This window comes from Ruegeria sp. AH7, assembly GCF_056541325.1.
Genome location: NZ_JBQFYF010000003.1, coordinates 1 through 223,548 on the forward strand (window position 1 = coordinate 1; position 223,548 = coordinate 223,548).

The following is a 223,548-nucleotide window of genomic DNA, read 5'->3' on the forward strand; positions in this document are numbered from 1 at the left end:
CGCGAGCTTTGCTCGCGCTGCCGGGCCCAACGGGAGGAAAGGTCTTGCCAAAGACCTTGACGACGGGCGGGAGCACGACTGCCCCTTGTGCCACAAGAGCACCCTCCGTATTTAGTCAACAAACACAGATTCAGGAGAATTCGGATGCTCAAAGGACTAGGCGGTCTGGGCGATATGGCCAAGATGATGAAATCCGCACAGGATTTGCAGACCAAGATGACCGATATGCAGGAAGAACTGAACACCATCATGGTGGTCGGCGAATCCGGCGCTGGACTGGTCAAAGCAACGGCCACAGCCAAAGGCGAACTCAAGGGGTTGGATATCGATCCGTCGATCTTCAACGGCGACGACAAGGAAGTGGTCGAAGACCTGATTCTGGCCGCCATCAAGGACGCCCAGACCAAAGCCACCGAACGCTCTCAGGCGGAAATGGCCAAGTTGACCGAAAGCATGGGCCTGCCCGCTGACATCAAACTGCCGTTCTGATCTCGGTCATTTCGCAAATACACTCGCCAGAGGCGTCCTCCGGCGACAGACAGGACAGGCCGTGAGCTCAAACAGCGACATCGACAATCTGATCGACCTGATGGCCAAGCTGCCGGGCCTCGGCCCGCGTTCGGCTCGTCGCGCCGTGCTGCACCTGATCCGCAAACGCGCCCTGTTGCTGACGCCCTTGGCGGACACGATGCAACAGGTCGCTGCCACCGCCCGCGAATGCCTGAACTGCGGCAATGTCGGCACCACCGATATCTGTGACATCTGCAATGACGAGGCCCGCGCGACCGGAGAGCTCTGCGTGGTTGAAGATGTCTCGGACCTCTGGGCGATGGAGCGCGCAGGTGTCTTCAAGGGCCGCTACCATGTTCTAGGCGGTACATTGTCTGCTCTGGACGGTGTTGGTCCGGACGAATTGCGCATTCCGAGGTTGAAAGACCGCGTTGTGGCCGAAGAGGTCACCGAGGTCATTCTGGCCCTGAATGCTACTGTCGATGGGCAGACCACCGCTCACTACATTGCGGATCAGCTAGAGGGTCAGGTCCGCCTGACTTCACTGGCACAGGGTGTGCCGATTGGGGGTGAGCTGGATTATCTTGATGACGGGACAATCACGGCAGCGTTGAGGGCGAGGAAAGAGTTGTAGTTGTCGGCTTTATTGACGAAAAAACACATTTTTCAAGCGATCCAGTATTCCTATCTCGGGACTTCTTGAATCCTCAGCCTGCTTCGCCAGACGCTCCCAATCCTTGGTGTCACCTGGAAGTCGGCTAACTTCGGGGATTTATTCCCATCGTAGCACCCAACAATGAAATACTCATAATCTGTGCGCCATTAAACACTCTCAATAAGTCCTTATACGGCTCAGGCAGGTATCGCCCGCTTTCCTCCTCAGCACACACAAGCCCTTCTTCAGACAGACCCGCGTAACACCGGCATAGATAAGCATTAGGAGCCTCGCTAGGCATGTGCCCGGTCGCAAAACCACCGTCTTCGGCTTCAACAAAAACTAGTGCATCCCACCTTTCACGCATCATTTGCGAGACTCGGTTTGTTTGCTCCAAAACGCTTTTGGTTTCCATCTCAAGCTTCCGACCGTTAATGTGGATCTGCATCTACTAGGCCACGGAAAAGATAGATCAAATACCTTTTTTGAAAGAAGATGAAACCGTAAGCCAAAATAGTCTTTGTTGTACAAATCACCTATGCCAGATTGCACATGAACACTGGAAATCACTGATGGTCCCATGACCCGCCTTTTAGCCCTCACCCTAGCCGCCTTCACCGCCACCGCTGTCCTCGCCCAAGACCTTGTCGACAAAGGCTTTGTCGAAGGCTGGAACGTCATGATGGACCCAGCGCTTGGGAATGGGTGCCTCATCCAAACAGTTTATCAGGACCTCTCGGTCGTTCGGCTGGGTTATGACGCGCTAGACAATCGCGGGTATTTCACTGTGTTCAACAAGGCCTGGGGCGAGATTGAGCCGGGGCAGAGCTATCCGATCCGGTTCGAGCTGGACGGCAAGAGCTTTGATGCCACAGCCATCGGGTTCAAACAGGACCGCGTGCCGGGGGCGACGGTGTTCTTCACGGACCGCGACTTCGTGACAGCGATTGCACAGAACAAAACTATGACCGTTTTCAACCCCGGAGGTCAGCCGGTCATGGCGATTGATCTGACAGGCACAGCCAGAGCGCTGGAATATGCGCGCGAGTGCCAAAACAAAGAGCTTTAGCGAATCGGATCAAGCAGCGCGTCTTTGGCCGCACAATCGCGGATCACATCCCGTCCACACGGGACCGGATCCAGGTTTCGGGACAGGCATAGGCGGACCTCTTCGATATACCCCCGTTTGCAGGTGACGGTGATCATGTCGCGCTCTAGTCCGGGATTGTCCTTTAGAAAAGCCTCTTCGACCACTGCGGCGGGCAGTTTCACGGTTGCGTCCAGTTGGCGAAAAACACTGGGGCGTTCAACACGGTCATAAGCCTCGCGCGACAGGGCGAAATAGGCTCTTGCTGACAGGCCCGAACAGGTGCCATGTTTTTTCCACTGATGCCAGGCCAGACCCGAACTGCCCTGAATATCCTCCATCGCGCGGGTCATGCTGCGCGACGGCGGGGCCTCGGGCGTGCGGCAGTAAGACGGCCAGCCTTGATGAAACTGCGGCCAGAGTCCGTGCAAGATCCAGCCATGATCATGCCGCGCATCGCATTGATCCGACCCACGTGCGTCCCCTTCGCGGGCGCACCAGTTGGGCGACCAGCTGAGCGAGAGGACATAATAGTCAAATTCGCCCGCCTTCTCGCCCTCGGCCTGCGCCGCAGCAGCGCCCAGCAGCGCGAAAACAAAGCCCAGAATCCCTTGGCGCATTCGCCTCTTTCCTTCTTGCACTGGCGCGACTATATACGGGCCAAGTTCCCCGACAACGGAAACCTGCCCCAAAATCCCGGGGCCGCCGAATTCCGGCGACGGGACAGATGTATGTATAGGAGACGGGCTGATGGCAAAACCGCTTATGGCCAAGGCTACCGCCGTATGGCTGGTGGACAACACCACGATCAGCTTCAAGCAGATCGCGGATTTCGTAGGGATGCACGAGTTGGAAGTGCAGGGCATCGCCGATGGTGATGTGGCCACTGGTGTGAAAGGCTTCGATCCGATTGCCAACAACCAGTTGACCCAAGAAGAGATCGACGCGGCACAGAACAACCCGCTGCACAAGCTGAAGCTCAAGTTCAACCCGTCGGCCACGGGCGAGGAAAAGCGCCGCGGCCCGCGCTACACCCCGCTGTCCAAGCGTCAGGACCGTCCGAACTCGATCCTGTGGCTGGTCAAGTTCCACCCCGAACTCACTGATGGACAGATCGCCAAGCTGGTTGGCACCACCAAGCCGACCATCCAGTCGATCCGCGAGCGCACGCATTGGAATATCTCCAACATGCAGCCTATCGACCCGGTTGCCCTGGGCCTGTGCAAACAGTCCGAGCTGGACGCCGTGGTTCAGAAGGCGGCCGCGAAGAAGGCGGCCGAAGGCGGCGTGATGAGCGATGACGAGCGCCGCAAGCTGGTTTCGACCGAGCAGTCGCTGGAAATGGACGCTGCGCCGAAAATCCCGACGGCGATTGAGGGTCTGGAGACCTTCTCTCTGTCAGACGAACCGGAAGGTGAGGCAGACGACAGCGATCCGATCGTAGATGCTGACAGCTTCTTCAACCTGCCCAAAGGCAGCGGGGACGAAGAAGAAGAGGACGATCAGCGCCCCTGATGTGTTTGCCGCCTCGGCCTAAACAGGCCGGGGCCTTTCCAACGGAAGCCTTATGCTTAGCGTACTTTCCGCCATTTTTGGCCCACACCGCGCCGTTTCGATTTATGCGTTCCTCAGGACTTGGGGCCTGGGTCTGGCTGCGGGCGTAGGGATGATCGCAATCGTATCCACTCTGTTCCTACTGGGCGGAGATGGCGAGCACGAGCATCATTCGTTCATGACCGTCCCCGTCCTGTCCGCCACTGCGATCAATGGTGATCTAAGGAATGGCGTGATCGCATCGGTCCGGCTGCCGGATGGTACCGCAGCCTCGATCACCTCGACCGAGGCACCCGTGTCCCAAACAGTTGGAACCAGCGCCTGCATCGAAAAGCGCATCTATGTGGACAGCGGAGAGCCCAGATATCGCTTCAAACTGCCAAAGTTCTGCGACGCAAGCTGATCTGAATGGAATTGAAACCGCCCGGCCATGGAGCCGGGCGGTTCCCTTTAGAGCGTCTGGAACACGATGCCGGCGACGATCGCGCCGCCAACGCCGAGGCTCAGATAGGTGGCGAAAACACGCGGCTTCACCAGCGACCAGACCGCCGCCATCGCAGGGATCGAACTCACTGCACCTGCGACCATGAACGACATCGCAGCGCCGGCAGTCATACCTTGTTCCATCAAACCGGCCAAAAGCGGCGGCGCGACATAGGAGTTCAGGTAGGCAGGCATTCCAACCATTGCCGCGATTACGATGGGCAACACACCTTCGCCTCCAACAACGCGGGCGATCAAGTCTGCAGGTACGTAGCTGACCAGCAGCGCCTCAAGTACGTAGGCCAAAGCCAACCATTTCAGCAGGAAGATGCCATTGTGCAGAAACTCGGCGCGGAAACGCTGACGTCGTTCGGGTTCCTGCCAGAATTTCCAGACCGGCTTGTCATCCATCTTAGGCTCGCAGCCGCAGCATCCCGCTGGTTTGTATTCCCGCAACGGCTGGGCGAACGCCCCGCTGCGCATCAGAAAGCGGACCGCAAACCCGCCGAACAGGCCCAGTGCAACGGCGGCTACAGCCTTACCAATAGCAAAGGGCCAGCCCAGCGCGCCTGCGGTGATCAACAGAGTCGGCGGGTCGATCAGCGGTGAACTGAGCCAGAACGCCATCACCGCTGACAGCGGTGCACCCAAAGCCAACAGACCGGCGATAAACGGAATAACCTCACAGGAACAAAACGGCGCTAGACCACCGAACAGGGCCGCCAGAAAGATCATCCGTGTTTCGCGCCCTTCAAAGGCCCGCGCCACCATAACTTCGGCCCCTGTAGCCTTGAGATACGAGAGCAACAAAACGGCGAACAGGATGTATTGACCGGTATGCGCAAGCGCTTTGGCCGCAAAGGTCACGACCTCGCCCCAGTTACCCGGGTCCAGGATCGCCACGAGCGTCAGAATTGCAACGATGAGCGCCCAGGGCGTTTTGATCAGGTCAAGCACGGCCTTGGATGACAGTTTCGGATTTTGCGTTAATTCAGCCATCGTTCGCGGCCTTTCCTACCTCATCGACGCAGCATTCACTGAGAATGAATTGCGCCAGATTTCGCAACTCGTCAAAGCAGGCGCGGTTGATCGTACTGCGCCCGATCTTTTCCTGTTCAACGACGCCTCCGGCAGCCAGAAACCGCAGGTGATGCGCCAAGGTTGACGGTGCGATCCCGGTGCGAGCCTGGATTTCACCGACGGTCAAACCGGTCTCACCCGCGCGAACGAGCGTTTTTAGAACCTGTAGCCGGGCCTCGGACCCCATGGCCGAGAATCCCGCCGCTGCGGTTTCCCACATCTTATTTCTCCATTAAACTAATTTTCTAGTTATTTAGTTTGATTCGAGCTGCCCGTCAATCCATTGCCAGAAATTTCAGCAAATAAAGTAAGTCCAGATTGCCCTAACCTTAGGTCCAGCCTATAAGCGCCTATGGCCATCTCGATCGACACATTCTTCCTTGAGCTCAATGGACAAGGCACCCTGCAAGCACAGATCCAACAGATGATCGCCGAAGGCATTCTGTCAGGTCGGTTCCATGTCGGAGAGAAACTGCCATCGTCCCGGAAACTGGCCGCACATCTGGGTGTCAGCCGCATCACCGTGACGCTGGCCTATACTGAACTGCTGGCTAATGACTACCTGACTGCGAAAGGCCGATCCGGATACTACGTGTCCGAGAATGCGCCGGTGCCGCCAAAGTATACGCCTGTTCAGCGCAACGAAGAAACCATTGATTGGAACAGCGCCTTGGCCCGTCGGTTTTCAGGCGGGGATTTGTTGTCCAAGCCCGCCGATTGGCGCGACTACCGCTATCCATTCATTTACGGGCAGGCCGACCGAACCTTATTCGATCACGCCAACTGGCGGCTCTGTGCTGTTCGCGCGCTTGGGCATAAGGACTTCGCCTCGTTAACCGCCGACTACGTGGATCAGGATGATCCACTGTTGGTGGAGTTCATTGCCCGCCACACCCTGCCCCGCCGTGGCATTGCTGCCCGGCCCGAAGAGATTCTGATCACCATGGGTGCGCAAAACGCGCTGTGGCTAGCCTCACGCGTGTTGCTTACCCACCATCGCACCGCAGTGATCGAAGACCCATGCTATTACTCGCTGCGCAACCTGCTAGACCATTGGGATTGCGATATTACGGCGCTTCCCGTCGACCGGGACGGCCTGCCCCCAGATCAGTTGCCCAAAAACACCGATGTGATCTTCACCACCCCCAGTCATCAAAGCCCGACCACCGCGACCATGCCCATTGCGCGCAGGCACAAGCTGCTGGAACGTGCGCGCGAATTGGACGCCATGGTGGTTGAAGATGACTACGAGTTCGAGATGGCCTTTCTGGGCGCGCCCTCTCCGGCACTGAAGTCGATGGATCGGGATGGGCGCGTAATCTATGTGGGTAGCTTCTCAAAATCTCTCTTTCCCGGATTGCGATTGGGGTACATGGTCGGGTCCGAGCCCTTCATTCGTGAAGCACGCGCCCTGCGATCCATGGTGTTGCGTCATCCGCCGGGACATATCCAGCGGACGGCGGCCTATTTCCTGTCGCTGGGCCACTACGACGCTCAGATCAGGCGCATGTCCAAAGCACTGGCAGATCGGCGGGAAACGCTCGACAAGGCCGTCGAACACCATGGGTTGACCGTTGCCGGGCGGGGCATCATGGGCGGATCATCCCTTTGGATGTCAGCACCCGAGAATGTCGACGCAACCCGGCTTGCGCAAAAGCTGCAGGCACAAAGCGTACATATCGAACCCGGCCTGCCCTTCTTCTCGGGGCCAGAGCAGCCACAGAACTATTACCGGCTCGGGTATTCTTCCATTCCCCAAGATCGGATCGAGCCTGGGGTAAAGCTGATCGCCGATGCGATCCGGGCCAGCTGATAGCAGACTGGACCTAGTCCGCGTCGCGTTCTGGACCTAACGCCACCCTGCCCTATGGGTCAAAACCAATAGCAACGGCGGGGTAGCGTGCCCGGCCATTCCTCACCTGCCCGGAGATCAGTCACATGAAAATGACCACAGAAGAAGCTTTTGTTAAGGTCCTGCAGATGCATGGGATCGAACATGCGTTTGGGATCATCGGCTCGGCCATGATGCCGATCTCGGATTTGTTCCCCAAAGCCGGGATCATGTTCTGGGACTGTGCCCATGAAGGAAGCGCTGGCATGATGGCGGATGGCTACACCCGCGCCACTGGCAAGATGTCGATGATGATCGCCCAGAACGGCCCCGGCATCACAAACTTCGTCACCGCCGTCAAAACCGCCTATTGGAACCATACCCCGCTGCTGCTGGTCACCCCTCAGGCGGCAAACAAGACCATCGGTCAGGGTGGTTTCCAGGAAGTCGAGCAGATGAAACTGTTCGAAGACATGGTCGCCTATCAGGAAGAAGTCCGCGATCCGTCCCGCGTTGCCGAAGTTCTGACCCGCGTCATCAGCCAGGCCAAGCGTCTGTCTGGTCCGGCGCAGCTGAACATTCCGCGCGACTTCTGGACCCAGGTCGTCGACATCGAAATCCCCGAGCCCATCGAATTCGAACGCAGCCCGGGTGGTGAAAACTCGGTGGCGAAAGCGGCTGAGATTCTGTCAAACGCCAAGAACCCGGTTATCCTGAACGGCGCGGGCGTCGTTCTGTCCGAAGGCGGGATCGACGCCTCGATGGCATTGGCCGAGCGTCTGGATGCGCCGGTTTGCGTCGGCTACCAGCACAATGACGCCTTCCCCGGCAAGCACCCTCTGTTTGCGGGTCCGCTGGGCTATAACGGCTCAAAGGCCGGGATGGAGCTGATCAAGGACGCAGACGTTGTTCTGGCCCTTGGTACACGCTTGAACCCGTTCTCGACCCTGCCCGGTTACGGCATGGAATACTGGCCAGCAAACGCCAAGATCATTCAGGTCGACATCAACCCGGACCGCATCGGCCTGACCAAGAAAGTCAGCGTCGGCATCGTGGGTGATGCAGCCAAAGTGGCCAAGGGGATACTGGCGCAACTGTCCGACACCGCCGGTGACGAAGGCCGCGACGCGCGCAAGGCGAACATCGCCCAGAAGAAATCCACTTGGGCGCAACAACTGTCCAGCATGGATCACGAAGATGACGATCCAGGCACCACCTGGAACGAGCGCGCCCGTGCTGCAAAGCCGGATTGGATGAGCCCCCGCATGGCGTGGCGTGCGATCCAGCAGGCCCTTCCGCGCGAAGCAATCATCTCTTCCGACATCGGTAACAACTGCGCCATCGGCAATGCCTATCCAGATTTCGACGAGGGTCGCAAGTATTTGGCACCGGGTCTGTTCGGCCCCTGTGGTTACGGTCTGCCCGCCATCGTCGGCGCTAAGATCGGTCAACCGGATGTGCCCGTTGTTGGCTTTGCCGGTGACGGTGCCTTTGGCATCGCGGTGAACGAACTTACGGCCATCGGCCGCTCGGAATGGCCCGCCGTAACTCAGATCGTTTTCCGCAACTACCAGTGGGGTGCGGAAAAGCGGAATTCGACCCTATGGTTTGACGACAACTTCGTCGGCACAGAACTGGACACGCAAGTGTCTTACGCCGGTATTGCACAGGCCTGTGGTCTGAAAGGTGTGGTCGCCCGCACGCAGGACGAACTGACCGCCGCCCTGAACCAGGCCATCGAGGATCAGAAGAACGGCATCACAACCCTGATCGAAGCCATGATCAACCAGGAACTGGGTGAGCCCTTCCGCCGCGACGCGATGAAGAAGCCTGTTGCAGTTGCCGGTATCGATGCCAGCGACATGGCTGCACAGTAAGCCAGACACGGATCGGAGCCGGAACGTATGACCCTAACGCCCATCGAGCTTTTGCGTCAGAACGTCCCGGCGACCCGACCTGTGATTTCCCTCTGCGAAGGCAGTGATCCCCGCGTTGTTGCGGGGGCGCTGGCCGCCCATCAGGCCGATCTGGCCGATATCATTCTGGTTGGACCTAGGGCCGACGTTGAAGCCGCGTTGCAAGACCACGGCGCTGCTCCGTCAACCGGTATCGCGGTTCACGACCCTGCAACCTCGGACTTGTCCGAGGAATTTGCCCAAACCTATCTTGAGCTGCGCCAGCACAAAGGTGTCGACCTTACGAAGGCGCAGGCGGCTGTCAAAACCCCCTCTGTCTATGCGGCGATGCTGGTACGCACTGGCCGGGCCAACGGTACGGTTGGCGGTGCTGTTCACACAACCGGAGACATCGTCCGCGCGGCCATTCATGTAATCGGCATGGCCCCTGACGCCGGAATGGTGTCGTCTTTCTTTCTGATGTACCCGCCCGAAAACGCACAACCCGGTGCGCGCACAATGATTTATTCAGATTGTGCGCTGCTCATTAATCCAACCTCGGACGAGCTGAGCAAAATCGCAATCGCCTCGGCTGCATCAGCACGCACCTTGCTGCAGGTTGACCCCAAGGTTGCGATGCTCAGCTTTTCGACCAAAGGCAGCGCCCGACATTCGGATGTCGATAAGGTGGTTGCGGGTACGGACATACTGCGCCGTGCTGCTCCTGACTTGGACGTTGATGGAGAGCTGCAATTCGACGCAGCCTTTGTGCCATCGGTCGCGGATCGCAAATCCCCCGGATCATCTGTGGCAGGTCAGGCCAATGTGATGATCTTCCCCAATCTCGACGCGGGCAATATCAGCTACAAGATCACCCAAAGGCTGGGCGGCTACAGCGCGATTGGCCCGGTCTTGCAAGGGTTAGCAAAACCCGCCAATGACCTGTCCCGCGGCTGCAGCGCCGAAGATGTAACACAGATGATCGCCGTGACCGCGCTGCAGGCAAACAGAACATAGACCCAGACTAAACATCGTTCGCAGAACAATATTCTCAAAGCATGAGGAAAGTGACAAAGTCCTCCTGAGCCAACCAACAGGACCCGCCAATGACCCATCAGCAGCCGATCCTTGATACATCACCAAAAGTATCGGACGAGATCCGCAAGACCACCTGTTACATGTGCGCTTGTCGCTGCGGCATCAACGTGCACATGAAGGACGGCAAGGTTGCTTACATAGAAGGCAACCGCGATCATCCGGTGAACAAAGGAGTACTCTGCGCCAAGGGCTCGGCCGGGATCATGCAAGTCAACGCGCCATCGCGCCTGCGCAAGCCTTTGCGCCGGGTCGGTCCGCGCGGGTCCGGGGAGTTCCGCGAGATCGAATGGGATGAGGCAATCAGCACCGCCGTCGGCTGGCTGAATGAATTGCACGAGACGGCTCCGCAAAAGCTGGCCTTCTTCACCGGACGCGACCAGAGCCAAAGCTTCACCAGCTTCTGGGCACAGAATTTCGGCACACCCAACTATGCCGCCCATGGTGGCTTCTGCTCGGTCAATATGGCCGCTGGTGGGATCTACACAATGGGCGGCGCCTTCTGGGAGTTTGGCCAGCCTGACTGGGACCACACCAAGCTGTTCATGCTGTTTGGCGTGGCCGAGGATCATGACAGCAACCCGATCAAGATGGGCATCGGCAAAATCAAGGCGCGCGGCGCGCGGGTGATCGGGGTGAACCCGATCCGCTCCGGCTATAACGCCGTGGCTGACGATTGGGTCGGAATCACGCCCGGCACAGACGGTCTGTTCATCCTGTCGCTGATCCATGTGCTGATGAAGGCGGGCAAGATCGATCTGGACTATCTGAGCCGGTATACCAACGCACCAGTTCTGGTGAATGCCACCGAGGGTCCCGAGAAGGGCCTGTTCCTACGCGATGACGATGGCAAACCGCTGGTGATTGACCGCGTGACCGGCAAGCCTACCGCCTTTGACAAACCAGGCGTTCGCCCTGATCTGTCCGCCACGTACGAAAAGGATGGCATCACGCATCGCCCGGTCTTCCACCTGATGGCAGAAAAGTACCTCAGAGACGATCACGCCCCCGAGGCCGTGGCCGACCGCTGTGGCATCCCAGCCAAACGCATCCGCGCAATTGCCGCTGAAATTGCCCGCGTCGCCTTTGATGAGGCGATCGAGCTGGATCATGAATGGACCGACTTCAGGGGCGAAACACATTCCAAGATGACAGGTCGGCCCGTCAGCTTCCACGCCATGCGCGGGATTTCCGCCCATGCAAACGGGTTCCAGACCTGTCGCGCTCTGCATGTGCTGCAGATCCTGCTTGGTACGGTCGAGGTCCCCGGCGGCTTTCGTTTCAAACCGCCCTACCCCAAACCGGTTGAGGCGCATCCAACCCCGCATGGCGACCGTCGCCCGGGCCGCCCGCTGGAAGGCCCGCATCTGGGCTTCCCGCGTGGTCCCGAAGACCTACTGCTTGACGAGTGCGGCACTCCCCAGCGTATCGACAAGGCCTTTACCTGGGAAAATCCGATGTCGGCCCACGGGCTGATGCATATGGTAATCTCAAATGCCGCCGCGGGTGATCCCTACAAGATCGACACGCTGTTCATGTACATGGCGAATATGTCGTGGAACTCCTCCATGAACACCAAAGGTGTGATGGAGATGCTCACGGCCAAGACAGAAGACGGCAAATATGTCATCCCGAACATCATCTATTCCGATGCCTATTCTTCGGAAATGGTGGCCTATGCCGACCTGATCCTGCCTGACACAACCTATCTGGAACGGCACGATTGTATCTCTCTGCTGGATCGTCCAATCTGCGAAGCGGACGCCGCTGCCGATGCGATCCGCTGGCCGGTGATCGAGCCTGACCGCGATGTGCGCGGCTTCCAATCCGTACTGATCGAACTGGCCAACCGGATGAGCCTGCCGGGCTTTACCAATGAAGACGGCACGCCCAAGTGGAAAGACTACGCAGACTATATCGTAAATCACCAGCGCAAGCCCGGCATCGGCCCATTGGCGGGATTCCGGGGCGAAGATGGCGACAAGGAAGGACGTGGAGAAGTCAATCCCGACCAGCTGAACCGCTATATCGAAAACGGTGGTTTCTACGTGGCTCATATCCCCGAAGGGGCCGATTACTACAAACCATGGAACGCGGCCTATCAGGATTGGGCCGTGGGCATGGGCCTTTATGACAGCCCACAACCTTACTTGTTCCAATTGTACTCTGAACCAATGCGCAAGTTCCAACTTGCCGCCGAAGGGCACGGAGATCGCCAGCCGCCGGATCACCTGCGCGAGCGGATCAAAGACATGATGGACCCGCTGCCGATCTGGTATGAAACCGACCAGCAAGGTAACGAAGGCTACACCATCAACGCTCTGACCCAACGCCCGATGGCGATGTATCACAGCTGGGGCACCCAGAACGCGTGGCTGCGGCAACTGCACGGGCGCAACCCGCTTTATGTTCCAACCAAACTGATGCGCGAACATGGGCTGCAGGATGGCGACTGGGCCAAAGTCAGCTCTCCACACGGGGAAATCACGGTGCCAGTCATGGAGATGGCCGCGCTCAACGACAACACCGTCTGGACCTGGAACGCCATCGGCAAACGCAAGGGCGCCTGGGCCCTACAGGACGACGCCCCCGAAGCCACCAAAGGCTTTCTGTTGAACCACCTGATCCACGAACTCCTGCCGCCAAAGGGAGACGGTATGCGATGGGCCAACTCTGACCCTGTAACAGGACAAGCCGCCTGGTTCGACCTCAAGGTCAAAATCGAAAAGGCCGACCCACCATCAGACTCAGAAAGCCAACCCGAATTCGCCTCGATTCAATCCCCGGTTGGCACCGGTCCAAAGGATATCGCATGGAAGGTTGGAAAATGACCCGATCCATTCTTCATCTGGCTAAAAATATCCCGGGGTCTGGTGCAGAACCCCAGCCCACCCTCACTACCAAAGCGGAGGCAAGGCAGGCATGACCCAGCTCCCCAAATCCACCGAACGCAAGATGGGTCTGGTCATCGACCTGGATACCTGTGTGGGCTGCCACGCCTGCGTGATTTCCTGCAAAGGTTGGAACACCGAAAATTACGGCGCGCCCCTGTCGGATCAGGACGCCTATGGGGCCGACCCGTCCGGCACCTTCCTGAATCGTGTGCATTCTTACGAGGTGCAACCGGAACAAGGTACAGCTCAGCTGATCCATTTCCCAAAATCCTGCCTGCATTGCGAGGACGCACCCTGCGTCACCGTCTGCCCCACCGGAGCGAGCTATAAGCGAGTCGAAGACGGGATCGTATTGGTCAATGAAAGCGATTGCATCGGCTGCGGCTTGTGCGCCTGGTCCTGCCCTTATGGCGCGCGCGAGATGGACATGGCCGAAGGGGTGATGAAGAAATGCACCCTCTGCGTTGATCGCATCTACAACGAAAACCTGCCCGAGGTAGACCGCGTGCCTTCATGTGTGCGCACCTGCCCGGCCGGTGCCCGCCATTTCGGCGACCTCGGCGATCCGGACAGCGATGTCAGCAAACTGGTGGCCGAGCGAGACGGCATGGACCTGATGCCAGAAATGGGCACCAAACCGGTTAACAAATACCTGCCACCCCGACCCAAAGATCAGATCGAGGAGCAGATCGATATTCTCGCCCCGCTCCTGGCCCCCATCGCGGAAGAGCCCAAGGGGTTCCTCGGCTGGCTCGACAAAACACTGGAGAAGCTCTGATGCATCCGGCCCCTTCCGTCATCATCTTTACCACCTTGTCAGGTCTGGGCTTTGGTCTGCTTGTCTTTCTGGGTCTTGGCATGCCCGAAGTCACTGGCTGGGTTGCGTTTGTGTTCTTTGCGATCGCCTATGCCTTGGCCGTCGGCGGCCTGATGGCGTCGACCTTTCACCTTGGCCACCCGGAACGCGCGATGAAAGCCTTCACGCAATGGCGCTCAAGCTGGCTCAGCCGGGAAGGTTGGTGCGCGGTTATCGCCCTGATCGTTATGGGGTTCTATGCCATCGGCGCTGTGTTTCTTGGGCAGCATTGGGGCGCACTCGGGTTGCTGGGCGCGCTGTTTTCGCTTGCGACGGTGTTTACGACATCAATGATCTACACACAGCTCAAGACGATCCCACGCTGGAACTTGAAGCTGACACCGGCGATGTTCCTGAGCTTTAGCTTGGCTGGGGGGGCGCTGCTGGCTGGCCAGACGTCTATCGCCATACCATTGCTGTTGATCGCTGCGTTGGTCCAGATTCTGTACTGGCATCAAGGTGACAGCGCGCTCGCAAACTCCGGAACCGATCTGGGCACCGCAACCGGATTGGGTACGCGCGGAACCGTGCGTGCGTTTGAGCCACCGCATACAGGCACCAACTACCTGCTGCGGGAATTCGTCCATGTGGTGGGGCGTAAACATGCACAAAAGCTGCGGATGATCGCGTTTGCGCTGGGCTTTGTCTTACCTCTGCTTCTGCTGATTCTACCGGTCGGAGGTTTGGCATTAAAGCACCTTTTTGCGCTGCTGGCCGTGATCTCACATCTGGCGGGCGTTGCCACGTCGCGCTGGTTGTTCTTTGCCCAAGCCGAGCATGTGGTCGGATTGTACTATGGCAAGCGATAGGTAGGGGGGCCAGATGAAGTTTGGATCCGGGCTGAAATGGAAAGGGCGGCGCTCGGGGATCGAGGCCGCCCTTTTTACTTGGACTTGCTTAGGCTCAGATCAGACCGGCATGGGCCATAGCTGCGTCAATGGCGGCTTTGGTGCTGTCTTCCAATGTGGTCAGCGGCAGGCGCACCTCAGCGCTGCAGCGGCCCAATCTGCTAAGCGCGTATTTAGCACCTACAAGGCCGGGCTCGATAAAAAGGGCCTCGTGCAAGGGCATCAACCGATCCTGATAGGCCAATGCCTTGGCATAGTCGCCTGACAATGTCGCTTGCTGGAATTCAGCGCAGAGTTTCGGGGCCACATTGGCCGTGACCGAGATACACCCGACACCGCCATGGGCGTTGAAGCCCAAAGCCGTCGCATCTTCACCTGACAGTTGGCAGAAGTCAGCGCTGCAGCTTGCACGCTGTTGGCTGACCCGCGCCAAATCGCCGGTTGCGTCTTTTACCCCGACAATACGCGGCAGCTTGGCTAGCTCACCCATAGTGGCGGGCGTCATGTCGATGATCGAGCGACCAGGGATGTTGTAGATGATGATCGGAATGTCGGCACAGTCGTGCAACGCGGCAAAGTGTTCGAACAACCCACGCTGAGTCGGCTTGTTATAGTAGGGCGTCACGACAAGTGCTGCATCCGCGCCGACCTTCTTGGCAAACTGAACAAAGCGTACTGCTTCAACGGTGTTGTTCGATCCGGCACCGGCAATCACCGGCACGCGACCTGCGGCGGCTTTGACCACCTCTTCCACAACCGTCTCATGTTCATCATGGCTGAGGGTCGGGCTTTCCCCTGTGGTGCCCACGGGGACCAGCCCGGTCGAGCCAGCTTCGATCTGCCATTCGAGCAGGTGTTTGAGCGTATCCAAGTCCAACGCGCCGTTTGTGAACGGGGTGACGAGGGCGGGCATAGAGCCTTTGAACATGACACGCTCCTTAAGGTGCAGTTTCCGTGTTTTTTGCACCGCGGGCCATCACGATTTAGGCTTTGTGAGTTGATCCCGGCGGCGCAAGGTTTATCCTCACAGGCTCTATCCTTGGTTGGTTGGGAAATGCAAGGCATGACACGCGTTCTGGGCCTGATGATGGCCGTGATTCTGTATTCCGCTTTATCGCCACAGGCCGTGCGGGCGGATGCCGCTGCCGATTTGCGTGCCGGGTTAAGCGAGATGCGCAAGGGTGACTGGAACGAGGCACTGCGCGTCTCAGGGCAGCGCGGATCGGTGTCGCGCGATATCATCGTGTGGGAATGGTTGCGGCAGGGCTTTGGCAGCTCAGGCGATGTGCTGGTGTTTCTGGATCGCCGTCCGGACTGGCCCGGGCTGGCCTGGCTGCGTCGCAAAAGCGAGCCGTCTTTTACCGGCGCAGACCCAGATCGCGTCTTGAAATTCTACGCGGATACGCCGCCGCAAACGGCGGAGGGTGCGTTGAACTATGCCATTGCTCTGATGGCAAAAGGACAACAGGGTGAGGCACAGGCGGATATCGTCACAGCGTGGCGCACTATGCCCATGGGCGCGGGGTTACAGAAAGACTACGTCGAGAATTTTGGCAAGCTGCTGAAACCCCATCACGCAGCGCGGTTGGACCGGATGTTATGGGATGGCCATCTGGTGAGTGCATCCCAGATGTTACCACTGGTGGGCGCGGATGATCGCAAACTGGCCGAGGCGCGGATCGCGTTGCAAAAACGCCAGCCGGGGGTCGATACCAAGGTGGCGGCTGTTCCTAAATCGGTCGCGGATGCCCCCGGCCTTGCCTTCGACCGTTTCGTTTGGCGCGATAAGAAAGAGCTGGACGAAAGTGCTGTTGATCTGATGCTGGCCCGATCTACCAGCCCCGAAGCCTTGGGCGAGCCTGACAAATGGGGCGAAGGACGGCGTAGGCTCGCAAGGCTGGAAATGCGGCAAGGCCGACCGGCGCGAGCCTATAGGGTTGCCTCGACCCACCATATGACGCCCGAAATGGGCTATGCCTATGCTGATCTGGAATGGTTGTCCGGATTCCTGGCTTTGCGCAGGCTGAACGATCCGGCCACGGCTGTGCGTCATTTCCAGAATTTCTCGGACGCGGTGCAATCCCCGATCTCTAAAGGTCGCGGGGGATATTGGCTGGGCCGCGCCTATGCCGCACAAGGTGAGGCGGAAAAGGCCTATGAGGCTTATGCCATCGGGGCGGACAATCAGACCTCGTTCTATGGGCTATTGGCAGCCGAACAGATCGGACGCCCGTTTGATCCGGAACTGGCGACACCCCGCCGTGCGCCGCATTGGCGGCAGGCCGATTTCACCAATTCCAGCGTTCTGGAGGCCGGGCTGCTGCTGTTGAAAGCGGGCGAGGATAATCTGTCCGAGCGGTTTCTGACACATCTGGTCGAAAGTCTCGATCCGGTGCAGGCAGCACAGCTGGGCGATCTCGCGATTGAGCTGAACGAACCGCATCTGGCGGTCATGATTGCCAAACGGGCAGCCACCGCCGGAACGGTTCTCCCTGCGGCCTACTATCCGGTGCACCCTGTGGCCGATATGGGCCTGCCCATGGCGAAGGAAATGACACTGGCGATCGCACGACGCGAAAGCGAGTTTGATCCGGTTGTGATCAGCGGTGCAGGCGCGCGCGGTCTGATGCAGGTGATGCCAGCCACGGCAAAACTGGTGGCGCAGGAGCTAGGTATCCTCAGCGGTCATCAGACCGGACGCTTGACCTCAGACTGGCAGTATAACGCCAAGCTCGGGGCCAACTACCTGTCAGGGCTGGCAGCTGATTTCAACGGCAACGTAGTCATGATGGCGGCCGGCTACAATGCGGGGCCACGGCGGCCCATTTCTTGGATGGAACGCTATGGCGACCCGCGCCGGGGGCAGGTTGATGTGGTCGATTGGATCGAGACCATCCCCTTTAGCGAAACCCGCAACTATGTGATGCGCGTGGCAGAAAGCCTTCCGGTTTACCGCGCGCGTCTGGGCCAACCAGCCCTGCCAATCCCCTTTTCGCAGGAGTTGACCGGCTCAACCCTGGCTGCGTTCGCGCCATAGGGTGAAAAGGCCCGCGGCCACAACAACTGCCGCCCCGACAACCACCTCGGGGCGCAGTACTTCACCAAAGACCGAAATGCCCAGGATCGCGCTCCAGACCAGGTGGAAATAGGCAAAGGGTTGAACGGCGCTTGCCTCGGCCATCTCATAGCACTTGATCAGCAGCCAATGCCCAAGCGCCCCGCTGACGCACAACACCGCCATCCAGCCCCAATCGCCTTGGGCCATGGGTTCCCAGAACCACATGCCAACAAATGTCATGGCGACCGCACCGGACACGCCGGTCCAGAAAAAGCTTGTGGCCGTGCTGTCCTGACGCGCGGCATAGCGGGTCAGCAAGCCGTAAAGCGCGAACATCAGGGCTGAGATCAACGGAATGATGGCCCAAGGATTAAAGACTCCGACCCCCGGCTGCAGGATGATCAGAACACCAACGCAGCCCACACCAATCGCCGTCCACCTACGCCATCCGACCCGTTCGCCCAACACCGGGCCGCTCAGTGCCGCAACAAGCAGCGGATAGCAGATAAAAACTGCCATGCTGTCGATCAGACCCAGAATGGTAAAGCTGAATACGGCAACGCAGATTTCAGCCGCCAGCAAGACGCCCCGAAAGATCTGCAATCCGAGTTGGTTGGTTCGTGTCGTTGCTCTCAATCCTCCGGGCGCGCGCGCAGCCAAGGCAATCACGAAGGCAGCGAAGAACCAATAGCGGATCATCACAACCATGTACGTATTATAGGACTCGGCCAGATGGCGAGAGATTCCGTCCTGCAAGGCAAAGACGATTGTCGCGCCAATCATCAACGCAACACCCGCACGCGTGTTGTTCTGCTGCGTCATGCTTTGACCGCCCGTGTCATATGGCGTTTGCGGCCATAGCCGGGGGTTCTGGTCACTTGGAATCCCGCCTCTTCCAATCCGCGCCGCACGAAACCGGCGGCGGTATAGGTGGCCGCCGTACCCCCTTGAACCGTGTGATCTGCGACCTGCTGCATCAGGTCTGCACCCCAAAGCTGGGGGTTCTTGGCGGGTGAGAACCCGTCCAGGAACCAAGCATCTGCCTGCCCCTGCCAATTCTGTAATGTCTGGCGTGCGTCGCCTTCGATGACAGTTAGCGCCAGCGTATCGAGAACGCACTGTTTCCCTGTCCACTTCTCCAGAAATCGATCCACCCATGGCGCCAATTCAGGGAATGCAGCCAAAGCGCGCCGCATATCCGCCGTATCCATTGGAAAGGCTTCGAAGCTGGTGAACTGCAGCGGGGTCGTTTGGCCAACCTGTTCCCATGCAGACCACGCGGTGAGCATATTCAGCCCGGTGCCGAAGCCCAGCTCTGCAATGTGAAAACCGGGGGCAAATCGCGCAGTCAGGTCGTTGCCCTCAAGAAAAACATGCCGCGTCTCCTCAACCCCGTTTTGCAACGAGTAGTAAGGGTCGTCGAAGCGATCCGAGACGGGTATCTGATCCTCGGTCCACGTGACCTCGGCGCGCTGGTCTGCCATCGGGGAATCCTGTAGCTAAGCGGCGCGACACTGAACAAGGAAAAGGAGTTTGGCAATGGTCGATGTGACCGTCAAAGGCGCCGGGATTTTCGGCTTGTCGATCGCCTGGACCTGCGCGCAGCGCGGCGCGAAGGTGCGCATCATCGACCCCTTTGGGCCGGGCGCTGGCTCCAGCGGCGGTCTGGTCGGCGCTTTGGCCCCGCATGTGCCTGAAAACTGGAACGCCAAGAAGGCCTTTCAGTTCGACAGCCTGATCATGGCCGAACCGTTCTGGGCTCAGGTCGAGGCCGTCGGCGGTGTCTCTGCCGGGTACGGGCGTTTAGGTCGCATCCAGCCGATTGCCGACCCGCGCAGCCTCGATCTGGCGCGCGCGCGTGAACACACCGCGCAAGAGCTGTGGCAAGGCCGTGCCGAATGGCGGGTAATCGAGGTGGCCGAGGCCGGATCATGGTGCCCGCCCAGCCCGACCGGCTGCGTCATCCATGACACGCTAACCGCCCGGATGCACCCGCGCCGCGCCTGTGCTGCACTGGTCGCGGCTTTGGCGCTTATGGGGGTAAAGGTGGTCACTGACGCACCCGATGCAGGTCGGGTTGTACACGCCACCGGACTGGCCGGTCTGAAAGAGCTAAACGAAGCCTACGGCAAAACTGTCGGCAATGGCGTGAAAGGTCAGGCGGCGCTATTGCGGTTTGATGCGGGCGCGGTACCGCAACTGTTTGCAGATGCGATCCATATCGTTCCCCATGCCGACGGGACGCTGGCCATCGGCTCGACCTCGGAACGCGACTATGACGATCCCGCCAGCACCGACAGCGCGCTGGACGATGTGATCGAGCGTGCGATGCAGGCGGTTCCGCTGCTGCACGGGGCCGAGGTCATCGAGCGTTGGGCGGGTGTCCGCCCTCGCAGCAAAAGCCGCGCGCCGATGCTGGGCGAACACCCTCTGCACAAAGGTCAGTTCATCGCCAATGGCGGATTCAAGATCGGTTTCGGCATGGCCCCGAAAATTGCCGAGGTCATGGCCGACCTGATGCTGGATGGGCGTGATACGGTCCCGGACGATTTCCGGCCCGAAGCCTCGCTTTGACCCGGCTCTATGCGCTCAGGTTCCGCAGCTTCTGCATCAAGGTCCCCAGCGTCTGCTCATAGCGCGCACTGGTCAGCCTGCCCTGGTCATCAAACTCGTTCGAGCTGTTGGCCAGGTGGATTTCCGGGCCCTGCAAAATCAGCGGCTGGAACGGGACCATATAGGCCCGCAGGATCATCTGGGCCCGTTCACCCCCTGCACGACCCGCAGCGGCCGACATAACCGCAACAGGCTTGTCGGCCCATGGGTTGCCTTCGGTCCGGCTGACCCAGTCCAGCGCATTTTTCAGAACACCAGAGGGACCCTTGTTGTATTCCGGGGTCGAGATGATCACCGCATCTGCCTGCTCGATCTGAGCCCGCAGTGTTTGAACAACGGCAGGAATACCCTCGCCTTCCTCAAGATCGCCATCATAAAGCGGCAGGTTCAGGTCGGCCTCGACAAACTCGGCGGGATCAAAAAGCCGAGCAGCCTCACGCAGCAATTTGCGGTTGGTTGCGCTTTGGCGCAGGGACCCAGACAGGCCCAGTAGGATCGGTTTGGACATCAGGGGAAACTCCGTTTCGTTGTTTCCCCATAGTTAGACCGGGACAAGCGCGATCCAAACCCCATTCCGTGCACAGGCCCTGCGCGATCAGGCGTTTCCGCTGGGAACGATCACGATTTCAACCCGGCGGTTCTGCGCTTTGCCCGCCGGTGTCAGGTTCGACGCAACAGGATTGTTTTCACCCTGCCCGATGGTTGTGATGCGGTTGAAGCCGACGCCGTTGGCTTGCAGAATGTCCGCGACCGCATTCGCACGACGGACCGAGAGGCCCTGATTGTACGCGGCATCGCCATCGCTATCGGTATGGCCGATGATCTGCACATTCGAGTTCGGGTAGTTCACAAGGTTCTGACCGACCTTCACCAGGTCCGAGCGCAAGGCCGGGCGCACAGTGGCGCTGTCAGTGTCAAAGGTAATGTCGTTTGGCACGGTTACGATCAGGCGATCCCCGGCATTCACAATTGTGATGCCATCGTTGGCCAGCTGCTGGCGCAGTTCGGCTGCCTGACGGTCAAGCTGATTGCCGATCAGGCCGCCACCCGCCGCACCAATTGCACCGCCCGCCAACGCGCCCAGTAACGGGTCCGAGTCATTGGCAATGGCCCCGACCCCTGCCCCGACCAGACCGCCAATAAGCGCACCTTGTTTGGCATTCTGGTTAGGATCACCGGGCGCATTCAACGTACCCGGATCGGTACATGCTGCCAGCGCCAGGGCCGAGCCCAGCCCAGTTGCCACAAAAAACTTGGAAATCGTCATGATATCACCTTCTGCTCCGGCCCCCGGTTTGTTCGGGTTTGCCTTGTTCAGCCCGTTATATCATGGGGACTAGGTAAAGGCTCAAGCAACAATGCGGTGAAGTCGGCGAATACCTGCCCAAACCCTCCGATCAGGCGGTTTCAACATGGCTGTCCCAACGGGTCTGTTCCTGCCAGAGAGTACGGAGGGATTCGCCCTGCCCGCAAAAGCTCTCGTCTATGCTTTCACTGGCCCAGATACGATCCGTTCGAAAATGACGAAACCCACTGCGCAGCTCGCACCAGGCGGCCAGTATCGTGCATTCGATATGGTAGATCAACGCGACGGGGCGGACGACGCGAATGGTGCGTTCCTCTGCCCCATTCACATAGGTGATGCGGATTTTCTGTTCGCTGCGAATGGCCTCTCGATAGTTGGCAACCGGCACGCAGCCTTTGGCCGGATCATCCGGCGGCGTTCCCCAGGTCGACACTTGCAGCCAACGCCGTGGCGTGTCGTGCAGCGCGTCAATCTTGCGGCAGATTCGGCGGGCGGCTTCCTGCAACTCACTGTCGCCGGTGCGCGCCAAAAGCGACAGCCCCACCCAAAGGGCCTCAACCTCTTCCGCATCGAAATTCAGCGGCGGCAGATCATACCCCCGGCGCATCAGATACCCGATCCCCGCCTCTCCTTCGATGGGGATGCGCTGCGCCTGCAGTGCCGCGATATCGCGGTAAACTGTGCGCGCCGAGACTTCGAGCTTGGCCGCCAATGCTTCGGCCGTGACCGGCGCGTCAGCCGCACGCAATATCTGGATGATTTCGAACAATCGGGTCGAACGGCGCATTTTTTCTCCCTCAACGCTACTGACACACTAGCACGCCCCACTGACAAGGGGGTGTCAGGAGTGATGGGCGAAGCTGGAACAGTCCCTAAAAAGGAGTGATGGCATGCCCTATCTCGACAACCACGTCATGATGACCCTGAAACTTGGCCGCTGGTCACAGGACCACACGTTGCGCGCCTTTGAGATTGAACGTGAACTTGCAGAGGCAAGACTGCCTTGCCAAGCCAGAACAAGAAAGCGTAGGCGCCGTTTCTCATTGGGTAATCTGAAAATGCTGTGGACCAATACAGCCTGAATTCAGAAATCCGCCGGTGCCCTGAATTTCATGGAAACCCCGCCTTCGGGGTTTTTCAGACGCAGTTCTTCGGAGTGCAACATCAGGCGCGGGAAATCGCGCGCAGGGCCTTCGGCATAAAACGGGTCACCCAATATCGGGTGGCCCATCGCCAGCATATGAACTCGCAGCTGGTGTGACCGCCCGGTCTTGGGAAACAGGCGCATACGGGTGCTGTCACCCTCATGTTTCACGACCCGCCAGTCGGTCACGGCTGGTTTGCCGGTCTCATGACATACCATCTGACGCGGGCGGTTGGGCCAGTCGACGATCAGCGGCAGATCAACGGTTCCAGTTTTATCTTTGACCCGCCCCCAAACGCGCGCAACATAGGTTTTTCGCGTCTGACGTTTCTCGAACTGCATGCTCAGATGCCGTTGCGCATGAGGGGTCTGGGCGAACACCATAATGCCCGAGGTGTCCCGATCCAGCCGATGCACCAGCAAGGCCTGCGGAAACGCAGCCTGCACACGGGTCAACAAACAATCCGCCAGATGATCACCCTTGCCCGGAACCGACAGCAGCCCCGAAGGTTTGTTGACCACGATCAACTGCGCATCTTCATGCAGCACATCCAGCGGTGTATTTGGGGGATCATAGGCCTCGGTCATGCGCGCCTGCCTAACGCAGGGCGCACCCTACCGCAACGTCGTCCTTGCGTGCCACAGGGTGTTCGTGAACCCTTGGACCCAGCAAGGGAGAGAGGCCATGCATACAACAATCGAACACATGCAACAGGTTGTCGCCAAAGGTGATGACGCGCAGATCCGCCCGCTTTTGGCCGAAGACGTCCGCTTTATGCCCCCGACCTATTTCAGCACATGGACAGGACGAGAGCCCGTCGCGGCTGTTCTGGGCCACGTGGGGCAGGTATTTTCCGACTTTCGATATCGACGGATCATGGGCAGTGGCTGCGATTGGGCATTGGAATTTCAATGCAAGGTCGGCGATCTGGACGCGGTTGGCGTGGATCTGATCACGCTGAACGATGACGGCCTGATACAGGAATTCGAGGTTGTCATGCGCCCCTACAAAACCATCGGCGCCCTGCGCGAGGCGATGATGGCCCGCGTCACCCGCGATCCGCGCTTTCTGGACTTCAAATCCGCACTCAGCTGACATGCCAGTCCCGATTGCCTCCGATCAGATCGTCCGCGTGCCATTGGCCCCGGTTCTTGCACTACAGGGTCTGGCGGTGCGCCGCAGAGTTCAAATGCTGCCGGAACCCGCTGGCCCGCGCCAGGGGCAAATCGGTCGTGGGCCCCGGCTGCGCCTGTTGATCACAGGTGACAGTTCTGCCGCAGGCGTCGGCGCAGGCAGGCAAGATCAGGCCCTTTCCGGCCATTTGCTGCATCACCTGTCCAAGCGTCACGCGGTCGAATGGCGGCTAGAGGCCACCACCGGGCATACAACTCAGGACACGCTGAACAGGCTGTCGCAGCTAGGCGGCACATATGACGCTGTTGTCACTGCACTAGGGGTGAATGATGTGACCCGTGGTGTCACGCTAAAACGTTTCATCGAACGCCAGACCCAATTGGCGACCCTGCTGACGCAGAAGTTTGGCGCATGTCGAGTCGTGGTTACAGCCGTCCCCCAAATGAACCGGTTTCCTGCTCTGCCGCAGCCTCTGGCATGGGTTCTGGGCCAGCAATCCGCGCGACTGGACCAGGGTTTGCAACGAGTGGCAGCTGCGCATCCCGAACTCAGCCATCTGAAACTGGATCTACCTGACGATCACGCCCTGGTCGCACCCGACGGCTATCATCCCAGCCCCAAGACCTATGCGATCTGGGCTGAAAGCGCAGCGAAACTTTTGCTTCAAACCTGACTTCGTGCCTGTCGGATCATCGGAATCGAATAGACAATCAGTGCCGCCCAGATCAACGGAAACGCAATCATCCGGCCACGATCAATCTGCTCTCCGAACAATGTGATCGCAGTGATGAAAATCATTGTGGGCGCGATGTATTGCAGAATACCCATTGTCGATAGTCGCACCAGCTTGGCCCCGTTGGCGTAGACCAACAGAGGCACAGCGGTCACAATACCTGCGCAAGACAAGAGCAGAGTGTCAGACGCAACAACTCCGAAATGGCCAGTGCCTTGCACACCCAGCAATGTCACATAAGCCAGCGCTGGGATCAGCAGGATAAGCACTTCTAGCAGAAACCCCTGATTGGGACCAATGGGCAGAGAGCGTTTGAAAAAGGCATAAAAGCCCCAGCTGACCATCAAACCCAATGCGGCCCAAGGCAGCCGCCCGGCTTCGAACACCAAAACCAGAACACCCAGCGCGGCCAGACCAACCGCAACGAGCTGCGTACGGGTCAGTGGCTCGCGCAGCAATATCGCGCCCAGAGCGATGCTGAACAGCGGATTGATATAGTACCCCAGCGCGGCGTCCAGCGCATGCCCGGTTGAAATCGCCCAAACGTAAATCGCCCAGTTCACTGAAATCAGCGCAGCCGTGACCGCCGCCATCCCCAGCATCTTAGGATTACCAAGGGCTGCTTTCAGATCCCCAGTACGCCCCAGAAGGATCAACAACAGGCCCGCAACCGGCACCGACCAGATCACACGATGCGCAACCACTTCGACCGGACCAATATGATCCATCGCTTTCATGTAAAGCGGCAGGAAACCCCAAAGAACATAAGCCGTAACCGCAAGCACCAACCCCTTTGGTGTATCTACATTCTGTGGTGAAGAGGGTGTGCGTGACACGACAAATCTCCGGTTGATACCAGACCGGTGTACGGCAATTGCTAAGCAGTTGAAAACTCCGAAATCGGTGAAGCCCAACATAACGAATAGTGATGGGTCAATGTCTGACCCTATGCACAATTCAGTTCAAATTCTGCGAGGCTCTGTCTCGCGCTCCGAGATGTCTTTAGCCAGATGAATTCAGGATCCCGTGCTTCATCTGGCCCGAAATATCTCGGGGGAGGTGCCCGAAGGGCGCCGGGGGCAGAGCCCCCTGATCCGTCTCAGACTTTGACGCGTTCGGATTTGGGATCATACATTGGCTTCAAGGACGCTTCGGCTTTGACTTTCACGCCACAGACATCGATCTCGTAGGTCGAGGCCAAAACATCGGCGGCTTTCTCACCTTCGCAAGGAACATAGCCCATGCCGATGGCACCGCCCAACGTATGGCCGTAGTTACCCGAGCTCAGATAGCCGACATATTCGCCATCCCGCACAATCGGTTCGTTATGGAACAGGAGCGGTTCGGGATCGGTCAGTTTGAACTGTACCAGACGGCTTTGAGGCCCATTTTCTTTGCGTGTGATCACGGCCTCACGGCCAATGAAATCAAAGCCCTTGTCAACCTTGACGGCAAAGCCTAGCCCCGCATCGACCACGTGATCTTCGCAGGTAATGTCATGACCAAAATGACGGAAACCTTTTTCAATCCGGCAGCTGTCCATCATGTGCATGCCGCACAGCTTCAGCCCCATGTTTTGCCCGGCGTCATGTAGCGTTTCGAACACATGGCCGGCCATGTCTGAGGAGACATAGATCTCCCAACCAAGCTCACCCACATAGGTCACGCGATGGGCACGGGCCAGGCCCATGCCGATTTCGATGTTCTGCGCGGTACCAAAAGGGTTGGTCTCGTTTGTGAAATCCGCCGGAGAGACCTTTTCCAGCAGCGCGCGCGCGTTCGGGCCCATCACGGCCAGTACACCTTCGCCCGCTGTGACATCCGTGATGACCACGTTGAAGTTACCCGCATGGCGCAGCATCCAGGTCTGATCAGCCAGGCGGGTCGCCGCCGGGGTGACCACCAGATAGGCGGTCTCGGTGAGGCGGGTAACTGTCACGTCGGCCTCGATCCCACCCGCTCGGTTCAGGAACTGGGTGTAGACGATCTTGCCATTGGCGACCGCGTAATCGCCGCCGCCGATATAGTTCATGAACTTTTCGGCATCCGGCCCTTCAACGCGAATTTTGCCGAAGGAAGACATGTCATACATGCCGACATTTTCGCGCACGGCCCGGTGTTCGGCGGCAGAGTTTTCGAACCAATTTTGACGTTTCCAGCTGTATTGATATTCGCGTTCCTGCCCGTCATTGGCAAACCAATTGGCGCGTTCCCAACCCGCCAATTCGCCGAAAACGGCCCCTTGTTCCTTCAGTTGATGATGGAACGGCGTCCGGCGCACACCGCGCGCGGTGGCCTTTTGGCGATAGGGATAGTGGTCAGCGTAAAGCAGGCCCAATGTCTCTTTCGAGCGTTCGAACAGGTATTGCTTGTTGCCCTGAAACGGCTGCATCCGGCTGATGTCCACGTCGCCCAGATCGAACGGCTTTTCGCCACTGTCCATCCATTCGGCCAGCGCCATGCCTGCGCCACCAGCGGATTGAATTCCAATCGAGTTGAACCCGGCGGCCACCCAGACGTTATCCATCTCAGGCGCGAGACCCAGATGATATGCGTCGTCCGGCGTGAACGATTCCGGGCCGTTAAAGAAGGTATGTATACCTGCCTCGGCCAGCATCGGCATGCGTTCACAGGCAGCTTCAAGAATCGGCTCGAAATGGTCGAAATCTTCGGGCAGTTGATCGAACTCGAAACTGTCTGGGATGCCGTTCATGGCCCAGGGCTTGGCGTTGGGCTCAAACGCGCCCAACATCATCTTGCCTGCGTCTTCTTTGTAATAGGCGCATTCATCCGGTACGCGCAGAACCGGCAACGGGGTTAGACCTTCGATGGGTTCCGAAACGATGTAGAAATGCTCACACGCATGCAGCGGTACATTCACGCCCGCCATGCGGCCAACCTCATGCCCCCACATGCCAGCACAGTTGACCACCATATCACATTCGATGTGGCCCGATGCACTGCCATCATCTGCCAACCAGTCTACGCCGGTGACGGTGCGGCCCTGTTGGACGATATCGGTGACCTTCACCCGCTCCTTGACGATCCCGCCCCGCTGCCGCGCGCCCTTGGCCAAAGCCAACGCGATGTTCGCCGGATCGCCCTGCCCATCGAGCGGCAGATAAACAGCACCTTTGACACCATCGAGGTTCAGGTGCGGATACATCTCATGCACGCGCTCGTTTGAGATTTGCTCGACTTCGACCCCAAAAGCGCGGGCCATGGCGGCTTGACGGTAAATCTCTTCTTTACGTTCTTCGGTCAGCGCCACTGTGATCGAACCGACCCGCTTGAACCCGGTGGCAACGCCGGTTTCTTCCTCTAGCGCGCCGTAAAGCTCCTGACTGTATTTCGCCAGCTTGGTCATGTTGGCCGTCGCACGCAGCTGCGCAATCAGACCCGCCGCGTGCCATGTGGTGCCGCTGGTCAGCTGTTTGCGCTCAAGCAAGACAACATCTTTCCAGCCCTTCTTGGTCAGATGATAGGCAACCGAGCATCCGATGACACCGCCACCGATGATGACCACTTGGGCTTTGCTGGGCAGATCAACCATTGTGCAGACTCCGCTTTGTCAGGTTTTTTTATAAATGACACGAAAGATCGACAGAAAACCCATCAAAAACGTCAGCGTATCTGCAAAAATCACCTCTGGGCGATTTGCCTCTTCTGGCGCCGCATCGCGAAAGGCGTGACCCCGAAAAAGCTTCGGTAGACCGACGAGAACCCGTTTGGAAAGCCGCAGGCAAGGCCGATCTCGCGCACGCTCATGGTTGTGTTCAGCAACAGGTTGTTGGCCTTGGCCAGCCGCATTTCGCGGTAAAACCCATTGGGCGTGGTGCCGAAGAAGGCTTTGAATTTCCGTTCCAGCGACCGGTTCGACAAGCCCAGCAGGTCTACGATCTCATGAATGGGCAGCGGTTCTTCGATGTTTGCCTGCATCAGTTTGATACATTGATCCAGCTTGAGGTCCCCGGTCGCCGTGGTCTTGGCACCAGAAAACGGCTGCAAGGACGAAAAATCGCGGATGTTTTCGTGCAGCATTATATCGGCAACCGTCATTTGCACAGCGCCCGAGATGTGGCGCCCGATCACCGCCAGCGCGATATCGGTCGTCGCCCCCATACCGGCGCAGGTCACCACCGCGCCACGTTCGGTTGCGATCGACAGTTTAGCCTCAAACCCTGCACCACGTTCACGCAGAAAAGATGCGTTTTCCCAATGCGTTGCCAAATCGGCTGTGCCCTGTTCGTCAATGTAACGGCTGGCGGCTTCGGCCAACAGGAATACCTGTGCACCGCGATAGGTATAGTCCGAGACGACACGACCCAGCGACAGGTCTGGCTGATCCGGGTTGGTATTGCCTATGACAAAAAGATACGCCGCTGTCGGGTTGGGCAAAACGGCTTTGGTCTCAACGGTTGCGTCGCTGCTGCTGGCAACCGGCCCTCCACGCAGGGATCGGTAGCTGAACGAAAATCGGGGAGACGGGCAGACCCGGTTGGCAATGCGCAGCACATCAACCAAGGAGGCCAGTTCCAGCAGCACATAACCCGGCGCGACCAGTATGTCGAAATGGACAAGATCACCGCCTTGATCGGCAGAGGCTGAAACGGGTGTATCTGTCATTCAGCCCCGCACATGTCTCAGACGATCTGATGACCGGCAGATTTAAGGCGCCGTGCTAGTGCTTCGATATGGTCCGGGCCGATCTCACAGCATCCGCCGACTATCGTTGCACCTTGATTGACCCAAGCCATCACGTGATCGGCATAGGCCTCGGGGCCCAGATCATGGCGCTGTTCCAGCGCATCTACAGTCGGGGCGTCTTTCAGGAACCCATCTGCGATATGGGTAAAACCATTGGCATAGGCCCCGAATGGCAAACCCATGCCGGACAAAACATCCAACGCCGCCGGGACGGCCTCGGGCCGGGTGCAGTTGATAAGAACGGCGTCGGGGTGATGTTCGGCGACCAGTGGGACGATATCCTGCAGCGGCTCGCCTGAGCGCAAGCGTATTCCGTCCTCATCCATCACCGACACGGCCAGCCAGACAGGCTTGCCACAGTTGGCCGTCCCGCGCAGGGCTCCTTCGGCCTCAAGAACCGAGGACACGGTTTCATGCAGGAACAGATCCACGTCATCCGCCATCAACGCGACCAGTTCGCCGAACTTTTGAGCCGCGTCATCCGGGTTGGGCATCAGGTCGGGTCGGTATGACGCCAGCAGAGGCCCCAGCGATCCAGCGACCCGCCCAACCCCGTCCGGCCGCGCGGCCTTAGCCTGGGTCACAGCGGTTTGAATCAACAACGACAGCTGATCCTCGATCCCTTCGCGCACCAGGCGCGAGCGGTGAACAGCATAGGTGTTGGTCGTGGCAACGGTTGCGCCCCGGGCAAAGTATTCGGCATGTACCTCTCGGACCAGTTCGGGATGATCGATCATCACCCGCGTTGACCACAAGGGCGTCGGGCGCTTGCCGCTGCGCTTCACTAGCTCTTGCCCGATTGAGCCATCCAACAAAGTAATCTTCGCCATACCAAACCTTCCTTACGGGATCAGCACCAGTTTCCCCGGCAGCGCTTTGGACTGAAACGCCTCTTGGGCCTTGGCGATATCCTTTAAGGGATATGTTTGGGAGATCAACGGTTTGATGTGACCGGCATTCATCAGTTCGACCAAGCGGCCAAAGACCTCGGGCGATTGATGCGTGCAGCCATGGATGGTGATATCGCGCAGATAGATATCGCGCAGGTCCGCCTGCACGATCGGGCCTGCAATTGCGCCGGATACGGCGTAGTGGCCGCCGGGTTTCAGCGCAAGGATCAGATTTGCCCATGCCGGGCCACCAACCACGTCGATCACAACATCGAACATATCGGCAGGCAGAGGCGCATCGCGGTCAAAGGTGCCGACCGCACCCTGAGATTTCACAACCTCGGCTTTGACTTCCCCGGTCACGCCCCAGACCTGCGCGCCCCGCAGATGGGCCAGTTGCACAGCGGCCAGACCTACGCCACCCGATGCGCCGGTAATCAGGACCTTGTGACCAGCGGTGACACCCGCGCGGGTCAGCAGATTCTCGGCGGTCCCAAAGGCGCAAGGTATGGCCGCGATCTCGATATCTAACAGGGGCGAAGCGGAGACGTCATAAAGATCATCCGCCTCAACCAGACAATATTGAGCAAAGGCCCCATCAATCTCGGACCCCAGCGCGATAAACCCGTGCGGGTGACCGGGGCGCGGGCGCGGCAGGTTGATCGGGCAGGTCACACGCTGCCCGGGTTTGAACCCCACATCGGAACCAACAGCTTCGACAATTCCGCACAGATCACCCCCCTGAATCCGGGGGAAAAGCAGCGCACCGCCCCAGCCCCCGGCCTGGACATCCTGATCGACGTCATCCGTAGCGCCGGTTACATCCGAAGAGTACCAGCCGACCCGTGTGTTGATATCCGTGTTATTGACCCCGGCAGCTGCAACGCGCACCAGAACCTGCCCCGGTCCGGGTGTTGGCACTGGAATATCCTCGCGCCATTCCAGCGCCTCGGGCCCACCATGGTGGGTCAGATAAACGCCGGACATTTTGGTTGGTATGGTCATAGGGATCGTCGCTCAATCTGCGTCGTCTGGATGGGGAGGAACGGGGCCCATCGGGACAATGTCGTAGCGGGCATTGAGTGCTGCCATCTTCGCTTCATCGGCAAAGTCAGCCTCACTCATATTCGCCATCTCAGCCAGGAAATCATCAAAGCCCGAAGGTTGGTAGATCATCAGCATCTTTGCGGGTGCATTGCCCGCTGTTCGGCACGCATGCGGCACACCGGGGGGCACGTGCATCGTTGTCCCTGCCCCGCAGCGATGCCAATCGCCATCGATGTAAAAATCAACCTCACCATCCAGAAAATAGAACGTTTCAGCGTGAGTTTCATGACGATGAAGGCCAAGCGCAAAGCTGGCCTTCAGATTGTCCTCCATCAGGGTATAAGCGCCATTCGTATCCCGACCGGACACTTTCACAAACGTATGGTCGTTTTCCCAGTCATAGTTGGGGCCTTCACCAGGCCCCAGAACTGAATAGCGTCTGCCCATTTTGGGTCTCCTTTTGACGATCAGGCGCGCAGCCGCTCGTTCGCCGGATCCCAGAGCGGTTGGTCCTGTTCTACCACAGCGCGGTATTTCTGGCCGTAGATTTCCACCTGAAGCTCGGTTCCCGGGTTCGCGGCATGGGTTTTGACCATGCCCAGCGCGATGGACTTTCCAACGCGGTAGCCCCATGCGCCCGAGGTTGTTTCACCCACAATCTGATCCCCTTGCCAGATGCAGGACATGTAAGGCGCGTCGCACTCACCGGCCTCAACGGTCAGTGTGACAAAGGATTTCTTCACCCCTTGCTGCTTTTCATTCAGGATCGCAGCTTTGCCGGGAAAGTCCTGCAGCTTGTCCAGTTTGACAAACCGCTCCAATCCGCCCTCAAGCAGCGAATAGTCGGTGCTCAGATCGCCCTTCCATGCACGGTATCCCTTTTCGATGCGCAAGGAGTTCAGGGCGTACATCCCGAACGGTTTGGCCCCGGCGTCGAGGATCGCGTCGTAGATGGCTGGCATATCCGCGTTCAGAGCATGGACTTCCCAACCCAGCTCTCCGGCAAAGGACACACGGATCAGATGGGCAGGCTGGCCTGCAACAGTAGCCGACTGATGGGTCAGCCAGCCGCTTGTCAGATCGGCGTCGGTCATCCCTGACAGGATCTCACGCGATTTGGGGCCTGTGACGATCAGAGTGTCGCGGGTCGTGGTGACGTCTTCGACGGAGACAGTCGAAGGCATCGCCGCCATCAGGATATCGCGGTCATGCCATTGGGCCGTAGCCGCGGTGATCATGACAAACTCATCCTCACCCAAACGCACACAGGACATCTCGGTCAGAATACGGCCCCGGTCATCCGAGATGTAGACCAGATTGATGCGGCTGATCTTGGGCAGGCCACCGGTGACCAACCCACGTAGCGCTTCGGCCGCGCCGTCACCCTTGACCATGAACCGAGAGAACCCGGGCAGGTCCAGCACGCCGCAATGGTCGCGTACGGCCTCGCATTCTTCCTTGATCCGCTGTTCCCACGGGCCCGAGCGACCCCAGGTGTGTGTGGCCTCAAGCGAGGTATCATCGCCCGGCTTCGCAAACCAGTTGGCGCGCTCCCAACCGTTATAGGCCCCCATGACAGCGCCTTGCGCGATCACCTTGTCGTGTACTGGCGACAGCTTCTTGTCGCGCGCGGCAGGCCATTCGTGGTGGGGGAAGTGCATGGCGTATTCGTTGCCATACACCTCCAGACCCTTCTGGTTACAGTAGTCCTGGTCGGTGTAATCGGTGTAACGGCGCGGATCGACGGCCCACATATCCCATTCGGTGGCGCCATCAACGACCCATTCCGCCAGCACCTTGCCGGCCCCGCCACCCTGCGCGATGCCGAAGGTAAAGGTATGCGCCTCAAACGCATTTTTCACACCCGGCATTGGGCCGATCAACGGCAGGCCGTCGGGCGCGTAGGGGATCGGGCCATTGATAACACGGCCCACGCCCGAGGTCGCCATCAGCGGCACCCGCTCCATCGCATCGGTGACAATGTCTTCGATCCGGTCCAGATCATCGTTCCAGAGCTGGAAGCTGAAATCCTCGGGCATCGGGTCATCTTCGGTCATCCAGTGGCCCTTACAGTTGGGCTCATACGGGCCGAGGTTGAAGCCGTGCTTCTCTTGCCGCAGGTAGTAAGAGATATCCACGTCGCGCAGTAGAGGCAGCTTCTTCCCACCGTTTTCCTTCGACCACGCTTCGACTTCGGGGACTTCGTCGGTTAGCAGATACTGATGGCTCATGACCATGGCGGGGACGGTGCGGCCACCGAAGGGCTTGAACCATTCACCCACGCGCTGGGCGTAATAACCGGCGGCATTGACCACGTATTCACAAGAAATATCGCCCTGATCTGTGTGCACCGTCCAGGTGCTATCGTCGTGTTGGGTCACACCTGTCGCCGGGCAGAAGCGGATGATCTTCTGGCCCATATCGCGGGCACCCTTTGCCAGCGCCTGTGTCAGCTGGGCCGGATCGATATCGCCATCTGTTGGGTCATACAGAACGCCTTCAAGATCATGCGTTTCCAGGAAGGGATAGCGCTCCTTGGCTTCTTCCGGGGTCCACATTTCCATCGGAATGCCCTGATACCGGCCCATCGCCAAGGCGCGTTCGAATTCCTGCATCCGCTCTTTGCTATGCGCCAGCCGGATCGAACCCGACTGGTGATAGTTCATCGGATAGTCGACTTCATCGCCCAGACGCGCATAGAGCTCGGTCGAGTAGCGCTGCATGTTCATGATCGCCCATGAGGTCGAGAAAGTCGGCACGTTACCAGCCGCGTGCCAAGTGGACCCTGCGGTCAATTCGTTCTTTTCCAGCAGAACGCAGTCGGTCCAGCCTTTCTTGGCCAAGTGGTACAGGGACGAGGCCCCCACCACGCCGCCGCCGATGATAACCACGCGGGCCTTTTTCGGAAAATCGCTCATTGGTTTTGATCCCTGTTACTGTGCCTCTCGAGGCAGATCGTCTGTGATGTCGTAGTAGTCGCCCTTGTCAGCCACAAAGATGTGGCGGGCGAGGTGCAGTCCGGTAGGCGCGTCAAACGCCCCCATGGAAATCGAAATTGTGTCTTCGTCTTTGTGCTGCCAGAAGAGGAACGAGCCACACGCCCCACAAAACCCACGGCGTGCGATGTCGGAGGCTTCGAACCACTTCAACGTGTCATTGGCGGTAAAACTTAGATTGTCCTCATGCGTCCAGGTCGAGGCCCAAACATGCCCAGATTGCTTTCGGCACTGGCCGCAATGGCAGGCCGAAGGTGGCGACAATTCTCCGTCAATCTCAAAGGCTACAGAACCGCAAAGACAAGAACCGGAATACATGGTGTTACCCCCTTGTTGCGGGCGTGGAGTTGGCCCCCAGCAACACGCCATAGATGATAAAACAGGTCGCCATAACGCGGCGCACCCAGACATTGAACACAGCACCCAAGGCTGCTTTGCCCATCATCGCGCCCAACAATGTGAAGCCTGTATAGCTGAGCGTGGTGATCACCAGTGCCGTGGGCATTATCACCCCCATTTGCTGCCAGACTGGCACATCGGGCTGCACGAATTGTGAAAAGGCGGCAAGGTATCCGGCCACGCTTTTGGGATTGATTGTCGCAACGGTCAACGCGTGCAGATAGATATGGCTTGCGGGTCTTTCACTGGCGGGTGCTGGCTTTGCTGCGCTCATCCAGCCGCGTATCCCGAGCCAGATCAGGAAACCGGCGCCGATCAATTTTGCAATGAAGAACCCGGTCGGAGAGGCAGAAATCAGCGCTGTGACCCCTAGCGCCGACAAGATAAGAAACGCGCTTGCCTGGGTCAGGATTGCCAAAACCCCCAGCATAGCCTTGGGAAATGGCAGGCTCATCCCGTTCGAGATGCAATTGACCGCGTTCGGCCCCGGCGTGGTCACAAACACCACCCAGAACAGTGCGAATATGGTCCAGGCTTCAAAGCTCATCAATACACCGGCGGGGCGATCACCCAGATAGCCACGGCAGGCTCATCATAGGGGTTCGCCCATTGATAGGGTTCGTGCTTGATCCGAAAACTGTCACCCGGTCCGACGGCGTATTGGCGCGCACCGATGGTCAGATCCAGCCGGCCCGAGATCATATATCCAACTTCCTGCGTCGGTCGATTGGCGGGTTTTTGCATTTTTGATCGAGGCTCAAAGGTGGAATGGACCATTTCGAAATCGTCTGTCAGATCAGGCGAAAGCAACTCTTCAATCAGCCCTTCCTCACCCGAGCCCATAGGTCGGCGTAAACCGGCGCGAACCACATAACCTTGCTCTTCCGCAGGCACCGAGGAATGCGCAAACAGCATCGACATCGGAACACCCAGGCATTCTGCAATCTGGCGCAGGTCCGAGATCGACGGGTCGGACATGTCGCGCTCAACCTGGCTGAGCCACCCGACGGAGCGGTTAAGACGCTCGGCAATCTCGGACAAAGTTAGCCCGCGCGCCTTGCGCAAGGCGCGCAGGTCCGCTCCGAGTGTGGCGCTTTGCGGGGCCTGACTGTTCAAAGGGCGCTCCGAATCTCGTGAAATTTACATCTCTTTTTTCACGATGGCGCAGTCCCGTGAAATTTCCAAGAGTTTTTTCACGTGCGTTTACGCCGTGTTGACTCACTGAAGTGAGACGCGTGTGCTACCCGCCAAATGTCTGGGTCAGGATCGATTCAAGGCGATCTGCATCCGATTGATCAAATGCATCTGGCTGGTCGCTATCGATGTCAAACACTGCGATCACCTCACCCGTGGCATCACGCACCGGCAGAACCAGCTCAGACCGGGTGGAGGAGGCACAGGCGATATGCCCCGGGAAGGCCTCCACATCCGGCACCAGTTGCACTTGGCCCGTGCGCGCGGCGGCCCCGCAAACACCGCGCTCGAACGGGATGACCAGACAGCCATGGCCGCCTTGATAAGGACCGATCTTCAACAGGCCGGGCTGGGTCACGCGGTAGAACCCGGTCCAGTCGAAACGATCATCGGAATGATGCACCTCGCAGGCGATAGTGGCCATAAGGGCAACATGATCAGTTTCCCCCTCGGTCAGGGACGCGATGGTTTTGGCAAGGGTATCGTAGTCGACGGTCATGACGCGCTTTCAGGTAAGGGAAACGGGGACCAGCTCCCGTACCCCCGAAGTATTTGGAAAAAGATGAAGGGTCAAACGCGTTCGATGGCGATAGCTGTGCCTTCCCCGCCGCCGATACAAATCGCTGCGATACCGCGTTTGAGGTTCCGTTTTTCCAGCGCGTTCAGCAACGTAACCATAATCCGCGCGCCCGATGCGCCAATGGGATGACCTAGCGCGCAGGCGCCGCCATTCACATTCACCTTCTCACGTGGCAATCCCATTTCATGCATGAAAGCCATGGGGACGACGGCAAAGGCTTCATTCACTTCCCATAGATCAACATCCTCGGTTGACCAACCGATCCGATCCAGCAGTTTCCGCGCTGCGGGAACCGGAGCCGTCGTGAATAGACCCGGCGCTTGCGCATGACTGGCGTGGCCCAGGATCCGCGCTCGGACAGTCAGAGATTGCGCTTCGGCCTGGGCGGCAGACGCCAGTACCAACGCGGCCGCACCATCCGAGATTGAGGAAGCGTTGGCCGCAGTGACTGTGCCATCTTTGCGGAAGGCAGGTTTAAGGGTCGGGATTTTCTCAGGCCGGGCGGATTTAGGCTGCTCATCCGTGGACTGGGTTACCTCACCCTTGCGGGTGCGCACGGATACGGGCGTGATCTCTTCGTCGAAGGCGCCGTTTTCCTGTGCAGCCAATGCGTTAGACAAAGATTGCAGGGCGTATTCGTCCTGCGCCTCGCGCGTGAATTGATAGGCCTCGGCACAGTCTTCGGCAAAGGTGCCCATCAGGCGGCCTTTGTCATAGGCGTCTTCGAGACCATCAAGAAACATGTGATCGATAACCTGCCCATGCCCGATGCGCGCGCCCCCCCGCATTTTAGGCAACAGATAAGGTGCATTTGTCATGCTCTCCATTCCGCCCGCGACCATCAGGTCCGCATGACCCAGCGCAATCTGATCAAAGGCCATCATGGCAGCTTTCATACCCGACCCGCACATCTTGTTCAGCGTTGTTGCGGGCACGTCTTCGCCCAGACCAGCTGCAAATCCGGCCTGACGCGCGGGGGCCTGCCCCTGGCCTGCGGGAAGAACACAACCCATCAGAACCTCATCCACCGTCTGGGTGCCTGCCTGCTCAAGAGCTGCCCGGATCGCCGTTCCACCAAGCTCCGCCGCCGAGACGCCATCAAACATGCCCTGAAACCCACCCATCGGGGTACGAGCGGCCCCTGCGATCACAACATCTTTCATCTCGGCTTTCCTTTGTTCGATTTCCGCACCCTGAATACCGAATGGTAAGATTTGACGTCTAGCGTATTTCTACGACTTAGTTTTAGCGAAGAGGGCGGTCACAATGGGTCTGACCAGCAAAACGACCGGTGCCACTCAGGTCATAACAGTTGAATCTGACCGAATTGATGCTGCTATGGCCATCCAGTTTAAGGAGGATATGCGGCGCGAAACCGAAACGGAATGCGACCGCGTCATATTAGATCTGGCAGGGGTCGAATTCATCGACTCGAGCGGACTGGGTGCCATCGTTGCCTCGATGAAACAGCTTGGGGACGGGCGCAGGCTGGATTTGTCAGGCCTGCAACCGGTTGTCGAAAAGGTCTTTCGCCTGACGCGCATGGACACAGTGTTCAAACTGTTCACAACTCTGGACGATGCCTTGGCAGAGACGTTGGACTGATCTGGCAGGAGTGGACTGCGTGACGCCGATACGGAACGAAACCTGCCTGGAGCTCAGCTTTCCCGCCACCGAGTTGGAAGCCAGCGCCGGGATTGCACAGCTCAGCGCCGGGTTATCGCAGCAGGGGTTGCCCGATCATATGGCAGATGATGTTAAGATTGCCTTGGCCGAGGCAATCAATAACGTCGTTGAACATGCCTACGAGGGGATCGCGCCCGCTAAGGTGCAGGTAACCTGTCGGCTGGAACGCGACCGATTGGATATTTTGATCTCGGACACCGGGAACCCGATGCCCGGGTATCAATTGCCTGATGGAACCCCAGCCTCGGTCGAAACGGACCTACAGGATTTGCCCGAAGGCGGGTTTGGTTGGTTTTTAATCAATCAACTGACCAGTGATATTTGCTATGAGCGACACCAGGGATGCAATCGCCTGTCCCTAAGGTTCGACTTTGAACGCCAGCCTTAACTACAGACATAACGCCGCAATAACGCCTTTTTCGAACCATTGTGGCGCCGCAAACAACCATCATACAGTGACTCGTAGCTCAGATAGCTTCCCTCGGCGCCAAGTGTCACAGCCCCCACCCAGTGAACGGCGCCGAGGAACCTCCCTCCCCTTGAAATCACTGGACAATCCCTCCACTCACTTTACCTTCGCCACGGCAAGGAAGAGGAGAGATGTTATGCGCGATTTGCACCTGCCTGGACGGTCCGAGGTTCTGGCAACCGAGGGAATGTGCGCAACATCGCATCCTCTGGCGGCAAAGGCCGCGCTGGATATTCTTGCGCAAGGCGGTAACGCGATGGATGCGGCCATCGCCGGGGCGGTGCTGCTGGGCATTTGCGAACCACAAATGACGGGGCTGGGCGGCGATTGCTTTGTCCTGTTCAATCGGGCGGGTGAGAACAAGGTTCGCGCACTGAACGGATCGGGCCGAGCCCCGGCCAATGCAAATGCCGAAGCGCTGCGCGCGCGGTCGCTGACCGCGATCCCCCTGACCAGCCCCGATGCGGTAACAATTCCCGGCGCCGTCGATGCCTTTTGCCATCTGTCTGAAACTGAAGGGCAGCTTGGTCTGGACGCAATTCTGCAACCCGCAATTCACTATGCCGAACTGGGTGTTCCGGTTGCACCGCGCGTCGCCTTTGACTGGCAAAGCGGGGCGGCAACCTTGCAAGGGGCCGCCAAACAGCACTATCTAATCGACGGACAGGCGCCCAAGATTGGTCAGGTTTTCCGATCCCCCGGTCAGGCCGAGGTGTTGCGCCGCGTCGCCAAAAACGGGCGCGAAGCCTTTTACACAGGTGAAATTGCGCAGGATATGCTGACTGCCCTGTCTCAACTCGGTGGTGTCCACACTGCCGATGATTTTGAACGTACAGAATGCACGCCAACAGATCCGGTGAGCGGCAGCTACGGCGGTATTGATCTGGTTGAACATCCACCCAACGGACAAGGCGCAACTGCCATCTTGCTTCTGAACATCCAGAAACAATTCGATTTGGCGCGCATGGATCCGTTTGGCGCAGAACGGGTTCATATCGAGGCGGAGGCCACCAAACTAGCCTATGATGCCCGTAACCGTTTCATCGCTGATCCGGACCACACCGCGCGTGCGGAACAATTCCTCGACCCAGACGTGGCCGAACGCCTCGCTGCGCTGATCGATCCCAAACGCGCGATGGGGTCGCCAACTCCGCTGACCGAAGCCATTCACAAAGACACGGTCTATATAACCGTTGTTGATCGGGACCGGATGGCGGTGTCGCTGATCTATTCAATCTTTCACAGTTTCGGCTCGGGGATTGCTTCGGAAAAATACGGTATTCTAATGCAAAACCGTGGAGCGGGCTTTACGCTGGAACGCGGTCATCCCAACGAATTGGGCGGCGGGAAACGTCCGATGCATACAATCATACCGGGCATGCTGACCGAGAACGGGCGCATCATGATGCCGTTTGGTGTGATGGGCGGGGCTTATCAGCCAACAGGCCACGCCCGGTTTGTATCGAACCTGACAGATTTCAATCTTGGGATACAAACCAGCATCGATGCCCCCCGTGCTTTTGCCGATGGCGGAGTTCTGAAACTGGAACGTGGCTTCCCAGATAAGGTCGCTCAACAATTGGCAGATATTGGCCACACTGTCACGATTCCAGAAACTCCGCTTGGCGGGGCTCAGGCCATTCGGATCCGTGAGGATGGTGTGTTGGAAGGCGGCAGCGATCCGCGTAAGGATGGCTGTGCACTCGGGTACTAGACACAGTCACCTTTGGCCCCACAAGCCCAAAGGTTCAGTTCAGATGAAAGTGCAGCGGGTAGGACCCATCTTCGAAAGGGCCAAACATATTGGGGATATCCGGATGCTCGACCGGCTCGCCCGATTGATCCTCGATCAGATTTTGTTCTGAAACATAAGCGACATAGAAGGATTGATCGTTCTCGGCCAGCAGATGATAGAACGGCTGGTCCTTGATCGGCCGACTGTCTTCGGGGATGGCTTCGTACCATTCCTCGGTGTTCGAAAACTCTGGATCGACGTCAAAAATCACCCCTCGGAAGGGATGTTTTTTGTGTCGAACAACCTGTCCCAGGCCGTATTTGGCGTGTGTCTTTAGCATTGTTTCAGCCCCCAAAGAAGTTACTACCTCTTTCCGGGCAGAAAAGCCAATCATTGATCTGAAATTCGGGGAAACAGTCTGTGAACCTTCTACTGACAGTGTTCGAAATCGTCGCGCCGGTCTTCATTCTGGCCGGTATCGGGTTTGCCTGGGTCAAGTTGGGGTTCGAATATCGACTGCAATTCGTCACCCGATTTGCCATGACATTGGCGGTCCCCAGCCTGATCTTTGTCGCCCTTATGCAAACTGAAATCCCGGGTGGTAACCTGTCGCGCTTTACGATCGCCACGATCGTCGCTAACCTTGTAATGGCGGCTGTCTTCTGGGTCCTCGTGCGGGTGCTGAAACTGGACCAGCGCACCTATCTTTCGCCGCTGATTTTCGGCAATACCGGCAATCTGGGACTGCCCTTGTGCATCTTCGCCTTTGGTCAGGCAGGTCTGGGATATGCCGTGATCTTCTTGGCGGTGACGGCTTTGTTTTCCTTCACCTACGGCATCTATCTGGTCGCCGGAAAGGGCGCGTATGGGCAGGTGATCCGACAACCTATGGTCTGGGCCACTATTCTCGGCGCGCTGTTTTTGTGGCGCGGATGGGAAACCCCGCTGTTTTTAACCAACACATTGGATTTGCTGGGGCAAATGGCTGTGCCATTGATGCTGGTCACAGTGGGCGTCGCTATTGCCCGGCTCACCACGCGTAGTCTGGGTCGCGCAGTCTGGCTGTCCCTTCTGAAAGTCGCTGTCTGCTTTGCGCTGGGTTGGTTTGTTGCTGTTGCATTCGATCTTGAAGCGATCGCCTTTGGTGTGCTGCTCCTGCAGATGTGTACTCCGGTCGCGGTCACATCTTATCTGTTGGCCGAACGGTTTGAAGCGGATGCAGATGCGGTGGCCGGGATGGTTATGGTGTCAACGTTGGTGTCCATTGCAACACTGCCACTTGTTTTGGCGCTTGTGCTCTAGCGATTGTGATTCCATCCACGCTCAATCTGCGCTAGAATGCCAGAAAAAAGGCATGAGGCACATGAGCAGAAAACTTTTCGTACTCCTTGGGGTGCTGCTTTTGGCATCCTGTGGGGGCGGTTCCAAGCAACCGCCCAGCAGATTGAATGACGCGTGCAGTATTGCGCGCGAAAAGCCCGACTATATCCGGGCCTTCCAAAAAACCGAGCGTAAATGGGGTGTTCCCGTTCACGTTCAGATGGCCACCATCTATCAGGAAAGCCGATATCGTCACGATGCGCGTACGCCGCACCGTTATGTTCTGGGTGTCATCCCGATGGGCCGTCAAAGCAGTGCCTATGGCTATGGTCAGGCCCTGGATGGCACGTGGGAGCAATACCAGCGTGAAACCGGCAAACGCCGCGCCAAGCGGGATCGGATCGGCGATGCATCGGACTTTATCGGTTGGTACATGAACAAAAGTTACGAGCGGAATGGCATCCACCCCTCCGACACGCGTAACCAGTACCTAGCCTATCACGAAGGGCACACAGGGTATGCGCGTGGCAGTTACAATCGCAAATCCTGGTTGCTTGGCGTGGCCAGCGACGTGGATGCGCGCGCCGATATGTATCAGTCACAGCTGGCAAACTGCCGATACTAAGCGTGATGGGGTCGGCGGTTTTGCTGACCCTTATTCGCTATTTGTCTGAAAAGAGATTTTGATCGAAGGTGCCACCTTCGCTCAGCGGGCCCAGCAGCACTGTGGTTTGGGTGCCTGCATTGTCGTGGATCACCCATTTCCGCAGCTCAACAGGATTGTCGGTAAACATCAGCTCGATCCGGCCTGAGTCTGGGTTCTTGGGGTCCTGCGCCGTGACAACCGTTGCAGTACCGTCAAACTCGTGCCCAACCACCATATTGGCTTGCCCCAGGTTAACGTTGCGCGCCAAAACCAAAGACAGTGGTGTTCGCCTCAGCGGATATTGTTCGGGTGGTTGGTTCGATTTGGGATCGAAGATCAGAACACTGCCCGCCCGTGCCAGAACAACGGCGCTTTCCGGCGGATCATACTCGAACCTCATCTTACCCGGTCTTTGAATCCAAAGCTTGCCGGTGCTCAGCGAGCCATCGTCATTGACCTGGGTAAAGCTGCTCTGAACCGTTTTCATCTGGTTCAGATAATTCGAAATCTCTGACAATGGCAGTTTCTCGGCCGCCCAAGCCGCAGGCACGGCCAATATCAGAGCAAGGGCAAAAGCAATCTGTTTCATAAGGTCCAGATAAGCCTTTTGCCCTTGTTATTAAATATCCTACTGCTCGGGGACGAGGATTTCCCGCTTACCGACGTGATTTGCCGCCGAAACAACGCCTTCGTCCTCCATCTGCTCAACCAGCCGCGCGGCTTTGTTGTAGCCGATGGCAAGTTTCCGCTGGATGTATGAGGTCGAGCATTTGCGATCCTTGATCACAATCGCCACCGCTTGGTCGTACAGCGCATCTTCGCCATTGGTGTTGCCACCGGTGTTCAGCCCCAAAACGGCGTCTATGTTATCGGCCTTTTCTTCGGCCGGTCCATCGACCACGCCGCTCATATAGTCCGGCGGGCCGAATTGCTTCAGATGGTTTACGATTTCCTCGACCTCTTCGTCCGAAACAAACGGTCCGTGGCAACGGGTGATCTTGGCGCCACCCGCCATATAGAGCATGTCACCCTGCCCCAGCAGTTGCTCGGCGCCCATCTCGCCCAGAATGGTGCGGCTATCGACCTTCGAAGTTACCTGGAACGAAATCCGGGTTGGGAAGTTCGCCTTGATCGTACCAGTGATCACATCGACCGAGGGGCGCTGCGTGGCCATGATCAGGTGAATGCCCGAGGCCCGCGCCATCTGCGCCAGACGCTGAATGCAGGCTTCGATTTCCTTGCCCGCCACCATCATCAGGTCAGCCATCTCATCAACGATGACGACGATGTAAGGCATCGCCTCAGGCGCGAATTCTTCGGTCTCGAACATCGGCTCGCCGGTTTCATCGTCAAACCCGGTCTGGACCGTGCGCGAGAACATCTCACCCTTGGACAGCGCGTCTTTCACCCGGCCATTATAGCCCGCGATGTTACGCACGCCCATTTTGGACATCTTGCGATACCGATCCTCCATCTCGCCCACGACCCATTTCAAGGCGACAACCGCCTTTTTCGGGTCGGTCACAACGGGTGAGAGCAGATGCGGGATGCCGTCGTAGACCGACAGTTCCAGCATCTTGGGGTCAATCATGATCAGACGGCATTCGTCCGGGCTCAGCTTGTACAACAGCGACAGGATCATTGTGTTGATCGCCACCGATTTACCCGAACCCGTGGTCCCCGCGATCAGCAGGTGGGGCATCTTCGCAAGGTTCGCCACGACAGACTCACCACCAATATCCTTGCCCAGCGCCAGTGGCAGTGCATGGTTACCGTCACCAAAATCACGGCTGGCGAGGATCTCGCGCAGCACCACCATTTCTCGGTTTTCATTCGGCAGTTCGATCCCGATGACCGAGCGGCCCGGCAAGGTCGAAACCCGCGCCGAGAGCGCGGACATGGATCGCGCAATATCGTCAGCCAGACCGATAACACGGCTGGCTTTAAGGCCCGGCGCTGGTTCTAGTTCGTACATGGTCACCACGGGACCGGGGCGGACGCTGACGATCTCACCTTTGACGCCATAATCGTCCAGCACGTTTTCCAGCATCCGCGCATTTTCCTCCAGCGCTTCGTCGCTCAGGTGGTGGCGCTGAATGGTGGATGGATTGGACAGCAGGCCCAGCGGAGGCAGTTCAAAATCCGAATGCCGTTCTTCAAAGGACAAAGTCGGCTGCGCCTCAGCCTGCGCGCGGCGTGATGGCTGCGGCGTGCGACGCACGGGCTGGGCAACCACCGGCTTGCGCGGTTCAGCCACCGGGATTTTCATTGCAGGACGCGCCTGCGGTTCAGATGCGTGCATATCTTCGAACACGGTATCGTCGTCTTCCAACTCTGGCTCAGCCGCAAAGTCCTGATGCAACGGCTCTTGCCACTCTGTCGTGGCCTCGGCGCTCAGCGTCGGCTCGGGTGGAAGGTCGGTCCAGCTCATGGGTGGTTCGGGAGGCAACTCCGCAGCTGTACCGGTGTTCAGGATCAGGGGATCAGGTCCTCGACCCCGGCCTTTGGTAAGCGGCAAGTTCGGATCAGGCTCGGGTGTTACTTCACCCGTCGCCACCTTGCGATTACGTACCGCGGCCGAAATCTTCGAACGTATACGATCTTCGCCCGGCATTTCATCAAACCCTTCGACCGGCATCGCTTCGACAAACTCCGGTTCAGGCATCGGATCGGGGCGACGGATCAAGGCCGGCATACGCGCCAGAAGGCCGGTTTTTTGAGGAGGTTCGGGTGTCTCTTCTTCCAGTTCTTCAAAGACAGGATCGCCAAAGGCAACCTCATCCTGCAGGACAGGCTCAACACGGGCCGCCCGGTGCTCATTCCACTGCGCGCGGCGATCCCGCGCCGCTTGCGCCGTGGCCGAAGCTCCACGACCCAGCAGAGTCATCAACATGTCATAGGACACCACCAAGCCCAGCAGGAAGGCCCTAAAACCGCGCTGTACGTCACTTCTGGTGAAGCCTAGGACGAAGACACCCAGCGCAAGCATGCCAAGCGCCATCACCAAAGACATCAGTTTGACAACAAAAGCGGACGAGATCGGGAGGATCAGCAGGATAAAGCCCAGGACAGTATCACCGCCCAAGCCGCCCAGGCCGTAGCTGTGGGTCGCGCGCCATGTTTCACCGGGCACCAGCGTTGCTGCATAGACGGCCAGAACTGCGATCCAGATAGGTGCAAAGATCAGCCGGGCAATTGCGCGATCTTCGCCGAAATGACCTGCAAAACGCACGCCCCAGACGATCAATGTCAGGGCAAAGCCCCAACTGCCCCAGCCCACAACCATAAAGGAAAACGCGGCGATCCAGGCACCAACCCGGCCCATCCAGTTCTGCACCGGCGCATCGGTCGAAACCATCCAGTTTGGGTCCTCGGGTGTGTAGGACCAGATCATCGCCGCAGCTGCAAAGCCCAGCAGGATCAAGGCGATCCCGATTAATTCCTTACTGCGCCGCTCGATGGCGGCCTGTGTGGTGCTGTCCAGCAGTGGATCGCGGTTGCGCGCGTTCAATGATGCCATTTTGCCCTCGTACCTCACGAATAGATGCAGTCGCGGAGCGTGATCAGCCCGCGCTGCAACTCTGTTTTTGGGGCCACCATGGCAGCCCGGATAAAGTGTTCGCCCGGGTTTTGCCCCGGATCGCCCTGAGAAAGATATGCGCCCGGCAGGACCCGTACTCCGGTCTCTTGCCACAACTTCAATGCGGTCTCTTCGCCGTTTTCAACCGGCAACCACAGGAAAAATCCGGCCTCGGGCGGCATGTAGCCTTGCACATTGGCAAAAACCTCGTCCGCAAGGGCGTATTTTTCCTGATACAGCGCACGGTTCTGGACGACATGCGCCTCATCCGCCCAAACCCGCGCTGCCGCAGCTTGCAGAGGCAAAGGCAAAGGCGAACCGGCATAGTTACGCAACTGCTTGACGCGTTTGATGGTGTCAGGGCCACCCGCGATCAGCCCGGACCGAAGACCAGCCAGATTGGATCGTTTAGAAAGGGAATTGAACAGGGTGATCCGTTCTGGATCAGCTCCCATCTCTTGCGCGACGGTCAGAACGCCAGTGGGTGCCTCATCCCGGTAAATCTCGGAATAGCATTCATCCGCAAAGATGCGGAAATCGTATTTCTCGGCCAACGCAATCAGCTCGGCCCAGTATTCGCGTGATGCGACGGCCCCCTGCGGATTGGCCGGAGAACAGATATAGGCTATCGCAGTTCGGTTCAGCACGTCCTCGGGCAGCGCGGCATAATCAGGCAGATGACCCGTCGCCGCAGTCGCAGGAACAAAGACAGGCTCGGCCGCAACCGAGATCGAGGCGACCATGTAGACCTGATAAAACGGGTTCGGGCATAGAACGACCGGCCTTTGCCCATTCTTCTGCTCGGGGCACAGGGCCATCGCGGCGTTATACAGCCCCTCTCGGGTGCCATTCAGGGCCATCACATTGGTATCGGGGTCCATGCTCACGCCATAGCGGCGCTTGATCCAGTCGGTGATCGCGCCGCGCAGCTCGGGCGAGCCTTCATTGGGCGGATAACCCTGAAATCCTGCCGCGTTCTCAGTAATGACATTTGTCACCCAGGCGGGAAAATCATGCATGGGCGCGCCGATGGTCATATGAATGACATCTCCGCCCGGCTGGTGATGATCCAACAGGGTGCGCAGACGCGGGAATGCATATTCCGGTAGGTTCGAAAACCGCTCGGGAAAATTCATAACTACTGCCTCAAGATCGGGATCGTTTTCGCCCCGTTTTTTGACAGATTACAGATCACACCGCACCCCGTCCAGACAAAGAGACGTCGAATCAGGGGATTGTGGCATTCAGGCCAAAGCAGATTCGGCGGCTGATCCCAGCCGCAGCAGGGCCTCTTCGGACCCTGGGTAGCCCAGCATCATCACCCCGCAACCCGGTGTTCCGGTGGGCAGCGTCAGGGCGGCCAGACCCATCAAGTTGCCGATGCGGGTGTTGCGAAGGGCCAGCAGATTCTCGGTTACGTAGTAGTCGTGGTCGCTCATCAACCGGTCCAGATTGGGCGGCAGAATAGGCGCTGTGGGGGCTAGGACCGCATCGAATTCGGCAGTGACCGCATCCCATGCGGCGCGGCAGGCTTTGAGCTTGGACCAAGCCGCGACATAATCCGGCCCGGAATGGGCCTGCCCCATGCGGAATCGTTCGAGTATCTCGGGATACATCGCATCGGGATTGGCTTCGATCACGTCTTTCCACAGGCCGTAGGCTTCGGTGGTATAAAGCACTCCCGACAGACCCATCGCATCGTTCAACTCGAGCACCTCAAGCGAAACAATCTCGGCTCCGGCATCGGCTAGGCGTTGTAACGCCCCCTCATAAGCTTTGCGCGGTTCATCCCGCAGGTCATCTTTGGCCACGTTTTGAAGATCAGCAAAGCGGCGTCCAACCAGTGACGCACCGCGCAGATCAGCGGGCGCGCCGCCCTCGAGCAAGGCCAGCATATGCGCTGCATCCTCGACCGACCGCGCCAGTGGACCGACAGTGTCGAAGCGCAAGCACAATGGCACAGTCCCTTCCAGGCTGACCCGCCCCGCGGTGGTTTTCAGCCCCACCAGATTGTTCCACGCCGACGGAATGCGAACAGACCCGCCCGTATCCGATCCGATCCCGCAGGCCGCCAACCCCCAGGCCACAGAGGCCGCTGCACCCGAAGATGAGCCGCCCGGCACAGCCTCTTCATCATCAACGCAAGGCGGAGTGCCAGTGATCGGGTTCAGACCAAGCCCGGAAAAGGCAAGCTCACTCATATGGGTTTTGCCCAGACAAACCGTACCCATCGCGGTGGCGTTGTGCACAACCACGGCGTCTGCTTCGGGCACACGGCCTTGCAACAGGGCGGATCCCGCCTCGGTCCCGATACCGGCGGTATCGAACAGGTCCTTCCAACTGATCGGAACGCCATCCAGCAGGGATCGGCGCAATCCCAAGGCGACGCGGTCCTTTGCAGCCTTCGCCTCGGCCCGTGCGCGATCATGGGTGACGCGCGCATAGATACGATCACGATGCGGATGGGCGTCAATGGCGGCTAGGTAGGTTTCGGTCAGCTCGACCGGGTCGATCTGCCCCATGCCAATACCTCGACCCAGATCACAGGCTGTCATCGTCAACCATTCCTGCATCACCGCGCTCCTTCTTTTTTGACTGAACCGGACGGTAGCGACAGGACCGCACATGGACAATCCCGAAAGGGCGCGCATAGTGCAGGGCATGACACGAGGCTCGAACATTCTGATCGTTGGCGGAGGGCTAAATGGCTCCGCCTTGGCCCTGGCACTGGCTCAAACCGGTCATTCGATTACGGTGATTGATGCACTGGCCGAAAAGACACGTAAGAATGCGGCTTTTGACGGGCGGTCTTATGCATTGGCGCTGGCGTCTCAGCGGTTGCTGGACGCAATCGGGATATGGGATCGTATCGCCGAACACGCCCAGCCAATGCTTGAGATCAAAGTGACGGACGGGCATGCGGGTGCAGGCCCATCGCCCTTTTTCATGCATTTCGACCATGCCGAGATTGAAGAAGGCCCGATGGGATACATGGTCGAGGATCGCCACCTGCGCCGCGCGTTTCTGGACGCGATGGCCGAGGACGAGCGCATCACTCTGATCAACGGCAAAACCGTTGTAGCGCAGGAAACGGGTGTGGGCGGGGCCGTTTTGACGCTGGATGACGGCACCACAATCGCAGGTCAGTTGCTGGTCGGCTGTGACGGTCGCCGCAGCGGTACGGCGGCGCGGGCAGGGATCAAGCGCACCGGATGGGACTATGGCCAAACCGCACTTGTTTGCGCGATTGAACATGAGTTGCCGCATCACGGCATCGCGCATCAGTTCTTCATGCCCCCAGGCCCCCTGGCCATTCTACCGCTAATCGGCAACCGCAGTTCGATTGTCTGGAGCGAACGGACAGAGACCGCGCATCAAATCAACGCCTTACCTGAGGCTGAGTATCTACAAGCACTACGCCCTAGGTTCGGTGATTTCCTGGGCGATATACGCCTGCAGGGCGACCGCTTCACCTATCCGCTGAACCTGACCATCGCCAATTCTTTCATCGCCGATCATCTGGCTTTGGTCGGAGACGCCGCACATGGGATGCACCCGATTGCCGGGCAGGGTCTGAACGCCGGTCTGCGTGACGTGGGCGCGCTGGCCGAAGTGCTGACACTGGCCGGGCGGCGGGGTGAAGAGATCGGCTCAACCCTCGTGCTGCAGCGGTATCAGGAATGGCGGCGGTTCGATACCGCCTCACTCGCCATGGCGACGGATGTGTTCAACAGGCTGTTTTCGAACGACAATCCGCTGCTTCGGCTTGGACGGGATATCGGGATGGGGATCGTTGGCTCACTGCCCGGATTCCGCCGCGGTTTCGTACGCGAAGCCGCTGGGCTGACCGGGGACCTGCCGAAGCTTCTGCAGGGTCGCGCGATTTAGTCCAGCTGACGCGCCTCATCGACTAACATCACAGGAATGCCATTTCGGATCGGAAAGGCCATGCCGGCAGCTTTGGATACGAGTTCCTGTTTTTCGGCATCATAGTGCAAGGTGGTCTGTGTCTGAGGGCAAACAAGCGCCTCAAGCATATGGCGGTCAAAGGCGTTCGCGGAATCGCTCATTGCAAAGTTTCCTCATTTGATCCGCCGCGCATGGCGAATTCAATCAGTGTCACCAAGGTCTCGCGTCGGGTCCGCAGGCACGGGGCCTCAAGCAGGGCTTGTTTATCTTCCGGTTCAAAATCCATCAGCATCGATAGGGAATTCACCAAAAGCTCATCATCCGCATCCTTGAGCGAATCCCAATCGGTCGACAACTGACGGGAGTCAAAGAACCGTTCCAACAAGTTCAGGAACCGGGTTCGGTCGAACCCGTCATCCTTCTCGGATTTCCCAAGATCGCGGTCAAACCCCTCCCAGGATACTTCGCAGCGTCGATAGGGCGTGAACCCCTCAATCTCTGATTTTATTCGGAACCGGGACACCCCGGTCAGGGTGATCAGATAGCGCCCGTCTTCTGTTTCGGAAAACTGGGTAACTCGCCCCGCACATCCGATCCGATGCAGCTTTTTCTCATCATTTAAAGACGGGTTTGGCTGAACCATCGCGATCAGCCGTTCCTTGGTCTTCAGCGCATCGTCCAGCATCTGCAGGTAACGCGGCTCAAAGATATGCAGCGGCAGGCGAGATCGGGGCAGCAACAGCGCCCCGGGCAATGGAAAAACGGATACCGTTTCCGGCAGGTCAGCGGGATGCATCATGTATCCGAGTGTAGCTCTGATCTGGAATTAGGCAAATATCATCGAGCTGAGCTTGCGCCGCCCGTTCAGAACAATCGGATCATTGGGCTTGAGCGCATCGAAGATCGTGAACAGCTGCGTCTTGGCCGCCGCCTCATTCCACTCACGGTCTCGACGGAACAGTTCCAGCAATTGTGCCACGGCGTCTTCGACATCCCCATTGGCGTGCAGAGCCTGCGCCAGATCGAAACGCGCCTGATGGTTGTCAGGCTCAGCCTCGACCGTTGCCGTCAGTTCAGCCACCGGCCCGGCGTCTGCGGCCTGCTTCGCCAGCTCAAGCTGCGCATGGGCCGCTTCCAACTCGGGCGCGCTGGAGATTTCTGCAGGGGCACCGTTCAGGATCGCCTCGGCCTGTTCCAGATCGTCGGATGCGATATGCGCCCGCACCAAGCCGCCATAGGCCGCAGCATGGTTGGGGTCTTCACCCAGAATGGCCGCGAAAGTCTGCGCCGCATCAACAGCCGCGCCTTCGGCCAGCATCTCTTCGGCGGCCTGAGCGGCATCCTCTAATTGCCCACCTGGGCTTTCGCCACCTGCCGCTTCGATAACCCTGTCCACAAAGGCCTTGATCTCGGACCCCGGCACAGCCCCTTGAAACCCATCAACAGGCTGACCCTTAAAGAACGCGTAAACGGTTGGGATCGACTGAATACGCATTTGCGACGCGATCATCTGCGCCTCATCCACGTTGATCTTGACCATCTTCACCGCGCCCTTGGCGGCGGTCACGGCCTCTTCCAGCAGCGGTCCCAGCGTCTTGCACGGACCACACCACGGCGCCCAGAAATCCACAATCACTGGGGTTTCCTGCGACGCCTCGACCACATCGGCCATAAACGTCGCCTCAGATCCATCCTTGATCAGATCGGTGGCGGCGGTGCTGTCTGAGCTGTTCAGAAGGTCCATGGCAAATACTCTTTCGTTCAAACTTGCGCCCTATATGCAACCGCTTGGCACGGAAACCAAGGGCCGAGTTGCACAGTTACAGATCGAAACTGGCAAAGACCGGGGCGTGATCGCTGGGTTTCTCCCACCCGCGCGCGTCGCGCAGAATGCGGCTGGAATGGCCAGCATTCGAAATATCCGGCGTGGCCCAGACGTGATCCAGCCGCCGCCCCTTGTCTGCCGCATCCCAATCCCGCGCGCGGTAAGACCACCAGCTGTAAAGCTGCCCTTCGGGGATATCCTGCCGCGTGATATCAATCCAACCGCCTGCATCCTGCGTCTCGGCCAGTTGCTCGACCTCGATCGGGGTATGAGAGACAACCTTAAGCAGTTGCTTGTGCGACCAGACATCATCTTCGCGCGGGGCAATGTTCAGATCGCCAACCAAGATGGATTTTTCAGGCTTTTTCGCATGGAACCAGTCGCGCATGTCGGTGAGGTAATCGAGCTTTTGCCCGAACTTCTCATTCACCTCACGATCCGGCACATCCCCGCCCGCCGGGACATAGAAGTTGTGGATCGTCACTCCGTTCTCCAACCGCCCCGCGATGTGGCGGGCATGGCCGAGACCGGCAAAATCCTTGTCGCCCACTTCCTCCATCGGGATGCGCGACAGGATGGCAACGCCATTGTAGCCCTTCTGCCCTCGCGCCACCATGTGGGTATACCCCAGTTCCGCAAAGCCTTCGGTCGGGATTTTCTCGACCGGAGACTTGCATTCCTGCAAACACAGCACATCCGGAGCCTCTTCCTGCAGCAATTTCAGCACGATAGGCTCACGCAAACGGACCGAGTTGATGTTCCAGGTGGCAAGGGTGAAGGGCATGGGTTGGGATTCCTCTGTCGCGATTGGGCGAAGGTTAGCGTGGTGTGGGATGGGGTGCTATCGAAAAACGTGCCAAAAACCTCAGGCCGATATATGACAGCTATGCGGACAAAGCTGGCATTTGCGAAGGCCTATCGGTTTCGCTCCCTAATAGCTCGGATCGCTGCGCTACGGGCGCTCTCCCAGTGGTCTGACATGGTTGGTTTGGAGCGGATCAATTCAATTGATTGCCCATCGCCGTACCAGCGAAGCGCGCACATGACTGTGCCAACGTCGGCCTCGTTCTTGACCGCCACCAATACCCGATGCAGAAACTCACGCACCATTGCAGTGCTCTGAGAACGAAATTTGCTCGATCCAAACACATTGAGCACGCTTGCAGTTTTGACGGACATCTCAAGGTCAGTTTCGACCGACGATATCTCAGGTTCGGCAATCTTGAGGAGCGTTGTAAGCGCCTGATCCGAAGGAATATCTTCCAAGAAACTGAACACAAGGGGTCGTATCACTTTAACATCAGCTAGCAAAATGATCCCGTCAAATCCACTGATGCAATAGGTGGAAACTATCTCTGACCATGTGGCCAAGGGGGCATCGGGAAAACACGGATGGTGCTTCCAGCCGTACTGCATGGTCAATTCTCTTAGCAAAACGCCGTTCTCAGGCGATGGCTTCTTCGCCAATCGAGTAATGTCTTCGACTTCTACGAGACCTTTCTTCGCTTTTGCCTTCAATGAACTAATCAAGTGACTTCTCCCGTATTTGAAACAGAAGAGTTACCTAGCGAGCTGAATACAATCAAGGAACGGTCGATCAGGGCTCAAAGCAGGCGTCGCACAAACCTAGCCTAAAAAAAGCCGGGCCATCAGGCCCGGCAGTCCAACAGGGAGGTACATGTCATAACCCGGACATGTGCGGGATGGGAGTAACCTAATTATGAGCACAGAGTATCACTTTGATCCAAGTCAATCCATAGGCGATCAAGACACTAATCGATATCCACCCGATTCTGTGACCAAAAGGCGCGCATTGGACGGATCGGGCTCGATTTTCTGACGCAGGCGATAGATGTGCGTTTCCAGCGTATGGGTCGTGACACCCGCGTTATAGCCCCAGACCTCATGCAACAGCACATCGCGTGCGACAACCCCATCGGTCGAGCGGTACAAGAATTTTAGGATGTTGGTCTCTTTCTCGGTCAGACGGATTTTCCGGTCTTCCTCGGTGATCAGCATCTTCATCGCGGGCTTGAACGTATACGGCCCCAGTACAAATACGGCGTCCTCAGATTGTTCATGCTGACGCAGCTGCGCGCGGATACGGGCCAGCAGGACCGGGAATTTGAAGGGTTTCGAGACATAATCATTGGCGCCAGCATCCAGGCCCAGGATAGTGTCGGCGTCGCTGTCATGGCCAGTCAGCATCAGGATCGGGCTTTTGACGCCCTGTTTGCGCATCAGGCGGCACAGCTCTCGCCCATCGGTATCAGGCAGGCCGACATCCAGAATGACCAGATCGTAAATCGCTTCGCGGGCCCGCTCCATCGCTGACGCACCGTCCGAGGCTTCGAAGACGTCAAAGTCCTCGGTCATCACCAACTGCTCACTAAGCGCTTCGCGCAGGTCTTCGTCGTCATCCACCAGCAGGATTTTCTTGAGCTGAGCCATCTGCGGTCCTCCTAAGCCTTTTCCATCACTTGCGTTTGGAATATGCAATCAGCAAGCTTTGCTGCAATCGTCTCACGCCTTCGTGTCGGACGCAGCGGAAATGTTTCACTTTTCCGGGTGAAACCGGTAGTAATTCGCTGGATTTTGTAAGGTATCATCGATGAGTCTCAGCCCTGACATGACCGAATTGCTGGCCCGCGCGCGGGCCGATTTGCGCATGGGCGTGCCGGTGGCACTGACCGATGATAGCGGGTTTTGCGTGTTGGCTGCGTCGACCGAGACGCTCAGCCCCCAACGGCTGGCCGATCTGCGCAAGCTTGGCGGCACGCCTGTCGTTGCGATCACCGGTCGGCGTGCTGAGACACTCAAGGCGCGGGCCTATGACGGCGATCTGGCGCGGGTTCTGGTTCCTGCGGACGCAGATATCGGTTGGGTGCAGGCCGTTGCTGACCCGTCGGACGACCTGAACGCGCCCATGAAAGGCCCGCTGATGACCGAGCGGCAGGGCAGTGCCAATCTGCATCGCATCGCCATTGCGCTGACCAAATCGGCGCGCCTGTTGCCCGCTGCGGTGGTCGTTTCCGTCGAAAATGGCCGATCCTTCGCGGCTGAGCGCGGGCTGACTTGCATCGATCACGCGCGCGCAGCGCCGCATTTGGCAGAACGCAGCGCTTTGCACGAAATCGTCGCCGCGCGCCTGCCTATGGAGGTGTCCGAAGCCGGGCGGTTGCATGTTTTCCGTCCTGAAGACGGGGGCGAAGAACACTACGCCGTTGAAATTGGACGCCCGGATCGCAGCAAGCCAGTCCTCGCCCGTCTGCATTCGGCCTGTTTCACTGGTGACCTGATGGGCAGTCTTAAATGTGATTGCGGTCCTCAACTGCGCGGGGCTCTGGCGCAAATGGGGGATGAAGGCGCTGGCGTATTGCTTTACCTGAATCAGGAAGGTCGCGGGATTGGGCTGGCCAACAAGATGCGCGCCTATTTCCTTCAGGATCAGGGGTTTGACACGGTTGAGGCCAACCATCGGCTGGGCTTTGAGGATGATGAACGGGATTTCCGTCTGGGCTCGGACATCCTGAAATCGCTGGGCTTCAGCTCGGTTCGACTGTTGACGAACAACCCTGCCAAGATCGCTATGATGGAAAAAACCGGCATCGCTGTAACCGAGCGAGTACCGCTGAAGGTCGGTGAGACTGCGCATAACCGAGGCTATCTGGCCACCAAGGCTGCGAAGTCCGGGCATCTGCTTTGACACCTGGTGATCTGGTCCTGACCCCGCGCGGGGTCCGGTTTATGGGACGCGTGTTTCCCTGTTCCATCGGAAAAGGAGGGCTCAGCAACGCAAAGCGCGAAGGCGACGGCGCGACGCCAACCGGAATACATCGCATCGTAGGAATGCTCTATCGCCCTGATCGCATCTCACCGCCCGCCGGATGGGCCCAGCCCATTGGCCCGTGGGATCTGTGGTCAGATGATGTATCGGATGACAACTATAACTCTCTGGTGACCGCGCCATATGGGTTTAGTCATGAGAGACTGCACCGCGCGGATCCGCAGTATGATCTGGTTTTGATCACCGACTGGAACTGGCCAAATGCGGTGCCGGGTTCCGGGTCAGCCATTTTTATCCATCAATGGCGCAGACCCGGATATCCAACGGAAGGATGCATTGCCTTTCGGCGTGATCACCTGCGCTGGATTGCCCGCCGTATCATACCCGGCATGCGTTTGATCATCCCTGAGGTTTGACACGCTCGCCAAAAATGGCCGAACCAACACGTATGTGGGTGGCACCCAGTGCGATGGCCTGTTCAAAATCACCGCTCATCCCCATCGACAGGCCCGTCAAACCATTTCGCTTGGCGATTTTGGCAAGAAGAGAAAAATGTAGTGCGGGTTCTTCTTCGATTGGCGGAATACACATCAGGCCTTGGATAGGTAGATCAAGCGCACGGCATTCGGCTACAAAACTATCCGCCTCTAGCGGCAAAATCCCTGCCTTTTGCTCTTCTTCACCGGTATTGACTTGAATGAAAAGCGCGGGGCAGCTTCCGATCTCCTGCGCCAGTCGTGCCAAGGTATTGGCCAGCTTCGGGCGATCAACCGAATGGATGGCGTTGCATAACTCCATCGCCTGACGCGCCTTGTTGGTTTGCAGCGGGCCGATAAGGTGCAGATCAATTCCTTCGAATTGTTCCTTGAACATCAGCCACTTACCCGCTGCCTCCTGCACTCGGTTCTCACCGAAGCAACGATGGCCCTGCTCTAGTACGGCTTGCACCCGCTCATTCGGCTGCACCTTGGAAACAGCGATCAGCTTGACCGACCCTGGATCGCGCCCGGCTTTGGATTCGGCACTGGCGATGCGGGTGGTGATGTCTTGCAGCGACATGGTGTTCCTTGAATCTGCTTTCTGAGGCGACAGAACACCATGTGGCGACAAAAGAAAAGGGCGGGTCCGAAGACCCGCCCTGAGAACTTTGTGGTTCAGATCAACTTAGAAGTTGAACTGGGCACCGAAGTCAGCACGCAGCTGACCGTCCGCGTCACCAGTTTTGATGTCGCCGATACCACCGCGCAGCGATGCACCGCCACCCAGGTCATAGATAGCGCCGATACCGATGTTGCGGGTATCGTCGTCAGCCGAACCGTCACCGTAAGCGGCGGTCAGGGTCAGAGCCGCACCAACATTGTATGCGGCCGAGAAGCCCCATGCAGTGCCGTTTTCAGCATCGTTTGCAACGTCATCGTCTGCGACGAACAGAGTACCCGAGAAGTCACCAAATTCTGCGCCCAGGGTCAGAACGGTCAGGGTGCTCTTCTCACCACCAGCCGGAGCATCGGTCTGACCGTAGGCCAGTGCTGCGGTGATGTTGTTGAAGGTGTAGGTCGCGCTCAGGTCCCAACGGTCAATGCCGCTCAGGGTGGTGTCGCCACCAACGTTGCCAACGTTCTGGTCGTACGACGCGCCAAACGCGAAGTCACCAACTGCGTACTGGAAGAACACAGCGTTTGCGCCCGCGCCAGTCGACGAGTAGGCCAGGAAGTCATAGTCAACGCCCGAGTACTGGCCGATGAATGTTTCCAGACCAGGCTCGTTACCGTAGTAGTTTGCCAGGTTGTCGAACGAGCCGGCAACGTTGCCCGCGTCAACACGCAGACCACCGAAGATGACCGAGAAGCGCGCGCCGTTCAGGCCAGCTGCGTTTGCTTCACCGTTGTCGGAGTCTTCGTCAGCCTGCACACGAACACGACCTTCGAAGCGTACGCCGCCGTCGGTTTCAACGATGCCATCGATGTTCAGACGGAAGCGCGAGACCAGGATGGTGTCACTCACGTTGGCGTCGGTGGAACGGTCTTCCAGGTATCCAATACCGAAACGACCGTAGCCGCCGAACTTAACTTCTGCTGCTGCAACGCCTGCGGTCGCGATCAGCGCCGTCGTTGCAAAGAGAACTTTTTTCATCTTGTTTCCCTCGGTTTCAAAGATTTATCTACTCGACACATGCCTAGCACATGTCTCAGCACGGACATCGTTTCGCTCTTTTTGCCCCCTTTGCGCAAGCTTGGCCTAAACAACGCGCTGTCATTGACAAAATATTGGTGCAAGGATGCCACAGTCATCTTCTCGTCCTGCTGCCCAACTGCACACTCAATAAATACCAAAGAATAGGGTTGTTGCGCACAGGGACCTTAGTTAGGAGTATCCCCTGACGATGACAGCGAGTGAAAACAGGACCTGCTTACGATGCGTGTGCCTACGATTTTGGGTTTGATTGCAACAATAGCCGCCGTTTCGGCCTGTGGCCCGAATCGAAGCGCCGCGCCAAACCCCGTTTATAGCAACACCGATAGCAGCCGGTCTTCTGAGCGCGAATTGAACGACCCTGAACGCACGTCAATCTGGGATGTGTTTGATCGCGGCAATGCCGAGCAGACAACCAATGTGAATCGTTATCTTTGGTCCGCCTCGCTGGATGTTCTTAGCTTTCTTCCAGTTCAGGAGGTCGATCCTTTCACAGGCGTGATCGTAACGGGGTATGGCACCCCTCCGGGCGGCGGACGCTCCTATCGGGCGACTGTGCATATCAGTGACCCGGCCCTTGCTGCGCGGTCTTTATCGGTCGCCTTGCAAAGCAGCGGCGGCGCGCCTGTTAGCGATGCGACCGCGCGCGCGGTTGAGGATGCGATCCTGTCCCGCGCCCGTCAGCTGCGCATTGCAGACAGTAAGTTCTAGCAACCCGACGAAATACACTCTAATACCACGCCGGGTTCTGACCCGGCGTTTTCATTCACGAAGGACCGCATGATGTCGCGCTATTCGGCCAACGAAATCGAAGCAAAATGGCAAGAGGCCTGGGACAAGGCCGGGATCTTCACGGCAAGCAGCAAGGCAGACAAGCCGAAATACTATGTGCTTGAGATGTTTCCTTATCCGTCCGGGCGCATTCACATGGGTCATGTGCGTAACTATACGATGGGCGACGTGATCGCGCGGCACAAGCTGGCAACCGGCCATAACGTATTGCATCCAATGGGTTGGGACGCATTCGGAATGCCCGCAGAAAACGCGGCAATGGCAATCGGCGGTCACCCGAAAGATTGGACATACAGCAACATCGCCGACATGCGCGGACAGATGAAACCTCTGGGCCTGTCCATCGACTGGTCCCGAGAATTCGCCACCTGTGACCCCGAATACTACGGTCAGCAGCAGGCCTTGTTCTTGGATATGCTTGAGGCCGGGCTGGTCTATCGCAAGAACGCAGTGGTGAACTGGGACCCGGTCGACATGACCGTTTTGGCCAATGAGCAGGTGGAAAACGGGCGCGGCTGGCGTTCGGGCGCATTGGTGGAACGGCGAGAGCTGACCCAGTGGTTCTTTAAGATCAGTGACTATTCCGAAGAATTGCTTGAGGCGCTGGATACCCTCGACAACTGGCCCGCCAAGGTCCGCCTTATGCAGGAAAACTGGATCGGCAAGTCGCGCGGCATCGAAATCCCGTTTGAGCGCACAGATGGCGGTGAGCCCATCATCTGCTACTCGACCCGCCCGGATACGCTGCGGGGTGCAAGTTTCATTGCAGTCTCGCCGGAACATCCTTTGTCGCGCCAACTGGCAGAAAACAGCCCCGAAGCTGCTGAGTTCATCGCCGAATGTCGCAAGATGGACACCACCGAAGCGGCCATGGAAAAGGCCGAGAAAAAGGGCATCGATACCGGTATCTCCGTGCGTCATCCCGTCTGGCCGGATCAGGAACTTCCGGTTTGGATCGGCAACTTTGTCATGATGGACTATGGCACGGGCGCGGTTTACGCCTGTCCAGCGCACGACCAGCGTGACTTGGATTTTGCCCGCAAGTACCAGCTTCCCGTTGTGCCTGCGTTCCATATGCCAGGTGATGAATCCGAGATCGAAACCGAGGCGCTGGTGCCCCAGAAATCCGAGAAAGTCGTTTATATCGACCACTTTGCCGGTCTGGGCGAATCCACCAGCCAGGACGGGATCGACAAAACAATCGACTGGTTCGAACAGCGGAATTTGGGCAAAGCGCAGGTCAAATTCCGTCTGCGCGACTGGGGCCTCAGCCGTCAACGCTATTGGGGTTGCCCGATTCCCGTGGTTCATTGCGAGAAATGCGGCACAGTTCCCGAGAAGAAAGAGAACCTGCCGATCGAACTGCCTTATGATGATGGCAACGGCAAACCCATCGACTTTTCTATCCCCGGCAACCCGCTGGATCGCCACCCCAACTGGCGCGATACCCCTTGCCCTGCCTGCGGCGCTCCAGCCAAGCGCGAAACCGACACGATGGACACGTTTGTCGATTCGTCCTGGTACTATGCCCGTTTCACAGCCCCGCATGCCGAAACACCCACAGATTTGGCCGAGGCCGAGTACTGGATGAATGTCGACCAGTATATTGGCGGGATTGAGCATGCGATTCTGCATCTGCTCTATTCCCGTTTCTTTGCGCGGGCGATGCAGATCACCGGTCATCTGCCGAAAAAGGCTATCGAGCCGTTCGATGCGCTGTTCACCCAAGGCATGGTGACGCACGAAATTTACCAGACCCGCGACGCCAAGGGCCGCCCGGTCTATCACCTGCCCGAGGACGTGACCGACGGCAAACTGGCCGACGGCACCGAGGTCGAGATCATCCCCTCGGCCAAAATGTCGAAGTCAAAGAAGAACGTGGTCGATCCGGTCAGCATCATCTCGGCCTTTGGCGCCGATACCGCACGCTGGTTTGTTCTGTCCGATTCTCCGCCTGAACGGGACGTGGAATGGACCGCATCCGGGGCCGAGGCCGCCTTTAAGCACCTCAGCCGCGTGCACCGCATTGCGTCTGAGATCGCAGCGTCGGATATCCCGGCCAATGACGAGGATGAGACCCTTCTGCGCGAGATGCACAAAGCGATCCATGATGTATCTGGCGGGGTCGAATCCTTTGGCTTCAACGCCTCTATCGCTAAGCTTTATGCGTTCACCAATACGCTTGCCAAATCCAAAGCAGGGTCAGATGCCAAACGCCAGGCAGCGAAGATATTGGCACAGTTGATGTCGCCGATGACGCCGCACCTGTCCGAGGAGCTCTGGCAACTGTTGGGAGGTGAAGGGCTGGTGGCAACTGCGTCATGGCCAGAGGCGGATGAGGCGATGCTGGTGGATGATACCGTCACCCTGCCCATTCAAATCAACGGCAAGCGCCGCGCAGAAATCAGCGTTCCGAAGGATATGCCCAAGGACGAGGTTGAAAAAATCGCGCTTAGCACCGAAGCTGTCGAAAGGGCGCTGGATGGTGCTGCACCGAAGAAAATCATCGTTGTTCCGGGTCGGATCGTGAATGTCGTCGTTTGATCGCAGAAGAGTTCTACTGATGCCACTGGCTGCCTGCCTTGCCGGGTCTGCCTGCGGATTTGAACCTGTTTACGCCCCAGGTGGGTCTGGTTCCGAACTGTTTGGCCGGGTCGAGCTATCGGCTCCGAACACGGTTGATAGTTTTCTTCTGGTTGAAAACCTTGAACAAAAACTGGGCCGCAGCGCCACATCCGGCAAGGATTACAAGCTAAACGTTCAGGTTGCGACCAACATTCAAGCCGCTGCGATCACGACAACCAACGAAACCAACCGCTATACCATCAACGGCCGGGCAGAGTTTTCGCTTCGATCCAACGAAACAGGTCAGATCATGGCGTCGGGTACGGTTACCGATTTTGTGGGCTATTCGGCTGCAGGTTCGACCGTTTCCACACTGGCGGATGAGCGGGATGCGAAACGGCGACTGATGTCGATTCTATCGGATCAGATCGTCAATCGCCTTTATGCCACGCCGGACCTGACCGCATGAAGCTGAGCCCGCGTGAGGCGGACGGCTATTTTGCCAAGCCAGATGCGGACAAAACCGGGCTGCTGATCTACGGTGCCGATGCCATGCGGGTGGCGCTGAAGCGCCAGCAGGTGCTGGCGGCCCTGCTTGGGGCAAATGCCGAAGAGGAAATGCGCCTGACCCGGATGCCGGGCAGCGACCTGCGCGGCGATCCTGCGCTGTTGCTAGATGCGGTCAAGGCAGTGGGCTTCTTTCCGGGCCCACGCGCGGTATTTGTGGAAGAGACCACCGATACTGCCGCGCCGTCGATTTTGGCGGCGCTCGAGGATTGGGCGCCCGGTGATGCGCAGATCATCGTCACCGCGGGTCAGCTGAAACCCAGCTCGAAAATCCGCAAGGCCTTTGAGGCGCATCCGCAGGCCTATGCGGTTGGTATCTACGATGATCCCCCCTCGCGGGCCGAGGTAGAGCGGGTTCTGACCCAAGCCGGGCTACGCAACATTCCGCGCGATCCGATGTCAGCACTCAGTGAACTGGCCGTCAGCCTCAGCCCAGGTGACTTCGCTCAAACCATTGAAAAGCTGTCACTTTACAAGCGCGGCGATGACACAGAACTGAGCATGGACGACATCGAAGCCTGCGCGCCCCGCTCGACCGAGGCGGCGCTGGACGATGTCCTGAACGTTGTTGCCGAAGGACGCGCCGGAGAAATCGGGCCGCTCATCCGACGCTTGCAGGCACAAGGCACCAACGGGGTAACGCTTTGCATTGGTGCGACCCGGCATTTTCGCACACTTTATGCCTGCGCCTCAGATCCCGGTGGTGCAGCACAAGGCATCGGCAAGCTGCGGCCTCCGGTCTATGGCAAACGGCGCGACCGCATTCTGCGTCAGGCGCAGGGATGGGGCGCGCCAAAACTACAAACGGCACTGACGGTACTCACAGATACCGACCTGTCCCTGCGATCTGCCGGCCAAACCGCCCCCGCGATGGCATTGGTCGAACGCGCAATGATCCGATTGGCGATGCTGGCGCGGTCACGCTGACCCCGCGTATGTCTTGACGTACGCGCGATCCGGGTCACATTCGGGCAGACATTTGGCAGGAGGATAGCATGTACAAAGTCTATGGGAGCGTTCGAAGCCGCGCAGCGCGTGTCATCTGGCTGCTTGAGGAGTTGGGCCAGCCATATGAGCTGATAAAAGTCGGACCACGCGATCCCCAGGTCGTTGCGTTGAACCACACTGGTAAGATCCCTGTACTGGAGGATGATGGCCAGTTGATCTCGGACAGCTCCGCGATCATGACCTATCTGGCTGATAAACATGCCGCTTTCACCTATCCGGCAGGCAGCTATGACCGCGCCATTCAGGATTCGCTTTTTCATGCAATTCTTGACGAGTTGGACGCCGTTCTATGGGTCGCCGCACGACATGGCTTCATTTTGCCCGAAGACAAACGCGCACCCGGCATCAGTGAGGCGGCCAAATGGGAATTCGACAATAATTTCCAGCGGCTAGAACGCCGGTTTCAAGGTCCATTCCTGCTGGGTGATCAAATGACGATTGCCGATATCCTTTTGGTCCATTGCATGAGCTGGGCCAAAGGCGCCGGATTCACTTTGAATTCAGATGTACTGAAAACCTATGGCAAAGAAATGCGGAACCGGCCTGCCTATAAGAAACTGGCCGAGCTTAGCTAGTTCGCAGCCAGTCCGCGGCTGATCGACCAGCCCAGCGCCCGGTGGCGAAACACGCCGTGAGCAGGTAGCCTCCTGTCGGGGCTTCCCAATCCAGCATCTCGCCCGCGCAGAACACACCCGGAAGGTTGGTCAACATCAGGCCATCATTCACCGCATCGCGTGAAACACCCCCTGCGGTCGAGATTGCTTCGTCTATCGGGCGCAATCCGGCGTGACGAACGGGCAGCGATTTGATCAGCCGGGCCAGCGCATCGGGCGCAGAGGGGAGAGGGCGACCAAACTCGGTCAACAGTGCGGTTCGTGTCGGCCCCAGTTTCAGCACTTTGCGGATGTGGTTGGACAGGCTGGCCTTGCCGCGCGGTCTGCTCAGGCGCTGTGCCACATCCTCCGCCGACAGATCGGGCATCAGATCAAAGGTCAACTCCGCCCCTTCCCGCACGGCTTTGCAGATGCTGTAGATGCCGCCGCCTTCCAGACCACGGGCTGAGATCACGGCCTCGCCCCGTGTGCGCAGCGATCCGGCCCGCAGGGCGACGCCTTTGATCGGCGCGCCGAAGTGCTTTGACATGTGATCGGACCAATCGACAAGCAGACCCGCATTTGCGGGGGCAAAGGGGGCGACCTCGACACCTCTTTGGACAAGGTCATTCGCCCAAGCCCCATCCGATCCCAAACGCGCCCAACTTGCCCCACCCATCGCAAGAATCGTCACTTCTGACGCTACCGTCTGCACCCCGTCTGGCGTGTCAAAGCTGAGCGCGTCGTCCTGCCATCCGGTCCAGCGCCAGCGGGTTTTAATCTCAACGCCAATTTCAGACAGGCGCGCCAACCACGCGCGCAGCAACGGCGAGGCTTTCATAACCGACGGAAACACACGCCCCGTGGAGCCGGTGAATAGTTCCTGCCCCAGCTCCTGAGCCCAGTTTTTCACATCCTGCGCGTCGAATTCAGCTAGCATCGGGCGGAGCCAGTCAGCGGCTTCGTCATAGGATTGGAGCAGCGTCTCGAAAGGTTCATCCTTGGTCAGGTTCAAGCCCGACTTACCCGCCATCAGAAACTTGCGCGCGACTGAAGGCTTGGCCTCGGCCACCAAAACCCTGTGACCAGCTTGGGCCAGCTGTTCTGCGGCCATCAATCCGGCGGGCCCTGCCCCGATCACCACTGCCTGCGCCATTGCAGCCCTCTTGCCTTCATCGCCCGCAGGCGCATCATTCCAGATCATGACGAACAACGATCAAATCTGCCCGCTTTGCGACCGCCCGATCCCCGAAGGCGGTGGCAGTCTGCATCATCTGATCCCAAAACTCAAAGGAGGCAAGGGCGGACCGACCGTTCTGTTGCACAAGATTTGCCACAAAGAGGTCCACGCCACCTTGTCTGAGGCCGAACTGGCGCGCAGTTTCAGCACGGTTGAGGCCCTGCGCGCCCATCCACGGCTTGAGAAATTCCTGAACTGGGTCCGCAAACGCCCACCCGGCTTTCAATCGAAAATTCCGGGCAAGCGCAGAGGGCGATGATCAGCCGGGCAGGACAGGATCACCGAACGCATCCTGAATAGGCTCTGCCAAACTTTCGACCTCCAGCCCCTGGTAGTCCGGCACAGGCGCGAATTGCGCGCCCTGAACGTGCTGGAATTCCAGCATTGTGTAAGGGCGTTTCCAAAGCCATTCGCGGTTCGACACCGCCCAAAGATCGGGATCAGGCGGTACGTCATGCGTGAACGCATAGAAATGCAGATCGAACCCGTATGGGGCGACGTCCTGCGTTGACAGCAGTTTCATGCCCTGAGCGCGGCAGAATGCGTCCTCGGCGGCTATATCACCTGTACGCAGGGTGATCTGGCCAACCCGTGCCTTCGCAAAGGGTTGCGCTGGGTCGGCTGCGGTTTCGGGCCGGTTGCCTTCGAAATCATGCTGAAGCAGTTCGATCACAAAGCCCTCGGGGTCGCTGAGATGGGCCATGTAGCCGATATCCAGAAACTGACGCGGGACACTGACAGCATGGCCCTGTTTGCCCAACGCCTCAACCGCCACGTCCACATTGGGCAGGGTAATCCCGATCTTCCAGTATCGTTGCCCCTGTTCATGGGCGTACCCGCCACCACCCGGCATCAGCAACAGATCCGCATCCTGCCCGTTATAGCCAACACGGCGGTTCTGCCCCTCGACCTGCACCGACATACCCAGCGCCTCCCGATAGAAACCGGCTACGCGATCCGGGTCGGCGACGCGCAATCGCAGCGCGGACAACCTCATCGGCACAGCGCAGCTATGCCTACTGCGATGTCGGGCTTTGCGGCGACACTGTCCGCGACCAGTTCGCGCGCTGTGGGCATCAGATCTTCGGGTGCGACGATGCGGTCCACAAGACCGAAGGCATAGGCCTCTTCTGCTGTGATCTTCTGCCCCGCCATCAGGATCAGTTTGGTCCGCGCAGGGCCAATCAAAGCCGCCATGCGTTTGGGATCAGACGGTTGCGGCAGGAAACCCAGCTTCATCACCGGATAAAAGAACTTGGCCGACGGCACCGCGATGCGCAGATCACAGGCCAACACCATCCCGTTCGCTCCACCGGCCAGCGTGCCATTCAATGCGGCCACCGTCAGGCAGGGCAAGGCGGCAATCGCGCCCGACAGGCGCTCCCATACGTCCGAGGTGGCGAGCCCGGCGCGCGCCTCGTCCAGATCGGCGCCAGCACTAAACACTTTGCCGGCGCCTGTCAGGATTAGGGCGCTGGTCTCAGTCGCCGCCTCTGCAATCTCGGCCAGTTCGGTCAGCATCGCCCGTGTCAAAGCATTTGCCTTACCCGGGTTATTGATCGTGACGATCCAAAGACCGTCGTCCTGCGTCAATTCAATCACGTCAAACCGATCCTTTGGCGGATGTCATCCTGGCGCAGGGAAATCTCGGATCCCAGAAACTCATCCGCATCGGATGAGCACATCCACATCAGCGCCCGCGCGGGCCAGTCCGCCGGGATGTGAACATCCCAGTCCAACTGGCTGACCGGGTTGATACCGCTGGCCTTAATAACGCGCTGCATATCTGTGGCCACCGTACCCGGCGACAGACCCATGGCGCGGATACCATTATGCACCTCTTCCAGATGTAAGCACTCGGTCAGCATCTTTGCCCCCGCTTTCGAGGAGCAATAGTGGCTCCATGCCTCAACCGGGTTCGAAGCCGCGCCGGATGAGACGGTCAGTATCGTCCCTCCGCCCGCCGCGCGCATGATCGGTAGGGCGGCGCGCATCCCGTAGAAGACACCTTTCAGGTTGATGTCGATGGCCTGGCTCCAGGATGCGACATCTGCATTGGCCAGATGAAAGATCGGCTCGATCACCCCGGCATTCCCGATCAGCACGTCCAAACTGCCGAAGCGAGCGACGCAATCGGCCACCGCCTGCTCGACCTGCACGAAATCGCTGACATCGCAGGCCAGCGCAATCGCGTTATCCCCCAGCGCAGCCGCCAGTGCATCAATCTGATCACGACTGCGTGCAACCAGCGCGACATTGGCCCCGGCTGCGGCAAAAACGCGCCCAGCTTCAGCGCCTATGCCCCGGCTGGCCCCGGTTATAAGTACTGTTTTTCCCTGCATTTGCCGCTCCTGACGTACTGAGTTGGAATTTGGCTACAGGCGTAGCGCGGAAACGGGGAAAGGGTCCAGCCCTTGCCCCCTTGACGATGCCCGCCACAACCCCGACCATGCGCATCAAATTGATCAAGAAGGGTTACCTTATGTCTGTTTTCCTCCGCCGCAGCTGCGGCGCAGCTCTGGCTTATACAATTGCCACCCAAGGCGCCTGGGCCGACCTGACCGCCAATGATATCTGGGCGGATTGGCAGTCTTACTTTCAGTCGATGGGCTATACCATTACCGGTGATGAAAGCAGTGCCGGGGACGTGACGACTATCACGAACATGACTGTGCTGATGGATCTGCCCGAGGATGAGGCCGAGTTCAGCATGATGATGCCTGAAGTTACGCTGACAGAAAACGGCGATGGCACGGTCAGCATCGGCTTCCCAGAAAGCTTTCCATTGACACTGTCCGGCACCGCCGAGGATGAGGTGTTTTCCGTCGACCTGATCTATTCTCAGACCGATCTGGACATGGTTGTCTCAGGCACACCTGAGGACATGACCTATGATTATTCGGCATCCCAGCTGAGCGTGGCGATTGAAGATCTGGAGGCAGGCGATGAAGCGCTGCCCGCTGATGCATTTGACGTCCAGTTCGATATGGTCGATGTGACTGGCAGCTCGCGCATGCTCATCGGTGAAGATCGCACCATCGCTCAGACCTTAGAGGCCGCGGAGCTGTCTTACAACGTCGCGTTTGAAGACCCTGAACTTGGGGATTCGGGCCTGTTCGTCGGACAGTTGAATGATCTGACATTCGAAGGCGACAATGTTCTGCCAAGCGGGCTAGACCTGAGCGATCCCAGCGCGTTTTATACCTCCGGTTTCGAATTTGATGGTGAATTCACTTACGGCTCGGGCGAGACAAATATCAGCGGGGTCGCAGAAGGTAGCGAGTTCACCATGGCAAGCTCCTCCGAAGGTGGGCGTTTCGCGGCCAGTATGGACGCCGAGAGCTTGGCTTATGATCTTGAACAGAACAAAACCCAGATGGCAGTGACGACAGCCGACTTGCCTTTCCCACTGGAACTGGCGATGGAAAAGGCTGGTCTGAAGCTTGATATCCCGGTGCAGCCCTCGGATGAGGTCAAACCATTTGGGTTTGCGATGAACCTGACCGATTTCACCATGTCTGACGTTTTGTGGAGCATGTTTGACCCCGCAGGCACCTTGCCCCGCGATCCGGCAACAATTGCACTGGATACAAGCGGAACGGCCAAGGTGCTGATGAACATCTTCGACCCGGAACAGGCGGCAGCTCTGGAAAGCTCCGACGAATTGCCTGCCGAGTTGCATTCGTTAACGATCAACGAGCTGCTGGTCTCGCTGGTTGGCGCGCGCCTGTCAGGTGACGGCGACTTTGCCTTCGACAACGAGAACACCCAGGAATTCGGCATGCCCGCCCCATCGGGTGTCGCCAATCTTGAGTTGGTGGGCGCAAATGCACTGATCGACAAACTGATTGGCATGGGGCTGATGTCCGAGAATGACGCGCTGGGTGCGCGTATGATGATGGGCATGATGGCCGTGCCGGGTGATGAACCCGATACGCTGACATCGACCATCGAGTTCAAAGAAGACGGCCAAATTCTGGCCAATGGTCAACGCATTAAGTAAATGTGATCGAACAAGGGCGCCCCGATGCGCCCTTGTTCATGACCTTGGATGCAAACACCACGATTGCATCCGGCTGCAGGTCTTGCGAGACGGGCTGTGCAAGGCTAGGTCCTGTGCAAAGAAACCGGAGACGCCATGACCCGCACGCCACAAGAGTTGACCCATAACCTGTTGGATGCCGCCCGCAAAGCCGGGGCTGAGGCAGCGGATGCCATCGTAATCGATGGCTCGTCGGTCTCTGTCGAGGTGCGGCACGGAGCGTTGGAGCATGCCGAACGCTCTGAAGAAACGGAATTTGGGCTGCGCGTGTTTGTGGGCAAGCAGCAAGCGATTGTCTCCAGTTCTGACGTGCGGCCCGATACGCTGACCAAAATGGCGGAACGCGCCGTGGCGATGGCAAAGGAAGCACCCGAGGACCCGTTTACGGGCCTGGCTGACAGCGCTCAATTGGCGAAAGTTTGGGATATCGACGCGTTGGAGCTGTTCGATCCTGCGCCGGAACCCGCAGCAGATGCCTTGATGCAGGATGCAATTGCCGCTGAAGCCGCCGCGCTGGCGGTTTCCGGGGTATCGCAAGTGTCAGATGCAGCGGCCAGCTACGGCACCCATCGGGTTAGTCTGGCGGCGACCAACGGGTTTTCCGGGGAGTACGCGCGCAGCTATCGGTCAACCTCCTGCGTTGCGATCTCGGGTGAAGGCACGGGGATGGAGCGTGACTATGACGGCGACGCCCGAACCTTTCAGTCAGATCTGCGCACGCCGCAGGATATTGGCCACTCCTCAGGCAAACGGGCCGTGTCGTTGGTGGGCGCACGCAAACCCAAGACCGGAAGCTTTCCAGTTTTGTTTGACGAGCGCATATCGACTTCTTTGATCGGTCACTTGCTGGCAGCGAGCAACGGCGCCGCAATTGCGCGCGGAGCATCCTGGCTGAAAGACAATCTGCGGGAACAGGTTTTACCCGCGCATCTGTCCCTGATCGAAGACCCGCATCGCCCGCGTATCTCGGGCTCTCGCCCTTTTGATGCCGAAGGCCTGCCAACCCAACGTCGCGCAATTGTTGAAAACGGTATCCTGACCGGCTGGACGATGGATTTGTCCAGCGCTCGCAAGCTGGGCATGGAGTCGACCGGAAATGCCGCCCGTGGCGTCTCAGGTCCGCCCTCGCCCAGCAATTGGAACCTGAGTCTGACCCAAGGCACGCAAAGCCGCGCCGATTTGCTGCGCGATATGGGAACCGGGTTGTTGGTTACTTCGATGATCGGTTCAACGATCAACCCCAACACCGGTGACTACTCACGCGGGGCATCAGGGTTCTGGGTCGAAAATGGAGAGATCACCTATCCGGTCAACGAATGCACCATCGCGGGTAACCTGCGCGATATGCTTATGCGGATGATCCCGGCCAATGATGCGCGGCCTTATCTGTCACGGGTCGTGCCCTCGGTACTGATCGAAGGAATGACGCTTGCCGGCAACTGATCTGCCCCTTCTGATCGACGCGGCCCTTGAGGCTGGCAAGATCGCGTCCCGCTATTCGGGACCGCAGGCGCAGCGCTGGGATAAACCCGACGGTGCCGGACCCGTGACCGAAGCCGATCTGGCCGTGAACGCCATGCTCGAACAACGCCTACCAGCGGCACGCCCGGGCTATGGCTGGCTCAGCGAAGAGACCGAAGACACCGCCGCGCGCCTTGATCGAGACCACGCCTTTATCATCGACCCAATCGATGGCACTCGCAGCTTTGCCGAGGGGTCCCGGACATGGGCCCATTCGCTGGCCGTTACCGACAAAGGCGAAGTCACTGCTGCCGTGATCTTCCTGCCGATGCGCGATCTGCTTTATGCCGCCAGCAAGGGCCAGGGGGCCACGCTGAATGGCGCGGCGATCCACGCGACCCAAGCCGAGGCTTTGGACAAGTCCGAGCTTCTGGCAGCCAAGCCGAACTTGGCTGCACATCATTGGCGCGCGGGTCAGGTACCACCCTTCAAACGGGCCTACCGCCCATCGCTGGCCTATCGCATGGCTCTGGTCGCCGAGGGCCGGTTCGACGGAATGTTGACGCTGCGCCCTAGCTGGGAATGGGATATCGCGGCAGGCGATCTGATCGTACGCGAAGCAGGTGGGATATGTACGGACCGCCAAGGACAACCACTGCGCTTCAATAACGAACATCCCCGATTGAACGGGGTGGTCGCCGCCGGTGAAGGACTGCATACCATTCTGGCCGCACAACTCGATGAGGATGGTCCGGGGATCCCGGCATGAGCCAACCCCAATCGCTTAGCCTTATGGCCTATCGGATTCTGTCGTGGCGTATGCCGAAAAACGATGGCCGAACCGATCTACCGCGCCCAACAGGCGAGGTTTTGTGGGTGCATATCGCCGATCCGGACCGCCTGCGCGTGATCGTCGATCTGTGCGAGCGATTGAAACAGGTCCGGCCGGGATTATCCTTGCTGCTAACCGCCCCTCCGGACGCTGATCTTTCGCGTTGGGCGGAAACCAGCTTTCCCCTGATCACACTGCCTTTGGAACATACTGGTGCAGCCCGAAGTTTTCTGGATCATTGGCGCCCGAACATGGGTCTGTGGGTCGGTGGTGGGTTGATGCCAAGCATCATCACCCGCGCCGCAGACCAGAAAATCCCTCTGATCCTGATCGAAGCAACACCCGAGGTTTCAAGCGCCAGACTTGCGCGCTGGCTGCCGGATATCAGCCGGTATACCTTCAATTGCTTTGATCATATTCTGACGCCATCAGAAGAGATCGCGCGCCAGATTCGGCGGCTGGGCATTCCAACATCAAAAGTCGAGGAATCCCCACCCCTCCAGATCAGTCCGAACCCAAGGCCATGGCCCGAAGACGAACTGATCGAGGTCACCCATATCCTGTCCAGCCGGCCCGTCTGGCTGGCGGCACGAACTCAGGATAAAGAATTTATCTCGGTCCTCAGCGCCCACCGTCAGGCCTTGCGCTTGATGCCCCGGCTGGTGCTGGTTTTGCATGTTGCCGACATGGGCGAAGCGCAGCCTCTGCAGCGGCGGCTGGCGTCGATGGATCTACGCTGTAGCAACTGGGACGAGGGTGAACAGATCGAAGACGCGACACAGGTCATCCTGACCTCAGAGCCCGAGGATCTGGGCCTGTGGCAACGGGTCTGCCCAGTGACCTTCATGGGCAGCTCGCTTGAGCGCGGCGCAGGCGGGTGCGACCCGCTGGAAACGATTGCCCTTGGCTCGGCCATTGTGCACGGTCCGTTTGTGCATCGATACCAGGGGCTTTACGATCAGTTGGAACAGATCAAAGCAGCCCGCATGATCAAATCCGCAACCGAGTTGGGTGACGCAGTGGCCGAACTATTGGCGCCAGATCAGGCAGCGGGGATGGCACTGGCCGGGTGGCAAATGATCACCGAAGGCGCGCCTCAGGCCGACAGGTTGATCGAGATGGTGCAGGACGCGCTGGACCAACGGAGTTCGGACAATGCGAGCACCTGAATTTTGGAACACACCCCCGGATCAACTGGATCTAAGGGCGCGCATATTGGCCCCCCTGGGTCGTATCTATGCGTCGGCAACGGCCCGCCGTGTTGCACAGGAGGCCGGTGTCAAACCGGGCGTGCCGGTTATTTGCATCGGCAATCTGAACGCAGGCGGTACGGGCAAGACACCCACGGCAATCTGGATGGTCGAGCAATTGCGCGACAGCTGGCACACGCCACATATCGTCACCCGTGGGCACGGCGGCACGCTGGAAGGCCCGGTGCGGGTCGACCCCGGCAAGCATTCGGCAGCGCAAGTCGGGGATGAACCGTTGCTGCTGGCCATGTTCGCCGATGTCTGGGTTGCAAAAGACCGGGCCGCCGGGGCACGCGCGGCGGCGGAGGATGGGGCAACGGTCATCGTTTTAGACGATGGGTTTCAAAACCCCTCGGTCGCCAAGGATTTCTCGATCATCGTGGTGGACGCCCAGCGCGGGTTCGGGAACGGACTGTGCCTGCCCGCAGGTCCGTTGCGCGAACCGGTCGATGTTGGCCTGAAACGCGCCGATCTGGTTCTTTCGCTTGGGGATACCTCCGCACAGGCTAGATTTGCCGAGCAGTGGGCTGACGCGATCACCGTGCCGCTTGCAACCGGAGTGGTCGAGCCCTTGCAGACCGGTATGGACTGGGCAGGCTCCAAAGTGTTGGCCTTCGCCGGGATCGGCCACCCTGAGAAGTTCTTTCAAACCCTCCGCCAACAGGGGGCAGAGCTTGCGCGCGCCGAAGCGCTGGATGACCACCAACCACTGACCACAGCCCTGATGACCCGCCTTGAGAAAGAAGCACGCCTATTGGGCGCGCAAATGGTGACAACCGAGAAAGACGCCGTGCGTCTGCCCGAAGCTTTTCGGCGAAAGGTCGTGACCCTGCCGGTTCGCCTTCACATCTCGGATGCAGACGCCGTCAAAGAGATGTTGGCAAAGGTCGCACCCTCACCCTAAGGTCGGCCCTGATCGGGCCGACCGGATATCAGCTTAGCTGCCCAGTTCAGATTCGATCAGCTGCTTGAAATCGGCGTAGGACTGGTTGGACACTTTCTTGCCGTTGACGATGAAAGACGGTGTCGCCTCAATCCCGTCTCGCTCGGCGTTTTCCTGATACCAGGCAACCAATGTCTGGGCGCGGGTTCCATCTTGCAGGCAAGCTTCAAGCTGATCGTTGTCGATCCCTGCGAGGCGACCGATCTTGCGCAACTCATCCACGATCTCGGTCGGGCCACCGGCGCGGGTCCATTCAGACTGACCCTCATAAAGCAGATCGGTGATGCCAAAGAACTTATCGGGACCCGCGCAGCGCGCTATCATCGACGCCCACAGGCCATAGCGGTCAAAATAGACCTCACGATAGGTAAACTTGACCTTGCCAGTGTCGATGAAATCCTTCTTCAACTGCTTGTAGGCCCCTTTATGAAAGGTGGCGCAATGGGGGCAGGTGTAGGATGCGTACTCGATGATCTCGACCGGGGCATCTTCGGCCCCTTGAACCATTTCAACAATGGTTGATGTATCCAGCTCTGCCTCTTGTGCGATGGCACTTCCGACCAGCGGGTTGGCAGGGGTCGAACTTGTGGTTGTCAGCCAATACCCACCAGCGGCAATGGCGACAGCCGCACAGATTCCTGTTGCAATACGGCTCATTCTCAGCCCTTTCTCAGCGTTTGTGCTTAGATAAAATGTTGCGGCCCAGACGTTCAAGGGCAGCGCGCAAATCACCATCGTGAATGTCACGCGACACTTTGTCTGCCTCGGCTGCGATTTCAGGTTCGATTTCGGGTTTTGGCGGCTTCGGTTTGTGATCGAAACTGGCCTGCCCCTCGGCAAATCCGGTCGGAGCGGTCTGGGTGATCCGGATACGGCTGATCGCGTTGTAACCGTAAACGGCATTCACCTTGCCGCGCAGCTGCTCCTTCTGCATTTCCAGCATCGGAGCCTGTGGCCCGGTGGTCAGCAGCGTCAATGTGGCACCAATCCCGCCTTTGCCATATCCCACATTCACCGGACGCGCGATCGAGGCCGTATCTTGCCCCACAATCTCGGCCCAGTGGGTCAGCAGGCGCGACACGGCAAATCCCCGGCTTTCCCCGGCGCGCCGAATCTGATCATTCAGCAAACTGGCGGTGCGTTTGAACCCGCGGGTCGATGAACGTCTGCGTTGCATCTGGTTTCCAACTCCTGCGCCGCTATTGTAATGGGCAGGATGGCAGGTGCCAGCGAAACCTGACGGGGAGTTAGATAAAACTTGCGTGACATCACTGAATTCAGCGTGAGCACCGCGCTTTTGGACTGGTACGACCGCCACGCCCGCGAAATGCCATGGCGCGTGGGCCCGGCGGATCGTGCGACTGATGTACAGCCTGACCCCTACCGCGTCTGGCTATCCGAGGTGATGTTGCAGCAAACAACCGTGGCCGCCGTGCGCGATTACTTCATGCGCTTCACCACGCGCTGGCCCACGGTTCAGGCGTTGGCCGCCGCACCGGATGATCAGGTCATGGGTGAATGGGCCGGACTTGGCTACTATGCTCGCGCCCGCAACCTGTTGAAATGCGCGCGGGTCGTGGCTGAGGATCACAATGGGCAGTTTCCGGACACTTACGGTGCGCTTCTGCAATTGCCCGGAATTGGCCCCTACACCGCCGCTGCGATCTCGGCCATTGCCTTTAACCGGCCCGAGACTGTGCTGGACGGCAATGTCGAACGGGTGATGGCGCGGCTTTATGACATTCACGATCCGCTGCCCGGATCGAAATCCGTTCTGAAGGAAAAAGCCTCTGCGCTGACTCCCCAACAGCGGCCCGGGGACTACGCACAAGCGGTCATGGATCTGGGCGCAACCATCTGCACTCCAAAATCCCCCGCCTGCGGCATTTGCCCGCTGCGCGATCCCTGCCAGGCCCGGATCGCCGGAACACAGGCAGAGCTGCCAAAGAAAACACCGAAAAAGCCCAAACCCACCCGCTTCGGCCATATCTACATCGCCCAACGCATGGACGGGGCGCTGCTGTTGGAACGCCGTCCTGATAAGGGTCTATTGGGCGGTATGCTCGGCTGGCCCGGGTCTGACTGGTCTGAAACTGCTGCCGAAGCGCCCCCTTTCCCAGCGGATTGGCGTACCCTGCCGGGCGAAGTGCGCCATACTTTTACACATTTCCATCTGGTGCTGAAAATCTGGACAGCCGAGCTGCCGGCCAAAACCATACCAGACGGACTGACACTTCTGACCAAGCATGAGTTCAAACCCAGCGACCTCCCTACTGTGATGCGCAAGGCTCACGATTTGTGGAGGGGGCAATAAGCCCGCTGTCCAAGCGCGATTGCTCGGGCTAGGCTGCGCTCGAAGGTTCGGAGCACTAGATGATCGCAACTCAAACCCTGACCCGCTGGCAGACCGCTATGCCCTTCTGGGTATCGTTCCTGTTGATCCCCTTGATCTGGGCCACAGCAATAGCAGGCGGATGGTGGGTCCTGCTGATCCCCTTGTCCACCTGGTGGGCCTTTGCTGCGCTGGATCGGCTCACCGGGCTCAATCTTGATAATGCAGACCCGGAAACGCCCGACGATATCCTGCATTGGTACATATTGCTGACCAAGCTTTGGGTCCCTGCTCAGTTCGTCACCCTGTTTGGCCTGATCTGGTATGCAACCCATACCGACCATCTGACGACCTGGTCTAAGATTGGCCTGTTCTTCGGTATGGGCATCCTGTCGGGCACGGTGGGTATCAATTACAGCCATGAACTGATGCACCAGCGGTCTCGGCTGGAACGCTGGCTGGGGGATATCCTGCTGGCAATGGTCCTCTATTCACATTTCCGATCCGAACATCTGCTGGTGCATCACCGCTATGTCGGAACGCCACGAGACCCGGTTACCGCGCGCTATAATGAGGGGTTCCATCGCTTCTATCCACGCGTTTTATTGCAATGTCTGGTCTCAGCCTTTCAGGCCGAGAAGGACAAGCTTGCCCGCAAAGATCGCCCTTGGACAGACCGTGCAAACCCGTTCTGGCGCTATTGGACGCTACAAGGCGAGATGCTTCTGCTGGCCGGGCTGATCGGAGGATGGGCCGGGCTGGGATTGTTCTTGTTGCAGGCGGGCGTTGCTATCTGGCAACTGGAATTGGTCAACTATGTCGAACATTACGGGCTGACGCGGAAACACATGGGCGGCGGCAAATACGAACATGTCCTGCCCCGCCATTCTTGGAATGCCGCGCAAAAAGCCTCGAACTGGCTGCTGATCAACCTTCAGCGTCACTCCGACCACCATTACAAACCAAACCGGCGCTTCCCCTTGTTGCAAAACCATGCACAAGAGGACGCGCCGCAACTGCCCTATGGCTACCCCGTGATGACCGTTGCCGCGATGATCCCGCCCCTGTGGCGGCGCGTCATGAACCCTCGGGTCCGGGCCTGGCGGCGGCAATACTACCCCGAAATCACGGATTGGCACCCTTACAACCAAGCGCTGAACCCACAGCCAAGTACCTGACCGCAGCGCTTCCTGCGCGCTGCCCTTGCCCAACGGGTGGGGTTGCATCTTTGATGCGGCCCCTCCGGGCGGGGCCCCTTAGTTGATCCAGATATCCATAGGGTTTTCAACGCCACGCACCGGTTGGCTGGCTTTTTGGGCGAACCCTTCCAGCAATGGCTGGCTCGTCGGACTTTCTTTCATAGCTTGATCCCGCAGCGCATCGCTGATCACAATATCCGCTTTAAATTCACGGGTCATCGCCTCAAGCTTAGCCGCAACGTTCACCGCATCGCCGATCACCGCAAACTCCAGCCGGTTGGCACCGATATCTCCCAAAACGACCGAGCCATAGTGGACCCCGATCCCGACGTGAATCTCGACCTCACCCGCGCGCCGGCGTTCAAGGTTCCATCTCTCGATAACCTCGGCCATGGCCCGCGCGCAGCCAAGCGCGTTGGTCGCATCCAACGGCGTTGTGACCGGCGTTCCAAACGTGGCCATCAGGCCATCGCCAAGATACTTGTCCAACGTACCGTTATGCCGAAATACCTCGGTCTCCATCCGCCCATGAAATCCGCGCAGAACCTCGATCACCTCATAAGGATCACGACCCGCTGCAAACCGGGTGAACCCAACAATGTCGATAAACAAAACCGCTATGTTCTCTTTGCGAACCTGTTTCAGTGGCTCATCGTTATGGCTCAATGATTCAACCACATTCGGCGAGAAATACCGTGACAGGTTTGCGCGTTCCCTCTCCAGTCCTGCATTGCTGAGCAAAAGGCGATTGAGCCGTCGCATCGAAATGCCCAAGGTCACAGCGACCATCACAAATACGATGACTTCCTGAACCCGCAGAGAAACAAGGAAATTGTTGGGATCAAGCAATCCCTGTAGATCGGGATACCCTTGCAGCGCGACAAAGACACTGTCACCCAATTCAGGGAATGGCGTTGCAACCCACCAGGCAATAACCCAGCCAACGGTCCAAATCATAGCCGTCCAGGATCCGATCGCAACAACAGTGCGCCATGAATAGGCCAGCGTTCCCGCAGCAAGAATAATGAAAAAGTACTGGAAGTTGTCGAACCGAAATTGTGTCGCAAGGGGCCGTACATCATCGCTGAACGGGTTCGGGACGATCATACCAAGCGTCATGATCAGCAGATCGGCAAAGATCAAAAGCAGCTCGACCCTGGATTGCCCGACGCGCCCCGCACGCTGGATCAACCAGCCGTTTGCGCAAATCAGCAAAAGGATGAAGTGATAGTACAGAACCTCCCAGTTTGGGTTCAGATAGATCAGCAGAATCCCGGTCAAACCCATCGCAACCCAGCGGGCCCTGACCGCCAGCTCCAGCCCTTCGCGCTTGTGCCGTTCCAGCGCCTCTTCGGCGTATTTGTGGTCCAGATCAAAATCGTCCGGCTGAGTTATAAAGAAACGGCTAAAGCGGGACGGGCTGGGTGCGATATCGGTCAAGGGTCAGCACTCCTGTACGGTCTGACGAGTTTGGCTTATGCAATCATTCCTTGGCCAAAAACAAAAGACCCCGCCGTAGGATCGGCGGGGCAAGGCTGAGTGCCTTGTGTCAGGCCACAGGCACCGGCGGTATTCTTGAAATCAGTTGTGCATCTCAGACCGGATCTGCTGACGCAACACGTCGATGGGCACTGTCTTGCCATCGCGTTTGAAGCACCAATATGTCCAGCCATTGCAGGAGGGGGCGTTTTCCAGATGCGCGCCAACCTGATGGATCGAACCTTTGACATTGTCACCGACCAATGTGCCGTCTGCCCGAACCTTGGCCTTGTGGCGCTGGTTCATGGAATACAGTTCCTCACCCGGACGCAGCATGCCGCGTTCGACCAACTGGCCGAAGGGCACGCGCGGCTCGGCGCGTTTGCTGGCGCTGACCTCCAGCGCCTCGCGGTCAAACTTGCGCACTTTTGCGATGCGCTTTTCGGCGACCTTGCGATAGCTTTCTTCGCGCTCGATGCCGATGAACTCACGACCAAGCATTTTCGCGACGGCACCCGTGGTGCCAGTACCAAAGAACGGGTCCAACACCACGTCGCCCGGATTGGTCGACCCGATCAGAACGCGATGCAGCAGCGATTCCGGTTTCTGCGTGGGATGTGCCTTATCGCCGTTGTCGTCTTTCAGACGTTCATGCCCGGTGCAGATCGGCAGCACCCAATCGCTGCGCATTTGCACGCCCTCGTTCAGGGCCTTCAGCGCTTCGTAGTTGAACGTGTATTTCGCGCCTTCCTGTTTCGAGGCCCAGATCATCGTCTCATGCGCGTTGGTAAAGCGCTTGCCACGGAAATTCGGCATCGGGTTCGACTTGCGCCACACGACGTCATTCAGAATCCAATAACCCGCATCCTGCAGCGCCGAGCCAACGCGGAAGATGTTGTGATAAGACCCGATCACCCAGATCGCACCATTGGGTTTCAGCAGGCGATGTGCCGCCTTTAACCATTCCCGCGTGAACTGATCATAGGCACCGAAACTGCTAAACTGATCCCAGTGATCATCGACCGCATCCACCTGAGAGTTATCGGGGCGATGCAACTGACCTTTCAGTTGCAGATTATACGGTGGATCCGCGAAAATCAGGTCAACCGACGCCTCGGGCAGACTGTTCATCACGTCGATGCAGTCTCCGGAAAGAATCGTGTTTAAAGGGAGCGCGGCTGCGCCCTTTGTCTTAATGGTGGTCATATCACTGCCTCAGTTCCACGGCGCTTCTGCGCTCATTTGGTTGAGACAAGGATGAGTCAAAGATGATTCGCCGTCAAATTCTTTTTTGAATCAGTGACTTACAATTTACTCTTGATACAAGATATTGTGGACCGGTTTGAATGAACGTCTATGGTGTGGGGTCACACCAAGATTTTGCAGCGCGTCACGGTGCTGTTTTGACGGATAACCGGCATTTGTCTCCCATCCATATCCCGGATGCTGTTGCGCCAAATCCACCATCAGTTGATCACGCCAGTTTTTGGCAAGGATCGAGGCCGCCGCAATCGACACTGATCGGGCGTCTCCTTTGACCACGGCTTGGGCGGGGATCTTCAGGCCGCGCGGGATCATATTGCCATCGATCAGCAGATAATCAGGCGCCAGGTCCAGGGCCGCCACCGCCCGCTCCATTGCCAAATGCGAGGCGCGCAGGATGTTGATCTCATCAATCTCGGCCACGGATGCTTCGGCCACTGCAAACTCTGCCCGGTCCCGCAACGCCGCATCCAAAGCGGCGCGGCGTTTCGCGGTCAGCTTCTTGGAATCATTCAACCCTTCGGGAATGTCCAGCGGGTTCAGGATCACGGCGGCCGCAACCACCGGCCCAGCCAATGGGCCGCGCCCCACCTCATCCACACCCGCGATGCGAAGACGCCCGCCGTCCAACAGGGCCTGCTCAAGCTCAAAATTCGGAACCATCATCCCTTTGGAAAACCGTGTTTCATCACCGACCGCAAGAAAAAAGAGAGGGCCGCTTGCGCCGCCCCCTCTCTTGCGCGGTGCTTCTGCGGCACCGCTCCTGCTCGTGACTGATTACTGATAAACCACGCGGTAACCTTGTTGGCGCAGGCATGCAGGCTCGTAGGCCCGTTTTACCTTTTTGCCATTCCAGAAACCGACCTTGCACTCTTGTGGCAGGCTATTGGCGTGTTTGTAATGCTTGTTTAGGCACCCGGTCCCCAACAGCGGCCGGTCCCCGTAGGCATTGAAAGTTCGCAGACAGCGTTGAGGCAGATCATAACGCGCCACCCGTCTGGGCAGTGGTTTCACATGGCGCGGTTTTGGGTCCACATGGGTATATTGCCGCGAAGCACGTTCACGATCTTTGCGTTTTTCCTTGTTATAGTGATTGACCGCCGCGCCAATGATCGCGATCGCAGCCAGCCCGCCCAGTATGTCACGCGTGTCCGCTGCGCGCGCTTGTGAGGCGGAAACCCCCGTTACAGCCATGGCAATCCCAATGATCAGAGCGATGAATTTCTTGTGCATCTTGCTTGTCCTTTCGGATGTGGATGCGACCACATGACGGGCCGCGCATTCGATGTATCCAAACTGGGCCCACACCTTTCAGACAGGCAATAACAGGCCTCTGCTATCCAATATCAGCCTGCGCAAACCCCTTGCGTTATTGAATATCGGACCAACCCATGCGCAGGATGCGGCCTATGAAACAGATCATCTCTTCTTTGGCCCTGGCGTCCCTGATATCGGTGGGCTCAGTCGCGTCCGCAGCGGATTGCTACGCGGACTACAAGGCAAAACAGGACAACCCGTTGCGCCTGCACTACGGTGTGATGCAGGTGACCTCGTGCGACAAAGGTCAGGCGAAGCAAGAAGTTGCCCAGCGCTTGCAAGGGTCTGGCTGGACCTTGCTGAATGTAATGACGGTGTTCGGGCCGGAAGGGTTGGATCAAAGGAAGGCCAATGCCGGAAAATTCTATCTCCGTTTCTGATGCAAGACGGTCCGGTACCCGGCTGGTGGGGCTGGGGATCGCCGCGATCCTGATCATCCTTATCACCGCCGCCGCTTTTTTGTTATGGACACTGCCCGATGCCAACGCCTTCAACGCACGGGTTGAACGGCTGTTCGTCGAAAGTGATCTGACCTCGCAGGCAGAAATCCGGCTGTTGGAAATTCTGGCTCAATCCGGCACCGCCTTTGCGGACACGCTGGCCAGCTATCGGATGGTGATCTACGTCTTGCTGGTCTTTTCCTGCGCGATGCTGATTTCGGCCTTTGTATTTCTGGTGATGCTGGTGCTGCTGAACCGTCGCATGGCCCAGATTGAACGCACAGGGATACAGGTTACTTCCCTGCTGATCAGCCGCGAGGAAAACACCGTTTACCTCAACAACATGGATTTCAAACTGACCCCGGCAGCGATGGAAACCCTGTCGGTTCTGGCGGAATCCCGTCTGGATGATGAGGTGCTGTCCGGCGCGCAGATCGAAGGAATGATCTCAGGCCGGGACGCCTCGGATTGCGACGAAGCGGCAGGTGCGACACGGATCAAACGTCTGCGCGATGCCTTGGGCAATCAGATGGTCAGCGAGTTGTTGGTGAAAAACATCGCGAAGAAGGGCTATATGCTGTCGATCGAAAAAGATGTCATTCAGATGGTCTGACATCAAGGGGGGCTCGGACCCGCAGCCGATAAAATCTGCATGATCCCTCTTGGAATGAAAGGCGTAAGGCCCCATTCTTTGTGGACCCATGGCAAGGGAGGTCGATCATGAACGTCCACGCCACACCAAGAACCACGGGCTATGGAATCTCGGTTGAACCGCTAAAGGGCAAGATTGCCATTTATCGGAACGATACATTGTTGGCCGAAAGCCACAACGCCAAGGTGATGTATGAAACTCGACTGCCGCCGACCATCTACATCCCCCGCGATGACCTATGTGTCGATCTGGGCGCCGAGACCGAGCTGCAGACCTTCTGTCCGTTCAAGGGCACCGCGACTTACCATGATATCACCGTGCAAGGCGAGTATCTGGCCAATTCCGTCTGGGCCTATGAAGAGGCTTTGCCAGAAAGCATCGCCATTCAGGGCCATATCGGATTTATGCCGGGCGCTTACACCGATATCGACCTGGGTCCGAACCAGCTGCGCGATCCCGATGACGGAAACATCAGCGGCCCGTTGATCGACTGGTTGATGCGCGGTGCCTCGGCCGCGACGACGCCCGAGGCTTTTACCAAAGCTCTGGCCGAGAAAATGCTGGAACACGGGATCGCGATCCAACGCCTCAGCATCCTTGCCTGGTCTCTGCACCCGCTGATCGCGGGGAAGCATTTTATATGGGAAAAGGATCAGGAGGAGATCCTGACCCGCGCACCAACTTATGAAATCTATGACCACCCTGCCTTTATCAACAGCCCGTTGCGCCACGTTTCCAACGGGCTCGGTGGCGTGCGCCAGCGGTTGAATGATGAAAACCCGCATAACAGCTTTCCCATCATGGAAGATTTGCGTGAGAAAGGTGCGACAGACTACGTAGCGATGCCCCTGCCTTTCTCAGATGGGCGCACGAATGTTCTGACCCTCACCTGCGACCACCCCAACGGCTTTACCACCGAAAACTTGGGGCTGGTGTTTGAATGCTCATCGGTCATCGCGCGCTATTACGAAGTGTTCATGCAGCGCGAAAATGCGCAGGTGCTGTTGGAAACTTATGTCGGCAAACGTTCAGGCGCGCGGGTTCTGGGCGGTGAAATCCGGCGTGGTGACGGCGATGAGATCGACGCCGCGATCATGTTCTGTGACCTGCGCAACTCCACCAGTCTGGAGGAACAGCTGGGGCGTGAAGCCTATATCAATCTCTTGAATGAGTTTTTCGAAACTGTCTCGGAAATCGTTCATGAAAACGGTGGCGAAGTGCTGAAATTCATCGGCGACGCTGTGCTTGCAGTTTTCCCGGCGTTGGATAACCCAGACCTCGCGCGTGAAAGCGCGCAGCGCACGGCGATTGATATCGTCGAACGGTTGGGCGAGTTGCGGCAATCGGGCACCGATATTCACTGCGATTGTTCAATCGGGCTCGCCTATGGGCGCGTGACTTATGGCAATGTCGGATCGCGCGAGAGGCTGGATTTTACAGTCATCGGCCACGCAGCAAATGTGGCAGCACGACTAGGTGAGTTTGGCAAAACGGTCGGCCATCGCATTGTTGTGTCCGAAGATATCGCCCCTGCCTGTGCCCATGCGCAACCCTTGGGTGCAGTTGCCCTGCACAATGTGTCAAAGCCTGTTAACTCTTACGCCCTGCGCACATCCGCGGATGAGATACTGAATTCTTAGCAAGCCCGGCAGCGGTTTCTTCGTCGCCAGAGCGGTTCGCCTATTACCATGGCATTGGCCAATCTTCCGAGTGGAACGCCTGAAAGCTCTGGTGGTTGAGTACCAGGTTCTGCCTATCCCGCCCCAAGCAAGATAAGCGCGGTCTGTGCTGGCGAGGTAGTGTTCTGCAACTGTGCGATCTGACTGCGCGCCAGATAGGTGTCGGTCAATCTCGTAACCGCGTCTTCTTCGGTGAATTGCGCCAGATCATCAGACCCGGTCAACCGAAGCAGCCTGTCCTTGAATTCGACCAACTGCTTATCGATATCCAACTGCCCAAAAGATGAGGGCAACCCCAGCGCCGTTTCCATCATGCTGCGCAGCGGAGGCAAACCCATCAGATCGAACCATTTGGTGTCGGTACTGACATTTTTTTGCGCCAACTCGGTCAGCGCATGTTGTGCATAGAGGGCGATCCGCATGGTCTCATCCGATTCACCAACCGAAATCTCGAACCTGGCCGTCATGTTGTCCTGAGCAACTTGTTCCATCAAAGATGCAAAGCCGGTTCGCCGTACTTGACCTGGCCCGAACCCAAACGCGTCCGAGAATTCCCGGTACCGTTTGTCGGCCAACCGATTGGCCAGAGCGTCATCTGCGCTGGTCCCGTCTTCCAGAATCTTACGAATGAAAAACCGATTGTCGAGATCCCCTTCCAGACCAAAGGCTCCCAGCGCGACCTGCAGCAGACGCCGGTCTGAGACCAGCTGCTCGGCCGTTTCAATCTTGCCGATGTTTTCCAGGAAGTAGCGGTTCTCGCGCTCGTTGATGTTCGAGCTCGAAAAAGCCTGAAACTGCGACTCATAAGTTCGCTGGAGGAAACGCCATCCGACCAATCCACCCGTTGGTATGACGGGTTGGAATGTCATTGCTGATAGGCCATCAAACGCTCTTCCCGCGGCAAGAGTGAGCGAAGGGATTTGAGGCATTTGTAGTATTGCTCGCCTACCAATGCATCCGTGGCCTCGCCCAGCACACGGCGGCTGTCGGAGTCAGTAAAAACCTGGCTCAATTCCTCGACCCGGCGCAGCAATTGCTGACGCGCTTCAACAGGGTCCATATCACCTGACAGAACAAGTTGTGCGGCATAACACACGCGCCGGACAGGGGTGTTAACCTCATCGGGGTGTATCGCGTCTCGCAGCCGCAGAACATTGGCCTGAGGCGTCATGATCGAGAACCGGCTGCGACGGTCCCCATTTTCGATCACAACTCCGTTGATCAGAACCCTCTCCTTCGGGGCGAGTTTCAGAACAAGGCCCCCCATTATGCCGCCCCACCCTGTCGCAGGCCGCGCAAGACCGCCGTATTGATCTCCAACAATGGTTCCACGGTGGCGTTGTTGCCAAGGACCTGACTGCTATGGTGTTCCGTGAATTCTGCCAGATAAAATATCCGCGCGCGCAATTCATTGGGCAAGGCGTTGTCGGAATCTGAAACGCCCGTCGCCAGAACCGTCCACAAGCGACGGTTTTCATGTACGGCCTGCACAAACGCGGCGAAATCTGTTGTCTTGCTGGCTGCAGCCGCTTTCAGGCGGCGTGTGATTTTCGAGATCGCCTCGAATTCAGTATCACGTGGTGTGCGAATAGGCGCGGCAGTTTGCGCATAAGCGTTGTGAGCAAGCATTTGCGGGGTCACTTGAAATCCTTCCAATTGGCCGTCTTCAGGCGGTCAGAACCGGGGCGCGAAAACCGCGCCCCGGCCAAGCTCCGGGATTAGCGGAACAGCGACAGGATCGACTGCGGTGCCTGGTTGGCAATCGACAGCGACTGGGTCGCCAACTGCTGCTGGACCTGCAGCGCCTGAAGACGGGCCGAGGTTTCCTCCATATCCGCATCAACCATCGCGCCGATGCCGGATTTGAAGGAATCCGTCAGTTTGGACACGAAATCCTGCTGGGTCTCGATCCGACCCTGGGCCGAACCAAAAGCAGCTGCTGCGTCAATCGACGTGTCGATCAGCGATTCAATCGTGCCAAGTGCAGCAGCGGCACCTGCGTCGGTGGACACGTCAATCGAGCTAAGCGCACCCAGACCACCCGAACCAGCATTTGAGAACTGAGCAGACACCGAGATATCCTGATCCGCGTCAGCCCCGGCAGCCGCCGTACCTGTTGCGAAGGACAGTGTATTCGGAGCGCCCGACGAGTCGTAGTCAACCGCCAATCCAGTGATGCCAAGCGCATCAATCTCGTTCTTCAGGCCAACCGCCACCAATGCGTCGGTATAGTTCTCGTCATATGTTCCAGAAGGATCAAGATCGCTGTCCTGGATGGTGTAAGACACTTCTTGATCGCCGACCCGAATCGAGACCCGGTCGCCAACTTCGAAGTTGTCAGTGGAACTGTCGATCAAGATATCGCCCGTGCCGGCTGTGCGGTCCATGGTGAACCCAGCCACATCGTTATCGGTGGTCGCACCATCCGAACCTGCAAGCACGCCTTTGGCGGTATAACCACCGATGGACAGATCCTGGCTTGCGACCGAGATAGACGCCGAGTTGACTGCACCAGTGCCATCACGGTCCAGCGAAGACAGGATCGAAACCGTACCCGCAGAACCATCCACAAGGTTCAAACCATTGAACTGTGCAGCACCAACAACCGATGCAATCTGATCCCGCAACGCTGTCACGTCATCATTGATCTTGGCCCGATCAACGTTACCTTCCTGCGCGGCGACGATCTTGCCTTTCATCTGGGTCAGAAGATCGGTCACAGTTTCAGATGCGTTCCGCGCAACCGCCACAGTCGACTCACCCAAAGCAAGGCTGTCTTTAATCGCGTTGAAGCCTTTGACATCCGATTCCATCACTTTCGAAATCGCCCAGACCGCCGAGTTATCCTTGGCAGTTGCGACGTCCTTACCTGTTGAAATAGCGTTCTGCGTCATCGCCAGGTTTTTGTTGACCGACTTCAGGGTCTGCAGCGCAACCATTGCGCCATTGTTTGTCAGAATGCTGGACATTGCTGTCATCCTTTCACTTCGGGCGATTTGCGCCCATGTTCACCCCGCAGAGAACTGCAGGCTTGGCTGTCTTTCTGACCTGTGCGATGCGCCCTGTGGCCATTCGCGCCACCTGCTGATTTCAGGTGCAAGGACACTTTTGGCGCTGATCCCCTAACGGAGTGCTAAGATGTCCGATCCCGAAACTTCAGATTTGAATTAACACGGCACTAAGCCCGTTTTTCGAGCTTTGCGTGGCTGCGAACTGCAAAGCCGCTGCGTTGCCCGTCGGCCCCATAGGTGCTGAACTCCTGCCGTACGCGGCGCAGTTCGGCCATGCGGGCGGCAACGGCGCGGATGCCATCTGCCGCGCTGTTTAACAAGGCCTGGTTACGTTCGACCTTTTGCTGAACCCGAATCAGATCGGCACTGTCGCGTACCTGCAGATCATTGATCGCGCCGATCAGTTTCTCTTTTTCCGGCACCATATGCGTCAGGCGGTCCAGATCGCCATCCACCAGCGCAGTGCGTTCAAGATCCAGAATCTCTTCCAAAGATTTAATGAGCGTCATGCTTGGTTCAGCCGTCATTGAATTTCTCCATCATTGAATTGAACAGAATTTCGGACAGACCGACGCCGCCCGACTGGGCCAATTGCTGGGCCTGATGCTGGACAAGGAAAGATGAAAACTGATCCTCACCTGCACCCCCACCGAAGGAATCGCGCGATTCACCCAGCCCTGCGGATTTCAGCATCTCAGCCAGAAATGTCGCCTCAAGCTCGACCGCTGCGGCCTGCAGCTTATCTGCGTTGGTTTGAACCGGTTGGGGCAGCGCCGTGACCTTCATCGCTTTCTCCGAAATTTACATCGAACTTTCTCGATCAAAGGTGAAAGCAGTTAAAATAAACGTAACTTCCTGCGGGCAGATTTCTGATCAGACATGACGGAGCCCGGAGCAAAATGCCCAACCCGCTTACACTGATGACAGCTGCCACAACCTCGACCGTCAGACCCGAGGCGGGCGCAGAGAAAGCGCGCCATAACAAAGCCGGGAGCCAGTTTCAGGATATTCTCGATGAACAGGACGCACCACCTGAGCTGGAAATCTCGTCTGAAGATCTGCCAGAGGATCAAGATGCTCCGGTGGCGACCGAAACCGATATCCGCCCGGTCAAAGGTGATTCTTTGGACCCGGATGTAACTGAAGCTGACCCGGTACCGCGTCTCGGAACTCAAAACCCTGTCGAGGTGGGGCAAACAGAATTCACAATCACGCCAACACAAGTGCAGCCTGGGGATGAACTTATGGCACAGCAGGGACGTGGCGGGGCGGATATTCCGACAGAATCGGCACATAGCGTGATGCCCAAATCGAGGATCGGGCCTGCAGACCCAGCGCAGCAAGTTCAACCAAAGCCACAAGGGGAAACACTCGTGGCTCAAAAGGATGTGGCCAATCGTCCCGACACCAGTGTGATCGCGATACACACCGCTACAACGCAAGCAAAAGACAGGTCCGTCCAGATCGATGCGGTGCCTGCTGACAAAGCCCCGGATACGACTCCCACCGCCACGCAACCGCAAAAACCAGCACAAACTGTGCCCCACGGGGCAGTCGGCATCAGCGTCGCGCAATTGCAATTGAGCGCCACTGCCCGGCAGCGAGACGCAGAACAGGCTCTAAAAGTCGATACCAGCGAACCTATTGCTGCCTTGGGTGAGGAGCCCGTGTTGCAATCAGCCCGCGATTCGGCGGCACCGCTCAGCGCGCCTGCACAGGCGGCGCGGGCCGAGGTTGCGCGGGCAATCGCGGGCCAAATGGCCGCAGCCATACAGGCGCGGCCTGGCTCGGGCGCAATCGAAATTGCGCTGAATCCCGAGGAGTTGGGGCGCGTTTCCATTGTTCTGAATGGTCGCGAGGACGGGTTTCACCTGACAATTGCGGCTGAACGGCCCGAGACACTGGACCTGATGCGCCGCCATATCGCGGTGCTGTCCGAAGAGTTTCAGAAACTGGGCTATGGCGACCTGTCATTTGATCTCGGGAATTTCTCGGATTCGCAGCAAAATCCGCTCGATCACCAACAGGCTAACAGCTTCGACCTGACGCCCCAGGACCATGGTGCGCAGGCTGCACCGTTTCCAAAGAACACCGCCCCGGGCCGGGGCATAGATATGAGGCTTTGAACATGATCAATCCAACACAGGCCGCTCAGACATCGGTTCAGTCGCAAGCAACCTCAGGGTCAAAGACCAGTGCCATCGCCTCGGATTTTGAAACCTTCCTGTTGATGATGACAACACAAGCCCAGAATCAGGATCCGCTGGACCCGATGGACTCGGCCGAATACGCCTCGCAACTTGCGCAGTTTTCGATGGTGGAACAGCAGGTTCAGACCAATGATTTGCTGGCGTCACTCACATCCAGCATGGGCAGCCTGAACCTGGGCGAACTGGCGAATTGGGTCGGCATGGATGTCCGGTCAACATCCGGGTTCAGCTTCGATAGCCAACCGGTGACGCTGTTTGCGGCTCCGCATGAAGCTGCGGATCAAGCTACGCTGACCGTGCGGGACGCGGATGGAGAAGTGGTTTCCACCTCGGATGTCCCGCTTGATCAGACCGAGTTTACCTGGGCCGGCACCGACTCTGATGGCAACCCACTGCCGCCGGGCAACTACACCGCAACCCTTAGCAGCTATCAAGATGGAGAGCGCTTGTCTGAAACACCTGTCGCCTCATACGGCCGGGTGGTTGAAGCGCAGATTGGCACGGATTCGATCTTGCTGACCCTCGAAGGCGGGCAGATTGTTCCCACACATCAGGTGAGCGGGGTTCGATCAGGCGCTTGATCTGATCAGACACGCAGGCCAAACCTAGGCGGATCGCGATTCGCCCCTAGAACTGGTTTTGACCCTGCCAAACTTTTCCTCACCACCGCCTGATCTTGTTCAACAGCTTTCCGACCAAAAGCTGGTGCAAAACGATGCGCGTTTCGAAACCCTTTACGGCGGGCGGACCAATCAGGTCTGGAAGGTTCTGGGCGGAGACAGCGACCGCGTTCTGAAACTCTATCGTACGTCGTTGCAAAACCCGCTGTTTCGCAACGACGCCGCGCTAGAGGCACGATGCCTTACCGCATTGGAACCTACGGGGTTTGTGCCACGTCTATGCGCTGCCGGTGGCTATCATGCAGATCATTGGGTTCTGTACGATCATGCGCCCGGCACCCCTTGGGACGATGATCCCGCGCCCGTTGCATTGTTGCTCCGGCAATTGCATCAGTCAGCGGTCAGAGTAGCAGCGCCAACAGGCTGTAACGGGAGTGCCGATCTTGCGCGACATGGTCAAGACATCCTGGACCTTTGTGCCCCCGAAACCCGAAACAAACTGCTGAGCCTGAGGCCAGATCACGCAGTCGCACCAACAGCAAACCTATGCTTGATTCACGGCGACCCGGTGCCCGGCAATATTCTGGTCGCTGCATCCGAGCTGACGCTGATTGACTGGCAATGCCCTGCATTGGGCGACCCATGTGAAGACCTGGCAATGTTCCTGTCCCCGGCGATGCAACTGCTCTATCGGGGTGGGCCTTTGGACGGAGATCAGGAAAACCGCTTTTTAAGCGCTTACGGAGACCCCGACATCCTGTCTCGATACGAACAGCTTCGACCGTGGTTCGCCTGGCGCATGGCCGCCTATTGCCTGTGGCGGATGGAAAATGGTGCCCCGGACTATGAGCGCGGGTTTCAGCTTGAAGTTGAGGCGTTGTGTTAGCTGCACATCACCAATCAGCAACCGCCATAGCCGCATAGGCGGGCGGCAAAAGCGCACGCCGCATGCGCCCCAACGGGAACCGAGCGGGCGTTTGCGTCATCGGCTGTGGCAGACCCGTCGCCTGCCCCAAAGCCAATCGCGCCAACGCACGGCCACAGTAGGTGCCCATCGCAACACCGTTGCCATGAAACGCAAACCCCGCGAACATCCCAGGATATCCCGGAATGATACCTGCATAGGGCAACAGCGAACGTGAAAGACACACCATACCCGACCAGATATGGGTGATCTCAACCTCGGACCATGCCGGGAACATCCGTCTGAAATCCCGCTGCACCAAGTCCCTGATCGCCTTCTCGGACGCCTCGGAAGATCGCAACCCCCCTCTCATTCCGAACAGAAACCGCCCGTCCGGCATGAGACGGAAGTAGTGCAGAAGATGCCGCGTATCGTAACACATCTGGTCCGAGGTCCAGCCCTGCGCGGCCTTTTCGGCCTCGGTGAGGGGCCGTGTGACCAGAACCGTCGATTGCGCAGGCATATATCGGCCTGACATCCAATCGGGAACATCCTCGCTGGAATACCCGTTTGTGCAGATCAGCACCTGATCGGCCTGCACGCGCCCCTTGGGCAGCTCAAGTTCAAAACCGGATGAGGTTTTTTCGACCTTCCGCACGGGGCTGGTCTGACAAAACACCGCCCCCAATTCGGCTGCGGATTGAGCGAGCCCAAATAGGTATTTCCGAGGATTCAGACCAAACCCGACCGGAGTCGTGTATCCGCCAAGAAACGGGCCATTCAGGCCCAACCCCGGCAAATCCTTTTGCTCGTGCAAGGTGCCGTTTTGGTCTGCGGAACGGCGCAGTTTCGTCATCGCACGCGACGAATGCGCCAGCTGGGTCTCACCAACTGAATGCGTATCAGCCGAGATCTGATATTTCTCAAGCAAGGCAGCTACCAACGCGACGGCATCGTATTCTGCTTGTTCATAAGCGGCGGCACTGTCCTGCCCAAAGCGGCGCTCTAAGGCCCTGTGGCTCAGTTTTGATCCGCCCAGGCAACAGAAACCGCCATTGCGCCCCGATGCGCCCCAACCTGGGGTTTCCGCTTCAAGCACGGCGACCGAAGCTCCCGCTTTGGCAAGGTGCAACGCGGCAGATGTTCCAGTGAAACCACCGCCGATGATGGCGACGTCTACTCTCTGATCACCGTTCAGTTCCGGCCACTCAGGGTTGGGGCAGGTCTCATCCCACCAACAGCCCTCACGCGGGCCGGGGCCGTAGGTGTAGGCGGGATAGATGCGTTTCATTCGGCGCGGGCAGCGGCCATTTCATCCTGCCGCTGTCGCATCATCGCTCGTTTGGTGACCAGCGATGCGGTGATGACCCCCACCGTGACCACCGCAATCATGATAGTTGAAAGCGCGTTGATTTCCGGACTAACCCCAAGCCGGACCGCTGAGAAAATCTTGATCGGCAAGGTCGTCGCCGATGGGCCAGAGGTGAACGACGCAATCACCAGATCGTCCAGCGACAGGGTAAAGGCCAGCAACCAGCCCGAGATCACGGCTGGCGCGATGATCGGCAAGGTCACAAGGCGAAACGCCTGCGCGGGGGAACAGCCCAAATCCAGCGCGGCCTCTTCCAAAGACTGATCAAATGTCACAAGGCGCGATGAGACCACAACCGACACAAAGCACATTGAGAATGTCGTGTGTGCCAGAACGATGGTCAGAATACCCCGGTCCAAACCGATCCCGATGAACAGCAACAGCAGTGAGAGGCCAGTAATCACCTCGGGCATCACCAGAGGTGCATAGATCATGCCCGAAAACAGGGTTCGTCCAAAGAAGCGGCCCCCACGCACCAGCACATAGGCCGCAGCGGTGCCAAGTATCGTCGCCAATGTCGACGAAAACACCGCAACCCGGACGGTAACCCAGGCAGCGTCCAGAAACGCCTCGTTCTGGACCAGTTCGCCGTACCATTTGGTCGAGAAACCCGCCCAGACCGTAACCAGCTTGCTTTCGTTGAAGCTGAAGATGATCAGGATGATCATCGGGATGTACAGAAACGCAAATCCCAGCGTGAGCGAGACGGCATTGAACCAGCTTAGCTTGCTCATTGCTCGGCCTCCGTCTGTTTTTGCTGGTTGCGCTGGAACAGCACAATTGGGACCACAAGGATCAACAGCAGGACGACAGCCACGGCGCTAGCGACGGGCCAGTCACGGTTTGAGAAGAACTCTTCCCACAGAACCTTGCCGATCATCAGCGTACCCGATCCACCAAGGAGTGACGGGATCACGAACTCGCCAATCACCGGAATCATCACAAGGAAACAACCGGCGATGATACCGGGGCGCGATAGGGGGATCGTGACCAGCCAGAAGGCTTGCAGACGGGAACATCCCAGATCTTCAGCAGCCTCAATCAGGGATTCGTCCATTCGCTCCAGCGCCGAGTAAATCGGCAGGATCATGAAAGGCAGATAGGTGTAGACGATGCCAATATAGACCGCTGTATTGGTGTTCAGAATGGTCAGCGGGGTAGAAATAATACCCGTCCAGAGCAGAAGCTGGTTCAGGTAGCCCTCATTCGACAGAATTCCCATCCACGCATAAACGCGGATCAGGAACGAGGTCCAGAACGGCAGGATCACCAGCATCATCAGTGTTGGCCGCCATTCTTCGGGCGCGCGGGCCATACCATAGGCGATTGGATAGCCCACCAGCAACGTGAGAATAGTTGAAATCAGCGCGATTTTGACGCTGGACAGGTACGCTTTCCAATACAGGTCATCCTCGGTCAGCCAGATAAAGTTCTCGAAATCCAACTGGCTGAAGAAATCTCGGATGCCAGCCCACCCCTGTGACAGGTCCAGCGTCGGCGTATAGGGCGGGATCGCAAGTTCAGTGTCGGACAGCGATATCTTCAACACAATGAAGAACGGCACCATGAACAGCGCCAGCAGCCAGACATAGGGAACTGCGATCAGCAGGGCGCGACGCATCAGTTCGCCAGCAAAACCGCAGCCGTTGCTGTCCAAGACAGCCAGACCGGGTCTTCCCAAGTAAAGGATCGGCGCGAGATACGGCGCGTGTTGGCAGATTGCGCCTTGATGATCGTGCCGTTTGACAGTTCCACGTGATAGGTCGAGAGGTTACCAAGATAGGCAATGTCCAGCACTTTGCCCTGCACAGCGTTGATCGCCTCAGCCGGGCGATCGGTGGAGATTGTTACCTTCTCGGGCCGGATGGCCAGATGGCAGGATTGACCATTCGAAAGCTCAGTGCCCGATGTCGCAGTCAGGGGTGCCTGTCCTTCGGCCCAATCAATCTGATAAGTCTCATCCCCTGTCAATGTTGCACGACCTTCGATGATGTTCACATCTCCGATGAAGTCGGCCACGTAGACCGAGTTTGGATTTTCATAGATACGATCCGGCGTGGCAACCTGCATCAGTTTGCCCTGATCCATCACAGCTACACGGCTGGCAACGGTCATCGCCTCTTCCTGATCGTGGGTGACGATCACAAAGGTGGTGCCGGTTTTTTCTTGAATATCCATCAGTTCGAACTGCGTGTCCTGTCGCAGTTTCTTGTCCAGCGCGCCAAGGGGCTCGTCCAGCAGCAACAGCTTCGGAGCCTTCGCCAGCGACCGTGCCAGCGCGACCCGCTGCCTTTGCCCACCCGAAATCTGGTGCGGCTTGCGGCGGGCGAATTGTTCCAGCCGTGTCAGGCGCAGCATCTCCTCGACCCGATCCTCAAGATCATGCTTGGGCATGTTGTCCCGGCGCAAACCAAAGGCGATGTTGTCCCAAATGCTGAGATGCGGGAACAGCGCGTATGATTGGAACATCATGTTCACCGCCCGCTTATTCGGCGGGATCGGATCAATGTCCTGCCCGCCCAGCATGATATGCCCCTCAGTCGGGGTCTCAAATCCGGCCAGCATCCGCATCATCGTGGTCTTGCCGCAGCCCGAGGGACCGAGCAGGGCAAAGAATTCACGTTCGAAAATGTCCAGCGACAGGTTGTCGATGGCGGTGAAGCCCCCGAACCGTTTGGTGACATTCTGGAACTGGATCAGTGGTTTCGCCTGTGGATCATCCCAAGGCGCAAAGACATCAGCGTTCAAACCGGCCCCCGTATTTCTGTACGGTAAAGAAAAACGCGGGGCGTTGTTTCGCCCCGCGCTGCAAGATCAGGTGCCTGACTTGATCTTGGTCCACAAACGGGTCACGACCCGCTGTGTTTTCGACGGATAGGGCGTCGTGATATAGAGGTTCTGCATCGTCGCATCATCCGGATAGATCGCCGGATCGCCGATCACGTCTTCCTCCAGAAACTCCTGTGAAGCCTTGTTGCCGTTTGCGTAGTACACATAGTTCGACGCAGCAGCCATGTTGTTGGCGTCCAAGATGAAGTCCAGGAACTTGTGTGCGCCTTCAGGATTGGGCGCATCGGCAGGAATGGCCATCTGGTCGAACCACATCAGCGACCCTTCAGCGAAGGGATGGTATTCAATCTCGACACCATTGTCGGCCTCGGCCGCACGGTCCCGCGCTTGAAGGATGTCACCCGACCAGCCGACGGCCACACAGATATCGCCATTGGCCAGCGCATTGATGTATTCCGAGCTGTGGAATTTCTGAATGTATGGGCGCACCGCCGTCAGTACTTCTTCTGTCTTGGCGATGACATCCGGATCATGGCTGTCAGGGTCCTCACCCAGATACTGCAGGGTCATCGGTATCATCTCGGCAGGCGCATCCAGGAAATGCACACCGCAAGAGGCCAGCTTCTCCATATTTTCGGGTTTCAGAACCAGGTCCATGCTGTTCAGGGCCACGTCGTCGCCCAAAGCTTCTTTGACCTTGCCAACATTCACACCGATGCCGGTCGTCCCCCACATGTAGTTGATGGAATAGGCGTTGTTCGGATCATAGCCTGCAGTGCGATCCTGGATCACGTCCCAAAGGTTGCCGGAATTGGCCAGTTTGGCAGCATCCAGTTCCTGAAATGCTCCAGCCTGAATCTGACGCTGCAAGAACGTGCCCGACGGCACCACCACGTCATAGCCTGAACCACCGGCCAGCATCTTGGTTTCCAGAACCTCGTTACTATCGAAGACGTCATAGATCAGCGTCAGGCCGGTCTCTTCTTCGAACTTCGCCAGCAGGTCCTCGTCAATATAGTCGGACCAGTTGTAAACACGCACCTCTTCGGCAAAGGCTGCCGAAGTCCCCAATGCGATGACCGCTGTCAGCGTCAGCGTTTTGATTGTCATTTTTTTCTCCCTGCAAATGTCCGGGTATTTTCCCGGTTTTTCAGATTTGATCAAGTTTTGCGTTTTTCGATGGTACCGACTATGGTTTCACGAAGGGTCTTACCCCGCAAGAGACTGGTATCGAAACTGGAACCAGCCCATTGGATTTGATCAAAAATAAGGCAAATGCAGTACAGATGAGCGACACAAAAAGCCCCGTGCATGAACAGGTCTACCACACCCTCAAGTCGCAGATCCTGTTTGGCGATTTGGTTCCGGGGCAACCGGTTACAATCCAGGGTCTGGCCGATGCATTGGGTGTTGGAATGACACCAGTGCGCGAAGCGATTCGGAGGCTGATATCTGATGGGGCATTGGTGTTTCAGGGCAATCGACGTGTCAGTGTTCCACTGATTTCTGATTCGGATATTGACCAAATGAAATTTGCCAGAAGTTCAATAGAATCAGAACTTTCAAGACGCGCGACTCCCAATCTAAGCCCTGCTGATATTGATGAGCTGGAGCGGATCGACCAGCGTCTCGACAGTATGATCGAAGACGGCGACATCAACGGTTATCTTCGCTTGAACCATGCTTTTCACAAAGCGCTTTACGCCCATGCCCAAGCCCCGATTCTGCGTGACTTGGCCGAGCGGCTATGGCTCAGATTCGGTCCATCGCTGCGGGTTGTCAGTGGGCGATTCGGAACGCAAAGCATGCCTGATCGGCACAAAGACATCATCGCAGCGCTTCGCGAAGGAGATGCCAACAAAGCCGCTCTGGCCACTGCACAGGATGTTGAGCAAGGGATGGAGCTGATGATCGGCGCTCTGGCTCCAGCCTGAATCACGCGATTCGATTGACAGTAAAAAATTTGATCATATTGTGACCAGAAACTGCTTGAGGAGGTTTCAGGATGTCCACCATCACCAACCACATGCCCACCGCTGAGTTACAGGCCCTGGATGCGGCCCATCACCTTCACCCGTTCTCGGCCAATGGTGCATTGGGAAAGGAAGGCGCGCGTGTCATCACCCGCGCCAAAGGGGTCTACCTGACTGATAGTGAGGGAGAAGAAATCCTCGACGCGATGGCCGGTCTGTGGTGCGTGAACATCGGCTACGGGCGCGACGAACTGGCCGACGTCGCCGCGCGTCAGATGCGCGAGCTTCCCTACTACAACACGTTTTTCAAAACGACCCACGTGCCCGCCATTGCCTTGGCGGCCAAGATTGCCGAACTGGCACCGGGTGATTTGAACCACGTCTTCTTTGCGGCCGGTGGTTCTGAAGCAAACGACACCAACATCCGTCTGGTGCGCACCTATTGGGCCGAAAAAGGCCAGCCCGACAAGAACATCATCATCAGCCGCCATAACGCTTACCACGGCTCTTCGGTGGGCTCTGCCTCGCTGGGCGGTATGGCCGGAATGCACGCACAGGGTGGCATTCCGATCCCGAATATCCACCACATCAACCAGCCGAATTGGTGGGCCGAAGGGGGCGACATGACGCCCGAAGACTTTGGCTTGGCCCGCGCGCGTGAGTTGGAAGAGGCCATTCTGGAGCTGGGTGAAAACCGCGTCGCCGCCTTTATCGCTGAACCCGTGCAAGGCGCTGGCGGGGTCATTGTCGCGCCCGATACCTATTGGCCCGAGGTTCAGCGTATTTGTGACAAATACGATATCCTGTTGATCGCCGATGAAGTGATCTGTGGATTTGGTCGTACCGGCAACTGGTTCGGGTCGCAAACTGTCGGGATCAAGCCCCATATCATGACCATCGCCAAGGGCCTCAGCTCGGGCTATGCGCCCATCGGCGGGTCCATCGTCAATGACGAAATCGCCGAGGTGATCGGGGGAACCGAGTTCAACCACGGCTATACCTATTCCGGGCACCCGGTTGCGGCAGCCGTGGCGCTGGAGAACCTACGCATCCTCGAAGAGGAAAAGATCGTCGAGCACGTCCGCGACGTCGCCGCTCCTTATCTGAAGAAAAAATGGGAGGCTCTAGCTGATCATCCGCTGGTGGGTGAGGCTAAGATTGTCGGCATGATGGCCTCGATCGCACTTACGCCCGACAAGGCAAACCGCGCCAAATTCGCCTCGGCCCCCGGAACCGTGGGGTATATCTGCCGCGACCGTTGCTTTGCCAACAACCTGATCATGCGCCATGTTGGCGACCGGATGATCATCTCTCCCCCGCTGATCCTGACTCCGGCGGATATCGACGAGATGTTCATACGCATCCACAAATCGCTGGATGAGGCACAGGCTGAGATTCATGCGCAAGGGCTAATGAAGGCGGCGTCTTAGTCGGCTTTTCTTGGGTTGTAGTAAAGGCGGCTTTGACAGCCGCCTTTTTCTTTGGGATTTGGCCCCATGACAATGTCGGCTTCGAGCCCAAGCTGTAAATTCGTTTTCTGTGCTGCGTGCGCTCGCAGCGGACAAATTGCTGCGGATGCATTGGCAAAGGCGCTGTTTTGCGGCAGGAAAACCAGCCATTCGTTCGGAGTGCAGCGGGTTCTACCTATCCTATACTCGGGCGGCGGGGCTTTGTCGTAATTTGGCACGCCAACGCGAACGGTTGGTCCCAGGTAATTCGAGGTATTTGTCAATCGAAGGGCTTATTGCGGGTCCAATCAAACGTACCGTCGTCGCGTTCCTGCACCGCCCGCTTCCAGCCGACCTCTTCGACCCGGGCCTTGAAGTTTAGTCCTTCGGGTGAATGTCGCGTGATGCCGTCGAACACGGTCGCAAGGCGCTGTGTCTGGTTGATCTTTTCCTCGACGGCGGAATTTATCACCATTTTCTGCATGGCCAACTGGTTGATAGGTACCGTCGCCATGCGCGCAGCCAGCGCTTCGACCTCGTCATCCAATTGGTCATCGGGTACGGATTTCAGGACCAGCCCCATATTGGCCGCCTCAATTCCAGTCACCTTGTCGCCTGTGAACATCATCCGCTTGGCCTTTTCCGGCCCCAACCTGTGTACCCACATCGCCGTGGTCGGGCAGCCCCAGACGCGGGTGGGCATGTACCCGATCTGCGCTGTGTCCCCCATGATCGTCACGTCTGCACAAAGCGCGATGTCCGAACCGCCCGCGACGGCAAAGCCATGAACCTTGCAGATCACCGGCTTCATCGCCCGGAAGAGCGACATGAAGGCCTGCGTGTTGGCCCACATGAACTGGAAATCCTGCATCGGATCCCAGGGCATCTCCTGCACGACCTGGTTGGGGCCATTGCCTTCGGCATAATGGGCCAGATCGTAGCCCGCACAAAACGCCTTGCCGGCACCGGACAGCACCATCACGTGCACGTCCCGATCGGCATCCGCCTGCGCCACCGCTGCCGCCAACTCGCGCGGCAGATCGTCGTCGATGGCATTCATCACCTCAGGTCGGTTCAGGGTGATCCGCCCGATCCGGCCATCTTTTTCGTAAAGAACCTTTGTCATGCTCCCCCCCAGTCGCTGACGGCCTTGACCTCCAGAAACTCCTCCAGCCCCCAGACACCGCCTTCACGACCAGTACCCGATTGTTTCATTCCACCGAAGGGTGTTCCGGCCCCGCCGAATTTACCGTTCACTTCGACCATACCCGAGCGCAGCCGCCGTGCCACCCGGCGGGCGCGAGACTTGTCAGCGGTCTGGACATAATTGGTCAACCCATAAGGTGTGTCGTTGGCCAGTGTGATTGCCTCTTCTTCAGTATCGAAAGGTGTCATGGTAAGAACCGGTCCAAAGATTTCCTCACGCCAGATGGTCATGTCGGGTGTGACATCGGCAAAGACCGTGGGCCGGACGAAATGCCCGGTGCTCAACCCCTCCGGCTTGCCCATCCCACCGGCCACGAGCCTGGCACCTTCGTCGATTCCCTGCTTGAGGTAGTATTGGATCCTGTTGAACTGGACCCCCGAGACAACCGGGCCGATCTGGCGACCCTCGACATCGGCAGGGCCCACTTCGGTTTTCCCGGCCACCGCCCGGGCGGTTTCAACAGCCGCATCATAGATCGGGCGTTCCACCAGCATCCTTGTAGGCGCATTGCAGGACTGGCCAGTATTGTTGAAGCAGTGGCGCACGCCGCGTGTGACCGCCTTTTCATCGGCATCGGCAAAGATAATGTTCGCACCCTTGCCGCCCAGCTCCAGGTTGACACGTTTGACCGTATCCGCAGCGGCTTTGCTGATCGCGACACCAGCGCGCGTCGAGCCGGTAAAGCTGACCATATCCACATCCGGGTGCGCGGTCAGATGTGCACCAACTCCCGCACCATCCCCGTTCACGAGGTTGAACACGCCGGGCGGAAAACCGGCCGCGTCGATCATCTCGGCCAGCAGCATGGCGCTGAGCGGGGCCTGCTCAGCCGGTTTCAGCACCATCGTACATCCCGCAGCGAGTGCGGGCGCAACCTTGAGCATCACCTGGTTCATCGGCCAGTTCCACGGCGTGATCAGGGCGCAGACCCCGACCGGTTCATAGAGGATCATGTCACCCGGCGCGTGGTCGCCCAAAGGACACTCGAACGCGAAACCCTTTGCCGTGCGGATGGTGTTTTTCAGATGCCCGGCCCCGGCCCCCACCTGAGCCGTTTTCGCCAAGGCAAACGGCGCGCCCATTTCGTGGCTTATTGCCTGTGCCATTTCGCCCGCACGGTCCTTGTAGATGTCCATTAGCCGTTCCAGCGCGGCTATCCGCGCATCTGGCTTTGTCTTCGCCCAGCCTGCAAACGCGGCCTTGGCCGCGGCGATGGCCGCGTCAGCATCAGCGACACCACCCAAAGTGATCATGGCGATCTTCTCTTCCGTCGAGGGGTCTTCCACGGCCATTTCCCGACCGTCAATCGAAGCGACCCATTGTCCATTGATGTAATGTTTTGTGGCGTCTTGCATGGCGTGTCCTGTTGTTCAGAGTTCAGTGAATTCCCCGGCGACGAAACGGTCGCGGAGAACGAATTTCTGGATTTTGCCCGAGCCCGTCAGGGGAAAGCCCTCGACCTGCACCCAGACATTCGGGGTTTTCTGCGGCGACATGTTCGCGCGGCAGTAGGCATGCAACGCGGACCTATCCAGTGGTCCTGTGCCGCGGAGGAAGGCCCCGATCAATTCGCCCCATTTCGGGTCCGGCAGGCCAACCACAGCGACCTCGGCTACGCTCGCGTGTTCCAACAGGCAGTTCTCGATCTCGGCCGGGAAATGGTTCTCGCCGCCGCGGATGATCATCTCTTTGACGCGTCCAGTGACGGTGACGTAGCCGCGCGCATCCATCCGGCCCAGATCGCCGGTATGCAACCAGCCCTCTGCATCCACGGTCTCGGCAGTGGCTTTCGGGTTGTCATTGTATTCCAGCATGACACAGGGGCCGCGTGCGCAAATCTCTCCGATTTCGCCGATTGCCACGGGATGATTGTCAGCGATGTCCCGGATCGAGACCTCGGTTTGCGCAACCGGCTGGCCAGCCGTGTTGCAGATGTCGTCGATACTGTCTGACAAATGGTGTTGCGTGATCACCGGACAATGCTCGGTCTGGCCATAGAGCGTCGAAAACCCGGCGCCCATCAGGGTCTGCACCCGGCGCACCAATTCGGGGGCCACCATCGAGCCGCCGCAGCTGACAAGCTTCAGGGCCGACAGGTCGCGCGGGCGCTTTTCCTGCGCGTCAAGCAGCGCCACCACCATGGTCGGCACGCCAAGGATGATGTCCGCGCCGTTCGCTTCCAACCGGTCAAGCACAACATCCGGATCAAACAGGCTGACCAGCACCATTCGGCAGCCCGCCTGCAGGCAGCCAAGGGTGACCATACCGCAGCCCGAGGTGTGAAACATCGGCATGATGTTGACCCAGGTCGTCGCCTTGGTTGCGCCGCAACGGGACGCGTAGAAGCGCGCATTGTTGACCAGCCCGCGATGGCTCAGCACCGCCCCTTTGGGAAAGCCAGTCGTCCCTGACGTATACTGGATCATTGCGGCGTCGCTCGGGGTGACTTCGGGCAAAGCAGGCGGGCGGGCCCCTTCCGCGTAAAGCACGGCGCTGTCCATGCCCGTGACTTCGCGCACCGATGGGATACTCGTAGCGACCTCAGCCCCAATCCGGCCCATCGGGTTGCCGCGGAATTCCTCGACAAGGAACAGGGCAACCGCGCCGGACTGCTCCAAAACATAGGCCAGCTCGCGCGCCTGAAAGGCCGGGTTCGCTGTGACGAGCACCAGACCGGACAGCGCGCAAGCATATTCCATCAGGACCCATTCTGGGCTGTTGGGAGACCAGATTACCACCCGTTCGCCGGGCGCAAACCGAGTGGATAGCGCCATGGCCAGCCGCTCGGCGTCGGCCAGCAGTTCGGTATAGGTCCAGCGCCGCCCTTCTGATCCGTCCTGTCGGATTTCCACCAAAGCCTCGGCATCCGGTCGCTCCGCAGCCACCTCGCGCAGCAACGCTCCTATGGTGATCTCACGCGTTTCCATGTCGGACTGGGCCGGAACATGAGATGTCGCGAGCTTTAGGTCATACATCGCCGAAATCTCCACCCCGGCCCTTGCCTTTGGCGAACCGGGTGGCGCCTTCAATGCCTTTGGTGACCTCGGCCTTGCTGCCTCGCCATTCCTGCTGCAACGCATCGCGCATCGGCAATCCGTACTGAGACCGCACGGACTGGCGATCCGCCCGCATACAGCTTTGGGGGAAACGGGCGATGTCATGGGCCAGGGCTTCGGCTTTGGTTCGCGCGTCGCCTTCAGGCACGACGTATTCGCACAATCCAATCCGCAGCGCCTCATCCGCATCTACGCGCCGCCCGGTCAGGATCAAATCCATCGCGCGACCTTCGCCCACCAAGCGTGGCAAGCGCACCGTGCCGCCGTCGATCAGCGGAATACCCCAGCGGCGGCAGTAGACACCCATGAAGGCACTCTCTTCCATCACCCGGATATCGCACCAGAGCGCCAATTCCATGCCGCCTGCAACCGCTGGTCCGGAAACAGCGGCGATCACAGGTTTGGACAACTCCAACCGGCTGGGTCCCATGGCGGCCATCGGAGGTTCACCTTCCTCAGGGAAATCGAACGGATCAAGCGCCTCGGCCCCGGCAAGGGAAGCTGCATGTTTCAGGTCCCACCCGGCGCAAAAGGCCCCGCCTTCACCCCAGAACACCGCCACGCGCGCGGTCGTGTCTGCATCGAAAGCTTGGAATGCCTCAAAGAGGGCCGTGGCGCTTTCCGGGTCCATGGCATTGCGGGCTTCAGGGCGGGAATGGATCACGGTCCAGATTGGACCGTCCTGTTCAACGCGCACGCTCATTGCAGTACCTCTCCGTAATTGCCTGCGAGGAACTTCTCACGAATGGCGAATTTCTGCACCTTGCCAGAGCCTGTCAGAGGGAATTCCAGCACGTGGACCCAGACCGACGGCGTTTTCTGCGCGGACAGATGCGTCCGGCAATGGGTGCGCAATGCGTCAACGCCAGGTGCCGTGTCAGATAGGACGAACGCCGCGATCACCTCCCCCCATTTTTCATCAGGCAGGCCGACCACGGCCACCTGCGCCACGTTCGGGTGGGTTACAAGAACCGCTTCGATCTCGGCCGGGAAGTGGTTTTCACCGCCACGGATGATCATGTCTTTCACGCGGCCAGTCACCCGCACAAACCCCTGGGTATCCATCGTGCCCAGATCACCGGTATGCAGCCAGCCGTCTGCGTCGATAGCGGCGGCGGTTGCTTCTGGATTGTCATTGTATCCGATCATCGCCGCATAGGATCGCGCGCAAATCTCGCCCACCTCGCCAATCGGAAGCACTGTGCTGTCTTTGGTTGAGCGGATCGACACCTCGGTTTGCGGCAAGGGCGGGCCTGCGGTTTCCACGATCTGTTCAAGCGTGGCCTCGACCGGGTTCAGGCAGATCATCGGGCTGTGTTCCGTCTGTCCGAAGGCACTGAGCAAGTGACACCCCAGGCGGTCCCGCACCCGGCGAACCAGATCGGGCGGCACCGGTGCACCGCCTGTCGTAATGACCTCAAGCGAGGACATGTCGCGTGGGGTTCTACCCAGCGATTCCAGCAGATTGAACAACATGGTGGGAACGGCAAAACAGGTTGTGACGCCCTGTTCCTCGATCAATCGCGCAAAGACATCCGCGTCGAACCGCTTGATCAGCAGCATTTTGCAAGCGGCTTGAAGGCAGCCGAGCGCCCCTGTGGCACAGCCCGCCGTGTGAAAGAGCGGCATGAAATTGGCCCAAACCGAGTGCGGCCCAACCTGTTTGCGGGCACAGAAAAGTCGGGCGTTGTTCACAAGATTCTTGTGGCTGAGCACCGCGCCTTTGGGGAAACCAGTTGTTCCCGAGGTGTACTGAATCTGCGCGGCATCATCCGGCTGGACGTCCGGCAGCACGGCGGGCCGTTCTCCACGGGCGTAGAGCGCATCCTCGTCTTCCAGATTGACAACCTCGCGCAAAGCTGTGTTGCCGCTTATCGCCTCGCGCGCAATCTCAGCCATCGGGTTGCCCCTGAACTCATCAACCATGAACAGGCCAACAGCACCGGATTGCTCCAGCACATATTTGAGCTCGGAGGCCTGAAAGGACGGATTGGCAGTAACCAGAACCAGCCCCGCAAGACCGCAGGCATATTCCATGAAGATCCATTCGGGGATATTGGGTGCCCAGACGACGACCCGCTCGCCGGGCAAATAGCGCGTGCTGAGCGCCAGGGCCAATTGCTTGGACCGCTCCAGCAATTCGGCATACGTCCAGTGATCGCCGCAAAACCCGCTGTCATCCACATCCACCATGGCCATCGATGCCGGATGCCCCGCGGCAACCTCGCGCAGCAAGCTGCCAACGGTGATGTCGCGTATCTCGGCTCCGGGCTGTGCCGGGAAATAGGATGTTGTCAGCTTCACGACGGATGCCCCTGTTTTGCGTGATCGCGCAGACCATTGCACAGGCGCGACGCGCTGCATAATATCAATGGGTCATAAATTGATAACTTTTGGATATCGCTATGAACCTCACCCTGCGCCAGTTCCTTGTATTCAAGACCATCGTAGAAAGCGGTGGCTATCGGAAAGCGGCCGAGGTGCTTCACACCTCGCAATCGGCGCTCACCAAAACAGTTCAGTCGCTTGAGGCCGAGCTTGGATTTCCGGTGCTTGACCGCTCTTCCCATACCGTCGGAACGACCAAGGCGGGTGAGGCGCTTTATGCGCGGCTGGGTGAGCTTTTCGATCTGGTTTATCAGATCACCCAGAACGCCAGTGATGTCGCTGCCGGGCAACGGGGCAGCCTCAACATCACCTACACTGATTTTGCCATTCTCGGGCAGCTTCCCGAAATCATCGAAACCTTTCGCGGGCAGACGCCCAATGTGAAGATCGGCGTGCGGTTCTATCCCAGTCCAAGGCAAATCGAACTGCTGCTGAACGGCCAGGTCGATATCGCATTTATCTGGCACTTCATGGATCGGCTGCCGCCCGATCTGAACCATCGTCCGATCTCGCGCGAGGCTCTGGCTGTCGTCTTGCCTGACCATCACCCTCTGGCCTCGCGCGACGCCATCGACCTCGCAGAATTGCGCGATGAGACCTTTCTTGTCGGCGACACGCCCTGGCTGCCCTTTACCAATCTTGTACGTGATCTTTGCCTTGAACGGGGGTTTGTCCCCAAGACCGGGCAGGTCGCGTATCTGCGCGACGAGTTCTTTACCTTTGTTTTGCTGGGGATGGGCATTCTGATCTACCCCGAAAACGTGGTGCACGCGAAACGCGCGGGCCTCAGCGCCGTTCCCATCCGGGATGTGGGCAAGGTGGTCGACATTTCGGCTGTGTGGCATCGGGAGACACACAATCCGGCGCTTGCTGGGTTTCTTGATCTGTTGCCAGACCGGATTGCGTGACTCGTATTCGCCAAGACTGACCTCATTCTGCAGCGACCTGCTTTGTCGGGATATCCACTAGTCTACCGCGGGGGATCAGGCGGTCTGCATCATACATGGGCAGGGTACACAACTCGCCGCTCTGGGTGGATCCATCAGCGCAGAGCACGTCTACCTTTGTGCCCGGACCCTGCGCGGGGTCATCCATGCGCACGATGCAGACACCACAGCCCTGATAGGGCGAATAGCCCGAGGAGCAGACCCGGCCGACATCCTTGCCATCAATGGTCATGACGCGGCCAAGCTGCGCCACGCCGCCGGATACGCGCATGCCCCAGGTGCGGCAGGATTTATCGGCGGCTTCCAGTGCTTTGCATCCTACAAAGTCACGGTCGTCGAACTCGACAAAACCGCCAAGCCCTGCCTCAAACGGCGTCGTCTCCGCTCCGAAATCCGACCCGGCATTGAGCAATCCGGCCTCGATCCGCCGTGCGCGGAACACCGGCGTTCCGGTCAGCAGGATATCGAACGCAGCACCGACCTCCATGATCCGGTCGCCGATGGCCGGGATGTCGGTGTCGGGCAACATATAGACCTCCCAGCCGAGCTCATTGGTGAAGCCCGAACGGCTGATCCAGCAGGTCTGGCCCGCGATGGAGACCTCGGCGCAATCGAAATAGCGGAAAGGATCGGGCATCGGTCCGTCCAGTACCGCGGCTAGCAATTCCAGTGACCGCGGACCCTGAATCTGGCTGACCCAGACATTCGGGTCGTGGATTTTCACGTCCAGCCCCTCGGCGTGAGCCTTGTACCAGCTGAACAGGTCGCCGTCGGCCTGCGCCATCCAGAACCTATCCTGCGACAACCGTAGCAGCACCCCATCAGTGATCATGCCGCCATCGTGATAGCACGCAAATTGATAGGAGCAGCGACCCGGCTTTACCTTGCTGACGCTCCGTGTGAACACCTTGTTCAACAGGGTTTCGGCATCAGGTCCGCTGATCTCGATCGGCAACTCGCCGGTGTGGCGGAAAATGACATTGGTGCGCACGGCCCAATACATCTCGTCATCCGTGGCGGTGTCGAGTTTCTCTGGTGTCAGGCGCGAGTTGTAGAGCGTGTATTCGGGATCGAAGGGCAGTTCCATGTAGCTCAGTGGATGGGCAGGCATGGTGCGGGCAAGCTCGCGCGGGCGCGCGCCCTTGTTCAGCAAAGCCTTGGCAACGAAACGATAGTGAGAGAGGTCGGCTGTCATGTAATTCACCGTTCAGAGTTGTTAGACGCCTGCGGGTGATCTTCGACAAGGACAGATGGATGCCACGCATTAAGTTTTGGATATTCTGTAATGCGGCCTTGGCGCAAATCTAATGATTTGCACAAGTCGTTCGAAAAAATTAGACAATATTTATGCGCTTTCGTTCTTATGATGCCCTCAAGACCTTTGATGCCGTTGCCCGCAATCTGTCGATGACCAAGGCGGCGAACGAGGTGCATCAGTCGAAAGGGTCGATCAGTTACCAGGTGGGCAAGCTTGAAGCCGAGCTCGGCTTTCGCCTGTTCGAGCGTGCGCACGCCAAACTGGAATTGACGGAGGAAGGGCGCAGGTTGTGGCATGTGTCCCAAACGGCCCTGAGCCAGATCGACCGTGAAATCGAAGACCTGCGTGGCACCGCATCAGGCGCCGTGACCGTTGGCGCGCTGACCTACTTCTCGTCGCGGTGGTTATCGCCAAGGCTCACACGGTTCTTCGAGGCCAATCCCGGTATCAGCCTGCGGATCGAACCGATCAACTCCGTCAAGATGATGAGATCTGTCAAAGTCGACATGGCTATCCTCTGGGGAATTGGCGGCTGGGAGGGTCACAAAAGAGAACTTCTTCTGTCCCTGCCTGCCGTTCCAACTGCCAACCGCGCAGTCGCAGAGCAGGTAAGGCAGCTTGGTCTAGCCGAGGCGGTCAGGCAGCTTCCGCTCTTGGGCGACAGCTCGGGCGATGAAGGTTGGCGCGCCTGGCATCAAGCCGCGGGGCTGCCCTACTCGCCCAGCCGGTCCAGCTTGACCATCCCAGACTCGAACAGCCGGGTTCAGGCGGTCGTGGATGGCCAGGGGATCGCCCTTTGGGATGATCTGGTCGGGCCCGAATTTGGCGATGGAACGCTTGTCAGATTGTCCGATGTCAGAATTGAAAACGCGGGTTACTTTGTCGTTTTCACGGAACGGCAGATGTCTCAGGGTGCGGAGGCATTCTTGGACTGGTTACGGACTGAAAATGATCGCAGCGATGGGTCGGCCTAGAATCCTGCGGGTTTGTTGCTCTTGAACGGCCGGTTTAGAGAATACCCGCCGCGCCGCCGAATTTATCCCTCAGCATGAGCGAGAGCTTTCTGCGTCAGCAATAGTGGCATGTGCGCAAGTCCGGTTTGTCCCGCATCGCGGACCCCGCGACAACTAAAATCGTTCACCTCCCCACCCACCGCAACCGCTCTAACAGCTTCAACGTTGGGTACCCGTCCGGCACCAATCCCTGCGCCAATTGATAAGCCCGTACGGCGTTGATCGTGTTTGGTCCTGTCCGCCCATCGATGCCTTGCGTATCAAATCCAGCTTTGGTCAGTCGGGTTTGTAGTTCCTTCTTCTCGGTAAAGCTCAGCACCCGGTCGCCGCGTGGCCAAGGGGCCTGAAACGGTGCGCGACCGGCCAGACGGTCGGACAGGTGGCCGATCCCGATGACATAGGCATCTGCCCCGTTATAGCTCTCAATCACACTGAAATTATCGAAGATCATCAGCGCTACGCCCTGCCCGCCAGCGGGTAGAAGGATCGCGGCCTGCCCGTGATCGGCAACAGGTTTACCATCGCGTCCAACCACACCTAGTGTCGCCCACTCCGACGGCATCAAGGTGTAATCCCGTTTGGCCGTGGCATAGTCGAACCCCTCGGGCAGGCGCACTTCGACACCCCAAGGCTGCCCCTTGGTCCAGCCGTGCCGGGCCAGATAGGCCGCCGCCGAGGCCAGCGCGTCGGTTGGGTCGTCCGACCAGATATCGCGCCGCCCATCGCCGTCGAAATCAACCGCATGATCTAGGTACGAGGTCGGCATGAACTGCGTATGCCCCATCGCCCCAGCCCAACTGCCGATCATCCGGCCCGCACTGACATCGCCTGCCTGAATGATCTGTAAAGCCGCAATCAGCTGGGTTTCAAAGAAGGATGCGCGCCGCGCATCAAAGGCCAGTGTCGCCAAAGACCGGATCGTCGGGTTACTGCCCCGATAGGTACCGAACGATGTCTCTAACCCCCAGATCGCGGTTACGACCTCTTTCTCGACGCCGTATTGAGCCTCGATCCGCTTTAGGACCTTTTGGTGCCGATCCAGCGCCGCACGGCCATTTGCGATGCGTGTATCCGAGACGGCGCTGTCCAGATACTCCCAAATCGGCTTTGAGAATTCAGCTTGATTGCGATCCCGCTTGATAACGTCCAGATCATAGGACAGGTCCGCCAAGGCGTGGCCCAGCGTAGATTGCGAGATACCCTGATCCCGCGCCCGGTCCTCAAACGCCCCAAGCCAGGCCTGAAACCGGGCGTTTCCTGCCGAGGACGCTCGCACGACCTCAACCGTGGGTCGGGGCACCGGTCGCAGGGATGTTGTAACATCCGCCGAAGCCAATTGAATTTCGCCACCCACAGGCCGAATCTCGGGCCTGGGGGCGTCTTCTGCCGCTGACGCCTGCACGATGGATGCCCATAATGCGGCGGTCATTACGCCACCTATGCATTTATGCATTCCGATTTTTTTCCTGAGTACTGCTCAACTTCAAGGATAGTGCAAAATCGGCAATTCTCAAAGGTCTTAGGTGTTTTCATCCTGCTCATGTGCGGCACGCTTTGCACGAATCTGGGCAATAACATCGCGCAGCATTGGTATACGATTTGGACGAAAGCTTTGATCTGTCACCGACATTTCCCGCATGCGATCCAACCGAAAGACGCGGAAATCCTGCCTGAGATGGCACCAACTGAGCAAGACATTCGAGCGGTCCATGTAGACGATGCTCAAGGGGTCCACCCGCCTGCGGGTCTCATCTCCCTTGGCGTCGGTATATGCGAATTCGACTGTGCGTTCATCCCATGTGGCCTGCCGCAGATCGGCAACTTCGATGGTCGGCGCAGGGGGGCGGTTGAATCGCGTTGCAGCCAGCACCGCGTGACTCAGTCGGTGGGATTGGCGCGGCGGCAGCCGTCCTTGAAGTTTGCGCAGTGCCGCGCTGGCAGCGTCAGCCAGTGCAGGATCGCCGATCACCTGCACTTCGCGCAGTCCCAGAACCAGCGCCTCAAGCTCATCATCGGTAAATCCCAGCGGCGGCAGGGTTGCGTCTTCGATCAACGTGAACCCGAACCCGGCCTCACCATCAATAACCGCGCCAAGGCCGCGCAGCGCATCGATATCGCGGTGGATCGTACGGGGAGACACGCCGAGGTCGTCAGCCAATTGAACCGAAGTTTTCGGTGACGGGCCAGAGCGTAAGGCTTGCATCAATTGGAACAGGCGGGCGGTGCGGGACATATCGGATATTAGCTTACCCCTAATGTCAGAAAATGTCATCAGACGTGTTTAAGGTCCGGCCATCCCCAATGATGGAGCCCCTGATGCTGACTCTTCTCACTTACCCATCTGCTTTTGGCTTGTTCAGCGCCAGCCCGTTCTGCGTGAAAACCGCACTGATGCTGCAAAAATCCGGCCAGACCTGGCAACGGTCCGACATTCTGGACGCGCGTAAGATGCCCCATCAGAAGCTGCCTGTGCTACGTACGCCCGAGCGTTTGGTCCCGGACAGCGATCTGATCCGCGATTGGCTGGAACAGCAAGGGGCCGATTTCGACGCGGGCTTGTCGGATGTTGAAAAGGCGCAATCCCGCGCCTTGATCCGCATGGCCGAGGAACATCTCTATTTTCACATCGTCCTGGATCGCTGGGGCAATGATGAGGTCTGGCCCATCCTGCGCGAGATGTTCTTTAACGGCATTCCAGCCCTAATCCGCAAACCGGCCTCTAGTGCAATCCGCAAATCCGTTCTGAAAGGCATCAACGCTCAGGGCATCGGTCGCTTTTCCCTAAACGAACGTCTTGAGCGGGTCGAACGCGACCTTGAGGCGATCTCGGCCTATCTGTGGCAATCACCGTTTTTGCTGGGTGATCAGCCCACGGCGGCGGATATGAGCGTTGGTCCCATGCTGGCGGCAATGCGGGCAACACCCGTCGAAACACCGCTGACCCGGCGCATCAAACACGATAACCTGCTCAACACTTACGTAGACAGGATGGAACAGGCTGTGCCGCTGTCATGACCCAGATTGAAGACCCTGCCGTCGCCGCTGCCTTTGCGGCTTTGCCACCGGAAACCCGAGCCGGAGCGCTTGCGTTGCGCGATCTGATCTTTGAGACGGCCAACACCCTGCCCAATGCTCAACCGCTGCAAGAGGCGCTGCGCTGGGGTCAGCCCGCCTATCTGGCCCCCAAAGGCTCAACCATTCGGTTGGGTGGACATAAGTCCGCGCCATTTGCCCTGTTCGTACACTGCCAAAGCCGTTTGATGGGGGACTTCACGACCGCCTTTCCCGATGAGGATCGGATTGAAGGCAACAGGGCGGTGCTGTTCGACGATGTGGATCAGATCGACGCCACCCGCCATGGCTGGTTGATCGCGCGGGCGTTAACCTATCATCTCTGACGACGCTTACGTTCGACCTTGCGCTTGATTTTATCCTTCTTGCGCTTAGTGCTGACCGCCTTGCGCCGCACGCCCCGTTTGGTGGGGCCGCGCCCGCGCGGTAAGGCCTGATCGTCGATGGACAGCAGTTCCAGCTCCAGCCCACCTGTCACCGGGGTTGCCTCGGTCAGGCGCACGGTGACGCGCTGGCCGATGGCGATGATCAACCCGGTATCCGACCCCATCAGGGTTCCGGCCTCGCGGTCGAAATGAAAGAACTCACGCCCCAGGGACCGCACGGGCACCAGACCATCGGCCCCGGTTTCGTCCATTTTGACAAAGGCTCCGAACCGGGCGATGCCGCTGATCCGGCCCGTGAACTCATTGCCCACGCGTTCGCTGAGATAGGCCGCCAGATAGCGGTCGGTCGTGTCGCGTTCAGCCATCATCGAGCGACGCTCAGTGTCCGAAATATGCGTTGCGGTTTCATCAAGTCGGGCGATTTCCTCCTCGGTCAGACCGTCATCACCCCAACCGTGGCCCGTGATCAGCGCGCGGTGAACAATCAGGTCAGCATAGCGACGAATGGGCGAGGTGAAATGCGCGTAGTTTCGCAGCGCCAGACCAAAATGTCCGAAATTCTCGGGGTTGTAATAGGCCTGCGCCATCGACCGCAGGGTGGTCAGGTTGATCAATTCCGCATCTTCGGTACCCGCAGCCGCATTCAGCAGGGCATTCAGATGACGGGTTTGCAAAACCTGACCCTTGGCCAGGTTCAAGCCAGCGGCTTGCGCCGTTTCACGCAAGCTCTCCAGCTTTTCAGGTGCGGGTTCCTCGTGGACGCGGAATAGCAAGGGCCGACGTTTCGCAATCAGTGTTTCAGCCGCCGCGACATTGGCAAGGATCATGAACTCTTCGATCAGCTTATGTGCATTCAAGCGGTCGCGGAACGCCACGCTGGTCACCTCACCCGTGTCGGACAGGACGATCTTACGCTCCGGCAGGTCCAGCTCCAGCGGCTGGCGCGCGGCCCGCGCGGTTTTCAGCGCCGCATAGGCGGCGTAAAGCGGTTTCAGTACCGTCTCTAGCAGCGGTCCGGTGCGGTCGTTGGGGGTGCCGTCGATGGCCTCCTGCACCTCGGCATAATGCAGCGACGCTGCCGAGCGCATCAGACCGCGCACGAAGCGATGCCCGATCTTGTTGCCTTCGGCGTCGATCTGCATCCGCACGGCGATACAAGCACGCGGGACACCTTCGTGCAGGGAACACAGATCACCGGACAGGCGATCCGGCAGCATCGGCACCACTCGGTCGGGGAAATAGCTGGAATTGCCCCGCTTGCGCGCCTCGCGGTCCAGCGCGGTACCCGGCTGAACATAGGCGGCAACATCAGCTATGGCGACCCAGATCACATGACCGCCGGGGTTCTTGGGATCGTCATCGGCATGGGCATAGCAGGCGTCATCATGGTCGCGCGCATCCGAGGGGTCGATGGTCAGAAGCGGCATGTCCCGTAAGTCTTCGCGGCCCTTTAGACCAACGGGTTTGGCCTTATCCGCCTCATCAATAACCTTATCGGGGAAATCATCCGGGATACCGTGCTGGTGAATGGCAATCAGCGAGACAGCCTTGGGGGCGGTCGGATCGCCCAGACGTTCAACGATACGCGCACGGGGCAGCCCCATACGGGTCTTGGGTCCGGCCTGTTCGGCCTCGACCAGTTCGCCATCCTTGGCCCCATGCACCGCGCCTTCGGGCACCAACCATTCCGTCGAACTGGCTTTGTCGATGGGCACGATCCGCCCGCCCTCGGCCCCTTTGCGATAGATACCTACGATCTTGCGCGGGTTGGTTCCGATACGGCGGATCAGGCGGGCTTCGTAATTGTGGTCTTCTTCCTGCACCACGGTCAGGCGCGCCAGAATGCGGTCGCCTTCCCCCAGCGCCGGATCGCTGGCGCGGGTGATCAGCAAGACGATGGGCTCGACCCCGTCGCCATGCCATTCCAAGGGCCGCGCAAACAGATCGCCATCTTCATTCGGGGCCTTCACTTGCAAAACGCTGACCGGCGGCAGACGATCCGGGTCACGATAGTTGCGCTTGCGCTTTTCCAGATGCCCCTCGGCCTCAAGCTCCTTAAGGATGCGCTTCAGATCGATCCGATCCGCGCCCTTAATGCCGAAGGCCTTGGCGATATCGCGTTTCGAGGTCAGGGTGGGGTTCGCTGAGATCCAGTCGAGGACCTCCTGCTTGGTGGGAATGCGACTCATGTCTTTGGCCTAGCACGCGCATGCAACCGCGTCATGACCAAAAAGTGTCCCTTCGGCTCAGCCGTGCAAATCAGCGACGGTATCCACATCACGCAGTTCGTTCAACAGGGCGATACGACAGCCGGGAACCGACGCCAACGTATCGGCCAGCGCATGTTCTGTCGACCAGCGCACATCCCGAAACAAGCCGAAGGGCAACGCGCCATAGCGTTGCGCACCGACCAGCCAATAGCCGCCATCAGGGGCCGGGCCGAACACCATCTGCGAACGACCCAATGCCTTGAACGCGTCCGCGATATGATGGCGCGTGATACCAGGAATATCCGCCCCAATTAGGCAAACCGGCCCTTTGGGCATCCCGCGCAGCATCCGCCCCATTCGATCGCCCAGATCACCCCGCCCCTGCTCTGCGCGTGGCAGATCGGCGGGCCAGATCCGACTGGTCAGCCCTTCTGCGTCAGGGGAAACCGCCAACACAATCTGCCAACGCGGATCGCGCAGCCGCCGGATCAGCGACCGGGTCTGGTGCCGGAACCACCATGCAGCACCTACCATACCGATATCGCGCCCCAGTCGGGTTTTGACGCGGCCCGGACGAGGCTCTTTGACCATGATGACCAGAGTGCGCTGCATCGGTCAGGCGAAATAGTCCGTCAGAATACGCGTATAAATCGTCTTCAGTTGCTCGATCTGGGCCACCTCGACGCATTCATCGACCTGATGCATGGTGCGACCGACAAGGCCGAACTCGACCACCGGGCAGTGGTTCTTGACGAACCGCGCGTCCGAGGTACCGCCAGTTGTGGACAGGTCTGGCTGCACGCCCGTCTCGGTCTCGACCGCCCGCGCCACCAGATCGGACAGAGGGCCCGGCGGGGTCAAAAAGCTCTCGCCCGAGATTTTGATTTTCGTTTCGACCCCAACATCAAACTCTTCGGCCACCTGCGCCGCCTCGGCCTTGAGCCATTCGCTCAGGCCCGCGCCGGAATGCGTTTCGTTGAAGCGGATATTGACCGTGCCGCTGCATTGCGCCGGGATGACATTTGTTGCGGAGTTCCCTGCGTCGATGGTGACCACGGCCAGCGTGGACGCATCGAAATGATCGGTACCCCGATCCAACTCATGACTGGCCAGACGGTCCATCAGCCTTGCCATGGCTGGCAATGGATTTTTGGCCCGATGCGGATAGGCTGAATGCCCTTGAACCCCCGTCACGGTGAACCATGCAGTCATCGACCCGCGCCGGCCGATTTTCATCATCTCGCCCATCCGGTTCGGGCATGTGGGTTCACCAACCAGGCACACGCTCATCTTTTCGCCAAGCTGATCCATATGATCAAGCAGGGCAGTTGTACCATCCAACGCGTCAGCTTCTTCGTCGCCCGTAATGGTCAGGATAATCGCCCCTTCGGGTGGGGTGTCGCGAACGAAATCAATCGCCGCAGCCGCAAAGGCGGCAACACCCGACTTCATATCTGTCGCGCCGCGCCCATACATCACCCCATCATGAACCTCGGCCCCGAAGGGTGGTTTGGTCCAGGCCGCCTTATCCCCCACAGGCACCACATCCGTATGGCCGTTGAACCCAAATGTCCGCGCGTGCCCCTTGGGCCCCCAACGGGCGAACAGGTTACTGATGCCACCGCGATCCACCCGAGTACATTCGAACCCTGCCTCCGTTAGGATGTCCTGCAGCAGAACAAGCGCTCCGCCCTCATCAGGTGTGACCGATGGGCAACGGATCAGGTCTGCCGTCAGTTGAACTGCATCGGTCATATGTGGGCCTCTCTGTTGGTCTTGCGCTCAGGTTCGTGCACAGATTCAACGAATTGACCGGATTGCCAAGGCCAATCCACAAAATTTATCTCCCTGAACAGGCAAAGTATCAGCCTGAGAGTGCAACAAAACATATCGATTTACCCAGCGGCCACCTTGCCCACGCATATACATTCGCGTTACAGGGCCGCGAAACGGGTGACTTGACCATGAAGCGCGCATTCTACGCATTGATCAGCCTGACTTTCGCCGTTCTCGCACAGCAAAGCCTGGCACAAACGCTAAATGTCACGACAGTGACACGCCCGCCGTTTTCCTATGTCGAGGACGGTGCCGAAACCGGATTCTCGATGGACTTGCTGGGGGCTCTTTCTGAGGCCTTGGGATGGGAATACTCTGTCCAGCGCGTGGACTCATTTGCCGAGATGCTGGGCGCGGTCGAGGACGGATCGGCCGATTTAGCCATCGCCAATATCTCGATCACGGCATCGCGCGAAACACAGATGGATTTTAGCCAGCCGATTTTTGAGGCGGGCTTGCAGATCATGGTGCCATCGGATGCGGTGCGCAGACCGTCGCTGTTGCAGGCGCTGCTGTCCACCGAATTGTTTCTAGCCATTGGCTTGGCCTTCGCCATCCTTTTGGGCGGCGGCATGCTGATGTGGGGGTTCGAACGACGTGCGCAGCCCTATTTCGACCGCAAGCTCAACGAGGCATGGTTCCCATCCTTCTGGTGGGCGCTGAATCTGGTCGTAAATGGCGGTTTTGAAGAACGGATGCCCCGCACGCCATTTGGCCGCATTCTGGGCGTGGTGCTCGTGGTATCCTCGCTGTTCATTGTATCGGTCTTCACCGCCCGCATCACCAGTGTCATGACGGTGGATGCGATCACCGGCAATGTAAACTCGGTGAATGATCTCTATGGCAAGAATGTCGGCACCATTACAGGTTCAACTGCGGCCAGCTTCCTGGACCGGCGCGAAATCGAATATGCGGGCTATCCGGGGCTCGATCAGATGCTTGAGGCATTTAAAGCCGAAGATCTGGACGCTGTCGTGTTCGACGCGCCTATCCTGTCCTACTTCGCGGCGCATGAGGGGCGCAGGATCGCGACGATGACGGGTAGCATCTTCCTGCGAGAAAACTATGGCATTGCCTTCCCGACCGGCTCGCCACTGGTGGAAGAGGTCAATCAGGCGCTGCTGTCCCTGCGTGAGGACGGGACCTATGACGAGTTACACCGCAAATGGTTCGGATCGCAGAACTAAGAGGCTGAGGTTTCGTCTTTAAAAAACGGAGTCATCTGCGCCACGATTACCGCGTTCTCGTCCAACGCCCGCTGCATCAGAGTGCGTTCATCCGCATCGATGTCATGGCCTTGCGCCTCACGCTCAGCCAACGTGCCGTAACCGGTGACATCCAAAGGCGCGGTATCCGCCTGCTTTAAGATCGCCACGGTCTCGCGCACGGCCTCGGCCTCATCCACGCCACTGGCATAACAGATCAACGCCGCACCCGTTGCCCCGTCGGGCAAACCATCTCCATCCTTCCGTCCGATCTGAACAAGTAGGGTATAGACTTGCTGGCGCGAGGGTTTTTTCTGCTTTTCCATGGCACGGGCCTTAGCCCTGCGGCCTGAATTGGTCAAGCTTAGGGTCCGGCCCCTAGCGCTCGGCCGTGGCCAGTTTGAGGGCCAGCGCAACAAAGATCACGCCCGAAACGCGGTTCATCCACAGCTGAACAGAAGGCGAACCCCTCAGCCAGCTACCCAACGTACCGGCAGCCAGGGCCACGGCCCCAAACACCACAACCGTCGCCAGGAACATCAGTGCGCCCAGTTGATAGAACTGCCCGATCAGCGATCCGTTCAGCGGATCAACAAATTGCGGTAGGAAGGCCAGCATGAAAATCGTCACCTTCGGATTGGCGATGTTCATGATCAACCCACGCAGATAGAGCTTGCGCGTCGGGATCTCCGGCGCATCACCGCCGACAAGCGCAGTCCCTGCTGCAGTAAACGCCTTCCACGCCAGATAGACCAGATAAGCCGCACCGGCGTATTTCAACGCCGCAAAGGCGGTTTGTGAAGTTTGGAAGATGACGGCCACGCCCAAAGCCGCTGCGGTGGTGTGCACGATAAGCCCAGTGGCCAGTCCCAGCGTCACAACCAACCCTGACATCCGACCGTAAAGCGCCGATTGCGTCATCACAAAGATGTTGTCTGGCCCCGGAACAGCAGCCAGCGCAATTGCGGCCCCCATGAACAAGATGGCTATATCAATGGGGATCATGGGTCTTCCTCTTCTTGTGCAGCAGCGCCCGGTATAGCAGCATGATGTTCTTACAAAAAAGGCCGCGGAGCCTATCCACGGCCTTTTGTCGTTCAAGCTACGTTTGGTTCAGTCACGCAGCAGATCATTGATCCCGGTTTTCGAACGGGTTTTCTCGTCCACACGTTTCACGATCACCGCGCAATAGAGGTTCACGTTGTTCTTGGACGGCATCGATCCGGCGACAACCACCGAATAAGGCGGAACCTCGCCATAGGTGACCTCGCCGGTTTCGCGGTCAACAATCTTGGTCGACTTGCCGATAAACACGCCCATCCCCAGAACCGAGCCTTCGCGGACGATGCAGCCCTCGACAACTTCGGAACGCGCGCCGATAAAGCAGTTGTCCTCGATGATGGTCGGACCCGCCTGCATCGGCTCCAGCACACCGCCAATACCAACGCCGCCGGACAGGTGTACATTCTTGCCGATCTGCGCGCAGGAGCCGACGGTGGCCCATGTGTCAACCATGGTACCTTCGTCCACATAGGCACCCAGGTTCACGAAGGACGGCATCAGAACGACACCCGGTGCGATGAAGGCAGATTTGCGGACAACGCAGTTCGGAACCGCGCGGAAGCCAGCGGCTTTCCACTGGTTGTCACCCCAACCTGCGAACTTGCTGTCGACCTTGTCCCACCAGCCGCCACCTTGCGGGCCGCCGGTCTGCATTTCCATGTCCTTGATGCGAAAGCCCAGCAGGACCGCTTTCTTGGCCCATTGATTCACATGCCAGTCACCGCTCTCCTGCTTCTCGGCAACCCGCAATGACCCGCTGTCCAGCGCGTTCAGGGTATCCTCGATGGCTTCGCGCTGCTCACCCGTGGTTGCGGGTGTGATCGTATCGCGCGCCTCCCAGGCGGCCTCGATGGCGGCTTCCAATTGCGCGTTGGACATTGGGCGTCTCCCTACAGAATCTGTTAGTGTTGGTTTGGCCTATACGCAAGTGACACTCATGGCGCAATGCGACGAACGCGGTTCCGTTTACGTCTGGGCAACGATCATTCACCCGGCAAGTGGATCGGGGGCGATATTCCCACCGCAGATCAGGACCGCGACACGCTCACCCGGTTCGGGCTGATAGGCCCCCGAGGTCAGCGCCGCCAGCGCTGCGGCCCCTGCGGGTTCCACCAGAATTCGATGCGCCTGCCAAAGCATCTGCTGCGCTTCTGCAATGGCTTCATCACTCACCAGAACCGAGCTCATACCCTGCGCCAGATCAAAGCAAATCTGGCCAATCCGCCGGGCACCCAACGCATTCGCTGCAATGCCGGACACGGACACATCCACAGGCTCACCCGCCTTCAGCGCCGCATTCAAGGCGCAAGAGGTCTCGGGTTCGACCGCCACAACCTTGCGCGCGCCGTCAAACCACGCCAGAGCGCCCGCAATCAGACCACCGCCACCAACCGCAACTAGAACAGTATCGGCTTCCAGCCCCTGAGCGTCCCACTCGGCAAAGCACGTCCCCTGCCCAGCCACCGTTGCGGGCGCGTCATAGGCATGAATCTGCATCGCGCCGGTAGCTTGTTCATGCGCCTGCGCGGCCGTCAGCGCGTTGGCATACTCACCCGAGACAACGCTCAGGTCCGCACCGGTTTGCTTGATCAATGCGATTTTGGACGGCCCCGCAAGCTCGGGCACAAAAATCTTGGCCGGGTAGCCCAGCGCCTGCGCCGCATAGGCGGCGGCTGCGCCATGGTTGCCACCGGATGCCGCGACCACACCGGCCTCAGGCACGTCGGAACTGATCAGAGTATTGAACGCCCCTCGCGCCTTGAAACTGCCGGTATGCTGCATCTGCTCCAGCTTCAGTTCGATGGGATAGCCCGGTATCTTGCTGGTCATCACGGGTGTGACCTGCGTATAGCCCGAAATGCGATGCTGGGCGGCCAATATTTCGCTCTTCCAATTCATTCTTGTCTTTCCGTGACTGGCGCTCTGTCCGCGAACCCTATAGCTGTTTGAAAAACACGCAAGCAGGGATCGATCACCCATGAGAGAAGACCGTCACAGCCCGTTCCGCGACGCACAAACAGATCGCTCGACCGCGCGCGAGGTGCCGGATACGCCGCAGACCCGCTCGCCTGCCTATCGCCTTGCGTTTGCCGACGAAGAATTCCTGTGCCGGGATGAGCTGCGCCCGGTGCGTCTGCAGTTGGAGCTGCTCAAGCCCGAGATGATCATGAGCGAGCGTGAGATCACCTCGACTATCGTCATGTTCGGCGGCGCGCGTATTCCAGAGCCGTCGCAAAAGCACACTGCACGGACCGAAACGCTGGCAGGTCTATCTCAATACTACGATGAAGCCCGCGAATTCGCGCGACTTATGACCGAAAAATCCAACGAGACCGGTGGACGTGAAAACGTGATCGTCACCGGCGGTGGCCCCGGCGTCATGGAGGCCGGGAACCGCGGCGCGCAAGATGCAAATGGCTGCTCCATCGGGTTGAACATCGTGCTGCCGCACGAACAGGCACCAAACCTGTACGTGACACCCGATCTTAGTTTCAACTTCCATTACTTCGCCATCCGCAAGATGCATTTCCTGATGCGCGCCCGCGCCATCACCATCTTCCCCGGTGGTTTCGGCACAATGGATGAACTGTTCGAATCCCTGACCCTGATCCAGACAGGCCGGATGGAGCGTGTGCCCTTCCTGCTGTTTGGTCGTGAGTTCTGGGAGAAAGTCATCAACTGGGCGGCACTGGCCGATGCGGGCACGATCTCGGACGAAGACCTTGACCTGTTCCGTTTTGTCGATACTGCGCAAGAAGCGGTCGATATCATCGAGAATTGGGAACCCGCCCCGCCCCGCGACGCCATTCCGGGGCGCTGAACCATGGCCCCCAAGATCGGAAAGATGCTGCACCTGCGTGGCAATTCCTTGAACGAAGGTGAACCGGTCGCCCTGCCGCTGACCCAAAGCAGCATGTACCACCTGCCGGGCGCAACGGATGGTCTGGCCACTTATGGCCGCGTCGACAATCCGACATGGGTGCAGCTGGAACATATGCTGTCACATCTTGAAGACGCGCCGAGCCTCAGCTTTCCATCGGGTATGGCGGCGATCTCAGCAGCGTTGTTTGCCACGGTTCAGGCCGGATCACGCCTGCTGATCCCGTCGGACGGGTACTATGTCACGCGCTTGCTGTCGGATCGATTCCTCTCGCGTCTCGGGGTCGAGGTTGAGGAACGCGCAACAACGTCCTTTGCCGAGGGTGGTTTCGAGGGGTTTGACGTGGTGTTCGTCGAAAGCCCGTCGAACCCCGGTCTGGATATGATCGATCTGGCCGACGTTGCTGAACAAGTGCGCACCGCCGGAGGGGTAACAATTTCAGATAACACAACCCTGACACCGCTGGGCCAGCGCCCGCTGGATCTGGGGATTGATGTCGTGGTGTCCTCCGACACCAAGGCAATGGGCGGACATTCAGATTTGCTGATGGGTCATGTCGCCAGCCGCAACGAGCAGATCATGGAACGGGTCGAGGAATGGCGACGCGTCTCAGGCGCGATCCCCGGCCCGCATGAGGCGTGGTTGCTACATCGCGGGCTGGAAACACTGGACGTGCGCTACGACCGAATGTGCAGTACAGCGCAGGTGCTGGCCGAACAGCTGGCTACCCATTCCGCTGTCATGCAAGTGCGCTATCCGGGGCTGCCTGGCGATCCGGCGCATGTGCTTGCGCAGGCTCAGACGAAACGGTTCGGATTTCTGTTGTCCCTGACGCTGGACAATGAGGACATAGCAGAGGCGTTTATTAACGGATGCCCTTTGTTGCGCCCTGCGACATCCTTTGGCGGCGTCCACAGCTCGGCCGAGCGTCGCGCCCGCTGGGGCGATGATGTTGACCCCGGTTTCATCCGCCTGTCTGTTGGATGTGAACCTGTTGAGGAACTATGGCAAGCCATCGAGGCCAGCCTGAACGCACTGTAGCTACTTCTTCGGCGCACGCAGTTCAGGGAACACATAGATCGGCAGAACAATACTGCCGATCAAAGCGCCCAACCAAACCAGCAGCGTTGCTGCCAACAGATTTGCCACCCCTCCGATAACAAGTCCGGCTGTGATCCATTCGGTCACCAGCAGACCCACAAAAGTCACGATCAGGGCGATCCCACCTTTGAGTGCAGGCGCTTTCTTTTCTCCGATCTTCAGGATCAAAGGCTCTGCGATCACTTGAACAACGGTGAAGACAATCACCACGACCACAAAGGACAAAGGTTTGATCGCAAAACCGGTCAGCAGCAGTACGGCCAATATCAACCCGATTGCGTTCCCGGCCAGCAAGGCCAAAGCGGATTTGAATCTGCGTGACATGCGGGGCCTCCGTCAAAGAACATCTGAGATCATGTAGATACTACCAGACCCGCCGGATTTTACGAAGCAATTCAATTGCCTCTTCCTTTCGGCCGGTTGAAATCGCATGATAAAACACATTCATAAAGATCAGACCGACCCACATCCGCGAGAGGTGAGATGAGCGACGATCCCTATTCCGTCCTTGGCGTAGCCAAAGACGCCAGTGCTGCCGATATCAAGAAAGCTTATCGGCGCATCGCAAAAGAATGCCATCCGGATCTGAAACCCGGTGATGCCGAGGCTGAGGCAAAGTTCAAAGCCGCCGCCGCTGCTTACGATCTGCTGAAAGACCCTGAAACCCGTGCCCGTTATGACAATGGCGAGATCGACGCCTCCGGTCAGGAACGCCCGCAACAGCAATACTATCGTGCTTATGCCGAGGCCGCCGGAAACCCTTATCGCGGGCGGCAGGCGGACCCGGATGATATGTCAGACATCTTCGCTGAATTCATGCGTGGCCGCAGTGGGTTTGGCAGTCAGCGCGCGCAGGAATTCCACGCGCCGGGTCACAACCTGAACTACTCGCTGCAGATCAGCTTTCTGGATGCTGTGTTTGGCGCCAGCCAGAAACTGACCCTGCCCGACGGCAACCGGATCGAGGTCAAGATACCGGCGGGCATCACCACGGGCCAGACCATCCGGCTGCGAGGCAAGGGCGCTCCGGGCTATGGCGAGGGGCCGGCGGGCGACGCGCTGGTCACGATCTCTGTCTCGGACCATCCGGTGTTCGACCGCCAGGGCAACAACATCCACATCACCCTGCCCATCAGCATTGATGAGGCCATTCTGGGCGGCAAAGTCCGCGCGCCCTCGATCGACGGCGGCGTCAACGTCACCGTTCCGGCGGGAACCAGCAGCGGCAAAACCTTGCGCCTGCGGGGCAAGGGGGTCAAAAAACGCGGCTCATCTGAACGCGGGGATCAACTGATCGAACTCACCATCGCCCTGCCCGACCAGATCGACAACGACCTCAAGCAATTCATGGAAACATGGCGCGACGCTCATCGCTATGATCCTCGGAAAGGAATGCCGTCATGACCCTGACCGAAGAGGAACTGATCGCCACCATCACCCGCCTGACCTCGGATCGTCTGACCGAATATCTGGCCGCCGAGATCGTGATCCCCGAGCAATCGGATCAAGGGGTCGTCTATCACAGCATCGACGTCGCCCGGCTGGAACTGGCCTGCGAGCTGCATGAGCAATACGATATGGAGGCGGATGCCCTGTCGATGATGATCTCTCTGATCGATCAGATGCACGGGTTGCGAGCCGAACTGCGCGAGGTTCTGAATGCTGTCGAAGCACAACCCGAACCCGTTCGCCAACAGTTGATCGAAGTGGTCGGTACCGCCCGGTTCCAGCGTAGATGAGTTGAGCGCTATTCGGCTTTGACCTGATACTCTTCGGGCACGAAGAATGTGTAGTCACGCTCAGCCACCTGTTCGTGACATTCGTGGCAATAAACAACCTGATTGGGGCGTGATCCTGTGGTGTCTCCATAAAGCGAACCGTCAGGCAGCACCATGATGTAACGCCAATCAGCCGTTGCAGGGTTGGTGCCCTGCGGTAGCTTCTCCATCACGAACATCGCACCCGGAAAGATCTTACCCTCATCGGTGACCGTCATACTGTCCTTGGCCAGAACCGACCCTGCGGGCAGCAGGTCTCCGTCCTGCATGGTTCCATAGTTATGGGCCATGCGATTGGCGTAGCTGTTCACATATCGCTGCCCGTGGGTCGCGGAAACATAAGGCGCGTCATTGAAAAGCGCCCAGTTTTGATAGTTCCGGATCAGGTCAAGTTGAGCCCCGGCATACCCGCGTGCCAGACGTCGGCTAAGCGATTGATAAATCTCTTCGGCCTCGTCTTTGCTGAGCTCGGCGGGGTTCTCGATTGTGATGTGTGCCTCGCGGTCATCTGCCTTGACGGCTCCGATATGGAAAAGAAGCGAGAATGAAGCGACGAGTATTGTTTTGAAACTATTTTGGAAAATCGTGCTCATGGTATTGGCCCATCTGAAAACAGTTTGTCTGCGTGCAATCCACGCGCAGGTCGTCGTCAAAGACTTAGCATATGGCTCGCACGGACCCATTCCTCTCACACTCTTGTGCACAAAGGTGAGCCCGACCTGAACCGAACAGGCCAAATATAACAAATTTTGAGTTCAGAAAACAGGCGCTGGCAGTGTCGCTCAGCCGTTCAGCCCAGCCTCGGCCTCAATCTGCTTGCGCGACTTGCGGGCGCGTTCGGTGGCCGATTTCAGCTGGCCACAGGCGGCCATAATGTCCTCTCCGCGTGTTTTACGGATCGGTGAGGCATAGCCTGCCTGATAGATGATGTTCGCAAAGGCCCGGATACGGTTGTTCGAGCTGCGTTTGTACGGCGCGCCGGGCCATTCGTTGAACGGGATCAGGTTGATCTTAGCCGGGATATTGTGGCGCTTGATGTGCTCGATCAGGCGATGCGCATCCTCATCGCTGTCATTGACGCCATCCAGCATCACATATTCGAAGGTGATCCGCTCGGAATTCGAAGCGTTGGGATAGCTCGCGAGCGCTTGCAGCAACTCCTCGATATTCCAGCGCTTGTTGATGGGGACCAGTACGTCGCGGGTCTCATCCGTGGTGGCATGGAATGAGATCGCCAGCAGGCAGCCGATTTCTTCGGCAGTCCGTGCGATTTCAGGCACCACGCCAGACGTGGACAGGGTGATCCGGCGGCGCGACAGCGAAATGCCTTCTGGGTCCATGGCGATCTTCATCGCATCACGGACGTTTTCGAAGTTATAAAGCGGCTCGCCCATGCCCATCAGAACAATGTTCGACAGCAGCCGCGTTTCGTCCTTAGGGGCACCGGGGGTTGGCCATTCCTCAAGATCATCGCGAGCCATCATCACCTGACCAACAATTTCCGCCGCTGTCAGGTTGCGCACCAGTTTCTGTGTCCCGGTATGACAGAAAGAACAGGTCAGCGTGCAACCCACCTGAGACGAGATACACAAAGTGCCGCGATCTTCTTCGGGGATGTAAACAACCTCAACCTCGTGGCCGCCTGCAATGCGGCACAGATACTTGCGAGTTCCATCTTCCGAGATCTGACGGGTAACAACTTCGGGGATCTCGATAACGAAATTCTCAGCCAACTGTGCGCGATAGGCTTTGGCCAGATTTGTCATCTCGGCAAAGTCCCGCACACCCCATTGGTAAATCCACTGCCAGATCTGCCCGGTGCGCATTTTGGCCTGTTTTTCAGGCGTGCCATGTTCAATCAGCACCTCACGCAGGCGATCACGCGACAGACCCACCAGATTCACTTTCCCCTCAGGCAGTTTGCGGGGAATGGTCATAACGTCTTGCGTGATCGGCGCTTTGGGCGACATGCTGGTACCTTTTGGGGCGTATCTATGCAGAATCTGGCTTGGGATGCGCCTCTATATAGGAATGCGTGCAAAGATCAAAAGGAATCGTACCAATCAATTTGCCAAGCGCAAAAGTTCATCAACACGTGCACGACCCAATATCACCCGGCACGATGTAATTGCGATACCCGTACCTGATCCACCACCGAATGAAGCGCCTACGGCATCGCAATGCGCGTCCCTATACCTTGCCCATGCAGTTTGGGCAGTTTCCAGAGCAGGCTTTGCTTCAACACGCCCTGTGACCTCGTCTAATTCACGGGCGGCCTCTGCAGCCAGTTCATAACTTATCTCAAGCGCAACGTTGACCCTGTCTTCCATCTCCGCAACACAGGATCCGATTTCAACCTGTGAACTCGCGCTGGAACACTCCAGTGTCGGGTCAGCAATCGCGACAGTAGGAAAAAGCAGGGCAACAAAAACAAAACGCATAACCACCTCTCCGATCTGTTCATAACGGACGAGGTCAGGTTAACATGTTTTTTTGAAAGCCTTCGATTGAATTCGACCGCAGCAAAGGCGTTGCTGCGGTCAGTCGTTTAGCTGGAGAATATCGGTGCAGTGTCAGACACCTGAGGGTGGAACAAGGCAGTCTGCTGCATCCAGCTTTTTCACCGGATCATCTGGACCACATTCTTCACCGGTAACTGGATAGGTTTCTTCGTTGTTTTCACAGGCCGTCAACAGAACCCCACACACCATCATCAACGCGACCAGAGACTTGTTCATCATATCTTTCACTCCTTCGTTTCTCTTGAACCGATTAGTTCAGATTCTGAAGGCCGCGACATTGATACGGATCAAATTCAAAGCTGACATCGCGTAAAGACACCGACGGATCGCCATAACGACAAAGCCCCGCCAGATGACGGGGCCTTACCCGCACGAGCGTAACCTTAGTTGGTACAGCGAGTTTCGGCGTCTTCAATGGCCGCCGTGAAGCCCAGCAGCGAAAACGTGTCTTTGGTCTGCGTTCCACGCTCGGACCGTGCGGTCAGCACCGCCTCGGTCCCGCGTTTCATGGCGGTGACGATCTTGGCGTCATCGGCGGCTGTTGCCGGCCAAGCCCATTCGCCTTCAGTGAACAGCTCAAACTCACTGCCATCCACATTCAGGTTCACGGTCGAGCCCGATGCGAACGGATAGCCACCGGTAAAGGTGACCTGACCTTTGACCTCGGCATTGGGGCGATAGAACACGAACAACAGGATATCGCTGCGCCGAACCGAAACAACGCGGCCGCCGCGCGTATTCACGGTTTCCTTCGGGGCGGAAACGCTCCAACATTCGGTAGGATCATCTTCGACAAAAACGCTCCAATCGGTTTTTGCCGCTACGCGATTTGTGCTTGTCGCTTGTTGAGCGATTGCAGTTGTGGCCATCCCCGCCACACACAGGCCCGCGATCACGCGGACGAGCATTGATCCCATTTGTCCAGCCTCCTAGCTCGACCTTTTACCTCATACCCACCGGAATGCCCCGCGAACCCTGCCGGTTCGTCTTTACGAAAGTTGCGCATTCCGATGATTGCCGACATACACACACTAACGCAGGTTTCGCCACAGGCGAAAGGGCGATTGGCAGAATTTTGCGCAAAAAACCGGAGGTCCCGATGACGCAGCCTATCCCGATGACAGAACTGTGGCGCGGTCCTTTGCTGGAAAGCTTGCATCTGGGCCACGCTGTCATCTGCGACGATACCGGCCAGATTGTGCAAAGCTGGGGGGACCCGAACGCGGTGATCTATCCGCGCTCATCCGCCAAGATGATTCAAGCACTTCCCTTGATCACGTCGGGTGCGGCGGCAAAATACGGGCTGAGTTCCGAGCATCTGGCGTTGGCCTGCGCGTCACACAACGGGGCTGCCATTCACACGGATCGCGTGACCGCCTGGCTGGATCATCTGGGACTGTCAGAGCCCGATTTGCGCTGCGGCCCGCAGGAACCGGCGGACAAGGCCGCACGCGACCGGCTGATATTGGCCGACGATACACCCTGTCAGATACACAACAATTGTTCGGGCAAACACTGCGGGTTTCTGACCTTGGCACAGCATATGGGGGCCGGGCCGGAATATCTTGAAATCGATCATCCCGTTCAGCAGGCCAGCCTGGCTGCATTCGAAGAAACCACAGGGGAAACCAGCCCCGGCTATGGGATTGACGGCTGCTCGGCGCCGAATTTTGCCACATCGCTGGTGGGTCTTGCCCGTTCCATGGCTTGGTTTGCATCCGCTGCTGATCACTCGGATCGGTCCAGCGATGCCGCGCAGAAGCTGACGGCGGCCATGATCCAGCATCCGGACCTGGTAGCGGGTGAGACGCGTGCCTGCACCGAGCTGATGCGCGCCATGAATGGCCGCGCCGCGATCAAAACCGGGGCCGAGGCCGTGTTTGTGGCCATCATCCCCGAGAAAAGGATGGGCGTGGCCCTGAAGATAGCCGATGGCACAACCCGCGCCAGTGAATGCGCGATTGCAGCCATTCTTGTCAGTCTTGGCGTGCTGGAGGCCGATCACCCGGCCACCCGCATGTTCATGAATGCCACGCAATACAGCCGCCGAGGGCTGGAATGCGGCGTGATCCGGCCTGCACCGGGTTTTCCCGGTTAGGCCTAGGCCTCGAATTCGTGGATCTCAGCCACCTCGACCGAGCCGGTGCCACTGACGACCATGGGGCAGCCCTTGGCCATTTCATTCGCCGCCTCGACCGTGTCGGCCATAACGACGCTAAATCCCGACGCGGGATTTGCACCACCATCCTCGGCAACGCCTGACGCGCTGACAGTATAGGACTGCCCGACCGGGTTGCCTGGTATCTTGACCGCCGGTCCCATGTCCTGAAACCAGGCGCCCCATGCAGCCATGGTGGCGTCGATTTCGGCCTGAGATTGCGGCGCAGCACCGCCGTGGTAGACAAACAAATATTGGGGCATATCGCTCCTCCCTGATGAAACCCTATTTGCACTGCGCCTCAAGTTTGCGCAGCGACGATGTCCAGCCTTTGGTATGGTTTGCGGCGGCCTCGGCATCAGCCAGTTCGCGGTGATCCAGAACCAGCCGTGATCCGGTACCAGAGGCGGTGACGGAGAAGGTCACATGGCTTTCGGCCCCGCGCTGATCCTGATCGTCATGCCAGCCCCAGGTGAACCCGACCGAGTTTGGGGGATCGACATGGGTAACATGGCCCGAGACCTTGTATTGCTGCCCCTCGGCATTCTGCATCACCGAATACCAGGGCCCGGTACGCGAGAAATCCAGATTGTGCTCGGGCACATGCATTCCCTCGGGGCCCCACCACTGCAACAGCTTCGCCCCGTCCGAGACCCACGCGAACAGAGTTTCGGGGTCAACGGGAAACTCCCGTTCGAGTTTCAGGTCGGCCATGAGGTTTCCCTTTCCAAAATGTCGCCCAAACGATCCAGGCTGTTCTCCCAGAACTGCCGTTTCGAGATTGTCCAATCCGCAATCGCTCGCAGGCCTTCGGGTCTCACCGAATACAGACGCTGCGTGCCCTGCACCCGTTGTTGGATCAGCCCGGCCTCGCGCAGAACTTTCAAATGGCGTGAGATTGCGGCCCCCGACATGCCTTTGCCGTCGATCAGATCACCGGCAGGCAATTCCCCATCGGCCATCAACTGCTCGACAATCGAGAACCGCGTGGCGTCGGACAAAGCGGAAAAGGCGGTCAGAAGCGTGTTCATGACCATTATTTAACATATCTGTTAAATAAAAGAAAGCTCAGTTCTACGAATCGGCAAACTCTGCGCGCGAATAGCCCTGCAGGTACAGCAGCGCCGTCAGATCCCCATGATTGATCCGCACCTCGCACTCTGCTGCGACCGAGGGTTTGGCGTGGAGCGCCACACCTGTTCCGGCGCGATGCAACATGCCCAGATCATTCGCCCCATCACCCACGGCAAGAACATCCGATTCCGCGATGCCCAAATGCGCAGTGATCCGCTCCAGCGATTCAACCTTGGCCTCGCGCCCCAGGATCGGGCGCTGAACCTCTCCTGTCAGTTTGCCATCCGCGGCCAGAAGCGTGTTGGCCCGGTTTTCGTCAAACCCGATCAACTCGGCCACACGCGTGGTAAAGGCCGTGAACCCGCCCGAAACGAGCGCAGCATAGCCGCCATTTTCACGCATGGTTGCAACCAGGGCATGCCCACCGGGCATCAAGGTGATCCTTGTGTTCAAGACCTGATCAATCACCGCCTCGTCCAGACCTTTCAGCAGGCCAACCCGTTCAATCAGGGCGCCTTCGAAATCCAGTTCACCATTCATGGCCCGCGCGGTGATGTCTTTGACCCGTTCGCCGACACCGGCTTCGTCGGCCAGTTCATCAATGCATTCCTGCTGGATCATGGTGCTGTCCATGTCAGCCAGCAGCATCTTCTTGCGCCGCCCTTCTGCGTGTTGGACGACAAGATCCACGCCCATGGCCTGCAAGTCAGCCCAGACTTCCCATTGATTGTCGGGGCGGGCTGGAAGACCAAATTCAGCCGCTTCATCGGGGCTGAGCCAGATAATATCTTCGCCGCCCCACGCGTTTCGCAAAGAGTCGACCAGCGCAGTATCCAGCGCAGGCGCAGCGGGGTTGGTCAGCAAAGTGGCAACAAACATCTCAGGTCTCCGGCAAACTGCCTTGCGCATATCGCAGGTGCAGCATTTTCGCCAGAGTTGGATGGGCCTTCGCCCTGGAAATATCTGGGAATCGGGTCTTGTCCGCCTTGGATTTCCGGGTCAGGTTCAGGGCGCAGCGCATCGAAGGGACTAAACAATGACCAACCCGCTTTATGATCGTTTGTTCGGCATCCATGCGGGGAAAGAGACGTCATTTCTGCACCTGCCCGATGGCCACACCATCACACATGCCGCATTCCTGAACATGGCCGCACAAATCGCCAATGCGCTGACGGCGCTTGGGCTGAAACCGGGTGACAGGGTTGCGGTTCAGGTTGAAAAGTCACCGCAGATGCTGGCGCTCTATGCCGCCTGCGCGCAGGCCGGGCTGATCTTCCTGCCGCTGAACACCGCATATAAAACGGCAGAGCTAACCTATTTCATCGAAAACAGTGGCGCGTCTCTAGTGGTCTGCGATACAGCCGATGAGGCTGAACTGACCCCTATCGCCCAAGCCCAGAATGCAAGGATGGAAACACTGAACGGTGATGGCAGCGGCAGTCTGATGCGCAACGCACAGACTATGCCAACCCATTTCGATACAGTGAGCCGGGCTGAGGATGATCTGGCCGCGTTCCTTTACACCTCGGGCACCACAGGACGGTCCAAGGGGGCCATGCTGACCCAGAGAAACCTGCTGTCGAATGCAGAAACGCTGGTGCGGGAGTGGCAGTTCACCCGCGACGATGTGCTGTTGCACGCGCTGCCGATCTTCCACACCCACGGGTTGTTTGTGGCAACAAATGTGATCCTCTCCTCAGGTGGGTCAATGATTTTTCTGCCGAAATTTGATTTGGATGAGATGCTGCGCCTGATGCCGCAGGCAACGTCGATGATGGGCGTGCCGACGTTCTACACCCGCTTGCTGGGAGATGATCGATTCAATGGCGATCTGACCAGCCTTATGCGGCTGTTCATCTCGGGCTCAGCCCCTCTTCTGGCGGAAACCCATGAGCAGTTCGAGGCCCTCACAGGTCATCGCATTCTGGAACGCTATGGCATGACCGAGACCAATATGAACACCTCGAACCCTTATGACGGCGAACGCCGCGCGGGGACGGTCGGGTTTCCCCTACCGGAGGTCGAGTTGAAAGTGACCGATCCGGACAGCGGCGAGACCCTGCCGCAGGGTGAGATCGGCATGATCGAAGTGCGCGGCCCGAACGTGTTCAGCGGCTACTGGCAGATGCCTGAAAAAACCGCAGCCGAACTGCGCGAAGACGGGTTCTTCATCACCGGCGATCTGGGGCGGGTGGATGAGGATGGCTATGTCCATATCGTCGGGCGCGGCAAAGACCTGATCATCTCGGGCGGGTTCAACATCTATCCAAAAGAGCTTGAACTGCTGCTGGACGACCAGCCCGGCGTGCTGGAAAGTGCTGTGATCGGCGTACCGCACCCGGATTTCGGCGAGACGGTTTTGGGCATCATCGTGCCTTTGCCCGGCCAGTCGCCGGACCTGACCGCAATCATGGCCTCGGTTCAGAACGACCTCGCCCGGTTCAAACACCCGCGCGAGCTGATCCTGATGGACACCCTGCCGCGCAATACGATGGGCAAGGTGCAGAAAAACGCCTTGCGGGAACACTTCAAGGACAGGTTCAGCCAAAGATAGGTTTCAGAGGTACGCGTCCGTTTTGAGTCAGTAGCCAACACTGACGACCTTCGAACACCGCAACGGCTAGAGACCGACCATAACCCGCACCTGCATCCAGATTGATCCGGTTGCCGCAATGCTCGGCTGCATCAACCGGTGTATGACCATGTACGACCAGCCAAGGGTGAGGTTCGGTTTCCATCAGAAATTCTCGCCGTATCCAGACCAAATCATCCTCGGATTGTTGTTCGAGTGAAATGCCTGGGCGGATGCCTGCGTGGACGAACAGCAGTTCACCTTCCTGATGGTACAGCGGCAAGGTATTGATGAAATCAATATGCGCGGGCGGGACCGCCACGCGAGCACGTTCATTGACCTGAAAGATGCGGTCATTATCGACGACTTCAACACCGTAGGAGGCCAACGTTTCTCGTCCGCCTAAACGCGGGTGCAACCAACTGAGCGTGATCGGCAGATGTTTGTCTGCGATCTCGCAATCCTGCACGAAACGGGCAAACATGCGGTCGTGGTTTCCCTTGACCATGATCCAGTTCCGACCCGCGCGTTGTCCGTCGATCAATAGGTCGAGCACAGCTTTGCTGTCAGGGCCGCGATCGACATAGTCACCGAGGAACACAACCCTTGCATCAGGCCCGCCATCTGCCTCAATGCGGGAAAGTGCTAACTGCAACATGCCCAACTGCCCGTGAATGTCACCAATGGCGTAGATCGGGGAAGTCATAGAAAACCCTTGTATAAACGAATACCCTGCGAGCTCTCTATAATTGAGAGCCTGTTAAAGAAAACACCCGCGCCTTGGGCGGCGCGGGCAAAGGATGTCTCAGAAACTCAACACACGCTAGGCGACGTCAAATTCCAGCGGTTTGATCTGAGTGAACAGACCCGTCTCGGCCAGCTTGGCGCGCGCCTCAGCCGGAACCGGTTCGTCGACATAAAGCAGCGCGATGGCCTCCCCACCCGCCTCGGACCGGCCTAGGGTAAAGTTCGCGATGTTCACGTCGTTCGCGCCCATGGTCTGGCCCAGCGCACCAATGATGCCCGGCACGTCCTCGTTGGTGGTGTAGAGCATATGCGCCCCGATTTCGGCATCGATATTGATGCCCTTAATCTGGATGAACCGCGGCTTGCCGTCGCTGAATACAGTGCCGCCGATGGAACGCTCGCGTTTTTCGGTCACCACGGTCACTTTGATGTAACCCTCAAACGCACCGGATTTGTCCTGATTGGTGGTCGAAATCTGGATACCCCGCTCGCGGGCCACAACGGGGGCCGAGACCATATTCACCTCGGGGTTGAACTTCTTCATGATCCCGGCAACGACCGAGCAATTCAGCGCAGCCAGGTTCATCTCAGCCGCCACACCGTCATAGAGGATGTTGATCGCCTTGATCGGTTCATCGGTCATCTGGCCGATGAAGCTACCCAAGTGACCAGCCAGCTTGATCCATGGGCCCATGACCTTGGCCTCTTCAGCCGTAACGCTGGGCATGTTCAGCGCGTTTTCCACAGCACCGGTCAGCAGGTAGTTCGAGATCTGCTCGGCCACTTGCAGGGCTACGTTTTCCTGCGCCTCGGTCGTTGCCGCACCAAGGTGAGGCGTGCAGACCACGTTGGGCAGGTTGAACAGGGCGTTTTCCTTGGCCGGTTCCTCGCTGAACACGTCAAAGGCCGCCCCTGCAACATGACCGGATCGCAGCGCCTCAGCCAAGGCTTCTTCGTCAACCAAACCGCCACGGGCACAGTTGACGATGCGCACACCCTTCTTGGTCTTGGCCAGATTCTCGCGGCTCAGAACATTGCGGGTCTGGTCGGTCAGCGGCACGTGCAGAGTGATGAAGTCAGCACGCGCCAGCAGCTCGTCCAGCTCGACCTTCTCCACACCCATCTGCGCGGCTTTCTCTTCGCCCAGATAGGGGTCATAGGCGACAACCTTCATCTTCAGACCAAGCGCACGCTCGCAGACGATACCGCCGATATTGCCCGCCCCGATCACGCCAAGGGTCTTGTTGGTCAGCTCGATCCCCATGAACTTGGACTTTTCCCATTTGCCCGCGTGGGTCGAGGTGCTGGCTTCGGGGATTTGCCGCGCTACGGCAAACATCATCGCAATCGCGTGCTCTGCCGTAGTGATCATGTTGCCGAACGGCGTGTTCATGACGATCACGCCCTTTTTCGAGGCCGCATCCTTATCGATATTATCAGTACCAATCCCGGCACGACCGATCACTTTCAGCTTGTCGGCCTTCTCCAGAATGGTCGGTGTGACCTTGGTGGCCGAACGAATAGCAAGACCGTCATACTGACCGATCACCTCGGCCAGTTTGTCTTTGTCCTTGCCCAGATCGGGCATGAAATCCACATCGATACCGCGATCGCGGAAAATCTGCACGGCGGTTTCGCTGAGCTTGTCAGATACGAGTACTTTGGGGGCCATGTTCTCTGGTCCTTGAATTGTATGGAAGGTCCGGGCCTTGGACGGCCCGGTGAAAAGTCAGGCAGCCTCAGACTGCGCCGCAATCTCGGCCTCAAAAGCCCATGCCAGCCAAGGCAGCATCGCTTCGATGTTCGAAGTATCGACCGTACCGCCGCACCAGATACGCAAGCCCGCAGGGGCATCGCGATAAGCTCCGATGTCCAATGCGATGTTCTCGGCCTCAAGCCGTTTGGCCACGGCTTTCGCGAATGCTGCACCGTCTCGAATGCGGGCATCGGTGAACTTCAAGCACACGGATGTGTTCGAACGCGTCGCCGCATCCTCGGCCAGGTTGGCAATCCAGCCATTCTGGTCGCAAAACGCATGCAGCGCACCAGCATTGGCATCGGCCCGGGCGATCAACCCCTGCAACCCGCCAACCGAGCGCGCCCAGTCCAGCGCGAACAGGTAATCCTCAACCGCCAGCATCGAGGGCGTGTTGATGGTCGCGCCGGTGAAAATCCCGTCGATCAACTTGCCGCCCTTGGTCAGGCGGAAAATCTTCGGCAGCGGCCAGGCCGGGGTGTAGCTTTCCAGCCGCTCGACTGCGCGCGGGCTTAGGATCAGCATCCCGTGGGCCGCTTCGCCGCCCAGCACTTTTTGCCAGCTGAAGGTGGTCACATCCAGCTTGTCCCACGGCAGGTCCATCGCAAACGCTGCCGAGGTTGCATCACTGATTGTCAGGCCCTGACGGTCATCGGCGATCCAATCGCCATTGGGAACGCGCACGCCAGAGGTTGTGCCGTTCCATGTAAACACCACGTCATTGGCGAAATCGACCGAAGTCAGATCAACGATCTGCCCATATTCTGCAGTCTTGACCTCAGCGTCGATCTTCAACTGCTTGACCACGTCAGTTACCCAACCGGCACCAAAGCTTTCCCAGGCCAGCATCTCGACCTTGCGTTCACCCAGCAGCGACCAAAGCGCCATCTCAACCGCGCCGGTGTCCGAGGCGGGAACAATGCCGATCTTGTAGTTTGCCGGAATGCCCAGAATCTCACGCGTGCCTTCGATGGCCGCTTTCAGCTTGTCCTTCCCAACAGCAGCGCGGTGCGAACGACCCAATGCAGCGTCGGCCAGTTTGGACAGATCAAATGTGGGAGGTTTGGCACAGGGGCCCGAGGAAAAACGCGGATTGGCCGGCCGCGTTGCCGGTTGTTCAATGCTCATCTGTATTACCCTTCCAGATACACGCCCCTCGTTGGGGAGGGGTGTCCCACGGGCAGAGCTATTGCCTCAAAAACCTCTCAGCAAGCGGAAAAGACCTTTCCAATGCCAAAAACGACATTGGAAATCGCGTTTATCGGGAACACAGGTTTCCTATCGGCATCACGGGTCAAAACGAACTGTCTCTCCAGTTGCCAGCGCCTGCTGTGCCGCCAGCCCCATGCGAACCGCCCATAGACCGTCCTGAAGTGAGACATCCGGCGCAGCACGTTGACCGCGCACAAGTTCCAGAAACCCCTGATGCTGATAGAAGGTCGAGCCATTGTGGTCCCCGGCCGCCAGCAACTTGGGGTCAACCGGGATGTCTTTTGACACAGGTCCTTTAGGATCACGCGGGCTGACAATCAGCTGTGGCACCGGCGGCTTGCCCAAATGATCGGGCCAGAACCGACCTGGGCCGGGCACCAGCGCCTCGATCTTGGCCTTAGGACCGACGGCAGAGACCTCTTCCTGAAACCGCGATCCTTCGGCGAACATGCATAGTTCCAGCATCGCCCGCGCCCCGTTGGCGAAATCGACCAGCACATAGCCGTGGTCCAGAATGTCGGGCGTTTCGCCGCCGTAGTCTTCGTTCAGATGGTTCACGGCCTGCCCTCCACTTGCGGTGATCCGCACCGGATCCGCGCGCAGGATCAGGCGCATCAGGTCGAAGAAGTGACAGCATTTTTCGACGAAAGTGCCGCCGGTATTGCGATTGAACCGGTTCCAGTTGCCGACCTTGCCCAGAAACGGGAACCGATGTTCACGGATCGACAGCATCTGAACGCCGCCCGTCACATCCGCCTGATCAATCAAGGCGGCAATGGGCGGCATATAACGATACTCCATCGCCACCCAGATCGGATGGGGGTAATCCCGCTGTATCTGCTCGAGCCGCGCTGCATCCGCAGGGTCCGTGAACAAGGGCTTCTCGACAAGAAGCGGCAATGGGCGCGTATCTGCAATCTCACAGATTTGATCCACATGTAGATGGTTGGGGCTGGCGATGACGATGCAATCCAGATTCTCGACCGACAGAAATTCCTGCACCGACCCGACCATCACGGCCTCAGGCGCAATGGTCTGGGCGGTCGCCGCCATGCCCGGATCGGGCTCATAGATCGCCGCAACGCACGTCCCCTCCAGTAAAGCGATATTGTGCAGGTGCTCCTGCCCCATCATGCCGCATCCGATCAGCCCGTAGTGGATGGTCCGGGTCATGCGTTTTCCTTTTACTTCAAACGTTGGACATAGGTGGCCCGATCCGGATCGAACCATGTTTTTGAAAACTCGACGGGTTCAGCCTTTTCCGACCAGCTGAACCGCTCGATATACCCCACCGTTTCCCCGGCAAGTTTGGTGAAAGTCTCAGGCGTCCAGTAGGGCAGTTTCCCGACCGAAACCCTGTCTTCCGCCCGCGTGATCCAGAACCCAAGCTGTCGCTGATAATAGCGATAAAGCGAGTCCGACAGCAGGCTGCGATCGATCCGACCGGCTGATTCGTCCAGCCAGATCTCCTCGACCGCGATGATTGTGTCATTCAGATAGCGCATCCGCCGCACGCGCGAACCTCGGCTTGATGCCCCGAATTCGGGCAGATCGGCGGGCTTTTCCACCTGATCTACAGACAGGATATCCGCGCGCGGCAAGCCACCACCTTCGGGCAGTTCTAGCCGGAACATTGCGTAAACGCTATTTTGCGTTCCCGTCTCACGCACATAGTTGCCCGAGCCCTGTATCCGCTCCAGCATGCCTTTTTTCTCAAGCTCGGCGAGCGATTTTCGCAACGTCCCGACCGAAACCTTTAGCTCGGCCGCCATGTCCCGTTCCGGCGGCAGACGCTCGCCATCAATCATGCGACCTGCCGCGATTTCGCGGATCAGTAGCTCTGCGATCTGAACATAGATCGGCAAGGCATTGGGGTTTCGGTTGGTCGTGGTCACTTGCGCGCGCTTCACTGGGTCGCAGGAAAAATTGATACACTATTGATCTACATCAATGTGCTTGCTACGCAAGAGGAAAGTCAAAGATGTACGGAGTGTGAATCAAATGACCATCGTCCCCATCACATCCCCCGATCTGGATGCGGCCGAGGTTTCGTGGTTTGCAGCACTTTGCTCGGATGACTACCAGTTTCTTGGCGTACCTGACGGCAATCTGCGTTCGAGCTGGGATCATTGTTCCGGCATCGTCAAAGAGGCCGAAGCGCAGGGGTTCCGCAACATCCTGTGCCCCTCGTCCTATCAGGTCGGTCAGGACACGCTGAGTTTCGTCGCCGGCTGCGCCCCGATCACCGAAAAGATCAACCTGCTGGCCGCCGTGCGGTGCGGTGAGATGCAGCCGATCATGCTGGCCCGTACCATTGCGACGCTGGACCACATGCTGAAGGGTCGGCTGACGGTCAACATCATCTCCTCAGATTTCCCCGGTGAGAAAGCCGATAGCGCGTTCCGCTATCAGCGCTCGCGCGAAGTGGTCGAGATCCTGAAACAGGCCTGGACGCAGGATGAGATCAATCATGCGGGTGAGGTCTATAACTTCTCGGGCCTGACCACGGATCCGGCCAAGCCGTATCAGACCGGCGGGCCGCTGCTCTATTTCGGAGGGTATTCTCCGTCAGCGCTGGATCTGTGTGGCGAGCATTGCGATGTGTATCTGATGTGGCCCGAAACTAAGGATCAACTGGCCGAGCGGATGAAGGCGGTTCACGCGGTTGCCGAGAACTACAACCGCACGCTGGATTACGGCCTGCGCGTCCACATGATCGTCCGCGATACCGAGGCCGAGGCGCAGGATTATGCGGACTACATAGTCTCGAAACTGGATGACGAATATGGCCGCGCGATCCGCGAACGGGCGCTGGATTCTACCTCGCTGGGCGTGGCGCATCAGGCCAAGAACCGCGATTTGGCGGACGAATATGGCTATGTCGAGCCGGGTCTGTGGACGGGCGTGGGCCGGGCACGTTCCGGCTGTGGCGCGGCTCTGGTGGGCTCGACCGATCAGGTGATGACCAAGATCGAGGAATACCAGAAGATGGGTATCCGCGCTTTCATCTTCTCGGGCTATCCGCACATGGACGAAGCCAAGCACTTTGGTGCCCGCGTGATGCCCAACCTGAAAACCTGCTCGCTGCCCGAAGCCTACGGGCGGGTCCCTGCAAACACCCCGGCGACCCCGCTGGGCAATGGAGTTCGTCGCTGATGCAACGTGTGAAACTATCCGACACGCTGGAAATGAGCCGCCTTGTCTATGGCATGTGGCGGCTGGGCGATGACAGCGATACGTCCGTGGGTCATGTCGAGGCTAAGATTCAATCTTGTCTGGATCAGGGCATCACCACCTTTGATCAGGCTGACATCTATGGCGGCTACGCTGCTGAGGCTGTTCTGGGCAATGCCTTGCGCGCCAATCCCAGCCTACGCAAACAGATGGAAATCGTCACCAAATGTGACATCGTGGCGCCGATGGGCCGATATTCGGACGCCAAGGTCAAATACTATGACACCTCGCGCGACCATATTTTGAAATCAGTCGACACCTCGCTGACAGAAATGGCGATTGATCATATCGACCTGCTGCTGATCCACCGCCCCGACCCGTTCATGGACCACAACGAAACCGGTGCCGCACTGGATGAGGTTGTCGCCAGTGGCAAGGTCGGCGCGGTCGGCGTGTCGAACTTCCGCCCCTGGGACTGGTCGCTGCTGCAATCGGCGATGAAAACACAACTGGTCACCAACCAGATCGAGATCTCTCTGGGAGAGATCAGCCCCTTCACCAATGGCGATCTGGCCTTTCACCAGCAGCATGGGCAACCAATCATGGCATGGTCGCCTCTGGGTGGCGGTCTTCTGATGGCCGGGAACCCGCCCGTCGGTGTCGTCGCGGATGAGATCGCAGCCGAGTTTGGCGTGGATCGCGCTGCCGTGGCCGTGGCGTTCCTGTTGGCTCATCCGGCAAATATCCTGCCGGTTATGGGCACAAATAACCTGAACCGCATCAAAAACATCTCGGACGCTCTGAAAGTCAAACTGGATCGTGAAAGCTGGTATCGCCTCTATGAGACGGCACTTGGGCATGAGGTACCATGATGAATGCAATCTCAAAGGACATGACCCACACCTTCGTTCCGCATAAGGACGACACCCGCACCCTGCGCGATGCCTTTGGCCGCTTTGCCACGGGCGTCACCATCGTGACCTGCGACAGCACCGATGGCCCGGTTTGCATCACCGCGAACAGCTTTTCGTCCCTTTCACTGGACCCGCCGCTGATCATGTGGGCAGGCGATCGCAACTCACGCCGTTTTCCCTATTTTCACAAGGCCCGCCATTTCACCGTACATGTGCTATCGTCCGAACAGGCCGAGCTGTGCTTTGGGTGCTCCAAAGACGCCCACGCCCTGCGTGAGATCGAACATGAGCGCTGCGAGAATGGTACGCCGCTGCTGTCGGATTGCCTGGCGCGGTTTGAATGCGAACAACATGCCTATCACGATGCGGGCGATCATGTGATCGTGGTGGGCAAAGTCCTGAAGGCCAGCATGAGCGATGGAGACGCGCTGACCTTCTATGCCGGGAAACTCGGCCAATTCGCGCAACACTAAGCGCGATCTGACGACCGCAGGAGAAACCTGCGGCTGCACAAGGGAGGATCCGCATGGGCGGACTGGCATCGGTGCTTGCGCCGATTGCATTCGTGAACGAAACCGCGCTGCGCCTGGGCCGCGCGGTTGGCGTCGTTGCGATTGCATTGATGGTGATCGCGATCCTGATTCAGGTGTTCTTTCGATACGTGCTGGGCAATGCTCTGCCCTGGCCGGATGAAGCCGCGCGATTCTGTATGTTGTGGATGACCGGCCTGATGGCCCCCACCGCCTTTCGGCGCGGTGGCTTTGTAGCCATCGACATGGTGCCATTGATGCTGCCGCGCGTTGTCGGGCAGGTGCTGACCCTGTTCCTGCTGGTGGTCTCACTGGCGGTGTTGCTGGTCGCCGTTAATATCGGATGGTCCGAGGTCACCGGATTTGGCGGCAAATTCGCGACTGCTGCTTTGTACCTGCCCACCTCCCTCGGGTTCGACGAATGGTATCGCATCCCGCGCAGCTGGATGATGGCCTCACTGCTGGTGGGGATCATCCTGCTGATTTCTGTAAATATCGAGCTGGTCCTGCGTTCAGTCGTGACCCTCATGGGTGGCGGACATCTGTTGCCTGAAATTCCTGATGCGCCAGCGGGGGCTGAATAAATGCTGATCTGGTTCCTGCCCACATTCCTGGTTTTCCTCATCATCGGCCTGCCGGTCTTCTTCGCCTTGCTGGCCGCACCTGGCATCCTGCTTTGGCTAAACGGCCAAACAAACGACATCACGCTGTTGTATCGCAATGTCTACAATGGCATGGACAGCTTTCCGCTGATGGCGATCCCCTTCTTTATGCTGGCCGGAGAGTTGATGAACCGCGGCGGCATTACCATCCGCTTGGTCGAGTTCAGCCAGGCGCTGATGGGCCACCTGCGCGGCGGTCTGGCACATGTGAACGTGCTGAGTTCGATCCTCTTCGCAGGCCTCTCGGGGTCGGCGGTGGCTGATACCTCGGCCCTTGGGTCGATGCTGATCCCGGCGATGGAAAAACAGGGCTACACCCGCAAATTCGCCGCAGCAATTACAGCGGCGAGTTCTGTGATCGGCCCGATCATCCCGCCCTCGGGCATCATGATCATCTACGCCTATGTCATGGGCGAAAGCGTTGCGGCACTGTTCCTGGCCGGTATCGTGCCGGGCGTGATGGTCGGCGTCGGCCTGATGCTGATGATCAAATTCATGGCCGACAAGTATGATTTCCCCGTCGCCAGCCGCAAATACACCTGGGGTGAACGGCGTCAGGCCAGCCTCAAAGCGTTTTTCCCGCTGCTGACTCCGGTGATCATTCTGGGCGGAATTCTGGGCGGTATCTTCACACCGACCGAGGCCGCCGCCGTGGCTGTAGGATATGCCTTCATCATCGGCTTTTTTGTCCTGCGCACGCTGACGCTGAAAGAGGTGCCCGAGATCCTCAGCAATGCAGGCCTGACCTCGGCCGTGGTTCTACTGCTGGTCGGGGCCGCGATGGCGTTCAAAACCGTTGTCAGCCTCAGCCACGCACCGGAACAATTGGCCTCGCTGATCCTCAGCCTGTCGGAGAATCCGCTGATCCTGCTGTTCCTGATCAACCTGCTTCTGTTTGTCGTCGGCATGTTCTTGGATGCGGGACCGGCGATCATCATCCTCGGCCCAATCCTTGGCCCCATCTTCACCAGCCTTGGGGTCGATCCGATCCATTTCGCTATCATCATGAGCGTCAATCTGACGGTTGGCCTGGCCACGCCGCCCATGGGGCTGGTGTTGTTCGTGGCCGCTGCCGTATCGCGCGAGAAGGTCGAGACCATCGCCAAGGCCATTCTGCCGTTCCTGGCCGTTGAAATCATCGTGATCTTTCTGATCACCTATATCCCCGCAATATCCATGACGATCCCGAGGATAACGGGATTTGCAAACTAACTGAGATCCATAGGGAGGAAACGCATGCTCAGAAACTTCATCAAAACCGCAGCGGTGGCCACGTCACTGGTGGCGGCATCTGCCATAGCGGCAACCGCAGCCGATTACACGTTGCGCGCCACGGCCAACTCGAACGAAAACGATGAGGACTATGACGGTCTGATCGTCTTCAAGAACTATGTCGAGGCCGCGTCAAACGGCGCCATCGAGGTGGAACTGTTCATTGGCACGCAGCTATGTTCGAACGGTGCGGAATGCCTGCAAGGTGTGGCTGACGGTACCATTGATATCTATATCTCAACTTCGGGCGGCGCGTCCGGCATCTTTCCTTACGTGCAGGTTCTGGACCTGCCGTATTTGATGGCCGATGACCGCATTGCGGAACATGTCCTGTCCGGCGACTTCACCCGTACCATGCGTGACATGGCGCTGGAGGATTCCGGCGGCGCGATCCGTCTGATGACCATCGGCAACACCGGCGGCTGGCGCAACTTTGCGAACACGCAACGGCGCATCGCTGAACCTGCCGATATGGACGGTCTGAAAATCCGCACCGTGGTCGCCGACCTGCCGCAGGAACTGGTCAAGGCGCTGGGTGCATCGCCCACCCCGATCCCGTGGCCTGAACTGTTCACCAGCTTCCAGACTGGCGTTGTTGAGGGTTCCAAAAATGGCATCACAGACATCATGGGCATGAAATTCCCGGATGCGGGCCTGCAATATGTCACGCTGGACGGCCACGCCTATATGGGCGCGCTTTGGTGGATGAACAATGCGAAGTTCCAGGAGATGCCCGAGGACATGCGCCGCGTCGTCGTTGACGGTTTCTATGCGTTGCAACAGGCCACTTTTGCCTCGCCCAAGCGCAAGTCGATTCAAGCCTATGAAGACTTCGTCGCCGGTGGCGGTGACCTCTATGTTCTGACACCTGATCAGAAGGCCGCGTTCAAAGAAGCCGCTACTCCGGTTTATGACTGGTTCCAGTCCAACGTTACCCGCGGTGATGAGATCTTTGTTGCGCTGACCGATGCAGTTACAGCGGCTGAGGCCGACGTAAATGCCTCACGCGACGCTGACCTGAACTAAGACAATGGGTCGGGCCCAGAAGGCCCGGCCCTCACCGAAACGGGTACATCCAACCCTTATAGTCATTCACCAGAACATGCGCCTTTTCGATTTGCTCCGGCGACATTTTCTTGACCACTTCCTCAAGGCTGATCGCCGCGTCGGGGTCGCCGCCAATGGCGCTGAGCGTGTACCACATATAGGCCCGCACCAGATCGGGCGCGGGCATGCCCAGACCAAGCTCATAATACCAGCCAACACCCGATTGCGCCCCCGGATGCCCCTTCATCGAGGCGCGCAGATACCATTCGAACGCGCGTTCATAGTCTTGTTCGACACCCAGCCCCAACCCGTACATCACGCCGATCAATTCCTCGGCCTCGGCATTGCCGGACCGCGCCGCTGGCAACAGCTCCTCACGCGCGGCCTCAAAGTCCCCAGCTTCCATCATGTCGCGCGCCTGCTCCAACTCGGCCAGCGCCGGGGATGCGAACAGGCAAAGGGCATATACAAACTGACGCATGGGGCTGCTTTCCTTCTGGCCGGGGCTGCAGCGGCACAAGATTTGCCGCGTCCGCTGACGGATGCTGATTTTATCCCCTTTGATATGGAACAGGCCGCCATCGGTCATCAACTGTTTTACGATCCGATCCTGTCGGGCAACCAGAACATCTCTTGCGCCCATTGCCATCACCCGGATTTCGGTACCTCGGATGGGCTGTCTTTAGGCATAGGCGAAGGTGGTGAGGGTCTGGGCCCGGATCGCACACCCGGCACTGGGATCGATAGAATCCGCAAGCGCATTCCCCGCAATTCACCTGGGCTGTGGAACCTCGGCGCTCAGGACATCAACACAGTGTTTCACGATGGCCGTCTGAGCATATCGGATGTCTACGGCAACGGCTTCAATTCACCGGCGCAGGAATGGTTGCCCGAAGGGTTGAACTCATTGCTCGCTGCGCAGGCGCTGTTTCCCTTGACGTCGCAATTCGAGATGGCCGGGAATGTCGGCGAAAATCCGGTGACCGGAGCGGTCGCTGACCGGATCGATCTGGGCTGGCCCATTCTGGCCAAACGCGTCCGCACCAATCCGCGTTACGGACCGGCTATGATTAAGGCATTCGACGAAGTCGAAAATACCGAAGACATCACGATCACACAAATTGCAAATGCTCTGGCCGCGTTCATGGCCATCGAATGGCGCAGCACTGACAGCCCGTTTGATCGGTACCTGGCGGGTGATGCCACGGCGCTCACGGACGCTCAGAAAGACGGTATGAGCCTGTTCTATGGCAAGGCCAATTGCGCGACCTGCCATGCCGGCCAGCTGATGACAGACCAGCGATTTCACGCTTTAGGCCTGCCCCCCTTTGGCCCTGGACGAACCCGCCAATGGGACCCTTATGCGCGCGATGTTGGCCGCATGGGCGAAAGCAACCGGATCGAGGATGCCTATCGCTTCCGCACACCGATGCTGCGTAACGTCGCCCTGACCGCGCCCTATGGCCATAACGGCGCCTTCCCCGATCTGGACACGATGATCCGCCACCATTTGAACCCGCAGGCCAGCCTTTCGAATTGGACACCGGATTCGGCGGCCCTGCCCGCGGTCCCGTGGCTGCAAAAAGCGGATTTTGTCGTCTGGCAAGACCGGTTCGAAATGCAGCGGGTGCGCAACACAATCGACATTTCCCCGGTGGTTCTTACCGACACGGAAATCAACGCACTCATTGCGTTCCTGAACGCCCTAACAGGCACGAACGTGGACACACCGCCTTTTGGTGTGCCCAAAGATTTCAAGCCGTAAAGTGCCCCCCTTGGGGGGTGTTTTTACTCTGCGGCGTCTTGGTATTCGGTCATTGGTGGGCATGTGCAGATGAGGTTTCGGTCGCCATATGCGTTATCGACGCGGTTGACGGGGGACCAGTATTTGTCGACGCCCATGGAGCCCGGGGGGAAGCAGGCCTGTTCGCGGGTGTAAGGCCGATCCCAGTCGCCGACCAGATCGCGCACCGTGTGGGGGGCGTTTTTCAGCGGGTTGTTTTCCGCGTCGATGGTGCCATCGATGATGTCTTGCGCCTCGGATCGGATCGAGAGCATGGCGTCGCAGAAGCGGTCCAGCTCGGCCTTGGGTTCCGATTCCGTGGGCTCGACCATCAGGGTGCCTGCCACCGGCCAGGACATGGTCGGCGCATGGAAGCCTGAATCGATCAGGCGCTTGGCCACATCGTCGACGGTCACATGCGCCGCGGCGTCCAAGGGGCGGGTGTCGAGGATGCATTCATGCGCCACACGACCGGTCTCGGAGGTGTAGAGGATGGGATAAGCATCCTTGAGCCGCGCCGCGATGTAGTTGGCGTTCAGGATCGCCACTTTGGTCGCTTGCGTCAGGCCCGCGCCGCCCATCAGCAGCACATAGGCCCATGAGACCGGCAGAATGGACGGCGAGCCGAAGGGCGCGGCCGAGACCGGACCCACGGCGGTGCCGTATTCCGGGTGGCCGGGCAGGTGCTCAGTCAGATGCGCCTTGACGCCGATCGGGCCCATGCCGGGGCCGCCGCCGCCATGGGGGATGCAGAAGGTCTTGTGCAGGTTCAGGTGGCTGACATCGCCGCCAATGTCACCGGGACGCGACAGACCCACCATGGCGTTCATGTTGGCCCCGTCGATATAGACCTGACCGCCATGATCATGGGTGATCTGGCAGACCTCTTGCACGGTGGTCTCAAACACGCCATGGGTCGAGGGGTAGGTGATCATGCAGCCGGCCAGATGATCGGAATGCTTCTCGGCCTTGGCGCGGAAGTCGTTCAGATCGATATTGCCATTCTCATCCGCCAGAACCGGCACAACCTGCCAGCCGACCATCTGGGCCGAAGCCGGGTTGGTGCCATGCGCCGAGGTTGGGATCAGGCAGACGTTCCGCTGACCCTCGCCACGGGCGAAGTGATAATTGCGGATGGTCAAGAGACCCGCATATTCCCCCTGTGCGCCCGAGTTGGGCTGCTGCGAGATCGCGTCATAGCCGGTGATCTGGCACAGCTTGTCGTTCAGATCGGCAATCATCTCGTGATAGCCCTGCGCCTGATCTTGCGGCACAAACGGGTGCAGATTGCCGAACTCGGGCCAGGTGACCGGGATCATCTCGATCGTGGCGTTCAGCTTCATGGTGCACGAGCCCAGCGGGATCATCGCCCGGTCCAGCGCCAGGTCGCGGTCGGCCAGACGGCGCATATAGCGGGTGATCTCGGCCTCGGCCCGGTTCTGGTGGAAGATCGGGTGGGTCAGGTATGCGCTTTCGCGCAGGGCGTAATCGGGCAGACGGTAATCGACATTTGCGCTGTCATCCTGACGGTCGATGCCGAAGGCGCCCCAGACGGCCTCGATGGTCTCGGGCCGGGTCTGTTCGTCCAGGCTTATGCCAACCTTGGTCTCGCCCACCTTGCGCAGGTTCACACCACGCGCGACGGCGGCCTCCATCACTGTTGTCTGCAGGGGACCGACCTCAACCGTGATCGTATCGAAGAACACTTCCGGTTCCACGGCAAAGCCCGCCTCTTCCAGACCGGCCGCCAGACGCGAGGTCTTGCGGTGTACCGATTGCGCGATGGCCTTGATGCCATCAGGGCCGTGATAGACCGCATACATCGAGGCAATCACCGCCAGCAGCGCCTGCGCGGTGCAGACATTCGAGTTCGCCTTCTCACGCCGGATATGCTGTTCGCGGGTTTGCAGCGACAAGCGGTAGGCCTTGTTGCCGCGGCTGTCGATCGACACACCGATGATCCGGCCCGGCATCGAGCGCTTCAGCTTGTCGGTGGTCGCCATATAAGCCGCGTGCGGGCCACCATAGCCCATCGGCACACCAAAGCGCTGGGTCGAGCCGATGGCGATATCCGCGCCCATCTCACCAGGGGATTTCAGCAGGGCCAGCGACAGGATGTCGGCGGCGACAATGGCGATGGCTTTGTGCTCATGCAGCGCGGCGATTTCCGATGTGAAGTCGCGCACGTGGCCATGGGTGCCCGGGTACTGGAAGATCGCGCCAAAGACGGCGCCCGCATCCAGCGTGTCCGGATCGGCGACCTGCACGTCGATGCCCAGAGGTTCGGCGCGGGTTTTGATCACCGCGATGGTCTGCGGGTGGCAGTTCTTGTCGACAAAGAAGGCCGCGTTGTTGGCTTTCGAACGCCCGCCGCGCTTGGCCATCGCCATGGCTTCGGCCGCAGCAGTGGCTTCGTCCAGCAAGGAGGCATTGGCCACATCCAGCCCGGTCAGATCGCTGACCATGGTCTGGAAGTTCAACAGCGCCTCAAGACGGCCCTGGCTGATCTCGGGCTGATAGGGCGTATAGGCGGTGTACCAGGCCGGGTTTTCCAGGATGTTGCGCAGGATCGGCGCAGGCGTCGTGGTGCCGTAATAGCCCTGACCGATCAGCGAGGTCAGAACGGTGTTCTTGCTCGCCACCTCTTTCATGTGAAAGAGCGCATCGCGTTCCGTCATCGCCGGACCCCAGTCCAGCGGCTCTTTCTGGCGGATCGCGGGCGGGACGGTGGCGTCGATCAGCTGGTCCAGCGTCTTGAAGCCGATCACCTTGAGCATGTCGCGCATCTCGGTCGGGCTGGGCCCGATATGGCGGCGGTTGGCGAAGTCATAGGCTTCGTAATCGGTCAGTTTGAAGGCCATGTGGTGCGCTCCTCAAGGATAGATCAGGCCCGACGGAGACGGCAGGAGCCTCCGGCGGGTGTATTTGGAAAAAGATGAAGGGGCGGATCCGCGCAAGGATCCGCCGCTTGAATTACCCGATGAAGGCTTTGTAGCCGGCCTCATCCATCAGATCTTCCAGCTGCGCCGCGTCGGTGATCTTGATCTTGTAGATCCAGGCCTCGCCCTCGGGGTCTTCGTTCAGCGCGCCGGGATTGTCGGCCAGCGCTTCGTTCACTTCCGTGATCTCGCCATCGACCGGCGCATAAAGTTCCGAGGCCGCTTTGACGGATTCGATCACGCCGATCTCGCCGTCTTTCTCGAACTCGTCGCCCACTTCCTGCTGCTCGACAAACACCACCTCGCCCAGCTGTTCAGCCGCGTGTTTGGTGATGCCCAGCGTGGCGGTGTCGCCCTCGACCATCAGCCATTCATGCTCTTCGGAATAATAGGTTGCCATGTCTCTCTCTCCTGGCTTCAACGCTTGTAATTCTGGGTGACAAAGGGCAGCGCCACAATCTGCGCCGGTTGCGCCTTGCCCCGGATGATCAGGTTCACCTTCTCGCCCGGCTCACCGTGACCGGCGGACACGTAGCCCATCGCAACCGGGCCACCCACCGTGGGGCCAAAGCTGCCCGAGGTGATCCGACCGATGGTGTTGCCACTGCTGCACTGGATCTCAACGCCCTGACGCGCCGGGGCGCGGCCATCGGGTTTGATGCCCACCAGCTTGCGCGCGGCACCCTCGGCCAGTTCTTTCTGCACGCGATCGGCACCCGGGAAGCCGCCCTCTTCCTTGCGGCGCTTCTGAATGGCCCAGCCAAGGCTGGCTTCAATCGGCGAGGTGCTCTGGTCAATGTCATTGCCATAGAGGCACAGCCCGGCCTCCAGCCGCAGGCTGTCGCGCGCGCCCAGACCGGCCGGCTCACAATCCTCATGCGCCAGAAACGCCTTGGTGATCTCAATGGCCTTGTCCTCGGGGATCGAGATCTCATACCCGTCCTCACCGGTATAACCCAGCCGCGAGATACGGCATTCGACGCCGTTGATATCCGCCAGGGTGGTTTCCATGAACTTCAGGTCGCGGGCGGCGGGGCAAAGCTCACCCACCACGTCTTCGGCCTTGGGACCCTGCACCGCCACCAGCGCCCGGTCGAAGATCTCGGTCACTTCAACGCCGTCCAGGTTCGCCTGCATATGTGGAATGTCCTGATGCCGCAGCGCCGCGTTCACCACCACAAAATAATGATCCCCCGCGTTCGACACGATCAGGTCATCCATGATCCCACCGTCTTCGTTGGTAAAGAACCCGTACCGCGCCTTGCCTTCCTTCAGCGTCGCATAAGCCTGCGGGCACAAAGCTTCCAGCTTCTCACCCACATTCTCACCCCGCAAAATCACCTGACCCATATGAGACACATCAAACACCGCCGCCTTCTCACGACACTGCTTATGCTCCCCCATAATCCCCAACGGATACTGAACAGGCATCTCCCAACCCGCAAAATCAACCATCTTTCCACCCAACTCAACATGAAGAGAGTACAAGGGAGTGCGTTTCGGGGAAGTCATGGCGGGTACTGCCTTTCGTCTCTAATGGTCGCAACGCATGCGCATCAGTCTGCCGCAAGCAGCAAAATTTGCAACGATTCAGCCCCGGATTCTAACTGCGGGGCTTTGCTGCGGCAAACCTGTATACGGGCGTATGCATCAATAATGTTCCTATAGGAAACTTTTTTCCGTTAGGCAACACTCGTTGCAATAGACCCTGCGCTTCACCGAAATTAATCAAAGGCGCGAACCCCGCCAAAGGGACTTACCCTGGGGTCAATACGCTGAGAAGTCTGGATATTCCATGTCTTCTATTCAGATTACCCAGCCAAAGCTCTTACAGCATGTTCCAACACGCAAAGACCAGCGACTAGGTCATCCTCGGCCGTATCCTCGGCGAAATCATGGCTGATTCCATTGATCGAGGGCACAAATAGCATCGCAACTGGCATCAGGCGGGCGACATTGGTGGCGTCATGCAGCGCACCCGATGGCATTCCGCGCCAGTTGTCGGGCGAGACCTGTTGCGCACCACGCTCCAGCGCCGCGCGCAGGGTCGAGTCCATGGCCACCGGCTCCAGCCCCAGCATTGGGCCGTAACTGAGGGTCATGCCAAGCTCGTCGGCGACCTGCTGCGCGGTGGATCGAATGATCTCCTCCATGCGGATCAGCCGGTCCCCATCGCCATCGCGCCATTGCATCGAGAACCGTACACGCCCCGGCACGATGGAGGATGCATTGGGATGCAATTCGACGCGACCGATAGTCCATACGGTCTGAGGGGTCACCACGTTACGGAAGCGGTCATTCAATCGCGCGTTAAACAAAGACAAGGCCTGAAACGCATCGCGCCGCAAATGCATCGGCGTGGTACCCGCATGGTTCTGTTGCCCCTCAAACGTGATCGACATATCCCGGATTCCGACAATATCGGTGACAACGCCGATTTGCTGCCCTGCTGCGTCCAGCGCGGGGCCTTGTTCGATATGCATCTCGATGAAACCGCGGAACCGGGATGGTTCGACAAAGCCTTGTGTCAGGTCAGCCATCGCAGATCGGGCCGCGCCAAAGGGAACTCCAGAGCCGTCGGTCAGCTGATCGGCCTGTTCCAGCGGCAGCCCACCTGACCAAACCGCCGATCCAGTGGTCACGCCAAAGCGACCCTCTTCATCTTGAAAACTGACAACCGAGATCGGTTGATCGCTGGCCCGTGCAATCTCGAGCGCGGCAATCACGCCCAGCGCCCCGTCCAGCCAGCCGCCTTCTGGCTGGCTGTCGGAATGTGATCCCATCAGCAAGGACGTGCCTGGGGCAAGTCCAAACAGGTTCCCAACCGGATCAAAATGCGGCTCCAGCCCCGCTTCGGTCATACGGCCCGCCAGCCATTGCCGTGCGGCAATGTCCGCTGGGGAATAGGCCGGACGCACGACACCTTTGCCAACACCCGACGCCCCGAATTCGCGCAGCTTGTGCAGATCGGCCAGAAAACGATTTGGATCGATGCTCATAGGTCCTCCAGACGCATAGTCGCGGCAACCATAGCCAGAACACAAAAAGCTGTAAGGATTTTTTGCCACCAGAAGGAAACCCCTCTGGCCCCGGCCCGGAACCTGCCCTAAGACATCCGCATAAGAGGGACCGACATGTCACATATTACATTGGTGCGGCACGGGCAGGCCAACACGGCGGCGCGCGACGAGGCAAACTATGACAAGCTGAGCGATTTGGGGCATAAGCAGGCCCGTTGGCTGGGTGCGCATCTGCGCGACACGCGCAGCCATTATCCCCGCGTCTATTGCGGCACGCTGACCCGGCACGCCGAAACAGCGGCGAGCATGGAGCTAGCCGACCCGATCCGTGACCCGCGATTGAATGAGATCGAATACTTCACCCTCGCGCAATTGTTCGAGGAGCAACACGGCGTTGCCATCCCCACAGATCGCGAAGGCTTTGTAGAACATTTGCCCAAGACGTTTGCCGCCTGGGCCAATGGCGAGATCGAGAACGCGCCCGAGACTTTTGAACAATTCGAAACCCGCGTCAGCGATGCGCTGCGGGACATCGGGACCGAAGGTGGGCCGGCTATCGTTGTCACATCAGGCGGGTTGATCTCGATGGTGGTGCGGCAGGCAATGGGTCTGGATATCCCTTCGATGGCACGCGTCGCCCTTGCCATCATGAACACGTCGCTGCATCGTCTGCACCCGATTGGCGCACATCTCAGCCCGGTTCTGTTCAACGCCGTTCCGCATCTGGAAACGCCCGATCGGCAATTCGCACAGACGCATCTGTAAGGAGACCCCTATGCAGCTTTACTACGCCCCTCGCACCATCTCGGTTGCCGTTGCCATCGCTCTGGAAGAGGCGGGGCTGGACTATGAGGCCATCAAGCTGGATTTCGCCGGGGGTGAGCAGACCAAACCGACCTACAAACAGATCAATCCCAAGGGTCGGGTTCCTGCGCTGGCGGTCGACGGAGGCATCCTGACCGAGACCGGCGCGTTGCTGGAATTCATCGCGGCCAAAGCGCCCGATGCCGGGTTGGTGCCTGCCGATCCGGTGATGGCCGCCCGAATGCGCGAGGTGATGTTCTACCTCGCCTCAACCATGCATGTGAACCACGCGCACAAGCAGCGTGGCCATCGCTGGGCGGACAAGGAATCCAGCTGGAAGGATATGACGGCCAAGGTCGCGGAGACAATGACTGCGTCTTGTGACTACCTCTCAGCCAACGGGCTGCGCGGGCCTTTTGTGCTGGGCGAAGCGGTCTCGCTGGCGGATGCCTACCTTTATGTGGTGTGCAGCTGGCTTGAGGGCGACGGGGTAGATGTTTCGGCCTTTCCCAAAATCGTCGCTTTCCGCGAAGCCATGGAGGCGCGGGGGTCGGTTCAGGCCGTGCGTGCCGCCGGAATGCTCTGAACAAAGGAAACTGCATGACACATCTGTGGGTCCGGGCAGAACAGCGCCCGAACGAGGAACGGGTCGGTCTGACCCCCGACGGCGCGGCCACGCTGATCGCGGCGGGTATCCGCGTGACAGTCGAAGACAGCTCGGTCCGCGCTATTCCGATTGATGGGTACAAAGACGCAGGCTGCGAGATCGCGGTCGAGAATTCCTGGCCCGAAGCCCCATTGGATGCAATCATCTTTGGCCTCAAGGAATTGCCCGAAGATGGCTCGCCCCTGCCCCATCGCCACATCATGTTCGGCCATGCCTATAAGGGTCAGCATTCGGGGCGCGCGTTGTTGCAGCGATTCAAGGCCGGGGGCGGCACGCTTTATGATCTGGAATATCTGGTCGATGAAGATTGTCGCCGGGTGGCCGCCTTCGGATACTGGGCCGGATACGCCGGGGCGGCTGTCACCCTGAAAACTTGGGCCGCGCAACAACGCGGCGAAGAATGTCCGCCAGTCGGCGTCTATTCGAACAAAGATGCGCTGAACGCCGAACTGCTGGCGGAACTCGACGCTACGGAGGCCACCCACCCCCGCGCCATCGTCATCGGCGCCCTTGGCCGCGTAGGCACCGGGGCAGCGGACCTGTGCGAAGCGATGGGCGTCAGCGTCACCAAATGGGACATGGCGGAAACCGCCAGCGGAGGACCATTCCCGGAAATCCTGGATCACGACCTGTTCCTGAACTGCATCTTTGCGCGCCCCGGCACACCGGTCTTTGTCCCGCGCGCGGCATTGACCGCATCGCGCAACCTGACCGCCATCGGCGACGTGGCCTGCGACCCGGACAGCGATTACAATCCGGTGCCCGTCTATGACCGAGCGACCACGTGGGACGCCCCCGCCCTGCGCATCGCCACCGAACCAGTGATGGACGTGATGGCCATCGACAACCTGCCCTCGATGCTGCCCGTCGAAAGCTCGCAAGATTACGCCGCGCAATTGCTACCCTCTCTGCTGACGCTGACCGATCTGGACAACGGCGTCTGGGGTCGGGCAGAAGCAACCTACAAAACTCATATCGAAGGACTCTGAGCGATGACGATTCACTGGTGTGGCACCGGCCTGTCGGCCATCCCCGGCCTGCGCCGCCTGATCGAAGGCGGTCAAAAGGTCACTGTCTGGAACCGGACCGTCGACAAAGCCCGCGCCGAAGTCGGAGACCTGACCAACGACATCCACGCCTTCGACATCAACACTCTGGGGGCAGTGCTGGAGAAAGGCGACGTGATCGTCTCGATGCTGCCGGGCGACTGGCACGTGCCGCTGGCGGAGCTGGCGATCTCGAAAGAGGCGAACTTCGTCTCCTCCTCCTACATAGCGCCCGAGATGCGCGCGCTGGACGACAAGGCACGCGACGCCGGTGTGGCGCTGGTCAATGAGGTCGGGCTGGACCCGGGCATCGACCACCTGATGGCGCATGCTTTGGTGGCCGACTACCGCGCCTCGGACGCGTTCGATGCGCAAAACCACCTCAGCTTCATCTCGTATTGCGGCGGTATCCCGAAGAACCCGAACCCGTTCCGCTACAAGTTCAGCTGGTCACCACTCGGCGTGCTGAAAGCGCTGCGCTCACCTTCAAAATCGATCCGTGAATACGCCCCACTGGACGTTGCCCGCCCATGGGACGCGATCAGCAGCTATATCGCGCCGCTGCCAACCCCCGAGAGCTTTGAGGTCTACCCAAATCGCGACTCGCTGCCCTTCATGGCCGAATACCAGTTTGAGGATCACTGGCCGGTCAAAGAGTTCGTCCGCGGCACCCTGCGCCTGAACGGCTGGACCGACGCCTGGGCCGACGTATTCACCGAGATCGAAACCCTCTCAGGCCCCGAAGGTGACGCGCGTCTGAAAGAGATGTCGGACCAGTTCTGGGCCGAAAACGCCTATGACGAAGGCGAGCCCGACCGCGTAGTGCTGTGCGTCGGCCTGAAAGCTGAGAAAGACGGCATTGAAGTCTGGCACAAAACCTATGTGATGGACGCCTGGGGCGACGAACGCGGCACCGCCATGGCCCGCTTGGTGTCGATCCCGGTGTCATTGGCCATCGAGGCCGTCCTGAACCGCGCGATACCGGCTGGCGTTCACGCAGCCCCAAACGACCCGAAACTGGTGCAGGGCTGGATGGCTGAGATCGACACCCTGGCCCAGCATTTGCAGATCGTGGATCATTTGGTCTGACAATACCTGCCGGAGCAGGCCGACCAATCCTTCTTCTGTTCAAAAATACCTCGGGGAGCCCGAGGGGCTGGCCCCTCGTTTCCAACTTTAGCAACGCCTACATCAGATCGTTTTCCACATCCTCGGCCGAAATCCCCAGCGCATCCAAGCCGTTCTCCAGATGGTCCGACAGATGCGGCGTTCCGATCAGGTAGTCAGCACATGGGGTTGAGGCCTCCGACCTTGCGGTCGCAATCGCCTCAGCCAGATCCTCGGCGAAGAAGCTCTCGCGCCCAATCCACATGATAGCGACCAGCTCGGCCTGCTCATCCTCGCTCATCCGGTCGACAAAGGCGCGTAACTCACCTTCGGCCCGCTCCAACTCACGGCCCATCATGGCGACCTGGGCGACTTTTCTTGCTGAGATTTCCAGCATGTTTCCAGCTCCTTCTGTTCGCGGTCTCAGAGCATCAAACCCGTTCCAAGGGCCCGAGTCTTTGATCTTACGCAAACAAGAGATGGCTTAGCGCCGACTGCGCGATACTGGGTGATCCGGCACGGGCGCGTGACGGAACGGGCGAAACCGGGCTTTCTTGAGCCAAAGCTTCAGCGCTTGCCAAACGATCAGGGCAAATGTCCGCCGCGCGCCGAAAGGCCGGCGCAGCAACGACCACAGGATCGTACGATTGGTCAGTGGCTGTCGTGGCCCGGTCAAAGTGGCGATCAGCCCCCCGTCCGCACGTTCGTAGTCGATCCAGACCCCGACACGGTCAGAGCGATAGTCGAAGCGAAACGTGTAGCTGCCCTCGATCTGCTGGAACGGAGACACATGCATCAGCTTGTCCGCCACCAAACGGTCAGACGGGCCAATAGGCGAAAAATCCGGCTTATGGCAGACATAGCTGTGACGGGTTCCATAGGTATTGGTGACCTCGGCAACAACAACGTAGAGCTGCGCGTCAGTGTCAAAGCAAAGCCAAAAGCTGACAGGGTTGAACACATGGCCCAACACGCGGGGCTGCGTCAGCAACATGATCTGCGCGGGCTGCGGCACCTCCAATTCATCAAAGCGGGCACGCAACCAGCTTGCCCCGGCACCTTGCTTTGGCACGCCTCCGTGATCGGTACGCCGCCAGTTGAAGACATTCGCACGATCCATCGAAAACAGAAGGGGTGTTGTCAACTGCGCCTCGGGGTCGAACAGGATGTAGTCAACCGAATATCGGAACGCATTTTCAATCGCACCTTTGCGACCATGATAGGTATGGCCTGCGATATGGTCGATTCTCTTCATGTCGTCGCGTATCCTGTCTGACCCGTAAATCGTTAAAATAGCGCTCTTTTCCTCAAAGAGCTGACATACCTAATACGAATCCTAGCGCGGATTGGATTATTTTGTCTCAGGAAAGTGATCCGCCTTGGGCCGCCCCGCGTAATGTGGTTATGTTTACCGAGATCAATATCGTGACCTTGGACGAACCTGCGGCTGAACAGGCCGCCCCTCAGCCTTGGCGCGCAAAGAAACGCATCAAGGGTAGACAGGTGAACGGAACGAACGGCAGTTGCGACACCAGGACCGAGTGGGTGGACCAAGTCAGGCGTATCCGGGATGCGCAGGATCAGGCGGCGTTTGCCGAGCTGTTCCAGCATTTCGCGCCGCGTATCAAGGCGTTCCTGATGAAGTCAGGGTCTGACGCCACGATGGCCGAGGAATGTGCGCAAGAGGTGATGGCGACCTTGTGGCACAAGGCCCATCTGTTCGATCCATCGCGGGCCACAGTGGCCACCTGGGTGTTCACGATTGCTCGGAACAAACGCATTGACGTCCTGCGCAAGCAGCGCCGCCCCGAACCCGAGGAACTGGGATGGGGACCCGAGGCCGAGCCTGATCAGGACGATGTCCTTGCGTTACAACAAGAAACCGCGCAGCTGCGCACCGCCTTATCGGCGTTGCCAGACGCGCAGAGACAGCTGATCGAGAAGGCGTACTTCGGAGATCTGAGTCATCGAGAGATTGCATCTCAGACCGGATTGCCGCTGGGCACGATCAAATCACGGATACGGCTGGCGCTGGACCGCTTGCGCCATGCGATGAATTGAGATGAGTAAGATGAGCAACCCGATCAAACATCACCTGACGGATGATCTGCTGATGGCCTACGCAGCTGGCACCCTGCCCGAGGCGTTTGACCTTATGGTCGCCACCCATCTGTCCTTGTGCGACCACTGTCGCGCGCGTGCTGAAAGCTTTGACGCCGTGGGCGGGCATGTGCTTGAGGATCAGTCAGACAGCATTAGCATGAGCGATGCGTCACTTGCGGCCACCATGGCTTTGATCGCCCAAGGCGCACCGACCCCCAAGCCCGCGAAACCGGGCTGCGCCGTTCTGCCCACGCCACTGCAGGACTATGTTGGCGGAACCGTGAATGACATCCAGTGGAAATCCATCGGTATGGGCGTGAAGCAAGCGATCCTGCCCACGTCCAAGGATGCCACTGCGCGGCTGCTGTTCATTCCGGCAGGCGTTGCCGTGCCGGACCACGGACATCACGGGACCGAGTTGACCATGGTGCTGCAAGGCGCTTTCTCGGATGAGGTCGATCGCTTTGCCCGTGGCGATGTCGAGATTGCGGATGAGGATCTGGAGCATACGCCTGTGGCCGACATGTCAGAGGATTGCATCTGCTTGGCCGTCACAGACGCGCCATTGAAGTTCAATAAGCTGATGCCCCGGCTGTTCCAGCCTTTCCTGCGTATCTGAAGTGCAGTCAGGCGCTGCAATCCGGCCGGGGTATTCCGTATACATCCAACGCACCGCTGCGCCCGCGTACCTCTACCGGGGGCAGCGATATCAGTTCGGTATCAGACACCGAGGCACTTGCGGCGTCGAGTAACGCGGCGGACATAATCAGGGTCATATCTGCTGTACGCGTCAGGCTTTCCAACCGGGCCGCAATGTTGACCGTGTCACCAAACACCGAATATTCCAGCCGCTCCTGATCACCGATCACACCAACAAAAACCTCACCCCAATGCAGGCCGATGCCCGTTTCCAGCGTGGGCAGGTCCGCGTGCCTGCGCTCGATAGTCCAATCGCGCATCTCGTGCGACAACCCCAGCCCACATCGCAAACACCGTTCAGCCGCGCGTTCACCCTCAAAAACGATCATCACCGCATCCCCGATGAATTTGTCGATGATGCCATTCTCTTTCCGAACCACCTTTGAGACACGGCTGCGATAAGAAGTAATAAGCTCGGACACCTGCTCGGGCTGCAAGTTTTGCGATAAGGTCGTGAAGCCGCGCAGGTCTATGAAAATCACTCCGGCCAGCTGCCGCCGCCCCTGTTTCAGCGCTGACAAACCGCTTTCGCCCAGATCTCCGACCACTTGCGCAGGCAGGTATCGGGTCAGGTTCGCGCGGCGCTGCGCTTCGGTCACCGACTGAAACAGCAGGGCATTTACGCGATAGGCGGCAACGATGAGAACCACACCCGCAAGTGTGATCATGAACAGGCGGATCAGGTTGGGTGGCGGCGACAGGAACAGCCATATCGGATTTGTATCTTGCCCCCTCGAAAGCCCCGCATCCTGACCGATCAAATACAATAGCCCCAGAACAAGCAGCGCAACTTGCAGCGCCATGACCTTGGGGTTGCCACGCAAAACGCCAAAGGCCAGCACAACAGGCACCAGCCACACCGCTGGCAGCACAAACATCACGTCCCCTGACAGGCCAACATTGCGCATGCCCACCCAGACATTGAAAACCAGAAAAAGCGCATCTGCCGCGGAAACTGGCCAAGCCATCCAACCGGCAAAGCGCTGTTGTCGCGCTACTGTCCATGTGACCAGGCCCAGCGCAAAATAGGCAAACATGGTGCCAAGGGCGGATACCCATTGCCGTTCCAACACGGCATGACCTGAATTCTGAACCGGTTGCACGGTGACCAGAAAGAACACGCCCAGGCCAAAGGCCACCAGCATACGCAACAGACCAACAATCTGTTCGGCATCCTGCTCAGCTTTGCCCAGCAGCTCGGCAATCTCTGACGGCGGAGTGTCTTGTGCCATATCTCTGCCAGTGCGCCCCTTGATCTTACGACGCCTGTTCAGGCGCAGGCTTAGCCTTCTTGGCGCGCCAGCGGAACAACGTCATGCGAGTCGTCCGGAGCTAACTCCTCAAAGTCGAAATTGTCCAGTCGGCGTGCCCTGCGCCCGGCCTTGTCAGCACTGATCTTGATCTCCGAGATATCCTTGGCCGCCTGTCCGAAATGACGATCCAGATTGGTCACCCGATCGCCCAGACGTTCAACATCCTTGTGCAGTGCCCCAAGTTCCTTACGGATCGCACCCGCCTGTTCGCGCATGCGGGCATCTTTCAGGATCGCGCGCATGGTGTTCAGCGTCGCCATGCAGGTGGTGGGTGAAACGATCCAGACACGTTTGTTAAAGCTTTCCTGCACCAGTTCGGGGAACTTGGCGTGTAGCTCGGCATAGACGGCCTCGGACGGCAGGAACATCAGCGCGCCATCAGCCGTTTCGCCATCCAGAATATACTTCTCGGCAATGTCGTTGATATGCTTGCGCACGGTGCTGCGGAACATCTGCAGCGCTGCCTTGAGCTCTATATCATTGGTCGAAGCGATCAGCGCCTCATAGGCCTCCAACGGAAACTTGCTATCGATCACGATGGGGCCCGGCGGGTTCGGCAGATGGATCAGGCAATCCGCGCGCCGCCCGTTCGACAGCGTTGCCTGCAATTGAAAGCTGTCTGACGGCAGCGCCTTGGACACAATGTCATTCAACTGAATCTCACCAAATGCACCGCGTGTCTGTTTGTTCGACAGGATATCCTGCAACGACAGCACATCGCCCGACAATTTGGTGATATTGTCCTGCGCCTTGTCGATGGCCGACAGACGTTCCTGCAATTGGGTCAGCGAGGTTGCCGTCTGTTTCGACGAGCCATGCAGCGATTCCTTCATCCGTTCCTGCATCTCGGCCAGCGCACGCGCCGATTTCATCGCGTTATCAGCCAGCCTGTCATTCATCTGCTGCTGCACCGAAGACAGGCGCGCCTCGACCGTTTGGATCACCTGCACCTGCGCATTGGCCTGCGTGTCCGAGACATGCTGCAACCCGCCGCGCAACTGTTCCTGCCCCTGCCCAAGCGCCTGCACATGCTGGCCCAGATGCGCCATCTGCCGCGCCAGCGGTTCCGTCATCCGGGCCGAGCGATTGGCCGCGCGCAGCGACAGGAACAACATCAGCACGATCAGCAGGATAACCCCACCAACGGTCAGAAGAACCGGGTCATTTATTGGGATCTGTACGCCTGCGATCTGGATCATGTGATTCAATATGTTCTCGTTTTGTTTCGATCTTTTTAACGGGTCTGAAGCATCGGATCAACTGCGCCCGAACAGCCGCTCGATATCGCTCAGTTTCAATTCCACGTAAGTGGGCCGCCCGTGGTTGCATTGGCCGGAATGGGGTGTCGCCTCCATCTCGCGCAGGAGGGCGTTCATCTCTTCTGCGCGCATCCGGCGACCCGAGCGGATCGAGCCGTGACAGGCCACCCGGCTCAGGATCGCCTCGATCTTGGCCTGTACCATTTGGCTTTCGCCCTGATCTGCCAGTTCGTCGAGGATATCCAGGATTATGGCGCGCGCATCGACCTCCCCCAGAATGGCCGGGGTCTCGCGCACGGCGATGGCCCCGCCGCCGAACGGTTCAAGCGTCAACCCAAAGCGCGACAGGTCATCGGCAACGGCCATTAGGCGGGCGCAGTCGCCCTCGGACAGTTCCACAATCTCGGGAATCAGCAGGGCCTGCGCGGCGACGCCGTTCTCGGCCATTTGTGCCTTGAGTTTCTCGTAGACCAGCCGTTCATGTGCAGCGTGCTGGTCGACAATCACCATGCCATCGGCGGTCTGGGCGATGATGTAATTCTCGTGCACCTGCCCACGCGCCGCGCCCAAAGGCAGATCCTGTGTCGGCGATTCTTCGGCGACCGATTCGATCGGGGTCGGTGCAACAATGCTGCCGCTGTAGTCATTGGCTAGTTCGGCAAAACCCGGTGCCTGCGCCCGATACGCGGCCTGGCGCGCTGCAAGGGAGGGCCGATCCATCTGATAGACCCGCGCCGGGGTTGCCTGTGCCAGTTCCGGACGCATCGCCCCAAGCGTTGCATTAGCCACGGTCGAGGATGCACGATGCCCAGCCTCGGCCAGCGCATGGCGCAGGCTGGACACGATCAGCCCGCGCGCAACGCCCGGATCCCGGAACCTCACTTCGGACTTGGCCGGATGGACGTTCACATCTACCAGCATAGGATCACAATCAATGAACAACGCCGCCGCCGGATGGCGATCCCGGCTGAGGAAATCGAAATAGGCCGCGCGCAATGCACCCGACAGCATCTTGTCCCGGACCGGGCGGCCATTGACGAACAGGTACTGTGCCACCGCCGCGCCTCGGGAATAGGTCGGCAGGGCGGCATAGCCATAAAGCCGGATACCCTCGCGTGTGGCATCGATACGCAGTGCGTTTTCGGCGAACTCGCGGCCAATCACCCGGGCCAGACGGGCGTGCAGCGCGTCAAACAGATCGCCATTCTCGCGGTCAGCACGGAACGTCACACGCCCCTCGCCGCCCCCCGAGACATCGCGCAGGGTAAACGTCACCGAAGGCTCCGCCATCGCCAGCCGTTTCACCGTATCGGTGATCGCCTGCCCCTCGGCCCGATCGGTGCGCATAAACTTCAACCGGGCGGGCGTGGCGTAGAACAGATCGCGCAGCTCCACGACGGTCCCAGCGCGCAAGGCTGCAGGCTTGATGGCTTCCATCTTGCCGCCCGCAACATGAATTTGCGCGGCCTCATCACCCGAAACCCGGCTGGTGATCGTCAAACGCCCTACAGCGCCGAGCGAGGGCAGCGCCTCGCCCCGGAACCCGAAGGTATGGATATTCAGCAGATCCGAGCCATCAATTTTCGAGGTCGCATGCCGCGACAAAGCCAGCGGCAAATCCTGGGCGGAGATACCGCAGCCATCATCCGTGACCCGGATCAAGGTCTTGCCACCGTCCGCGATATCGATGGCGATCCGGCTGGCGCCAGCATCAATAGCATTCTCGACCAGTTCCTTTACAGCCGACGCCGGGCGTTCCACCACCTCGCCCGCTGCGATCCGATTGATCGCTGCATCGTCGAGTTGCCGAATAACCGGGCGAATGTCGCTGATATTGGGGTTTGCTTGCGCCATACCACCACACCTAGCACATGGTACTACGATTCCGCCACCGATTTTGGCATCGGTTTCGATTTGATTTTAGACTTGGGAGAGGGGTGTCCGGGCAGTTGCGGGCGGGTACCAAATAAGGTGCCGCTTGTCCCCAACCACCCGGACGTTCTGAAGTGAGTGGTAGGTAACGAGTTCTTACCGTCACGCGTACCATGCGCATTTTCAGAAGGCTCATTAAGAGTCACATTCGAACAATCTGGGCAGAGTCCAGCCGATGACCTGCGGAAAGCACTGGCAGGAAAGCGCCAATTCACACAGTCGTGTGCGCACCAACTCTGGTTCGGCACGGGCCGAACATCGCACTCAGAGCCAGAATCACACCCGACATTGTGGCAATCATACCGGCCGCGCTAACCGCGTCTGCCGCGCCCAGCCAAAGCGGTCCGTAGCCTGCCAGCACATATCCTGACACAGCTGAGATCACGGCGAATGCAACGCTCCACGTAACTTGCGCCTCAAGCCGGTTGGTCATCATACGTGCCGCAGCGGGCGGGCAGATGAACATGGCGATTACTATGATCGAGCCGACCGCGTCAAACGCCGCCACAGCAGCAATCGCAGCCACAATCACCAGCGCCAGACCCAATGCATTGGTTCGGATCCCCAAGGTGCGGGCGAACCCCTCATCGAAGGTCGAAATTTTCAGCGGACGCCAGAACAGCCAGGTGAACAGCAGAACACCCAGCAATGTGATCGCGATCCGGGGCAGTTCGGGCGGCAAGCCCACCAGCGCTTCGACATCCCAAAGCGAGGACCAACCTGTGGCATCCAGCCAGATCAGGCTTTCCAGATTGCCATAGAGCGCGTGTTCCACGTCCAAATGCACGGTCGAGGTATCGGTCTGTTCCAGAAGCAGTACACCGCCTGCGAACATGGTGGTGAAGACAACGCCCATCGCTGCACCGGGTTCGATCTGACCCAACCGCCGGATGGCCTCGATCAGGATCACCGCGACAATCGCCGCACCTGCCGCGCCCAGCATCATGGGCCAGGTTGAGATTGCACCGGTGACCAAAAACGCCACAACGATACCCGGCAACACGACATGGCTGATCGCATCCCCGATCAGCGCCTGTTTGCGCAACACCAAAAAGTTGCCGGGCAGCGCGCAGGCAATGGCGGCAAAGGTGCCAATCAGCAAGGGCGTCAGGGAAAGGGGAACAAATTCTTCACCACTCATGTCGGAACCTCCTGAGGGCCACCGATCTGGCGGTCGATCTCGGCGATCTGGTCGCGAGTCAGCACGGTTTCGATATCCCGCAACCCGTCATAGAGCGCCGCTGTCGCCTCATGCGCCTGATCCGCGCGCACCACTTCCCATCGCTTTTCGTCTCGCAATGCCTTGGCGGCGCGTGCCTTTCCGGCGTCGGTTGCTACCCCATCCGCACGGACCAGATCGGCGCGGCGCAGCAGGCGCAGGGTCAACGGCTCATATATCTTTTGGTCTTGCGCTAAGGCCAGAAGCCCTTGCCGGATATGCACACGGCGCTGAAACCGCAGGTGACGCAGAACAGCGGCCAGAACACCTCGGATCGGGGCAAAGAATAGCGACAGGACAAAGAAACCAAAGCTGACCAGAACGATGATCGGTCCGGTGGGCAGGTTCGGCGCAGTGGCAGACAAAGCGGCTCCGATATAGCCTGCCAATCCACCGGCCAGACCGGCCAGTATCACAACCCGATCAGAACGGTCGGACCAGAACCGCGCCGTGACGGGCGGGATAATCAGCAAAGCGACAATCAAGATCAGGCCAACGATTTTCAGCCCGACCACGGTGACGGCCATCACCAGCCCCATCATCGCCAGATCAATCCGATGCACTGGAAAGCCTTGGGCCGTCGCATAATCCGGATCAAAGGCCACTAAAGTCATCGGGCGACGCAGGATCATGACCAGTACCAGGGTGGCCGCGCCACCAATCGCGATGATCATCGCATCCGCCCATAGCATACCGGCGGTGGAGCCCAGCAGGAAACCTTCGAGCCCCGCCTGACGACCCACACCCATGGTCTGAATGACAGTCAGCAGGACGATGCCAAAGCCAAAAAACACTGACAGGACTGCGCCAATCGCAGCGTCTTCAGCCAGCCGCGTGTGGCGTGTCAGCCAGTTCATGCACAGCAGCCCAATCCAGGCGGAAACCGCCGATCCCGCCAGCAGGCCCAACAGATTGCGCCCATCCCCACCGAACGCGACCAGCACCATGAAAGCAAGGCAGACACCGGGCAGGGTTGCATGGCTGATCGCATCACTGACCAGCGCGCGTTTGCGCAGAAAAAGAAAGGTGCCAGTGACACCCGCCGACACCCCCAGCAACGTCGCACCAATGGCAACGAGCGTGGCGTTATAGCCAAGCTGCAGGCCAAGCGCATCCCAAAGCATGTGTTACCCGACTGCGCGCGAAATCTGATCGATCTGCGCGGTAGCCAGACGCCCACCATATGCGGATTGCAGAGTTTCTGCGGTGAACGCCTCAGACACCGGACCTTCAGCAACCTTGCGGGTGTTGATCAGGAAGACATGGTCGAAGTAGTCAGTGACGGTAGCCAGATCGTGATGCACGACGACCACGGTCTTGCCCGCCTCTTTCAGCGACTTCAGCACTGCGATGATGGCCTTTTCAGTGGCCGCATCGACCCCGGCAAAGGGTTCGTCCAACAGATACAGGTCGGCATCCTGCGCCAGAGCGCGGGCCAGAAATACCCGCTGCTGTTGTCCACCCGAAAGCTGGCCGATTTGGCGATCTGCGAAATCACGCATCCCGACCCGGTTCAGGCAATCCATCGCGCGGGCCATGTGTCGCGCACGAACCCGGCCCAACAGGCCCAGCTGCCACGACAGACCCATCAAGACCACGTCAATCACGCGGGTCGGGAAATCCCAATCCACACTGGCACGTTGCGGCACATAGGCGATCCGGGCACGTTGATCTTCTAGCGATTTCCCGAACACGGTTACCAGACCGGACAGAGGCTTCACGATCCCAAGCGCCGCTTTCAAAAGGGTCGATTTCCCCGCGCCGTTCGGACCAATAATCGCCGTCATCGCACCCGGTTGAACGGTCATATCAACCGAGAATACCGCCGGTTTCTGACCATAAGAAACGGTCAGACCCCGCACCGCCAACGGGCTGGATTCAACGCTTTGATCTTCGATCGAAACACCCTGTGAAGCGGCCAGTTCCAGCATCGTTTAAAACCCCGCCGACAGTTTGCCGTTCAGGCCGCGCTCGGGCACGTCTGCACCCAATGCACCTGCAATCACGGTGATATTGTGATCCAGCATGCCGACATACGTGCCTTCATAGGTGCCATCGACACCCATTGCGTCAGAGAACAGCTCCCCCCCAACAGAAACCTCGTGCCCCTTGGCCGCAGCCCCTTCGATCAGTGCGCGCATGGAACGGTCAGAGACCGAGCTTTCCACGAAGACGGCGGTCAGTTGACGGTCAACCAACGTATCGACGAGCTCTCCGATCCGGTTCAAGCCGGCTTCGGATTGGGTTGAGATCCCCTGAACGCCCATGACCTCATAACCATAGGCCGCCCCGAAATATCCAAAAGCATCATGGGCGGTCAGCAACACACGGCTTTCTTCTGGTACAGCCGTCAGAGACTGTTCTGCATAAGCTGCCAGCGTTTGCAGCTCAGCCAGATGCGCCTCGGCATTTGCCGCAAAAAGGTCTGCCGATTCAGGGCGGGCTGCGGTCAGTGTGGCCTGAATCTCGGTCACAACCTCGCCCCACAAGGCTGGGCTCATCCAGATATGCGGGTCGTATTTGTCGGCATAATCGTCATGGGCACGCAGCTTGGATTTATCGATGCTTTCTGCCACAGCAACCACAGTCTGTTTGCGCGAAAGGTTTTCAAAGAAATCCTCCATCTGCGCTTCCAGATACAGGCCATGCCACAGAACCAGATCCGCACGGGTCATCGCGACGATGTCGCTGCGGGTCTGGCGATACGCATGCGGGTCAACGCCAGGCCCCATCAGGCCCTTCACATCAACTTGATCTCCACCAACCTGACGCACCGCATCTGCGATCATGCCGGTTGTTGCGACGATTTTGAGAGGAGCCTCGGCCCAAGCGGCAAGCGGTAGCGTTGCAGCAACAGCCAATGCGGCAAGGAAATGGCGACGAATCATATTCAGACCTCGGAACTCGGGCTCAGTTGAGATTGAATATGAGAACCATTCGCAACTAAGTCAATGCTATTGAGAATTATTCGCAACAAATTCCGCATTATTTGTCCAAATGGTCAAATTATTCTGTGTCGCGCGGTTCTGATGCCTTCCATTTAGCCGCAGCCCGTGCGATTTTGGCGCAAACCTCCCAAAGGACGTGACAATGGAAACGCAGAGCTCAGACAGCCCCGTGCGCACCGCGCATCTGCCGCAAGTGACCGAACCCCGCAACCCCGGTATGGACCTTGACCTGGACTGGGTGCGCGCCGTGCAGGCAAACACCTCTGCGATCGAACGCCGAGCGGCCACCCTGCCGGGTCGGCGGTCGGTGAAGAAAGACTATCAAGCCGCATGGCTGCTGAAGGCGATCACGATGATCGACCTGACCACCCTGTCGGGCGATGACACTGTGGGACGGGTGCGTCGACTGTGCGCCAAGGCACGCCAACCGGTTGCATCCGCCACCTTACAGGCGCTGAATATGCCCGCGATCACCACAGGCGCGGTTTGTGTGTATCACGACATGATCGAAACTGCGGTTGATGCGCTCAAGGGCACTGGGATTCCAGTGGCAGCCGTTTCCACCGGCTTCCCCGCCGGCTTGTCCCCGTTTCACTTGCGTTTGGCCGAGATCGAGGAAAGCGTGAAGGCCGGCGCCGAAGAGATCGACATCGTGATCTCGCGCCGTCATGTACTGTCGGGTGACTGGCAAGCGCTGCACGACGAAATGAAGGCGTTCCGCGTGGCTTGTGGAGATGCACATGTGAAGGCGATCCTAGCGACCGGAGAACTGGGCAGCCTGCGCAACGTCGCCCGTGCTTCGCTGGTGTGCATGATGGCGGGGGCGGATTTCATCAAAACCTCAACCGGTAAGGAAAGCGTCAACGCTACCCTGCCCGTTTCTCTGGTGATGATCCGCGCGATCCGCGACTACTATGACCGCACTGGGTATCGCGTGGGATACAAGCCTGCGGGCGGGATTTCCAAGGCCAAGGACGCGTTGGTCTATCTGTCGCTGATCAAGGATGAGCTGGGCGACCGCTGGCTGGAGCCCGATCTGTTCCGCTTTGGCGCCTCATCGCTGCTGGGCGATATCGAGCGGCAGTTGGAACATTATGTGACAGGCGCGTATTCCGCCGGTTACCGTCACTCCATGGGCTGAGGACAAAACAATGACAGTCAAAGAGATTTTCGAAACCATGGATTACGGCCCAGCCCCCGAAAGCGCTGCCGAGGCACTGGCCTGGCTGGTCGATCAGGGCGACAAGTTCGGCCACTACATCGACGGGGCCTTCACCAAACCCGGCAAGGGGTTCGACAGCCGCAACCCCGCGACCGGAGAGGTTCTGGCCAAGCTAACCCAGGCGAAGCAAGCTGATGTGGACGCTGCCGTCGCCGCTGCCCGCAAGGCGCACCCCAAGTGGGAGAAACTGGGCGGCGCAGGTCGTGCACGGTACCTCTATGCTATTGCACGTCTGTTGCAGAAGCATTCTCGCCTGTTTGCCGTGCTGGAGAGCATGGACAATGGCAAGCCGATCCGCGAGTCCCGCGATATCGACATCCCCCTGGCGCAGCGACACTTCTACTACCACGCCGGTATGGCGCAGCTGATGGAAAGCGAACTGCCCGATGCTGAGGCCTTGGGCGTTTGCGGCCAGATCATCCCGTGGAACTTCCCTTTGCTGATGCTGGCGTGGAAGATCGCGCCTGCGCTGGCGATGGGCAATACAGTGGTTCTGAAGCCGGCCGAGTATACCTCGCTGACCGCGCTGCTGTTCGCCGACATCTGCTCGCAGGCTGGATTGCCGAAGGGCGTCGTTAACATCGTGACCGGAGACGGCGCGGTGGGCGAGATGATCGTGAACGCGGATGTGGACAAGGTTGCCTTTACCGGCTCGACCGTGGTTGGCCGCCGTATCCGCGAAGCAACCGCTGGATCAGGCAAGGAACTGACTTTGGAGCTGGGCGGAAAGTCCGCTTACGTCGTGTTCGACGACGCCGATATTGACTCAGCTATCGAAGGTTTGGTCGATGCGATCTGGTTCAATCAGGGTCAGGTCTGCTGTGCGGGTTCGCGCCTGTTGGTGCAGGAAGGCATCGCCGACCGCTTTCACGACAAGCTGCGCGCCCGGATGGATGGCTTGCGCATCGGTGATCCGCTGGACAAATGCATAGACGTCGGCGCTGTGGTGGACCCGGTGCAGCTGCGAACGATCAAGGGCATGGTCGATAGCAACACGGTTGGGCATGTGCATCAGGCCGCCTGTGAGTTACCGGAAAACGGCTGCTACTACCCTCCGACACTGATCTCGGGTCTCGAAACTTCGGACCCGCTGATGCAGGAGGAAATCTTCGGCCCGGTACTGGTCTCGTCCACTTTCCGCACTCCTGAAGAGGCGGTGGAACTGGCCAACAACACCCGTTACGGTCTGGCCGCGACGGTCTGGACCGAGAATGTGAACCTGGCGCTGGATATCGCGCCCAAGCTGGTCGCGGGCGTGGTCTGGGTCAACGCCACCAACCTGTTCGACGCCGCCGCAGGGTTTGGCGGCGTTCGCGAAAGCGGATTTGGACGGGAAGGTGGCTGGGAGGGGCTGACGGCCTATACCAAACCCAAAGGCAAAGCTAAGCCGCTGGCCAAGGTCGAAGCGGCCATGGGCGAAGGGGCTCCGGTCGATCCCATCGACCGCACCGCCAAGATGTATATCGGCGGCAAACAGGCACGACCCGACAGCGGATATTCAAAACCAATCTGGGGCAAATCCGGCCTGCTGGGCCATGTGGGCTTGGCCAACCGCAAGGACGTCCGCAACGCGGTTGAGGCTGCGGCGGGGGCGAAAGGTTGGTCCAAAACTACCGGCCATCTGCGGGCGCAGATCCTTTATTATATCGGCGAGAACCTCTCGGCCCGCGCGGGTGAATTTGCCGCCCGTATCGACACCATGACCGCCAAAAAAGACGGCGCGAAAGAGGTCGAAACCTCGATCCAGCGCCTGTTCACCGCAGCGGCCTGGGCCGACAAATATGACGGTCAGGTGCATGGTGTCCCGATCCGGGGCGTGGCAATCGCAATGAAGGAACCCGTCGGCGTGATCGGCGCGCTTTGCGCGGATGAGGCACCACTGCTGGGTCTAGTCTCGACCATGGCCCCAGCGATTGCGATGGGCAACCGGGTGGTGCTGGCAGCGTCTGAACCCTACCCGCTGGCCGCGACGGATTTCTATCAGATCCTCGAAACCTCGGACGTGCCCGCCGGTGTGGTCAACATCCTGACCGGCAGCCACGCGGAACTGGCGAAACCGCTCGCCTCGCACCTGAACGTCGATGCGATCTGGTCGTTCTCATCCACCGACTTGTCGAAAGAGATCGAGGCGGTCTCTGCCGGGAACCTGAAACGGACCTGGGTCAATAACGCGACGGCAATCGATTGGAGCGTGGACCATTCCCGCCGCTTCCTGCAAGCTGCGACCGAAGTCAAAAACATCTGGGTGCCCTACGGAGAGTAGGGCTCCCGACCATGGGAGGCCCATATGGATTTTTCAGGAAAAACCGTCGTCGTCATCGGTGGGACCAGCGGTATCAATCGTGGCATTGCCGAGGCCTTTGCAGCCTCGGGCGCGAAACTGGCTGTGGCCAGCCGGTCGCAGGAGAAAGTGGATGATACCGTCGTGGCGCTAAAAGCGGCGGGTGCTGAACAGGCCATCGGAGCAGCCTTTGATGTGCGCGATCCCGAGGCCGTTGCAGAAGGCCTGAAACAGTTCCACGATGCGCTCGGCACATTCGACGTTCTGGTTTCCGGCGCGGCGGGCAACTTTCCGGCGCTGGCGGCTGAGATGTCGGTCAACGCTTTCAAAACCGTGATCGATATCGACCTGATGGGCACAATCCACGTGATGAAAGGGGCCTACCCCTATCTGAAACGTCCCGGTGCGAGCATCATCAACATCTCGGCCCCGCAATCCTACCTGCCCTACGAAGGCCAATCCCATGTCTGCGCCGCCAAAGCCGGGGTCGACCAAATCACGCGCACGCTTTCGATGGAGTGGGGGATCGAAGGGATCCGGGTGAACTCGGTCGTGCCTGGCTTCATTGAAGGCACCGAGGGCGCCAAACGTCTCACGCCTTCGGAAGACGCGCATGAAGAAATACGCAAGGACATCCCATTGGGCCGCTGGGGGCAGCCGCAGGATGTGGCCAATGCCTGCCTGTTCCTCAGCTCGGACCTGGCCAGTTACATCAGCGGGACGGTAATGGCCGTGGACGGTGCACTCTATCAGCGTGGGTCGGGCAAATTCGGTCAGATGATGGGGGGTATGCTGCGCACGCAGGCAAAAGCACGGACATAATCGTTAATAGATTGTGAAGCTGTTCATATACAGCATCCAGTTTTGAAGACAGCCTTTGGCCTATCACATCGCAAGGGTGGGCCTGAAGATGCTAATACTGCCGACGGACGTCACAGACATTGCACAGCTGATCGTTATGATCGGCGTATTCGGTGCCGGGCTATACATTCTCAACTACTTTCTGTTGCAAATGGGGATCGTGCGCGGGTCAGGCGTTCTGTATCCCGTTCTGGTCATCGTTGCGGCAAGTTGCGTGCTAATCAGCATGGCGGAAGAATTCAATCTGGCAGGATCAATTATCCAGCTGGCTTACATCCTGATCTCGGTGCTGGGTTTGTTACGCGGATATCTCTCACATCATCTGGTGCGGTTTTCCGAACCCGAACAGCAGTTTGTTGACAACTACCTTGAAACGCTCAAACCCCATCACGCGCGCAAGCTGCTGAATACCGCAAAGCTGATCACTTACGAACCCGGCGTTACCCTGATCGAAGAAGGCATGACCAGTGACTTTCTCGCTTATGTCCTGTCAGGCCGAACCACGATTCTGAAGAACAGTCAGGTGATTAATCAATGCGGCCCAGACCAGATATTGGGAGAGTTGACCTTCGGCATCGGCCTACCCGCAACAGCCACGGTGCGCACCGATGAGCCGACGGTCTGCCTGGTCTTTGACAGCCAGCGTCTGGCCCGGGTGTTGCGGCGCAACCGCCAGATAGACGATGCGCTCAAGGCCGCGCATTTCCGGCATGCGCGCCAGAAACTGCTGAGCAGCAACAATCACACTGTCAAGGCGCGCACGATGTTGGCGGCTGCGGCCTGAGCTTTATCCGTCCAGCCCGACTGGCTTGCCCACGACAGTGAAGTGCAAACCTTCTGGGTCCAGCAGTTCACTCGCGACCCGGTTCACATCCTCCAAGGTCACCGCATTCACCTGATCGTTGCGGGTTGCAATATAGTCGATAGGCAGACCTTCCATCTGCATTCCAACCATGATCCCGGCGATCTGACCATTGCCGTCAAATCGCAGCGGATAAGCCCCCGTCAGATAGGTCTTGGCATCATCCAGTTCCTTCTGGGTCACGCCCTCATCCGCCGCACGCGCCCATTCGCTGCGAATAACCTCAACCGCTTCGGCGATGCGATCATTGGAGGATGAGACCGACCCAATATAGACCGAGGCCAAATCCTTGGGCACAAGATAGGTGCCGACACCGTAAGTCAGGCCGCGCTTTTCGCGCACCTCCTGCATCAGGCGGCTTTCAAACCCACCGCCGCCAAGGATGTGATTCAAGATAAAGGCCGCGAAGAAATCCGGATCGTCCCGGTCGATCCCTTTCTGGGCGAACAAGGCAACCGATTGCGGCGTGTCAAAGTCGACAACGGTGACCCCGCCTTCGATCGACACTTCTGCCTTGCCCGGAATTGGCTTTGCGCTGTCAGGCAGATCAGCCAGCAATTTGTCCAGAAGCACGCCCAGTTCTTCGGCGGTGATGTCACCAACCGCACCGACATAAAGCCGGTCTTTGGCGAAGACACTGTAATACGCCTCGACCACGTCATCGCGGGTCAGGGATGCAACACTGTCGATGGTGCCTTTCCCTTCGGTCCCGTAGGGGTGATCGCCATAGGCCATGGCCGAAAAGCTAAGGCCAGCAATGTCATTGGGGTCGTTGGCATCTGATTTGAGCCCGGACAGGATCTGCGCCTTGACCCGCTCGACCGCGTCCTCATCAAACCTGGGTTCGTGTATCGTGGTGCGCAGAAGATCCGTCACCTCATCGCGGTTCTCGGTCAGAAAACGCGCTGAGATCGAGACGGTGTCATCGCTCGCGTTGTAGCTGAATGACGCGGCCAGCGCTTCAAGCTCGCGGGCATAGGTACGGGCATCCATGTCGCCTGCACCTTCTTCGATCAAACCGCTCATCAGGTAGACCGCACCGCGTTTTTCGGGGTCATCCAGTGATGTCCCGCCACGGAAACGCAATTCCAGCGCAGTGAACGGGATCGCATGATCCTCGACCAGCCAGGCGGTGATGCCCCCGGGCGATGTCACCTCTTTGATCTCAATCTCTGCCCATGCCGGCAGTGCGACCAGAAGGGCGAACAGAGTTGTAAAAAGCCGTTTCATTGCGTCACCTCATCGTCGCGCATCAGCCAGCCGGTCACCGAGGTCTCGGGCTGCAAGACCTCGCGTGCGGCCGCGATGATCTGGTCACCGGTAACCTCCTGCAGAATATCGGGCCAGGCCTGTACGTCTTCGACTGTCAGACCGCTGGCCAAGGCACGACCGTAGCGGTTGCCGATCCCATCCACATTGTCACGGGCATAGATCTGTGAGGCGCGGAGCTGCATCTTGATCCGGTCCAGATCCTTTTGGTTCACGCCTTCAGCGATGAAGTCTGCTACGGCCTGATCCATGGCATCTTCGGCCTCTTGCAACGTTACGCCCTGCGCTGGGACAACCAGCAGATCAAAGGTCGTGTCATCCAGCGAAACGCCACGATAGAACGCAGCGGTATAAACCGCGATCTGCTGATCGAATTGCAGTTCTTCGTTCAAATAAGATGTGGTGCTGCCCCCCAGCAGTTCGGCCAGTAGGAACAACGCGGCGGCTTTCTCCTGTTCGCCCGGGTCACGTTCGGGTGCCAGATAGCTGCGGTGCACATAGGGTTGCGCCACGCGCGGGTCCTTGTAGGTTAGGCGACGCTCCGCTGTCTGCGGAGGTTCCTGTGGGCGGGCGCGCTCGACAATCTCGGGATTTGATGGGATGACGCCATAATACTGATCAGCCAGCGCGCGCACTTCTTCAGGATCCACATCACCAGTGACAACCAGAATGGCGTTGTTGGGTGCATAATGGTCAGCGTAAAAAGACAGCGCGTCGTCCATGTCCAGCGCCTCCATCTCATGCATCCAGCCGATGATCGGCACGCCGTAGCCATGGTTCAGATACTGCGCCGCGCTCAGCTGTTCGCCAAACAAGGCACGTGGGTTGTTTTCGGTTCTCTGGTTCCGCTCTTCCAAAATCACGCCGCGTTCAGCGGTGATATCGTTTTCGGTCAGACGCAGATTTCGCATCCGGTCGGATTCCATCTGCATCATTAGCTCCAGCCGATCCGCAGCGACGCGCTGGAAATAGGCGGTGTAGTCGTATGAGGTGAAGGCGTTATCATCGCCGCCATTGGCTGCAACGGTCGCCGAAAACTCCCCCTGTTTCAGGGTGTCGGTCCCTTTGAACATCAGATGTTCCAGGAAATGCGCGATACCTGATACACCCGCAGGCTCATCCGCCGACCCCGCCCGATACCAGACCATATGCTGCACGACAGGCGCACGGTGGTCTTCGACCACGACCACTTCCATTCCGTTATCAAGCGTAAATGTCGTGACCGCTTCTTGACCATCCTCGGCAAAAACCGGGGTCGCGGCAATCAGGGCGGCAGAAAGTGCCAAGGCCCGAACCATGGGGCATCCTCCGTTTCGTTATGAGCATAAACTACGGTGGTGCGCGGCAGGTTCAAGTCAGATGACAAAAAGTTAAAATTTATTCATCTGGCGGTGACGAGGGCGTTTCGAGCCCGGCACGGCGGGCAGCTTCCGTCTGCGCAAAGGGGTCCAACGCCTGACGTTCATAGACCTGCTGATAGCGATCCACCGGGAACAGGCGCAGGCCGGTCCACCGGCCACGACGCTGGCGGAACTCATCGTCTTCGGCCTGAACGATCTGGCGCGTGTTCGCCGGCACACCATAGCGGCTGGACGCGGTCACCAGCGCGGAATCCGAGGCCGGGATCGCCCCGTTCGGATTCGTCGCTGCCGGGTTACCACCCAGTGCAAGAACCGCATCTGCCTTGGGATTCGGGTCTGTCAGATTGCTACCACCCGGGGTTGGGGCGGGCAGAAATGCATAATCCTTGGGTTCTGTCAGAGGTTTGACCGGCAGCACCGAGAACTCATCCGGGCCATCCCCGGGAGGCGTCAGTTCGCGCAAACCGGGGTTCGAGCACGCCGCAACTGCAGCGGTAAAGAACAAAACATAGGGTGCGCGCGACAACCGCATCAGAGTCTCCAACCAGTTTCGGACGTTTTATCGCATATCCTTCGGCGCGTCACGAGGGCTTTTTCCCGTCAAACAGAACGAGCCCGATGGCCCCTGCGAAAACAAAAACATCCGCCAAATTAAACACATACGGGTTGCTGATACCGCAGCAAGACATGTTCAGGAAATCCAGAACAAAACCGTAAAGCACCCGGTCGACCACATTGCCCAGCGCGCCACCGATCAAGAACCCTCCGCAGATCAGCATCAGTTTGGACGGGGTTGACCGGCGCAGCCAGATAAAAACAGCGACACAAATCGCAACGGAGATCGCGACCAGAACCCAGCGCGCGGCATCAGAGTTGCCCTGAAACAGGCCAAAGTTGATACCGCGGTTTTCACCGTATTTGAACACGACCAAAGGCGGCAAAATGTCGATACCGCCGGGCTGATCCGCCACGCGCAGTACCCGAACGACCAGATATTTGCTGATCTGGTCGATCAGAATGGCCACCAGCGCAGCCCAGTAGAGCAGCCGATAGGACATCAGTGCCGGAAGTGCCGCATGCCAGTGAAGACCATCGCCAGGCCGGCCTCATCTGCCGCTGCGATCACCTCATCATCGCGCATGGAGCCACCCGGTTGGATGACGCAGGTGGCACCGGCCTGCGCCGCCTCCATCAAACCGTCGGGGAAGGGGAAGAACGCGTCCGACGCCACGGCCGAACCGATGGTCAGCGGTTCGGCCAAGCCTAGCGCGTCGGCCATGCGCTCAGCTTTCTTGGCTGCGATGAGTGCGGAGTCGACACGGCTCATTTGCCCTGCACCCACACCTACAGTTGCTCCGTCTTTGACATAGACGATGGCATTGGATTTGACATGCTTGGCCACCTTCCACGCGAACAGAAGGTCTCGCATCTGTTCGTCGGTTGGCGCTTTCTTGGTGACCAGTTTCAGGTCATCCATGCCAACAAAGCCGTTGTCCTTGTCTTGGACCAGCAGGCCACCGGCCACCTGACGCACGGTTTTGCCACCGGCGGTCACGTCCGGCAGAGCCTCGGTTGTCAGCAGGCGCAGGTTCTTCTTGGCCGCAAAGATCGCCTTGGCCTCATCCGACGCGCCGGGGGCAATGACGACCTCGGTGAAAATCCCGGTGATTTCCCGCGCGGTTTCAGTATCGAGCGGTTGATTTAGGGCTACAATGCCCCCAAAGGCTGAGGTTCGATCGCAATCGAAGGCCGATTTATAAGCGTCGAGCAAGGTTTCACCTGTCGCAACACCACAGGGGTTGGCGTGTTTGATGATGGCGCAGGCCGCGCCCTGTGCCGGATCAAACTCTGCCACCAACTCAAAGGCCGCGTCAGTGTCGTTGATGTTGTTGTAGCTCAGTTCCTTGCCCTGATGCTGAACAGCTGTCGCCACACCGGGACGGTTCGTGCCGTCGGTATAGAACGCTGCCTGTTGATGGCTGTTTTCGCCATAGCGCAGGGTCTGTTTCAGTTCGCCAGCAAAGGCACGGCGCTTGGGGGCCTCCAGCTGCAGCGCCTCCGCCATCCAGTTCGAAACAGCTGTGTCATAGGCCGCTGTGCGGGCATAGGCCTTTTGGGCCAGCCACTGGCGGAACCCGTATGAGGTCTTGCCGTAGTTCTCTTCCAACTGATCCAGCAGGGAAGAGTAATCTTCGACATCGACAACAACATTCACAAAGGCATGGTTTTTTGAGGCCGCGCGGATCATCGCAGGCCCGCCAATGTCGATGTTCTCGATACATTCATCATAGCCCGCACCTTTGGCAACGGTCGCCTCGAACGGGTAGAGGTTCACGACCAGCAGGTCGATTGCGCCAATGCCATGCTCGTCCATCGCTGCGACATGGGTGTCGTTGTCACGCAGGGCCAGCAGGCCTCCATGCACCATCGGGTGCAGCGTTTTCACCCGACCATCCATCATCTCGGGAAAGCCGGTGATCTCACTCACGTCCCGAACTTCAAGCCCCGCGTCACGCAGCGCTTTGGCAGTGCCGCCGGTCGACAACAGCTCAACCCCGCGTTCGGCCAGAGCCTTTCCCAGCTCGATCAATCCGGTCTTGTCGGAAACGGAAAGCAACGCGCGGCGCACGGGGTGAAGATCGGTCATGGGTCCAAAGGTCCTTTTGGCGTCAGTCGAATTCTGGCTCGTCCCGGTGCAGGTCACGCACGGCATAGGCAGTATCCTGCGCCTTGCTTAACGTCCACTGGATGCGCGTCGCATACTCCATTGCGCGGCCAGATAGAACGATCTGTTTTGTCGCGCGGGGCTTTAGGCGCCCTTTTTCAAGGTAAACGCTTGGCTGGACGTCTAATTTTCCCACGCCATCGTGGCGGAAAACCCAGATCTCGCCGCTTTTGAGCGCCATCGACACCGCCGCCCCACCCAGATCAACGGCCGTATCCACATCCGGATGCAGGTGAAAACGAATGTCAAAGGGGATGCCCGACAGGCCCGAGGCATCCATCGCCTTGTCAAACTGCCGCTTGGCTTTGTCGGTTGCGGTCAGAAGAATATCTTCGACCGTCAATTTGCGTCCGTCAAAACGCAACTCGAAGGTGCGCGCATGGGTCAGGCCAAACACTTTGGCGTACCCGTCATGCCCGGACATAAAGCGAATGCCTTCGATCGCGTCCTCAAAATCAAATGGAACACCGCGCGGCGCGTCGACAAGCGCCTGCTGCTCACTACCTTGAACCGGCTGGGCCAGTCGGGCGCTGGAATAGCCGTCCAGGCACAAAGTGGAATGAGACGGCGTTGCCCGGCCTGCCCGCCGCCAATCCAGCCCGAAACTGGCCCCGGACCCGCAATTGACGATCAGAGGACGACGACCCGACGTTAGCTCGAACGCCAAAGTCGAGGCATGCGCGTTGAACGAGGCCGCACCGGATGGCGGCGGGCTGGCATCGACAACAACCGTGGTCCGACCGGCAGAGAGGCAAGAATAGCCCATCGGCAGCTCGGTCGCCGCTTTGTGTTTGACCCCGCTTTGGGCCAGCGCCTGCTCCAGTCGTCCCTCGACCCCGCGACCTCCGCCATGGAACCGGGCCAAAGCCCCATCCGCGTGGCGCAAGCTGCGCAGAGTGGGTGCAATCCGCTTGATCGCGTTGGCCTGCGCCACGGGTGTACCTCGACCCACATCATTCAGGGCGGCGGCGGTCCAGCTCAGCAGGGTGAAAACCTCCAGCAACTCCTCGGGGTTGCGGGTCGGGATTCCGCCTTGTGCATCCACCTGTCGTTCGCATTCCCGCGCCAGAGCACGGACTGCGGGGTCGGCCATCGCCTCCAGCCCCTCAAGGGCAAGGCCCGATTGCACCAGTCCGGCCAATGCTTCGAACCGCGGCAGGCCCGGCGTCGCCGCATGCCAACGCTTAGACAGGAACCAAGTTTGCTGGGCCAGAGACCGAAAGAAAAGCTTGCTTTGGACATCATCGACCCCGCGCAGCAAGAACAGCGCGTGGTTGATCCAGCGCATGACCCGTCGGCCCGTCAGATCGGGCACCCATCCGGGTCCGCGACCGCGCCCATGGGCCGCGATCCAGCCCCAGACCCAACGCTGCGCCTTTTCCCGGGCGCGACTGTCTCCAACCGCAGCCAGATCATCCAGCCAGGCAAAGCCGTGGCGTTCATCATCAAATCCAACGCTTGGGGCCGCGACCTCCCACAAACCAGTATCTTGCGCCTCGACCAGATAGCCAGAGAACAGCAGGTTTCCGGCGACCAGCTGACGCCCCCGCGCATAAGACCCAACGGTGCGCGGTTCAGGCTGCGAAACAAACCCGGTTACCGCCCGCTGTCTTTGACTTAGACGCGCATAAAACCGGTTCTGAAACCGCATCCACCGGCTGGTCATGGTGTCCGTTTCTGACATGACGCGTTTTACTCTGCCCCTTGCGCTCTGCTGGCGCTTGCGACCCAACGATAGACCGGGCTGATCGTCAAGTCATCGAAAAGCGTGACCTCAGGCGGATTTACTCAGGCAGGCGATATAGAACCCATCCATGCCACCCCGATCCGCCCAATAATCCGGCCGCAGGCGCAAGCCGCCTTCCTCGGTGATCCAGCTGTTTTCGACCCCCGGCAGGTTCAGCGCCACGCGATCCACCACCATATCCGGATGGCTTGCCAGCGCCTCTTCGATCTGCACCTCGCCTTCGTCTGGCAACAAAGAACAGGTGCAATAAACCAACCGCCCGCCGGGTTTTAGCAGACCCCAGGCATGAGCCAGCATCTGCGCTTGAAGATCGATCAAACCACCAAATTCGGACCCATCCTTGGCAAAAGGCAGATCGGGGTGCCTGCGGATCGTGCCCGTGGCCGAACAGGGCGCATCCAGAAGGATCGCATCATACGGTCCCGCATGCTCCAGTGCGTCGCCGACAACAACCGCTGCCTTCAATCCGGTCCGTGCGAGGTTCTCTCGTACCCGCTCCATCCGCGCCTCTGAGATATCCAGCGCTGTGACATCCGCCCCGGCAGCGGCCAATTGCATCGTCTTCCCGCCCGGCGCGGCGCAAAGGTCCAGCACCTTTTCACCCGGCTTCGGGGCCAGAACGCGTACCGGCAAGGCAGCCGCCGCATCCTGCACCCACCACGCCCCGGCCTGATATCCCGGCAAGGTCGAAACCTGACCTGCATCTTGGATACGCACCGACCCTGTTGGCAGCGTTTCACACGACGGGGCAGAAGCCTCCGGTTTCACGGTCAGATCCAGCGGAGCCCCGGCAAAATGGGCCTGTTCCATGCCAGTAACAGCATTCACGCCCCAAGCGGTGATTAGGGGATCACGCAACCACTCGGGCAAGCGCGGGACACGCATCTTGGGCCAGGCTTCAGGCCCTTCGGCAGCGACCTTGCGCAGAACCGCGTTGACCAAACCCTTCAGTCGACCATGCTTGCGTGACCGGCTGACGATCTCGACCATGGAATTCACCACCCCATGTGCAGCTTCGCCATTGCACAGCTCAACCGCCCCAAGACGCAGTGCGTTATGAACCGTCAGCGTAGGTGTTCGGTTCAGATGGTTGTCGAGCAGCCGGTCGGCGCGCTCCAACCCGCGCAGCGTTTCAACGGTCAGGCGCTGCGCACGCGCGCGATCCTCGGGGCCCAGCCGGTCCAGCGCACCTGCGGCCAGGCATTCGGATAGCAACCTACCCTCACCCAGCACCTGATCCAACAGATAGATTGCGCTGCGCCTTGCTGCTGTCGCGCTGTTTGACATGATCCCGCCTTCATATGACCCGCGCCCGCATTGCCATTGGCGGACGCGGGCGTATATCAAGGCTGTGCCCGGAAAGGAACCCGATGTCATGAGTGACGACCGCAAAGACCTGCCCCCCGCTGCCCAGCGTGCGCTGGCCGAAGCGGAAGAACGCCGCCGTAAGGCCGAAGCGAAAGCACAGGCATTGCCCAAAGAACTGGGCGGTCGTGACGGGCCAGACCCTGCCCGCTATGGCGATTGGGAGAAAAAGGGCATCGCCATCGATTTCTAGGCGATCAGCCGCGCAGCGCCTGTAGAAAGTCCTGAATCAACGCGCGCTGCTTCTTGGATGTCGCCCGGTCTTCGGGCCATGTCAGCCAATAGCCATCCTTGGTCTGCAATTCTGGCAAGTCTAGCCTTTGCAATCGCCCCGATTGCAAATCCGCCTGCGCCAGAGGCACCGAGCCCAGTGTCACACCCTGCCCCTGCCGGGCTGCGGAAATCGCATGTTCCATCGAATCAAAGCTCACTTTTGACGGCGGAAGCTCCGCCCCGCCCGTTTTCCTTGCCCAGTCCCGCCAGCCCGGGCGTTCGCCACGCAGATCAATTAGCGGCGCGCCCCAAACGACACCGGGTGCGGCCATCGGCACCAGAACCTCGGACGCGATCAGCGCGGCATCGCGCCCCGGCCACGCTTCGCGCCCATAGCGGATTTGCAGCCAGGTGCGCTCTTCATCCAATGACGACCGGCGCGCAACTGAATCTGTCATCACGCGCACCTTGGGCCGCATGTCCTGAAATCGGTCCAGACAGGGCAGAACAAGCGCATGAATGCTCGATGATAGCCCTGCAACCCGCAGCTCACGCGGGGATTTTCCGAACAAGTCCTCGGTATTGCGTTCCAACGCCTGCAAACTGTCCTGCACCAGCGGCAGATAGCTTTCACCTTCGACCGTCAGTGACACGCCGCGCGCTTCACGCACAAACAAGGACCGGCCCAGCCAGGATTCGAGGTTGGCAATCCGCTGGCTGACCGCCGCCTGCGTCAGCCCGAACTCTTTTGCCGCCGCTGAAAACCCGCCCAACCGGCCCGCAGCTTCGAACACCCGCAGCCAGTCCAGGGGCGGCAATCCGATCTTTTTCTTAGCCATAAGTTTTTCCGAGCCTCAGCCGCAAGAAGGATTAATTGTCGTAATGCCATGAACATCGTATCTGCTCAACCAAAGCTCGCGCTGAACAGGAGACCCCCCATGCTGCGCACCGCCACTCACACCGCCTCTGTCGTTACTGTTGTGTTTGACAGCGGAACCGAGGCCCGCTTTCACGCCATCTGGCTACGCGACAACGCGCTGGACCCGGACACCCGTGCGCCCGGCAATGGCCAGCGCCTGATTACTATCAGCGACATCCCCTCCGACGTCTCGGTCAGCGCGGTGCAAGTTGTTGCGGGCGATCTGCAGGTCACGTTCCAGCCCGAGGATAAGACGGTCATCTTCCCCGCCGACTGGCTGGCTGAACATTGCTATGACCGCGATCATGATGCTGTGCCGGGCCGCGTCGCGCCCGGCATCACCACATGGGAACGTGGCATCGATGCGCCCAGCGGTGACTGGTCTGAGGTTCATGCCAATCCTTCCGCCAAGCGCAACTGGCTGGCAGCGGTGGCTGAATATGGCTTTGCCAAGCTAACCGGAGGCCCGACCGAGGCGGAATCGCTGCTGAAAGTGGCCGACCTGTTCGGCTATGTGCGCAAAACCAACTATGGCCCCTATTTTGAGGTCCGAACCGAAGTGAACCCGACCAACCTGGCCTATACCGGGCTTGGATTACAGGCCCATACCGACAACCCTTACCGCGACCCGGTGCCCACACTGCAAATCCTCTATTGCCTGGAAAACTCGGCTGAAGGCGGCGACTCCATCGTGGTTGACGGATTCCGCGCGGCCGAAAAGCTCCGTGATCAGAACTCCGAAGGCTTTGCCCTGCTGGCAGGTTACCCAGCCCGGTTCGAATACAAAGGCTCAGACGGGGTCTGCCTGCGGTCACGCCGCCCGATGATCGAACTGTCCCCGGATGGAGAGTTGATTGGCATCCGCTTCAACAACCGCTCCTCGGCCCCGTTTGTTGACGTGCCCTTTGAAAAGATGGAAGCCTACTACGCCGCCTATCGCCAATTGGCCGAAATCATCGATGACCCGGCGATGGGCGTGTCGTTCAAACTGGAGCCGGGCGAAAGCTTTATCGTCGACAACACCCGCGTTCTGCACGCGCGTCTGGGCTATTCCGGCGCCGGATCGCGTTGGCTGCAAGGGTGTTACGCAGACAAAGATGGCTTGCTGTCTACATTGGCCGCAATGGAAATGGCCCAGCCGGAGGCAGCGGAATGAAACCCGATTTCACGACGCTGAGCCGCAACAATATCGTGGCCTTCATCGGCGACATCTTCGACCGACGCGGCGGTGAAGAGTATCTGGGCGAGCCGGTCACCATGGCCGAACATATGCTGCAGGGCGCCACCATCGCAGAACAAAACGGCATGGCCGAAGAGATCATTGTGGGCGCGTTGTTGCACGATATCGGCCATTTCACGTCCGAGTTTGGCACCTACCACCCCGACGACACCGAAGACCGGCATCACGAGGATGCCGGGGCCGAAGTACTGGAGCAGTTCTTTCCATCGGTCATCACCGATTGCTGCCGCTATCACGTTGCGGCCAAGCGCTATCTCTGCGCCACCAAGCCGGAATATTTCAACCGGCTGTCCGCCGCCTCGGTCCATACGCTGGAATTGCAGGGCGGCCCGATGAGCGCCGAGGAAGTGGCAGAGTTCGAGGCCAATCCAAACCTGAAAGAGATCATTCAGGTGCGCTATCTGGATGAGGCAGGCAAACGGGCCGATATGGAAACACCGGATTTCACTCATTTCGCGCCGATGGTGCAGCGCATGGTCGACCGTCACCTTAAGACCGATTGACGCAATCACAAGCGACCACCGAGGGCAACAAACACTTGTCCTCGCTGGTGCTGCGCAGGGCTACAGTCCCAGAACATCCACCATGTCATACTGACCCGGTGCCTTGCCTTGCCCCCACAGCGCGGCTTTCAGTGCGCCTCGGGCAAAGATTGCGCGGTCGGTTGCCAGATGGCGCAGAACAATACGTTCGCCCGGTGCTGCGAACAAAACGTCATGTTCTCCTACAATGTCACCACCACGAATAGCGTGAAACCCGATATCGCCACGTTTGCGCGCCCCGGTGATACCGTCGCGGCCCCGATCCGAGACATCGGCCAGCTTGACTCCACGCCCCTCGGCAGCAGCCTCGCCCAGCATCAGCGCGGTGCCCGAGGGCGCATCGACCTTGTGGTGGTGGTGGCCTTCGATGACCTCGATATCGAAGTCTTCATCCAGCGCGGCGGCGACTTTTTTGGTCAGTTGCACCAGCAGGTTGACGCCGAGGCTCATGTTGCCCGCCCGCACGATGACTGCGTGGCGCGAGGCAGGCTCCAACGCCGAAATTTGGTCGTCGCTCATGCCGGTGGTACCGATCACGTGGACACAGCGCGCCTGTGCCGCCAATGCTGCGAATTCCAACGTCGCCTCGGGTGCTGTGAAATCGATCACGGCCTGCGCCTGCGCAAAGGCTTCCAACGGGTCATCGGTGACTGTGACACCCAGCGCGGGGCCGCCCATGGCCTCACCTACATCCTGACCGATCCAATCATGGCCCGCGCGCTCGACCACGCCGACCAGACGCGCCTGATCGCTGTCGCTGACGGTCTTGATCAGCATCTGCCCCATACGGCCCGAAGCCCCTGTGATAACGATCCCCGGAATATGGGTCATGGCGGTGTTCCCTTGCTGCAAACTGCTCAAAGCCTCCTACCCGGTTCGCGCCCGCTTGGCAAAGCCCTGCTTTGCGCTTAGATCGGGGTTTATGGCAAAGAACAAATTCCACGATGGCCCCGGCCCGTCCCAACGACAGCTGCGAGTCGGCGAACTGATCCGCCGCACCCTGTCCGAGGTTCTGGCGCGCGGAGATGTCCACGACCCCGACCTGAACCGCATGTCGATTACCGTGGGTGAGGTGCGCACTTCGCCCGATCTGAAGATCGCCACCGCCTATGTGCTTCCACTGGGTGGCAAGGGGCAGGAGGACGTGATCGAACTGCTCGCCCGTAACAAAGGTGAGCTGCGGCGCGTGATCGGTAAGAAACTGAACCTGAAATTTTCACCCGATCTGCGATTCCGTCTGGATGATACGTTTGACCGTCTGGACGACACCCGTCGCATGTTCGAACAGGACGCGGTGCGCCGCGATCTGGACGAGTGATCCGGTCACTGACCATTTTGGGCGCGGTTCTCTGGGCCGTGCAAGCGGGTGCGGTGACCTGTGAGAAGGTCACGCATCAGGACAAGCGCTATACGATCTGCGAGGTAGATGCCGCCAGCGAAGACCTGCGACTGTTTCTAAACGATGAAAACGGCGATCTGCTTGGGCACTTTTCCTCGGTCAACGAAGCGCTCGAACCCGGTGGCAAACGCCTCGTCTTTGCGATGAACGCAGGCATGTATCACGACGACCGGTCGCCCGTGGGCCACTATGTCGAGTATGGTCAGGAACAGATGCGCGTGATTGCCAATCCGGGCCCCGGCAATTTCGGTTTGTTACCCAATGGCGTGTTCTGCATCCGCGACGGGCGTGCCGATGTGTTTGAGACGTTGGAGTTTGTCGAACAGGCCCCGCAGTGTCGTTTTGCGACTCAATCCGGTCCGATGCTGGTGATCGATGGCGAACTGCACCCGCGCTTTCTGCCCGATTCCACCTCGGTCTATGTGCGCAACGGGGTCGGCACCAGCGCAGATGGGACGCGCGCAGCGTTCGCGATCTCTGATGACTACGTCACTTTTCACGAATTCGGCAGCCTGTTTCGGGATGTTCTGGAAACACCAAATGCGCTGTTCTTCGACGGCAATATCTCTCGCATGTATGAACGCGCCAGCAACCGGTCGGATGTCGGGTTTTCGTTGGGCCCGATCGTCGGCGTGGTCGAGGACGCGCCTGCAAATTGACAGCGTCTGGGCGATCCGCTAACTCGCGCGCCTCGGCAAGATTCTAGGTGCAAAATGGGACGCAAACGCAAAGGTCGCGATATCTCTGGCTGGCTGGTGGTGGACAAGCCCGCCGGCCTGACCTCGACCGCGGTGGTCAACAAGGTGCGCTGGGCGATGGACGCCAAGAAGGCGGGGCATGCAGGGACGCTAGACCCTGAGGCGACTGGGGTTCTGGCCGTGGCTCTGGGTGAGGCGACCAAGACCGTTCCCTATATCACAGATGCTTTGAAAGCCTACACCTTCACTGTGCTTCTGGGTCAGGCCACCAATACCGACGATGCCGAGGGTGAGGTGATTGCACAATGCGATATGCGCCCCTCGGATGACGAGATCAAACAGGCGCTTTCCCCGTTTCTGGGCGACATCATGCAGGTGCCACCTAAGTTCTCGGCGGTGAAAATCGACGGGCAGCGCGCCTATAAGCTGGCCCGCGATGGCGAGAATGTGGAACTGTCCGCTCGCCCCTTGTGGGTCGAAGAACTCATACTGGTTGATCGCCCCGACGATGACCATGTGGTGCTGGAGATGACTTGCGGCAAAGGGGGCTACGTCCGCTCCATCGCCCGCGATCTGGGCGAAGCTCTGGGCTGCCACGGCCACGTCAAAGAACTCCGCCGCATCTGGTCCGGCCCGTTTGAGGCACAGGATGGGCTGACCATCAACCAGATCGACGAGATGGCCAAGACCACCGCGCTGGACGACTACCTGCACCCGCTGGAAACCGGCCTGTCGGACCTGCCCGAACTGAAATGCACCCCCGAAGGCGCCACCCGCCTGCGCAACGGTAATCCGGGTATGGTTCTGGCCTCAGACGCAAAATACGGCGATGAGGCCTGGGCCTCGCTCGACGGCAAAGCCGTGGCGGTGGGCATCTATAAATCGGGCGAATTGCATCCTAGCCGGGTGTTCGTTGCCTGACCCACGTGCTAGGCGATGGGCATGATCACTCGAACCCACACCAAAGGCGATGCGCCATCAACCGCTGTTTATTCTGATTGCGAAAACTATCGCTATAGCCTCACCCGAATCTGGGATCCCGAGGGTCGCAAGGCGCTGTTTGTGATGCTGAACCCGTCGACCGCGACTGAGGTGCAGAATGATCCCACGGTTGAACGCTGTGAACGCCGCGCGCGCGCTTTAGGCTTTGGGGCGTTTCAAGTGACAAACATCTTTGCTTGGCGCGATACCGACCCACGCAAGATGCGCGCCGCTGTCGATCCGGTAGGCCCCGAGAACGACGCGGCCATTCTGGAAGGCGTTCAGTGGGCCGATCAGGTCATCGCCGCCTGGGGCACCCATGGCGCGCATCTGGAGCGCGGACAAACAGTGGAAACCCTGCTGCGGACCACCGGGCACCCTCTGTTCCATCTGGGATTGACGAAAGACGGCCACCCGAAGCATCCGCTGTATATCGCATACACTCAACAGCCCGAAGCCTGGTGACAAAGGGTTAACCACACCTCCAGCTTGGCTTTGACCAACCGACAGGCCGGATGGGATAGTCCATCCTCGGAGCAGTTTGCTTTCGGAGGGTTCCCATGTTTCTGGCCGGACTAATTGGATTGGCAGCCGTTGGTGGCGCAGCATATGCGATTGGCGATGTTCTGACCTCAGAAGAAGACGAGCGGGACGAAGACGAACCACAGGACAATATTGCCGACGACATCCCCGAAGGTGAGTTTCTGGAGGTCGGCGAATATGTCGATCCACCTGCGACAGAAGACATCCCCGGCATTTCAACAGGTACGGTGATTTCCGAACATCTGGGCGATCTGGTGATCGCAGGAACGGACGGCGTGGATGAGATCACCGGGCAAGAGGGGACCGATCAGATCAACGGCTATGCCGGCGATGACCTGATCAACGGCGGATGCGGCAATGACGTTTTGCATGGCGGCGATGGGCAGGACGTGATGTTCGGCGGTCATGGGGAGGATACGCTGCACGGTGAAGATGGTGACGACCTGCTGTTCGGCAATCAGGGCGACGACCTACTTGCGGGTCATTTCGGTGACGATGAACTGGACGGTGGCGCGGGCGACGATACGCTCTACGGTGGTCAGGGCGATGATGAACTGGCGGGTGGCAAAGGAGATGACGCGCTGCATGGCGGATATGGCGATGACAGGCTGTCGGGGGGCGCGGGCACCGACACGCTGTTCGGGGGCGATGGCGATGATCTGCTGCTTGGCCGTGACGACGGAGGGTTCGACCAGACCGACTTTCTGAACGGGGGTGATGGCGAAGATACCATCGTGGCCCATACATCAGATGTGTCCAATGGGGGCGACGGGGCTGATAACATTGTCCTAAGTTCGGAGGCCGAGGATGTCACCATCATGGGCTTTGAACCGGGAGAGGACAAATTGTTTATCACCTGGGAAGACCAGACCAATCCCGACATTCAGATCGAACGGGATGAGGACACTCCCAACCTGACCCGAATCGTGGTTGACGGAGAAGAGGTTGCCCAGGTCTTTGGCGCTGACGGCATCAGCCTTGATGATATTCAGCTGATCACCGAGGCCGAACTGGCCCAATATGGATCGATAGGCTAGGGCCCCAGAAACCCTTTGCCATTCCTTTCAAAAGCGCCTATACGCGCCCATCCGCATCGGAATCGGTGCGGTTTTCTCCATGGGCCTGCGCTGGACGACATCCCGGCCTGCGCCATTAACTCTAACCTTTGAAGGAGACCCCGATGTCGATCACTGCCGCTGAAAAAACACGCGTCATGAAAGAATTCGCAACCAAGGATGGCGACACCGGTTCGCCAGAAGTCCAGGTTGCCATCCTGACCTCGCGCATCAACACCCTGACCGAGCACTTCAAGACCCACAAGAAAGACAACCACGGTCGTCGTGGTCTGCTGAAAATGGTTGCCCAGCGCCGTAAGCTGCTGGACTACCTGAAGGGCAAAGAAGAAGCACGTTATCAGGACCTGATCAAAAAGCTGGGCATCCGCCGCTAAGGTTGGATCTCACCGCTTGCAGAATTCAAACGCCCGCCACTTTGGCGGGCGTTCTTGGTTTCCGGCTTAGATCGCCTGCCACTTTTTGTAGGTATCAACCGCCAGCGCGGTGTCGATTACGAACATCGCCACCGCAGCCACCATCGCGACCATCGACAGCCAGAACGATCCGCTGGCCGAAGCCAAAGCCAGTGTCATGCCGCCCACACAGGTGGCAATCGCGGCCGCCTTTTCCAGACCGCTCATATCGGTCAGAACGATACCTGCCAGCTTGGTGAAGCCGACCGATGCTTTGGCCACGCCCAGCATGGTCTTCATCTTGGCGACATCACTGCCTGCTTTGCCAGCCTTTGCGATGGCACCTGCATGGCGGGCAATCGGTTTGCTACATTTGACAGCGATACCGGCACCTGCCTTTGTCACGGTTTTGCTGCCTAGCGCTTGATAGACCCCCAAGGCGGCCATCGCCATGGTGATGATATCGGCAAAGGCCTTTGCTGCCGCGCCGATAAATGTATTCAATGCAGCCTTTTTCTTCTGGCTTTTGCTGGACCCAAGAGGCGCGCCCAGCAGTGGCGTATTGCCTTGCATCAGGATTAGGCTGTCCGCTGTTTCTTCAATCGAGAAAGGCGCATCATCGATCGGGACAGTTGCGGCATCAGCTTCGGAGATCGGGTCCGGCGACAGGAAACGCGCCTTAATCTGTGCCTGCTGTTCTTCGGGAAGCGACCGGATATCGGCCCCCTCGTCAGAGTTATAAAGCTCATGCCACGCGCTTTCCATGATCGCGGCAATATCCGCGTCACTTGGCTCGGCGGTTGGCGCGGCGGTCATCAGCGGCATTTCAGGAGTTTCGTCTATATCAATATCCTCGACCGCATCTTCGGGAAGATTGTCGAGCATATCGACAAATGATTCATCGAACACATCGGGATTGAATGAAATGCCTGAGGCGGAATGAAGCTGCATGAGAAAACCTTTGCTAAACTATGAAACAACAACGCGGGTAGAATAGACGGGTTTTGGATTTTCTCTGTGGTTAACCTCACACATAAAAAACGCCCGCCAAATAGGCGGGCGTTTCATTTTCTCATGGCTTAAGGTGTTTTACATCTTCGCCTTTTCTGATTTCAGTGCCAGCCACAGGCAATAGCACATGATCAGAACCACCAGTGTAAACGGTATGCCCGTAGACACCGCAGCACCCTGCAGGGCGGACAGTCCGCCACCCAGCAACAGCGCGATGGCGACCAGACCTTCGAGCGTGCACCAGAAGACCCGCTGGATCACCGGCGCGTCCATCTTGCCGCCTGCGGTGATCGTGTCGATCACAAGCGAGCCCGAATCCGACGAGGTGACAAAGAACACCACGATCAGGACCAACGCGATGGGCGCGACGATCCCGTAAAGCGGCAGCTCTTTCAGGAAGCCGAACAGGGCACCTTCGGGCGCATAGCTGTCGATCACTGTGGCACGCACTCCTTCGGCTCCACCCGCGTTCAACATGTCGATGGCGGCGCCGCCAAAAGTCGACATCCACAGCGCGCAGACCGCTGTCGGAGCCAGTAGCGCGCACAGGATAAACTCACGCACCGTGCGGCCCTTCGAGATGCGGGCGATGAACATGCCCACAAAGGGTGACCACGCGATCCACCAGGCCCAGTAGAAGGTTGTCCAACCATGGAAGTAACTCGTGTCCTCGCGCCCGAAGGGGTTTGACAACGCGGGTAAATGCGTCACGTAATCCACCATGACGTTGAAGTACCGGGCGATGGCGGTGCCGACGCCGGTCACGACGATCACAAAGATGAACAAGCCAACGGCCATGATCATATTGATCTCGCTCAGCCGTTTGACACCTGCATCCATGCCCATCAGAACCGACCCCAAGGCGATCAGCGTGATCCCGATGATCAACAGAACCGTCACGGTCGGGCTGGGTTCGATACCAAACACCTCGTTCAGACCAGCAGCAACCTGTTGCGCGCCCAGACCCAGCGAGGTTGTCAGACCGAACAATGTGGCAAATACCGCCAGCGTGTCGATAAGGTGGCCCCACCAGCCCCAAACGCGCTCGCCTAGGATCGGGTAGAAAGCCGACCGCAGGGTCAGCGGCAGGTCCAGATTATAGGCAAAGATCGCAAGGCTCAGACCAACGGCTGCGTAAACCGCCCAACCTTCCAGGCCCCAATGGTGGATCGTGCCCACAATACCGGCGTATTCATTGCCCGGAACCGCGATGTCGATACCCAATGGCACAGCGTTTCCGCCTTCGGCAAAGTTGTAATAGACCGGTTCCATCACGCCAAAGAACAACAGACCGATGCCAATACCGGCGGCGAACATCATCGCAATCCATCCGGCATAGGAATAGTCAGGTTTGGCATCCTTGCCCCCGATCCGAACCTTGCCGACCGGCAGGACGATCAGAACAAGACAGAACAGGGTGATTGCATCGACTGAAAGCACCAGAAACCAGTCAAACGTACTGGTCAACCAGGGACGCAGCCAGCCAAAAAACGTAGCAGCGGATTCCTGATTGGCCAAAGCGATCAGAACGAACGCAAAGATCAGGATACTTGAGATCAAAAAGACAGGATTGTGGATGTCCAGACCGAAGGGGCGGACATTGTCCTGCCCCAGCTCGTATTCGGTCTCAAAATCATAGATCCGTGGATCCGGATCCAGCATTTTCTTGGTTTGAGCCATTCGACTTTCCCTCAGTTTGCTAGGTGCAAACGCCAAGGTCTTCGGTCGGAGGCGGCATCTGTTCTTGTGTTACCTTGGCGCGTTACCGTCCTCACGACCATAGGTCTTGTAGGCCAAGCCTACACTGTCACTAAATTTACACAAAACTATTCTGCTTTTCGAATGTATCTTTTGCCCTGTGGTATCGGGTTACGGTGCATCAACAGTACCGCTGGACTTGCGCCCCAATGCTGCACGTAACCGATCATGCAACGTTAGAAATTCATTGAATTGACCCTCCCCGCCGTTCAGAATCTCGGCCTCCTGAACCTCCATGCGGAAGGTTGCGAGCATCGGAACCTGCCCATCGATGACAAATATCTCGTATTCGGTTGGTGCTATCGCCAAACGACCCGTTAGACGCACATACTCATAGTAGCCGGCCGGGGCCCAGTGATCTGAAAGCAGAAGGCGGATCATCTGATTGGGCGGCGGCGGCGGCAGATGGCTGCACATACCGGGCTGAGGCACCAGATAGGCAACCGCGCGACCCTGTTCATCAGGCGCTACGGGGATCACGTAGCCCGCGATCGAAACGATCTGATCGTCGATCACAGGATTGCCTGTGGTATTGGCAGTCTCACGCCGCTGGATCACCGCCTCGCGCTGAGACATGAGCCAGTCGATATCGATTTGATCAGCGACCAGGGCGGCTTCGGTTTCGATCAACATCTCTTGCCATTGCTGTCGTTCTTCCGCGCTACCGACATCCTGTTGCAAGCGTGCACGCAACCGCAGCGCAAACCTGATGTCATCGGCCTGCTCATCATTCAGATCACGAAACGGATCTTCGAAGACCTGCGCTGCGGGGTCAGGCAAGGCGGACCACTCAATAGGTTGGACGGGCGCTGCCAGTGATGGAACGCCTGAAAGGGCCAATATGATGACGGTAAGAAACAGCCGGCAAAAGGTCATCGCACCCTCAGTTATCAGATATGCATGACCATGTATGCAATCCTACGCCGTTTGCCATGGCGTTCATTTGGGTGGGCCTATAGATGCAGGATGGCGACCCGCCGCTGCTTTGTTCGGTTTCGCTTCCCTTCGGCCCCAATCTCCTGTATGCGCGCGCTATCTGAGACGTTGTGCCCTGACCCCGGCACTCGAATGGAAGATAAAGTGGGGTCGGCGGCAATGGGGCCGCCATGCAAACCGGAGACCCGCAGGGGCGGGAGTGCTCCGTTCTAGGATACGCATATGTTTGATGTAACGAAGAAATCAATGCAGTGGGGCGAGGAAACGCTGACACTGGAAACCGGCAAGGTTGCCCGTCAGGCCGACGGCAGCGTGATTGCCACGCTGGGCGAAACCAGCGTCATGGCAAACGTGACCTTTGCACGGGCGCAAAAACCCGGTCAGGACTTTTTCCCGCTGACCGTCCACTATCAGGAAAAATACTATGCCGCCGGTAAGGTTCCGGGTGGCTTCTTCAAGCGTGAGGCGCGCCCGACCGAGAAAGAGACACTGACCGCGCGTCTGATCGACCGTCCGATCCGCCCGCTGTTCGTTGATGGCTTCAAAAATGAAGTTCTGGTCATGTGCACAGTGCTGAGCCACGATCTGGTCAACGATCCCGACATCGTCGCGATGATCGCGGCGTCTGCTGCCCTGACCATTTCCGGCGCGCCGTTCCGCGGCCCGATCGCCGGTGCACGTGTTGGTTTCGAGGACGGTGAATACGTCCTGAACCCGACCGTCGACGACATGCAGGACCTGCGCCTGAACCCTGAACAGCGTCTGGATCTGGTTGTTGCCGGTACCAAAGACGCAGTGATGATGGTGGAATCGGAAGCGTACGAGCTGTCCGAAGCGGAAATGCTGGGCGCGGTAAACTTTGCGCATGAGCAGATTCAGCCGGTGATCGATCTGATCATCAGCCTCGCCGAAGACGCTGCAAAAGAGCCGTTCGAGTTCGAAGCACCCGACTATTCTGATCTGTACGCCGCCGTCAAAGCTGCCGGTGAAGAGCAGATGCGCGCAGCCTTCGCGATCACCGACAAGCAAGAGCGCACCGCCGCTGTTGCCGCTGCCCGTGAAGCGATCAAGGAAGCGCTGACCGAGGAACAGCTGGAAGACGGCAACCTCGGTTCCGCGATGAAAAAGCTGGAAGCCGGCATCCTGCGCGGCGACGTCGTCAAGGGTGGCAAGCGGATCGACGGTCGGTCGACCACCGATATCCGTTCGATCGTTGCAGAAACCTCGATGCTGCCGCGTACACACGGTTCCGCCCTGTTCACCCGTGGTGAAACTCAGGCGCTGGCCGTGACTACGCTGGGCACTGGCGACGATGAGCAGTTCATCGACGCGCTGCATGGTAATTTCAAATCGAACTTCCTGCTGCACTACAACTTCCCACCCTATTCGGTTGGTGAAGTTGGCCGCGTGGGTGGCCCGGGCCGTCGTGAGATCGGCCACGGCAAGCTGGCATGGCGCGCCCTGCAGGCGGTGCTGCCTGCGGCGACCGACTTCCCTTACACCATCCGTATCGTGTCGGAGATCACCGAATCCAACGGCTCCAGCTCGATGGCGTCGGTCTGCGGCGGTTCGCTGTCGATGATGGATGCGGGCGTTCCGCTAAAAGCCCCGGTTGCCGGTGTGGCCATGGGCCTGATCCTGGAAGATGACGGCGAATACGCCATCCTGTCGGACATTCTGGGTGACGAAGACCATTTGGGCGACATGGACTTCAAGGTGGCTGGTACCGAAAACGGCATCACATCGCTGCAGATGGACATCAAGGTTGCAGGCATCACGCCCGAGATCATGGAGAAAGCCCTGGCGCAAGCCAAGGACGGCCGGATGCACATCCTGGGTGAGATGGGCAAAGCCCTGTCCGAGACCAACGAATTCTCGGTCCACGCGCCGCGCATCGAGACCATGAACATCCCGACCGACAAGATCCGTGAAGTGATCGGCTCGGGCGGTAAGGTCATCCGTGAAATCGTCGAAGTGTCGGGCGCCAAGGTCGACATCAACGACGACGGCGTCATCAAGATCGCCTCGCCAGACGGGGAATCGATCAAAAAGGCCTATGAGATGATCCACTCGATCGTCGCCGAGCCGGAAGAAGGTCAGGTTTACACCGGAAAAGTGGTCAAGATCGTCGACTTCGGTGCCTTCGTGAACTTCTTTGGCAAACGCGACGGTCTGGTCCACGTGTCCCAGATCGAAAACCGCCGCCTGAACCATCCGTCGGATGTTCTGAAGGAAGGCCAGGAAGTAAAGGTCAAGCTGCTGGGCTTTGACGATCGCGGCAAGGTCCGCTTGTCGATGAAAGTGGTCGATCAGGAAACCGGCGAAGAAGTCGTGCCCGAGAAGAAAGAGAAGAAAGAAGACGCACAGTAAACTGCCCTTCTTTTGATCATCAAAGGCCCCGGTTTCGACCGGGGTCTTTTTGTATGGTCGCTTGTGGTAGCGCTCTTCCCTACAAGTGCTCAGTTCATTCCCGATTTCGGCTTCGAGCCCAAAGTACTGGATGCTGCGGTGCGCACCAATGACCGCTAGGTCTGGTCACCCGAAGTACAGGCGAGCAGCTTCACCTCACTTTCCTTCCAGTGCAAAACCGCGCCAGGCAAGGGATGATCAGGGATCGGGATGCCAAGCGCTTGGAACGCATCTGCGTTATTCACAAGCCCATCGCGAGAGACCGCCGCACCTTTACAGTAGCCACTAGCGCATAACCGTCCGTCCAGCGATGTAAATTGAAAGGACAGGTAGTTCCAATGAGTGTCACTGCCGGTCCAGCGGTAGCTTACTTTGTATTGCTGTCCGAGTTTGAGTTGCCGCCGATATGTGATGATCGAGCCGCCCAACACTGGTTTCCATTTGTTCTTCAGCAGGGTCCTCAAGAATCCTGTGCGTGCGAAATATTCAACGATCATCAGGTCAGCAACTGTCAGATAACGACCATTGTTCATGTGCAAGTTGATGTCGATGTCGTTTGGAAGGACGCGAAAGGTGCGTTCGAACGGCTCCGTGATGGTGAGTTTGGGCAGCCACCACGCCCGCAATAGTGTCCAGAAAAGCCTAAGATACAAATTCATAGCGACACCCCAATTGGTTCAATCTTGAACATTATAGATCAACTTTGAACTTTACAAGAATGAGGTTAGAAGGGTGTCATGATCGACCGCACCACCAAAACAACGAACAACACGCCCACACTGGAAGATGCGACGGAGGCATGGCTGTCGGTGGTACGGGCCTACAATGAATGCAGCGCCACGTTGTTGCACCACCTCTCTCCGCTGGGTCTGTCACTGCTGGAGCATGAAGTTCTTATGAACCTTTTGCGGTTTGACGGGATGACACAAAGACAGCTATCGCAAAGGTGCTATTCCGCCAAAAGCGGAATTAGCATGTTGATTTCGAGGTTTGAGCGCGATGATCTTATCGCGCGGAACCCTTCTCCAAAAGACCAACGCGCGTGGTGTTTATCGTTGACCCCGAAGGGCCAGGGTCTCGCGCAGGAGGCGCTAGCAGTGCAAACAAAGGTGGTCGGACAGATGGCAAAAGCGTTTTCGGCATCCGACATTTCCACCATCAAAACTGGCATGGATACTGCGTCAAACTTTCTGCAGGATTTGCGATCCCAGCCTGGCCGATGAAACCAAACCGGACATTGGAGCAAATGCAGCGAAAGCTCGCTTTGTCCCGCTCTGCGTCGAACGCAACACTGGACGATGCGGATTCCCCTCACAGTCCCACCTACGAAACAACCGCACCGCGGATTGGTAAATCAATTGTTAACTCTTATCGCGTGTATTTGCTCAACCTTAAGGTTTGTTTTGTCGTTTCCAGGGATGCCTTTCGATCGTGGCCTCAGTTACCGTATTCGAAATCAGTGCGGACCCGTTCAGCAATCGTAGCGTCGACATCACGCAGGCGTATTCGGTTGAGATCATCGACAATGATGCCTTCCTCCAAGACCCTGACCCAGACAGCGCACAGATTGATTTGACATCCCTGCCCGGGTTTTCGGGCTCGTCCCAGAACTTCAGCACGTTCGAAAGCTATACGGGCACAGTTAATGGGGCGCCGGTGCGCTTTACCCTGATCCAGTTCAGCAACCCGCGATACATCATCGTCACCTCGGGGCAGGCTGCGCTGGGTGACACAATCTCGGATACGGTCTTTGCTGGAACCGCTCAGTCGGCGGCGTATCAATCCCTGCCCTCCTTCGTGTGTTTCACATCGGGGTCTCTGATCCTGACACCGTATGGCCTCCGCAAGGTCGAGACGTTGCAACCCGGCGATCCGGCTTGTGTTGCCCAAGGTCAAACCAGCACCATCCGCTGGATCGGCCGACGTCGCCTAAGCCGCCTCGATTTGCAGGCCAACCCCCATTTATGCCCGGTTCGGATCAGGGCAAACAGTTTTGGCCACGGTTGCCCGCGCCGCGATTTGCTGGTCTCTCCACAACACCGGATCGCCGTCACGTCCCCCGTCATGGAGCTAACACATTGCGAACCGCTCATGCTGGCCACAGCCAAAGCGCTGATCAATCAGAACACTATAACGCAGGAAACACCCGAGAACGGTGTTGAATACATCCACATCCTGTTCGACCGGCATGAGCTGGTGAATGTAGAAGGACTGTGGTCTGAATCCTTTTTTCCCGGCGATACAACCGTCAATGCAATGGCTCCTGCAACCCGCCGAGAATTGTTCGAACTGTTTCCGGATCTTTCGAAAGGGGCAGTAGGCTACGGTTCAACAGTGCTACCTGTGCTGAAAAACTACGAGGCGCGAGCGCTGCAATCCGTTCTCACCGCGCCACAGTTAGAGATGCAGCACCACGCCCAAGAGAAAGCGGCGTAACGCATACGACACCAATTGCCCTGCACCGCGGAATCGACACACCTCCAATCGAGGGATGCAGGAACAACTTGAAACAGGAATTTATTCCCTCACCAGCTTCCAATTTAGAGTGATCCAACGTGAAGGCCCGCTGCCTTTTCTTCTGATCTTGCCCGCTCATATTGCTGCGAGAAATCAATCGGAACAAAGGACAACGATCATGGTCATTCGCGGTATTCTGGCATCGGCAACCCTGGCCCTTGCCGCAACGCATGCCTCAGCTCAAAGCCTGACTGATGGTGCATATATACAGGGGTTTCTGGGCTATAGTCAGCTTCAGGACAGCGACTTCTCCGGCACGATCGGAGGCGCAACACAATCTGTCGATACCGATTTCGATGCGGGATATGGTATCGGTATCGCGATCGGTAAAGAAATTCCGCAATGGTCAAATGACCGGATCGGCACTCGCCTGGAGCTGGAACTGTCCTATCGCGACAATGATGTCGATGGCGTGAACTTCTCGGGCAATGGGCCAGCGCCAGAAGGCAATGTTTCGGGCGATATCGCGCAAACCTCTTTGTTTGCCAATGTTCTGTTTGATTTCAAACAGTCCGGTAAGGTTACCCCGTTTGCTGGCTTTGGTCTGGGCGCTACCTATTCTGACATCGACTTTGCTTACGGCCCGGGCGTCGCTCTTGATGACAGCGATACCAACTTCGCTGCTCAATTGATCGCGGGTGTGGCCTATGAAATCAACGCGTCCACCGCCTTCACGGTTGATGCCCGTTATTCACGCGCTTTCGATGTGTCGTCGGCCCGCTTGGCCCCCAACGGCGCGCTGACTGGCACGGTCGAAGATGATCTGGATACGTTCAGTGTGAACTTCGGGCTGCGCTACAGTTTCTGATCCGCTAAAGTTCTGCGGCTGCGTGCACCCCTGAGGGCCCGAAGCCACTTGCTTCATCTGGCCACAAATATCCTCGGGGGGAGTCGCGCCACTAGGCGCGACGGGGGGCAGACAGCCCCCCTGACCCGGTCCCGCCTTACGACGGGGCCTTGGTCTTACGCAGATAGGGAAAGATCGTTTCAAACTCACCAAATTTCGCCTTGGCATCTTCGTTTGAAACGCTCGGCGGGATAATCACATCCTCGCCCGGGATCCAGTTGGCAGGTGTCGCCACACCTTTGGCCGACATCTGCAACCCATCCAGCGCCCGCAGGATCTCGGCAAAGTTCCGACCCACGGTCATCGGATAGGTCATTGACAGTTTTAGCTGCTTGTCGGGCCCGATGATAAAGACAGACCGTACCGTGGCACTGTCGGCCGGCGTGCGGCCATCGGGCAGGTAGGCTTCGGCAGGCAGCATGTCAAAGGCTTTGGAAACAGCCAGACCATCGTCGGCAATAATCGGAAAGCCGGGATTGGCCTTGCCGTATTCCTCGATGTCCTTTTTCCACTTCTTGTGATCCTCAACCCCATCGACCGAGACACCAATCACCTTGGTATTGCGTGCAGCCCATTCATCGTTCAGCTGAGCCACGGCCGAGAACTCGGTCGTGCAAACCGGGGTAAAGTCCTTTGGGTGCGAAAACAGGATCGCCCAGCTGTCACCAATCCAATCGTGAAACTGAATGGTGCCCTGATCTGTTTCTGCGGTAAAATTCGGGACCGTGTCGTTGATGCGCAAACCCATGGGGGCATCTCCTTCTTTGGTTACTGACCGAGTCGAATGCTGTGAACCTAACCACTTTGCGCCAGAGTTAAACCTTCCGCAAATCCAGCTTTGCTTTTTTCTGAGTAAGCACCCGCAAGAAATTTGATCAAATTCTCCTCTTGTCGCGCGCCGGGGTCGGTGACAGTGTGTGCGCAACCCCAGTTTAGGACATCACGATCCCGGAGGATTCGCCATGATCGAAAAGCGTAATTTCTATATCAACGGTGAATGGGTTGCCCAGTCCCAAGCCCATGATTTTGAGGTGATCAACCCATCGACCGAAGATCCCTGTGCAGTGATTTCACTGGGGTCCGAGGCGGATACAAACGCCGCCGTGGCAGCAGCCAAATCCGCGCTGCCCGGCTGGATGGCCACTCCAGTCGAACAGCGGATCGCGCTCGTCGAGAAACTGATCGAGATTTACCAGACGCGCAGCGAAGATCTGGCTCAAGCCATGTCGCTTGAGATGGGCGCGCCCATCGATATGGCCCGCACACAGCAGGCCGGTGCCGGAACATGGCATCTGCAAAACTTCATCAAAGCCGCCAAAGCCTTTTCGTTTGAACGGCCCCTGGGTGATCACGCGCCAAATGACCGCATCATTTACGAAGCAGTAGGCGTCGCGGCCCTGATCACCCCCTGGAACTGGCCGATGAACCAGATCACGCTCAAGGTGGGGGCAGCTGCAATTGCGGGATGCACCATGGTGCTGAAACCCTCAGAACAAAGCCCGCTGAACGCGATGATCTTTGCCGAAATGATGGATGAGGCAGGTTTCCCGCCCGGCGTATTCAACCTTGTGAACGGTGACGGGGTCGGGGTTGGCTCGCAACTTTCAGCACACCCCGATGTGGATATGGTCAGCTTCACCGGCTCGACCCGTGCCGGGACGGCCATCTCCAAAAATGCGGCAGATACCCTGAAGAAGGTCCATCTGGAATTGGGCGGCAAAGGCGCGAACCTGGTTTTTGCCGATGCGGATGAGAAAGCTATAAAGCGCGGCGTGCTGCATATGATGAACAACACGGGCCAAAGCTGCAACGCCCCCAGCCGAATGCTGGTGCAGCGCCCGATCTACGATCAAGCCGTTGAAACTGCTGCTGAGGTGGCCAATTCCGTATCTGTCGCTAGCGCGGCGGAGGAAGGCCGTCATATCGGGCCTGTGGTGAACGAACTTCAGTGGACCAAGATTCAAGATCTGATCCAGAAAGGTATCGACGAAGGCGCGCGCCTTGTCGCCGGTGGCACCGGGCGGCCCGACGGGCTGAACAAGGGCTACTATGTCCGCCCCACGGTCTTTGCCGACGCCAACAACCAGATGACCATCGCGCGCGAGGAAATCTTTGGCCCGGTTCTGACCATGATCCCCTTCGACACCGAAGAAGAAGCAGTCGAGATAGCAAATGACACACCCTATGGTCTGACCAACTATGTCCAGACACAAGACGGCGGGCGCGCCAACCGCATGGCAAGGGTATTGCGGTCAGGCATGGTTGAGATGAACGGTAAATCGCGCAGCGCTGGGTCGCCGTTCGGCGGCATGAAGCAATCCGGAAACGGGCGCGAGGGCGGCGTCTGGGGGTTGGAAGACTTCCTGGAAGTCAAAGCCGTCGGCGGCTGGGTTGCTGAGTAACTCAACGCGTAATTAGTCATGAAAGGGCGAGGCGCATCCAGTGCCTCGCCCCTTTTTATGCCGGTTGAACAACAAGCTGAGGCTCGCCGTCCGAGGTGCACCGGGTGGATCGGCCATCCCAACCGATCACACCTGTAACGCGCTGCCGGATCGCCGAGAAACTGTCGAACCGGACCACATCCACCGGCGCGTCGAATTGCAGGGTCAACCTACGTTGCGCACCATCACCCAGAACGGTCAATCCGCGTATCTCCGCAGTGAAGGGCTGACCCAGATATCGGCCCTTTACCCGGTCACCCACGCTCAGATGCATTCGGCTTCCGGCGATTGCCGTCAGCGTGTTCCAATCCCGCACGCCGTGCTGCCGGGCCAGAAGCTCCAGCGCCGCGCTGTGCGAGACGATAACCCCGGTGGTTTTCAAAGCCTCCCGCAGGCGTTTCGCTTGCGATTTCAGCTCCGCCACCGGAGCGATTGAGTCAGATCGTGTCATCATGTGCCTCGTTTTCTGTAACGGGCGCGAAGTCAGAACGGGGTTCGCATTTCCATCCACGCGCCAGAAAAGGGCAACAGATGTTCATTCAAACGGGTTTCACCAAAGCCAAGGGCCGCGAACGGCAGGAGACCCGAACCTGCCGCGCCTTTTGGCGATGTTTGGATCACTTGTCAATCAGGCGTCAGCTTGCGCGGCTTCATAGGCCAGCATCGCCCGCTTGACGGGCAAGCCCCAGTGATACCCACCAAGGCCGCCTGATTTGCGTAGCGCCCGGTGGCAGGGGATCAGCCAACTTACCGGGTTGCGCCCGACCGCCGTTCCGACTGCACGAACGGCCTGTGGCGAGCCAACCCGCTGCGCAATTTCAGAATAGGTGGTGACCCGCCCCGAAGGGATGTGCATCAGCGCCTCCCAAACCTTGATCTGCAAGGGAGAGCCGATCAGGTACAAAGGCGTTGGCTGCAAACGGTCACTGACCGACCCAAAGGCACTCAGAACCCAAGGCCGCAGGTGCATCGGGTCTTCGACAAACTCGGCCAAAGGCCAGCGCGACAGCATATCCTCCATCGCCTCTTCCTCGCCAGTCTCGGCCCCGAAGGCCATGCCGCAGATACCCTTGTCGGTGCCCATGACCAGCGCAGGGCCAAAGGGACTTTCGAACCAGCCCCAATAGATCGTCAGATCCGCGCCTTTGCGGGCGTATTCGCCGGGGCTCATGGATTCCCATTTCAGGAACAGGTCGTGCAGGCGACCGCTGCCGGACAGACCCACGTTATGGGCGGTTTCCAGCGTCGTGAACTGCTCGCGCAGCAATGCCTTGGCGTGGCCCAGCGTCAGATATTGCTGGTAGCGTTTCGGTGACACCCCGGTCCAGCGCGAAAACAAGCGCTGGAAATGCGCCGGGCTCATATCCATCTGGCGCGCCAGTTCGTCGAGGCTGAGGGTTTCGCCGCCCTGATCAATCACCTCGATCGCGCGGCGCATGACGTTGTAGTGGTATCCACTTTCGGGGGTCTGGACGTTCATGGCTTTCACCTCATCTGTTGAGCTGAACAATAACGCGCAGGTCGGTCCCCTGCGACCCGGAACTTGCGCATTGGCTTTGGGCTTGTGTCATTGGCCCTTGGGCGGCATTAAGGCTCGGATGGCAAAGCAACTCGATTACCACACGATCCGCGAGATCTTTACGCGCTTTCAAGAGGCCGACCCCGAGCCCAAGGGCGAGCTGGAACATGTGAACGTCTATACTCTGGTCGTCGCAGTGGCGCTGTCGGCGCAGGCGACTGATGCGGGCGTCAACAAAGCCACGCGTGAGCTGTTCAAGATCGCAGATACTCCGCAAAAGATGTTGGATCTGGGCGAAGAGGGCCTGATCGAGCATATCAAAACCATCGGCCTGTTCCGCCAGAAGGCGAAGAACGTCATCAAGCTCAGCCGCATACTGGTTGAGGACTATGATGGCGAGGTCCCCAACTCCCGCGCCGCGCTGCAATCGCTGCCCGGTGTCGGGCGCAAGACGGCCAATGTGGTTCTGAACATGTGGTGGCGGCAACCGGCGCAAGCGGTGGACACGCATATCTTTCGTGTTGGCAACCGTACTGGTATTTGCCCCGGCAAAGACGTAGACGCTGTCGAACGCGCCATCGAGGACAATATTCCGGCCGACTTTCAACTCCATGCACATCACTGGCTGATCCTGCACGGGCGCTATCACTGCAAAGCGCGCAAGCCGCAATGCCCGACCTGCATCATCCGTGATCTCTGTCAATTCGAGGACAAGACCCTATGAAAACCTACCAACTGACCGGCATCGGAAATGCCGTTGTGGATGTCATTTCCCAGGCCGATGACAGTTTCCTGGAACTGATGGGCATTGAAAAAGGCATCATGCAACTGATCGAGCAGGAGCGCGGCGAAGTGCTCTATGCCTCGATGGAGGGGCGGGTGCAAACGCCGGGCGGCTCGGTCGCGAACACCATTGCGGGCGCGGGTGCGCTGGGTCTGGATGCAGCCTTCATTGGCCGTGTGCATGATGACGCGCTAGGTCGCTTCTATGCCGATGCGATGAACGAAGACGGCGTGGATTTCGTGAACCCGCCTGTGCCGGGTGGCGAGTTGCCGACCTCACGCTCGATGATATTTGTCTCACCCGATGGTGAGCGGTCGATGAACACCTATTTGGGTATTTCCTCGGAACTGTCGTCTCAGGACGTCTCGGATCAGGTTGCCGGACACAGCCAGATCATGTTCCTTGAGGGGTATCTGTTCGACAAGGAAAAGGGCAAAGCTGCGTTTCTTGAGGCCGCGCGCGCCTGCCACAAGGGCGGAGGCAAGGCCGGTATCGCCATTTCCGATCCTTTCTGCGTCGAGCGTCACCGGGTCGATTTCCTGCTGCTGATCGAGAATGAGCTGGACTTCGTGATCGGCAACGAGGCAGAGATCAAATCTCTGTTTGAAACCGACGATCTGGAAGAAGCGCTGACCAAAACGGCCGAGATTTGCCCGCTGGTCGTGTGCACCCGGTCGGGCGACGGCGTGACCGTGCTGCACGAGGGTCAGCGCGTGGATGTGGCGGTCGAAAAGGTGGTTCCGGTGGATGCAACCGGCGCAGGCGATCAGTTCGCGGCCGGTTTCCTGTTTGGCATGGCCACAGGTCGGGATTTTGAGACCTGCGCCAAGATCGGCAATGTCTGTGCCCGCGAAGTGATCAGCCATATCGGTCCGCGCCCTGAAGCGAATATGGTTGAGCTGCTTAAAAGCGAGGGATTGCTTTAAGCGGTTCTGCTTAGCGACCTTAATAAGGCCGGAGCGCACGCTCCGGCCTTTTCATATGTCCGAAAACAGCGCGAGCCAAATACCCGCGAACATGAAGATCCCGCCGATATTCACACAGGTATGCCAAATCGCATAACGAAACGGCATGGTTTTTCGCGCATAGAAAACCGTTCCGATTACATAGCTGGCAGCCCCGGCCACGATGCACCACAGGGTCGCCACCGGAACAGTCGTCATATCGGGCATCGCGCTTAATCCAATGGCCCCAAGCCCAAGATAGGAGGCGGTCGACCATTTGGATTTGATGGTTTCATTTGCGATCTTGTTCCAGACCGCCACAATGGTCAGACCCCAGCACAGCCAAAGCAAGGTCATGGTCCACGTCGTACCCGCCTGAACGAAGAAGGGCGTAAACGTTCCGCAGATACTGGGGTAGATTGCTGCATGATCGATCCGGCGCAACACCGGGCGACGATCATGCCAGGGGGCGAAGTGATAGGCCCAGGACGCCAGGTTCGAGACCAACGCGCACAGAACATAGACCACAACCGCAAGAAACAAAGCCGTCTCAAGTCGGGCATAGGCATTGATCACAAGAACGCTGCCCGCTGACAGGATCAGCAGCAACCCGACCGCATGAACGGCCATGTCTGCACTACGGTGTGCCCGAGCGGTGCTTGGAAAGGTCGTATACGTCATGAGTAGCCCGAACATGCCATCTCCGCGCTAACCACCAGCCCGGGAAATGTCCAACCTTCCCTAACGTTAGGCCTCGCGCAAAGGGTGCGTTCAAGACAGATAGGCTTTGAACGCGCTCAGAACCTGTTCGTAGACATCACGTTTGAATGGCACGATCTCGTTCACCAACTGGTTCGGCGCTTGCCATTTCCACTGGGTGAATTCGGGATGATCCGTGGCGATATTGATCTGATCATCGGTCCCCTTGAAACGCAGCAGGAACCACTTCTGCTCTTGCCCCCGATAACGGCCTTTCCAGATCTTCGGCACAATCTCGTGCGGCAGATCATAGGGCAGCCAGCCGTCGGTTTCGGCGATGATCTCGACCAGGTCAGCGGTCACCCCGGTTTCTTCCCAAAGCTCGCGCAGGGCCGCATCGCGCGGGTCTTCACCCTTGTCCACCCCACCCTGCGGCATCTGCCATGCGTCTTGTGGGCCGTCGTTTCGCATACCCACAAAAATCCTGCCGTCGGCATTCATCAGCATCAGCCCAACGCAGGGGCGATAGGGCAGTTTGGCAATCTCATCAGGGGTCATATGTGGCCTCGTCACTTGTCCGGCCAACCTCTAACAAGGGTACAAGCGCCCGCAAAGGGGGTGACGTTAGGTTTCGCGTGACAAAGGTGACGTGCAGGTCAATTTAGTTCGCAACTTCGGGAGGGAGAGTTTCGCCATGACTGCGTACCCAAACATGCTGGCCCCGCTGGATCTGGGCTTTACCACGCTGAAGAACCGCGTGCTGATGGGCTCGATGCATACCGGGCTGGAAGAAACCGGTGACTGGAACCGCGTGGCCGAGTTCTACGCAGACCGGGCGCGCGGCGGCGTGGCTTTGATGGTGACAGGCGGCATCGGTCCAAACCTCGAAGGCTCGGTTCTGCCCGGCGCATCGATGATGACCAATGATAAGGAAGTAGCGAACCATTCTATCGTGACGCAGCGCGTGCATGAAGCAGGTGGCAAAATCGCAATGCAAATCCTGCACGCAGGGCGCTATGCCTATGGCCCGAAATGCGTTGCCCCCAGCCCGGTGAAATCCCCGATTTCTCCTTTCCCCCCTCATGAGCTGGACGAAGACGGCATTGAGAAACAGATCAACGACATCGTGAATGCTGCGGTTCTGGCGCAAAAGGCTGGCTATGATGGCGTCGAGATCATGGGGTCCGAGGGTTACTTCCTGAACCAGTTTCTGGTGACTCATACCAATAAGCGCGAGGATCGCTGGGGCGGTTCTTATGAAAACCGCATGCGCCTACCGATTGAGGTGGTGCGCCGCACGCGCGCGGCTGTGGGCACAGATTTCATCATCATCTACCGCCTGTCGATGATCGATCTGGTGCCCAATGGCTCGACCCATGACGAGGTTGTGCAACTGGCACAAAAGATTGAAAAGGCCGGTGCCACGATCATCAATACCGGTATCGGTTGGCATGAGGCGCGCATACCAACCATTGCAACCAGCGTTCCACGCGCGGCCTTTGCGTGGGTGACCAAGAAGCTGATGGGCAAGGTATCGATCCCGGTCATTACCTCGAACCGGATCAACACGCCCGAAGTGGCCGAAGAGGTTCTGGCAACCGGCTGCGCCGACATGGTTTCATTGGCGCGACCAATGCTGGCGGATGCGGATTTTGTAAACAAGGCCATCGCCGGGCAGTCGACTCAAATCGCGCCGTGCATTGCCTGCAATCAGGCCTGTCTGGATCACACGTTCAGCGGCAAGCTGACGTCGTGCCTGGTCAACCCGCGCGCCTGCCACGAAACCGAATTGTTGATCGAGAAAGCCGAAGCACCAAAATCCGTCGCAATCGTTGGGGCGGGTCCGGCAGGCCTGTCTACTGCGATGACTGCGGCCCAGCGCGGCCACTGCGTAACCCTGTTCGACCGCGCGCCCGAGGTCGGCGGGCAACTCAACATGGCCAAACAGGTTCCTGGGAAAGAGGAGTTCTGGGGCCTTGTCGATTGGTACCGCACCATGATGGACGATCTGGGCGTAAACGTGGAACTGAACCGCGAGGTCAGCGTGGATGACCTGACCGCCTTTGATGAAGTGGTCATCGCCACCGGCGTTACCCCTCGCGATCCGGAAATCCCTGGTCAGGATCGGGACAATGTGCTCAGCTATATCGACGTGTTGCGCGACAAGGTCGAGGTCGGGAAATCAGCGGCTGTGATCGGCGCTGGCGGCATCGGGTTTGACGTCTCTGAATTCCTGCTCGAAGACGGGCACAGCACCACCACCGATCTGCCGCTTTGGATGAAAGAATGGGGCGTGACAGACCCTGCCGAGCACCGCTCGGGCCTTGCACCCGAAGGACCACAGCCCGAAGCGCCAGCCCGTCAGATCACCCTGCTACAACGCAAGAAACAGGCGCATGGCAAGGGTTTGGGCAAGACCACTGGTTGGATTCACCGCGCGACGCTGAAGATGAAGGATGTCAATTTTGTTGGCGGCGTGAACTACGAGCGGATCGACGAAGATGGCCTGCATGTCAGCTTTGGCGAAGAGCGCGCCGACCCCACGGTGATTGCGGCGGACACGATTGTCCTGTGCGCAGGTCAGGTCTCGGACCGGAGCCTCGCCGATGCACTGATTGATCGCGGGATTACCCCGCATGTAATCGGCGGCGCTGACGTGGCGGCCGAACTGGATGCCAAACGGGCGATCAATCAGGGGACAAGACTGGCGGCAGCGCTTTAGGCGCTGTCAGTCAGATAGGGCAAGCTTGACCCCAAGCGCACCAAAAGTTGTGGCAAAGCAGCGTTTGATCCATGCCATGACCGATGGGCGGTGGACGATATAGTCACGTGCAAACGCAGCACATGCGCCATACACAACAAAAACAACAAACGTCATTACCATAAAGACGGCGGCAAGTTGAACCAGCGCCAGACCCGCATGGGCTGTGTCAGTTGGTACGAACTGAGGCAGGAAGGCTAGAAAGAACAGCGACAGTTTGGGATTCAACACGTTGATCAACGTGCCGGTCACGGCGATCTTAAGGTAGCTTCGGGTGGATTTATTGGCATTCACTTCCATCGCACCGCCGTCGCGGAAAATTCCCCAAGCCATATAGAACAGGTACAACACTCCAAGGTATTTGAGCACCTGAAAGGCCAAAGCGCTTGTATGTAACAGTGCCGCCAGACCAACGATGCTTGCCAAAGCCGCTGGAAGGATACCAATGGTACACCCAACCGCTGCCGCGACGCTGGCGCGGAACCCACGCCCAAGGCCAATCGCCAACGTGTAGATCACACCCGTACCGGGCAATAGCACAACGATCAAAGACGTGAATAGAAACTCAAGCGACATGGAACCCTCCGGCTGGTCTGCGCAGAGTTCATCACTTCTGATGGGATGTAAACAGTGGCCGCGAACGCGCCGCTTATTCCACGGTAATCGTGATCACCTCGGACACCACAGGTGGATTATGCGGCACGTGGCCCGCATCCCCCAGCACCAGTTGCAGCGTATGCTGCCCGGCAGGCAGGTCCAATGTCACCTCAGTCTGGCCGCCGCCAAAATGCATATGATTGTCGTCGGCGGGCAGGCCATAGGCCAACTCATCCGCGCCGTCTTCGCCCTCACCAATCGGTGGGCGGTTGATCAGCAGGTGGTGATGGCCTGTATTCTCAGCCTCAGTTCCTGCAGGCGCGACACCCATTCCGCTGAGGCCAAAGACCACCGTGACCGGAGATTGAACGCTGTCGCCATCCGCAAGATTCACAAAATAGACCTTGGCATCGGGATTCGAAGGGGTCTCACCCCCAGCCCAGACAAAACTTGCGCTCAGACAGAACGCGGCGGTGAATAGAAACGATTTCATTAACTCCTCCCAGGTCACAAAATTGCCATTCTAACCATAGCACAAACGCGAAATTATGTAGAATTCGGTGCTTATCGCCGATGCTGACGGATCGGAAACCACTGTTTCCGCGTTTCTGAACTGCAAACGATCCGATTCAAAACCCTGATATTATCCCATGTCTGCCCCGTTTCCGCCCAGATTCGGAACCAATATCACCTTCGAGAGCAAGACCTGGGGAACGAGTATGGATCGACTGACCGAAATGGAAGCCTTCGCCAACGTGGTGGACCAAGGTGGCTTCACCGATGCGGCCAAGAAGATGGGTATCTCCAAATCGGCAGTGTCGAAACACGTGTCGAGCCTTGAGGCGCGGCTGGGTGCACGGCTGTTGAACCGCACGACGCGCCGGGTTTCACCAACCGAGATCGGGCTGGCCTATTATGACCGCGCGCGCCGCGTTCTGAATGATGCGGGCGAGGCGGATGCGCTGGTCACTTCGATGCAATCGGCACCATCGGGCCTGCTGCGCATCAGCGTTGCGACCGATTTTGGCGTCAATCACCTGTCGCCTGTCCTGTCCGAATTTCTGTCAGCCTATCCCGACATCACCGTGAACATGGTTTTGAATAACCGATATGTTGAGCTGATATCCGAAGGCTTTGACGTGGCGGTCCGCATTGGAGAACTGGAAGACAGCACCCTTCGCGCCCGCAAGTTGACAGAAACCGTCAAACGCATGGTTGCGGCACCCAGTTACATCGAAAAGTTCGGACGCCCGCAAAAGATCGACGATCTGAACGAACACAAACTGCTGCACTACTCCAGCCAATCCTCGGGCAGTGTGTGGAAACTGACCGCGCCTTCGGGTGAAAAACGGCAGGTCCGCACCGCCGGCTGGCTAAGTGTGAATGACGGACAGTCCCTTTTGAATGCCGCGATTTCGGGCTTGGGCATCGCCCACCTGCCCAGCTACCTGTATGCGGATGCGTTGAAATCTGGCCTTGTGCTGGATGCCATGCCATCGCTACCGGATGAGGTGCAGGGGGTATATGCGGTCTATCCTCCCGGCCGCTTTACCCAGCCGAAAGTGCGCGCATTCATTGATTTTCTGGTCGAATCCTTCAACGAGAAGGGTCCGATGGATTGGTAAGTTTCTCCCTGTGAACTGGAACGGCCCGTGCAGAAATGTGCGGGTCTTTTTTTGTCTCTGACCAGGCTAGACCGAGCCTAATTGACAAGCAAAACGGCCTCGACCCGGCGGTTCAGGTCTCGCCCTTCGGGCGTCGCGTTCGAGGTTATCGGGGCAAGATAACCCACGCCCTGCGCTTCAATCCGGTCAGCCGCGACGCCATAAGCTTCGATCAACCGGCTACGAACCGCCTCGGCCCGGCGTGTGCTGACCCGAATGTTGGCATCTAAATCGCCAGTGTCATCGGTGTTGCCAACCAGCGCCAAACGCAGGCCTGGATTATCTGTCAGAAATCCGGCCAGTAGGGCAAGCGAGGCAAACCGACCGTCCCCCAGCGCCACTTCACCCGTGCGGAAATGCAGGTCGTCCAGAATGACGTGCCCGTTTTGCTGCAGCTCGGCCAAGAGGCCTTGGGCCCCATCGACGGATTGGTCGACAACGATTGGCGCGGGTGCGGGCGCGTCAACAGGGGTGACGCGGACCATTTGCACATAGCCGTCGGGCGTATCCCGGCTGACCAGCAGGCTTAGCACGGTTTGCCCTTTCTGTGCTGCCAGAAACCGGTAATCCTGAATCGCAACATACATGTCGGGCGTGGGGACGACCTCGGTTCCAAACCGAAAGTCAAAGCCGCCACAAACGCGCGCCTCGCATTCGAAAAGGATGTCATATCCTTGCGCTTCGATCTGATCCCGCAACGGGGCTAGCAACTGCAGGGTCGTGCTTGACCCGGCCTGCAGGCGCCATGTGTATCGCTCAACCTGCCCTTCAACGGTCCGTGATGGCACAGCCCCATCTGCAAACGGCCCGGTTGGCAGATCATAGCTGTCCAAGGCCGAACTGCGGTCACTGATCTGCTGTGCCGTCTGCGGCAAGGTCAGCTCTTGCGCAGCCAAAGGTCCCGCGAGGACCAAAAAGACAAATATCAGCGTTCGGATCATCGAAATTGCGCGTGATATTCTGAATTTGGCGCCATGGCGGTGGCACTGGCGACCCGGTTGGACATGTTGAAGAAGCCGGCCACATTGGCGATGTCCCAGATGTCACGATCACTGAACCCCACATCGCGCAAGTGCTGGCGGTCAGGCTCTTCAATCTCGGCGCTGGCCTTGGTCATTTTGGCCGCAAAATCCAGCATGGCACGCTGACGCGTATCGAGAGGCGCGACGCGATAGTTCATCGCCAGCATCTCTCCCAATTGCGGATTACTAGACAATTGCCGCACCGCTGCACCATGGGCAACGAGGCAATAGAAGCATTTGTTGATCGACGACACGACAACCGCAATCATCTCACGTTCCAGTTTGGACAATCCGCTATCGGCCAGCATCAGGTCGTTATACATGGTGGTGAAAGCGTTGAGCTTATCAATATCGAACGCGTAAGCCTTCAGCACATTCGGCACCATGCCCAGTTTCTCGACACAGATATCAAAGTATTTCTGCGTCTCGGACGGCAGCGGATCGACCATAGGCAGGTCCAGCGCGGTAGGCATATCTTGTTGTGTCACGGGGGGCCTCTCTTCGTCAGATAAGCTGACGGTAATGGTATTCGCCCACGATCTCCATCCCAAGCGCGCGGTAGAGACCATTTGCCCCTTGGTTCGCCTTGGTGCAGATCACGCTGAGCGTTTGCGCGCCGTTGTCACGCGCCCAGATCGCAGCGGCCCGCATCGTCCATTCGCCCATACCCTGCCGTCGGTGATCTGGCAGAATTTCAAGCGCATGCAGCATGGCGATGTCATCATGCATCGCCACAAATGCAGCTCCGCAAGGTTGATCCGAATGACGCAAGAGCAGGCTGGTTTTGGGGCCTTTGGCACGTTCCATGATCGCCACCCGTTCGGGGCCGATGCCGCCGGTTGCCCAAATTTCCCGCATGATCGCTAAGGGTTCCCAAATCTGGAAAACCGTGACCAGTGGGATCGCGCGGTCTGTGAGTTGTGAGACAGGACAGACGTATATGTTAACCGGGTCCAGCACCTGATAGCCGCGCGCTGCAAGCTGGGCATCCAACGCCTCGTCACCCGGACGCAGGCAGAAGATACGCCTTTGCCCCATGGCCAGCATCGCCTGTTCTGCCGCATCAATATCCGCTTCACTGACCGGGCCGATGGCGCTGGCTGCCGAAACCCGCGATCCGCCCCCCTGCCCTTGGCGCAGTTGAAACGGACCTAACTGCTTATAGCTGGCAGCAGGCCAGGTGCCATCGACAACCTCGGCCCAATTGACGCTCACAAGTCTAGCTCTTTTGCCAGTTGGGTCATGGCAGCGTCGATCCGCGCGCCGTCGGTCCCCCGGATCACGACATTTGCGCCGAAAACTCCGTTGATCTGGAACGGGTAGCAGCCAATCGACAGATCATCGTAGGTTTCTGCCAGAGAGGCCAAGGTTGCCGCGATATCGCCCTCCCCCCGGTCCACACGCAGGGTCTGAGACAAGAGCGGGCTGCCTCCGGTGAGCTTGGGCAAAACGCTGGCCACCATGGCCTGAAACACCGACGGCACACCGGCCATGACATGGACGTTTCCAATGGTAAATCCCGGCGCAGTTGAGACCGGATTATCAATCAGAACCGCCCCATCCGGGATACGGGCCATGCGCAGGCGCGCTTCGTTCAGTTCCAACCTTGATTTGTCATAATGTGCTTGCAACAGAGCACGTGCATCGTCTCGCACACCAATATGCGCCCCAAAGGCCCGCGCGATGCAGTCGGCGGTGATGTCATCATGGGTCGGGCCGATACCGCCGCTGGTGAACACAGTGTCATAGCTGTCGGACAACGCCTTAACAGCGGCCTCAATCGCCGGGGCATCATCGCTGACAATGCGCACCTCGTTCAGGTCGATGCCGTGCTTGGTCAGTTCCCCAGCAAGGTAATGCATATTCGCATCGCGCGTTCGACCGGACAGAATCTCATCCCCGATCACCAGCATTGCAGCGGTTGGATTGGCCATGGAACGTCCCCTCTTGATCGACCTTTGGGGCAGGTATAGGCCCTAGGCTATGCGATTTGAAACCCCTCTTGTCCCCGCCCGCCTGATCCGCCGCTACAAACGCTTTCTGGCCGATTGCACACTGGAGGACGGCCGCGAGGTCACCGCCCATTGCGCCAATCCCGGTTCGATGATGGGGCTGGCAGAGCCCGGGCAGAAAATCTGGCTAGAGCCCAACGACGATCCAAAGAAAAAGCTGAAATACGGCTGGCGGCTGGTCGATCATGAGAACGGACATTTCACCGGGGTCGATACATCCGTGCCCAACAAAGCCCTGCGTTTGGCGTTGCAATCGGGTGAGATTCCCGAACTGGCCGCTTATGATACCGTTCGGGCCGAGGTTAAATACGGCCAAAACAGCCGCATCGATTTTCTGCTATCCAGGCCCGGCTTACCCGATGCTTATGTAGAGGTAAAAAGCGTCACCCTGTCCCGCCAAACCGGTCTGGCCGAGTTCCCCGACAGCGTGACCGCACGCGGCACCAAACATCTGGGCGAGCTGGCCGAGATGGTCGAGCAAGGGCACCGGGCGATCTTGCTATATCTGGTGCAACGCACCGATTGCGACCGCTTCGCGCTGGCCGCAGACATTGATCCAGCCTATGCGGCGGCGTTTAAGGCTGCACAGGTGAAAGGAGTGGAACGGTTGGCCTATGGCACTCGGATAACGCCCGAGGGCGTTTGGGTTGATACAAATGCCTGCATCGGATCCGAAACCAAGATATGATCGCAGGATGTCGGTGAAACCTGTTCGAGGCAAAAGCCAGTGCGGCCAGCTAGGAGCCCCCTGATGGTAGAAGTATCAATTGAAACCTGTACCGAGTTACCGGAAAAGGACGCATTCAGTAGCATTTTATCGCAGTATTATCGCCTCATCGTCCAACGAATGCAGGATATGGGTTTCGACATTGACCCGGCCGCACCCGAAAGCGCAATGGCCGAATTCTGGGCCAATTCGAACGACTATCTGCCTCCGAACGGCTGCGTCGTTGTGGCGCGAGATGCCACGGGTGAAATCATCGGATGTGGTATGCTGAAACGGCTTGATGACCAGACTGGTGAACTCAAGAGAGTCTTTGTTGTTGAGAGCGCAAGAGGAACAGGTACCGGAAAAGCGCTGATCGAAGCCCGAGAACAGGCCGCGCGCGCGATGGGTCTGACACGATTGGTCGCCGATACGCTTACACCCAATGTTGAAATGCGCAGCCTTTATCCAAAACTGGGCTTTGTCGAAGTCGATGAAGCAATTGAGACGACAACCTACAAAGACCAACCTATGCTGCGCCCGCATATGCACTACTTCGTGAAAGAAATTTAAGGCAACACGCCCTTGCTGGCGATACTTGAACACTGCGACACACCCGCCAATTTAGGAGCCACAGCCCCGCGCCCTCTGGAACTTTCTGCACAAGCAGCGTAAATAGAGTGCTGCGCGACACATTTGGAGCTTAGCGTCGATGAAAGAGCATCGCGGCCGTATGACGAAAGACGGCATCCGTATCTATGAACAGGGTGACTTTGCCGGCATGCATGCGGCAGGGGCCTTGGCTGCGCGGATACTCGACGATATTGCCGATCATGTGTTTCCCGGACAGACAACCGGCGCGCTTGACGGGTTGATTACGCAGATGGTCGAGGATGCAGGCGCGACCTCAGCAACCATCGGCTACAAAGGCTATCAGCACGCCAGCTGCATCAGTGTAAACCACGTGGTTTGCCACGGCATTCCCGGCGATAAGAAGCTGAAAGATGGCGATATCCTTAATATCGACGTGACCGTCGTTGTCGATGGTTGGTTCGGTGACACTTCGCGCATGTATGTTGCAGGAAAACTGCCTCGCAAGGCCGAGCGTCTGATTCAGGTCACCCATGACGCGCTGTTCAAGGGCATCGAAATGGTCAAGCCCGGCAACACGTTCGGTGATATCGGCCACGCCATTCAGGCTTATGTTGAGGCGCACCGGATGAGCGTTGTCCGCGATTTTTGCGGCCACGGGTTGGGCCGTGTGTTCCATGCACCGCCAAACGTCCTGCATTACGGGCGTCCGGGAACCGGTGCGGTTCTGGAAGAAGGCATGTTCTTCACCATCGAACCGATGGTCAATCTAGGCCGCCCGGAAACCAAAACGCTGGCCGATGACTGGACCGCCGTAACCCGCGACAAATCCTTGTCCGCGCAGTTTGAGCATTCAGTGGGTGTGACAGCCGATGGGGTAGAGATTTTCACCCTGTCACCCGGCGGGAAGTACCATCCGACCTATTCGTCCTGATCGACGGCCTGATCGCGTAGCAGCTTGAGCAACAGCGTTTCATCTCGCCAAGGGATTATCGCGTCGTGAATGAAAACAGGTGCGCGCATCGGCTTACGCTCGGGCGCAGGGGTGACGTCAGCATCCTGCGAAAATGACCAGATCGGTGGGTTCAGTACGCGGTCCATAACCCGACACTAGCACGGTTGTGTCAAATTCCCAAAAGACCCGGCACCTCGGTCATGTTGTGAAAAACCTCTGCCCCGATCTCCGCCAGTTTGACACCATGACCCTCTGGTACAAAGGCAAGGCACCGCATGCCCGCGCGTACCGCGGCAGTCACACCATTCTGGCTGTCTTCAATCACGACGGGTTTGGATGCGTCGAACTGCTTCGCCGCCAACAGAAACATCTCTGGGTCCGGTTTTGCTGTCCCCAGTTGGTGGGCTGAGAACATGGCACCCTGAAACCGGTCCCAAAGCCCGTTTTGCCCCAGTGTGATCGCCATCTTGTCCGGACTGCCATTTGAGGCCACGCAGAATGGGATACCGTGGTGGTCGAGCCGATCAAGCAAGTCCCGAATACCCGGCATCAATGCCACGCCCTGACGCAGACGCGCGTAGGTTTCCGAATAGACTTCATCGATCCAGTCGTCGGGTAAATCAGCCCCCAGCGCACGTGCTTTGTCGCGCACGCCAGCCATTGTACCGCCCAAGAAAAAACCAACGCTGTCTTCCAGAGTCAGGTCCAGTCCATAGCGGGCAAGGTTGTCTACCAAAACCTGATTGGACAGCGGCTCACTGTCGACCAGAACGCCATCGCAATCGAAAATGACCAGATCGTGCATAAAGCCTCCGTCTGCTTTTCAATCGCCGTACCCGAGCGCAGGTTAATGCGCAAATCGGCAAGCGGCATCAATTCGCGCAACAGGTTTCAGTTTGAAACATTGCGCCATATCAAGGAGATATGAGTATCTCCATACTTCCGGCTGTCGGACCGGCTGAACCCATCAGGCGCTGCCATGGGTGCGTTTTCCTCCCAGACCAACAAGGCGTCATCAGCCACCCATCCACCGGCGGTCAGGGCAGCCACCGCCTTTTGGCCCAGCGACTTGCCATAGGGCGGGTCCAGAAAAATCAGATCATAAGGGGCGTATGGGTTGTCGCCCAGCCGCGTCGCGTCCCGACGGACCAATTCGGTACGATCAGCACTGTGTGTCAGTTCGATATTCTTGCGGATCAAACCCTGTGCAACTCGACCGTCATCCACAAACGTGACATGCGCTGCCCCACGCGACAGCGCCTCAAGCCCCAATGCGCCGGTGCCTGCAAACAGGTCCAACACGCGCAGACCATTGAAATCGATCTGATGCGTCAGAACATTGAACAGGCTTTCGCGCACTCGGTCGGTGGTGGGGCGCAGATGCGCGCCCGCATCGCCTTTGCCGACCGACGTCAAGGCACGGCCCCGGAAGTCTCCGGCAATGATCCTCACGCCTTAAGCAGCGGCTTCAGGTCCGCTTCCGGGTCCGCCACCACGGAAGGATCAGCCGTCTTGCCCGCATCGATCAGGCGTTTGCCAACCATGTAGGCGCGAGGGTCGTTCATGGCGTCGACCGCGATTAGCTTATCGCCCTTGTAGTACCAGAAGGACACTGTCGCGCCTTCACCCTTGCGGGTTACCACGCGGTCATACCCTGTGTTCAGCCCGGCAATCTGCAGCTTGACGTCATACTGATCCGACCAGAACCACGGCGTTGCAGTGTAGTCCTTGGCGGCACCCAGCATGTTCTGAGCAACGATCTCGGCCTGATCGATAGCGTTTGGGACGCTCTCTAGACGAATACGCCCTTCGCCATGCGGGAAGGATGCACAATCGCCTGCCGCCCAGATCGACGGGTCAGAGGTGCGGCCGTGGGCGTCGGTTTTAATCCCGTTGTCCAGTTCCAGCCCCGCCATCTCGGCCAGTTGCGTCGACGGGGCGATTCCAACACCGACAACAACGAAATCCACCTCGATCTCGGACCCGTCCGTCAAAAACGCTCCGACCACTCTGCCGTTGTCACCGACCAACCGATCCAACCCAACGCCTTCACGGATATCCGCACCGTATTCGCTGTGCAATGCGCGGAAATAGTCGCTGGTTTCCTTCGCAGCAACGCGTTGCAAGATGCGCTCGGCCATCTCGACCAGAGTCACTTTGACCCCGCGCTTGGCGCAGACGGCCGCGGCCTCAAGCCCTATATAGCCGCCACCCACGATCAACGCGCGTGCGCCCTCAGTGACACGAGGCTCCATCTCATCGATATGCGCCAGATCGCGCACCACATGAACGCCTTGCAGATCACCCCCAATCGAGGCGGGAAGATAGCGCGGATCCGATCCAGTAGTTAGCGCCAGTTCGTCGTAGGAAATGGCATCATCGCCAACCGTCACCGTCTTGGCCTGCGGATCAATTGCGGTGACACGCTGCCCCAAACGCAAAGTGATATTGTTGTCGGCATAGAAGCTCTCGGGCCGCAGGAAAAGACGCTCCAATTCCATTTCACCCAACAGATAAGCCTTGGAGAGGGGCGGGCGCTGATAGGGCAGATGCGGTTCAGCCCCGATCAGGGTGATGTCACCATCAAACCCGTCTTTGCGCAGCCGCGCGACAAGCGAAGCGCCTGCTTGTCCGGCACCGATCACGACAATATGGCTCATGTTCCTCCCACCCTGTCGAATTACCGTGGTCTCATCCACGCGACCACCTATATTGCGGCAAAGCCCGACTCTGCAAATCCAAACGACAGGAGGTAAGAAATGATTTCAACAGGTGACACGCTGCCCGATGCCACGTTGACCCAAATGGGTGCTGACGGCCCGGAAGAGGTGCGGATTTCCGACAAAACCAAAGGCCGGAAAGTGGTGATCTTCGCCGTTCCCGGTGCCTATACCGGCACCTGCACCACCGCCCATGTGCCCAGCTTTATCCGGACCAAGGATCAGTTCGACGCAAAGGGTGTAGACGAGGTGATCTGCATTTCTGTCAACGACCCGTTTGTCATGCATGCCTGGGGCGAATCCACCGGCGCCGCTGCGGCGGGGCTGACCATGCTTGGCGATGCCACATCGGAATTCACCAAAGCCCTTGGCATGGATTTCGATGCACCGCCCGTAGGCCTGATCGCGCGGTCCAAACGCTATGCGATGCTGGTCGAGAACGGCAAGGTGGTCGCGCTGAACCTGGAAGAAAACCCAGGGGTGTGCGAAGTTTCGGCTGGCGAGGCGCTGCTGGACGCAATCTGAACCGATCTGGCCCCGGCCGAGGTCGGGGCCAGATGAACCCTAGTTAACTTGCGACAACGCCCCGTTGTGCGAATACTTGGCGCATAAACACGGGAGTTGATTGATGAAACTCAGATTTTTAACCCTTTGCGCTGTCTGCGTAGGCGTTTTGGCAGCCTGCGGCCCAGCCCCGACCCCGCAACAACAAGCCGCACGCCAGCACGAAATCGCCTGCCTTGGTGGCACATTGGGTGGCGCGTTGATCGGCGGCGCAATCGGCAATCAGTTCGGGGGCGGCTCCGGCAAAACCATTCTGACTGCGGCCGGCGCTGCTGCGGGTGGTATCGAAGGGCAGAGGTTCGCATGTTGAAAGCACTGAAAATGAAACCGCTTGTTTTCATCGCGTCCGTTGCGTTTGCCGCTGCGGCCAATGCCGAAAACGTGGCCGAGCTACACGAAAACGAATTGCGTGCTATTGATGCCAATAATGACGGGTTCCTGTCCAAGGACGAGTTCAACGCCTTTTCCGACTACGCGTTTCAGACGATGGACGAGGACAAGAACGGCACGCTGGGATTGGATGAGGCCAAGCCGTTTCTGGACATCAAACAGTTTCAAAACGTTGACCGGAACGGCGATAGCTTTATCTCAAGGGCAGAATACGACGCGCAGATGGGCAATGATTTCACCACTGCGGATCAGGACGGAAACGGCCAACTGGACTAGGCCAACTCTGAACAGGAGCGTGGTATGAACAAATGGATCGCCTTTGGGGCGCTTGCCGCCCTTTGCGCATGCGATGTGCCCCAAGCCCCAATCATAACGGGGCCGGATGGCCAAGCACGCATTCAGATCAATACCAGTGGTTTGACCTGCTACAATACAAAGTGTCTGGATATTAATCCGGCTGCGCGTAGCGTGCGTCAGGTGGGCAACCGCACAACCGGAATTCCGGGCAACATCAATGTCAGTGACGGAACCGTGACACCGGCCGAGTTCGAACAGATGGGCGTTGCCGCCTCATTGGCTGGTGGAATGGGATCGCGCGGGGATCGCGGCTAGACTAGGCTGTCCATCTTGCGCGCCAGTTTGGCATCCAGAGATGACAAACCGCCCACATCGTGGGTGGAAAGCACAACTTCGACCGTGCGGTAGACGTTGGACCATTCCGGGTGATGGTTCCATTTCTCAGCCCAGATCGCCACCTGGGTCATCCAACCAAAGGCGGCAACAAAATTGTCGAAGCTAAAGGTCTTGGTGATTGCATCCCGGCCTTCAACCATGGTCCAACCGTTGCTAAACAGCGGATCCAAAAGGGGGCCTCGGGTCTCGGTCGACAAAAGCTCGGTCATTGCTGTTCCTCCGGGTTCGACTTTCTGAACGGTCCGTAGTCCGTCAGAATCTCAATCTCTTCTCCTACGGCGCGGCCTTCGGCGTCCAGATATCTTTTGACAGCATCAGCAAAACCCGGATCACCGACCCAATGCAAGCTGTGCGTGCGCGTCGGCAGATAGCCGCGCGCCAATTTGTGCTCGCCCTGCGCCCCTGCCTCGACCCGCAACAAACCCTGGGCAATCGCAAAATCAATGGCCCGGTAGTAACACAGTTCGAAATGCAGGCAGGCATGGTGTTCGACACAGCCCCAATAGCGACCAAAAAGCGTTTCGCGCCCGATAAAATTCAGCGCCCCTGCAATCGGAGTGCCATCGCGCATGGCAAGAACCAGCGCCATGTCATCCGCCATCGTGTCCTGTGCGATGTCAAAGAACTGCCGCGTCAGATAGGGTGAGCCCCATTTCCGCGCGCCGGTGTCCTGATAAAACCGCCAGAACGCATCCCAATGCTCGGGCCGCAGCTCTGACCCGGTCAATGTGATGATCTCACCACCAAACCCGTTCGCTTGCGCCCGTTCTTTGCGGATATTCTTGCGTTTGCGCGACGACAGAGCAGCGAGAAACCCGTCGAAATCCGTATATTCGTCGTTCAACCAGTGAAATTGCTGCGAGCTGCGCAGCATCAGGCCCATCTGTTCGCCCGCCAGCGCCTCATCCTCGGTGCAGAAGGTTGCGTGCAGAGAGGAGACCTGATTGTCGGCCGCCAGTTGTACCGCACCCTGCACCAGCGCGGACATGCCAATCGCCTCATAGCCCGGTCGCACCAGAAACCGCCGCCCGGTTGCAGGCGTGAAGGGAACGGCAATTTGCAGTTTGGGATAGTACCGCCCGCCCGCATTTTCATAGGCATGCGCCCAGCTATGGTCGAAGATGTATTCACCCTGACTGTGCGACTTGGCATACATCGGCGCGGCAGCGATCAGCATTCCGTCCAGATAGCTGGTCAGGTATTGCGGGTGCCAGCCAGTTCCCGACCCGACCGACCCGCTGTTTTCAAGCGCCAACAGAAACCGATGAGTGGTGAACGGATCCAGAGGGCGCCCGCCATCTGCCGCCTCGGGGCAAGCGCAGCCATCCCACTCTGCCGCAGAAATCTGCGACAGTGAGTTCAGTACCTGAACTTCTATCTGCGCCTGATCCATGTACCCTCCGCGTCTGTTCTTTATCTGTGACAGTGCGGGTCAGGTTCAACCCGGATGAGCGGCCAAATACCCCTCGAAGGTCACATTGTCGGCAACGGCGCGGGCCTGTGCCTCTTGTTCAGGCGAACGCACGGTCCAGCACAGAATCGGAACGCCCTGTGCCTTTAGCTCGGCAACACGGGGGCGGTTCAGGTCGTGAACCTCATGGCTGATGAAGCTGGCCCCCACGCGGTCAAAATCCGGAATACTGCGCAGATGATCGCAGATGCTATCAGACAGAGGCCAATCCTGCGGATCATATGAGCTGGTCACGATCCCGCGTGGCAAATGCGGGGCCAAACGCGCCAGTTCGGCCACGCTGTTGGGGTTGAAGGACATCAACGCCACCGGGCCTTTGTAGCTTTGCAGGGCCCGCACGGTATCAGCCTCAAGCGGGCCAATATCGGTGCCCATTGCGCCATCCTGATCCTTGAGCTCGATCAGCAAAGGCACCTTGCCGGCGACCATCGCAAGCACCTCATCCAGCGCTGGGATACCATCATCGCCATGCAGCAAGGGGATTTCCAACGCTTGCTCGGAAGTGATCCGTCGGATCGGACCCGCCTGTCCGGTCAGACGCGCCATATCATAGTCATGAAAGACCATGGCGCGGTTGTCCGACGTCAGCTGCAGATCGATCTCAATCCCGTACCCGGCATCCACCGCGGCACGAATGGCCGCCCGGCTGTTTTCCGGACGGCGATCCGAGATGTCGTGCAGGGCCCGATGCGCGATCGGGGCCCGCAGAAATTCGGCTGGCAGTTTTGGGGTCATTGGACCTCGAAAATACCTTCGATTTCAACCGCAACGCCCAACGGCAGCGATGCCGCGCTGACGGCCGAGCGGGAATGACGCCCTGCATCACCCAGCGCCTCAACCAGGAAATCGGACGCGCCATTGATCACCTGCGGCTGCGCGGTGAAATCGGCGGTCGAGTTCACAAAGCCGGTTAGCTTGATCACGCGCACCAGTTTTTCGATATCGCCACCACAGGCCGCTTTGACCTGTGCCAGAAGGTTGATAGCGCAGACCTTCGCTGCCGCGGCGCCCGCTTCGACATCCATGTTATCGCCCAGCTTGCCTGTGATCAGATCATCCGCCTTGGAAATCTGGCCTGAAATATACACAATATTGCCTACTCGCACGAAAGGCACATAGTTCGCTGCAGGTGCAGGGGCGTCGGGCAGGCTGACGCCCAGGCTTTCCAGTTTTGCGGTGATACTCATGCGATGATCCTCATCCCTCATTTGACTCCGGCGGACGCTACCCCCTTGGGCGCGACAGGGAAAGCAGGAAACTGGCATTTTTGAACGTGGCGCTTATCTGGGCATAACTTCTCTTATTCCGCAGTGTTGAAGCGATGTCACTTTACCGCGCGCAGGCAGACGCGTTAAACGCTGGATGTTTCAATTTGAACCTGAAACATTTATGTGACCAAGACTTGTGCCAACGCGGCACTATTATCGATTTAATATCTGGCAATCATGGGCCGGATTACTTTGGAGTGGCAAAGACCGTGTTGAGCAGATTGCGCCTGAAACACCTTGTTGTGCTGTCCCTGTTGCCGATCCTGACCGCCTGCGCCACGCAGCCCCCGGAACAGGCCGCCCGGGGTGAGGTGTTCGATCCTTACGAAAAGACCAACCGGGGCATCCACAAGTTCAATCTGGGTGTTGACCGGTTCCTGTTCCGCCCGGCCTCGAAAGGCTATGTCAAAATCGTCCCTGATCCGATGGTGACCAGCTTCAGCACCTTTGCCGAGAATATCTCGCTGCCGGGTCAGGCCGTCGACTATCTGCTGCAAGGCAATCCAAAACAGATGGGCAACGCCCTGTTGCGTTTTGTTGTGAACATGACAGTAGGCGGGTTTGGTCTGTCCGCACCCGCTGATGAGCTGAACCTGCCGCCCGTGGATACGGATTTCGGCGAAACGCTACATGTCTGGGGATTTGGTGAGGGCGCCTATGTCGAGCTGCCGTTCTACGGCCCCTCAACAACCCGCGATGCGGTAGGCGTTGTGGTCAACCTGTTCTCGAACCCGATCAACTTTACCCCCACACGCCCCGCCGACAACCTTGGCGTTTATGCCGAGATCGTGCGCCGCATGGGCGACCGGGGGCGGTTCTCGGATACGGTTGACTCGATCCTGTATGAAAGCGCCGACAGCTATGCACAGGCCCGCCTGATCTATTTGCAAAATCGCCGCTTTGAACTGGCGCGCGATGATGAGGATGCCTATCTGGATCTGTACTCCGATCCCTATGCTGAAATCGGAACCGACCCTGTCAGGGACCCCTATCTAGACCCTTACGAGGACCCCTATGCCGAGTAAATCTTTGAACCGACGTCATTTTGTTTTCACCGGCCTGACCGGATTGGCGCTGACTGCGCTACCTGGATCCGCCTTTGCCCAGACCGAAGCAAGCGCCAAGGCGCTGGTGAATAGTGTTGTGGCCGAGATCAACCGCGTGATCGCGTCCGGCAAATCTGAAAGCGCCATGCTGCGCGATTTCGAAAAAATTTTCGCGCAATATGCCGATGTTCCGATCATGGCACGCTATGCCCTTGGGGCCGATGCGCGCACTGCTAGCCCAGCACAGCTGAAACAGTTCACCAACGCCTTTCAGGGCTATATCTCGCGCAAATACGGTCGCCGATTCCGAGAGTTCATCGGCGGCCAGGTCGATGTGCGAAACGCCCGCAAAATCCGCGCCGGTTACGAGGTCAGAACACGGGTGAAGTTGCAGGGTTCCTCCCCGTTCGAGGTTACCTTTCTGGTGTCGAACAAATCCGGGCGCGACAAGTTCTACAATATGTTCATCGAAGGCGTGAACCTGCTGTTGACCGAACGGACCGAGATCGGGGCAATGCTGGACGCGCGTGGTGGCAATCTCAACCAGCTGATCAAAGATCTGAACCGGACCGCTTAAATTTCGGTTTCGTATGCAAGGGGCCGCATTGCCACGGGCAACGCGGCCCTTTTGTTATGATTGACACCGGGCCCTTCATTTTCTAGGCCCGCCTAGGGCATGTAACTACGCACAAGCGCACTGGCGATCAGAGCCCAACCATCGGCAATTACAAAGAACGCCAGCTTGAAAGGCAACGAGACGATGGCCGGGGGCACCATCATCATACCCATCGACATCAGCACCGCCGCGACAACCAGATCAATGATCAGAAACGGTAGGAAAATCAGAAAGCCGATCTGAAAGGCCCGCGCAATCTCGGACAACATGAACGACGGCATCAGGACAGACAGCGGAGCCTCAGGCGATAACTCCATCGCTTCACCCCCTGGTCTCAGCGCCGCCATGGCTTGAAATGTATCTACATCCAGACGCGCAGCCATGAAGGCCCGAAACGGTTGCAAGGCGCGTTCGAGAGCGGGTTCCACTTCCATCGTTTCGTCGATCATCGGGCGTATTCCGGCGCTCCAAGCTTCGGTAAAGACCGGGTCCATGATGAAGTAGGTGAGAAACAGGGCCAGGCTGACAATCAGCATATTCGGTGGTGATTGCTGCAATCCGATCCCCTGCCGCAAAATCGACAACACCGTGATCAGGAAGGGGAAACAGGTGATCATGATCGCCAGTCCCGGCGCAAGGCTGAGCACCGTGATCAAAAGGATCAATTGGATGGTGCGCGCCGAGATCGATTCTCCGTCACCCAGCGACAGGCTCAGGTCTTGCGCGACGACCAGCGACGGTGTCAGCACCGCTGCAACAAGCACCAGCCCGATCAGAAGGCGCATCAGCCGATCCCGTTCTGCAAATCTGCGATTTCCGTCAGGCGTACGGCCAGTTGTCCGGCCTGATCACCTTCCATCTCTTCCAGCAGGCCGCGCGCAACCAGTTGATCGCCAACATACAAATCCACCGGGTCTTCGATCCGTTTATCCAAGGTCAAAACAGCGTTTTCGCCCATGTTCAGCAAATCGCGGATCAACGGACGGGCACGACCCACTGAGACCGTGACCTCAATCGGGACCGCGTCGAACGGGCTGGCTTTTTCGGGTTTCTGAATCTGGGCGTCACTCATTTTCCAATGCCTCTCTGGCTTCAAATAGATATGCGTCAAAGGCTCGCGCGACCGAGGCCAGAACGGCGCCGCATTCCACCTCACTGCGCGAGATACCTACCTGCAGGCGGGCCTGCCCCGGCTGCAAAGCGGGGTCTTCGATGACTTTTGGGGGCGAGCTGAGAGTTGCGGGCAGCATCGCTTCAACCTCGGCTGCGCGGCCCTCGGGAACCATGATGTGCATGGGCTGACCAACCTG

Annotated in this window: 235 protein-coding genes (1 of these 235 only partly in view); 100 read left to right on the top strand and 135 right to left on the bottom strand. The window is 58.5% G+C overall.

The window, feature by feature from the left end:
• Positions 1–144: 144 nt before the first annotated feature.
• The 3 genes from ACR0JX_RS08200 to ACR0JX_RS08210 all read left to right on the top strand — a co-directional run bounded on the left by ACR0JX_RS08200 (position 145) and on the right by ACR0JX_RS08210 (position 2,234).
• Positions 145–489, top strand: a complete 345-nt coding sequence (locus ACR0JX_RS08200; protein ID WP_353009142.1) for a YbaB/EbfC family nucleoid-associated protein — start codon at positions 145–147, stop codon at positions 487–489.
• Positions 490–550: 61 nt separating this feature from the next.
• Positions 551–1,144 (top strand): recombination mediator RecR, encoded by a 594-nt coding sequence (gene recR, locus ACR0JX_RS08205; RefSeq protein ID WP_480543014.1) that lies wholly within the window; start codon positions 551–553, stop codon positions 1,142–1,144.
• 601 nt (positions 1,145–1,745) lie between these two features.
• Positions 1,746–2,234 carry a hypothetical protein gene (locus ACR0JX_RS08210; protein ID WP_480543016.1) on the top strand — a complete coding sequence of 163 codons (489 nt, stop codon included), beginning with the start codon at positions 1,746–1,748 and terminating at the stop codon, positions 2,232–2,234.
• Here the strand turns inward: ACR0JX_RS08210 and ACR0JX_RS08215 are convergent.
• Positions 2,231–2,872: a ribonuclease T2 family protein gene (locus ACR0JX_RS08215; protein ID WP_480543018.1), complete on the bottom strand. Its 642-nt coding sequence runs from the start codon at positions 2,870–2,872 to the stop codon at positions 2,231–2,233. The genes ACR0JX_RS08210 and ACR0JX_RS08215 overlap by 4 nt on opposite strands.
• Before the next feature lie 130 nt (positions 2,873–3,002).
• Here ACR0JX_RS08215 and ACR0JX_RS08220 point away from each other — a divergent pair, with 130 nt between their 5' ends.
• Together ACR0JX_RS08220 and ACR0JX_RS08225 are read left to right on the top strand one after the other, a co-directional pair.
• Complete coding sequence (locus ACR0JX_RS08220; RefSeq protein WP_480543020.1) at positions 3,003–3,767, top strand: DUF1013 domain-containing protein; 765 nt, start codon at positions 3,003–3,005, stop codon at positions 3,765–3,767.
• 52 nt (positions 3,768–3,819) lie between these two features.
• On the top strand, positions 3,820–4,209 hold the full coding sequence (locus ACR0JX_RS08225) for a hypothetical protein (protein WP_480543022.1): 390 nt from the start codon (positions 3,820–3,822) through the stop codon (positions 4,207–4,209).
• 47 nt (positions 4,210–4,256) lie between these two features.
• On the opposite strand, the gene ACR0JX_RS08230 is transcribed toward ACR0JX_RS08225, so the two are convergent.
• Both ACR0JX_RS08230 and ACR0JX_RS08235 read right to left on the bottom strand, forming a co-directional pair.
• Positions 4,257–5,288 carry a permease gene (locus tag ACR0JX_RS08230; RefSeq protein ID WP_480543024.1) on the bottom strand — a complete coding sequence of 344 codons (1,032 nt, stop codon included), beginning with the start codon at positions 5,286–5,288 and terminating at the stop codon, positions 4,257–4,259.
• The gene (locus ACR0JX_RS08235; protein WP_480543026.1) at positions 5,281–5,589 is read right to left on the bottom strand and encodes an ArsR/SmtB family transcription factor; all 309 of its coding nucleotides are present in this window, start codon (positions 5,587–5,589) and stop codon (positions 5,281–5,283) included. Before ACR0JX_RS08235 ends, ACR0JX_RS08230 begins: the two co-directional genes overlap by 8 nt.
• Positions 5,590–5,721: 132 nt before the next feature.
• Here ACR0JX_RS08235 and pdxR point away from each other — a divergent pair, with 132 nt between their 5' ends.
• From pdxR to ACR0JX_RS08265, 6 genes are all read left to right on the top strand, one after another.
• Entirely contained in the window at positions 5,722–7,182 is a 1,461-nt protein-coding gene (pdxR, locus tag ACR0JX_RS08240) for a MocR-like pyridoxine biosynthesis transcription factor PdxR (protein ID WP_480543028.1), read from the top strand.
• A gap of 125 nt (positions 7,183–7,307) precedes the next feature.
• On the top strand, positions 7,308–9,077 hold the full coding sequence (gene xsc, locus ACR0JX_RS08245; RefSeq protein ID WP_480543030.1) for a sulfoacetaldehyde acetyltransferase: 1,770 nt from the start codon (positions 7,308–7,310) through the stop codon (positions 9,075–9,077).
• A 27-nt stretch (positions 9,078–9,104) separates the two neighbouring features.
• Positions 9,105–10,112, top strand: coding sequence for a phosphate acetyltransferase (gene pta / locus ACR0JX_RS08250; protein ID WP_480543032.1), 1,008 nt, complete (start codon positions 9,105–9,107; stop codon positions 10,110–10,112).
• An 89-nt stretch (positions 10,113–10,201) separates the two neighbouring features.
• Positions 10,202–13,021, top strand: a complete 2,820-nt coding sequence (locus ACR0JX_RS08255) for a molybdopterin oxidoreductase family protein (protein WP_480543034.1) — start codon at positions 10,202–10,204, stop codon at positions 13,019–13,021.
• Between the two features lie 91 nt (positions 13,022–13,112).
• On the top strand, positions 13,113–13,862 hold the full coding sequence (locus tag ACR0JX_RS08260) for a 4Fe-4S dicluster domain-containing protein (protein ID WP_480543036.1): 750 nt from the start codon (positions 13,113–13,115) through the stop codon (positions 13,860–13,862).
• Positions 13,862–14,749 (top strand): dimethyl sulfoxide reductase anchor subunit family protein, encoded by an 888-nt coding sequence (locus ACR0JX_RS08265; protein WP_480543038.1) that lies wholly within the window; start codon positions 13,862–13,864, stop codon positions 14,747–14,749. Before ACR0JX_RS08260 ends, ACR0JX_RS08265 begins: the two co-directional genes overlap by 1 nt.
• Before the next feature lie 94 nt (positions 14,750–14,843).
• Here the strand turns inward: ACR0JX_RS08265 and dapA are convergent, their stop codons facing one another.
• A complete protein-coding gene (gene dapA / locus ACR0JX_RS08270; RefSeq protein ID WP_480543039.1) occupies positions 14,844–15,716 on the bottom strand; it encodes a 4-hydroxy-tetrahydrodipicolinate synthase in 873 nt (290 codons plus the stop codon).
• Between the two features lie 135 nt (positions 15,717–15,851).
• Between dapA and ACR0JX_RS08275 the strand changes: the two genes are divergently transcribed.
• Positions 15,852–17,825: a lytic transglycosylase domain-containing protein gene (locus ACR0JX_RS08275; protein ID WP_480543041.1), complete on the top strand. Its 1,974-nt coding sequence runs from the start codon at positions 15,852–15,854 to the stop codon at positions 17,823–17,825.
• Here ACR0JX_RS08275 and ACR0JX_RS08280 read toward each other — a convergent pair.
• Together ACR0JX_RS08280 and mnmC2 are read right to left on the bottom strand one after the other, a co-directional pair.
• A complete protein-coding gene (locus ACR0JX_RS08280; protein ID WP_480543042.1) occupies positions 17,799–18,668 on the bottom strand; it encodes a DMT family transporter in 870 nt (289 codons plus the stop codon). The two genes, ACR0JX_RS08275 and ACR0JX_RS08280, sit on opposite strands and share 27 nt — an antisense overlap.
• On the bottom strand, positions 18,665–19,330 hold the full coding sequence (mnmC2, locus tag ACR0JX_RS08285) for a tRNA (5-methylaminomethyl-2-thiouridine)(34)-methyltransferase MnmC2 (RefSeq protein WP_480543044.1): 666 nt from the start codon (positions 19,328–19,330) through the stop codon (positions 18,665–18,667). The genes ACR0JX_RS08280 and mnmC2 overlap by 4 nt, the downstream gene beginning before the upstream one ends.
• 55 nt (positions 19,331–19,385) lie before the next feature.
• Between mnmC2 and ACR0JX_RS08290 the strand changes: the two genes are divergently transcribed.
• Positions 19,386–20,420 (top strand): NAD(P)/FAD-dependent oxidoreductase, encoded by a 1,035-nt coding sequence (locus ACR0JX_RS08290; RefSeq protein ID WP_480543046.1) that lies wholly within the window; start codon positions 19,386–19,388, stop codon positions 20,418–20,420.
• 7 nt (positions 20,421–20,427) lie between these two features.
• Here the strand turns inward: ACR0JX_RS08290 and ACR0JX_RS08295 are convergent, their stop codons facing one another.
• The 3 genes from ACR0JX_RS08295 to ACR0JX_RS08305 form a co-directional block, all read right to left on the bottom strand.
• Positions 20,428–20,967, bottom strand: a complete 540-nt coding sequence (locus ACR0JX_RS08295) for an NADPH-dependent FMN reductase (protein WP_170533307.1) — start codon at positions 20,965–20,967, stop codon at positions 20,428–20,430.
• Between the two features lie 87 nt (positions 20,968–21,054).
• The gene (locus ACR0JX_RS08300) at positions 21,055–21,726 is read right to left on the bottom strand and encodes a YiaD family glycine zipper/OmpA-like lipoprotein (RefSeq protein ID WP_480543048.1); all 672 of its coding nucleotides are present in this window, start codon (positions 21,724–21,726) and stop codon (positions 21,055–21,057) included.
• A gap of 130 nt (positions 21,727–21,856) precedes the next feature.
• Complete coding sequence (locus ACR0JX_RS08305; RefSeq protein WP_480543050.1) at positions 21,857–22,552, bottom strand: helix-turn-helix transcriptional regulator; 696 nt, start codon at positions 22,550–22,552, stop codon at positions 21,857–21,859.
• 103 nt (positions 22,553–22,655) lie between these two features.
• Between ACR0JX_RS08305 and ACR0JX_RS08310 the strand changes: the two genes are divergently transcribed.
• A complete protein-coding gene (locus ACR0JX_RS08310) occupies positions 22,656–22,847 on the top strand; it encodes a hypothetical protein (protein WP_480543052.1) in 192 nt (63 codons plus the stop codon).
• Positions 22,848–22,849: 2 nt separating this feature from the next.
• Here ACR0JX_RS08310 and ACR0JX_RS08315 read toward each other — a convergent pair whose 3' ends face one another.
• The gene (locus tag ACR0JX_RS08315; RefSeq protein WP_480543054.1) at positions 22,850–23,497 is read right to left on the bottom strand and encodes an RluA family pseudouridine synthase; all 648 of its coding nucleotides are present in this window, start codon (positions 23,495–23,497) and stop codon (positions 22,850–22,852) included.
• 97 nt (positions 23,498–23,594) lie between these two features.
• On the opposite strand from ACR0JX_RS08315, the gene ACR0JX_RS08320 reads away from it, so the two are divergent.
• On the top strand, positions 23,595–24,005 hold the full coding sequence (locus tag ACR0JX_RS08320) for a nuclear transport factor 2 family protein (RefSeq protein WP_480543056.1): 411 nt from the start codon (positions 23,595–23,597) through the stop codon (positions 24,003–24,005).
• Position 24,006: 1 nt separating this feature from the next.
• A complete protein-coding gene (locus tag ACR0JX_RS08325) occupies positions 24,007–24,717 on the top strand; it encodes an SGNH/GDSL hydrolase family protein (protein ID WP_480543058.1) in 711 nt (236 codons plus the stop codon).
• Here the strand turns inward: ACR0JX_RS08325 and rarD are convergent.
• The 12 genes from rarD to ACR0JX_RS08385 all read right to left on the bottom strand — a co-directional run bounded on the left by rarD (position 24,708) and on the right by ACR0JX_RS08385 (position 37,753).
• Positions 24,708–25,613 carry an EamA family transporter RarD gene (rarD, locus tag ACR0JX_RS08330; RefSeq protein WP_480543060.1) on the bottom strand — a complete coding sequence of 302 codons (906 nt, stop codon included), beginning with the start codon at positions 25,611–25,613 and terminating at the stop codon, positions 24,708–24,710. The two genes, ACR0JX_RS08325 and rarD, sit on opposite strands and share 10 nt — an antisense overlap.
• A 263-nt stretch (positions 25,614–25,876) precedes the next feature.
• Positions 25,877–28,330, bottom strand: coding sequence for a GcvT family protein (locus ACR0JX_RS08335; RefSeq protein WP_480543062.1), 2,454 nt, complete (start codon positions 28,328–28,330; stop codon positions 25,877–25,879).
• Between the two features lie 89 nt (positions 28,331–28,419).
• Entirely contained in the window at positions 28,420–29,403 is a 984-nt protein-coding gene (locus ACR0JX_RS08340) for a GlxA family transcriptional regulator (RefSeq protein ID WP_480543064.1), read from the bottom strand.
• A gap of 17 nt (positions 29,404–29,420) precedes the next feature.
• Positions 29,421–30,314, bottom strand: a complete 894-nt coding sequence (locus tag ACR0JX_RS08345) for a homocysteine S-methyltransferase family protein (protein ID WP_480543066.1) — start codon at positions 30,312–30,314, stop codon at positions 29,421–29,423.
• A gap of 12 nt (positions 30,315–30,326) precedes the next feature.
• Positions 30,327–31,379: an alcohol dehydrogenase family protein gene (locus tag ACR0JX_RS08350; RefSeq protein ID WP_480543068.1), complete on the bottom strand. Its 1,053-nt coding sequence runs from the start codon at positions 31,377–31,379 to the stop codon at positions 30,327–30,329.
• 12 nt (positions 31,380–31,391) lie between these two features.
• Entirely contained in the window at positions 31,392–31,868 is a 477-nt protein-coding gene (locus tag ACR0JX_RS08355) for a cupin domain-containing protein (RefSeq protein WP_480543070.1), read from the bottom strand.
• Between the two features lie 20 nt (positions 31,869–31,888).
• Positions 31,889–34,339: a GcvT family protein gene (locus tag ACR0JX_RS08360; protein WP_480543072.1), complete on the bottom strand. Its 2,451-nt coding sequence runs from the start codon at positions 34,337–34,339 to the stop codon at positions 31,889–31,891.
• A 15-nt stretch (positions 34,340–34,354) separates the two neighbouring features.
• Complete coding sequence (locus ACR0JX_RS08365; protein ID WP_480543074.1) at positions 34,355–34,735, bottom strand: GFA family protein; 381 nt, start codon at positions 34,733–34,735, stop codon at positions 34,355–34,357.
• Positions 34,736–34,739: 4 nt separating this feature from the next.
• Complete coding sequence (locus ACR0JX_RS08370) at positions 34,740–35,363, bottom strand: LysE family translocator (RefSeq protein WP_480543076.1); 624 nt, start codon at positions 35,361–35,363, stop codon at positions 34,740–34,742.
• Positions 35,363–35,932, bottom strand: a complete 570-nt coding sequence (locus tag ACR0JX_RS08375; protein ID WP_480543078.1) for a helix-turn-helix domain-containing protein — start codon at positions 35,930–35,932, stop codon at positions 35,363–35,365. The genes ACR0JX_RS08370 and ACR0JX_RS08375 overlap by 1 nt, the downstream gene beginning before the upstream one ends.
• Before the next feature lie 124 nt (positions 35,933–36,056).
• Positions 36,057–36,509 carry a GAF domain-containing protein gene (locus ACR0JX_RS08380; RefSeq protein ID WP_480543080.1) on the bottom strand — a complete coding sequence of 151 codons (453 nt, stop codon included), beginning with the start codon at positions 36,507–36,509 and terminating at the stop codon, positions 36,057–36,059.
• A gap of 71 nt (positions 36,510–36,580) precedes the next feature.
• Entirely contained in the window at positions 36,581–37,753 is a 1,173-nt protein-coding gene (locus ACR0JX_RS08385) for an acetyl-CoA C-acyltransferase (RefSeq protein WP_480543082.1), read from the bottom strand.
• 103 nt (positions 37,754–37,856) lie between these two features.
• Between ACR0JX_RS08385 and ACR0JX_RS08390 the strand changes: the two genes are divergently transcribed.
• From ACR0JX_RS08390 to ACR0JX_RS08400, 3 genes are all read left to right on the top strand, one after another.
• The gene (locus ACR0JX_RS08390; protein ID WP_170533359.1) at positions 37,857–38,195 is read left to right on the top strand and encodes an STAS domain-containing protein; all 339 of its coding nucleotides are present in this window, start codon (positions 37,857–37,859) and stop codon (positions 38,193–38,195) included.
• Positions 38,196–38,214: 19 nt separating this feature from the next.
• Complete coding sequence (locus ACR0JX_RS08395; protein ID WP_480543084.1) at positions 38,215–38,664, top strand: ATP-binding protein; 450 nt, start codon at positions 38,215–38,217, stop codon at positions 38,662–38,664.
• 217 nt (positions 38,665–38,881) lie between these two features.
• A complete protein-coding gene (locus ACR0JX_RS08400) occupies positions 38,882–40,459 on the top strand; it encodes a gamma-glutamyltransferase family protein (RefSeq protein WP_480543086.1) in 1,578 nt (525 codons plus the stop codon).
• A 34-nt stretch (positions 40,460–40,493) separates the two neighbouring features.
• On the opposite strand, the gene hspQ is transcribed toward ACR0JX_RS08400, so the two are convergent.
• Positions 40,494–40,820 (bottom strand): heat shock protein HspQ, encoded by a 327-nt coding sequence (hspQ, locus tag ACR0JX_RS08405; protein ID WP_170533369.1) that lies wholly within the window; start codon positions 40,818–40,820, stop codon positions 40,494–40,496.
• An 80-nt stretch (positions 40,821–40,900) separates the two neighbouring features.
• Here hspQ and ACR0JX_RS08410 point away from each other — a divergent pair, with 80 nt between their 5' ends.
• Positions 40,901–41,782 (top strand): AEC family transporter, encoded by an 882-nt coding sequence (locus ACR0JX_RS08410; protein WP_480543088.1) that lies wholly within the window; start codon positions 40,901–40,903, stop codon positions 41,780–41,782.
• Positions 41,783–41,843: 61 nt separating this feature from the next.
• Complete coding sequence (locus ACR0JX_RS08415; RefSeq protein WP_480543090.1) at positions 41,844–42,425, top strand: transglycosylase SLT domain-containing protein; 582 nt, start codon at positions 41,844–41,846, stop codon at positions 42,423–42,425.
• A gap of 37 nt (positions 42,426–42,462) precedes the next feature.
• On the opposite strand, the gene ACR0JX_RS08420 is transcribed toward ACR0JX_RS08415, so the two are convergent.
• From ACR0JX_RS08420 to ACR0JX_RS08435, 4 genes are all read right to left on the bottom strand, one after another.
• Positions 42,463–43,035, bottom strand: coding sequence for a LolA family protein (locus tag ACR0JX_RS08420; protein WP_480543092.1), 573 nt, complete (start codon positions 43,033–43,035; stop codon positions 42,463–42,465).
• A 39-nt stretch (positions 43,036–43,074) separates the two neighbouring features.
• Complete coding sequence (locus ACR0JX_RS08425; protein ID WP_480543093.1) at positions 43,075–45,966, bottom strand: DNA translocase FtsK; 2,892 nt, start codon at positions 45,964–45,966, stop codon at positions 43,075–43,077.
• Positions 45,967–45,980: 14 nt separating this feature from the next.
• Positions 45,981–47,162: an aminotransferase class I/II-fold pyridoxal phosphate-dependent enzyme gene (locus ACR0JX_RS08430; RefSeq protein WP_480543095.1), complete on the bottom strand. Its 1,182-nt coding sequence runs from the start codon at positions 47,160–47,162 to the stop codon at positions 45,981–45,983.
• Between the two features lie 108 nt (positions 47,163–47,270).
• The gene (locus tag ACR0JX_RS08435; RefSeq protein WP_480543097.1) at positions 47,271–48,599 is read right to left on the bottom strand and encodes an amidase; all 1,329 of its coding nucleotides are present in this window, start codon (positions 48,597–48,599) and stop codon (positions 47,271–47,273) included.
• Positions 48,600–48,651: 52 nt separating this feature from the next.
• On the opposite strand from ACR0JX_RS08435, the gene ACR0JX_RS08440 reads away from it, so the two are divergent.
• The gene (locus ACR0JX_RS08440; protein ID WP_480543099.1) at positions 48,652–49,914 is read left to right on the top strand and encodes an FAD-dependent monooxygenase; all 1,263 of its coding nucleotides are present in this window, start codon (positions 48,652–48,654) and stop codon (positions 49,912–49,914) included.
• Here ACR0JX_RS08440 and ACR0JX_RS08445 read toward each other — a convergent pair.
• The 6 genes from ACR0JX_RS08445 to ACR0JX_RS08470 all read right to left on the bottom strand — a co-directional run bounded on the left by ACR0JX_RS08445 (position 49,911) and on the right by ACR0JX_RS08470 (position 54,211).
• Positions 49,911–50,096, bottom strand: a complete 186-nt coding sequence (locus ACR0JX_RS08445) for a Trm112 family protein (protein ID WP_480543101.1) — start codon at positions 50,094–50,096, stop codon at positions 49,911–49,913. The genes ACR0JX_RS08440 and ACR0JX_RS08445 overlap by 4 nt on opposite strands.
• Entirely contained in the window at positions 50,093–50,734 is a 642-nt protein-coding gene (locus ACR0JX_RS08450) for an LON peptidase substrate-binding domain-containing protein (RefSeq protein ID WP_480543103.1), read from the bottom strand. Before ACR0JX_RS08450 ends, ACR0JX_RS08445 begins: the two co-directional genes overlap by 4 nt.
• Positions 50,735–50,761: 27 nt before the next feature.
• Positions 50,762–51,679, bottom strand: coding sequence for a thioredoxin (trxA, locus tag ACR0JX_RS08455; RefSeq protein WP_480543105.1), 918 nt, complete (start codon positions 51,677–51,679; stop codon positions 50,762–50,764).
• A gap of 76 nt (positions 51,680–51,755) precedes the next feature.
• Positions 51,756–52,544, bottom strand: a complete 789-nt coding sequence (locus ACR0JX_RS08460) for an exodeoxyribonuclease III (RefSeq protein ID WP_480543107.1) — start codon at positions 52,542–52,544, stop codon at positions 51,756–51,758.
• A gap of 131 nt (positions 52,545–52,675) precedes the next feature.
• Positions 52,676–53,290: a hypothetical protein gene (locus ACR0JX_RS08465; protein ID WP_480543109.1), complete on the bottom strand. Its 615-nt coding sequence runs from the start codon at positions 53,288–53,290 to the stop codon at positions 52,676–52,678.
• 234 nt (positions 53,291–53,524) lie between these two features.
• Positions 53,525–54,211: a response regulator transcription factor gene (locus ACR0JX_RS08470; RefSeq protein ID WP_170533404.1), complete on the bottom strand. Its 687-nt coding sequence runs from the start codon at positions 54,209–54,211 to the stop codon at positions 53,525–53,527.
• Positions 54,212–54,371: 160 nt separating this feature from the next.
• Here ACR0JX_RS08470 and ribA point away from each other — a divergent pair, with 160 nt between their 5' ends.
• Both ribA and ACR0JX_RS08480 read left to right on the top strand, forming a co-directional pair.
• Positions 54,372–55,466 carry a GTP cyclohydrolase II gene (ribA, locus tag ACR0JX_RS08475; RefSeq protein WP_480543111.1) on the top strand — a complete coding sequence of 365 codons (1,095 nt, stop codon included), beginning with the start codon at positions 54,372–54,374 and terminating at the stop codon, positions 55,464–55,466.
• Positions 55,463–55,963, top strand: coding sequence for a L,D-transpeptidase family protein (locus ACR0JX_RS08480; RefSeq protein WP_480543113.1), 501 nt, complete (start codon positions 55,463–55,465; stop codon positions 55,961–55,963). The genes ribA and ACR0JX_RS08480 overlap by 4 nt, the downstream gene beginning before the upstream one ends.
• On the opposite strand, the gene ACR0JX_RS08485 is transcribed toward ACR0JX_RS08480, so the two are convergent.
• Both ACR0JX_RS08485 and ACR0JX_RS08490 read right to left on the bottom strand, forming a co-directional pair.
• Positions 55,947–56,606, bottom strand: a complete 660-nt coding sequence (locus ACR0JX_RS08485; protein ID WP_480543115.1) for a YggS family pyridoxal phosphate-dependent enzyme — start codon at positions 56,604–56,606, stop codon at positions 55,947–55,949. The genes ACR0JX_RS08480 and ACR0JX_RS08485 overlap by 17 nt on opposite strands.
• Positions 56,607–56,711: 105 nt before the next feature.
• On the bottom strand, positions 56,712–57,680 hold the full coding sequence (locus ACR0JX_RS08490) for a porin (RefSeq protein WP_480543116.1): 969 nt from the start codon (positions 57,678–57,680) through the stop codon (positions 56,712–56,714).
• A 282-nt stretch (positions 57,681–57,962) separates the two neighbouring features.
• Between ACR0JX_RS08490 and ACR0JX_RS08495 the strand changes: the two genes are divergently transcribed.
• The 5 genes from ACR0JX_RS08495 (at position 57,963) to ACR0JX_RS08515 (ending at position 63,247) form a co-directional block, all read left to right on the top strand.
• Positions 57,963–58,451, top strand: coding sequence for a DUF3576 domain-containing protein (locus tag ACR0JX_RS08495; protein ID WP_170533418.1), 489 nt, complete (start codon positions 57,963–57,965; stop codon positions 58,449–58,451).
• 72 nt (positions 58,452–58,523) lie between these two features.
• Positions 58,524–61,076, top strand: coding sequence for a leucine--tRNA ligase (gene leuS / locus ACR0JX_RS08500; protein ID WP_480543118.1), 2,553 nt, complete (start codon positions 58,524–58,526; stop codon positions 61,074–61,076).
• Positions 61,077–61,095: 19 nt separating this feature from the next.
• The gene (gene lptE, locus ACR0JX_RS08505) at positions 61,096–61,566 is read left to right on the top strand and encodes an LPS assembly lipoprotein LptE (protein WP_480543120.1); all 471 of its coding nucleotides are present in this window, start codon (positions 61,096–61,098) and stop codon (positions 61,564–61,566) included.
• Positions 61,563–62,591, top strand: a complete 1,029-nt coding sequence (gene holA, locus ACR0JX_RS08510) for a DNA polymerase III subunit delta (RefSeq protein ID WP_480543122.1) — start codon at positions 61,563–61,565, stop codon at positions 62,589–62,591. The genes lptE and holA overlap by 4 nt, the downstream gene beginning before the upstream one ends.
• A gap of 68 nt (positions 62,592–62,659) precedes the next feature.
• The gene (locus ACR0JX_RS08515; RefSeq protein ID WP_480543124.1) at positions 62,660–63,247 is read left to right on the top strand and encodes a glutathione S-transferase family protein; all 588 of its coding nucleotides are present in this window, start codon (positions 62,660–62,662) and stop codon (positions 63,245–63,247) included.
• On the opposite strand, the gene ACR0JX_RS08520 is transcribed toward ACR0JX_RS08515, so the two are convergent.
• Positions 63,240–64,421 (bottom strand): TIGR03862 family flavoprotein, encoded by a 1,182-nt coding sequence (locus ACR0JX_RS08520; protein ID WP_480543126.1) that lies wholly within the window; start codon positions 64,419–64,421, stop codon positions 63,240–63,242. The two genes, ACR0JX_RS08515 and ACR0JX_RS08520, sit on opposite strands and share 8 nt — an antisense overlap.
• 46 nt (positions 64,422–64,467) lie before the next feature.
• On the opposite strand from ACR0JX_RS08520, the gene ACR0JX_RS08525 reads away from it, so the two are divergent.
• Positions 64,468–64,764, top strand: coding sequence for an HNH endonuclease (locus ACR0JX_RS08525; RefSeq protein WP_480543128.1), 297 nt, complete (start codon positions 64,468–64,470; stop codon positions 64,762–64,764).
• On the opposite strand, the gene ACR0JX_RS08530 is transcribed toward ACR0JX_RS08525, so the two are convergent.
• From ACR0JX_RS08530 to ACR0JX_RS08540, 3 genes are read right to left on the bottom strand one after another with little or no spacing between them, the layout of a single operon-like run.
• Complete coding sequence (locus tag ACR0JX_RS08530; RefSeq protein WP_480543130.1) at positions 64,765–65,502, bottom strand: VOC family protein; 738 nt, start codon at positions 65,500–65,502, stop codon at positions 64,765–64,767.
• Positions 65,499–66,107: an enoyl-CoA hydratase/isomerase family protein gene (locus tag ACR0JX_RS08535; RefSeq protein ID WP_480543132.1), complete on the bottom strand. Its 609-nt coding sequence runs from the start codon at positions 66,105–66,107 to the stop codon at positions 65,499–65,501. Before ACR0JX_RS08535 ends, ACR0JX_RS08530 begins: the two co-directional genes overlap by 4 nt.
• On the bottom strand, positions 66,104–66,847 hold the full coding sequence (locus tag ACR0JX_RS08540) for an SDR family oxidoreductase (protein WP_480543134.1): 744 nt from the start codon (positions 66,845–66,847) through the stop codon (positions 66,104–66,106). Before ACR0JX_RS08540 ends, ACR0JX_RS08535 begins: the two co-directional genes overlap by 4 nt.
• Positions 66,848–66,987: 140 nt before the next feature.
• Here ACR0JX_RS08540 and ACR0JX_RS08545 point away from each other — a divergent pair, with 140 nt between their 5' ends.
• The 5 genes from ACR0JX_RS08545 (at position 66,988) to lpxK (ending at position 72,994) form a co-directional block, all read left to right on the top strand.
• Entirely contained in the window at positions 66,988–68,508 is a 1,521-nt protein-coding gene (locus ACR0JX_RS08545) for a DUF2125 domain-containing protein (RefSeq protein ID WP_480543136.1), read from the top strand.
• A 135-nt stretch (positions 68,509–68,643) separates the two neighbouring features.
• Complete coding sequence (locus ACR0JX_RS08550) at positions 68,644–69,990, top strand: TldD/PmbA family protein (RefSeq protein WP_480543137.1); 1,347 nt, start codon at positions 68,644–68,646, stop codon at positions 69,988–69,990.
• Positions 69,977–70,777: an inositol monophosphatase family protein gene (locus ACR0JX_RS08555; RefSeq protein ID WP_480543140.1), complete on the top strand. Its 801-nt coding sequence runs from the start codon at positions 69,977–69,979 to the stop codon at positions 70,775–70,777. The genes ACR0JX_RS08550 and ACR0JX_RS08555 overlap by 14 nt, the downstream gene beginning before the upstream one ends.
• On the top strand, positions 70,774–72,009 hold the full coding sequence (locus ACR0JX_RS08560; protein WP_480543142.1) for a 3-deoxy-D-manno-octulosonic acid transferase: 1,236 nt from the start codon (positions 70,774–70,776) through the stop codon (positions 72,007–72,009). The genes ACR0JX_RS08555 and ACR0JX_RS08560 overlap by 4 nt, the downstream gene beginning before the upstream one ends.
• Positions 71,996–72,994 carry a tetraacyldisaccharide 4'-kinase gene (lpxK, locus tag ACR0JX_RS08565; protein ID WP_480543144.1) on the top strand — a complete coding sequence of 333 codons (999 nt, stop codon included), beginning with the start codon at positions 71,996–71,998 and terminating at the stop codon, positions 72,992–72,994. The genes ACR0JX_RS08560 and lpxK overlap by 14 nt, the downstream gene beginning before the upstream one ends.
• A gap of 33 nt (positions 72,995–73,027) precedes the next feature.
• Here lpxK and ACR0JX_RS08570 read toward each other — a convergent pair whose 3' ends face one another.
• Positions 73,028–73,690 (bottom strand): DsbA family protein, encoded by a 663-nt coding sequence (locus ACR0JX_RS08570; RefSeq protein ID WP_480543146.1) that lies wholly within the window; start codon positions 73,688–73,690, stop codon positions 73,028–73,030.
• A gap of 13 nt (positions 73,691–73,703) precedes the next feature.
• On the bottom strand, positions 73,704–74,210 hold the full coding sequence (locus ACR0JX_RS08575; protein WP_353008986.1) for a DUF721 domain-containing protein: 507 nt from the start codon (positions 74,208–74,210) through the stop codon (positions 73,704–73,706).
• A gap of 81 nt (positions 74,211–74,291) precedes the next feature.
• On the opposite strand from ACR0JX_RS08575, the gene mutY reads away from it, so the two are divergent.
• Together mutY and ACR0JX_RS08585 are read left to right on the top strand one after the other, a co-directional pair.
• Positions 74,292–75,347 (top strand): A/G-specific adenine glycosylase, encoded by a 1,056-nt coding sequence (gene mutY / locus ACR0JX_RS08580; protein ID WP_480543148.1) that lies wholly within the window; start codon positions 74,292–74,294, stop codon positions 75,345–75,347.
• 59 nt (positions 75,348–75,406) lie between these two features.
• Positions 75,407–76,543 carry an alkane 1-monooxygenase gene (locus tag ACR0JX_RS08585; protein ID WP_480543149.1) on the top strand — a complete coding sequence of 379 codons (1,137 nt, stop codon included), beginning with the start codon at positions 75,407–75,409 and terminating at the stop codon, positions 76,541–76,543.
• Positions 76,544–76,621: 78 nt separating this feature from the next.
• Here ACR0JX_RS08585 and ACR0JX_RS08590 read toward each other — a convergent pair whose 3' ends face one another.
• From ACR0JX_RS08590 to ACR0JX_RS08605, 4 genes are all read right to left on the bottom strand, one after another.
• Positions 76,622–78,004 carry an adenylate/guanylate cyclase domain-containing protein gene (locus ACR0JX_RS08590; RefSeq protein WP_480543151.1) on the bottom strand — a complete coding sequence of 461 codons (1,383 nt, stop codon included), beginning with the start codon at positions 78,002–78,004 and terminating at the stop codon, positions 76,622–76,624.
• Positions 78,005–78,145: 141 nt separating this feature from the next.
• Positions 78,146–79,249 (bottom strand): DNA methyltransferase, encoded by a 1,104-nt coding sequence (locus tag ACR0JX_RS08595; RefSeq protein WP_480543152.1) that lies wholly within the window; start codon positions 79,247–79,249, stop codon positions 78,146–78,148.
• Between the two features lie 105 nt (positions 79,250–79,354).
• Positions 79,355–79,972 (bottom strand): ribonuclease HII, encoded by a 618-nt coding sequence (locus ACR0JX_RS08600; protein WP_480543154.1) that lies wholly within the window; start codon positions 79,970–79,972, stop codon positions 79,355–79,357.
• A 111-nt stretch (positions 79,973–80,083) separates the two neighbouring features.
• The gene (locus tag ACR0JX_RS08605) at positions 80,084–80,539 is read right to left on the bottom strand and encodes a hypothetical protein (RefSeq protein ID WP_480543156.1); all 456 of its coding nucleotides are present in this window, start codon (positions 80,537–80,539) and stop codon (positions 80,084–80,086) included.
• A 176-nt stretch (positions 80,540–80,715) separates the two neighbouring features.
• Here ACR0JX_RS08605 and ACR0JX_RS08610 point away from each other — a divergent pair, with 176 nt between their 5' ends.
• The 3 genes from ACR0JX_RS08610 (at position 80,716) to ACR0JX_RS08620 (ending at position 83,355) form a co-directional block, all read left to right on the top strand.
• On the top strand, positions 80,716–81,003 hold the full coding sequence (locus tag ACR0JX_RS08610) for a hypothetical protein (protein WP_353008971.1): 288 nt from the start codon (positions 80,716–80,718) through the stop codon (positions 81,001–81,003).
• Positions 80,975–81,676 (top strand): winged helix-turn-helix domain-containing protein, encoded by a 702-nt coding sequence (locus ACR0JX_RS08615; RefSeq protein WP_480543158.1) that lies wholly within the window; start codon positions 80,975–80,977, stop codon positions 81,674–81,676. The genes ACR0JX_RS08610 and ACR0JX_RS08615 overlap by 29 nt, the downstream gene beginning before the upstream one ends.
• A 107-nt stretch (positions 81,677–81,783) precedes the next feature.
• Positions 81,784–83,355: a DUF427 domain-containing protein gene (locus ACR0JX_RS08620; protein WP_480543160.1), complete on the top strand. Its 1,572-nt coding sequence runs from the start codon at positions 81,784–81,786 to the stop codon at positions 83,353–83,355.
• Positions 83,356–83,468: 113 nt separating this feature from the next.
• On the opposite strand, the gene ACR0JX_RS08625 is transcribed toward ACR0JX_RS08620, so the two are convergent.
• The 6 genes from ACR0JX_RS08625 to ACR0JX_RS08650 all read right to left on the bottom strand — a co-directional run bounded on the left by ACR0JX_RS08625 (position 83,469) and on the right by ACR0JX_RS08650 (position 87,191).
• Positions 83,469–84,263, bottom strand: a complete 795-nt coding sequence (locus ACR0JX_RS08625; RefSeq protein WP_480543162.1) for a DUF1217 domain-containing protein — start codon at positions 84,261–84,263, stop codon at positions 83,469–83,471.
• A complete protein-coding gene (gene flbT, locus ACR0JX_RS08630; RefSeq protein WP_353008964.1) occupies positions 84,260–84,661 on the bottom strand; it encodes a flagellar biosynthesis repressor FlbT in 402 nt (133 codons plus the stop codon). The genes ACR0JX_RS08625 and flbT overlap by 4 nt, the downstream gene beginning before the upstream one ends.
• Positions 84,661–85,035: a flagellar biosynthesis regulator FlaF gene (gene flaF, locus ACR0JX_RS08635; RefSeq protein WP_480543164.1), complete on the bottom strand. Its 375-nt coding sequence runs from the start codon at positions 85,033–85,035 to the stop codon at positions 84,661–84,663. Before flaF ends, flbT begins: the two co-directional genes overlap by 1 nt.
• Before the next feature lie 77 nt (positions 85,036–85,112).
• On the bottom strand, positions 85,113–86,363 hold the full coding sequence (locus ACR0JX_RS08640; RefSeq protein WP_170533499.1) for a flagellin N-terminal helical domain-containing protein: 1,251 nt from the start codon (positions 86,361–86,363) through the stop codon (positions 85,113–85,115).
• A 209-nt stretch (positions 86,364–86,572) separates the two neighbouring features.
• Positions 86,573–86,932 carry a flagellar biosynthesis protein FlgN gene (locus ACR0JX_RS08645; protein ID WP_353008959.1) on the bottom strand — a complete coding sequence of 120 codons (360 nt, stop codon included), beginning with the start codon at positions 86,930–86,932 and terminating at the stop codon, positions 86,573–86,575.
• Positions 86,922–87,191 (bottom strand): rod-binding protein, encoded by a 270-nt coding sequence (locus tag ACR0JX_RS08650; protein WP_170533505.1) that lies wholly within the window; start codon positions 87,189–87,191, stop codon positions 86,922–86,924. The genes ACR0JX_RS08645 and ACR0JX_RS08650 overlap by 11 nt, the downstream gene beginning before the upstream one ends.
• A gap of 113 nt (positions 87,192–87,304) precedes the next feature.
• Between ACR0JX_RS08650 and ACR0JX_RS08655 the strand changes: the two genes are divergently transcribed.
• The 3 genes from ACR0JX_RS08655 to ACR0JX_RS08665 are packed head-to-tail and all read left to right on the top strand — an operon-like array spanning position 87,305 to position 90,121.
• The gene (locus ACR0JX_RS08655) at positions 87,305–88,531 is read left to right on the top strand and encodes a flagellar hook-length control protein FliK (RefSeq protein WP_480543166.1); all 1,227 of its coding nucleotides are present in this window, start codon (positions 87,305–87,307) and stop codon (positions 88,529–88,531) included.
• Positions 88,532–88,533: 2 nt separating this feature from the next.
• Complete coding sequence (locus ACR0JX_RS08660; protein ID WP_480543168.1) at positions 88,534–89,196, top strand: flagellar hook capping FlgD N-terminal domain-containing protein; 663 nt, start codon at positions 88,534–88,536, stop codon at positions 89,194–89,196.
• Between the two features lie 58 nt (positions 89,197–89,254).
• Positions 89,255–90,121: a phosphotransferase family protein gene (locus tag ACR0JX_RS08665; RefSeq protein ID WP_480543170.1), complete on the top strand. Its 867-nt coding sequence runs from the start codon at positions 89,255–89,257 to the stop codon at positions 90,119–90,121.
• A gap of 7 nt (positions 90,122–90,128) precedes the next feature.
• On the opposite strand, the gene ACR0JX_RS08670 is transcribed toward ACR0JX_RS08665, so the two are convergent.
• The 5 genes from ACR0JX_RS08670 to ACR0JX_RS08690 all read right to left on the bottom strand — a co-directional run bounded on the left by ACR0JX_RS08670 (position 90,129) and on the right by ACR0JX_RS08690 (position 95,411).
• Positions 90,129–91,430, bottom strand: a complete 1,302-nt coding sequence (locus ACR0JX_RS08670; protein WP_480543172.1) for an NAD(P)/FAD-dependent oxidoreductase — start codon at positions 91,428–91,430, stop codon at positions 90,129–90,131.
• Positions 91,427–92,245: an ABC transporter permease gene (locus tag ACR0JX_RS08675; RefSeq protein ID WP_170533516.1), complete on the bottom strand. Its 819-nt coding sequence runs from the start codon at positions 92,243–92,245 to the stop codon at positions 91,427–91,429. The genes ACR0JX_RS08670 and ACR0JX_RS08675 overlap by 4 nt, the downstream gene beginning before the upstream one ends.
• A complete protein-coding gene (locus ACR0JX_RS08680; protein WP_480543174.1) occupies positions 92,242–93,132 on the bottom strand; it encodes an ABC transporter permease subunit in 891 nt (296 codons plus the stop codon). Before ACR0JX_RS08680 ends, ACR0JX_RS08675 begins: the two co-directional genes overlap by 4 nt.
• On the bottom strand, positions 93,132–94,259 hold the full coding sequence (locus ACR0JX_RS08685) for an ABC transporter ATP-binding protein (RefSeq protein ID WP_480543176.1): 1,128 nt from the start codon (positions 94,257–94,259) through the stop codon (positions 93,132–93,134). The genes ACR0JX_RS08680 and ACR0JX_RS08685 overlap by 1 nt, the downstream gene beginning before the upstream one ends.
• Before the next feature lie 66 nt (positions 94,260–94,325).
• Positions 94,326–95,411, bottom strand: a complete 1,086-nt coding sequence (locus ACR0JX_RS08690; RefSeq protein WP_480543178.1) for a polyamine ABC transporter substrate-binding protein — start codon at positions 95,409–95,411, stop codon at positions 94,326–94,328.
• A gap of 176 nt (positions 95,412–95,587) precedes the next feature.
• On the opposite strand from ACR0JX_RS08690, the gene ACR0JX_RS08695 reads away from it, so the two are divergent.
• The gene (locus ACR0JX_RS08695; protein ID WP_480543180.1) at positions 95,588–96,235 is read left to right on the top strand and encodes a GntR family transcriptional regulator; all 648 of its coding nucleotides are present in this window, start codon (positions 95,588–95,590) and stop codon (positions 96,233–96,235) included.
• Positions 96,236–96,306: 71 nt separating this feature from the next.
• Complete coding sequence (locus ACR0JX_RS08700; RefSeq protein ID WP_480543182.1) at positions 96,307–97,704, top strand: aspartate aminotransferase family protein; 1,398 nt, start codon at positions 96,307–96,309, stop codon at positions 97,702–97,704.
• 298 nt (positions 97,705–98,002) lie between these two features.
• Here the strand turns inward: ACR0JX_RS08700 and ACR0JX_RS08705 are convergent, their stop codons facing one another.
• From ACR0JX_RS08705 to ACR0JX_RS08725, 5 genes are read right to left on the bottom strand one after another with little or no spacing between them, the layout of a single operon-like run.
• On the bottom strand, positions 98,003–98,848 hold the full coding sequence (locus tag ACR0JX_RS08705; RefSeq protein WP_480543184.1) for a crotonase/enoyl-CoA hydratase family protein: 846 nt from the start codon (positions 98,846–98,848) through the stop codon (positions 98,003–98,005).
• Entirely contained in the window at positions 98,845–100,284 is a 1,440-nt protein-coding gene (locus tag ACR0JX_RS08710) for an aldehyde dehydrogenase family protein (RefSeq protein ID WP_480543186.1), read from the bottom strand. Before ACR0JX_RS08710 ends, ACR0JX_RS08705 begins: the two co-directional genes overlap by 4 nt.
• A 15-nt stretch (positions 100,285–100,299) precedes the next feature.
• Positions 100,300–101,904 (bottom strand): class I adenylate-forming enzyme family protein, encoded by a 1,605-nt coding sequence (locus ACR0JX_RS08715; protein WP_480543188.1) that lies wholly within the window; start codon positions 101,902–101,904, stop codon positions 100,300–100,302.
• Complete coding sequence (locus ACR0JX_RS08720; protein WP_480543190.1) at positions 101,897–102,688, bottom strand: crotonase/enoyl-CoA hydratase family protein; 792 nt, start codon at positions 102,686–102,688, stop codon at positions 101,897–101,899. The genes ACR0JX_RS08715 and ACR0JX_RS08720 overlap by 8 nt, the downstream gene beginning before the upstream one ends.
• Positions 102,685–104,289, bottom strand: coding sequence for a class I adenylate-forming enzyme family protein (locus ACR0JX_RS08725; protein ID WP_480543192.1), 1,605 nt, complete (start codon positions 104,287–104,289; stop codon positions 102,685–102,687). The genes ACR0JX_RS08720 and ACR0JX_RS08725 overlap by 4 nt, the downstream gene beginning before the upstream one ends.
• 101 nt (positions 104,290–104,390) lie before the next feature.
• On the opposite strand from ACR0JX_RS08725, the gene ACR0JX_RS08730 reads away from it, so the two are divergent.
• Positions 104,391–105,281, top strand: a complete 891-nt coding sequence (locus tag ACR0JX_RS08730; protein WP_480543194.1) for a LysR family transcriptional regulator — start codon at positions 104,391–104,393, stop codon at positions 105,279–105,281.
• A 22-nt stretch (positions 105,282–105,303) separates the two neighbouring features.
• Here the strand turns inward: ACR0JX_RS08730 and ACR0JX_RS08735 are convergent, their stop codons facing one another.
• Positions 105,304–106,515, bottom strand: a complete 1,212-nt coding sequence (locus tag ACR0JX_RS08735; protein WP_480543196.1) for an aminomethyl transferase family protein — start codon at positions 106,513–106,515, stop codon at positions 105,304–105,306.
• A 152-nt stretch (positions 106,516–106,667) separates the two neighbouring features.
• Between ACR0JX_RS08735 and ACR0JX_RS08740 the strand changes: the two genes are divergently transcribed.
• Positions 106,668–107,552, top strand: a complete 885-nt coding sequence (locus ACR0JX_RS08740) for a LysR substrate-binding domain-containing protein (RefSeq protein ID WP_480543198.1) — start codon at positions 106,668–106,670, stop codon at positions 107,550–107,552.
• Positions 107,553–107,715: 163 nt separating this feature from the next.
• On the opposite strand, the gene ACR0JX_RS08745 is transcribed toward ACR0JX_RS08740, so the two are convergent.
• Positions 107,716–109,020: a lytic murein transglycosylase gene (locus ACR0JX_RS08745; protein ID WP_480543200.1), complete on the bottom strand. Its 1,305-nt coding sequence runs from the start codon at positions 109,018–109,020 to the stop codon at positions 107,716–107,718.
• A gap of 90 nt (positions 109,021–109,110) precedes the next feature.
• Entirely contained in the window at positions 109,111–109,824 is a 714-nt protein-coding gene (locus ACR0JX_RS08750) for a helix-turn-helix transcriptional regulator (RefSeq protein WP_480543202.1), read from the bottom strand.
• Between the two features lie 83 nt (positions 109,825–109,907).
• On the opposite strand from ACR0JX_RS08750, the gene ACR0JX_RS08755 reads away from it, so the two are divergent.
• Together ACR0JX_RS08755 and ACR0JX_RS08760 are read left to right on the top strand one after the other, a co-directional pair.
• On the top strand, positions 109,908–110,606 hold the full coding sequence (locus ACR0JX_RS08755) for a glutathione S-transferase family protein (protein WP_480543204.1): 699 nt from the start codon (positions 109,908–109,910) through the stop codon (positions 110,604–110,606).
• Positions 110,603–110,989 carry a DUF1801 domain-containing protein gene (locus tag ACR0JX_RS08760; RefSeq protein ID WP_480543206.1) on the top strand — a complete coding sequence of 129 codons (387 nt, stop codon included), beginning with the start codon at positions 110,603–110,605 and terminating at the stop codon, positions 110,987–110,989. Before ACR0JX_RS08755 ends, ACR0JX_RS08760 begins: the two co-directional genes overlap by 4 nt.
• Here ACR0JX_RS08760 and rnr read toward each other — a convergent pair.
• Genes rnr through dapE form a run of 3 tightly spaced genes read right to left on the bottom strand, consistent with a single transcriptional unit; the run spans position 110,980 to position 115,014 of the window.
• Entirely contained in the window at positions 110,980–113,238 is a 2,259-nt protein-coding gene (gene rnr, locus ACR0JX_RS08765) for a ribonuclease R (RefSeq protein ID WP_480543208.1), read from the bottom strand. The two genes, ACR0JX_RS08760 and rnr, sit on opposite strands and share 10 nt — an antisense overlap.
• Positions 113,239–113,295: 57 nt before the next feature.
• Positions 113,296–113,871 carry a TIGR04282 family arsenosugar biosynthesis glycosyltransferase gene (locus ACR0JX_RS08770; protein WP_480543210.1) on the bottom strand — a complete coding sequence of 192 codons (576 nt, stop codon included), beginning with the start codon at positions 113,869–113,871 and terminating at the stop codon, positions 113,296–113,298.
• Between the two features lie 3 nt (positions 113,872–113,874).
• Positions 113,875–115,014 (bottom strand): succinyl-diaminopimelate desuccinylase, encoded by a 1,140-nt coding sequence (dapE, locus tag ACR0JX_RS08775; protein WP_480543212.1) that lies wholly within the window; start codon positions 115,012–115,014, stop codon positions 113,875–113,877.
• A 209-nt stretch (positions 115,015–115,223) separates the two neighbouring features.
• Between dapE and ACR0JX_RS08780 the strand changes: the two genes are divergently transcribed.
• Positions 115,224–116,282 (top strand): transporter substrate-binding domain-containing protein, encoded by a 1,059-nt coding sequence (locus ACR0JX_RS08780; protein WP_170533554.1) that lies wholly within the window; start codon positions 115,224–115,226, stop codon positions 116,280–116,282.
• On the opposite strand, the gene ACR0JX_RS08785 is transcribed toward ACR0JX_RS08780, so the two are convergent.
• The 4 genes from ACR0JX_RS08785 to ACR0JX_RS08800 form a co-directional block, all read right to left on the bottom strand.
• Entirely contained in the window at positions 116,279–116,626 is a 348-nt protein-coding gene (locus ACR0JX_RS08785; RefSeq protein WP_480543214.1) for a hypothetical protein, read from the bottom strand. The two genes, ACR0JX_RS08780 and ACR0JX_RS08785, sit on opposite strands and share 4 nt — an antisense overlap.
• A 52-nt stretch (positions 116,627–116,678) precedes the next feature.
• Positions 116,679–117,305 (bottom strand): LysE family translocator, encoded by a 627-nt coding sequence (locus ACR0JX_RS08790; RefSeq protein ID WP_480543216.1) that lies wholly within the window; start codon positions 117,303–117,305, stop codon positions 116,679–116,681.
• Positions 117,306–117,413: 108 nt separating this feature from the next.
• On the bottom strand, positions 117,414–118,241 hold the full coding sequence (gene dapD, locus ACR0JX_RS08795) for a 2,3,4,5-tetrahydropyridine-2,6-dicarboxylate N-succinyltransferase (protein ID WP_480543218.1): 828 nt from the start codon (positions 118,239–118,241) through the stop codon (positions 117,414–117,416).
• A 108-nt stretch (positions 118,242–118,349) separates the two neighbouring features.
• Positions 118,350–119,261, bottom strand: coding sequence for a threonine/serine dehydratase (locus tag ACR0JX_RS08800; protein WP_480543220.1), 912 nt, complete (start codon positions 119,259–119,261; stop codon positions 118,350–118,352).
• A gap of 79 nt (positions 119,262–119,340) precedes the next feature.
• Here ACR0JX_RS08800 and ACR0JX_RS08805 point away from each other — a divergent pair, with 79 nt between their 5' ends.
• Both ACR0JX_RS08805 and ACR0JX_RS08810 read left to right on the top strand, forming a co-directional pair.
• Positions 119,341–120,183 (top strand): LOG family protein, encoded by an 843-nt coding sequence (locus ACR0JX_RS08805; protein ID WP_170533568.1) that lies wholly within the window; start codon positions 119,341–119,343, stop codon positions 120,181–120,183.
• A gap of 3 nt (positions 120,184–120,186) precedes the next feature.
• Positions 120,187–121,284, top strand: coding sequence for a cystathionine gamma-lyase (locus ACR0JX_RS08810; protein WP_480543222.1), 1,098 nt, complete (start codon positions 120,187–120,189; stop codon positions 121,282–121,284).
• On the opposite strand, the gene ACR0JX_RS08815 is transcribed toward ACR0JX_RS08810, so the two are convergent.
• On the bottom strand, positions 121,285–121,668 hold the full coding sequence (locus ACR0JX_RS08815; protein WP_480543224.1) for a hypothetical protein: 384 nt from the start codon (positions 121,666–121,668) through the stop codon (positions 121,285–121,287).
• Between the two features lie 159 nt (positions 121,669–121,827).
• Here ACR0JX_RS08815 and ACR0JX_RS08820 point away from each other — a divergent pair, with 159 nt between their 5' ends.
• Both ACR0JX_RS08820 and ACR0JX_RS08825 read left to right on the top strand, forming a co-directional pair.
• Positions 121,828–122,748 carry a DnaJ C-terminal domain-containing protein gene (locus ACR0JX_RS08820; protein ID WP_480543226.1) on the top strand — a complete coding sequence of 307 codons (921 nt, stop codon included), beginning with the start codon at positions 121,828–121,830 and terminating at the stop codon, positions 122,746–122,748.
• Positions 122,745–123,083, top strand: a complete 339-nt coding sequence (locus ACR0JX_RS08825) for a hypothetical protein (protein WP_480543228.1) — start codon at positions 122,745–122,747, stop codon at positions 123,081–123,083. Before ACR0JX_RS08820 ends, ACR0JX_RS08825 begins: the two co-directional genes overlap by 4 nt.
• Positions 123,084–123,091: 8 nt before the next feature.
• On the opposite strand, the gene ACR0JX_RS08830 is transcribed toward ACR0JX_RS08825, so the two are convergent.
• The 5 genes from ACR0JX_RS08830 to ACR0JX_RS08850 form a co-directional block, all read right to left on the bottom strand.
• Positions 123,092–123,715 (bottom strand): cytochrome P460 family protein, encoded by a 624-nt coding sequence (locus tag ACR0JX_RS08830; RefSeq protein WP_480543230.1) that lies wholly within the window; start codon positions 123,713–123,715, stop codon positions 123,092–123,094.
• A 189-nt stretch (positions 123,716–123,904) separates the two neighbouring features.
• Complete coding sequence (gene rlmN / locus ACR0JX_RS08835) at positions 123,905–125,092, bottom strand: dual-specificity RNA methyltransferase RlmN (protein ID WP_480543232.1); 1,188 nt, start codon at positions 125,090–125,092, stop codon at positions 123,905–123,907.
• A gap of 93 nt (positions 125,093–125,185) precedes the next feature.
• Positions 125,186–125,563, bottom strand: a complete 378-nt coding sequence (locus ACR0JX_RS08840) for a lysozyme inhibitor LprI family protein (RefSeq protein ID WP_480543234.1) — start codon at positions 125,561–125,563, stop codon at positions 125,186–125,188.
• A 132-nt stretch (positions 125,564–125,695) separates the two neighbouring features.
• On the bottom strand, positions 125,696–125,863 hold the full coding sequence (locus ACR0JX_RS08845; RefSeq protein WP_170533589.1) for a hypothetical protein: 168 nt from the start codon (positions 125,861–125,863) through the stop codon (positions 125,696–125,698).
• 164 nt (positions 125,864–126,027) lie between these two features.
• Complete coding sequence (locus ACR0JX_RS08850) at positions 126,028–126,561, bottom strand: invasion associated locus B family protein (protein WP_480500665.1); 534 nt, start codon at positions 126,559–126,561, stop codon at positions 126,028–126,030.
• A gap of 182 nt (positions 126,562–126,743) precedes the next feature.
• Here ACR0JX_RS08850 and ACR0JX_RS08855 point away from each other — a divergent pair, with 182 nt between their 5' ends.
• A complete protein-coding gene (locus tag ACR0JX_RS08855) occupies positions 126,744–127,742 on the top strand; it encodes an asparaginase (RefSeq protein WP_480543236.1) in 999 nt (332 codons plus the stop codon).
• A 2-nt stretch (positions 127,743–127,744) separates the two neighbouring features.
• On the opposite strand, the gene ACR0JX_RS08860 is transcribed toward ACR0JX_RS08855, so the two are convergent.
• The 4 genes from ACR0JX_RS08860 to serB are packed head-to-tail and all read right to left on the bottom strand — an operon-like array spanning position 127,745 to position 129,755.
• Positions 127,745–128,065 (bottom strand): YciI family protein, encoded by a 321-nt coding sequence (locus ACR0JX_RS08860; protein ID WP_480543238.1) that lies wholly within the window; start codon positions 128,063–128,065, stop codon positions 127,745–127,747.
• 22 nt (positions 128,066–128,087) lie between these two features.
• Entirely contained in the window at positions 128,088–128,516 is a 429-nt protein-coding gene (locus ACR0JX_RS08865; RefSeq protein ID WP_480543240.1) for an SRPBCC family protein, read from the bottom strand.
• Complete coding sequence (locus ACR0JX_RS08870) at positions 128,504–128,833, bottom strand: ArsR/SmtB family transcription factor (protein ID WP_480543242.1); 330 nt, start codon at positions 128,831–128,833, stop codon at positions 128,504–128,506. The genes ACR0JX_RS08865 and ACR0JX_RS08870 overlap by 13 nt, the downstream gene beginning before the upstream one ends.
• A 43-nt stretch (positions 128,834–128,876) precedes the next feature.
• Positions 128,877–129,755: a phosphoserine phosphatase SerB gene (gene serB / locus ACR0JX_RS08875; RefSeq protein WP_480543244.1), complete on the bottom strand. Its 879-nt coding sequence runs from the start codon at positions 129,753–129,755 to the stop codon at positions 128,877–128,879.
• Between the two features lie 157 nt (positions 129,756–129,912).
• Here serB and ACR0JX_RS08880 point away from each other — a divergent pair, with 157 nt between their 5' ends.
• A complete protein-coding gene (locus ACR0JX_RS08880) occupies positions 129,913–131,430 on the top strand; it encodes a malonate--CoA ligase (RefSeq protein WP_480543246.1) in 1,518 nt (505 codons plus the stop codon).
• Here the strand turns inward: ACR0JX_RS08880 and ACR0JX_RS08885 are convergent.
• The 5 genes from ACR0JX_RS08885 to ACR0JX_RS08905 form a co-directional block, all read right to left on the bottom strand.
• On the bottom strand, positions 131,417–132,154 hold the full coding sequence (locus ACR0JX_RS08885) for a metallophosphoesterase family protein (RefSeq protein WP_480543248.1): 738 nt from the start codon (positions 132,152–132,154) through the stop codon (positions 131,417–131,419). The genes ACR0JX_RS08880 and ACR0JX_RS08885 overlap by 14 nt on opposite strands.
• Positions 132,155–132,271: 117 nt before the next feature.
• Positions 132,272–133,867 (bottom strand): phosphoglycerate dehydrogenase, encoded by a 1,596-nt coding sequence (gene serA, locus ACR0JX_RS08890; protein WP_480543250.1) that lies wholly within the window; start codon positions 133,865–133,867, stop codon positions 132,272–132,274.
• 57 nt (positions 133,868–133,924) lie between these two features.
• Positions 133,925–135,079 carry a phosphoserine transaminase gene (locus ACR0JX_RS08895; RefSeq protein ID WP_480543252.1) on the bottom strand — a complete coding sequence of 385 codons (1,155 nt, stop codon included), beginning with the start codon at positions 135,077–135,079 and terminating at the stop codon, positions 133,925–133,927.
• 159 nt (positions 135,080–135,238) lie between these two features.
• Complete coding sequence (locus ACR0JX_RS08900; protein WP_480543254.1) at positions 135,239–136,336, bottom strand: Gfo/Idh/MocA family protein; 1,098 nt, start codon at positions 136,334–136,336, stop codon at positions 135,239–135,241.
• Between the two features lie 11 nt (positions 136,337–136,347).
• Complete coding sequence (locus tag ACR0JX_RS08905; protein WP_480543256.1) at positions 136,348–137,058, bottom strand: GntR family transcriptional regulator; 711 nt, start codon at positions 137,056–137,058, stop codon at positions 136,348–136,350.
• Between the two features lie 106 nt (positions 137,059–137,164).
• Between ACR0JX_RS08905 and ACR0JX_RS08910 the strand changes: the two genes are divergently transcribed.
• From ACR0JX_RS08910 to ACR0JX_RS08935, 6 genes are read left to right on the top strand one after another with little or no spacing between them, the layout of a single operon-like run.
• On the top strand, positions 137,165–138,319 hold the full coding sequence (locus ACR0JX_RS08910) for an LLM class flavin-dependent oxidoreductase (protein ID WP_480543258.1): 1,155 nt from the start codon (positions 137,165–137,167) through the stop codon (positions 138,317–138,319).
• Positions 138,319–139,209, top strand: coding sequence for an aldo/keto reductase (locus ACR0JX_RS08915; RefSeq protein ID WP_480543260.1), 891 nt, complete (start codon positions 138,319–138,321; stop codon positions 139,207–139,209). Before ACR0JX_RS08910 ends, ACR0JX_RS08915 begins: the two co-directional genes overlap by 1 nt.
• Positions 139,209–139,724, top strand: coding sequence for a flavin reductase family protein (locus tag ACR0JX_RS08920; RefSeq protein ID WP_480543747.1), 516 nt, complete (start codon positions 139,209–139,211; stop codon positions 139,722–139,724). The genes ACR0JX_RS08915 and ACR0JX_RS08920 overlap by 1 nt, the downstream gene beginning before the upstream one ends.
• 53 nt (positions 139,725–139,777) lie before the next feature.
• A complete protein-coding gene (locus ACR0JX_RS08925; protein WP_480543262.1) occupies positions 139,778–140,365 on the top strand; it encodes a TRAP transporter small permease in 588 nt (195 codons plus the stop codon).
• Positions 140,366–141,655 (top strand): TRAP transporter large permease, encoded by a 1,290-nt coding sequence (locus ACR0JX_RS08930; RefSeq protein ID WP_170533636.1) that lies wholly within the window; start codon positions 140,366–140,368, stop codon positions 141,653–141,655.
• Positions 141,656–141,679: 24 nt separating this feature from the next.
• Positions 141,680–142,741, top strand: a complete 1,062-nt coding sequence (locus ACR0JX_RS08935; RefSeq protein ID WP_480543264.1) for a TRAP transporter substrate-binding protein — start codon at positions 141,680–141,682, stop codon at positions 142,739–142,741.
• Positions 142,742–142,772: 31 nt separating this feature from the next.
• On the opposite strand, the gene ACR0JX_RS08940 is transcribed toward ACR0JX_RS08935, so the two are convergent.
• Positions 142,773–143,243, bottom strand: coding sequence for a tetratricopeptide repeat protein (locus tag ACR0JX_RS08940; protein WP_480543266.1), 471 nt, complete (start codon positions 143,241–143,243; stop codon positions 142,773–142,775).
• Between the two features lie 42 nt (positions 143,244–143,285).
• Between ACR0JX_RS08940 and ACR0JX_RS08945 the strand changes: the two genes are divergently transcribed.
• Positions 143,286–144,527 carry a cytochrome-c peroxidase gene (locus ACR0JX_RS08945; protein ID WP_480543268.1) on the top strand — a complete coding sequence of 414 codons (1,242 nt, stop codon included), beginning with the start codon at positions 143,286–143,288 and terminating at the stop codon, positions 144,525–144,527.
• A gap of 23 nt (positions 144,528–144,550) precedes the next feature.
• Here ACR0JX_RS08945 and gcvP read toward each other — a convergent pair whose 3' ends face one another.
• The 4 genes from gcvP to ACR0JX_RS08965 all read right to left on the bottom strand — a co-directional run bounded on the left by gcvP (position 144,551) and on the right by ACR0JX_RS08965 (position 150,483).
• Positions 144,551–147,406 (bottom strand): aminomethyl-transferring glycine dehydrogenase, encoded by a 2,856-nt coding sequence (gcvP, locus tag ACR0JX_RS08950; RefSeq protein WP_480543270.1) that lies wholly within the window; start codon positions 147,404–147,406, stop codon positions 144,551–144,553.
• Positions 147,407–147,518: 112 nt separating this feature from the next.
• Entirely contained in the window at positions 147,519–147,884 is a 366-nt protein-coding gene (gene gcvH / locus ACR0JX_RS08955; RefSeq protein ID WP_480543272.1) for a glycine cleavage system protein GcvH, read from the bottom strand.
• A 17-nt stretch (positions 147,885–147,901) separates the two neighbouring features.
• Complete coding sequence (gcvT, locus tag ACR0JX_RS08960) at positions 147,902–148,996, bottom strand: glycine cleavage system aminomethyltransferase GcvT (RefSeq protein ID WP_480543274.1); 1,095 nt, start codon at positions 148,994–148,996, stop codon at positions 147,902–147,904.
• A 299-nt stretch (positions 148,997–149,295) separates the two neighbouring features.
• Positions 149,296–150,483: a Zn-dependent hydrolase gene (locus ACR0JX_RS08965; protein ID WP_480543276.1), complete on the bottom strand. Its 1,188-nt coding sequence runs from the start codon at positions 150,481–150,483 to the stop codon at positions 149,296–149,298.
• 135 nt (positions 150,484–150,618) lie between these two features.
• On the opposite strand from ACR0JX_RS08965, the gene ACR0JX_RS08970 reads away from it, so the two are divergent.
• From ACR0JX_RS08970 to ACR0JX_RS08985, 4 genes are read left to right on the top strand one after another with little or no spacing between them, the layout of a single operon-like run.
• Complete coding sequence (locus ACR0JX_RS08970; RefSeq protein WP_480543278.1) at positions 150,619–151,269, top strand: histidine phosphatase family protein; 651 nt, start codon at positions 150,619–150,621, stop codon at positions 151,267–151,269.
• Between the two features lie 10 nt (positions 151,270–151,279).
• A complete protein-coding gene (locus tag ACR0JX_RS08975; protein ID WP_480543280.1) occupies positions 151,280–151,894 on the top strand; it encodes a glutathione S-transferase family protein in 615 nt (204 codons plus the stop codon).
• A 14-nt stretch (positions 151,895–151,908) separates the two neighbouring features.
• Positions 151,909–152,964 carry a saccharopine dehydrogenase gene (locus ACR0JX_RS08980; protein ID WP_480543282.1) on the top strand — a complete coding sequence of 352 codons (1,056 nt, stop codon included), beginning with the start codon at positions 151,909–151,911 and terminating at the stop codon, positions 152,962–152,964.
• Positions 152,965–152,967: 3 nt separating this feature from the next.
• Positions 152,968–154,110 carry a saccharopine dehydrogenase family protein gene (locus tag ACR0JX_RS08985; protein WP_480543284.1) on the top strand — a complete coding sequence of 381 codons (1,143 nt, stop codon included), beginning with the start codon at positions 152,968–152,970 and terminating at the stop codon, positions 154,108–154,110.
• A 97-nt stretch (positions 154,111–154,207) separates the two neighbouring features.
• Here ACR0JX_RS08985 and ACR0JX_RS08990 read toward each other — a convergent pair whose 3' ends face one another.
• On the bottom strand, positions 154,208–154,525 hold the full coding sequence (locus tag ACR0JX_RS08990) for a DUF3775 domain-containing protein (protein ID WP_170533669.1): 318 nt from the start codon (positions 154,523–154,525) through the stop codon (positions 154,208–154,210).
• Positions 154,526–154,612: 87 nt separating this feature from the next.
• Complete coding sequence (locus tag ACR0JX_RS08995; RefSeq protein ID WP_480543286.1) at positions 154,613–155,383, bottom strand: DUF1365 domain-containing protein; 771 nt, start codon at positions 155,381–155,383, stop codon at positions 154,613–154,615.
• A 149-nt stretch (positions 155,384–155,532) separates the two neighbouring features.
• Between ACR0JX_RS08995 and ACR0JX_RS09000 the strand changes: the two genes are divergently transcribed.
• The gene (locus ACR0JX_RS09000; RefSeq protein ID WP_480543748.1) at positions 155,533–156,189 is read left to right on the top strand and encodes a sigma-70 family RNA polymerase sigma factor; all 657 of its coding nucleotides are present in this window, start codon (positions 155,533–155,535) and stop codon (positions 156,187–156,189) included.
• A gap of 10 nt (positions 156,190–156,199) precedes the next feature.
• Positions 156,200–156,850, top strand: coding sequence for a ChrR family anti-sigma-E factor (locus ACR0JX_RS09005; RefSeq protein WP_480543749.1), 651 nt, complete (start codon positions 156,200–156,202; stop codon positions 156,848–156,850).
• Between the two features lie 7 nt (positions 156,851–156,857).
• On the opposite strand, the gene ACR0JX_RS09010 is transcribed toward ACR0JX_RS09005, so the two are convergent.
• The 7 genes from ACR0JX_RS09010 to ACR0JX_RS09040 form a co-directional block, all read right to left on the bottom strand.
• Positions 156,858–158,162, bottom strand: a complete 1,305-nt coding sequence (locus tag ACR0JX_RS09010) for an adenylate/guanylate cyclase domain-containing protein (protein WP_480543288.1) — start codon at positions 158,160–158,162, stop codon at positions 156,858–156,860.
• 50 nt (positions 158,163–158,212) lie between these two features.
• Entirely contained in the window at positions 158,213–159,442 is a 1,230-nt protein-coding gene (locus tag ACR0JX_RS09015; protein ID WP_480543290.1) for a DNA recombination protein RmuC, read from the bottom strand.
• Positions 159,443–159,499: 57 nt separating this feature from the next.
• The gene (gene mutL, locus ACR0JX_RS09020; RefSeq protein ID WP_480543292.1) at positions 159,500–161,356 is read right to left on the bottom strand and encodes a DNA mismatch repair endonuclease MutL; all 1,857 of its coding nucleotides are present in this window, start codon (positions 161,354–161,356) and stop codon (positions 159,500–159,502) included.
• 289 nt (positions 161,357–161,645) lie between these two features.
• A complete protein-coding gene (locus ACR0JX_RS09025) occupies positions 161,646–162,575 on the bottom strand; it encodes a metal ABC transporter permease (RefSeq protein ID WP_480543294.1) in 930 nt (309 codons plus the stop codon).
• Entirely contained in the window at positions 162,572–163,777 is a 1,206-nt protein-coding gene (locus ACR0JX_RS09030) for a metal ABC transporter permease (RefSeq protein WP_480543296.1), read from the bottom strand. Before ACR0JX_RS09030 ends, ACR0JX_RS09025 begins: the two co-directional genes overlap by 4 nt.
• A gap of 3 nt (positions 163,778–163,780) precedes the next feature.
• On the bottom strand, positions 163,781–164,584 hold the full coding sequence (locus ACR0JX_RS09035; RefSeq protein WP_480543298.1) for a metal ABC transporter ATP-binding protein: 804 nt from the start codon (positions 164,582–164,584) through the stop codon (positions 163,781–163,783).
• A gap of 3 nt (positions 164,585–164,587) precedes the next feature.
• Positions 164,588–165,541, bottom strand: coding sequence for a metal ABC transporter solute-binding protein, Zn/Mn family (locus tag ACR0JX_RS09040; protein ID WP_480543299.1), 954 nt, complete (start codon positions 165,539–165,541; stop codon positions 164,588–164,590).
• Between the two features lie 202 nt (positions 165,542–165,743).
• On the opposite strand from ACR0JX_RS09040, the gene deoC reads away from it, so the two are divergent.
• From deoC to ACR0JX_RS09060, 4 genes are all read left to right on the top strand, one after another.
• Entirely contained in the window at positions 165,744–166,742 is a 999-nt protein-coding gene (deoC, locus tag ACR0JX_RS09045) for a deoxyribose-phosphate aldolase (RefSeq protein ID WP_480543301.1), read from the top strand.
• A gap of 10 nt (positions 166,743–166,752) precedes the next feature.
• Complete coding sequence (locus ACR0JX_RS09050; protein ID WP_480543303.1) at positions 166,753–169,086, top strand: aldehyde dehydrogenase family protein; 2,334 nt, start codon at positions 166,753–166,755, stop codon at positions 169,084–169,086.
• Positions 169,087–169,110: 24 nt separating this feature from the next.
• A complete protein-coding gene (locus ACR0JX_RS09055; RefSeq protein WP_480543305.1) occupies positions 169,111–169,926 on the top strand; it encodes an SDR family oxidoreductase in 816 nt (271 codons plus the stop codon).
• 88 nt (positions 169,927–170,014) lie between these two features.
• Complete coding sequence (locus ACR0JX_RS09060) at positions 170,015–170,749, top strand: Crp/Fnr family transcriptional regulator (protein ID WP_480543306.1); 735 nt, start codon at positions 170,015–170,017, stop codon at positions 170,747–170,749.
• Positions 170,750–170,752: 3 nt separating this feature from the next.
• On the opposite strand, the gene ACR0JX_RS09065 is transcribed toward ACR0JX_RS09060, so the two are convergent.
• The 7 genes from ACR0JX_RS09065 to ACR0JX_RS09095 form a co-directional block, all read right to left on the bottom strand.
• Positions 170,753–172,057: a M16 family metallopeptidase gene (locus ACR0JX_RS09065; RefSeq protein WP_480543308.1), complete on the bottom strand. Its 1,305-nt coding sequence runs from the start codon at positions 172,055–172,057 to the stop codon at positions 170,753–170,755.
• The gene (locus ACR0JX_RS09070; RefSeq protein WP_480543310.1) at positions 172,054–173,394 is read right to left on the bottom strand and encodes a M16 family metallopeptidase; all 1,341 of its coding nucleotides are present in this window, start codon (positions 173,392–173,394) and stop codon (positions 172,054–172,056) included. Before ACR0JX_RS09070 ends, ACR0JX_RS09065 begins: the two co-directional genes overlap by 4 nt.
• A 79-nt stretch (positions 173,395–173,473) precedes the next feature.
• Positions 173,474–173,989, bottom strand: a complete 516-nt coding sequence (locus ACR0JX_RS09075; RefSeq protein ID WP_480543312.1) for a DUF3035 domain-containing protein — start codon at positions 173,987–173,989, stop codon at positions 173,474–173,476.
• A 49-nt stretch (positions 173,990–174,038) separates the two neighbouring features.
• Positions 174,039–174,515: a signal peptidase II gene (gene lspA, locus ACR0JX_RS09080; RefSeq protein ID WP_480543313.1), complete on the bottom strand. Its 477-nt coding sequence runs from the start codon at positions 174,513–174,515 to the stop codon at positions 174,039–174,041.
• Positions 174,515–176,104 carry a bifunctional phosphoribosylaminoimidazolecarboxamide formyltransferase/IMP cyclohydrolase gene (gene purH / locus ACR0JX_RS09085; RefSeq protein ID WP_480543315.1) on the bottom strand — a complete coding sequence of 530 codons (1,590 nt, stop codon included), beginning with the start codon at positions 176,102–176,104 and terminating at the stop codon, positions 174,515–174,517. Before purH ends, lspA begins: the two co-directional genes overlap by 1 nt.
• A gap of 22 nt (positions 176,105–176,126) precedes the next feature.
• Positions 176,127–177,866: a heparinase II/III family protein gene (locus ACR0JX_RS09090; RefSeq protein WP_480543317.1), complete on the bottom strand. Its 1,740-nt coding sequence runs from the start codon at positions 177,864–177,866 to the stop codon at positions 176,127–176,129.
• Positions 177,867–177,956: 90 nt separating this feature from the next.
• Positions 177,957–179,216, bottom strand: coding sequence for an RsmB/NOP family class I SAM-dependent RNA methyltransferase (locus ACR0JX_RS09095; protein WP_480543319.1), 1,260 nt, complete (start codon positions 179,214–179,216; stop codon positions 177,957–177,959).
• Between the two features lie 88 nt (positions 179,217–179,304).
• Here ACR0JX_RS09095 and ACR0JX_RS09100 point away from each other — a divergent pair, with 88 nt between their 5' ends.
• Positions 179,305–179,487, top strand: coding sequence for a DUF1674 domain-containing protein (locus tag ACR0JX_RS09100; RefSeq protein ID WP_353008810.1), 183 nt, complete (start codon positions 179,305–179,307; stop codon positions 179,485–179,487).
• Positions 179,488–179,491: 4 nt separating this feature from the next.
• On the opposite strand, the gene ACR0JX_RS09105 is transcribed toward ACR0JX_RS09100, so the two are convergent.
• Positions 179,492–180,346 (bottom strand): LysR family transcriptional regulator, encoded by an 855-nt coding sequence (locus ACR0JX_RS09105; RefSeq protein WP_480543321.1) that lies wholly within the window; start codon positions 180,344–180,346, stop codon positions 179,492–179,494.
• 99 nt (positions 180,347–180,445) lie between these two features.
• Here ACR0JX_RS09105 and tmpA point away from each other — a divergent pair, with 99 nt between their 5' ends.
• Entirely contained in the window at positions 180,446–181,582 is a 1,137-nt protein-coding gene (tmpA, locus tag ACR0JX_RS09110; protein WP_480543323.1) for a 2-trimethylaminoethylphosphonate dioxygenase, read from the top strand.
• Positions 181,579–182,169 (top strand): (R)-1-hydroxy-2-trimethylaminoethylphosphonate oxygenase, encoded by a 591-nt coding sequence (gene tmpB / locus ACR0JX_RS09115; RefSeq protein ID WP_480543325.1) that lies wholly within the window; start codon positions 181,579–181,581, stop codon positions 182,167–182,169. The genes tmpA and tmpB overlap by 4 nt, the downstream gene beginning before the upstream one ends.
• Before the next feature lie 60 nt (positions 182,170–182,229).
• Here tmpB and dapB read toward each other — a convergent pair whose 3' ends face one another.
• Positions 182,230–183,039: a 4-hydroxy-tetrahydrodipicolinate reductase gene (gene dapB, locus ACR0JX_RS09120; RefSeq protein ID WP_480543327.1), complete on the bottom strand. Its 810-nt coding sequence runs from the start codon at positions 183,037–183,039 to the stop codon at positions 182,230–182,232.
• Between the two features lie 91 nt (positions 183,040–183,130).
• On the opposite strand from dapB, the gene rbfA reads away from it, so the two are divergent.
• From rbfA to rpsO, 6 genes are all read left to right on the top strand, one after another.
• Positions 183,131–183,526, top strand: coding sequence for a 30S ribosome-binding factor RbfA (gene rbfA, locus ACR0JX_RS09125; RefSeq protein ID WP_170453633.1), 396 nt, complete (start codon positions 183,131–183,133; stop codon positions 183,524–183,526).
• On the top strand, positions 183,523–184,266 hold the full coding sequence (locus tag ACR0JX_RS09130; RefSeq protein WP_480543329.1) for a phosphodiester glycosidase family protein: 744 nt from the start codon (positions 183,523–183,525) through the stop codon (positions 184,264–184,266). The genes rbfA and ACR0JX_RS09130 overlap by 4 nt, the downstream gene beginning before the upstream one ends.
• A 54-nt stretch (positions 184,267–184,320) precedes the next feature.
• Positions 184,321–185,226, top strand: a complete 906-nt coding sequence (gene truB, locus ACR0JX_RS09135; protein WP_480543331.1) for a tRNA pseudouridine(55) synthase TruB — start codon at positions 184,321–184,323, stop codon at positions 185,224–185,226.
• A gap of 21 nt (positions 185,227–185,247) precedes the next feature.
• The gene (locus ACR0JX_RS09140; RefSeq protein ID WP_480543333.1) at positions 185,248–185,751 is read left to right on the top strand and encodes a DUF1643 domain-containing protein; all 504 of its coding nucleotides are present in this window, start codon (positions 185,248–185,250) and stop codon (positions 185,749–185,751) included.
• Between the two features lie 95 nt (positions 185,752–185,846).
• The gene (locus ACR0JX_RS09145) at positions 185,847–186,866 is read left to right on the top strand and encodes a calcium-binding protein (protein ID WP_480543335.1); all 1,020 of its coding nucleotides are present in this window, start codon (positions 185,847–185,849) and stop codon (positions 186,864–186,866) included.
• A 143-nt stretch (positions 186,867–187,009) separates the two neighbouring features.
• Positions 187,010–187,279, top strand: a complete 270-nt coding sequence (gene rpsO / locus ACR0JX_RS09150) for a 30S ribosomal protein S15 (protein ID WP_170428415.1) — start codon at positions 187,010–187,012, stop codon at positions 187,277–187,279.
• A 66-nt stretch (positions 187,280–187,345) separates the two neighbouring features.
• On the opposite strand, the gene ACR0JX_RS09155 is transcribed toward rpsO, so the two are convergent.
• The 3 genes from ACR0JX_RS09155 to ACR0JX_RS09165 form a co-directional block, all read right to left on the bottom strand.
• Positions 187,346–188,248 carry a hypothetical protein gene (locus ACR0JX_RS09155; protein ID WP_480543337.1) on the bottom strand — a complete coding sequence of 301 codons (903 nt, stop codon included), beginning with the start codon at positions 188,246–188,248 and terminating at the stop codon, positions 187,346–187,348.
• Positions 188,249–188,386: 138 nt separating this feature from the next.
• On the bottom strand, positions 188,387–189,988 hold the full coding sequence (locus ACR0JX_RS09160) for a BCCT family transporter (protein ID WP_480543339.1): 1,602 nt from the start codon (positions 189,986–189,988) through the stop codon (positions 188,387–188,389).
• A 189-nt stretch (positions 189,989–190,177) separates the two neighbouring features.
• Positions 190,178–190,942, bottom strand: a complete 765-nt coding sequence (locus ACR0JX_RS09165) for a DUF3299 domain-containing protein (RefSeq protein WP_480543341.1) — start codon at positions 190,940–190,942, stop codon at positions 190,178–190,180.
• 282 nt (positions 190,943–191,224) lie between these two features.
• Between ACR0JX_RS09165 and pnp the strand changes: the two genes are divergently transcribed.
• Entirely contained in the window at positions 191,225–193,372 is a 2,148-nt protein-coding gene (pnp, locus tag ACR0JX_RS09170; RefSeq protein ID WP_480543343.1) for a polyribonucleotide nucleotidyltransferase, read from the top strand.
• 155 nt (positions 193,373–193,527) lie between these two features.
• Here the strand turns inward: pnp and ACR0JX_RS09175 are convergent, their stop codons facing one another.
• Entirely contained in the window at positions 193,528–194,070 is a 543-nt protein-coding gene (locus tag ACR0JX_RS09175) for a thioesterase family protein (RefSeq protein ID WP_480543345.1), read from the bottom strand.
• A gap of 78 nt (positions 194,071–194,148) precedes the next feature.
• On the opposite strand from ACR0JX_RS09175, the gene ACR0JX_RS09180 reads away from it, so the two are divergent.
• The 3 genes from ACR0JX_RS09180 (at position 194,149) to ACR0JX_RS09190 (ending at position 196,736) form a co-directional block, all read left to right on the top strand.
• Complete coding sequence (locus ACR0JX_RS09180; protein WP_480543347.1) at positions 194,149–194,634, top strand: MarR family winged helix-turn-helix transcriptional regulator; 486 nt, start codon at positions 194,149–194,151, stop codon at positions 194,632–194,634.
• 208 nt (positions 194,635–194,842) lie between these two features.
• A complete protein-coding gene (locus ACR0JX_RS09185; RefSeq protein WP_480543349.1) occupies positions 194,843–195,847 on the top strand; it encodes a Hint domain-containing protein in 1,005 nt (334 codons plus the stop codon).
• Between the two features lie 199 nt (positions 195,848–196,046).
• The gene (locus tag ACR0JX_RS09190) at positions 196,047–196,736 is read left to right on the top strand and encodes an outer membrane protein (RefSeq protein WP_480543351.1); all 690 of its coding nucleotides are present in this window, start codon (positions 196,047–196,049) and stop codon (positions 196,734–196,736) included.
• Between the two features lie 136 nt (positions 196,737–196,872).
• Here ACR0JX_RS09190 and ACR0JX_RS09195 read toward each other — a convergent pair whose 3' ends face one another.
• Positions 196,873–197,523, bottom strand: a complete 651-nt coding sequence (locus ACR0JX_RS09195; RefSeq protein ID WP_170533776.1) for a peroxiredoxin — start codon at positions 197,521–197,523, stop codon at positions 196,873–196,875.
• Between the two features lie 214 nt (positions 197,524–197,737).
• Here ACR0JX_RS09195 and ACR0JX_RS09200 point away from each other — a divergent pair, with 214 nt between their 5' ends.
• On the top strand, positions 197,738–199,177 hold the full coding sequence (locus ACR0JX_RS09200; RefSeq protein WP_480543354.1) for an aldehyde dehydrogenase family protein: 1,440 nt from the start codon (positions 197,738–197,740) through the stop codon (positions 199,175–199,177).
• Between the two features lie 55 nt (positions 199,178–199,232).
• Here ACR0JX_RS09200 and ACR0JX_RS09205 read toward each other — a convergent pair whose 3' ends face one another.
• Both ACR0JX_RS09205 and ACR0JX_RS09210 read right to left on the bottom strand, forming a co-directional pair.
• On the bottom strand, positions 199,233–199,667 hold the full coding sequence (locus tag ACR0JX_RS09205; RefSeq protein ID WP_480543356.1) for a glyoxalase superfamily protein: 435 nt from the start codon (positions 199,665–199,667) through the stop codon (positions 199,233–199,235).
• A gap of 177 nt (positions 199,668–199,844) precedes the next feature.
• Positions 199,845–200,696 (bottom strand): methylated-DNA--[protein]-cysteine S-methyltransferase, encoded by an 852-nt coding sequence (locus ACR0JX_RS09210; protein ID WP_480543358.1) that lies wholly within the window; start codon positions 200,694–200,696, stop codon positions 199,845–199,847.
• Between the two features lie 118 nt (positions 200,697–200,814).
• Here ACR0JX_RS09210 and nth point away from each other — a divergent pair, with 118 nt between their 5' ends.
• On the top strand, positions 200,815–201,459 hold the full coding sequence (nth, locus tag ACR0JX_RS09215) for an endonuclease III (protein WP_353008773.1): 645 nt from the start codon (positions 200,815–200,817) through the stop codon (positions 201,457–201,459).
• Positions 201,456–202,445 carry an adenosine kinase gene (locus tag ACR0JX_RS09220; protein WP_480543360.1) on the top strand — a complete coding sequence of 330 codons (990 nt, stop codon included), beginning with the start codon at positions 201,456–201,458 and terminating at the stop codon, positions 202,443–202,445. The genes nth and ACR0JX_RS09220 overlap by 4 nt, the downstream gene beginning before the upstream one ends.
• Before the next feature lie 51 nt (positions 202,446–202,496).
• Here ACR0JX_RS09220 and trhA read toward each other — a convergent pair whose 3' ends face one another.
• Together trhA and ACR0JX_RS09230 are read right to left on the bottom strand one after the other, a co-directional pair.
• The gene (gene trhA, locus ACR0JX_RS09225; RefSeq protein ID WP_480543750.1) at positions 202,497–203,144 is read right to left on the bottom strand and encodes a PAQR family membrane homeostasis protein TrhA; all 648 of its coding nucleotides are present in this window, start codon (positions 203,142–203,144) and stop codon (positions 202,497–202,499) included.
• Between the two features lie 90 nt (positions 203,145–203,234).
• Positions 203,235–203,720, bottom strand: a complete 486-nt coding sequence (locus ACR0JX_RS09230; protein WP_480543362.1) for an RNA pyrophosphohydrolase — start codon at positions 203,718–203,720, stop codon at positions 203,235–203,237.
• Between the two features lie 136 nt (positions 203,721–203,856).
• On the opposite strand from ACR0JX_RS09230, the gene ACR0JX_RS09235 reads away from it, so the two are divergent.
• Entirely contained in the window at positions 203,857–205,884 is a 2,028-nt protein-coding gene (locus ACR0JX_RS09235) for a 2,4-dienoyl-CoA reductase FMN-binding domain-containing protein (protein ID WP_480543364.1), read from the top strand.
• A gap of 6 nt (positions 205,885–205,890) precedes the next feature.
• Here the strand turns inward: ACR0JX_RS09235 and ACR0JX_RS09240 are convergent, their stop codons facing one another.
• Positions 205,891–206,499 carry a LysE family translocator gene (locus ACR0JX_RS09240; protein ID WP_480543366.1) on the bottom strand — a complete coding sequence of 203 codons (609 nt, stop codon included), beginning with the start codon at positions 206,497–206,499 and terminating at the stop codon, positions 205,891–205,893.
• A gap of 73 nt (positions 206,500–206,572) precedes the next feature.
• Positions 206,573–207,013 carry a DUF4399 domain-containing protein gene (locus ACR0JX_RS09245; RefSeq protein WP_480543368.1) on the bottom strand — a complete coding sequence of 147 codons (441 nt, stop codon included), beginning with the start codon at positions 207,011–207,013 and terminating at the stop codon, positions 206,573–206,575.
• A gap of 226 nt (positions 207,014–207,239) precedes the next feature.
• On the opposite strand from ACR0JX_RS09245, the gene ACR0JX_RS09250 reads away from it, so the two are divergent.
• The gene (locus ACR0JX_RS09250; protein ID WP_170533810.1) at positions 207,240–208,145 is read left to right on the top strand and encodes a LysR family transcriptional regulator; all 906 of its coding nucleotides are present in this window, start codon (positions 207,240–207,242) and stop codon (positions 208,143–208,145) included.
• Positions 208,146–208,222: 77 nt separating this feature from the next.
• On the opposite strand, the gene ACR0JX_RS09255 is transcribed toward ACR0JX_RS09250, so the two are convergent.
• The 4 genes from ACR0JX_RS09255 to ACR0JX_RS09270 are packed head-to-tail and all read right to left on the bottom strand — an operon-like array spanning position 208,223 to position 211,140.
• Positions 208,223–209,125 (bottom strand): OmpA family protein, encoded by a 903-nt coding sequence (locus tag ACR0JX_RS09255; protein ID WP_480543370.1) that lies wholly within the window; start codon positions 209,123–209,125, stop codon positions 208,223–208,225.
• Entirely contained in the window at positions 209,122–209,679 is a 558-nt protein-coding gene (locus ACR0JX_RS09260) for a peroxidase-related enzyme (RefSeq protein ID WP_480543751.1), read from the bottom strand. The genes ACR0JX_RS09255 and ACR0JX_RS09260 overlap by 4 nt, the downstream gene beginning before the upstream one ends.
• 31 nt (positions 209,680–209,710) lie before the next feature.
• Complete coding sequence (locus ACR0JX_RS09265; RefSeq protein ID WP_480543372.1) at positions 209,711–210,421, bottom strand: GNAT family N-acetyltransferase; 711 nt, start codon at positions 210,419–210,421, stop codon at positions 209,711–209,713.
• On the bottom strand, positions 210,418–211,140 hold the full coding sequence (locus ACR0JX_RS09270) for a competence/damage-inducible protein A (RefSeq protein ID WP_480543374.1): 723 nt from the start codon (positions 211,138–211,140) through the stop codon (positions 210,418–210,420). The genes ACR0JX_RS09265 and ACR0JX_RS09270 overlap by 4 nt, the downstream gene beginning before the upstream one ends.
• Before the next feature lie 49 nt (positions 211,141–211,189).
• On the opposite strand from ACR0JX_RS09270, the gene sfsA reads away from it, so the two are divergent.
• From sfsA to map, 3 genes are all read left to right on the top strand, one after another.
• Positions 211,190–211,906, top strand: a complete 717-nt coding sequence (gene sfsA / locus ACR0JX_RS09275) for a DNA/RNA nuclease SfsA (RefSeq protein WP_480543376.1) — start codon at positions 211,190–211,192, stop codon at positions 211,904–211,906.
• 63 nt (positions 211,907–211,969) lie between these two features.
• Positions 211,970–212,497, top strand: a complete 528-nt coding sequence (locus ACR0JX_RS09280; protein ID WP_480543378.1) for a GNAT family N-acetyltransferase — start codon at positions 211,970–211,972, stop codon at positions 212,495–212,497.
• 139 nt (positions 212,498–212,636) lie between these two features.
• Entirely contained in the window at positions 212,637–213,449 is an 813-nt protein-coding gene (gene map / locus ACR0JX_RS09285) for a type I methionyl aminopeptidase (protein ID WP_480543380.1), read from the top strand.
• On the opposite strand, the gene ACR0JX_RS09290 is transcribed toward map, so the two are convergent.
• The 4 genes from ACR0JX_RS09290 to ACR0JX_RS09305 all read right to left on the bottom strand — a co-directional run bounded on the left by ACR0JX_RS09290 (position 213,437) and on the right by ACR0JX_RS09305 (position 216,130).
• Complete coding sequence (locus tag ACR0JX_RS09290) at positions 213,437–213,616, bottom strand: hypothetical protein (protein ID WP_480543382.1); 180 nt, start codon at positions 213,614–213,616, stop codon at positions 213,437–213,439. The two genes, map and ACR0JX_RS09290, sit on opposite strands and share 13 nt — an antisense overlap.
• Positions 213,617–213,639: 23 nt before the next feature.
• Positions 213,640–214,275, bottom strand: a complete 636-nt coding sequence (locus ACR0JX_RS09295; RefSeq protein WP_480543384.1) for an HAD family hydrolase — start codon at positions 214,273–214,275, stop codon at positions 213,640–213,642.
• Between the two features lie 86 nt (positions 214,276–214,361).
• Positions 214,362–214,922: a 16S rRNA (guanine(966)-N(2))-methyltransferase RsmD gene (rsmD, locus tag ACR0JX_RS09300; RefSeq protein WP_480543386.1), complete on the bottom strand. Its 561-nt coding sequence runs from the start codon at positions 214,920–214,922 to the stop codon at positions 214,362–214,364.
• On the bottom strand, positions 214,919–216,130 hold the full coding sequence (locus ACR0JX_RS09305) for an NAD(P)/FAD-dependent oxidoreductase (protein ID WP_480543388.1): 1,212 nt from the start codon (positions 216,128–216,130) through the stop codon (positions 214,919–214,921). Before ACR0JX_RS09305 ends, rsmD begins: the two co-directional genes overlap by 4 nt.
• A 99-nt stretch (positions 216,131–216,229) precedes the next feature.
• Between ACR0JX_RS09305 and ACR0JX_RS09310 the strand changes: the two genes are divergently transcribed.
• The 4 genes from ACR0JX_RS09310 to ACR0JX_RS09325 all read left to right on the top strand — a co-directional run bounded on the left by ACR0JX_RS09310 (position 216,230) and on the right by ACR0JX_RS09325 (position 217,756).
• On the top strand, positions 216,230–216,715 hold the full coding sequence (locus ACR0JX_RS09310; RefSeq protein ID WP_480543390.1) for a redoxin family protein: 486 nt from the start codon (positions 216,230–216,232) through the stop codon (positions 216,713–216,715).
• A gap of 103 nt (positions 216,716–216,818) precedes the next feature.
• Positions 216,819–217,064 (top strand): glycine zipper 2TM domain-containing protein, encoded by a 246-nt coding sequence (locus tag ACR0JX_RS09315; protein WP_480543392.1) that lies wholly within the window; start codon positions 216,819–216,821, stop codon positions 217,062–217,064.
• The gene (locus ACR0JX_RS09320) at positions 217,058–217,420 is read left to right on the top strand and encodes an EF-hand domain-containing protein (protein WP_480543394.1); all 363 of its coding nucleotides are present in this window, start codon (positions 217,058–217,060) and stop codon (positions 217,418–217,420) included. Before ACR0JX_RS09315 ends, ACR0JX_RS09320 begins: the two co-directional genes overlap by 7 nt.
• Positions 217,421–217,444: 24 nt before the next feature.
• On the top strand, positions 217,445–217,756 hold the full coding sequence (locus ACR0JX_RS09325; RefSeq protein ID WP_170533852.1) for a hypothetical protein: 312 nt from the start codon (positions 217,445–217,447) through the stop codon (positions 217,754–217,756).
• Here ACR0JX_RS09325 and ACR0JX_RS09330 read toward each other — a convergent pair.
• From ACR0JX_RS09330 to ACR0JX_RS09345, 4 genes are read right to left on the bottom strand one after another with little or no spacing between them, the layout of a single operon-like run.
• Positions 217,753–218,046 (bottom strand): 4a-hydroxytetrahydrobiopterin dehydratase, encoded by a 294-nt coding sequence (locus ACR0JX_RS09330; RefSeq protein ID WP_170533855.1) that lies wholly within the window; start codon positions 218,044–218,046, stop codon positions 217,753–217,755. The two genes, ACR0JX_RS09325 and ACR0JX_RS09330, sit on opposite strands and share 4 nt — an antisense overlap.
• Positions 218,043–219,230 carry a GNAT family N-acetyltransferase gene (locus tag ACR0JX_RS09335; protein WP_480543397.1) on the bottom strand — a complete coding sequence of 396 codons (1,188 nt, stop codon included), beginning with the start codon at positions 219,228–219,230 and terminating at the stop codon, positions 218,043–218,045. The genes ACR0JX_RS09330 and ACR0JX_RS09335 overlap by 4 nt, the downstream gene beginning before the upstream one ends.
• A gap of 45 nt (positions 219,231–219,275) precedes the next feature.
• Positions 219,276–220,043 (bottom strand): glycerophosphodiester phosphodiesterase family protein, encoded by a 768-nt coding sequence (locus tag ACR0JX_RS09340; RefSeq protein WP_480543399.1) that lies wholly within the window; start codon positions 220,041–220,043, stop codon positions 219,276–219,278.
• Complete coding sequence (locus ACR0JX_RS09345; protein ID WP_480543401.1) at positions 220,040–220,495, bottom strand: RidA family protein; 456 nt, start codon at positions 220,493–220,495, stop codon at positions 220,040–220,042. Before ACR0JX_RS09345 ends, ACR0JX_RS09340 begins: the two co-directional genes overlap by 4 nt.
• 290 nt (positions 220,496–220,785) lie before the next feature.
• Between ACR0JX_RS09345 and ACR0JX_RS09350 the strand changes: the two genes are divergently transcribed.
• On the top strand, positions 220,786–221,601 hold the full coding sequence (locus ACR0JX_RS09350; protein WP_480543752.1) for an MlaA family lipoprotein: 816 nt from the start codon (positions 220,786–220,788) through the stop codon (positions 221,599–221,601).
• Positions 221,591–222,199 (top strand): MlaC/ttg2D family ABC transporter substrate-binding protein, encoded by a 609-nt coding sequence (locus tag ACR0JX_RS09355; protein WP_480543403.1) that lies wholly within the window; start codon positions 221,591–221,593, stop codon positions 222,197–222,199. The genes ACR0JX_RS09350 and ACR0JX_RS09355 overlap by 11 nt, the downstream gene beginning before the upstream one ends.
• 92 nt (positions 222,200–222,291) lie before the next feature.
• Here the strand turns inward: ACR0JX_RS09355 and fliP are convergent, their stop codons facing one another.
• The 3 genes in view from fliP to ACR0JX_RS09370 are tightly spaced (each overlapping or abutting the next) and all read right to left on the bottom strand, a layout consistent with a single transcriptional unit that may run on beyond the window.
• Complete coding sequence (gene fliP, locus ACR0JX_RS09360) at positions 222,292–223,023, bottom strand: flagellar type III secretion system pore protein FliP (protein ID WP_480543405.1); 732 nt, start codon at positions 223,021–223,023, stop codon at positions 222,292–222,294.
• Positions 223,023–223,310 (bottom strand): FliM/FliN family flagellar motor switch protein, encoded by a 288-nt coding sequence (locus ACR0JX_RS09365; RefSeq protein ID WP_480543407.1) that lies wholly within the window; start codon positions 223,308–223,310, stop codon positions 223,023–223,025. The genes fliP and ACR0JX_RS09365 overlap by 1 nt, the downstream gene beginning before the upstream one ends.
• Positions 223,303–223,548: the 3' end of a FliH/SctL family protein gene (locus ACR0JX_RS09370; protein WP_480543408.1), read on the bottom strand. 351 nt of this gene lie beyond the right edge of the window; 246 of the gene's 597 nt are visible here — the last part of the coding sequence; the start codon falls outside the window, past its right edge; its stop codon occupies positions 223,303–223,305. Before ACR0JX_RS09370 ends, ACR0JX_RS09365 begins: the two co-directional genes overlap by 8 nt.

Bases quoted from the DNA above. Each gene is read 5' to 3' on its own strand.
- ACR0JX_RS08200 (WP_353009142.1), top strand. From the start codon at position 145: ATGCTCAAAGGACTAGGCGGTCTGGGCGATATGGCCAAGATGATGAAA.
- ACR0JX_RS08210 (WP_480543016.1), top strand. From the start codon at position 1,746: ATGACCCGCCTTTTAGCCCTCACCCTAGCCGCCTTCACCGCCACCGCT.
- ACR0JX_RS08215 (WP_480543018.1), bottom strand. From the start codon at position 2,872: ATGCGCCAAGGGATTCTGGGCTTTGTTTTCGCGCTGCTGGGCGCTGCT.
- ACR0JX_RS08220 (WP_480543020.1), top strand. From the start codon at position 3,003: ATGGCAAAACCGCTTATGGCCAAGGCTACCGCCGTATGGCTGGTGGAC.
- ACR0JX_RS08225 (WP_480543022.1), top strand. From the start codon at position 3,820: ATGCTTAGCGTACTTTCCGCCATTTTTGGCCCACACCGCGCCGTTTCG.
- ACR0JX_RS08230 (WP_480543024.1), bottom strand. From the start codon at position 5,288: ATGGCTGAATTAACGCAAAATCCGAAACTGTCATCCAAGGCCGTGCTT.
- ACR0JX_RS08235 (WP_480543026.1), bottom strand. From the start codon at position 5,589: ATGTGGGAAACCGCAGCGGCGGGATTCTCGGCCATGGGGTCCGAGGCC.
- pdxR (WP_480543028.1), top strand. From the start codon at position 5,722: ATGGCCATCTCGATCGACACATTCTTCCTTGAGCTCAATGGACAAGGC.
- xsc (WP_480543030.1), top strand. From the start codon at position 7,308: ATGAAAATGACCACAGAAGAAGCTTTTGTTAAGGTCCTGCAGATGCAT.
- pta (WP_480543032.1), top strand. From the start codon at position 9,105: ATGACCCTAACGCCCATCGAGCTTTTGCGTCAGAACGTCCCGGCGACC.
- ACR0JX_RS08255 (WP_480543034.1), top strand. From the start codon at position 10,202: ATGACCCATCAGCAGCCGATCCTTGATACATCACCAAAAGTATCGGAC.
- ACR0JX_RS08260 (WP_480543036.1), top strand. From the start codon at position 13,113: ATGACCCAGCTCCCCAAATCCACCGAACGCAAGATGGGTCTGGTCATC.
- ACR0JX_RS08265 (WP_480543038.1), top strand. From the start codon at position 13,862: ATGCATCCGGCCCCTTCCGTCATCATCTTTACCACCTTGTCAGGTCTG.
- dapA (WP_480543039.1), bottom strand. From the start codon at position 15,716: ATGTTCAAAGGCTCTATGCCCGCCCTCGTCACCCCGTTCACAAACGGC.
- ACR0JX_RS08275 (WP_480543041.1), top strand. From the start codon at position 15,852: ATGACACGCGTTCTGGGCCTGATGATGGCCGTGATTCTGTATTCCGCT.
- ACR0JX_RS08280 (WP_480543042.1), bottom strand. From the start codon at position 18,668: ATGACGCAGCAGAACAACACGCGTGCGGGTGTTGCGTTGATGATTGGC.
- mnmC2 (WP_480543044.1), bottom strand. From the start codon at position 19,330: ATGGCAGACCAGCGCGCCGAGGTCACGTGGACCGAGGATCAGATACCC.
- ACR0JX_RS08290 (WP_480543046.1), top strand. From the start codon at position 19,386: ATGGTCGATGTGACCGTCAAAGGCGCCGGGATTTTCGGCTTGTCGATC.
- ACR0JX_RS08295 (WP_170533307.1), bottom strand. From the start codon at position 20,967: ATGTCCAAACCGATCCTACTGGGCCTGTCTGGGTCCCTGCGCCAAAGC.
- ACR0JX_RS08300 (WP_480543048.1), bottom strand. From the start codon at position 21,726: ATGACGATTTCCAAGTTTTTTGTGGCAACTGGGCTGGGCTCGGCCCTG.
- ACR0JX_RS08305 (WP_480543050.1), bottom strand. From the start codon at position 22,552: ATGCGCCGTTCGACCCGATTGTTCGAAATCATCCAGATATTGCGTGCG.
- ACR0JX_RS08310 (WP_480543052.1), top strand. From the start codon at position 22,656: ATGCCCTATCTCGACAACCACGTCATGATGACCCTGAAACTTGGCCGC.
- ACR0JX_RS08315 (WP_480543054.1), bottom strand. From the start codon at position 23,497: ATGACCGAGGCCTATGATCCCCCAAATACACCGCTGGATGTGCTGCAT.
- ACR0JX_RS08320 (WP_480543056.1), top strand. From the start codon at position 23,595: ATGCATACAACAATCGAACACATGCAACAGGTTGTCGCCAAAGGTGAT.
- ACR0JX_RS08325 (WP_480543058.1), top strand. From the start codon at position 24,007: ATGCCAGTCCCGATTGCCTCCGATCAGATCGTCCGCGTGCCATTGGCC.
- ACR0JX_RS08335 (WP_480543062.1), bottom strand. From the start codon at position 28,330: ATGGTTGATCTGCCCAGCAAAGCCCAAGTGGTCATCATCGGTGGCGGT.
- ACR0JX_RS08340 (WP_480543064.1), bottom strand. From the start codon at position 29,403: ATGACAGATACACCCGTTTCAGCCTCTGCCGATCAAGGCGGTGATCTT.
- ACR0JX_RS08345 (WP_480543066.1), bottom strand. From the start codon at position 30,314: ATGGCGAAGATTACTTTGTTGGATGGCTCAATCGGGCAAGAGCTAGTG.
- ACR0JX_RS08350 (WP_480543068.1), bottom strand. From the start codon at position 31,379: ATGACCATACCAACCAAAATGTCCGGCGTTTATCTGACCCACCATGGT.
- ACR0JX_RS08355 (WP_480543070.1), bottom strand. From the start codon at position 31,868: ATGGGCAGACGCTATTCAGTTCTGGGGCCTGGTGAAGGCCCCAACTAT.
- ACR0JX_RS08360 (WP_480543072.1), bottom strand. From the start codon at position 34,339: ATGAGCGATTTTCCGAAAAAGGCCCGCGTGGTTATCATCGGCGGCGGC.
- ACR0JX_RS08365 (WP_480543074.1), bottom strand. From the start codon at position 34,735: ATGTATTCCGGTTCTTGTCTTTGCGGTTCTGTAGCCTTTGAGATTGAC.
- ACR0JX_RS08370 (WP_480543076.1), bottom strand. From the start codon at position 35,363: ATGAGCTTTGAAGCCTGGACCATATTCGCACTGTTCTGGGTGGTGTTT.
- ACR0JX_RS08380 (WP_480543080.1), bottom strand. From the start codon at position 36,509: ATGACCGTCGACTACGATACCCTTGCCAAAACCATCGCGTCCCTGACC.
- ACR0JX_RS08385 (WP_480543082.1), bottom strand. From the start codon at position 37,753: ATGAAAGATGTTGTGATCGCAGGGGCCGCTCGTACCCCGATGGGTGGG.
- ACR0JX_RS08390 (WP_170533359.1), top strand. From the start codon at position 37,857: ATGGGTCTGACCAGCAAAACGACCGGTGCCACTCAGGTCATAACAGTT.
- ACR0JX_RS08400 (WP_480543086.1), top strand. From the start codon at position 38,882: ATGCGCGATTTGCACCTGCCTGGACGGTCCGAGGTTCTGGCAACCGAG.
- hspQ (WP_170533369.1), bottom strand. From the start codon at position 40,820: ATGCTAAAGACACACGCCAAATACGGCCTGGGACAGGTTGTTCGACAC.
- ACR0JX_RS08415 (WP_480543090.1), top strand. From the start codon at position 41,844: ATGAGCAGAAAACTTTTCGTACTCCTTGGGGTGCTGCTTTTGGCATCC.
- ACR0JX_RS08420 (WP_480543092.1), bottom strand. From the start codon at position 43,035: ATGAAACAGATTGCTTTTGCCCTTGCTCTGATATTGGCCGTGCCTGCG.
- ACR0JX_RS08425 (WP_480543093.1), bottom strand. From the start codon at position 45,966: ATGGCATCATTGAACGCGCGCAACCGCGATCCACTGCTGGACAGCACC.
- ACR0JX_RS08430 (WP_480543095.1), bottom strand. From the start codon at position 47,162: ATGAATTTTCCCGAGCGGTTTTCGAACCTACCGGAATATGCATTCCCG.
- ACR0JX_RS08435 (WP_480543097.1), bottom strand. From the start codon at position 48,599: ATGCAGGAATGGTTGACGATGACAGCCTGTGATCTGGGTCGAGGTATT.
- ACR0JX_RS08440 (WP_480543099.1), top strand. From the start codon at position 48,652: ATGGACAATCCCGAAAGGGCGCGCATAGTGCAGGGCATGACACGAGGC.
- ACR0JX_RS08445 (WP_480543101.1), bottom strand. From the start codon at position 50,096: ATGAGCGATTCCGCGAACGCCTTTGACCGCCATATGCTTGAGGCGCTT.
- ACR0JX_RS08450 (WP_480543103.1), bottom strand. From the start codon at position 50,734: ATGATGCATCCCGCTGACCTGCCGGAAACGGTATCCGTTTTTCCATTG.
- trxA (WP_480543105.1), bottom strand. From the start codon at position 51,679: ATGGACCTTCTGAACAGCTCAGACAGCACCGCCGCCACCGATCTGATC.
- ACR0JX_RS08460 (WP_480543107.1), bottom strand. From the start codon at position 52,544: ATGCCCTTCACCCTTGCCACCTGGAACATCAACTCGGTCCGTTTGCGT.
- ACR0JX_RS08470 (WP_170533404.1), bottom strand. From the start codon at position 54,211: ATGGCTCAGCTCAAGAAAATCCTGCTGGTGGATGACGACGAAGACCTG.
- ribA (WP_480543111.1), top strand. From the start codon at position 54,372: ATGAGTCTCAGCCCTGACATGACCGAATTGCTGGCCCGCGCGCGGGCC.
- ACR0JX_RS08485 (WP_480543115.1), bottom strand. From the start codon at position 56,606: ATGTCGCTGCAAGACATCACCACCCGCATCGCCAGTGCCGAATCCAAA.
- ACR0JX_RS08490 (WP_480543116.1), bottom strand. From the start codon at position 57,680: ATGAAAAAAGTTCTCTTTGCAACGACGGCGCTGATCGCGACCGCAGGC.
- ACR0JX_RS08495 (WP_170533418.1), top strand. From the start codon at position 57,963: ATGCGTGTGCCTACGATTTTGGGTTTGATTGCAACAATAGCCGCCGTT.
- leuS (WP_480543118.1), top strand. From the start codon at position 58,524: ATGTCGCGCTATTCGGCCAACGAAATCGAAGCAAAATGGCAAGAGGCC.
- lptE (WP_480543120.1), top strand. From the start codon at position 61,096: ATGCCACTGGCTGCCTGCCTTGCCGGGTCTGCCTGCGGATTTGAACCT.
- holA (WP_480543122.1), top strand. From the start codon at position 61,563: ATGAAGCTGAGCCCGCGTGAGGCGGACGGCTATTTTGCCAAGCCAGAT.
- ACR0JX_RS08515 (WP_480543124.1), top strand. From the start codon at position 62,660: ATGTACAAAGTCTATGGGAGCGTTCGAAGCCGCGCAGCGCGTGTCATC.
- ACR0JX_RS08520 (WP_480543126.1), bottom strand. From the start codon at position 64,421: ATGGCGCAGGCAGTGGTGATCGGGGCAGGGCCCGCCGGATTGATGGCC.
- ACR0JX_RS08525 (WP_480543128.1), top strand. From the start codon at position 64,468: ATGACGAACAACGATCAAATCTGCCCGCTTTGCGACCGCCCGATCCCC.
- ACR0JX_RS08530 (WP_480543130.1), bottom strand. From the start codon at position 65,502: ATGAGGTTGTCCGCGCTGCGATTGCGCGTCGCCGACCCGGATCGCGTA.
- ACR0JX_RS08540 (WP_480543134.1), bottom strand. From the start codon at position 66,847: ATGCAGGGAAAAACAGTACTTATAACCGGGGCCAGCCGGGGCATAGGC.
- ACR0JX_RS08545 (WP_480543136.1), top strand. From the start codon at position 66,988: ATGTCTGTTTTCCTCCGCCGCAGCTGCGGCGCAGCTCTGGCTTATACA.
- ACR0JX_RS08550 (WP_480543137.1), top strand. From the start codon at position 68,644: ATGACCCGCACGCCACAAGAGTTGACCCATAACCTGTTGGATGCCGCC.
- ACR0JX_RS08560 (WP_480543142.1), top strand. From the start codon at position 70,774: ATGAGCCAACCCCAATCGCTTAGCCTTATGGCCTATCGGATTCTGTCG.
- lpxK (WP_480543144.1), top strand. From the start codon at position 71,996: ATGCGAGCACCTGAATTTTGGAACACACCCCCGGATCAACTGGATCTA.
- ACR0JX_RS08570 (WP_480543146.1), bottom strand. From the start codon at position 73,690: ATGAGCCGTATTGCAACAGGAATCTGTGCGGCTGTCGCCATTGCCGCT.
- ACR0JX_RS08575 (WP_353008986.1), bottom strand. From the start codon at position 74,210: ATGCAACGCAGACGTTCATCGACCCGCGGGTTCAAACGCACCGCCAGT.
- ACR0JX_RS08585 (WP_480543149.1), top strand. From the start codon at position 75,407: ATGATCGCAACTCAAACCCTGACCCGCTGGCAGACCGCTATGCCCTTC.
- ACR0JX_RS08595 (WP_480543152.1), bottom strand. From the start codon at position 79,249: ATGACCACCATTAAGACAAAGGGCGCAGCCGCGCTCCCTTTAAACACG.
- ACR0JX_RS08600 (WP_480543154.1), bottom strand. From the start codon at position 79,972: ATGATGGTTCCGAATTTTGAGCTTGAGCAGGCCCTGTTGGACGGCGGG.
- ACR0JX_RS08605 (WP_480543156.1), bottom strand. From the start codon at position 80,539: ATGCACAAGAAATTCATCGCTCTGATCATTGGGATTGCCATGGCTGTA.
- ACR0JX_RS08610 (WP_353008971.1), top strand. From the start codon at position 80,716: ATGAAACAGATCATCTCTTCTTTGGCCCTGGCGTCCCTGATATCGGTG.
- ACR0JX_RS08615 (WP_480543158.1), top strand. From the start codon at position 80,975: ATGCCGGAAAATTCTATCTCCGTTTCTGATGCAAGACGGTCCGGTACC.
- ACR0JX_RS08620 (WP_480543160.1), top strand. From the start codon at position 81,784: ATGAACGTCCACGCCACACCAAGAACCACGGGCTATGGAATCTCGGTT.
- ACR0JX_RS08625 (WP_480543162.1), bottom strand. From the start codon at position 84,263: ATGACATTCCAACCCGTCATACCAACGGGTGGATTGGTCGGATGGCGT.
- flbT (WP_353008964.1), bottom strand. From the start codon at position 84,661: ATGGGGGGCCTTGTTCTGAAACTCGCCCCGAAGGAGAGGGTTCTGATC.
- ACR0JX_RS08640 (WP_170533499.1), bottom strand. From the start codon at position 86,363: ATGTCCAGCATTCTGACAAACAATGGCGCAATGGTTGCGCTGCAGACC.
- ACR0JX_RS08645 (WP_353008959.1), bottom strand. From the start codon at position 86,932: ATGACGGCTGAACCAAGCATGACGCTCATTAAATCTTTGGAAGAGATT.
- ACR0JX_RS08650 (WP_170533505.1), bottom strand. From the start codon at position 87,191: ATGAAGGTCACGGCGCTGCCCCAACCGGTTCAAACCAACGCAGATAAG.
- ACR0JX_RS08655 (WP_480543166.1), top strand. From the start codon at position 87,305: ATGCCCAACCCGCTTACACTGATGACAGCTGCCACAACCTCGACCGTC.
- ACR0JX_RS08660 (WP_480543168.1), top strand. From the start codon at position 88,534: ATGATCAATCCAACACAGGCCGCTCAGACATCGGTTCAGTCGCAAGCA.
- ACR0JX_RS08670 (WP_480543172.1), bottom strand. From the start codon at position 91,430: ATGAAACGCATCTATCCCGCCTACACCTACGGCCCCGGCCCGCGTGAG.
- ACR0JX_RS08675 (WP_170533516.1), bottom strand. From the start codon at position 92,245: ATGAGCAAGCTAAGCTGGTTCAATGCCGTCTCGCTCACGCTGGGATTT.
- ACR0JX_RS08680 (WP_480543174.1), bottom strand. From the start codon at position 93,132: ATGCGTCGCGCCCTGCTGATCGCAGTTCCCTATGTCTGGCTGCTGGCG.
- ACR0JX_RS08690 (WP_480543178.1), bottom strand. From the start codon at position 95,411: ATGACAATCAAAACGCTGACGCTGACAGCGGTCATCGCATTGGGGACT.
- ACR0JX_RS08695 (WP_480543180.1), top strand. From the start codon at position 95,588: ATGAGCGACACAAAAAGCCCCGTGCATGAACAGGTCTACCACACCCTC.
- ACR0JX_RS08700 (WP_480543182.1), top strand. From the start codon at position 96,307: ATGTCCACCATCACCAACCACATGCCCACCGCTGAGTTACAGGCCCTG.
- ACR0JX_RS08705 (WP_480543184.1), bottom strand. From the start codon at position 98,848: ATGACAAAGGTTCTTTACGAAAAAGATGGCCGGATCGGGCGGATCACC.
- ACR0JX_RS08710 (WP_480543186.1), bottom strand. From the start codon at position 100,284: ATGCAAGACGCCACAAAACATTACATCAATGGACAATGGGTCGCTTCG.
- ACR0JX_RS08715 (WP_480543188.1), bottom strand. From the start codon at position 101,904: ATGTATGACCTAAAGCTCGCGACATCTCATGTTCCGGCCCAGTCCGAC.
- ACR0JX_RS08720 (WP_480543190.1), bottom strand. From the start codon at position 102,688: ATGAGCGTGCGCGTTGAACAGGACGGTCCAATCTGGACCGTGATCCAT.
- ACR0JX_RS08730 (WP_480543194.1), top strand. From the start codon at position 104,391: ATGAACCTCACCCTGCGCCAGTTCCTTGTATTCAAGACCATCGTAGAA.
- ACR0JX_RS08735 (WP_480543196.1), bottom strand. From the start codon at position 106,515: ATGACAGCCGACCTCTCTCACTATCGTTTCGTTGCCAAGGCTTTGCTG.
- ACR0JX_RS08740 (WP_480543198.1), top strand. From the start codon at position 106,668: ATGCGCTTTCGTTCTTATGATGCCCTCAAGACCTTTGATGCCGTTGCC.
- ACR0JX_RS08745 (WP_480543200.1), bottom strand. From the start codon at position 109,020: ATGACCGCCGCATTATGGGCATCCATCGTGCAGGCGTCAGCGGCAGAA.
- ACR0JX_RS08750 (WP_480543202.1), bottom strand. From the start codon at position 109,824: ATGTCCCGCACCGCCCGCCTGTTCCAATTGATGCAAGCCTTACGCTCT.
- ACR0JX_RS08755 (WP_480543204.1), top strand. From the start codon at position 109,908: ATGCTGACTCTTCTCACTTACCCATCTGCTTTTGGCTTGTTCAGCGCC.
- ACR0JX_RS08760 (WP_480543206.1), top strand. From the start codon at position 110,603: ATGACCCAGATTGAAGACCCTGCCGTCGCCGCTGCCTTTGCGGCTTTG.
- rnr (WP_480543208.1), bottom strand. From the start codon at position 113,238: ATGAGTCGCATTCCCACCAAGCAGGAGGTCCTCGACTGGATCTCAGCG.
- ACR0JX_RS08770 (WP_480543210.1), bottom strand. From the start codon at position 113,871: ATGCAGCGCACTCTGGTCATCATGGTCAAAGAGCCTCGTCCGGGCCGC.
- dapE (WP_480543212.1), bottom strand. From the start codon at position 115,014: ATGACCGATGCAGTTCAACTGACGGCAGACCTGATCCGTTGCCCATCG.
- ACR0JX_RS08780 (WP_170533554.1), top strand. From the start codon at position 115,224: ATGAAGCGCGCATTCTACGCATTGATCAGCCTGACTTTCGCCGTTCTC.
- ACR0JX_RS08785 (WP_480543214.1), bottom strand. From the start codon at position 116,626: ATGGAAAAGCAGAAAAAACCCTCGCGCCAGCAAGTCTATACCCTACTT.
- ACR0JX_RS08790 (WP_480543216.1), bottom strand. From the start codon at position 117,305: ATGATCCCCATTGATATAGCCATCTTGTTCATGGGGGCCGCAATTGCG.
- dapD (WP_480543218.1), bottom strand. From the start codon at position 118,241: ATGTCCAACGCGCAATTGGAAGCCGCCATCGAGGCCGCCTGGGAGGCG.
- ACR0JX_RS08800 (WP_480543220.1), bottom strand. From the start codon at position 119,261: ATGAATTGGAAGAGCGAAATATTGGCCGCCCAGCATCGCATTTCGGGC.
- ACR0JX_RS08805 (WP_170533568.1), top strand. From the start codon at position 119,341: ATGAGAGAAGACCGTCACAGCCCGTTCCGCGACGCACAAACAGATCGC.
- ACR0JX_RS08810 (WP_480543222.1), top strand. From the start codon at position 120,187: ATGGCCCCCAAGATCGGAAAGATGCTGCACCTGCGTGGCAATTCCTTG.
- ACR0JX_RS08815 (WP_480543224.1), bottom strand. From the start codon at position 121,668: ATGTCACGCAGATTCAAATCCGCTTTGGCCTTGCTGGCCGGGAACGCA.
- ACR0JX_RS08820 (WP_480543226.1), top strand. From the start codon at position 121,828: ATGAGCGACGATCCCTATTCCGTCCTTGGCGTAGCCAAAGACGCCAGT.
- ACR0JX_RS08825 (WP_480543228.1), top strand. From the start codon at position 122,745: ATGACCCTGACCGAAGAGGAACTGATCGCCACCATCACCCGCCTGACC.
- ACR0JX_RS08830 (WP_480543230.1), bottom strand. From the start codon at position 123,715: ATGAGCACGATTTTCCAAAATAGTTTCAAAACAATACTCGTCGCTTCA.
- rlmN (WP_480543232.1), bottom strand. From the start codon at position 125,092: ATGTCGCCCAAAGCGCCGATCACGCAAGACGTTATGACCATTCCCCGC.
- ACR0JX_RS08840 (WP_480543234.1), bottom strand. From the start codon at position 125,563: ATGCGTTTTGTTTTTGTTGCCCTGCTTTTTCCTACTGTCGCGATTGCT.
- ACR0JX_RS08845 (WP_170533589.1), bottom strand. From the start codon at position 125,863: ATGATGAACAAGTCTCTGGTCGCGTTGATGATGGTGTGTGGGGTTCTG.
- ACR0JX_RS08850 (WP_480500665.1), bottom strand. From the start codon at position 126,561: ATGGGATCAATGCTCGTCCGCGTGATCGCGGGCCTGTGTGTGGCGGGG.
- ACR0JX_RS08855 (WP_480543236.1), top strand. From the start codon at position 126,744: ATGACGCAGCCTATCCCGATGACAGAACTGTGGCGCGGTCCTTTGCTG.
- ACR0JX_RS08860 (WP_480543238.1), bottom strand. From the start codon at position 128,065: ATGCCCCAATATTTGTTTGTCTACCACGGCGGTGCTGCGCCGCAATCT.
- ACR0JX_RS08865 (WP_480543240.1), bottom strand. From the start codon at position 128,516: ATGGCCGACCTGAAACTCGAACGGGAGTTTCCCGTTGACCCCGAAACT.
- ACR0JX_RS08870 (WP_480543242.1), bottom strand. From the start codon at position 128,833: ATGAACACGCTTCTGACCGCCTTTTCCGCTTTGTCCGACGCCACGCGG.
- serB (WP_480543244.1), bottom strand. From the start codon at position 129,755: ATGTTTGTTGCCACTTTGCTGACCAACCCCGCTGCGCCTGCGCTGGAT.
- ACR0JX_RS08880 (WP_480543246.1), top strand. From the start codon at position 129,913: ATGACCAACCCGCTTTATGATCGTTTGTTCGGCATCCATGCGGGGAAA.
- ACR0JX_RS08885 (WP_480543248.1), bottom strand. From the start codon at position 132,154: ATGACTTCCCCGATCTACGCCATTGGTGACATTCACGGGCAGTTGGGC.
- serA (WP_480543250.1), bottom strand. From the start codon at position 133,867: ATGGCCCCCAAAGTACTCGTATCTGACAAGCTCAGCGAAACCGCCGTG.
- ACR0JX_RS08895 (WP_480543252.1), bottom strand. From the start codon at position 135,079: ATGAGCATTGAACAACCGGCAACGCGGCCGGCCAATCCGCGTTTTTCC.
- ACR0JX_RS08900 (WP_480543254.1), bottom strand. From the start codon at position 136,336: ATGACCCGGACCATCCACTACGGGCTGATCGGATGCGGCATGATGGGG.
- ACR0JX_RS08910 (WP_480543258.1), top strand. From the start codon at position 137,165: ATGACCATCGTCCCCATCACATCCCCCGATCTGGATGCGGCCGAGGTT.
- ACR0JX_RS08915 (WP_480543260.1), top strand. From the start codon at position 138,319: ATGCAACGTGTGAAACTATCCGACACGCTGGAAATGAGCCGCCTTGTC.
- ACR0JX_RS08920 (WP_480543747.1), top strand. From the start codon at position 139,209: ATGAATGCAATCTCAAAGGACATGACCCACACCTTCGTTCCGCATAAG.
- ACR0JX_RS08925 (WP_480543262.1), top strand. From the start codon at position 139,778: ATGGGCGGACTGGCATCGGTGCTTGCGCCGATTGCATTCGTGAACGAA.
- ACR0JX_RS08930 (WP_170533636.1), top strand. From the start codon at position 140,366: ATGCTGATCTGGTTCCTGCCCACATTCCTGGTTTTCCTCATCATCGGC.
- ACR0JX_RS08935 (WP_480543264.1), top strand. From the start codon at position 141,680: ATGCTCAGAAACTTCATCAAAACCGCAGCGGTGGCCACGTCACTGGTG.
- ACR0JX_RS08940 (WP_480543266.1), bottom strand. From the start codon at position 143,243: ATGCGTCAGTTTGTATATGCCCTTTGCCTGTTCGCATCCCCGGCGCTG.
- gcvP (WP_480543270.1), bottom strand. From the start codon at position 147,406: ATGGCCTTCAAACTGACCGATTACGAAGCCTATGACTTCGCCAACCGC.
- gcvH (WP_480543272.1), bottom strand. From the start codon at position 147,884: ATGGCAACCTATTATTCCGAAGAGCATGAATGGCTGATGGTCGAGGGC.
- gcvT (WP_480543274.1), bottom strand. From the start codon at position 148,996: ATGACTTCCCCGAAACGCACTCCCTTGTACTCTCTTCATGTTGAGTTG.
- ACR0JX_RS08965 (WP_480543276.1), bottom strand. From the start codon at position 150,483: ATGAGCATCGATCCAAATCGTTTTCTGGCCGATCTGCACAAGCTGCGC.
- ACR0JX_RS08970 (WP_480543278.1), top strand. From the start codon at position 150,619: ATGTCACATATTACATTGGTGCGGCACGGGCAGGCCAACACGGCGGCG.
- ACR0JX_RS08975 (WP_480543280.1), top strand. From the start codon at position 151,280: ATGCAGCTTTACTACGCCCCTCGCACCATCTCGGTTGCCGTTGCCATC.
- ACR0JX_RS08980 (WP_480543282.1), top strand. From the start codon at position 151,909: ATGACACATCTGTGGGTCCGGGCAGAACAGCGCCCGAACGAGGAACGG.
- ACR0JX_RS08985 (WP_480543284.1), top strand. From the start codon at position 152,968: ATGACGATTCACTGGTGTGGCACCGGCCTGTCGGCCATCCCCGGCCTG.
- ACR0JX_RS08990 (WP_170533669.1), bottom strand. From the start codon at position 154,525: ATGCTGGAAATCTCAGCAAGAAAAGTCGCCCAGGTCGCCATGATGGGC.
- ACR0JX_RS08995 (WP_480543286.1), bottom strand. From the start codon at position 155,383: ATGAAGAGAATCGACCATATCGCAGGCCATACCTATCATGGTCGCAAA.
- ACR0JX_RS09000 (WP_480543748.1), top strand. From the start codon at position 155,533: ATGTTTACCGAGATCAATATCGTGACCTTGGACGAACCTGCGGCTGAA.
- ACR0JX_RS09005 (WP_480543749.1), top strand. From the start codon at position 156,200: ATGAGCAACCCGATCAAACATCACCTGACGGATGATCTGCTGATGGCC.
- ACR0JX_RS09010 (WP_480543288.1), bottom strand. From the start codon at position 158,162: ATGGCACAAGACACTCCGCCGTCAGAGATTGCCGAGCTGCTGGGCAAA.
- ACR0JX_RS09015 (WP_480543290.1), bottom strand. From the start codon at position 159,442: ATGATCCAGATCGCAGGCGTACAGATCCCAATAAATGACCCGGTTCTT.
- mutL (WP_480543292.1), bottom strand. From the start codon at position 161,356: ATGGCGCAAGCAAACCCCAATATCAGCGACATTCGCCCGGTTATTCGG.
- ACR0JX_RS09025 (WP_480543294.1), bottom strand. From the start codon at position 162,575: ATGAGTGGTGAAGAATTTGTTCCCCTTTCCCTGACGCCCTTGCTGATT.
- ACR0JX_RS09030 (WP_480543296.1), bottom strand. From the start codon at position 163,777: ATGCTTTGGGATGCGCTTGGCCTGCAGCTTGGCTATAACGCCACGCTC.
- ACR0JX_RS09035 (WP_480543298.1), bottom strand. From the start codon at position 164,584: ATGCTGGAACTGGCCGCTTCACAGGGTGTTTCGATCGAAGATCAAAGC.
- ACR0JX_RS09040 (WP_480543299.1), bottom strand. From the start codon at position 165,541: ATGATTCGTCGCCATTTCCTTGCCGCATTGGCTGTTGCTGCAACGCTA.
- deoC (WP_480543301.1), top strand. From the start codon at position 165,744: ATGGAAACGCAGAGCTCAGACAGCCCCGTGCGCACCGCGCATCTGCCG.
- ACR0JX_RS09050 (WP_480543303.1), top strand. From the start codon at position 166,753: ATGACAGTCAAAGAGATTTTCGAAACCATGGATTACGGCCCAGCCCCC.
- ACR0JX_RS09055 (WP_480543305.1), top strand. From the start codon at position 169,111: ATGGATTTTTCAGGAAAAACCGTCGTCGTCATCGGTGGGACCAGCGGT.
- ACR0JX_RS09060 (WP_480543306.1), top strand. From the start codon at position 170,015: ATGCTAATACTGCCGACGGACGTCACAGACATTGCACAGCTGATCGTT.
- ACR0JX_RS09065 (WP_480543308.1), bottom strand. From the start codon at position 172,057: ATGAAACGGCTTTTTACAACTCTGTTCGCCCTTCTGGTCGCACTGCCG.
- ACR0JX_RS09070 (WP_480543310.1), bottom strand. From the start codon at position 173,394: ATGGTTCGGGCCTTGGCACTTTCTGCCGCCCTGATTGCCGCGACCCCG.
- ACR0JX_RS09075 (WP_480543312.1), bottom strand. From the start codon at position 173,989: ATGCGGTTGTCGCGCGCACCCTATGTTTTGTTCTTTACCGCTGCAGTT.
- lspA (WP_480543313.1), bottom strand. From the start codon at position 174,515: ATGTCCTATCGGCTGCTCTACTGGGCTGCGCTGGTGGCCATTCTGATC.
- purH (WP_480543315.1), bottom strand. From the start codon at position 176,104: ATGACCGATCTTCACCCCGTGCGCCGCGCGTTGCTTTCCGTTTCCGAC.
- ACR0JX_RS09090 (WP_480543317.1), bottom strand. From the start codon at position 177,866: ATGTCAGAAACGGACACCATGACCAGCCGGTGGATGCGGTTTCAGAAC.
- ACR0JX_RS09095 (WP_480543319.1), bottom strand. From the start codon at position 179,216: ATGTCAAACAGCGCGACAGCAGCAAGGCGCAGCGCAATCTATCTGTTG.
- ACR0JX_RS09100 (WP_353008810.1), top strand. From the start codon at position 179,305: ATGAGTGACGACCGCAAAGACCTGCCCCCCGCTGCCCAGCGTGCGCTG.
- ACR0JX_RS09105 (WP_480543321.1), bottom strand. From the start codon at position 180,346: ATGGCTAAGAAAAAGATCGGATTGCCGCCCCTGGACTGGCTGCGGGTG.
- tmpA (WP_480543323.1), top strand. From the start codon at position 180,446: ATGCTGCGCACCGCCACTCACACCGCCTCTGTCGTTACTGTTGTGTTT.
- tmpB (WP_480543325.1), top strand. From the start codon at position 181,579: ATGAAACCCGATTTCACGACGCTGAGCCGCAACAATATCGTGGCCTTC.
- dapB (WP_480543327.1), bottom strand. From the start codon at position 183,039: ATGACCCATATTCCGGGGATCGTTATCACAGGGGCTTCGGGCCGTATG.
- rbfA (WP_170453633.1), top strand. From the start codon at position 183,131: ATGGCAAAGAACAAATTCCACGATGGCCCCGGCCCGTCCCAACGACAG.
- truB (WP_480543331.1), top strand. From the start codon at position 184,321: ATGGGACGCAAACGCAAAGGTCGCGATATCTCTGGCTGGCTGGTGGTG.
- ACR0JX_RS09140 (WP_480543333.1), top strand. From the start codon at position 185,248: ATGATCACTCGAACCCACACCAAAGGCGATGCGCCATCAACCGCTGTT.
- ACR0JX_RS09145 (WP_480543335.1), top strand. From the start codon at position 185,847: ATGTTTCTGGCCGGACTAATTGGATTGGCAGCCGTTGGTGGCGCAGCA.
- rpsO (WP_170428415.1), top strand. From the start codon at position 187,010: ATGTCGATCACTGCCGCTGAAAAAACACGCGTCATGAAAGAATTCGCA.
- ACR0JX_RS09155 (WP_480543337.1), bottom strand. From the start codon at position 188,248: ATGCAGCTTCATTCCGCCTCAGGCATTTCATTCAATCCCGATGTGTTC.
- ACR0JX_RS09160 (WP_480543339.1), bottom strand. From the start codon at position 189,988: ATGGCTCAAACCAAGAAAATGCTGGATCCGGATCCACGGATCTATGAT.
- ACR0JX_RS09165 (WP_480543341.1), bottom strand. From the start codon at position 190,942: ATGACCTTTTGCCGGCTGTTTCTTACCGTCATCATATTGGCCCTTTCA.
- pnp (WP_480543343.1), top strand. From the start codon at position 191,225: ATGTTTGATGTAACGAAGAAATCAATGCAGTGGGGCGAGGAAACGCTG.
- ACR0JX_RS09175 (WP_480543345.1), bottom strand. From the start codon at position 194,070: ATGAATTTGTATCTTAGGCTTTTCTGGACACTATTGCGGGCGTGGTGG.
- ACR0JX_RS09180 (WP_480543347.1), top strand. From the start codon at position 194,149: ATGATCGACCGCACCACCAAAACAACGAACAACACGCCCACACTGGAA.
- ACR0JX_RS09190 (WP_480543351.1), top strand. From the start codon at position 196,047: ATGGTCATTCGCGGTATTCTGGCATCGGCAACCCTGGCCCTTGCCGCA.
- ACR0JX_RS09195 (WP_170533776.1), bottom strand. From the start codon at position 197,523: ATGGGTTTGCGCATCAACGACACGGTCCCGAATTTTACCGCAGAAACA.
- ACR0JX_RS09200 (WP_480543354.1), top strand. From the start codon at position 197,738: ATGATCGAAAAGCGTAATTTCTATATCAACGGTGAATGGGTTGCCCAG.
- ACR0JX_RS09205 (WP_480543356.1), bottom strand. From the start codon at position 199,667: ATGACACGATCTGACTCAATCGCTCCGGTGGCGGAGCTGAAATCGCAA.
- ACR0JX_RS09210 (WP_480543358.1), bottom strand. From the start codon at position 200,696: ATGAACGTCCAGACCCCCGAAAGTGGATACCACTACAACGTCATGCGC.
- nth (WP_353008773.1), top strand. From the start codon at position 200,815: ATGGCAAAGCAACTCGATTACCACACGATCCGCGAGATCTTTACGCGC.
- ACR0JX_RS09220 (WP_480543360.1), top strand. From the start codon at position 201,456: ATGAAAACCTACCAACTGACCGGCATCGGAAATGCCGTTGTGGATGTC.
- trhA (WP_480543750.1), bottom strand. From the start codon at position 203,144: ATGACGTATACGACCTTTCCAAGCACCGCTCGGGCACACCGTAGTGCA.
- ACR0JX_RS09230 (WP_480543362.1), bottom strand. From the start codon at position 203,720: ATGACCCCTGATGAGATTGCCAAACTGCCCTATCGCCCCTGCGTTGGG.
- ACR0JX_RS09235 (WP_480543364.1), top strand. From the start codon at position 203,857: ATGACTGCGTACCCAAACATGCTGGCCCCGCTGGATCTGGGCTTTACC.
- ACR0JX_RS09240 (WP_480543366.1), bottom strand. From the start codon at position 206,499: ATGTCGCTTGAGTTTCTATTCACGTCTTTGATCGTTGTGCTATTGCCC.
- ACR0JX_RS09245 (WP_480543368.1), bottom strand. From the start codon at position 207,013: ATGAAATCGTTTCTATTCACCGCCGCGTTCTGTCTGAGCGCAAGTTTT.
- ACR0JX_RS09250 (WP_170533810.1), top strand. From the start codon at position 207,240: ATGGATCGACTGACCGAAATGGAAGCCTTCGCCAACGTGGTGGACCAA.
- ACR0JX_RS09255 (WP_480543370.1), bottom strand. From the start codon at position 209,125: ATGATCCGAACGCTGATATTTGTCTTTTTGGTCCTCGCGGGACCTTTG.
- ACR0JX_RS09260 (WP_480543751.1), bottom strand. From the start codon at position 209,679: ATGCCTACCGCGCTGGACCTGCCTATGGTCGATCCGCTGCCGTCCGAG.
- ACR0JX_RS09270 (WP_480543374.1), bottom strand. From the start codon at position 211,140: ATGGCCAATCCAACCGCTGCAATGCTGGTGATCGGGGATGAGATTCTG.
- sfsA (WP_480543376.1), top strand. From the start codon at position 211,190: ATGCGATTTGAAACCCCTCTTGTCCCCGCCCGCCTGATCCGCCGCTAC.
- ACR0JX_RS09280 (WP_480543378.1), top strand. From the start codon at position 211,970: ATGGTAGAAGTATCAATTGAAACCTGTACCGAGTTACCGGAAAAGGAC.
- map (WP_480543380.1), top strand. From the start codon at position 212,637: ATGAAAGAGCATCGCGGCCGTATGACGAAAGACGGCATCCGTATCTAT.
- ACR0JX_RS09290 (WP_480543382.1), bottom strand. From the start codon at position 213,616: ATGGACCGCGTACTGAACCCACCGATCTGGTCATTTTCGCAGGATGCT.
- ACR0JX_RS09295 (WP_480543384.1), bottom strand. From the start codon at position 214,275: ATGCACGATCTGGTCATTTTCGATTGCGATGGCGTTCTGGTCGACAGT.
- ACR0JX_RS09305 (WP_480543388.1), bottom strand. From the start codon at position 216,130: ATGAGCCATATTGTCGTGATCGGTGCCGGACAAGCAGGCGCTTCGCTT.
- ACR0JX_RS09310 (WP_480543390.1), top strand. From the start codon at position 216,230: ATGATTTCAACAGGTGACACGCTGCCCGATGCCACGTTGACCCAAATG.
- ACR0JX_RS09315 (WP_480543392.1), top strand. From the start codon at position 216,819: ATGAAACTCAGATTTTTAACCCTTTGCGCTGTCTGCGTAGGCGTTTTG.
- ACR0JX_RS09320 (WP_480543394.1), top strand. From the start codon at position 217,058: ATGTTGAAAGCACTGAAAATGAAACCGCTTGTTTTCATCGCGTCCGTT.
- ACR0JX_RS09325 (WP_170533852.1), top strand. From the start codon at position 217,445: ATGAACAAATGGATCGCCTTTGGGGCGCTTGCCGCCCTTTGCGCATGC.
- ACR0JX_RS09330 (WP_170533855.1), bottom strand. From the start codon at position 218,046: ATGACCGAGCTTTTGTCGACCGAGACCCGAGGCCCCCTTTTGGATCCG.
- ACR0JX_RS09335 (WP_480543397.1), bottom strand. From the start codon at position 219,230: ATGGATCAGGCGCAGATAGAAGTTCAGGTACTGAACTCACTGTCGCAG.
- ACR0JX_RS09340 (WP_480543399.1), bottom strand. From the start codon at position 220,043: ATGACCCCAAAACTGCCAGCCGAATTTCTGCGGGCCCCGATCGCGCAT.
- ACR0JX_RS09345 (WP_480543401.1), bottom strand. From the start codon at position 220,495: ATGAGTATCACCGCAAAACTGGAAAGCCTGGGCGTCAGCCTGCCCGAC.
- ACR0JX_RS09355 (WP_480543403.1), top strand. From the start codon at position 221,591: ATGCCGAGTAAATCTTTGAACCGACGTCATTTTGTTTTCACCGGCCTG.
- fliP (WP_480543405.1), bottom strand. From the start codon at position 223,023: ATGCGCCTTCTGATCGGGCTGGTGCTTGTTGCAGCGGTGCTGACACCG.
- ACR0JX_RS09365 (WP_480543407.1), bottom strand. From the start codon at position 223,310: ATGAGTGACGCCCAGATTCAGAAACCCGAAAAAGCCAGCCCGTTCGAC.